Source organism: Acidovorax cavernicola, from assembly GCF_003581445.1.
The window spans coordinates 1-173,397 of record NZ_QXMN01000006.1 but is presented as its reverse complement, the minus strand read 5'-3'; the positions used below and the strand labels follow the sequence as shown (position 1 = coordinate 173,397).

157 protein-coding genes and 1 tRNA gene are annotated in these 173,397 nt (G+C 67.7%); 97 read left to right on the top strand and 61 right to left on the bottom strand.

Annotated elements, in window-relative coordinates:
- Together D3H34_RS08440 and D3H34_RS08435 are read right to left on the bottom strand one after the other, a co-directional pair.
- A partial coding sequence (locus tag D3H34_RS08440) for a sensor histidine kinase (RefSeq protein WP_147400411.1) occupies positions 1-2,044 on the bottom strand: 2,044 nt, incomplete at its 3' end.
- 6 nt (positions 2,045-2,050) lie between these two features.
- Positions 2,051-2,893, bottom strand: a complete 843-nt coding sequence (locus D3H34_RS08435; protein WP_119552994.1) for a response regulator transcription factor — start codon at positions 2,891-2,893, stop codon at positions 2,051-2,053.
- 651 nt (positions 2,894-3,544) lie between these two features.
- Here D3H34_RS08435 and D3H34_RS08430 point away from each other — a divergent pair.
- The 6 genes from D3H34_RS08430 to D3H34_RS08405 all read left to right on the top strand — a co-directional run bounded on the left by D3H34_RS08430 (position 3,545) and on the right by D3H34_RS08405 (position 15,968).
- Entirely contained in the window at positions 3,545-10,225 is a 6,681-nt protein-coding gene (locus D3H34_RS08430) for a tandem-95 repeat protein (protein WP_119552993.1), read from the top strand.
- 61 nt (positions 10,226-10,286) lie between these two features.
- Entirely contained in the window at positions 10,287-11,621 is a 1,335-nt protein-coding gene (locus tag D3H34_RS08425; RefSeq protein WP_119552992.1) for a TolC family outer membrane protein, read from the top strand.
- The gene (locus tag D3H34_RS08420; RefSeq protein ID WP_119552991.1) at positions 11,618-13,783 is read left to right on the top strand and encodes a type I secretion system permease/ATPase; all 2,166 of its coding nucleotides are present in this window, start codon (positions 11,618-11,620) and stop codon (positions 13,781-13,783) included. The genes D3H34_RS08425 and D3H34_RS08420 overlap by 4 nt, the downstream gene beginning before the upstream one ends.
- The gene (locus D3H34_RS08415) at positions 13,780-15,033 is read left to right on the top strand and encodes a beta-barrel domain-containing protein (protein ID WP_119552990.1); all 1,254 of its coding nucleotides are present in this window, start codon (positions 13,780-13,782) and stop codon (positions 15,031-15,033) included. The genes D3H34_RS08420 and D3H34_RS08415 overlap by 4 nt, the downstream gene beginning before the upstream one ends.
- A 69-nt stretch (positions 15,034-15,102) precedes the next feature.
- A complete protein-coding gene (gene bamE / locus D3H34_RS08410) occupies positions 15,103-15,546 on the top strand; it encodes an outer membrane protein assembly factor BamE domain-containing protein (RefSeq protein ID WP_119552989.1) in 444 nt (147 codons plus the stop codon).
- Positions 15,522-15,968 (top strand): hypothetical protein, encoded by a 447-nt coding sequence (locus D3H34_RS08405; RefSeq protein WP_147400410.1) that lies wholly within the window; start codon positions 15,522-15,524, stop codon positions 15,966-15,968. The genes bamE and D3H34_RS08405 overlap by 25 nt, the downstream gene beginning before the upstream one ends.
- Before the next feature lie 184 nt (positions 15,969-16,152).
- On the opposite strand, the gene D3H34_RS08400 is transcribed toward D3H34_RS08405, so the two are convergent.
- Both D3H34_RS08400 and D3H34_RS08395 read right to left on the bottom strand, forming a co-directional pair.
- Positions 16,153-17,805 (bottom strand): sensor histidine kinase, encoded by a 1,653-nt coding sequence (locus tag D3H34_RS08400; RefSeq protein ID WP_119552987.1) that lies wholly within the window; start codon positions 17,803-17,805, stop codon positions 16,153-16,155.
- A 302-nt stretch (positions 17,806-18,107) separates the two neighbouring features.
- Positions 18,108-18,341, bottom strand: coding sequence for an ATP-binding protein (locus tag D3H34_RS08395; protein WP_119552986.1), 234 nt, complete (start codon positions 18,339-18,341; stop codon positions 18,108-18,110).
- Positions 18,342-18,487: 146 nt separating this feature from the next.
- Between D3H34_RS08395 and D3H34_RS08390 the strand changes: the two genes are divergently transcribed.
- Positions 18,488-18,838: a hypothetical protein gene (locus D3H34_RS08390; RefSeq protein WP_119552985.1), complete on the top strand. Its 351-nt coding sequence runs from the start codon at positions 18,488-18,490 to the stop codon at positions 18,836-18,838.
- 706 nt (positions 18,839-19,544) lie between these two features.
- Here the strand turns inward: D3H34_RS08390 and D3H34_RS08385 are convergent.
- Positions 19,545-19,781: a hypothetical protein gene (locus D3H34_RS08385; protein WP_119552984.1), complete on the bottom strand. Its 237-nt coding sequence runs from the start codon at positions 19,779-19,781 to the stop codon at positions 19,545-19,547.
- 366 nt (positions 19,782-20,147) lie between these two features.
- Between D3H34_RS08385 and D3H34_RS08380 the strand changes: the two genes are divergently transcribed.
- Positions 20,148-21,614 carry an aminotransferase-like domain-containing protein gene (locus D3H34_RS08380; RefSeq protein ID WP_119552983.1) on the top strand — a complete coding sequence of 489 codons (1,467 nt, stop codon included), beginning with the start codon at positions 20,148-20,150 and terminating at the stop codon, positions 21,612-21,614.
- Positions 21,615-21,693: 79 nt separating this feature from the next.
- On the opposite strand, the gene D3H34_RS08375 is transcribed toward D3H34_RS08380, so the two are convergent.
- Positions 21,694-22,176, bottom strand: a complete 483-nt coding sequence (locus tag D3H34_RS08375; RefSeq protein WP_119552982.1) for a GreA/GreB family elongation factor — start codon at positions 22,174-22,176, stop codon at positions 21,694-21,696.
- A 199-nt stretch (positions 22,177-22,375) separates the two neighbouring features.
- Between D3H34_RS08375 and D3H34_RS08370 the strand changes: the two genes are divergently transcribed.
- From D3H34_RS08370 to D3H34_RS08360, 3 genes are all read left to right on the top strand, one after another.
- A complete protein-coding gene (locus D3H34_RS08370) occupies positions 22,376-22,666 on the top strand; it encodes a barstar family protein (protein ID WP_119552981.1) in 291 nt (96 codons plus the stop codon).
- Positions 22,667-22,767: 101 nt separating this feature from the next.
- The gene (locus D3H34_RS08365; protein ID WP_119552980.1) at positions 22,768-23,139 is read left to right on the top strand and encodes a DUF7674 family protein; all 372 of its coding nucleotides are present in this window, start codon (positions 22,768-22,770) and stop codon (positions 23,137-23,139) included.
- A 143-nt stretch (positions 23,140-23,282) separates the two neighbouring features.
- Positions 23,283-24,497: a lipase family protein gene (locus D3H34_RS08360; RefSeq protein WP_119552979.1), complete on the top strand. Its 1,215-nt coding sequence runs from the start codon at positions 23,283-23,285 to the stop codon at positions 24,495-24,497.
- A gap of 124 nt (positions 24,498-24,621) precedes the next feature.
- Here the strand turns inward: D3H34_RS08360 and D3H34_RS08355 are convergent, their stop codons facing one another.
- Both D3H34_RS08355 and D3H34_RS08350 read right to left on the bottom strand, forming a co-directional pair.
- A complete protein-coding gene (locus D3H34_RS08355; protein WP_119553005.1) occupies positions 24,622-24,948 on the bottom strand; it encodes an NIPSNAP family protein in 327 nt (108 codons plus the stop codon).
- Positions 24,949-25,171: 223 nt separating this feature from the next.
- Entirely contained in the window at positions 25,172-26,056 is an 885-nt protein-coding gene (locus tag D3H34_RS08350; protein ID WP_286185536.1) for a JmjC domain-containing protein, read from the bottom strand.
- Positions 26,057-26,668: 612 nt separating this feature from the next.
- Between D3H34_RS08350 and D3H34_RS08345 the strand changes: the two genes are divergently transcribed.
- From D3H34_RS08345 to D3H34_RS08330, 4 genes are read left to right on the top strand one after another with little or no spacing between them, the layout of a single operon-like run.
- The gene (locus D3H34_RS08345) at positions 26,669-26,944 is read left to right on the top strand and encodes a hypothetical protein (protein ID WP_119552977.1); all 276 of its coding nucleotides are present in this window, start codon (positions 26,669-26,671) and stop codon (positions 26,942-26,944) included.
- A gap of 53 nt (positions 26,945-26,997) precedes the next feature.
- Complete coding sequence (locus D3H34_RS08340) at positions 26,998-27,498, top strand: hypothetical protein (protein WP_119552976.1); 501 nt, start codon at positions 26,998-27,000, stop codon at positions 27,496-27,498.
- 27 nt (positions 27,499-27,525) lie between these two features.
- Positions 27,526-27,843, top strand: a complete 318-nt coding sequence (locus D3H34_RS08335; protein WP_119552975.1) for a hypothetical protein — start codon at positions 27,526-27,528, stop codon at positions 27,841-27,843.
- A 15-nt stretch (positions 27,844-27,858) separates the two neighbouring features.
- Positions 27,859-28,869: a hypothetical protein gene (locus D3H34_RS08330; protein ID WP_147400409.1), complete on the top strand. Its 1,011-nt coding sequence runs from the start codon at positions 27,859-27,861 to the stop codon at positions 28,867-28,869.
- A gap of 21 nt (positions 28,870-28,890) precedes the next feature.
- Here D3H34_RS08330 and D3H34_RS08325 read toward each other — a convergent pair whose 3' ends face one another.
- The 3 genes from D3H34_RS08325 to D3H34_RS08315 form a co-directional block, all read right to left on the bottom strand.
- Positions 28,891-30,210 carry a sulfatase family protein gene (locus D3H34_RS08325; RefSeq protein WP_119552973.1) on the bottom strand — a complete coding sequence of 440 codons (1,320 nt, stop codon included), beginning with the start codon at positions 30,208-30,210 and terminating at the stop codon, positions 28,891-28,893.
- Positions 30,211-30,346: 136 nt separating this feature from the next.
- Entirely contained in the window at positions 30,347-31,363 is a 1,017-nt protein-coding gene (locus D3H34_RS08320) for a Bug family tripartite tricarboxylate transporter substrate binding protein (protein WP_434057682.1), read from the bottom strand.
- A gap of 29 nt (positions 31,364-31,392) precedes the next feature.
- Positions 31,393-32,391, bottom strand: a complete 999-nt coding sequence (locus tag D3H34_RS08315) for a Bug family tripartite tricarboxylate transporter substrate binding protein (protein WP_119552972.1) — start codon at positions 32,389-32,391, stop codon at positions 31,393-31,395.
- 133 nt (positions 32,392-32,524) lie between these two features.
- Here D3H34_RS08315 and D3H34_RS08310 point away from each other — a divergent pair, with 133 nt between their 5' ends.
- Positions 32,525-33,109 (top strand): MarR family winged helix-turn-helix transcriptional regulator, encoded by a 585-nt coding sequence (locus D3H34_RS08310; RefSeq protein WP_119552971.1) that lies wholly within the window; start codon positions 32,525-32,527, stop codon positions 33,107-33,109.
- Here the strand turns inward: D3H34_RS08310 and D3H34_RS08305 are convergent.
- Positions 33,081-34,097 carry a Bug family tripartite tricarboxylate transporter substrate binding protein gene (locus D3H34_RS08305; protein WP_119552970.1) on the bottom strand — a complete coding sequence of 339 codons (1,017 nt, stop codon included), beginning with the start codon at positions 34,095-34,097 and terminating at the stop codon, positions 33,081-33,083. The two genes, D3H34_RS08310 and D3H34_RS08305, sit on opposite strands and share 29 nt — an antisense overlap.
- A gap of 136 nt (positions 34,098-34,233) precedes the next feature.
- Between D3H34_RS08305 and pcaQ the strand changes: the two genes are divergently transcribed.
- The 5 genes from pcaQ (at position 34,234) to D3H34_RS08280 (ending at position 38,160) form a co-directional block, all read left to right on the top strand.
- The gene (pcaQ, locus tag D3H34_RS08300; protein WP_119553003.1) at positions 34,234-35,163 is read left to right on the top strand and encodes a pca operon transcription factor PcaQ; all 930 of its coding nucleotides are present in this window, start codon (positions 34,234-34,236) and stop codon (positions 35,161-35,163) included.
- A gap of 82 nt (positions 35,164-35,245) precedes the next feature.
- Entirely contained in the window at positions 35,246-35,857 is a 612-nt protein-coding gene (locus tag D3H34_RS08295; RefSeq protein ID WP_119552969.1) for a TetR/AcrR family transcriptional regulator, read from the top strand.
- On the top strand, positions 35,854-37,059 hold the full coding sequence (locus D3H34_RS08290; RefSeq protein ID WP_119552968.1) for a DUF418 domain-containing protein: 1,206 nt from the start codon (positions 35,854-35,856) through the stop codon (positions 37,057-37,059). The genes D3H34_RS08295 and D3H34_RS08290 overlap by 4 nt, the downstream gene beginning before the upstream one ends.
- Before the next feature lie 40 nt (positions 37,060-37,099).
- The gene (locus D3H34_RS08285; RefSeq protein WP_119552967.1) at positions 37,100-37,762 is read left to right on the top strand and encodes a suppressor of fused domain protein; all 663 of its coding nucleotides are present in this window, start codon (positions 37,100-37,102) and stop codon (positions 37,760-37,762) included.
- A complete protein-coding gene (locus tag D3H34_RS08280) occupies positions 37,759-38,160 on the top strand; it encodes a TfoX/Sxy family protein (RefSeq protein WP_119552966.1) in 402 nt (133 codons plus the stop codon). Before D3H34_RS08285 ends, D3H34_RS08280 begins: the two co-directional genes overlap by 4 nt.
- Positions 38,161-38,164: 4 nt before the next feature.
- On the opposite strand, the gene D3H34_RS08275 is transcribed toward D3H34_RS08280, so the two are convergent.
- Complete coding sequence (locus tag D3H34_RS08275) at positions 38,165-38,788, bottom strand: LysE/ArgO family amino acid transporter (protein ID WP_119552965.1); 624 nt, start codon at positions 38,786-38,788, stop codon at positions 38,165-38,167.
- A gap of 107 nt (positions 38,789-38,895) precedes the next feature.
- On the opposite strand from D3H34_RS08275, the gene D3H34_RS08270 reads away from it, so the two are divergent.
- Positions 38,896-39,354 carry an Lrp/AsnC family transcriptional regulator gene (locus tag D3H34_RS08270; protein WP_119552964.1) on the top strand — a complete coding sequence of 153 codons (459 nt, stop codon included), beginning with the start codon at positions 38,896-38,898 and terminating at the stop codon, positions 39,352-39,354.
- Positions 39,355-39,513: 159 nt separating this feature from the next.
- On the opposite strand, the gene D3H34_RS08265 is transcribed toward D3H34_RS08270, so the two are convergent.
- Positions 39,514-40,770 (bottom strand): porin, encoded by a 1,257-nt coding sequence (locus D3H34_RS08265; RefSeq protein WP_119552963.1) that lies wholly within the window; start codon positions 40,768-40,770, stop codon positions 39,514-39,516.
- 382 nt (positions 40,771-41,152) lie between these two features.
- On the opposite strand from D3H34_RS08265, the gene D3H34_RS08260 reads away from it, so the two are divergent.
- A complete protein-coding gene (locus tag D3H34_RS08260; protein WP_119552962.1) occupies positions 41,153-41,545 on the top strand; it encodes a DUF4148 domain-containing protein in 393 nt (130 codons plus the stop codon).
- 34 nt (positions 41,546-41,579) lie between these two features.
- Here D3H34_RS08260 and D3H34_RS08255 read toward each other — a convergent pair whose 3' ends face one another.
- Genes D3H34_RS08255 through D3H34_RS08245 form a run of 3 tightly spaced genes read right to left on the bottom strand, consistent with a single transcriptional unit; the run spans position 41,580 to position 45,957 of the window.
- Positions 41,580-42,665, bottom strand: coding sequence for a mechanosensitive ion channel family protein (locus tag D3H34_RS08255; protein ID WP_119552961.1), 1,086 nt, complete (start codon positions 42,663-42,665; stop codon positions 41,580-41,582).
- Positions 42,665-44,905: an FUSC family protein gene (locus tag D3H34_RS08250; protein WP_119552960.1), complete on the bottom strand. Its 2,241-nt coding sequence runs from the start codon at positions 44,903-44,905 to the stop codon at positions 42,665-42,667. The genes D3H34_RS08255 and D3H34_RS08250 overlap by 1 nt, the downstream gene beginning before the upstream one ends.
- The gene (locus D3H34_RS08245; protein WP_119552959.1) at positions 44,905-45,957 is read right to left on the bottom strand and encodes an inositol monophosphatase family protein; all 1,053 of its coding nucleotides are present in this window, start codon (positions 45,955-45,957) and stop codon (positions 44,905-44,907) included. The genes D3H34_RS08250 and D3H34_RS08245 overlap by 1 nt, the downstream gene beginning before the upstream one ends.
- 131 nt (positions 45,958-46,088) lie before the next feature.
- On the opposite strand from D3H34_RS08245, the gene D3H34_RS08240 reads away from it, so the two are divergent.
- On the top strand, positions 46,089-46,817 hold the full coding sequence (locus tag D3H34_RS08240; RefSeq protein WP_119552958.1) for an RNA methyltransferase: 729 nt from the start codon (positions 46,089-46,091) through the stop codon (positions 46,815-46,817).
- A gap of 67 nt (positions 46,818-46,884) precedes the next feature.
- A complete protein-coding gene (cysE, locus tag D3H34_RS08235) occupies positions 46,885-47,676 on the top strand; it encodes a serine O-acetyltransferase (RefSeq protein ID WP_286185537.1) in 792 nt (263 codons plus the stop codon).
- 13 nt (positions 47,677-47,689) lie between these two features.
- Here cysE and cadR read toward each other — a convergent pair whose 3' ends face one another.
- Complete coding sequence (cadR, locus tag D3H34_RS08230; protein WP_119552956.1) at positions 47,690-48,160, bottom strand: Cd(II)/Pb(II)-responsive transcriptional regulator; 471 nt, start codon at positions 48,158-48,160, stop codon at positions 47,690-47,692.
- Positions 48,161-48,231: 71 nt separating this feature from the next.
- Here cadR and D3H34_RS08225 point away from each other — a divergent pair, with 71 nt between their 5' ends.
- A complete protein-coding gene (locus D3H34_RS08225; protein ID WP_119552955.1) occupies positions 48,232-50,550 on the top strand; it encodes a heavy metal translocating P-type ATPase in 2,319 nt (772 codons plus the stop codon).
- A 169-nt stretch (positions 50,551-50,719) separates the two neighbouring features.
- Positions 50,720-51,883: a hypothetical protein gene (locus tag D3H34_RS08220; RefSeq protein WP_147400408.1), complete on the top strand. Its 1,164-nt coding sequence runs from the start codon at positions 50,720-50,722 to the stop codon at positions 51,881-51,883.
- A 69-nt stretch (positions 51,884-51,952) separates the two neighbouring features.
- Here D3H34_RS08220 and D3H34_RS08215 read toward each other — a convergent pair whose 3' ends face one another.
- Entirely contained in the window at positions 51,953-52,540 is a 588-nt protein-coding gene (locus D3H34_RS08215) for a carboxymuconolactone decarboxylase family protein (protein WP_286185535.1), read from the bottom strand.
- 111 nt (positions 52,541-52,651) lie between these two features.
- Here D3H34_RS08215 and D3H34_RS08210 point away from each other — a divergent pair, with 111 nt between their 5' ends.
- Both D3H34_RS08210 and D3H34_RS08205 read left to right on the top strand, forming a co-directional pair.
- Complete coding sequence (locus tag D3H34_RS08210) at positions 52,652-52,981, top strand: winged helix-turn-helix transcriptional regulator (RefSeq protein ID WP_119552952.1); 330 nt, start codon at positions 52,652-52,654, stop codon at positions 52,979-52,981.
- A gap of 39 nt (positions 52,982-53,020) precedes the next feature.
- Positions 53,021-54,271, top strand: a complete 1,251-nt coding sequence (locus tag D3H34_RS08205) for a cation:proton antiporter (protein WP_119552951.1) — start codon at positions 53,021-53,023, stop codon at positions 54,269-54,271.
- A 33-nt stretch (positions 54,272-54,304) separates the two neighbouring features.
- On the opposite strand, the gene D3H34_RS08200 is transcribed toward D3H34_RS08205, so the two are convergent.
- Positions 54,305-55,633, bottom strand: coding sequence for a heavy metal sensor histidine kinase (locus D3H34_RS08200; protein WP_119552950.1), 1,329 nt, complete (start codon positions 55,631-55,633; stop codon positions 54,305-54,307).
- Entirely contained in the window at positions 55,630-56,307 is a 678-nt protein-coding gene (locus D3H34_RS08195; protein WP_119552949.1) for a heavy metal response regulator transcription factor, read from the bottom strand. Before D3H34_RS08195 ends, D3H34_RS08200 begins: the two co-directional genes overlap by 4 nt.
- A 162-nt stretch (positions 56,308-56,469) precedes the next feature.
- Between D3H34_RS08195 and D3H34_RS08190 the strand changes: the two genes are divergently transcribed.
- The 7 genes from D3H34_RS08190 (at position 56,470) to D3H34_RS08160 (ending at position 65,249) form a co-directional block, all read left to right on the top strand.
- The gene (locus tag D3H34_RS08190; RefSeq protein WP_119552948.1) at positions 56,470-56,844 is read left to right on the top strand and encodes a hypothetical protein; all 375 of its coding nucleotides are present in this window, start codon (positions 56,470-56,472) and stop codon (positions 56,842-56,844) included.
- Between the two features lie 103 nt (positions 56,845-56,947).
- Positions 56,948-58,339 carry a TolC family protein gene (locus D3H34_RS08185; RefSeq protein WP_119552947.1) on the top strand — a complete coding sequence of 464 codons (1,392 nt, stop codon included), beginning with the start codon at positions 56,948-56,950 and terminating at the stop codon, positions 58,337-58,339.
- 26 nt (positions 58,340-58,365) lie between these two features.
- Positions 58,366-59,745, top strand: coding sequence for an efflux RND transporter periplasmic adaptor subunit (locus D3H34_RS08180; protein ID WP_119552946.1), 1,380 nt, complete (start codon positions 58,366-58,368; stop codon positions 59,743-59,745).
- A 12-nt stretch (positions 59,746-59,757) separates the two neighbouring features.
- Positions 59,758-62,970, top strand: a complete 3,213-nt coding sequence (locus D3H34_RS08175) for a CusA/CzcA family heavy metal efflux RND transporter (protein WP_119552945.1) — start codon at positions 59,758-59,760, stop codon at positions 62,968-62,970.
- The gene (locus D3H34_RS08170; protein WP_119552944.1) at positions 62,960-63,886 is read left to right on the top strand and encodes a cation diffusion facilitator family transporter; all 927 of its coding nucleotides are present in this window, start codon (positions 62,960-62,962) and stop codon (positions 63,884-63,886) included. The genes D3H34_RS08175 and D3H34_RS08170 overlap by 11 nt, the downstream gene beginning before the upstream one ends.
- A 129-nt stretch (positions 63,887-64,015) precedes the next feature.
- Complete coding sequence (locus tag D3H34_RS08165) at positions 64,016-64,768, top strand: SDR family oxidoreductase (RefSeq protein WP_119552943.1); 753 nt, start codon at positions 64,016-64,018, stop codon at positions 64,766-64,768.
- A 73-nt stretch (positions 64,769-64,841) separates the two neighbouring features.
- On the top strand, positions 64,842-65,249 hold the full coding sequence (locus D3H34_RS08160) for a cupin domain-containing protein (protein ID WP_119552942.1): 408 nt from the start codon (positions 64,842-64,844) through the stop codon (positions 65,247-65,249).
- Positions 65,250-65,274: 25 nt separating this feature from the next.
- Here the strand turns inward: D3H34_RS08160 and mog are convergent, their stop codons facing one another.
- Positions 65,275-65,865: a molybdopterin adenylyltransferase gene (gene mog, locus D3H34_RS08155; RefSeq protein ID WP_119552941.1), complete on the bottom strand. Its 591-nt coding sequence runs from the start codon at positions 65,863-65,865 to the stop codon at positions 65,275-65,277.
- 145 nt (positions 65,866-66,010) lie between these two features.
- Entirely contained in the window at positions 66,011-66,670 is a 660-nt protein-coding gene (yjgA, locus tag D3H34_RS08150) for a ribosome biogenesis factor YjgA (protein WP_119552940.1), read from the bottom strand.
- Positions 66,671-66,768: 98 nt separating this feature from the next.
- Between yjgA and pmbA the strand changes: the two genes are divergently transcribed.
- From pmbA to D3H34_RS08095, 11 genes are all read left to right on the top strand, one after another.
- Positions 66,769-68,139, top strand: a complete 1,371-nt coding sequence (gene pmbA, locus D3H34_RS08145; protein ID WP_119552939.1) for a metalloprotease PmbA — start codon at positions 66,769-66,771, stop codon at positions 68,137-68,139.
- Positions 68,140-68,204: 65 nt separating this feature from the next.
- Positions 68,205-69,155 (top strand): helix-turn-helix domain-containing protein, encoded by a 951-nt coding sequence (locus D3H34_RS08140; RefSeq protein WP_119552938.1) that lies wholly within the window; start codon positions 68,205-68,207, stop codon positions 69,153-69,155.
- Between the two features lie 186 nt (positions 69,156-69,341).
- The gene (locus D3H34_RS08135) at positions 69,342-70,613 is read left to right on the top strand and encodes an ABC transporter substrate-binding protein (RefSeq protein ID WP_119552937.1); all 1,272 of its coding nucleotides are present in this window, start codon (positions 69,342-69,344) and stop codon (positions 70,611-70,613) included.
- The gene (locus tag D3H34_RS08130; RefSeq protein WP_119552936.1) at positions 70,610-71,485 is read left to right on the top strand and encodes a carbohydrate ABC transporter permease; all 876 of its coding nucleotides are present in this window, start codon (positions 70,610-70,612) and stop codon (positions 71,483-71,485) included. The genes D3H34_RS08135 and D3H34_RS08130 overlap by 4 nt, the downstream gene beginning before the upstream one ends.
- Positions 71,486-71,505: 20 nt before the next feature.
- Positions 71,506-72,318 (top strand): carbohydrate ABC transporter permease, encoded by an 813-nt coding sequence (locus D3H34_RS08125; protein ID WP_205736694.1) that lies wholly within the window; start codon positions 71,506-71,508, stop codon positions 72,316-72,318.
- 38 nt (positions 72,319-72,356) lie between these two features.
- A complete protein-coding gene (locus tag D3H34_RS08120) occupies positions 72,357-73,463 on the top strand; it encodes an ABC transporter ATP-binding protein (RefSeq protein ID WP_119552935.1) in 1,107 nt (368 codons plus the stop codon).
- Between the two features lie 47 nt (positions 73,464-73,510).
- Complete coding sequence (locus D3H34_RS08115; protein ID WP_119552934.1) at positions 73,511-74,560, top strand: NAD(P)-dependent alcohol dehydrogenase; 1,050 nt, start codon at positions 73,511-73,513, stop codon at positions 74,558-74,560.
- A 108-nt stretch (positions 74,561-74,668) separates the two neighbouring features.
- On the top strand, positions 74,669-75,514 hold the full coding sequence (locus D3H34_RS08110; protein WP_119552933.1) for an SDR family oxidoreductase: 846 nt from the start codon (positions 74,669-74,671) through the stop codon (positions 75,512-75,514).
- Entirely contained in the window at positions 75,511-76,842 is a 1,332-nt protein-coding gene (locus D3H34_RS08105) for a flavin-containing monooxygenase (protein WP_119552932.1), read from the top strand. Before D3H34_RS08110 ends, D3H34_RS08105 begins: the two co-directional genes overlap by 4 nt.
- Positions 76,843-76,868: 26 nt before the next feature.
- The gene (locus D3H34_RS08100) at positions 76,869-77,771 is read left to right on the top strand and encodes a bile acid:sodium symporter family protein (protein WP_119552931.1); all 903 of its coding nucleotides are present in this window, start codon (positions 76,869-76,871) and stop codon (positions 77,769-77,771) included.
- Positions 77,768-78,778, top strand: a complete 1,011-nt coding sequence (locus D3H34_RS08095) for an SDR family oxidoreductase (protein ID WP_119552930.1) — start codon at positions 77,768-77,770, stop codon at positions 78,776-78,778. Before D3H34_RS08100 ends, D3H34_RS08095 begins: the two co-directional genes overlap by 4 nt.
- Here the strand turns inward: D3H34_RS08095 and D3H34_RS08090 are convergent.
- Positions 78,765-79,670: a LysR family transcriptional regulator gene (locus D3H34_RS08090; RefSeq protein ID WP_119552929.1), complete on the bottom strand. Its 906-nt coding sequence runs from the start codon at positions 79,668-79,670 to the stop codon at positions 78,765-78,767. The two genes, D3H34_RS08095 and D3H34_RS08090, sit on opposite strands and share 14 nt — an antisense overlap.
- A 100-nt stretch (positions 79,671-79,770) precedes the next feature.
- Here D3H34_RS08090 and D3H34_RS08085 point away from each other — a divergent pair, with 100 nt between their 5' ends.
- Positions 79,771-80,526 (top strand): sulfite exporter TauE/SafE family protein, encoded by a 756-nt coding sequence (locus D3H34_RS08085; protein WP_205736693.1) that lies wholly within the window; start codon positions 79,771-79,773, stop codon positions 80,524-80,526.
- Between the two features lie 7 nt (positions 80,527-80,533).
- Here the strand turns inward: D3H34_RS08085 and D3H34_RS08080 are convergent, their stop codons facing one another.
- The 11 genes from D3H34_RS08080 to nirB form a co-directional block, all read right to left on the bottom strand.
- Positions 80,534-81,004: an NUDIX domain-containing protein gene (locus D3H34_RS08080; protein ID WP_119552927.1), complete on the bottom strand. Its 471-nt coding sequence runs from the start codon at positions 81,002-81,004 to the stop codon at positions 80,534-80,536.
- Positions 81,004-81,453, bottom strand: coding sequence for a GatB/YqeY domain-containing protein (locus D3H34_RS08075; RefSeq protein WP_119552926.1), 450 nt, complete (start codon positions 81,451-81,453; stop codon positions 81,004-81,006). The genes D3H34_RS08080 and D3H34_RS08075 overlap by 1 nt, the downstream gene beginning before the upstream one ends.
- A gap of 110 nt (positions 81,454-81,563) precedes the next feature.
- Complete coding sequence (gene rpsU / locus D3H34_RS08070; RefSeq protein WP_007833691.1) at positions 81,564-81,776, bottom strand: 30S ribosomal protein S21; 213 nt, start codon at positions 81,774-81,776, stop codon at positions 81,564-81,566.
- Between the two features lie 246 nt (positions 81,777-82,022).
- Positions 82,023-83,249, bottom strand: coding sequence for a BaiN/RdsA family NAD(P)/FAD-dependent oxidoreductase (locus D3H34_RS08065; protein ID WP_119552925.1), 1,227 nt, complete (start codon positions 83,247-83,249; stop codon positions 82,023-82,025).
- Positions 83,246-84,031, bottom strand: a complete 786-nt coding sequence (locus tag D3H34_RS08060; protein ID WP_119552924.1) for a YaeF family permuted papain-like enzyme — start codon at positions 84,029-84,031, stop codon at positions 83,246-83,248. The genes D3H34_RS08065 and D3H34_RS08060 overlap by 4 nt, the downstream gene beginning before the upstream one ends.
- A gap of 2 nt (positions 84,032-84,033) precedes the next feature.
- Entirely contained in the window at positions 84,034-85,158 is a 1,125-nt protein-coding gene (locus D3H34_RS08055) for a sterol desaturase family protein (RefSeq protein WP_119552923.1), read from the bottom strand.
- 102 nt (positions 85,159-85,260) lie between these two features.
- Positions 85,261-86,064: a uroporphyrinogen-III C-methyltransferase gene (gene cobA / locus D3H34_RS08050; RefSeq protein WP_119552922.1), complete on the bottom strand. Its 804-nt coding sequence runs from the start codon at positions 86,062-86,064 to the stop codon at positions 85,261-85,263.
- On the bottom strand, positions 86,061-86,966 hold the full coding sequence (gene ybiB / locus D3H34_RS08045) for a DNA-binding protein YbiB (protein ID WP_119552921.1): 906 nt from the start codon (positions 86,964-86,966) through the stop codon (positions 86,061-86,063). Before ybiB ends, cobA begins: the two co-directional genes overlap by 4 nt.
- A gap of 47 nt (positions 86,967-87,013) precedes the next feature.
- Positions 87,014-89,809: a nitrate reductase gene (locus D3H34_RS08040; protein ID WP_119552920.1), complete on the bottom strand. Its 2,796-nt coding sequence runs from the start codon at positions 89,807-89,809 to the stop codon at positions 87,014-87,016.
- 93 nt (positions 89,810-89,902) lie between these two features.
- The gene (nirD, locus tag D3H34_RS08035; RefSeq protein WP_119552919.1) at positions 89,903-90,298 is read right to left on the bottom strand and encodes a nitrite reductase small subunit NirD; all 396 of its coding nucleotides are present in this window, start codon (positions 90,296-90,298) and stop codon (positions 89,903-89,905) included.
- Between the two features lie 50 nt (positions 90,299-90,348).
- A complete protein-coding gene (nirB, locus tag D3H34_RS08030; protein WP_119552918.1) occupies positions 90,349-92,781 on the bottom strand; it encodes a nitrite reductase large subunit NirB in 2,433 nt (810 codons plus the stop codon).
- 64 nt (positions 92,782-92,845) lie between these two features.
- Here nirB and D3H34_RS08025 point away from each other — a divergent pair, with 64 nt between their 5' ends.
- The gene (locus D3H34_RS08025) at positions 92,846-94,564 is read left to right on the top strand and encodes a bifunctional protein-serine/threonine kinase/phosphatase (protein WP_119552917.1); all 1,719 of its coding nucleotides are present in this window, start codon (positions 92,846-92,848) and stop codon (positions 94,562-94,564) included.
- A gap of 20 nt (positions 94,565-94,584) precedes the next feature.
- On the opposite strand, the gene D3H34_RS08020 is transcribed toward D3H34_RS08025, so the two are convergent.
- A complete protein-coding gene (locus D3H34_RS08020) occupies positions 94,585-95,847 on the bottom strand; it encodes an MFS transporter (protein ID WP_119552916.1) in 1,263 nt (420 codons plus the stop codon).
- Positions 95,848-96,107: 260 nt separating this feature from the next.
- Here D3H34_RS08020 and D3H34_RS08015 point away from each other — a divergent pair, with 260 nt between their 5' ends.
- On the top strand, positions 96,108-97,391 hold the full coding sequence (locus D3H34_RS08015) for an ANTAR domain-containing protein (protein WP_119552915.1): 1,284 nt from the start codon (positions 96,108-96,110) through the stop codon (positions 97,389-97,391).
- A gap of 22 nt (positions 97,392-97,413) precedes the next feature.
- Here the strand turns inward: D3H34_RS08015 and D3H34_RS08010 are convergent, their stop codons facing one another.
- The 4 genes from D3H34_RS08010 to D3H34_RS07995 all read right to left on the bottom strand — a co-directional run bounded on the left by D3H34_RS08010 (position 97,414) and on the right by D3H34_RS07995 (position 101,993).
- Positions 97,414-98,223, bottom strand: coding sequence for an ABC transporter ATP-binding protein (locus D3H34_RS08010; RefSeq protein ID WP_119552914.1), 810 nt, complete (start codon positions 98,221-98,223; stop codon positions 97,414-97,416).
- Positions 98,220-99,143, bottom strand: coding sequence for a nitrate ABC transporter permease (ntrB, locus tag D3H34_RS08005; protein ID WP_119553001.1), 924 nt, complete (start codon positions 99,141-99,143; stop codon positions 98,220-98,222). The genes D3H34_RS08010 and ntrB overlap by 4 nt, the downstream gene beginning before the upstream one ends.
- A gap of 20 nt (positions 99,144-99,163) precedes the next feature.
- Positions 99,164-100,408, bottom strand: a complete 1,245-nt coding sequence (locus D3H34_RS08000; RefSeq protein WP_119552913.1) for a CmpA/NrtA family ABC transporter substrate-binding protein — start codon at positions 100,406-100,408, stop codon at positions 99,164-99,166.
- A 319-nt stretch (positions 100,409-100,727) separates the two neighbouring features.
- Positions 100,728-101,993, bottom strand: a complete 1,266-nt coding sequence (locus tag D3H34_RS07995) for a nitrate regulatory protein (protein WP_119552912.1) — start codon at positions 101,991-101,993, stop codon at positions 100,728-100,730.
- 99 nt (positions 101,994-102,092) lie between these two features.
- On the opposite strand from D3H34_RS07995, the gene tsaD reads away from it, so the two are divergent.
- The gene (gene tsaD, locus D3H34_RS07990; protein ID WP_119552911.1) at positions 102,093-103,154 is read left to right on the top strand and encodes a tRNA (adenosine(37)-N6)-threonylcarbamoyltransferase complex transferase subunit TsaD; all 1,062 of its coding nucleotides are present in this window, start codon (positions 102,093-102,095) and stop codon (positions 103,152-103,154) included.
- Here the strand turns inward: tsaD and D3H34_RS07985 are convergent.
- Both D3H34_RS07985 and D3H34_RS07980 read right to left on the bottom strand, forming a co-directional pair.
- Complete coding sequence (locus D3H34_RS07985; RefSeq protein WP_119552910.1) at positions 103,090-103,848, bottom strand: alpha/beta hydrolase-fold protein; 759 nt, start codon at positions 103,846-103,848, stop codon at positions 103,090-103,092. The two genes, tsaD and D3H34_RS07985, sit on opposite strands and share 65 nt — an antisense overlap.
- Positions 103,849-104,038: 190 nt before the next feature.
- On the bottom strand, positions 104,039-104,410 hold the full coding sequence (locus tag D3H34_RS07980; RefSeq protein WP_119552909.1) for an Hsp20/alpha crystallin family protein: 372 nt from the start codon (positions 104,408-104,410) through the stop codon (positions 104,039-104,041).
- A 127-nt stretch (positions 104,411-104,537) separates the two neighbouring features.
- On the opposite strand from D3H34_RS07980, the gene D3H34_RS07975 reads away from it, so the two are divergent.
- From D3H34_RS07975 to D3H34_RS07845, 27 genes are all read left to right on the top strand, one after another.
- Positions 104,538-105,830 carry a branched-chain amino acid ABC transporter substrate-binding protein gene (locus D3H34_RS07975; protein ID WP_119552908.1) on the top strand — a complete coding sequence of 431 codons (1,293 nt, stop codon included), beginning with the start codon at positions 104,538-104,540 and terminating at the stop codon, positions 105,828-105,830.
- A gap of 45 nt (positions 105,831-105,875) precedes the next feature.
- On the top strand, positions 105,876-107,039 hold the full coding sequence (locus D3H34_RS07970; protein WP_119552907.1) for a pyridoxal phosphate-dependent aminotransferase: 1,164 nt from the start codon (positions 105,876-105,878) through the stop codon (positions 107,037-107,039).
- Positions 107,040-107,050: 11 nt separating this feature from the next.
- Positions 107,051-107,848 carry an AraC family transcriptional regulator gene (locus D3H34_RS07965; RefSeq protein ID WP_119552906.1) on the top strand — a complete coding sequence of 266 codons (798 nt, stop codon included), beginning with the start codon at positions 107,051-107,053 and terminating at the stop codon, positions 107,846-107,848.
- A gap of 100 nt (positions 107,849-107,948) precedes the next feature.
- A complete protein-coding gene (locus D3H34_RS07960; RefSeq protein ID WP_119552905.1) occupies positions 107,949-108,866 on the top strand; it encodes a DMT family transporter in 918 nt (305 codons plus the stop codon).
- Between the two features lie 89 nt (positions 108,867-108,955).
- The gene (gene rpsO, locus D3H34_RS07955) at positions 108,956-109,222 is read left to right on the top strand and encodes a 30S ribosomal protein S15 (RefSeq protein ID WP_007837783.1); all 267 of its coding nucleotides are present in this window, start codon (positions 108,956-108,958) and stop codon (positions 109,220-109,222) included.
- A 204-nt stretch (positions 109,223-109,426) separates the two neighbouring features.
- Positions 109,427-111,751 carry a polyribonucleotide nucleotidyltransferase gene (gene pnp / locus D3H34_RS07950; protein ID WP_119552904.1) on the top strand — a complete coding sequence of 775 codons (2,325 nt, stop codon included), beginning with the start codon at positions 109,427-109,429 and terminating at the stop codon, positions 111,749-111,751.
- 90 nt (positions 111,752-111,841) lie between these two features.
- Positions 111,842-112,840: an NAD(P)H-quinone oxidoreductase gene (locus tag D3H34_RS07945; protein WP_119552903.1), complete on the top strand. Its 999-nt coding sequence runs from the start codon at positions 111,842-111,844 to the stop codon at positions 112,838-112,840.
- 13 nt (positions 112,841-112,853) lie between these two features.
- Positions 112,854-113,618, top strand: a complete 765-nt coding sequence (gene tpiA / locus D3H34_RS07940; RefSeq protein WP_119552902.1) for a triose-phosphate isomerase — start codon at positions 112,854-112,856, stop codon at positions 113,616-113,618.
- Between the two features lie 38 nt (positions 113,619-113,656).
- On the top strand, positions 113,657-114,067 hold the full coding sequence (gene secG, locus D3H34_RS07935) for a preprotein translocase subunit SecG (RefSeq protein ID WP_119552901.1): 411 nt from the start codon (positions 113,657-113,659) through the stop codon (positions 114,065-114,067).
- Between the two features lie 118 nt (positions 114,068-114,185).
- Positions 114,186-114,270: transfer RNA gene (locus D3H34_RS07930), tRNA-Leu, on the top strand.
- Between the two features lie 67 nt (positions 114,271-114,337).
- The gene (locus D3H34_RS07925; protein ID WP_055805154.1) at positions 114,338-114,697 is read left to right on the top strand and encodes an NADH-quinone oxidoreductase subunit A; all 360 of its coding nucleotides are present in this window, start codon (positions 114,338-114,340) and stop codon (positions 114,695-114,697) included.
- Between the two features lie 15 nt (positions 114,698-114,712).
- Positions 114,713-115,192 (top strand): NuoB/complex I 20 kDa subunit family protein, encoded by a 480-nt coding sequence (locus tag D3H34_RS07920; RefSeq protein WP_007837763.1) that lies wholly within the window; start codon positions 114,713-114,715, stop codon positions 115,190-115,192.
- A 13-nt stretch (positions 115,193-115,205) separates the two neighbouring features.
- On the top strand, positions 115,206-115,817 hold the full coding sequence (locus D3H34_RS07915; protein ID WP_119552900.1) for an NADH-quinone oxidoreductase subunit C: 612 nt from the start codon (positions 115,206-115,208) through the stop codon (positions 115,815-115,817).
- Between the two features lie 5 nt (positions 115,818-115,822).
- Entirely contained in the window at positions 115,823-117,076 is a 1,254-nt protein-coding gene (locus tag D3H34_RS07910) for an NADH-quinone oxidoreductase subunit D (protein WP_119552899.1), read from the top strand.
- 10 nt (positions 117,077-117,086) lie between these two features.
- Positions 117,087-117,629 (top strand): NADH-quinone oxidoreductase subunit NuoE family protein, encoded by a 543-nt coding sequence (locus D3H34_RS07905; protein WP_119552898.1) that lies wholly within the window; start codon positions 117,087-117,089, stop codon positions 117,627-117,629.
- Positions 117,629-118,969 (top strand): NADH-quinone oxidoreductase subunit NuoF, encoded by a 1,341-nt coding sequence (gene nuoF, locus D3H34_RS07900; RefSeq protein WP_119552897.1) that lies wholly within the window; start codon positions 117,629-117,631, stop codon positions 118,967-118,969. Before D3H34_RS07905 ends, nuoF begins: the two co-directional genes overlap by 1 nt.
- A 20-nt stretch (positions 118,970-118,989) precedes the next feature.
- Positions 118,990-121,161 (top strand): NADH-quinone oxidoreductase subunit NuoG, encoded by a 2,172-nt coding sequence (nuoG, locus tag D3H34_RS07895; RefSeq protein ID WP_119552896.1) that lies wholly within the window; start codon positions 118,990-118,992, stop codon positions 121,159-121,161.
- A complete protein-coding gene (nuoH, locus tag D3H34_RS07890; RefSeq protein WP_119552895.1) occupies positions 121,158-122,234 on the top strand; it encodes an NADH-quinone oxidoreductase subunit NuoH in 1,077 nt (358 codons plus the stop codon). Before nuoG ends, nuoH begins: the two co-directional genes overlap by 4 nt.
- An 18-nt stretch (positions 122,235-122,252) precedes the next feature.
- On the top strand, positions 122,253-122,798 hold the full coding sequence (gene nuoI / locus D3H34_RS07885) for an NADH-quinone oxidoreductase subunit NuoI (protein WP_119552894.1): 546 nt from the start codon (positions 122,253-122,255) through the stop codon (positions 122,796-122,798).
- Between the two features lie 37 nt (positions 122,799-122,835).
- The gene (locus tag D3H34_RS07880) at positions 122,836-123,492 is read left to right on the top strand and encodes an NADH-quinone oxidoreductase subunit J (protein ID WP_056579588.1); all 657 of its coding nucleotides are present in this window, start codon (positions 122,836-122,838) and stop codon (positions 123,490-123,492) included.
- Entirely contained in the window at positions 123,489-123,797 is a 309-nt protein-coding gene (gene nuoK / locus D3H34_RS07875) for an NADH-quinone oxidoreductase subunit NuoK (RefSeq protein WP_056579591.1), read from the top strand. Before D3H34_RS07880 ends, nuoK begins: the two co-directional genes overlap by 4 nt.
- 7 nt (positions 123,798-123,804) lie before the next feature.
- The gene (gene nuoL, locus D3H34_RS07870; protein ID WP_119552893.1) at positions 123,805-125,850 is read left to right on the top strand and encodes an NADH-quinone oxidoreductase subunit L; all 2,046 of its coding nucleotides are present in this window, start codon (positions 123,805-123,807) and stop codon (positions 125,848-125,850) included.
- A gap of 25 nt (positions 125,851-125,875) precedes the next feature.
- Positions 125,876-127,354 carry an NADH-quinone oxidoreductase subunit M gene (locus D3H34_RS07865; protein ID WP_119552892.1) on the top strand — a complete coding sequence of 493 codons (1,479 nt, stop codon included), beginning with the start codon at positions 125,876-125,878 and terminating at the stop codon, positions 127,352-127,354.
- A gap of 24 nt (positions 127,355-127,378) precedes the next feature.
- Positions 127,379-128,866 (top strand): NADH-quinone oxidoreductase subunit NuoN, encoded by a 1,488-nt coding sequence (nuoN, locus tag D3H34_RS07860; protein ID WP_119552891.1) that lies wholly within the window; start codon positions 127,379-127,381, stop codon positions 128,864-128,866.
- Positions 128,867-128,881: 15 nt separating this feature from the next.
- Complete coding sequence (locus D3H34_RS07855; RefSeq protein WP_119552890.1) at positions 128,882-129,187, top strand: DUF2818 family protein; 306 nt, start codon at positions 128,882-128,884, stop codon at positions 129,185-129,187.
- A 5-nt stretch (positions 129,188-129,192) separates the two neighbouring features.
- The gene (locus D3H34_RS07850) at positions 129,193-129,798 is read left to right on the top strand and encodes an NUDIX domain-containing protein (protein ID WP_205736691.1); all 606 of its coding nucleotides are present in this window, start codon (positions 129,193-129,195) and stop codon (positions 129,796-129,798) included.
- A 7-nt stretch (positions 129,799-129,805) separates the two neighbouring features.
- A complete protein-coding gene (locus D3H34_RS07845) occupies positions 129,806-130,288 on the top strand; it encodes a DUF1178 family protein (protein ID WP_119552888.1) in 483 nt (160 codons plus the stop codon).
- Between the two features lie 23 nt (positions 130,289-130,311).
- On the opposite strand, the gene D3H34_RS07840 is transcribed toward D3H34_RS07845, so the two are convergent.
- The gene (locus D3H34_RS07840) at positions 130,312-132,099 is read right to left on the bottom strand and encodes an ABC transporter transmembrane domain-containing protein (protein WP_119552887.1); all 1,788 of its coding nucleotides are present in this window, start codon (positions 132,097-132,099) and stop codon (positions 130,312-130,314) included.
- A 78-nt stretch (positions 132,100-132,177) separates the two neighbouring features.
- Between D3H34_RS07840 and D3H34_RS07835 the strand changes: the two genes are divergently transcribed.
- From D3H34_RS07835 to D3H34_RS07815, 5 genes are read left to right on the top strand one after another with little or no spacing between them, the layout of a single operon-like run.
- Positions 132,178-132,714, top strand: a complete 537-nt coding sequence (locus tag D3H34_RS07835) for a MarR family winged helix-turn-helix transcriptional regulator (protein ID WP_119552886.1) — start codon at positions 132,178-132,180, stop codon at positions 132,712-132,714.
- Complete coding sequence (locus D3H34_RS07830) at positions 132,707-134,185, top strand: efflux transporter outer membrane subunit (RefSeq protein WP_119552885.1); 1,479 nt, start codon at positions 132,707-132,709, stop codon at positions 134,183-134,185. The genes D3H34_RS07835 and D3H34_RS07830 overlap by 8 nt, the downstream gene beginning before the upstream one ends.
- Before the next feature lie 35 nt (positions 134,186-134,220).
- Positions 134,221-135,546: an HlyD family secretion protein gene (locus D3H34_RS07825; protein ID WP_119552884.1), complete on the top strand. Its 1,326-nt coding sequence runs from the start codon at positions 134,221-134,223 to the stop codon at positions 135,544-135,546.
- A 41-nt stretch (positions 135,547-135,587) separates the two neighbouring features.
- Positions 135,588-137,150, top strand: coding sequence for a DHA2 family efflux MFS transporter permease subunit (locus tag D3H34_RS07820; protein WP_119552883.1), 1,563 nt, complete (start codon positions 135,588-135,590; stop codon positions 137,148-137,150).
- Positions 137,151-137,169: 19 nt separating this feature from the next.
- Positions 137,170-138,078, top strand: coding sequence for a LysR family transcriptional regulator (locus D3H34_RS07815; RefSeq protein ID WP_119552882.1), 909 nt, complete (start codon positions 137,170-137,172; stop codon positions 138,076-138,078).
- Positions 138,079-138,094: 16 nt separating this feature from the next.
- On the opposite strand, the gene D3H34_RS07810 is transcribed toward D3H34_RS07815, so the two are convergent.
- The 3 genes from D3H34_RS07810 to D3H34_RS07800 form a co-directional block, all read right to left on the bottom strand.
- Entirely contained in the window at positions 138,095-138,538 is a 444-nt protein-coding gene (locus D3H34_RS07810; RefSeq protein ID WP_167481150.1) for a cupin domain-containing protein, read from the bottom strand.
- Positions 138,539-138,589: 51 nt separating this feature from the next.
- Positions 138,590-139,207 carry a cysteine hydrolase family protein gene (locus D3H34_RS07805; RefSeq protein ID WP_119552880.1) on the bottom strand — a complete coding sequence of 206 codons (618 nt, stop codon included), beginning with the start codon at positions 139,205-139,207 and terminating at the stop codon, positions 138,590-138,592.
- A gap of 107 nt (positions 139,208-139,314) precedes the next feature.
- Positions 139,315-140,529 carry an AGE family epimerase/isomerase gene (locus D3H34_RS07800; protein WP_119552879.1) on the bottom strand — a complete coding sequence of 405 codons (1,215 nt, stop codon included), beginning with the start codon at positions 140,527-140,529 and terminating at the stop codon, positions 139,315-139,317.
- 340 nt (positions 140,530-140,869) lie between these two features.
- Here D3H34_RS07800 and D3H34_RS07795 point away from each other — a divergent pair, with 340 nt between their 5' ends.
- The 7 genes from D3H34_RS07795 (at position 140,870) to D3H34_RS07765 (ending at position 147,420) form a co-directional block, all read left to right on the top strand.
- Entirely contained in the window at positions 140,870-141,640 is a 771-nt protein-coding gene (locus D3H34_RS07795) for an ABC transporter ATP-binding protein (protein WP_119552878.1), read from the top strand.
- Entirely contained in the window at positions 141,640-142,347 is a 708-nt protein-coding gene (locus D3H34_RS07790) for an ABC transporter ATP-binding protein (protein WP_119552877.1), read from the top strand. Before D3H34_RS07795 ends, D3H34_RS07790 begins: the two co-directional genes overlap by 1 nt.
- A gap of 72 nt (positions 142,348-142,419) precedes the next feature.
- The gene (locus D3H34_RS07785) at positions 142,420-143,616 is read left to right on the top strand and encodes an ABC transporter substrate-binding protein (RefSeq protein WP_119552876.1); all 1,197 of its coding nucleotides are present in this window, start codon (positions 142,420-142,422) and stop codon (positions 143,614-143,616) included.
- A gap of 29 nt (positions 143,617-143,645) precedes the next feature.
- A complete protein-coding gene (locus D3H34_RS07780) occupies positions 143,646-144,842 on the top strand; it encodes an ABC transporter substrate-binding protein (protein WP_119552875.1) in 1,197 nt (398 codons plus the stop codon).
- A gap of 132 nt (positions 144,843-144,974) precedes the next feature.
- Positions 144,975-145,850 (top strand): branched-chain amino acid ABC transporter permease, encoded by an 876-nt coding sequence (locus D3H34_RS07775; protein WP_119552874.1) that lies wholly within the window; start codon positions 144,975-144,977, stop codon positions 145,848-145,850.
- A gap of 10 nt (positions 145,851-145,860) precedes the next feature.
- The gene (locus D3H34_RS07770) at positions 145,861-146,847 is read left to right on the top strand and encodes a branched-chain amino acid ABC transporter permease (RefSeq protein ID WP_205736690.1); all 987 of its coding nucleotides are present in this window, start codon (positions 145,861-145,863) and stop codon (positions 146,845-146,847) included.
- Between the two features lie 126 nt (positions 146,848-146,973).
- On the top strand, positions 146,974-147,420 hold the full coding sequence (locus tag D3H34_RS07765; RefSeq protein WP_119552873.1) for a cupin domain-containing protein: 447 nt from the start codon (positions 146,974-146,976) through the stop codon (positions 147,418-147,420).
- Positions 147,421-147,455: 35 nt separating this feature from the next.
- Here D3H34_RS07765 and D3H34_RS07760 read toward each other — a convergent pair whose 3' ends face one another.
- Genes D3H34_RS07760 through D3H34_RS07750 form a run of 3 tightly spaced genes read right to left on the bottom strand, consistent with a single transcriptional unit; the run spans position 147,456 to position 149,914 of the window.
- A complete protein-coding gene (locus tag D3H34_RS07760; protein WP_119552872.1) occupies positions 147,456-147,698 on the bottom strand; it encodes a hypothetical protein in 243 nt (80 codons plus the stop codon).
- 33 nt (positions 147,699-147,731) lie between these two features.
- Positions 147,732-148,838 carry a lipocalin-like domain-containing protein gene (locus tag D3H34_RS07755; RefSeq protein ID WP_119552871.1) on the bottom strand — a complete coding sequence of 369 codons (1,107 nt, stop codon included), beginning with the start codon at positions 148,836-148,838 and terminating at the stop codon, positions 147,732-147,734.
- Positions 148,838-149,914 carry a PLP-dependent cysteine synthase family protein gene (locus D3H34_RS07750; RefSeq protein WP_119552870.1) on the bottom strand — a complete coding sequence of 359 codons (1,077 nt, stop codon included), beginning with the start codon at positions 149,912-149,914 and terminating at the stop codon, positions 148,838-148,840. Before D3H34_RS07750 ends, D3H34_RS07755 begins: the two co-directional genes overlap by 1 nt.
- Before the next feature lie 209 nt (positions 149,915-150,123).
- Between D3H34_RS07750 and D3H34_RS07745 the strand changes: the two genes are divergently transcribed.
- Positions 150,124-151,767, top strand: coding sequence for a carboxypeptidase-like regulatory domain-containing protein (locus D3H34_RS07745; protein ID WP_119552869.1), 1,644 nt, complete (start codon positions 150,124-150,126; stop codon positions 151,765-151,767).
- Positions 151,768-151,826: 59 nt separating this feature from the next.
- On the opposite strand, the gene D3H34_RS07740 is transcribed toward D3H34_RS07745, so the two are convergent.
- Positions 151,827-154,421: an FtsX-like permease family protein gene (locus D3H34_RS07740; RefSeq protein ID WP_205736689.1), complete on the bottom strand. Its 2,595-nt coding sequence runs from the start codon at positions 154,419-154,421 to the stop codon at positions 151,827-151,829.
- Between the two features lie 73 nt (positions 154,422-154,494).
- On the opposite strand from D3H34_RS07740, the gene D3H34_RS07735 reads away from it, so the two are divergent.
- On the top strand, positions 154,495-155,934 hold the full coding sequence (locus D3H34_RS07735; RefSeq protein WP_119552998.1) for a serine hydrolase domain-containing protein: 1,440 nt from the start codon (positions 154,495-154,497) through the stop codon (positions 155,932-155,934).
- A gap of 5 nt (positions 155,935-155,939) precedes the next feature.
- Here the strand turns inward: D3H34_RS07735 and D3H34_RS07730 are convergent, their stop codons facing one another.
- The 5 genes from D3H34_RS07730 to D3H34_RS07710 form a co-directional block, all read right to left on the bottom strand.
- Positions 155,940-157,205 (bottom strand): RNA polymerase sigma factor, encoded by a 1,266-nt coding sequence (locus tag D3H34_RS07730; RefSeq protein ID WP_286185516.1) that lies wholly within the window; start codon positions 157,203-157,205, stop codon positions 155,940-155,942.
- Complete coding sequence (locus D3H34_RS07725; protein WP_119552867.1) at positions 157,202-157,576, bottom strand: YciI family protein; 375 nt, start codon at positions 157,574-157,576, stop codon at positions 157,202-157,204. The genes D3H34_RS07730 and D3H34_RS07725 overlap by 4 nt, the downstream gene beginning before the upstream one ends.
- Before the next feature lie 168 nt (positions 157,577-157,744).
- Positions 157,745-159,106 (bottom strand): NAD(P)H-dependent oxidoreductase, encoded by a 1,362-nt coding sequence (locus D3H34_RS07720; protein WP_119552866.1) that lies wholly within the window; start codon positions 159,104-159,106, stop codon positions 157,745-157,747.
- Between the two features lie 5 nt (positions 159,107-159,111).
- Positions 159,112-159,987, bottom strand: coding sequence for a phytanoyl-CoA dioxygenase family protein (locus tag D3H34_RS07715; RefSeq protein WP_119552865.1), 876 nt, complete (start codon positions 159,985-159,987; stop codon positions 159,112-159,114).
- Positions 159,984-160,703 (bottom strand): GntR family transcriptional regulator, encoded by a 720-nt coding sequence (locus tag D3H34_RS07710; protein WP_119552864.1) that lies wholly within the window; start codon positions 160,701-160,703, stop codon positions 159,984-159,986. Before D3H34_RS07710 ends, D3H34_RS07715 begins: the two co-directional genes overlap by 4 nt.
- Before the next feature lie 116 nt (positions 160,704-160,819).
- Between D3H34_RS07710 and D3H34_RS07705 the strand changes: the two genes are divergently transcribed.
- Positions 160,820-161,776 carry a threo-3-hydroxy-L-aspartate ammonia-lyase gene (locus tag D3H34_RS07705; protein WP_119552863.1) on the top strand — a complete coding sequence of 319 codons (957 nt, stop codon included), beginning with the start codon at positions 160,820-160,822 and terminating at the stop codon, positions 161,774-161,776.
- 6 nt (positions 161,777-161,782) lie between these two features.
- Here the strand turns inward: D3H34_RS07705 and D3H34_RS07700 are convergent, their stop codons facing one another.
- The 3 genes from D3H34_RS07700 to D3H34_RS07690 all read right to left on the bottom strand — a co-directional run bounded on the left by D3H34_RS07700 (position 161,783) and on the right by D3H34_RS07690 (position 164,401).
- Positions 161,783-162,433 (bottom strand): ABC transporter ATP-binding protein, encoded by a 651-nt coding sequence (locus tag D3H34_RS07700; protein WP_119552862.1) that lies wholly within the window; start codon positions 162,431-162,433, stop codon positions 161,783-161,785.
- Entirely contained in the window at positions 162,430-163,410 is a 981-nt protein-coding gene (miaA, locus tag D3H34_RS07695) for a tRNA (adenosine(37)-N6)-dimethylallyltransferase MiaA (protein ID WP_119552861.1), read from the bottom strand. The genes D3H34_RS07700 and miaA overlap by 4 nt, the downstream gene beginning before the upstream one ends.
- Before the next feature lie 61 nt (positions 163,411-163,471).
- On the bottom strand, positions 163,472-164,401 hold the full coding sequence (locus tag D3H34_RS07690) for an AraC family transcriptional regulator (protein ID WP_119552860.1): 930 nt from the start codon (positions 164,399-164,401) through the stop codon (positions 163,472-163,474).
- Between the two features lie 204 nt (positions 164,402-164,605).
- Here D3H34_RS07690 and D3H34_RS07685 point away from each other — a divergent pair, with 204 nt between their 5' ends.
- The 3 genes from D3H34_RS07685 to D3H34_RS07675 are packed head-to-tail and all read left to right on the top strand — an operon-like array spanning position 164,606 to position 167,761.
- Positions 164,606-164,965, top strand: coding sequence for a c-type cytochrome (locus D3H34_RS07685; RefSeq protein ID WP_119552859.1), 360 nt, complete (start codon positions 164,606-164,608; stop codon positions 164,963-164,965).
- A gap of 56 nt (positions 164,966-165,021) precedes the next feature.
- Positions 165,022-165,495, top strand: a complete 474-nt coding sequence (locus D3H34_RS07680) for a (2Fe-2S)-binding protein (RefSeq protein WP_119552997.1) — start codon at positions 165,022-165,024, stop codon at positions 165,493-165,495.
- A 10-nt stretch (positions 165,496-165,505) separates the two neighbouring features.
- Entirely contained in the window at positions 165,506-167,761 is a 2,256-nt protein-coding gene (locus D3H34_RS07675; RefSeq protein ID WP_119552858.1) for a xanthine dehydrogenase family protein molybdopterin-binding subunit, read from the top strand.
- A gap of 33 nt (positions 167,762-167,794) precedes the next feature.
- On the opposite strand, the gene D3H34_RS07670 is transcribed toward D3H34_RS07675, so the two are convergent.
- Entirely contained in the window at positions 167,795-168,781 is a 987-nt protein-coding gene (locus D3H34_RS07670; protein WP_205736688.1) for an alpha/beta hydrolase, read from the bottom strand.
- Positions 168,782-169,017: 236 nt separating this feature from the next.
- Positions 169,018-169,821 (bottom strand): helix-turn-helix transcriptional regulator, encoded by an 804-nt coding sequence (locus D3H34_RS07665; RefSeq protein ID WP_119552857.1) that lies wholly within the window; start codon positions 169,819-169,821, stop codon positions 169,018-169,020.
- Positions 169,822-170,050: 229 nt separating this feature from the next.
- Between D3H34_RS07665 and D3H34_RS07660 the strand changes: the two genes are divergently transcribed.
- Entirely contained in the window at positions 170,051-171,532 is a 1,482-nt protein-coding gene (locus D3H34_RS07660; RefSeq protein ID WP_286185515.1) for an MFS transporter, read from the top strand.
- Here the strand turns inward: D3H34_RS07660 and mutL are convergent.
- On the bottom strand, positions 171,516-173,397 hold a 1,882-nt coding region (gene mutL, locus D3H34_RS07655), incomplete at its 5' end, for a DNA mismatch repair endonuclease MutL (protein WP_119552855.1). The genes D3H34_RS07660 and mutL overlap by 17 nt on opposite strands.

The following is a 173,397-nucleotide window of genomic DNA, read 5'->3' as shown; positions in this document are numbered from 1 at the left end:
AGGGCGTGGTGCCGGACGGGGCATGCACCTGCTCGACGGACAGACAGAACGCCACCCGCGTTCCCGTGCCGTCGACGCTGTGGACCGAGAGCTGTCCGCCCATGCGCTGCACGATGCGATGGGCGATCAACAGCCCCAGGCCGCCGCCGACGGCGGGGGCGTTGTCGGCCAGCAGGCGGGTCATGCGCGCGAGGGTCTCGCCGTCGATGCCGGTGCCGCTGTCGGTCACCTCGAAGTGCAGTTGCCATGCGTCGTCGATGGGCCGCGCCTGCAGCCACAGTCCGATGGCGCCGTCGCGCGTGAACTTCGCCGCATTGGCCAGCAGATTGAGCGCGACCTGCTGCAGCCGCTTGCCGTCCAGGCGGACCACGGCGGGAAGCTCGCCGTCGACCTGCAGGGTGAAGGTGTTGTTCTGCCGCTGCGCGAGGGCGTCCGCGTACTGCGCGATGTTGTCGACCAGCGTGCGCAAGTGCACCGGCTGGGTCTCGACGGCCAGCGGCGCCAGCTCGCCCTTGGCGTAGTAGACGAGGTCGTCGATCAGCTCGAGCTGGTAGCCCGCGCTGCGCTCGATCGCGGCCAGCCTCGTGTGCTGCGGCGCGTCGCTGCGCGCCTGCATCAGCTTCAGGTTGCCGAGGATGGTGGACACCGGGGCGCGCAGGTCGTGGCTGATGTAGGCCAGCAATTCCTTCTGCTCGCGTGCGCGCCGTTCCGCCTGGTCCAGCGCCTCGCTCAGGGCGCGCGTCTTGCGCAGGACTTCTTCCTCCAGCCGGTGCTGCTCCCGGGCCTGCCACAGCAGCAGGGTCTGGCGTGCGGCGTTGCGCTGGCGCGTCTGCTGGGAAGACCAGGCCGTGATCGCGAAGGCGCCGACCAGCATGCCCGGGAGCGCCAGCGCGTAGTGGTCGAAGTCGGACGCCGAATGCTCCGCGAACGTCAGCGCGGACATGCGCAGCAGCGAGCCCGCGCAGATGACGAGCATCACGAGCAGCGACAGCCGGCCGCCCGGGCCGGATCGCCGCTGGTAGAGGTAGGTGCAGACGGTCAGCGTGAGCACGATCAGCGGCGCGTTGATGGTGCCGATGAGCGCGAACGTGCCGTAGGCGCTGGCGGAGCTGAACAGGACCCCCAGCAGGATCACGACCTCCAGGTTGCCCAGCACGACCAGCAGCGGCCGTCCCGGCACATGGACCGGGCTGCCCCGGCTGCGTTCGCGGAAGTACAGCAGCAGGCAGATCGCGGCGGCGGCGACCGTCACGTTGTGGGCGCGGAAGCTCCAGTCCGTGCTGTTCGGCCACAGCGCGATGCGCGCATAGCCCCGGTAGGTGGCTTCGTACAGCGCCACCATCGCGAAGCTGCCGGCCTGGTACGCCAGCATGGGCGCGCGCGAAATGCACCAGAGGGCGGCCGAGTACACCGCGAACGCCAGCAGCCCGCCGATCAGCAGGCCGCTGAGCAGCGCATGGTTGCGTTCGATGTGCTGCCATGCCCGGTCCGTGTGCAGCTCCAGCACCAGCTTGAGCTGGCCCGTGCTCCTGACGCGCACCAGCACCTGCGCCGACTCCCCCGGCTGCAGGTGGATCGCGACCTGGGGAATGCGGTCATGGCGGTGCGTGGCATCCATGGCGTCCGACACCCCCGCCGACGTGTGCGTCCACACGGGCTGCCCGTCGCGCGTGCGCAGCACATGGAAGTCCACATGCCGAAGCCATGTGACGTTGAGCCCGAGCCGGGCCTGGCGGATCTCCGGCGTGTCGTTGACCAGCGACAGGCGCAGCCAGATGGCCGATGGCGAAAAACCCCGCATCAGGCGATCGGGCGTCGCAGGCTGGAATCCGCCCGCGCCGCCGCTCGCCAGCGTGGCCGCATCGCTGGCCGCCAGGCGGGCCGTCGGGTCTTCCAGGACCTCGACCGCCTGCGCGATGTCCACGGCACCCCGCGTCAGCGCGCTGAGCCTGACGGCTTGTGCTTGTGTTGCGCCAGCCGCGCAGGACCACAGCCACAGGGCCAAGCCCAGCAGGCAGGCTGCCAACCGAGGGGGCGTGCGCATCGGCGGTCAGGCGCCTTGCCCGCGCGTGAGGGTGGCTCGTCCGGCGCCGGCCTGCCGGCAGGCGGAGGGCGTGCAGTCGAAGTACTCGCGGAATGCAGTGGCGAAATTCGCGGCGCTCGAGAACCCCACCGCCGCGGCGATCTCCTCGATGCGCATCGCCGATTCGAGCAGCAGGCGCTGGGCTTCCAGCAGCCGCGCATGGCGCACGAACTCGAACACCGTGCGGTTCGTCAACTCCTTGAACACCCGGGACAGGCGCTTCTCGTGCGTGCCCACGCGTGCGGCAAGCTCGCGCAGCGGCAGCACGCGGCTGAGATCCGCCAGCACGAGGCGCTCGGCCGCCTGCATCAGGGCGCGGTCCATGGCCGTGCCCGGCGCTCCTTCGGTCGCCACCAGGTGCTCGGCCGGGGGCAACTGCTCGAGCGGACGGGCGGCGGGCGAGCGGCGGCGTTCCGCCAGCGCAAGATGGATTTCCACGCGCGCCACCACCTCGGCCGGATCGAAGGGCTTGAGGATGTAGTCGACGGCGCCTGCGCGCAGGCCCGTGAGGCGCTCTTCCACCGTGGCCGACGAGCTGACGAAGATGACGGGAATGTCCGCGGTGGCCGGGTCGGCCTTGAGCAGCCGGCAGGCGGTGAAGCCGTCGGTCGCGCCCATGCGCACGTCCAGCAGCACCAGATCCATCTGCAACGTCGTCGCCCGGCGATAGCCCTCCATCGCGTCGAAGGCGAGCGTGATGCGGTAGCCGGTGCCCCGCAGCGTTTCCAGCAGCAGCTTCAGCTCGTCGATGTTGTCATCGACCACCAGCAGATGAGCTCTCCGGGGCTCCGGAGCGGACCAATAAGACATGGAAAGAGGGGGCGACGGCACTGCGCTCGCGTGCCAGGTCGCTGAATCAATGTAACCAAGAAAACAATTTGGTAATCATTGTCACAAAGAATGCAAATTCATCCAATGACTGCAAGTCATTCCTGATGGATTCGATTGCCATTGGCGCCGGCTGCCAAAAGAAAAACGCCGCGCCGGGGTCTCTGTCAGAGGGAAAACGGGTGCTGGAGGAGGGCGCAGCCGGAATTTCCGCTATTCCGGGGATGGCCGGGCCAATACCGTCCATCAAAAGAAATGGACGGCCCGGAAAAAGCCCATAGGTCAAAAGACTGACGCAATGCCGCCCGTGCCCGCGTCCATTCACTTCCCTACATCGTGAATTGCTGAATTTCTTTTGCCTTTCGTGTGAAGTATTCGACGTTCAAGCACCTTTGTGAGCGCTCGTCCGCGAAGGCAAAGGCCGCGGCCTTTCCGGCAAAAGCCCGGACCACCCCGCACACCAAGAATCCCGCCCCATGCAAGTGCACGCCTGCATGACCCGCGCACCGGGTCCTGCGGCGAGTCCTCGAGACGTGCAAGCGGCGCTCGAGATTTCCCAATGTGTGCGACCCAGGCTGTTCGCCGAAGGCGACGGCTTGCCCGAAGTCCGAAGTCAAGGAGAAACGAAAAATCATGGAAGCTGTTTACAAGTCTGGTGGCGTGGCCCGCCAAGCGGCGGCAGAAACCCCGCTGGTTCTGGATCGTCCGTCGATCGTCTCCTTGAAGATCGCGCCCGAAAGCGTGCTCAAGTACGAGCGCCGCGGCAACGACCTCGTGCTCGTGCTGCGCGACGGCCAGGAAGTCGCCGTGCGCGGCTTCTTCACCGAGTACCCGGACGGCGGCCGCAACGACCTCGTGCTGGAAGACGCTGCCGGCGTGCAGTGGTGGGGGCAGTACACCGCGCCCTGGAAGGACTTCCACTTCACCGAGATCGAGTGGAACGACGCCGGTGGCGCGCTGCTGCCCGACGGCGTGCCGGGCTGGCTGCTGGGCGCGCTCGGCGTGCTGGGTGTCGGTGCCGCCGCGAGCGGTGGTGGCGGCGGCGGCGGTGGTGGCCCGGCCTTCATTCCGCCGATGCTCCCCCCGCAGAACCGCAACCCCGAAGGCAAGGCCGAGCCCGTCGTCACCGATCAGGACAAGCCCGTGCAGGGCCAGGTGAACGCCACCGACCCCGACCGCGATGCGCTGAGCTTCACCGTCGCCAAGGGGCCCGAGCACGGCACCGTCACCGTCGATCCGTCCACGGGCCAGTTCGTCTACACCCCCAAGCCCGGCTACGAAGGACCCGACAGCTTCGAGGTGACTGTCAGCGACGGCAAGGGCGGCACCACCACCGTGAAGGTGCCCGTGACCGTCTCGCCCGTCAACGACGCCCCCACGGCGCCCGACTACAGCGAGACCACGCCCGAAGACACGCCTGTCAGCGGCCGCGTGACCGGCAGCGACCTGGACAGCGGCGACACGCTGACCTACACCAAGGGCAGCGATCCATCGCATGGCACGGTGACGGTCAACCCCAACGGCACCTACACCTACACCCCCGCGACCAACTTCAACGGCACCGACAGCTTCACTGTCACGGTGAGCGACGGCAAGGGCGGAACGACGACCAGCACGATCACGGTGACCATCGACCCGGTGAACGATGCACCGACGGTGCCGAACTACACCAAGACGACGAACGAGGACACGCCTGTCAGCGGTCAGGTGACGGGCAGCGATGTGGATGGCGACGCGCTGACCTACACGAAGGGCAGTGATCCGGCGCACGGCACGGTCACCGTGAACCCCAACGGCACCTACACCTATACGCCCGCAACCAACTTCAACGGCACCGACAGCTTCACCGTGACGGTGAGCGATGGCAAGGGGGGCACGACGACCAGCACGGTGACCGTGACTGTCGATCCGGTGAACGATGCACCGTCGGTTCCCGACTACACCAAGACGACGGACGAAGACACGCCCGTCAGCGGTCAGGTGACAGGCAGCGACGTGGATGGCGACACGCTGACCTACACGAAGGGGAGTGATCCGGCGCACGGCACGGTCACCGTGAACCCCAACGGCACCTACACCTATACGCCCGCAACCAACTTCAACGGCACGGACAGCTTCACGGTCACCGTGAGCGACGGCAAGGGTGGCACGACCACCAGCACCGTGACGGTCACGGTCGACCCGGTGAACGATGCACCGACGGTACCGAACTACACCAAGACGACCAACGAAGACACGCCGGTCAGTGGTCAAGTGACCGGCAGCGATGTGGACGGCGACACGCTGACCTACACCAAGGGCAGCGACCCGGCGCACGGCACCGTGACGGTCAACCCCGACGGCACTTACACCTACACGCCAGGCGCCAACTTCAACGGCACGGACAGCTTCACCGTCACAGTGAGCGACGGCAAGGGCGGCACCACCACCAGCACGGTGATGGTCACGATCGATCCAGTCAACGACGCCCCGGTGTTCGTCGACGGCGGCGGCACGCCTGTGGACGCGGCGACCGGTTACGTGTTCGGCTACGACGAGAATCGCCCGGCGGGCACAGTGCTGGGCACGGTCCGAGCGACGGACGTCGACAGCGCGACCGTGACCTACAGCATCCTCTCGGGCAACGACAACGGCTACTTCGCCATCGATCCGGCCACGGGCGCCATCAGTCTCACGGCCGCGGGCGCCGCGGCCTTCGTCAATGACTACGAAGCGGGCGCCAACGCCCATGCACTGGTGGTCGGCGCGAACGACGGCACGGTCACGACGTCGATCCCGGTCACGCTGAACGAGCAGAACATCAACGACGCGCCCACGGCGCCCAACGACACCAAGACGACGAACGAAGACACACCCGTCAGCGGCCAGATCGTCGGCAGCGACGTGGACGGCGACACGTTGACCTACACGAAGGGCAGCGACCCGGCGCACGGCACGGTGACGGTCAACCCTGACGGCACTTACACATACGTACCTGCGACCAACTTCAACGGCACCGACAGCTTCACTATCACGGTGAGCGACGGCAAGGGCGGCACGACCACCAGCACGATCACGGTGACCATCGATCCGGTCAACGATGCGCCGACGGTACCGAACTACACGAAGACGACCAACGAAGACACGCCCGTCAGCGGTCAGGTGACCGGCAGCGATGTCGACGGCGACACGCTCACTTACACCAAGGGAAGCGATCCATCGCACGGCACGGTGACGGTCAACCCCAACGGCACCTACACCTACACCCCTGCGACCAACTTCAACGGCACCGACAGCTTCACCGTCACGGTCAGCGACGGCAAGGGCGGCACGACGACGAGCACGGTGACCGTGACGGTCGACCCGGTCAACGACGCCCCGGTGTTTGTCGATGGCGGCGGCACGCCCGTGGACGCGGCGACCGGCTACGTGTTCGGCTACGACGAGAACCGTCCCGCAGGTACGGTGCTGGGCACCGTCCGTGCCACGGATGTCGACAGCGCGACGGTCACGTACAGCATCCTCTCGGGCAACGACGACGGCTACTTCGCCATCGATCCAGTCACGGGTGCGATCAGCCTTACTGCCGCGGGTGCGGCGGCCTTCGTCAATGACTTCGAAGCAGCCTCCAATGCCCATGCGCTGACGGTGGGCGCAAGCGATGGCACGCTCACGACCACGATCAAGGTCACGCTCAACGAGCAAGACATCAACGAAGCGCCGACCGCGCCGAACTACACCAAGACGACCAACGAAGACACGCCAGTCACCGGTCAAGTGACCGGCAGCGACGTGGACGGCGACACGCTGACCTACACGAAGGGCAGTGACCCGTCGCATGGCACCGTCACGGTCAACCCCGACGGCACCTACACCTACGTGCCTGCGGCCAACTTCAACGGCACCGACAGCTTCACTGTCACCGTGAGCGATGGCAAGGGCGGCACGACCACCAGCACGGTGACGGTCATGATCGATCCGGTCAACGATGCACCGACGGTGCCCAACTACACCAAGACGACCAACGAAGACACGCCGGTCAGCGGCCAGGTGACGGGCAGCGATGTCGATGGCGACACGCTGACTTACACCAAGGGCAGCGATCCATCGCACGGCACGGTGACCGTCAACCCTGACGGCACCTATACCTATACGCCAGGTGCCAACTTCAACGGCACCGACAGCTTCACTGTCACCGTGAGTGACGGCAAGGGCGGCACGACGACCAGCACGGTGACCGTGACCATCGACCCGGTCAACGACGCTCCGGTGTTTGTCGATGGCGGCGGCACGCCCGTGGACACGACGACCGGCTATGTGTTCGGCTACGACGAGAACCGCCCGGCGGGCACGGTGCAGGGCACCGTCCGTGCCACGGACGTGGACAGCGCGACCGTGACTTACAGCATCCTCTCGGGCAATGACGACGGCTACTTCGCCATCGATCCAATGACCGGCGCCATCAGCCTCACGGCAGCCGGTGCGGCCGCCTTCGTCAACGACTTCGAGGCGGCTTCCAATGCCCACGCACTGGTGGTCGGCGCGAACGACGGCACGGTCACGACGACCATCTCCGTCACGCTCAACGAGCAGGACGTCAACGAAGCGCCGACGGCACCGAACTACACCCAGACGACGAACGAAGACACGCCGGTCAACGGCCAGGTCGTCGGCAGCGACGTCGATGGCGACACGCTGACTTACACCAAGGGCAGCGATCCATCGCATGGCACGGTGACGGTCAACCCGGACGGCACCTACACCTACACGCCCGCGGCCAACTTCAACGGCACCGACAGCTTCACGGTCACGGTGAGCGACGGCAAGGGCGGCACGACCACCAGCACAGTGACCGTGACGATCGACCCGGTCAACGACGCCCCGGTCTTTGTTGATGGTGGCGGCACGCCCGTGAACACGGCGACCGGCTATGTGTTCGGCTACGACGAGAACCGTCCGGCAGGCACGGTACTGGGCACCGTCCGCGCGACGGACATCGACAGCACGACGGTCACGTACAGCATCCTTTCGGGCAATGACGACGGCTACTTCGCCATCGACCCGGCCACGGGTGCCATCAGCCTCACTGCCGCAGGCGCAGCCGCCTTCGTCAACGACTTCGAGGCAGCCTCCAACGCCCACGCGCTGACGGTGGTTGCAAGCGATGGCACGACCACGACGACGATCAAGGTCACGCTCAACGAGCAGGACATCAACGACGCGCCGACGGCGCCTGACTACACCAAGACGACCAACGAAGACACGCCCGTCAACGGTCAGATCATCGGCAGCGACGTCGATGGCGACACGCTGACCTACACCAAGGGAAGCAACCCGTCGCACGGCACGGTGACGGTCAACCCCAATGGCACCTACACCTACGTGCCTGCGGCCAACTTCAACGGCACCGACAGCTTCACCGTCACGGTCAGCGACGGCAAGGGCGGCACCACCACCAGCACGGTGACCGTGACGGTCGACCCGGTCAATGACGCACCGACGGCCACGGTGAGCGCGCCTGGCATCGTGTCCGAAGGCAGCCTGCCCGGCGGCATCGCGGGCGTCGGCGAGCCACCGGCGCAGACGAGCGGCACCATCTCCATCACTGACCCGGACAGCGCCGCCGGCAGTCTGTCGGTCTCGTTGAGCGGGCCGACCGGCGTCACCTCCGGCGGCCAGCCGGTGACCTGGACCTGGGATGCGGGCACGCACACGCTCACGGGCAGCGTTACCGTCGGCGGTGTCACCAAGGAGGTGATGACCGTGGCCGTCGGCAACGTCACCGCCGCCACGGGCGCGGGCCAGTTCCAGGCGGGCTACACCGTCACGCTGAAGGGGCCGATCGATCACCCCGCGGGCAACGGCGAGGCCGTGTCGAACCTGCACTTCACGGCGCAGGTGAGCGACGGCCAGCTGTCTTCCGCGCCGGTCGGCTTCGACGTGCCCGTGAAGGACGACGCGCCGGTGCTCTCGAACGGGCAGCAGGCGGTCGACGTGGCGCCGATCCACACGAACCTGATGGTGATCCTGGACCTGTCCGGGAGCATGGGCGAGGAAACGCCGACGCGACTGAGCCGGGCAAAAACTGCCATCCAGAACCTGATCGACGGCTACGACCTGTATGGCGACGTGCGGGTGCAGCTTGTGACCTTCAGCACCACCGGCCAGGCGCGCGGCTGGATGACGGCGAGCGAGGCCAAGACACTGGTCCAGGGCTTGGTGGACGGCGGCAGCACCAACTACGACGCCGCCCTTGCGCAGGCGATGTCCGGCTTCGCGACCAACGGCAAGCTGCAGAGCGCCCAGAACGTGTCCTACTTCCTCACGGATGGCGAGCCGACCCGTGGGGACGGCAATACCGGTACCTTGGGGAATACCAGTGTCAACAGTCCGGCCGACCACGGTATCCAACCCGCGGAAGAAGCGATCTGGACGGCGTTCCTGAATGCCAACAAGATCAACTCGTTCGCATTGGGCCTCGGGACCGACCTCGCTGCAGCGGCGAAATCCTTTGTCGACCCGATCGCGCACAACGGCATCACCGGCGCTGGCGCCGACGGCCAGATCATCACCAACACGAGCCAGCTGAACGACGTGCTGCAGGGCACGATCAGCGTGCCGCCCACGATCAGCAACCTGCTGACCGGCGACCTCGGCGCGGGCGGTTCGGGCTTCGGTGCCGACGGTGGCCATGTGTCCAAGCTGACGCTCGACGGCACCACCTACACCTACGACAGCAGCACGGGCCTGATGACCGCGAGCGGTGGCGGCAGCTACAGCTACAACGCGGCAACGCACCAGGTCACGGTGACCACGACACACGGCGGCAAGCTGGTGGTGAACTTCGACTCGGGCGAGTTCGCCTACCAGGCGGCGCCGAGGACCGGCAGCTCCGTGAACTACGACGAGACCCTGAGCTACCAGGTCACCGACCGCGACGGCGATGTGAGCAACGTGGCCACGCAGACGCTGCACGTCAACTACTCGCCGGCGGCCGCTGCGGCAGCGCTCTTCGCATCGCCCGATTCGCTGGGGCTTGCCGGCCTCGACGAAGCCACGGTGTCGCTCGAGTCGCAGTCGCATTCGCCCTTGGGCGAGAGCCCGGCGTGGCACGGGCTGCAGCTGTCCGACATGCTGCAGGCCCACAGCGCGGCCGAGTCGCTGCATGCGCTGCTGCAAGCTGCGTTCCCGCCGGCCTTTGGCGGCGCGCAGGCGCCCGGCACGGCGACGGTGCTGTCCCTGGCGTCGTCCGCCGATTCGCTCGCGGCCTACGCACCGCCGGTGGCTTCGTCGCTCGACGACGAGCTTCACACAGGCCTCGCGCTTCACCACTGACCGACCGGGGTGCCGGCGCCGTTCGCGGCGCCGGCACCGTGTGGTCCGCACGTCTTCACGCATGCTTGTTTCTCGCCATCTCTCGTCCGCCGCTGCGGGCGCCTTTCTTCTGCTCGCCGGCACGGCGGCACTCGCGCAGGCGAGCGCCGCCGCTCCACTGGGCATGGCCGAGGCCGTGCGCCTGGCCGCGACCTCGCACCCGAGCGTGCGCAACGCCGTCGGGCAGGCACTGCAGGCGGGCGAGGGCATTGCGGCCGCGCGTTCGGGCTACTACCCGCAGGTCAGCGCCGGCCTCAGCGCGCGCACGGGCAACCGTCAGCTCCAGGCCGACGGTCGCCGCCAGGTGCATCAGGCGTCGCTCTCGGTGACCCAGCTGCTGTACGACTTCGGCAAGGTGTCGAGCGCCGTGAACGAGGCCGAAGCCTCGGCCACTGCCGCGCGCGCCAAGCTGCTGGTGACGGTCGACGACGTGGTGCGCGACACCGCGCAGGCATGGATCGAAGTGCATCGCCAACAGGCACTCGGCGAGATCGCGCAGGCCCAGGTGAAGGGCGTGCAGTCGTTGGCGGGCCTGGTGGGCGAGCGCCAGGCCAAGGGCGCCACCAGCCAGTCCGACGTGGCGCAGGCGCAGTCGCGCCTGGAGGCCGCGCGCGCCCAGCAACTCAACACCGCATCGCAGGCCGAGCGCTGGCGCCTCAACCTCATGCATCTGACCCAGGGCCGCGTGCCGGCCGACATTGCCGGCGAAGCACCGGCACCCCTCGCGAGCGCCTGTACCGCGCAGCCGCAAACAGCCTTGCCCGTACCGGCCGTGCAGATGGCGCAGGCCGAGCGCGACATGGCGCAGGCCGCGCTGCGCGGCGCCGATGCGCAGTTGCTGCCCACGCTGTCGCTGAACGCCGCCGTCAACCGGGGGCTGGAATCGGGTGCCAGGGTCGCCGGCCAGTCGGGCAGCGAAAGCACGCTCACCGTGAACTTCACTGCGCCGCTGTACGAAGGCGGGCGCAGCCAGGCCCGCCAGCGCGCCGCCGCGCACGCCGTTGAAGCGGCCGAGGCCGCGCTGGGCTACGCGCAGCTCAACGTGCGGCAGCGGCTCGAGGACGCGCGCGTGCAGTCGCAAGGCCACGCGCTGCGCCTGCCCGTGCTTGCCGCGCGCGTGCACAGCACGCAGCGCACGCGCGACCTGTACCGCGAGCAGTACCTGCAACTGGGCACGCGCTCGCTGCTCGACCTGCTCAATGCCGAGCAGGAGTTCCACGGCGCACGTTTCGAGCAGGCCGAGAGCGCGCACGACGTGCAGCGGCTGGCGGTCGAGTGCCTGTACCAGTCGGGCCGCCTGCGCGAGGCCTTCGGGCTGGTCGACGCGGGCGAGCTCGTAGCCGGAGGTCAGCCATGACCGCGACCACCGTGCCCGAGCTTTCCGCCGCGCGCCGCCTCGTGTTGCTGGGAGGCTGGATCGACGCCGTGATGGCCGTTGCGGCCCACTACCAGCTCGACACCTCGCGCGAACGCATCCGCGTGGCCGCGCGCTGGACCGACAAACAGGACCTCGGCGAGAGCGTGCAGCAGATGGCCCGGATGGTCGGGTTGACGGTGCGCCGGGTCGCGCCGCGCCTGGACACCCTGAGCCCCTGGCGCCTGCCGGTGGTGCTGCAGCTGCGCGACGGCCAGGTGGCCGTCGTCACGGCCATCTCGGCGCAGGGCTTGTGCCTGGTCTTCGGCGGCGACGAGGGCGCCGAGACCCTTCGCACGGCCGACGAGCTGCAACCCGAGCTCGAGGCCATGAGCGTGCTGCGCCCTGCGCAGTCCGCACCCGATTCGCGCGTGGACGGCTACATCCGCCCCGTCGAGCCGCACTGGCTGCGCAGCATCGTGCTGGCCGACTGGCGGCCCTATGCCCACATCCTCGTGGCGTCGCTGGCCTACAACCTGCTGGCCCTGGCGGGCACGCTGTTCTCGATGCAGGTGTACGACCGCGTCGTGCCTGCGCAGTCGCTGCCCACGCTGTACGTGCTGTTCGGCGGCGTGCTGCTGTCGCTGTTGTTCAGCTGGGTCATGCGCGGCGCGCGCATGCGCATCACCGACGTGATCGGCAAGCGCGCCGACCTGCGCATCTCGGACCGCGTGTTCGGCCATGCCCTGCGCGTGCGCGGCACGGCGCGTCCGCGCGCCACCGGCACCTTCATCTCGCAGCTGCGCGAGCTGGAGCCCGTGCGCGAAATGCTCACGTCGACCACCGTGGCGGCGGTGGCGGACCTGCCGTTCTTCCTGCTGTTCTGCGTGCTCTTCTGGTTCGTCGCCGGATGGCTCGTGCTGGTGCCGTTGACTGCCTGCGTGCTGCTGCTGGTGCCCAGCCTGCTGGCGCAGCCGCGCCTGCGGGCGCTGGCCCAGGCGAACACGCGCGAATCGTCGCTGCGCAGCGCCATGCTGGTGGAGGCCGTGCAGGGCATGGACGACATCAAGGTGCTGCAGGCCGAGCCGCGCTTCCAGAACCAGTGGAACCACTACAACGCCGTCAACGCCGATTCCGGCCTGCGGCTGCGCGCGCTGCTCAACACGCTGGGCAACTGGTCGCAGACGGTGCAGGGCGGGGCCTTTGCCTTCGTCATCTTCTTCGGCGCGCCGCTGGTGATGGACGGGCACATGAGCACCGGCGTGCTCGTGGCCGCATCGATCCTGGCCACTCGCATGCTCGCGCCGCTGGCCGGCGTGACGCAGGTGCTCAACCGCTGGCAGCAGGCCAGGGTGGCCGGCGAGGCACTGGACCAGCTCATGAAGCTGCCGGTGGACCATCCGCCCCACGAGACGCGCGTGCATCGCCCTGCGGTGCAGGGCGAGTACATGCTGCGCGAAGCGGCCTTCAGCCACGATGGCCAGGCCCCCGCGTTGATGGTGAAAGCGCTGCGCATCGCGCCGGGCGAACGCATCGCCGTGCTGGGGCGCAACGGCGCGGGCAAGTCGACGCTGCTGCAGGCGCTGTCGGGCCTCATGCTGCCGCGCGCGGGCGCGGTGCTGCTCGACGGCGTGTCGCTGGCGCACATCGACCCCGCCGACGTGCGGCGCGACATCGGCCTGCTCGCGCAGGACGCGCGCCTGTTCCACGGCACCCTGCGCGAGAACCTGCAGCTGGGCGCGCCGCATGCCACCGATGCCGAACTGATGGCTGCGCTGCAGGCCACCGGCGCCTGGACCTTCGTGCGCGGCCTGCCCACCGGGCTGGACCATCCGCTGATGGAAGGCGGGCGTGGCCTGTCGGGCGGACAGCGCCAGAGCCTGCTGCTGGCGCGGCTGATGCTGCGCCGGCCGCAGGTGCTGCTGCTCGACGAACCCACGGCCTCTCTCGACGAATTGGCCGAACGCGAAGTCATCGACCAGCTGTGCACCTTGGCCGCGGGTCGCACGCTGGTGGTGGCGACGCACCGCCCGGCCGTGCTGGAAGCGGTCGACCGCATCCTCGTGGTCGATGGCGGCGCCATCGTGCTCGACGGCACGCGCGATCAGGTGATGACGCGGCTGCGCCAGGGCGCGGCGGGCACCAGCCAGGAGGGGAAGGCATGAACGCCGTGACCTTGACGCCGATGCCTGCGCGCACCGCGCCTGCGCAGGCCACATCGACCGCATCGACGGCCTCTGTCTGGGGCCCGGGCGGCCCTGACGATTTCGACGAGGCACGCGCCAGCGGCTCCGCGCGGGTCGTGTGGCTGGTCGTGCTCGGCCTGCTGGCCTTCTTCGCCTGGGCGTGGGTCTTCGAGATCGACGAAGTCTCCAGCGGCATGGGCAAGGTGATTCCGAGCTCGCGCGAACAGCGCATCCAGTCGCTCGAAGGCGGCATCCTGGCCGAGCTGCGTGTGCATGAAGGCCAGATCGTCGAGAAGGGGCAGGTGCTCGCACAGCTCGACCCGACCCGTGGCGAATCGAGCGTGGAAGAAACGGCAGCCCGCTACCGCGCCGCGCTGGCCGGCAGCGTGCGCCTGCGCGCCGAAGTGGAAGGGCGCGACAGCCTGCAGTTCCCCGCCGAACTCAAGGCGCATGCGCAACTGGTCGATTCCGAGACCGCGCTCTTCCGTTCGCGACGGGGCAGCCTGCACGACACCGTCGCCGGCCTGGGCCAGGCGCTGGCGCTGGTGCGCAAGGAACTCGACATCACCCGCTCGCTGCAGATCGGCGGCGCCGCCAGCAGCGTCGAGCTGATCCGCCTGCAGCGCCAGGCCACCGACCTGGAGCTGAAGATCTCCGAGGCGCGCTCCAACTACATGGTGCGCAGCCGCGAGGAACTCGCGAAGGCCGACGCCGAGGTGAAGTCGCTCTCGTCCGTGGTGCGCGGGCGTGCGGATTCGCTGGAGCGGCTCACGCTGAACTCGCCGGTGCGCGGCATCGTCAAGAGCCTGCAGGTCACCACCATCGGCGGCGTCGTGCCGCCCAACGGCTCGCTCCTGACGCTCGTGCCGCTGGACGACCAGCTGCTGGTGGAGGCGCGCATCTCGCCGCGCGACATCGCCTTCATGCGCCCCGGCCAGGAGGCGCTGGTCAAGATCACCGCCTACGACTACGCCGTGTACGGCGGCCTCAAGGGCGAGATCGTGACCATCGCGCCCGACACCCAGCGCGACGAGGTCAAGCCCGAGATCGTGTACTACCCCGTGCTCGTGCGGACCGCGTCCGACGCGCTCACCGACAAGGCCGGCCGCCGCATGCCCATCGTGCCCGGCATGGTCACCACCGCCGACATCCGCACCGGCCGCAAGACCGTGTGGGACTACCTGACCAAGCCGCTGAACAAGGCGCGCGAAGCCATGCGCGAGCGCTGAGAAGGTGCGAACGAACCCGCCATGTCCGCTCATTCCCCCCCACCCATCTGACCAAAGAGGACGCCAGCCATGAACCCAACCCCGCACGCATCACCCGCCGTTGCCACCTTCGTGCTCGCCGCCGCGCTGCTGAGCGCCGCCACCACCGCGACGGCCCGCGAGAATCCCGTGGACCCCGTGAGCAACCCCGACAAGCTGGACTACCGCGACGTCGAGGCGCGCCGCCCCGATTTCAAGGAACCTTTTCTGCGCGACGGCGTGGTGTCGCAGCCCGAGCGTTTTCGCACGATCAAGCCGGGCCTGGCCCAGGCCCAGGTGCTCGCCGTGCTCGGGCAGGCGCTGAAGCAGCAGCGCGGCGCGCTCGGCATGGAGTGGGACTACCACTTCAAATTCCAGATGCCGCAGTCGGCCAACTACCTCGTGTGCCAGTACAAGGTGGTGTTCGACGAGAGCCAGGCCGTGCGCAGCGCCGTGTGGCGTCGCCGGCAATGCCAGGACCTGCTGCCGCGCTGAGCCGCAGCGTCAACGAGCCGGTCAGCCAGCCCATGCCTTTCGATTCCAAGCGCGCGGCCCGTCCCTACGAGGCCTTCGTGTACGGCAACTCCGCCCACGAGCCGACGCGGCTCGCCGAGCGTTGCCTGGAGGTGATCGAGGGCACGCTGAAAAGCGTCGACCGTGTCGAGGCCTGCCTGCGCGCCGCCGAGATGGAACACGGCATCGGCATCCCCGCCATGACGCGCGCGCAGATCGCCGACGCCGCCGAATGGCATCGCGCCAAGCTGCAGGGCCTGCTGGCCGTGAAGCTGCAGCTCACCCACCGCGGCGGCGACATCCATCTGGTGGACGATCTGCACTTGGTCGTTCGCCTGAAGTCGCGGCTCACCGCACACAGCCATCGTCTGCCGGGGCTGTACCGCCGGATGCCGCATGGCTGATGGGGATGTCGCGGCCGTCGCGGTGAACGAAGCCTGCACGGCCGCCCCGGGAAGCACGCCGTGATCCGCCGCACCAAGCGCTTTCGCAGAAACCTTTACCGGTTGAGCGATGTGGCGCTGTGGCTGCTCCTCGTCGTCTTCGTCGCGCTGATCGTTGATGCAATGCTGGCCCGTTCAACCGGCTTCAATGAACGCCGGGACGATTCGCCAACGCGTGAATCCCACGGAAGTCCAAGCGCTCCAGCAGGTCAAGAAGCAGGGCCATGAACGGGGCGTAGGCGGTTTCGTCGGCGTGGCGTTCGATCCAGTGCTCGATGTCCGTGATGCGGCCCTGGAGCGCCAGGCTGGCGAGTTCGCTCAGCGCCCGATCCCCCGGCATGAAGTCTCGGGACATCGCCGGCGTCGGTGATGGTTCAGCAGGCGCTGTCTCCCGCTGCGCGACGACGGGCCAGTCTGCGTCGGAGGCATCGATCGGCACCGACAGCGCGAAGGAGAACGTGGCGCCCTGGCCAGGAGTACTGGTCACGCCCAGCGTTCCGCCCATGGCCGAGACAATGCGCTGCGCGATGAACAGGCCCAGCCCCGTGCTGCCGCTCGCGGCGTGAACCTGCTGGAAGGCACCGAAGATATCGACGTCCTGGCTTGTTTCGACGCCGATCCCGGTGTCGCTGACAGCGAAGCTCAAGACGCAGACGCGCCCCTCCCGCCTGGCCGTGACCGACAAGGTCACCACGCCGTCGTGCGTGAACTTCGCGGCGTTGGACAGCAGATTCAGCAGCACCTGCTGCATGCGTTTTCCGTCCAGGCTGATCTGCCGGGGCATTCGGTCGGAAGGGCGATAGCGAAAGCGGTTGTTCTGCTGCAAGCACAGGGCCACGGCGTACTCGGAGATGTCGTCCAGCAGGCGCAGCAGGTCGGTGGTGACCGGGCGGACCGTCAGGGGTTGCAACTCTGCCTTGGCATATTCCAGCAGTTCGTCGATCAGGTGGAGCTGGTACTTGACGCTGCGCTGGATGGTCAGCAGATGCCTGCGCTGGTTCTCGTGTGCGTCGGCGAGCAGGAGAGATGCGTACCCACTGATCGTCGCCAGCGGCGCGCGCAGATCATGGCCGATGTAGCCCAGGAGTTCGACTTTCTGATGAGCCGTTGCCTTGATGTCGGCCAGGGCTGCGCGCAGATCTGCATGCAAGGCGGATGCGTGCATATTGCCGAATGCAAGCGCGTAGCCTGTGTGGGTCAATTTCAAACCGAAGGTGAACAGGGTATGAAAACTTCCCGAAGCCAGAAAGTCCTGTGGCACGGGGAAAAACGGGGTGCCAGCCAGACGTGCGCCATGAACCAGCGACGCCAGCAACGCCAACAAGGCGACGGCGACAACTTCGGTATGGATGTTTCTCCCGCGCCCGAAGTCCATCGTGGACATGGTTTGAAGGGTCATCAGCGCGATCACGGACTGGGCCACGCTGTACACGTAGACACGCGCTGAGGTGTCGTACGTGACATAGGAGAAGTAGGCCAGCAATGCCACTTCCAGAAAGAGTACCCCTGCCATCCAGGGCAACCAGGAGCGGCGCCGATCGAAGAACAGGCAGATGCCTGCATAGAAAAGAACCGAGCTCAGTGTCGTGAAGAGATTCCCGACAAGGATGGAAAAGAAGTCCGGGATTCTGTCCCGCAAGATGATCAGCAAGGAGCCGATCCCGAAGGCAAGGAAGCCGACGCTCCAGACAAGCAGATAACGTCGTCTTCCCCTTGCCCACAGTGCCAGCATGCCCGCGGCAAGGACAAACTCCACCAGGGCCGTGAAGAACGCAGCAGTTCCCAGATTCAAGTTCATCTTGACTTCGAGCGGCTCGCAAAGAGCGTGTCATCGCCAGGCGCCTGATCGCCGTCTGACGATGCGCGTCGCTCCGAGGGGCTCTGATTCTGCGGTGCGATCTCATTCGCCGTCTTTGCCCGACGGTGCGTTGGCTTTGATGGAAAGGATTCGATCGCTCCCCGCAACACTTCGTTCGTCTATGCCTGAACGGGTATCTGCAAGCCGTGCTCTGTCGCGACGCACGGAAGGAATGAGCGCAAGGCCAGGTCAGCCCTGGCCGCGCAGAGTTGGCGAGCGCCGAGCCGGGCGCCGAGGGCGTTTCAGCCCTTTCGCATGGTGATCGCGTGAAAAGGGCAAGTCACTGCGCAATCGCTGCATCCCGTGCACCGATCCGCGTCTTGAAGCGTCGACGACTTCTGCCATTGCCTGACTTCGAGGCTGAGAAGGTGGAGGTCGCACGCGGCGACACACCAGCCGCAGCCCGTGCAACGCGCGGCGTCGACAACGGGCAGCCAACCGGGGCGGTGCGGGCGGCGAGGCTGATGTACATCCATCTGTGATTCCAACGAGCCGTATCGGCTGGGAAGGTAGCATGCCTCCAGCTCAAGTCGGCCAGGAGCGGCCTTCCGTCGCCACCCCTCAGCTTTGCGACCAGGCGGCTCTTGCAATGATCGGACATTGGGCCGAGTCAGAAAAAAACATGAACCAAGCCAACCCCTATTGGGCGGGCCTCGAGGTCGCGCTGGCCGACACGTCTGGGATCATCGTTCCCAAGGGTGAGGATGAGGCGGCGTACTTTGAGAAGCTCCGATCGAGTATTCGAGCTCACGCCACCGCCGCCGAGAAGGTGTCTGCCATCGTCGTCGAACCCGGGTTTTGTCATCGCGAACTCGGCACGACGATTACTGGATACTTGCTCGCGAAGTCGAAGGGTTACTGGCTGGTCTTCGAGCCTGACGAGGGCGAGTACTACTGTTTCTGGGGAGCAGACGCGGACAGCCTCGGAGCCTATGGCGTCTGCGGCAATCCGCTCTACTGCTGGTGGGACTGAGCGAGAAAGAAGACGACGCACCGGTCTCCCATCGGCGGGCGCTGACTACAACCAGGAAGAATGGAAGTTGTTTGAGCTCCTGGATCGCAGCGCCAAGCGTCGCATGCGAGGGGTATCGGTCGCCCAGTTCGCGTCTCGTCTTCATGTTGGCTCTGACCAAGCAAGCATGAGCACGCTAGGACTGGTGGGAGTGCTTCAGGAGATTTGCCTAAGATCGACCGAGCCTAGGTATGTTTCTCGATGCGAGCGCTACGTCCGCTAGTAAATACGGCGACCTCTCGGCACATCGGAAAGCAAGCGCATGGTGGATTTCGCGACGGCCCCGAGCGTCCGCTTTGAGGCACATCGAGTGTTAGCGTTGAGCCCCTTCGCGACGACTGCGCGACCGGCCAAAAGCAGCCACTCGGCGGGCTCATCGAATATGAAAATCGAAGATTGCCAGATCGAGTTCCGGCGCCGCCTCAAGGCTGTTGGCAAGAAGGTAGCTGGCCTGATGCCTGGCACTAACGTAGGTTGGCGCAGGAGCAGAGACTATGCAGCCGGGCGATCACTTGACATGAATTCTGGGCGAGAACTTTGCCATCGGCGAACTCGCCTCGCACGTCGGCATGCCAGCCAAATACCGCGCCATCGTGCCGATGTCCGTCTCTGAAAGGGGCGTGCCGTTGGTCGCACCGTATCCGGGCTATCGACCGAAAACTTCCAATCACCGCATGGCCAGGTCCAGACCCATCCAATTGCAAAATTCAAAGGTGAGGAAGAGCACGAGGAACGCAGAAGCGACGAACCCCCCGCCCACCTTGATGGATGTCAGTACCACTGCAGCTGTCTTTTGATTCTTGTCCTTCTGTCCCCGTTCGTAATGCCACTTGACGGCTAAATACATGCCCAGGCTGAGCACGAGAACCTTGAAAACAACAAAAGAGATAGGGATTGAATCCATGATTTAAAGGAGAAGAATGGTGGTAGATGGCGAAGCGCCCGAGTGCGGCGAGTAGCCCAATAGACCGATGAAGAAACGGATAAACAATCCAATGAAACGGTTGCGGTGAACTGAATGGGCGTCCGCAAGGCGCGCCGAAAGACACGCAAGACATGGGTCGAAAGGCAGGGCAGTCCGCCGGCACCACAGAAGCACTCTCATCGTGCTGTCGAGTGTTCATCTTCCAGACTGATACGTACAGAACCAGATCGCCTGAAAATTTTCGTATCAGATGCAAGGAGGCCGGTAGTCGCTCCGGGGCACATCGACGTCTGATACGAAAATCTCGGGAGCGGTCCAGAATGACCGTATCAGAAGAAGATGCCCATGAATCGCTACGAGAAGCTTGCCGACAACATCGCTCAGCGCATTCGCGCGGGTAGCCTGAAGGCGAACGATCGCCTTCCCTCCGTGCGCGAACTGAAGTCGCAAATGGGCATCAGTGCATCCACCGTGTTCTCTGCCTACTACCTGCTGGAGGCGCAAGGGCTTGTCGAAGCGCGGCAGCGGTCGGGATACTTCGTCCGAGCGCGCGCGGAAGTGCCGGCCAACGAACTCGCCGCCAGCGAGCCAGTCCTGCGGTCCATGTCGGTCGACGTCTCGTCGCTAGTCTTTCAGGTCCTTGCACAGGCTCGCGAGCGCGATATGGTCCCGCTCGGCTCGGCCTTTCCGTCGCCAGAGCTGTTTCCCTTCGAGCAACTTGCCGCCGGCCTGACGCGAGCGCTCAAGCGGATGGATCCTTGGCAGACCGTCGAAGATTTGTCACCAGGAAACGCCCAATTGCGCCATCAAATCTCCCTCCGCTACGGCAGCGTCGGGATGGATGTTCCTGCGTCTGAACTGGTCATCACCAGCGGGGCGATGGAAGCCCTCAATCTTGCACTCGAATCGGTGACGCAGCCAGGCGACCTCGTGGCGATCGAAACGCCAACCTTTTATGGTGCGTTGCAGGCACTGGAGCGGCGCGGTCTTCGCGCGGTCGAGGTTGAGACGCACCCGCGAACAGGCGTGGATCTCGACTCTCTTGCTCGCGTGATCGACCAGCATCCGGTGAAGGCCTGCTGGTTCATGCCGACCTTCCAGAATCCGATGGGCTGCACCATGAGCGACGCAGCCAAAGAGCAACTGGTCAGCATGCTCGCCACCCGCGCCATACCGCTGATCGAAGACGACGTGTACGGCGAGCTCGCGCATGGGGCTCGCAGACCGCCACCAGCCAAGGCCTGGGACCGGGCTGGCTGGGTGCTGCACTGCAGTTCTTTCTCGAAATCCCTGGCACCCGGATATCGCATCGGTTGGGTAGCGGGCGGTCGCTTTGCAGCCACCTTGGGTCGCAACAAGTTGATGAGCTCGCTGGCGACGGCACTCCCCTCGCAACTGGCGTTGCAGGAGTACCTGCAACACAAGAGTTTCGATCGTCACCTGCGCGCCCTGCGGCATTCGCTCAGCCGCCAGCAGGCTGCATGCTTGCGATTTATCGATCGATACTTTCCGACTGGAACGCGGGTCACGCGCCCCGAGGGCGGCTATTTCCTGTGGCTCGCGCTGCCAGAAGGTATCGACTCGCTCGCACTGCACCAGGACGCTCTTCGGCTCGGCATAGGCGTAGCGCCGGGCCATTTGTTTTCAGCCGACCGCCGATACACCCGGCACCTGCGCATCAACTACGGGTATCTCGGCGACCCGCGCCTGGAAGGGGCTATCAGGAATCTTGGAGATCTCGCCAACGCGCAGCTGAAATCTACAACTGGAAAATCGGGGCCGATCTTCGAGGAACGTTCGTCGAGACCCTAGTTTGCGTCCATGCAGGTCGAGGTCCGCCGCCTTCGACTGACTCTCAACGTCACGCGTGCCGCTTCTGTCCAGTTGCGGCTTAAAGAACCCGCAGCACCTCAAACTGCTGTCGGATTGGAGCGACCTGTATCGACACCTCATCACCCTCGCATTTGCCCAGCATTGCCCTACCCAAAGGGGCTTCGCTGCTGATGACCTGAACAAGCTGCGTGCCGCTGACCAACGTCATGCTGCCCCCATCCGGGCCGAGAAAGAGCTGTTGCTGCTTGTCGTCGGAATCGACCAAGCAGACCAGCGAGCCGAGCTGTATGCCTTTGATGGCGTCGTAGGGACGCGGGCGGAATCGGCGCCAATTGGCCATCGCCAGGCGTATGGCTTCGGCGCGCCGAGCTTGGCCGGTGGCAAGGTAGGCGGCTTCGAGTCCCAATGTGTCGTACTTGTTTTCGGCGATGTTCTCTTCGTGAGTCGCCGTTTCATGGGCTGCCCGCACTGCCTGTTCGGCTTGCAGCAGGTCTTCGGCGAGCCGTTCCAGCACCTGCTGTTGCAGCAAGAATTTATCCATGACGAAAGGTCGCTATCTCGAACAAGGGGGGCAGGTTTTGATTATGGAGGGCTCCAGAAGCCTTCGACGCTTCTGTTGGCTGCAGGTTAACTTCAGCAATGGGCCCTTTGCGCCAGTTGTGCGCGAGGCTACAGTCGGCCACAAGCCGACCTTCGAAAGCGGCTCGCAGTCGTGTCAAAAATGAGGAGATTGGAACGACATGGTGGTGCGTAAAGACGAGGTGACGGTAGATCTGAACGACGTGAGCAGCTCGCTCGAACTTCAGAGTCGACTGATGACCTCGCTCGACTTTCCAGGGTGGTACGGCCGGAACTGGGACGCCTTCTGGGACGCAATCACAGGGTTGGTGGACATGCCGCACCGGCTGCGATTTGTCGGCTGGACCGACTTCGCAGACCGCCATCCGCGTGATGCCAAGCAACTCCGTGAGTGCCTTGCCAGGATGCGAGCCGAACTGCCAATCCATGCAGCCGTCGTTGCCTATGACTAGGGGCGGGACGCGGCCATGATCGGACCTTCGTTCACACGGTCCAGCTCGCGAATATCCTCGGCTCGGCGAGAACCCAGTCATTCGCACACGAGGTCCACTGAATGATCAGCACGTGCCGCACGTTGGTTGAAGACCTGGCTGCTGAGTCGCCAGCGCTGGCGGGAGCGCTTCGGGAAGCGAAGGAATACTGGGCACCGGACGAACCGCCGGTGACCTCGCTCTTGGCGACTTTAGCGAGCTGTCTGGTTGATCCCTCTGCTGAATCAACGGCCCCCGAAACGGAGCGCGCTTTGCACATCGTCGACGCCGCAATGGCGAGCGGGGATGCTGATCTGGTCACCGCTGCCGCGACCGGCTTCATCGAGGGACTGGCCGCGTCGGCGGACAGGCATGGTGTCCTGACAACATTCCTTGCCGCACTTGGCCCGGTTTCTCGCAGCCACGCTGACCTGTGGCTATCCTTCGAGGGCTGAGGTCGACCATCAGGAGTCACTGTCTACCAGCCGATTCCGGACAACCCAGCCGGCCTGGCGCACGCCCCGGTGCTGGGTCCTGCGATTTGAAAAACAACAAGGAGATCACTGTGCTCAAACCATCATCACGTCGCCGTTCCTCCATGCAGCTCACGACGTGCGGCGTGCTCGCGGCACTGGGGCTGCTGAGCGGCTGCTCCACTTTGACGACATCCCCCGGCGCGCCGTTGACGGCCCAGGGGCCGGCAGGCCTGGCGTTTTACCAGCCGCCGACGCCGTTGCCGGCCGGCCGGCCAGGGGACGTCATCTGGGCGCGGCCTGTGACCAACGACGCAGCACTGCCCTCGGCGGCGCAGAACTGGCTGGTGCTGTACCGTTCGACCAACATTGCAGGTCAGCCGGTGGCCGTCTCGGGCACCGTGGCAATCCCGAAGGGCGCGCCGCCGGCCAATGGCTGGCCGGTGATCAGCTGGACGCACGGCACCACGGGCATTGCCGACATCTGCGCTCCGTCGCGCAACGACAGCACGTTTCCGCCGCGCGGCTACGTCAACCTGATGAATGCCAGCCTGGACCAGTGGGTGGCCAAGGGCTATGCGGTGGTCCAGACCGACTACGAGGGCCTGGGAACGCCCGGCACCCACCCGTACCTGGTGATGGATTCCGAAGCGCGCGGCGCTGTGGACATGGTGCGCGCAGCGCGCCGGATCAGCCCCGCGCTCAGCCGCGACTGGCTGGTGATGGGCCATTCGCAGGGTGGCGGCGCGGCGGCGTACACCGGGTACATGGGGCCGGTGTACGGGCAGGAGCTGAACCTCAAGGGCGCCGTCGCCATCTCGCCTTCCTCGCACATGAGCCTGCTGGTGCAACTGGCGCAGAAGAAGCCGGAGCAGCCCAGCGATCCCTACGGCACGCTGCTGTTCCATAGCGTCGCAGCAGCGGCGCCGGGCGTCAACCTGGCCGAGCTGCTGACGCCGACCGGACGTCAGGTCGACAGCCAGGTCGACGCCAAGTGCGTCGGCGACCTGCGCAACAACTACAAGGTCGGCGAGGTGATGAACATGAATGCCGACTTCCGCGCCCTGAACGGCGCCCTGGCGACGCTCATGGACACACAGAACGCGCGCCCGTCAGTGCCCGTGCTGGTGCTGCAGGCCGACCAGGACGAGGCCGTGCCCAAGCCCATCACCGACCTCCTGGTGGCGCGCTACAAAGGGCTCGGCGTAGCAGTGGACTACCGCACCTACCAGATCACCGACAAGCGCGGCGCGGCGTCCAACCATCAGGCCACCGTCGCCTACTCGCTGCCCGACGCGATGGCCTGGGCCGCACAGCACCTGCCATCCGGTCGGCCGTAACGGTCGCCGAAGGCTCAACTGAACGATGTCACTCCGGCCATGGGGGCTGAAACTCAGCTCCCCGCGCCTCTTGCGCTGGAGCGAAAGGACGTCCCAACCAACTGTGTCGTCCGCGCGGAAGAGACTATTTCGCGGGTGAGAAAGAGGTTGGCGCCAGGAACGAGCTGGCCATGTTCGCAACGATCGGCCCGGCTGCCTCGCTCGCCTTTCTGACCTCGACCCATTCGGGATCGACGACAAACCTGCCCCACTTGACCTCACGATCGGCCAGGCTCTCCCAGACAAGCATGTAGGTCAGCGCGTTGCTGTCAGGTCCGACTGCAGTCGTCCAATATCCGAGTTGACGAATTCCCAGCCGGTTCCAGATGCCCACGGTGTGATCGCGAAATCTGGCAAGAACGTCGGGTAGCCGGCCGGGCATTGCGGTATAGACGCGCAGTTCATAGATCATCGACATGAGTCCTGAAAAGAGGGTTGTGAGTTGACGGGCTGGCGGGCGTGGTCGCCAGGCTCACATTGTGTCTGCCAGCTTCGTCGCATCTGGCGCGGACCTGCGGGAGCCAGTCAAGAGAGCAGCAGGGTCAAGGACAGCGTAGCGACGCGTCAAGTTCATGAATGACCGCTTCGGAGCGGGGCCCGTGCCCGCCTTGGGCCCGCTCCTGCGGGTCCGTTCTTCAGTAGGAGCCCGGTGGCGGGATGTGCTTCAAGCGCCGGGTCGTGGTCAGACTGATGAATCGGGCGCGCGCGACACCGAGCCGCGCGCGCCCGGCGCCGACCACGCCGCCAACGGTCGACTTGACTGCGTCCGCGGTCGGCGACTCCCCCGGATACGAGGGTGACAGGCCGCACTTGCGCATCAGCCGGTTCACCTGGTGAATGCGGGCCACCTCGCGCGTGACTGCGGTGTAGAAGGTCACCCCGATCGAGATCGACAGGCGATTGCCAGCGGTGGTCCGGTCAACCAAGGATCTCGTCATGTGGGGCGAGGTGCTCGGGAAGTACACGGCATCCCCCGGTTGTGCATCGAACTCCTGCCCGCGCGGCAGGAAGGCTTCATCGAAGCGCACTTTCTTGAGCGACTGCGTGACGATGAAGTCCTCCACGGCATCGGCCGGCACGATGCTGCGATCGCGGTGATCCCACACGTTGAGCAGCTTGCGCCCGTGCAACTGCAACCAGAAGTTGTTCTCGCGATCGATGTGAAAGGGCGTGACGGAAGGCGGGGCAGAGAAGAAGACGAATCCATTCACCCTGAAGATGTGCGGTTGCTCGCGCTCCACGAGTGAGCGCATGGAGTTCACCACCCGCATCAGGAGCGCCTGATAGCGGGGGATGACTTCGATGTTGTAGAAGGCAACCGACGAACCCGGCTCCTCCATGCGTTGGAAGAATTCCTCGATGCTGCGCCCGTCGGGATGCCGGTTGTCGTGCGCGAGCGAAGACGAGACCGTTCTGTCCGAATTCATGAACCTGCATTGGTCCGTCTTCGAGAGTTCAATCCCGAGCTTCACAAGTTCGGGCACTTGAAACAAGGGGTGCTCGTGAAAGTTGTGGTGCATCGGCGTGATCCTCTGGGTAGAGAAGTTCCCGGGATCGTCCATCCACACGCGGTATGTCGTTTCCGAGGTCCCGACAGAACTCATGCTGGTTGCATGCATCGCACCCTCCAGATCGCTTTTGGACTCCCGCCCCCTCGAATGAGGTCGGGATGAAGTCCGAGGGCAAAAGCAGTACTTTCAGGATCAATGTTGGGGCGAAATTCTGAATACTTCCTGACTATGGAGCGACGTCTCCATGAGATCCGCTTCAACGAAGGACGCTTTGGTCCTTGTGCTGGAAGATCAATGCAACCTGCAGGCCGCCCCTCCCCGGACAGCAATCGCCGCGCACCTGGCTCGGAGGTCGCGAGCTACCGGTTCCGGTGGAATCCCACAAACGCGGTATTTCGTTTGCAATCAACCTCAATAGATTCGAGCAACTGGCAAGCAAGGGGTGGCGTAGAAAAAGTGCGTGTGCCGCCGTGCTTGGCGCGGTCTTTTCGTCATTGGTATTCGCTCCATGCGGGCCGGAGCGGCGAGTAGGCCTTGCAAGGGAAGGCATCCAAAAGGAAAGAGGATGGCCAGAGTTTTTGCAATTCAAGGTTGGTTGAACGAGGTCTCAAAGGAGCTCACATGATTCGAATTTCTCTCACCCTCTTGCTGGCACTGGTGTCTTCTTCCGCGCTTGCCAGCAATTGGACGACATCCATGGACAACAAAAGAAAATGTGAAACCGCCGCCTTTCAGGCGGAGAAGAATCGCCAGGGCATGGCGGCCAATCACTACAGGCAATGCGCCAAGGAATTTCTGGCGGCCGCCCAGTATTTCCGGGAGAACGATCAGTCGTACAACGGAAAAACGGCTTTCCAGCGTGGGCTGGATCAATACAACAAGGGGAACATGCAATAGCCGGCAGGCCGTCGCATGACACCGCACGTTGAACCTCTTCTAAACAGCCGGCCATGGCGACCCTGAAGCTCACCAACTACAACGCAGTGGTCGCCCGGCTGTTGGCCTTCCTGCTGTTCGGCGTGCCCGGTGCACTGGGTTTTCTGTACGGCACCTATCTGTGGTTCCAGGAAGGTGGCAGCCTGTCGGACTGGGCATCGCTGAAGGAGTTGGGCGGGCCGCTGCTGGGCCTCGGCATTGCCGTTGTGTTCACCTGGATGGCAGTCACCACCGACTGGAGCGTCACGCTCGATGCGCAAGGGTTGCGGGTGCGCAGCCTCACCATGTCCCGCGACTACGGCTGGCCCGATCTGCGCGCGGTGGCGCTGCGCAGCGTGAAAACCAAGGTCGCGTTGGTCGGCAACCTCGGGCCGACAGTGAACCAGACCTTGAACATCAGCTTTGTCTTCGGTGCCACCACGCAGCAGTCCGTGCACGAAGTGCTGATCGGAAAGACCGATGTCGAAAGCCTGGTGCAATTCATGAAGATGGCCGGCAGGGGCGACTTGCTCTAGCAAGCATCGAGAACAAATGGAGGCGTCATGAAGATCGCAATATCGGCAACTGCTTGCGTTCTCGCCGCAGCATTCCTGGCGGGATATGCCAGCCCTGGCATGGCCGCCGGCCAGTGCAGCAGCGACGCCGTCAGCGACGACAGCTGCTATCGGCTGCTTCGCGAATCGGAGCGCCAGTGTCGGCAGGCCGATCTGCGCAACAGGGATCTGGGCAAGCAGTCCAAGGTGGTCATGCAATGCGAACAGTTCGACGGTCTGGGTCGCTGCGAAAGAGCGCAATACCGGTGTGTCGGTGACGGGCGGAGAGTCATCCACTACGGAATTGCAGTGGGCGTGCGAGGCTAGGACAACAGGCGCCGTATGAAGTTCGCTATCCCTTCCAGAGATCTCCTGTCGGTCGCCACTGCCTTATGGCTCGGCATCGCGACCAGCATGCCGGCCCGTGCGCAGGTCAGCGCCGAAGACATCGCCCGCATGCGCCAGCTTCAGCCGGGCGAATTCATCGCCAAGACGCGCGAGGGCTGCAGCGTCATCCGGAAGGAGCGCGGGCCCAACTCGAAGGATGTCATCGCCAACAGCGTGTCCCGCGACAGCTGGGAAGGCGGATGCGCCGAAGGCATGGCGCTGGGCCCGGGAAAGTACATCGCCCGCAACGACAAGATGGAGACGGTGGGCAGCACGGACATGTGGTACTTCTACGGCCGGGGGATCGGGCAGGCCGTCTTCACCAGCCAGAGCCCCGGCGTCTATCAGGGCAGCAAGTCGGAGTCGTTCGCCTGGGATGGCATTTTCTATTCGAGGAACGTGTCACGCATGGAGCCGCTGGAGCCCAAGGAGAACGCCGTCGTGCCGCGGATCTGGTATTCGCCCAAGGAGTACGCCAATGAGCTCTCGTACACGCTTCATCCCGCATGCGGCGTCGACCGCCAGCCTTGCGTCACGGAACAGCGACCTTCCCCGACCGGCAACTTCTTCGACGGCCTGAAGCATCTGCCTTGCAACGGAAGCTGTGGCAGCCTGTGGATGGAAAAGGCCGGTCCGCTCTTCACCGCGTTCGACAACTTTGCGCAGCAGCACGCCGCCGATGTCGCGGCGCTCAAGCAGGCGCTTGCGCCCACCGTGGAGCGCATGAAGCGAGAGGCCGATGGGCAGCGGGCGGCCGCGCAGGCAGAGGCCGCCCGGGTCGAACAGCAATTCCGCACCAGCCTGCAGACCATGAATCCCGGCCAGCTGTTCGCCAAGGCCGACGAGTTGAACGCAAAGGGCGATCGGGCCCGCGCCCGCGAAGCGCTGCGTGCGTTGGTCAGCCGGTTCCCCGATCACCCCTTGGCCTTGACGGCCGCGCGGCAGATGGAGGGTGGGGCCAAGTAAGGGGAAAGGGAAGGGGCTCGATCACCTCTGGGGCATGTCCTTCACCGAATAGCCCAGGCTCACCGTCGCATCCGCCGGAATCGCGGGCATCGTCGCATTCCAGGCCTGCCACTGCGCCCGCATCGCTTCGAGTCGCTGCGGCTCCTTCTTTCCCAGGTTCGCGCGTTCGCGCTCATCGGCCGGGATGTTGAACAGGTACTCGTTGCCGTCGACCTTCAGGTATTTCCAGTCGCCGTCGCGCATGGCTTCCTGGCCGCGGTGGTTCATGCGCCAGTGCAGCGGGCGGCGGAAGGTTTGGGTCGCATCTTTCAGCACGGGCATGAGCGACACGCCGTCGAGCGGGTACTCGGCGTCGGCCTTCACGCCGGCGGCGTCGAGCATGGTGGCCGACCAGTCCATGGTCATGCACAGCTGGGTGCTCTCGCCGCCCTTGGCGATCACCTTCGGCCAGTGGGCGATCCATGGCACGCGGATGCCGCCTTCGGTCAGATCCATCTTGCCGCCGACGAGCGGCCAGTTGTCGGAGAAGCGCTCGCCGCCGTTGTCGCTGGTGAACACGACAAGGGTGTTGTCGGCCATGCCATGCTTCTCGAGCGCGGCCATGATCCAGCCGATGCCTTCGTCCATGTGATGGATCATGCGGCGATACACGTGGATGTTGCCGCCCGACAGGTCGAACAGGTTGTCCTTCACGAGCGGCGCCTTGTCGGCGTCGTCGCGGGTTTCCCAAGGCCAGTGAGGGGCGGTGTAGTGCAGGCTCAGGAAGAAGGGGGCGTCCTGCCTGGCCATGCGTTCGACGTAGTCGACGGCGCGCTTCGACAGCACATCGGTCAGGTAGCCCTCGTCGTCCTTGTGCTCTTCTTCGCCGTACCAGAGGTCGTGGCGGCCGGCCGAGTCGCAGTGGGTGAAGTAGTCGACGCCGCCCGACATGGGGCCGAAGAATTCCTCATACCCCGAACGCAGCGGGCCGAAGCTGGGCGGGTAGCCCAGGTGCCACTTGCCGATGAGCGCGGTCTTGTAGCCGCTGTCTTTCAGCAACGACGGCAGGGTGGGGTGCTCGGTCGGCAGGCCCAGGGTGGCACTGCCGCGGCTCTTGCTGTTGATGGGCTCTTCGGCCGCGCCGCGCAGTCGGTATTGATACCGTGCGGTGATCATCGCGAAGCGCGTGGGCGAGCACACGGGCGAGTTCGAATAGCCCTGCGTGAGCTTCAGGCCGTTGGCGGCCAGGCCGTCGAGCACGGGCGACACGCGGCCGAAGGGCGCATCGCGCCCGCCGTAGCAGCCGAGGTCGGCATAGCCGAGGTCGTCGGCCACGATGAAGATGATGTTGGGGCGGGTCATAGGTTGGAGTCTGCTTCGAAAGAGGTCGCTCACTCGGTCACTTCGTGGAACACCGCGGAACCGGCTTTGCCGGGCCACTGGTGTTGCCCCCTGCAGGGGGTTGGCGAAGCGACACGAAGTGCGCGAAGACTGGGGGTCAAGGTTGGTACCCGGACTTCTGGACCACGGGTGCCCACTGCGCCTTGTAGGCCTTGAGCATCGCGACGGTCTGCGCCTGCGTGCTCACCACTGGCGTCATGCCGGCGTCCTTGAACTTGCGTTGGGTGTCGGGGTCTTGCATCACAGCATGGATGGTGGCGGCGAGGCGTTCGACCTTGTCCTTGGGCATGCTGGCCGGCGCGAAGAAGGTGTTCCAGCCGGTGGCGGCCAGGTCGAGGCCGGCTTCCTTGAAGGTGGGAATCGACGGCGCGAAGGGCGAGCGCTTCTCGCCCGACAGCGCCAGGATGCGCAGCTTGCCGGCGGTGTGCTGCGGCAGCACGACGTCTTCGGTGTCGACGGCAATGGGCACCTGGCCGCCGATCAGGTCGTTGAGCAGCGGGGCGGAGCCGCGGTAGCCCACGACCTGGGTCTGCACCTTGGCCTTCTCGCCCACCATGAGGCCGAAGAAGTGCGGCAGGCTGCCGGTGGCGGGCACCCCCACGTTGGCCTGCTGCGGGTTGGCGCGCATCCATGCGAGCAGGTGGTTCAGCTCGCGCACGGGCAGGGTGGGCGACACGGCCAGCGCGAAGTCGTAGGCGTTGACGTGCGACACGGGCACGAAGTCGCGCTCGGCGTCGTAGCCGTTGTCCTTGAAGACGAGCGGTGCCACCACCATCACGGCGGGGTTGGCGAGCATCAGCACGTTCTGGTTGGCGGGCGTGGCCTTGGCCTGCTGCGCGGCAAGGCGGCCGCCGGCGCCGGGCTTGTTGTCGACGATGACAGGCACGCCGAGTTGCGCGGCGAGCTTGTCGCCCACGATGCGCGCCACGCGGTCGGTGGCGCCGCCGGGCGCGTAGCCGACGACGATGCGCAGCGGGCTGTCGAGCGCTGCCTGCGCGCGCGCCAGGGTGGGAGCGGCGATGGCCGCCACGAGGCCGGCCATGGCCAGCAAGGCGGCGAGGCCGCGGCGGGTCGGCTTGAAGGTGGAGGGCGTGGGGAGGGTGCGCGAGATCATGAAGGGTGTCCTTGTGGTCGTTCGTCCAGTCAATCGTTGGCCTGGAAATTCACGGCCTTCATGATGCCTGCCCAGCGGGCGGTGTCTTCGCGCATGGTCTTCAGCATGGCCTCGGCGCCATCGCCCACGGGGTACATGCCGTTCTCGAGCAGCAGCTGGCGCACTTCGCGCGTGCTCACTGCGCGGATGATCTCGGCGCGCAGTTTCTCGACGATGGCTGCCGGCGTCTTCAGCGGCGCGTAGTAGGCGAACCACGCGGTGGCGACCACGTCCTTGTAGCCGCTCTCGACGAAGTTGGGCAGCTGGGGCATGAGCGGCGAGCGCTTCTCGCCGCTGGTGGCCAGCACCTTCACGCGGCCGGTGGTCAGCATCTGCTGCGCGCCGCCGATGGTGTCGAAGTACACGGGCACGGTGCCGCCCATCACGTCCTGGCGCGCGGGCGTGGAGCCGCGATAGGGCACGTGGACCATCTTCAGCCCGGCCGCGCGGTTGAGCATTTCGCCCAGGAAGTGCGACGGCGTGCCGGCGCCGTAGGAGGCGAAGCTGAGCTTGTCGCCCTGCGCCTTGGCCCAGGTGATGAATTCGGGCAGGGTGTTGGCGGGCACGTCCTTGTGCACGACCAGCGCCAGCTCGAAGCGCGCGGCGTTCGTCAGCGGCACGAAGTCCTTCATCGGGTTGTACGAGAGGGTGCGGTAGGCGCTCGGGAACATGGTCATCATGCTCGCGGTGCCCAGCAGCAGGGTCAGGCCGTCGGGGGCTGCGTTCTTCACGGCCTCGGCGGCAATGCGGCCCGCCGCGCCCGAGCGGTTGTCGATGATGAGCGGCCCGAGCGAGTCGCGCACCTGGTGGGCGATGGCGCGGGTCAGCACGTCCTGCGTACCGCCGGCGGGCACGCCGATGAGCACCTTGATCGGCTGGCCGGGCGTGAAAGCCTGGGCCATGGCCAGCGGCGCGAGCGGGGCAAGGGCCAGCCCGCCGAGGGTGGCAAGGGTGCGGCGGCGGGTCGGGTGGGGAAGCTGCAGGGGCATCGTCAAGGTCTCCGGGTCTCGTTCGTCGGTCGGTGGGGGCGGGTGGCCGCGGCTGCGGACGATTCTGGAGACGCTACATTCGATTGATCAAATCAACCATCGCCCGGATTTACCCGACCTTTCGAGACGCACGATGAGCCGCCGCACCGAAACCACCAGCGACATAGCCACCGGAATCGCCACGCCGCGCCGTCCGCTGGACGACCTGCTGCTGTACCGGCTGTCGCGCCTGATCGGGGTGGCCGGCAGCATGGTGATCCGGCTGTGCGAGGGGCGCTTCGGCATCACGCGGCGCGAGTGGCGGCTCATTGCGGTGCTGGCGAGCCGAGGCGAGCTGGGCTCGTCGCAGCTGGCGGAACACGCGCAGCTCGACCGCGCGCGCACCTCGAAGGCCGTGGGCTCGCTGGTGGAAAAGCGGCTGGTGTCGCGCACGGCCCGCGCGGGCGACCGCCGGCAGGTGCGGCTGGGCCTCACGGCAGCGGGCGAGGCGCTGTACGACGAGCTGTTTCCGCTGGTCACGCGCATCAACGCCGACCTGATGGGCGCGCTCGACGCCGACGACGCGGCGCGCTTCGACGCCTCGCTGCACCTGCTGCAGGCGCGGGCCGAGGCGCTGGTGGCACAGGCGGTGCTGCCCAAGGCCGACCGGGGGCGCCATGCGGCGGGTGGCAACCGCGGCGACACGGCCGTCAATCCACCTTCATCCCGGTCGACTTGACGATACGGCCGTAGCGCGCCTGCGCCGTGGCCAGGCGCGTGGTGGCGGCTGCATCGGTCTCGGCGAGCGCCACCGTGTCGAGCGAGGCCAGGCGCGCCTTGATCTCGGGCAGGGCCATCGCCTTGTGCAGTGCCTGGCGCAGGGTCTGCATCACGGGCTCTGGCGTGGCGGCGGGCACCATCGCGAGATAGAGCACTTCGAACTCCAGGTCTTTCAGGCCCAGCTCGCCCACGGCGGGCACCTCGGGCAGCAGCGGCGAGCGCTGGCGGCCGGTGACGGCCAGGGCGCGCAGCTTGCCGCTCTGCACCTGCGGTAGCACGCCCGGCGTGGCGATGATGCCGGCCTGCACCTCGTTGCCCAGCAGCGCCATCACGGCGGGGGCGTTGCCCTTGTAGGGCACGTGGACGATCTTCGCGCCGGTGGCGTTCGCAAAGATCTCGGCGGCGATGTGGCCCGGGCTGCCGTTGCCGGCCGAACTGAAGGTGGCGGGCTCGACCTTGGCCTGGGCGATGAACTCGGGCAGCGTCTTCGCCTTGGCCGTCGCGGCGGTGGTGAAGCTCAGGCCCGAGGAGCCGAGGATCATCAGCGGCTTGAGGTCCTTGGCCGCGAAGGGCATCGACGCGTACAGGTGCGGGTTGATCGTGAAAGTGGTGTCGATGCCCAGCAGCACCGTGTAGCCGTCGGCCGGGCTCTTGGCCACGGCGTCGGCGCCGATGTTGCCGCCCGCACCGGGGCGGTTGTCGACCACGAAGGGCTGCTTCAGGCCCTTCTGCAGCGCATCGCCCAGGGCGCGGGCCAGGATGTCGATGGGGCCGCCGGCCGGGAAGTTGACGAGGAACTTCACGGGCTTGGCGGGGTACGTGGCCTGGGCCTGCGCGGTCGGCGCGGAGAGGCCGAGGGCCAGCGTGGCGCAGGCGGCGGCGAGCGTGAGGCGGCGGCGCGCGCTGAAGGAAGAAGAGGAGGAAGGCGTCGAGGAAGTCGTGGTCATGGCTGCTGTGTCTGTCTCCGTATCCACGGAACTCTAGAAGGGCACGCAGCCTGGCACAACTGAACTCTCTTCTGCCAGCTATTCCTTTTGCTTATATTTGAACGCGCACCGTCCCAGTGAAATGCAGGAGAACCGCATGTCAGCCATGAACTTTGAGCGCCTGAAGATGCGCCACCTGCAATGCCTGGTGATGGTGGCGCAAGAGCGCAACCTCGTGCGCGCGGCCGAGGCGCTGTCGCTCACGCAGCCGGCAGTCTCGAAGACGGTGGCCGAGCTGGAAGAGATCGTCGGGCGCCAGCTGCTGCTGCGCCGCCGCCGCGGCGTGGAGCTCACACCGGCCGCGGAGGTATTGGTGCGGCACGCGGTGTCGGCGCTGCGCGGCCTTCGCGAAGGCCTGGGCCTGGCCATGGACCAGCCCGAGGCCGACCAGTTGCGCGTGGTGGTCGGCGCCTTGCCGAACATGGCGGCGCACCTGCTGCCCGAGGCGGTGGCGCGGCTGCTCGCGGCGCACCCGGCGATGCGCGTGCGCGTGGTGAGCGGCACCAACGCGCAACTGATGACGCAGCTGCGCCAGGGCGAGATCGACTTCGTGCTCGGCCGGCTCGCGCAGGCCTCGGCCATGGCCGACCTGGCCTTCGAGCAGCTCTACAGCGAGCCGCTGCTGCTGGTGGTGTGGCCCGGTCATCCGCTGGCGTCGCGGCGCAAGCCCACGCTCGATGCGCTGGCTGCCTATCCGCTGATGCTGCCGGTGTCGGGCACGCTGATCCGGCACACGGCCGACGCCTTCCTCATCGCGCAAGGGCTCGCGCTGCCGGCCCGGCTGCTGGAAGCCACCGACACCAGCTTTGCGGTCGGCCTGCTGCGGCGCTCCGACGCGGTGTGGTTTGCGCCGCAGGGCGCGGTGGAAGGCTTCGTGGCACGCGGCGAACTCAAGCGCGTGGCCATCGACACCACGAGCACCGAAGGCCCGGTGGGCGTGACCGTGCGGCGCGGCAGCGAGACGGGCGAGGGCGCGCGGCTGCTGCTCGACACCATCCGGGACGTCGCGGCCGCGCGCGCTTCCTGAAGGGGTGCTTCAGGGTCTCTTAAGAATAGATCGAGCAATCGGTCTAATAATTCGCGCATGACTGCCATCCGCGAGAAACACCGTGCGCAAGGTTGACCCCGAGCGCCAGCAGGCCAAGCGCCGCCAGATCATCGAAGCCGCGGCCGACTGCTTTGCGCGCCGGGGCTTCCATGCGACCACCACCGCCGAAATCTGCGCCGCCGCGGGCATGAGCCCCGGCAACCTCTTTCATTACTTCGCCAGCAAGAACGCGATCATCGAGGCCATTGCCGAAGAAGAGTGGCGCGACACGGCCGCCTACTTCGCCGCGATCGACCGCGACACCCCCGACCCGCTGGAGGCCGTGCTGTCCTTCCTCGACGTGGTGATGGTCTTCGCCGCCGACCGCAGCTATTCGCGGCTGGCGCTGGAGGTCGCCGCCGAGACCCTGCGCAACCCGGTGGTCGGCACCAGCGTGGCCGCGGGCGATGCCGCCATGCGCGACGGCCTCGCCGCGCTGCTGCGCCAGGCCGCCGCGCGCGGGCAGATCGACCCCGACCTCGACCCGGCGCAGTGCGCCAAATGGATCGCTGTGCTGATCGACGGCGTGTTCTCGCGGCTCGCGCTCGACACCGGCTTCGACCCCGTGCACGAGGCGCCGATGCTGCGGCGCGTGGTGAGCCGCTTTCTCGCGAAGCCGGGGCGGGGCGCATGAGCAGCACACAGCCGGCAGGCGAGCGCCAGTCGCTCGTCGATGCATTGCGCGGCTTCGCGCTGCTGGGCATCCTGGTGGTGAACATCGCGGCCTTTGCCTCGCCGTACTACGGCCAGCCGCTGCCCGACCCGATGATGCGCACGGGGCTGGACCGCGCCGCGGCCTTCGCCGTCGCCTTCCTGTTCGAGACCAAGTTCTACCTGCTGTTCTCGTTCCTGTTCGGCTACAGCTTCACGCTGCAGATGCAGTCGGCGCAGCGCAGCGGCAAGCCCTTCGTGCCGCGCCTGGCGCGCCGGCTGGTGGCGCTGTGGCTCATCGGGGCGCTGCATGCGGTGCTGCTGTTCCATGGCGACATCCTCACGACCTATGCGGTGCTCGGCGCCGTGCTGCTCGCGCTGCGCCACCAGAGCGACGCGGTGCTCGCGCGCTGGGCACTGCGCTTGGTGCTGGCGACCGCGCTGTTGTGGGGCGCCATCGGCGTGCTCGCGATGCTGGGCGGCCCGGCCACGGAGGAGGTCCTGCGCACCGCGAAGACTGACGCGGCTTCGGCGCTCGCGGCTTACCGCGGAACGGCGGCCACGGTGGTCCGCCAGCACCTGCACGAGCTCTCGCAGGTGTGGATCGTGCTCGGGCTGGTCCAGGCGCCGATGGCACTGGCGATGTTCTTCGCGGGCGTCATCGAGGGCCGCCGCAACCTGTTCGCGCGGGCCGGCCGCTACCGGCCGCTGTTCAAGCGCCTGCTGGTGCCCGGGCTGGTGCTGGGGCTGCCGGGCGCGGCCGTGTACGCGTGGACCGCGGCCGTCGTGCCGGGCTCGCGCTGGGATGTGCTCGGCCTGGCCGTCGGCGTTTTCACTTCGCCGCTGCTCACGGCAACGTATGTGGGCGCGATGATGCTGTTGTTCCAGTCGCGATGGGGCGCCTGGCTGGCAAGCGCGCTGGCGCCGGCGGGGCGCATGGCGCTGTCGAACTACCTGCTGCAGTCGGCGGTGTGCGCGTGGCTCTTCCTGGCCTACGGGCTGCGGCTCATCGGCGAGTTCGGGCCGTTCGTGAGCCTGATGGTGGCCTTCGGCATCTTCGGCGCGCAGCTGCTGTTCAGCCGGTGGTGGATGGCACGCTTTGCGTACGGCCCGGTGGAGTGGGTGCTGCGCGCGTTCACCAACCTCGAATGGCCTGCGCTGTACCGTGTGCGCGGTTCACGCTGAACGACGAGAATCCCGTCGTTCCAAAGAGGGGGATGCGCCGATGAGTTCCATGGAAGACGTGTGGGCCTACCGCGAAGAGACGCTCTACCCGCGCCTGTTCGGTCCCGGGCGCACCGGCATCTACGTGCTGGACTTCGACGACTTCAAGGCGCTGGGCGCCGAAGACATCGATCCGCGCTGGCTGCACCTGGGCGTGTTCGAGTTCGCGCCCACGCCCGTGCGCAACACCTGGCTGTACGTGACCTCGGGCGGCTCCACGCCCTGGGAAACCGAGCCGGCCGACTACGACCCCGAGGACTATTCATGGATCGGCTCCGAGCTGGTCATCGAGGTGCCGTCGCAGCCGCAGGATCAGTGGGCGATCAGGCTCTTGCGCCGTCTGCTCGGCTACAACGTGTTGCTCGCGCATTCGCGTTTCGGTGAAGACAAGCAGCCCTTCGATTACGGCGACCGCATTCCCGTCGGCGACGCGATCCGCGAAAAGGGCACCGTGGCCCTGCGCCATGTGGTGCTGATGGAGCCCAGGCACTACCCCGCGACGGCGCAGCTCGACTCGGGCCGCTTCGACTTCCTGCACCTGGTCGGCATCACCGATTCCGAACGCGATTGGGCCAAGGCCCACAGTTCCGAGGCGCTGCTGCGCCTGCTCGAAGTGCATGGCGGCGCGCCGGTGACCGACGCGCGGCGCAAGGCGGTGGCATGAGCCGCGCGCAAGGTGCGACAGCCGCCGGCGCCGAGCGTTCGCACGCACGCGCGCTCGAAGTGGCCGAGTCGCTGGGCGCGATGGGGCCCATCGAGGTCAAGCGCTTCTTCGGCGGTTTCGGCCTGGTGCAGGCAGGCGTGCAGTTCGCCTTCGTGATCAAGGGCACGCTGTACCTGCGGGTGGACGACACGACCCGGCCGGACTTCGAGCGCCTGGGCGCGGCGCCGTTCTCGTACGCAACCCGTGCCAAGGCCGTGAAGGTCGCGAGCTACTACGAGGCGCCGGTCGATGCGCTCGACGACCCGCAGGCCTTGCGCGACTGGGCGACGAAGGCGCTGGCGAGCGCGCTGGGCGCGCGCAAGCCAGCGCGCCGCAAGCCGGGGGCCAAGGCCGGTTGATTCGTCAGCGCGACAGCAAGGTCGAGAGCTGAAACACCGCAAAGCCCAGCAGCAGCGCGCCCGACAGCCGGTTGATCGCCTGCAGCACGCGGGGCCCCAGCCGGTGCCGCACCAGCGAAACGCCGGTCGACAGGCCCAGCCACCACAGGGCAGAACCGAGGAACACGCCCAGCACCATCGTGAGGGCCGCGCCGCTGCCGCTGCTGGTGTGGCCACTGCCGAGCGAAGCGAACACGGCGACGAACGACAGGATCGTCATCGGGTTGGCCAGCGTGAGCACGAACACCGACAGCAGTGCCTTCAGCGGCGTGGCCGGGTCTTCCGCGGCGCGGGCCTGCGTGGCGGCCGGCGCGCGCAGCAGCTGCACGCCCATCCATGCGAGAAAGGCCGCGCCGCCGAGCGCGAGCGGCACGCGCGCCGCGACCATCGTCGACACCACGGCCGACACGCCGAACGCACCGATGGCGCCGTAGCAGGCGTCGGCCAGCGCAGCGCCCAGGCCGCTGAGAAAGCCGATGGTCCGGCCGTGCGCGAGCGTGCGCTGGATGCACAGCAGGCCGATGGGGCCCACCGGTGCGGCGATCGACAGCCCGATGACGAGGGCCTTGACAAAGAGAGAGAAGTCCATGCCGTCGATTGTTCGGCGCGGCGCGCATGACGAGAATGGCGAAATTCAGGCGCAGGCCATGCCTTGCCTGAAATCGGAAGCGAAATTCTCAATCGGGCCTTAGATCCATGGAACTCGACGCCAAGAACTGGCAGATCCTCGACGCGCTCCAGCAGGACGCGCGCACCTCGCTCACGGCGCTGGCGCGGCAGGTGGCGCTGTCCGTGCCCTCGACCTCGGAGCGCGTGAAGCGCCTGGAAGAAGCCGGCGTCATCGAGGGCTACCGCGCCGTCGTGCCGCCGCGCAAGGCGGGCTACACCGTCACGGCGCTCGTCGGCATCACGACCGCGCAGCCCGACAAGGCCCGGCTGCTGAAGCTGCTCGACGGCCGGCGCGAAGTGCTCGAGTGCTTCCACGTCACGGGGCAGGACTCGTACGTGCTGAAGGTGGTTGCGCGCGACATCGAGCACCTCGAGGCCTTCGTGAGCAGCATCAACCATCTGGGCGAAACGCGCACCTCGATCGTGATGTCGGTGCCGATCCCGGCGCGCGCGGTGGCGGCGCCGGCGGGCACGGTGCCCGACTGACGCGCGACGCGCCCAGCCACAAAAAAAGGTCCGCACGAGGGCGGACCGAATGGACCCGCCCGGCGGGCTCCTGGAGAAAAGGAATATCCGGGGCGCAGGCCGCCCGCGGTCATTCACTCACTTGCTTGCTTACCTGCTTGCGCGTGACAGCGTCATGGATCAGAAGGAGTGGCGCAGCCCGATGTCGTAGCCCGTCGAGGTCTTGGGCACGAACACCCCGGTGTTCACGAAGGCCGGGCCGCCGACCGTGAGCGCGGCGCCGTTCTTGTTGCTGATGCGTGCGACGGTGGCATACAGCGCCGTGCGCTTGGACAGGTTGTGGATGTAGCCGATGGCCAGCTTGTTGGCCTTGGGGTCGGCCACCGACGGCGTGAACGGCAGGTTCACGGTGTTGAGGTCGTACTTGACCTGCGAGTACGAGGCGCGGATCAGGCCCGGGCCGACCGGCGCGGTCACGCCGATCAGGTAACCCGTGAGATCGACGTCCGGCACGCCACCGGCCAGCGGCGTGACGGCGTAATCGCGCGTTTTCTTGATTCGCGACAATTCGCCGAACAGCTTGACCACGCCGAAATCGTAGGAACTGCCGAGATTGAAAGTCTTGACGTTGTCAGTGGTGCCTGCGTAGAAATTGTCGGCCGCCGTGCTGTTTCCATAAGAAACGGCCACATCGAACGGGCCATTGGCATAACCGACACGCCCGCCCAGGTAGCGACCCGCGCGCGATGAGGCCGAATTACCTGGATTGAGAACGCCGGCGGCATTGACGCCGGGCGGCGTCGCCGTGCCCGGGTCGTATTTGTTGTTTTCATGCAGCGCGTACATGAATTGACCGTAGAAGCCACCGAGGTTCTTCGGGAGGAAATAGCCGATCGAATTGCTGGCGCGGTTGTAATTGAGGTCGCCGCCGAAGCCGCCCGAGCCGCCGCCCGCGTTCGTGTTGGCGGCGGTGAAGATCAGGCTTCGGCCCACGCCGACGATGCCGAAGGGGTCGAACACGATGTCGTTCCAGGCCGTGGGCACGTAGTCGCGGCCCAGGCGCAATTCGCCGAACCCGCCCGACAGGCTGACCGTGGAACGGCGCTGGAAGCTGGCGATGCCGGTCCTGCCATCGTCGGGGCTGATCGGCGCTTCGAGCCAGAAGCTGGCCGCAAGCCCGCCGCCCAGGTCCTCCGTACCGCGGAAACCCAGCCGGCTCGTCGAATAGCCGCCGGAGCTCAGGGCGGTCTGGCTCACGGTGCGCGTGCCCTGGTTCACATAGAACGGGTTGAACAGCGTGGCGCCGTTCATGTCCTGCGATTTGGACGAGTAATTGCTGATGCCCGTATCCACCACGCCGAACAGCGTCACGGAAGATTGTGCGTTGGCGAATCCGACACCGAACAGCGCGGCGGCCGTGAGAAATTGTCTTTTCATTGTTGCCCTTGAATTGAATATCAAATTCATCGCTCCCTCGCATTGCGTGAGAACTTTTGTTCGGCGCACAGGAATATCTTTCAATTGATTCCTGCCGCCTTCCGCATGGTTCATGCGTCTGGACGAATCATATCGATCGATTGCGGCGTGAAAAGGCCGAGCTCGTCTTTTTCAATTACATTTTTCGAGCAATGGAATTACGAATTGGAAAGCTGCGATTTTCCTGTCTCTAAATTGATGAATTGGTCTTCACTCTGTCATTTTTGTAATTGCCTCGTTCGCGCGGCGACGGTCCGAATTCCTAGCGTGTCGGCATGGCGAAGAAAAACCGCCATCGCCGAAGCGGGTGGTCCTCTTCGGCGTTCAACGCAGGAGATGACACATGACGAACAGGAAGATGGCATTCGCGCTGGCGACGGTGGCCGCCGCGGCGTTCCCGCTGGTGGCGGGTGCGCAGCAAACCAGCCAGCAGCACGTCGAGGCGCCCGCGCACTTCGCGGCGACCGAGGCTGGCATCAAGGAGCACCCCGAGCAGGCCGGGCCGGGCAAGTCGGAGGCCGAGGTGGCGGCAGAGCTGCGCGCGGCGCAGGCCAATCCCGAGTGGGCTGGCGTGCTGCGCTGGGGCGCACCGATTCCCGTGAAGAACGCCGGTCAGCCGAAGACGCGGGCGCAGGTCATGGCGGAACTGGAGCGTGCGCAGTCGCAGCCGGGCTGGGAGCGCGCCACGCGGCTGGGCGCGCCGGTGGTGCTGCCCGCGGTGGCGCCCGCGCGATAGCCGCGACGGGCGCGGCGGGCGCGCGGCAAGGGCCTCAGCCCGCCGCCGCGCCCTGGAACGGACCCGGCGATGGCATCGCCGGGTCGATGCTTTCCGTGCGCACCTTCGGCAGGAACTGCGGGTACTCGCGCTGCATGAAGTCGATGACGCTTTCGCGCACGTGGCAGCGCAGGTCGAAGGCCAGGCCCGAGGTGGCGGCGGTGCACAGCACGCGGACCTGCATGGTGCGTTCGGTGGCGTCGGTCACGCGCAGGTTGAAGAAGCGGCCGTCCCACTCGGGCGCGGCCTTTACGATGCGTTCGACCTCTGCGCGCAGCGGCGCCAGCGGCATGCCGTAGTCGAAGTAGAAGAAGACCGAGCCGAGCAGCTCGGCCGAGTGGCGCGTCCAGTTCTGGAAGGGCTTCTCGATGAAGTAGGTGAGCGGCAGGATCAGGCGCCGGTCGTCCCAGATGCGCACGACCACGAAGGTGCCGGTGATTTCCTCGACCCGCCCCCATTCACCCTCGACCACGAGCACGTCGTCGATGCGGATGGGCTGCGACAGCGCGATCTGCAGGCCCGCAATGAGGTTGCTGAACACGGGCTTGGCCGCAAGACCCGCCACGATGCCGATCACGCCGGCCGAGGCCAGCAGGCTGGCGCCGACCTGGCGCGCGCCCGGGAAGGTCATGAGCATCATGGCGCCGCCGGCCACCACGACCACCGACATGGCGGTGCGCGCGAGCACGCGGGTCTGCGTGAGCACGCGGCGCGCCTGCAGGTTGTCGGAGATGTCGGAGGGATGCTGCGCGAGCACGCCGTCGGCAAACCCGCTGATGGCCTTGAGCACGAACCAGGTGCTGGCCGCGATGAGCAGCAGCCCGGTGAGATGGCGCACGCTGCCGATGAATCGCAGGTCGTCCGGCGCCGCCTGCCACACCATCATGAGCGCCGCCAGCGGCAGCACCAGCCGCGCGGGGGCGGTGCAGTTGACCACCATCGCATGCACGGCGGGTGCCGGGCGGGTGATCCGCCTGAGGACCATGCCCCCGATGCGGTGGGCGAGAAGGGCGAGGGGCGCGGCGATCAGGGCGGCAATCCAGGTGCCGAACCAGGGGTGTGCGAGGAGCTCTTGGGTCATCAGGCAGGGGTCGTCTTTGCTTCTGGTGTGGTGTCGTTCAGGGGTTGAAGAATGCGCGCTGCGTCGTCGCGCAGCTGCGTGGCGAGCGCCGTGGCCAGGTCGAGCCGGCGCACCAGCCAGGGGCTGATGTCGTTGTCGAACGGGTCAGGCAGGGGAATGGGGCCGCCGACGGCGGTGGCACCCGTGCTCTCGGGGTGAGAGGGCCCCGCGATCGGAATGGTTCCCAGGGCGGCCTCGATACGTTGCGCGGTGCGCACCAGCGGGCCCTCGATGTCGCCGGGCGTGAGGCGGTCGCGGCGCAGCACGAGCATCGATTTCACGGCGCTGAGCTGCGCCAGCAGCTGGTAGCTGTGGGCCTGCAGGTGCTCAAGCGGTTCGAGTGGCGGTTGCACCGCGCGCGGTTCGGAGAGCGAACGCTGCGTGGCCTGCACCAGCGCCGACAGGCTGTCGTAGGCCTCGCGACGCGCGAGCCGCCATTCGAGTTCGGGGCTGCTCTGGATGGCCTGCAGCTGGCCCAGGCCGAGCGCCAGGCGGGCATGGCGCGCCTGCGCGGTGAGCACGCGCGCCACCAGCGCCGGGATCTGCGTGCGCTCCCACGAGGGCAGCACGTAGCAGAAGCCCCAGGCCAGCGCGGCGCCGATGAGCGTGTCGGCGATGCGCTCGAACAGCGCGAAGATCGGCGCGGTGCCGGTGTTCAGCATGTGGGCCTGCAGCAGGCCCAGCACGGTGGCGGCCACGGCGGTGACGAGGTAGCGCCGCACCGCGAAGCTGTGGGCGACGGCCTGTGCGATGGTCACGGTCACCAGCAGCATCAGCGGCGAGGGATGCGCCGACAGCAGGCCCACCGCGAGCACGCAGCCCAGCAGCGTGCCGGCGACGCGATGGTTGCGTCGCTCCAGCGTCTGCGAGAGGCTGCCGCGCAGCACCACCACGATGGTCAGCAGGATCCAGTAGTCGTGCGAACCCCAGGGCATCGACACCGCGATGCCGTAGCCGGCCGCGATGGCCAGCGCCGCGCGGATGGCATGGCGCAGCGGCGGTGCGTCCCAGCGCCACAGCGCGAGAAAGGGACGCAGCGACCAGTCGGTCGGGCTCACGAAGAGCTGCCAGTTGGCGCGCACCACGGCCAGGTTGGGTTCGGCGTCGCCGCGCGCCATGGCCGACAGGCGCAGCACCTCGTCGTTGATGTGGCCGATGCGGCTGGCCAGTCCGCGCGCGAGCATGGCCGCGGAGGGGCCCATGCTGCCGTGTGCGTCCTCGTCGTCGGTCGTCACGTGGATGGCCGCCAGGCGCGGCCGGCGATCGGCCACGAGAGGCGGGGTGCGGCGCATCAGCAGCGCATCGGCCAGGCCGGTCGTCTCGTCGGCCAGCTCTTCGAGGATGCGGCGCATCTCGACCAGGGCCTGGGCGTGCGACGGATGGCTGCGCAGGGCGTCGAGGTCGAGTTCGCTGGCGAGCAGCTGGTCGCGCATCTCGAGCACGATCACGAGCATGCCGGCCAGCCGCTGGCGGCGCGGCGTGCGCGGCGACTCCAGCACGATGTCGCGCGTGGCCTGCAGCTGGTCGGCCAGCGCGGCCTGCTCGCGCAGCAACTGGCCGAGCAGCGAGGCGGGGGTGTCGCGAATGTCGCGGGTTTCGTCCTGCGGCGTGAACTGGCTGGCCTCGGTGCGCATGAGCGCGGCCAGCGAAAACAGCACGTCGGCGATCGACTGGGTGCGAAAGCGCCCGTTGAGCAGCAGGTTGGCGAGCGTGGCCCAGATCACGTACAGGCCCGCGCCGAGACCGAACTCCGTGGTGCGCGCGATCGCGTCGGACAGGCCGGCGGGTGGCGGCGTGGCCATGGAGAAGATCATCGAGAACATCACCGCGATGGCGATGGGAATGCCGCGCTTGCCCCAGGCCATGGCCACGAAGGCCATGAAGGTGGCGGGCACCAGCAGCAGCCCGAGGCGGATCGGTGCGCCGTGCAGCATCTGCACCGCGAAGAACAGCGGCAGGCCGATGAGCGGCGCCGGCAGCATCTGCAAAAACTTGCCGCGGCGCGGGCCGGGCAGGTCGGGCGGCGCCGTGACGATCACGCCGGTGGCGGCGGCCGAGGCGGCCAGGGTGCCCAGCCACAGGTGCACCCCGCCCGAGATCACGAGCAGGCCGAGCGCAACGGTGAGCCCGCTCGCGACGTAGTGGCTCAGCGCAATGCGCAGCGCCGCGCGAACCCGCGAGGCGGCGCCCGGCCCCGTCATCACTTGGCGGAGGCGTCGCCCTCGGCGGGCGTCTCGCGCTTGATGCGGGTGAGCTTGCGCGGGGCGGCCGGCGCGGCAGGCGCTGCGGCCGGGGTTTCGGCGCTGCCGTCGAGCGGAGCGGCCGTGAGGTCGGTCACGGTGCTGCGGGCGTACAGGTCGACCGAGGCCTCGGCGGGCGTCGACTTGGTCGAGGCCGAGACGGCGCGCACGCGGTCGCTGGCGCGCAGCTTGTCGTCCACGTTGGCGAACTTGGAGTACTTGGCCAGCAGCGGCACCAGCTGACCGTAGATGCGCGGCGCACCGGCCAGGCATTCGCGCTGCTCGAGGAATTCGGGCTCGCCCGTGAAGTTGCCGATCAGGCCGCCGGCCTCGGTCACCAGCAGCGAGCCGGCCGCGACGTCCCAGGGGTTCAGGCCGGTCTCGAAGAAGCCGTCGGTGAAGCCCGCGGCGACGTAGGCCAGGTCGAGCGCGGCGGCGCCGGGGCGGCGCAGGCCGGCCATGCGGGGCATCATGTCCGCCATGATGGCCAGGTACTGCTTGAAGTTGTCGCCGGTGCGGAACGGGAAGCCCGTGGAGATCAGGCACTCGTTCAGGCGGGTGCGCTTCGAGACGCGGATGCGGCGCTCGTTCATGTAAGCGCCGCGGCCCTTGGTGGCCGTGAACAGGTCGTTGCGCGACGGGTCGTAGACCACCGCCTGCTCGATCTTGCCGCGCACCGACAGCGCGATCGACACGCAGTAGACCGGAAAGCCGTGGATGAAGTTGGTGGTGCCGTCGAGCGGATCGATGATCCAGACGAATTCAGAGTCTCTGGCGCCGTATTCGGTGCCCGATTCTTCGGCCAGGATGCCGTGCCCCGGGTACGCGCCGAGCAAGGTCTCGATGATGACCTTCTCGCTGGCGTGATCGACTTCGGTGACGAAGTCGTTGACCTGCTTCTGGGAGATGCGCACGGCCTCGACGTCGAGGGCGGCGCGATTGATGATGGCGCCGGCGGCGCGTGCGGCCTTGACGGCCACATTGAGCATGGGATGCAGGTTGGGGGACGACATTCTGGATTGTGGGAAGAACGGTGGGATGGGCCCCCTGAACGCAATCCTGGGTGACCCTGCGGCCCGGCGATGCGGGCGGCGAGAATCGGGCATTTTACCGGCTCTGCCCGTTTGTGTCTTCCCAACCCGCCATGCGCACCCGTTTCATCCTCATCCAGACCAGCCACGCCGGCAATGTGGGCGCCGCCGCCCGCGCCATGAAAACCATGGGTTTCGACGACCTGGTGCTGGTGGCGCCGCGCTGGGCCAATGTGCTGCGGCGCGAGGAAACCATCCAGCGCGCCAGCGGCGCCCTGGACGTGCTGACCAACGCGCGCATCGTCGAAACGCTCGACGAAGCCCTCGACGGCGTGACCCACCTGTGCGCCACGGCCATGATCCCGCGCGACTTCGGCCCGCCCACGCGCACGCCCCGCGAGCACCTGGAGCCGCTGGGCAAGCAGGGCGACCAGCACGTGGCTTTCCTGTTCGGCTCCGAGCGCTTCGGCATGCGCAACGAGGACGTCTACCGCTGCAACGTGGCGCTGAGCATTCCGACCGACCCGAAGTTCGGCTCGCTCAACCTGGGCGCGGCCATCCAGGTGGTGGCCTACGAATGGCGCCTGGCGCTGGGCGGCTACGGCGTGCGCGAGGCCATCGCCCCGGTGCAGGCGGCCGACGCGCAGGCCGTGGCCGGCATGCTCGACCACTGGGAGCGCTCGCTGGTGGACATCGGCTTTCTCGACCCGGAGGCGCCCAAGAAGCTCATGCCGCGGTTGCAGCAGCTCTTCAACCGCGCCCAGCCCACGCCGGAGGAAATCCACATCCTGCGCGGCATCGCCAAGGCCATGAGCGATGCGACGAAGCCCCCGCGCGGCTGAATCTGCTCCAAAACCCCATCGCCCGTAAGCAAAGACACTCGGCCTTAGACTGCCCGGCCCTATAGATATAACGAAAACAAAGGCAGCGATGTTCTCTCGACTGCGCGCCGACATCCGGTGCATCCTCGAACGCGACCCGGCCGCCCGCAGCGCCTGGGAAGTGATCACGGTCTACCCCGGCTTCCATGCCGTGGTGCTGCACCGTTGGGCGCACGCCTGTTGGACCCACGGTTTCAAGTGGCCGGCCCGCTTCATCGCGCACTGCGCGCGGTGGCTCACGGGCATCGAGATCCATCCGGCCGCCAAGCTCGGCGAGCGCGTGTTCTTCGACCACGCCATGGGCGTGGTGGTCGGCGAGACCGCCGAGATCGGCGACGGTTGCACCATCTACCAGGGCGTGACGCTGGGCGGGACGTCGCTCTACAAGGGCACCAAGCGCCACCCGACGTTGGGCAAGAACGTGGTGGTGAGCGCGGGCGCCAAGGTGCTGGGCGGCTTCGTCGTCGGCGACGGCGCCAAGATCGGCAGCAACGCGGTGGTCATCAAGCCGGTGCCCGCCGGGGCTACCGCAGTGGGCATTCCCGCGCGCATCATCCCGTCGAAGGAAGGCGAGAGTGCCGACGTGGCCGCGCCGCAGAAGTTCTCGGCCTACGGCATCACGCAGGACGACGACCCGCTGAGCCAGGCCATGCGCGGCCTGATCGACAACGCGTCAAGCCAGGAACACCAGATCGCGCTGCTGTGGCAGGCCATCGAGAAGCTGTCGGCGCAACCGGGCACGAAGGACTGCGTGCCGGGCGACGCGGCGCGCGGTGAATCGTTCGAAGCCGACAAGCTCACGCAGCTGATCGGCAAGTAAGCGGGAAGGCCGGTCAGCCGGCCCGTTTGGCCGGCGCGTGCAGCGTGCCGTGCACGTGCCCCGCGTGCTGGCCGAAGCTTTCGGGTGAGAGTGCCGCGGTGTCCAGCCCCTGCAGGATGCCGCAGGCGCTCGCCGATTCGGGGCCGCCGCACTGCAGGCGCAGCGCCTTCAGCTGCTTTTCCAGCATCTTCAGCTCGGCGATGCGCGAGGCCACGTGGCCGATGTGGTCGTCCAGCAGCTGGTTGACCTCCCCGCAGTCGTCCTGCGGCGCATCGCGGAATTTCAGCAGGCTGCGGATCTCGTCCAGCGTCATGTCCAGCGAGCGGCAGCGGCGGATGAAGCCCAGGCGCTGGGTGTGCTCGTCGTCGTAGATGCGGTAGTTGCCGTCGGTGCGCGCGGGTGCGGGCAGCAGCTGTTCGCGCTCGTAGTACCGGATGGTTTCGACCGGCGTGTTCGTGGCTTTGGCCAGGTCACCGATTTTCATGATGCGGCATCTCAAGGAAGTGGCAATCAACGGTTGACTCTACACCTGCTTCAAGGTTTCCAATGGAACGCATGACGAACCAGAACACCCTGAATCCGCCGGTGCCGGCCGTGCCACGTGCCGCGCCGCACGACCACGCTCACGACCATCACGGGCATGACCATGCGCACGATCACGCACATGCCCGCGCCTCGGCACCCGCGGAAACGGCCTGCTGCGGCAGCGCGGTGTGCGGCAGCACCCCGGCGTCCGCCGAACCCGCCGACCTGCCGAAGGGCGCGGTGCTGTTTCGCATTCCCACCATGGACTGCGCGGTCGAAGAGTCTGAAATCCGCCGTGCCCTCGAGCCCGTCGCAGGCGTGAAGGCCCTGCGCTTTCGACTGAGCGAACGCTCGCTGGCTCTCACGACCGAAGACGGCGCGTTGCCCGCCGCGCTGGAAGCCATCCGCCAGGCCGGCTTCAAGCCCGAGCCGGTGGCTGTGACGGGCGCACAGAAGGTGGAGCCTGCGCGCTTTGCCGGCATGTCGACCGGCCTGGCGCGCCTCATTGCCGCGCTGGTGCTGGCCATCGCGGCGGAGACCGTGTCGTTCCTCGCGCTCGACGGCGTGGGCTTCATGGCCGCCGAGATGGGGCTCGCGCTCGCGGCCATCGCGCTGGCCGGCCTGGACACCTACAAGAAGGGCTTCGCCGCGCTGGTGCGCGGGCGCCTGAACATCAACGCGCTGATGGCCGTCGCCGTCACGGGCGCCTTCATCATCGGCCAGTGGCCCGAGGCCGCGATGGTGATGGCGCTGTACGCCATTGCCGAACTCATCGAGGCCCGCGCCGTCGACCGCGCGCGCAACGCCATCCAGAGCCTGCTCGCGCTCGCGCCCGAACAGGCCGAGGTGCGGCAGCCCGACGGCAGCTGGCAGACCGTGCGCGCCGACGCGGTCGCGCTCGACGCCGTCGCCCGCATCCGCCCCGGCGAGCGCGTGCCGCTGGACGGCGTGGTGCTCGAAGGCACCAGCGCCATCGACCAGGCGCCGGTCACCGGCGAGAGCATCCCGGTCGACAAGGCCGCGGGCGACCCGGTGTTCGCCGGCACCATCAACCAGACCGGCGCCCTGGTGTTCCGCGTGACGGCCGTGGCGGCCAACACCACGCTCGCGCGCATCATCCACGCGGTGGAGGAGGCGCAGGGTTCGCGCGCGCCCACGCAGCGCTTCGTCGACAGGTTCGCCGCCATCTACACGCCCACCGTCTTCGTGCTGGCGTTGGCCATCGCGGTGCTCACACCGTGGCTGCTGGGCTGGACCTGGGTGCAGGCCGTCTACAAGGCGCTGGTGCTGCTGGTCATCGCCTGCCCGTGCGCGCTGGTCATCTCCACGCCCGTGACGGTCGTGAGCGCGCTGGCCTCGGCCGCGCGGCGCGGCATTCTCATCAAGGGCGGCACCTACCTCGAAGAGGCCCGCAAGCTCAAGGCCGTGGCGCTCGACAAGACCGGCACCATCACCGAAGGCAAGCCCAAGCTGGTCGAGTCGGTGCTGATCGACAAGGCGGGCGATGAAGGCGCGGTGTACGCACTGGCCGCCAACATCGCGGGCCGCTCCGACCACCCGGTGTCGAAGGCCATCGCCGAAGGCCTCGGCGGGCCGGCGGAGGAGGTCGGCGACTTCACCGCGCTGCCCGGGCGCGGCGTGCAGGCCACGCATGCAGGCCAGGCCTACATGCTGGGCAACCACCGGCTGATCGAGGAACGCGGCCTGTGCTCCCCGGCACTCGAAGCCGAACTCAAGCGGCATGAAGAGGCCGGTCGCACCGTGACGCTGCTGGCGTCCGCGAAGTCGGTGCTGGCGCTGTTCGCGGTGGCCGACACCATCAAGCCCTCGTCGCAGGCCGCTGTGGCCGAACTGCGCGCGCTGGGCGTGACGCCCGTCATGCTCACCGGCGACAACACCGCCACGGCCAAGACCATCGGCGAGCACGCCGGCATCGACGACGTGCGCGGCAACCTGCTGCCCGAAGAAAAGCTCGATGCCATCCAGTCCATGCAGCAGCGCTACGGCGCCGTCGCGATGACCGGCGACGGCATCAACGACGCACCGGCACTCGCCAAGGCCGACATCGGCTTCGCCATGGGCGGCGCCGGCACCGACACCGCAATGGAAGCAGCCGACGTGGTCATCATGAACGACGACCTGCGCCGCATCCCCGAGACCATCCGCCTGTCGCGCCGCTCGCACGCCGTGCTGTGGCAGAACATCACGCTCGCGCTCGGCATCAAGGGCATCTTCTTCGTGCTCGCGGTGTTCGGCAGCGCGACCATGTGGATGGCGGTGTTCGCGGACATGGGGGCGAGCCTGCTGGTGGTGGCGAACGGGTTGCGGTTGATGCGGATGCCGAAGTGAGGTGACCGACGCGCCGCCCTGCAAGCTGCCCCGACCCCAAGGTTCTCTCGACTACTGGGTGCTGTCGATGTAACGGTCTACACTGCCATTTCGAACAATCATTCGAACAAATGCCAGCCTCGGGGTCGCCCGCAGGCTGGCTTTCTTTTGTCAATCGAGGAGGGTGGGGATGCTTCAGAAAATGAAATGGGCGCTGGTTGTCTCGGCATTTGCGCTGGTCAGTGCGTGCGGCGGGGGAGGTGGCGGCAATGGTGGGGTCCAGTTCCTGCCTTTGCCGGCTGTTGTTCCACCCACAACCGACAACGGTTCTCCGGCAAGCGCGCCAACGGCGGTGATTACCGGCCCGGCAAGCGCGGACATCGGATTGGTCTTGAAACTGGATGGGGCTCAGAGCAGCAGTGCGTCAGGGCACAAGCTCGACTATTCGTGGCTGCTGCGCTCCAAGCCGTTGAACAGCAAAGCTCAGTTGAACGACCCGCTCCTGAAGAGCCCGGAGTTCGTTCCCGATGTGGCGGGAGAGTATGTGCTGAGGCTCGTGGTCAGCGACAGGGGGATCTACAGTGAACCGGTGTATGCAACTCTCAAGGCCACGACGCCCGTGGTTGCCGGTCCATTGTTGACAGTGGCGATACAGGACACGACGCCGATGACGCTTGCTCCAGGTGTCTCGGCACTTTGGATGGTCACGACAAGGGAGTTCTACAGGCCGGAGAAATTTCACGCGGACTTCTGGAGCTTTTACCCGGTGGGGGAAATACTGAGCGACAGCGTGTTTCCCAACTTCGAGGTGAATGTGACCGACCCTGGCGTGGAAGGCACGTTTGTGCCGCTTCGCAATCAGCTGTCCTTCATACCGCGGAAGAACCACACGACCCTGGTGGAACCGTTCGATACGCTGCCCGGTTCGATCGACCCGCGCAAAAGCACTGAATACCGGTTGAAAGCGAACCCGCGGGGCTTGGCAACCATGCCTGTCGGACAGAGCGCAGGGTGGAACTACAGCACTGACACGCTCGGGATGTCGTCGATTTCCTCACCCATTCCCCCGGGAGCCCCGCGCGTGGCGACCTATACGATCGTCGGCGAGATGTCGCCACAGATGGTTCCTGCGGGATGGAAGGCCAATGTGGAGGTCACGGTGTACGCCACCATTCAAACGTTCGTTGCTTCGGGAGGCACTCAACGAACATCCATTTTTCGGAAGACCTTCACGCAGAGCTTTTCCGAGGACGTATCGATCGACCTCGACGCGAGCAAGTATCCATCGCTGGCGGGACAGTCGTTCATGGTGAACGTTTCAAGCCGCATCACGTACCAACGCTTGCCCTCCTGAGTCTGGAGATCGAGGCGGGTTGCGGATGTGCCGCACCCGCCAACCGCCTTGTGCGCGCATGACGCCGCGCTACCAGCGCGCAGCCCACGCCTCCAACGGCACCCGCGCCGCATTGCACACATAGCTCACCGCGTGGTACCACCCGGCGAGCATCATCAGTTCGAGGAGTTGCGCGTGGGTCCAGTGCGCGTTCAGCGCCTCCCACAGCGCATCGTCGATGTCGCCGGTGTCGTGCAGCTGGTCGACCATCGCGATCACCAGTGCGTCCTTGGGCGCGAGCAGCGCCAGGTCCCCATTCATCGAGGCCGTCGCGCGCCGCTCGGCTTCGCCCAGGCCGGCGGCGTCGGCGAAGCCGGTCCAGTGCACGCCCCATTCGTACTCGGCGCCGCAGCGCGCGCAGACCCGCAGGATCACGAGTTCGCGGTCGCGCAGGTCGATGGCTGCGTGGCGGCCCAGCAGGTAGCGGCCGAGGTCCAGCGTGCGCTCCGCCAGTGCGGGGTTCGCGGCCATCACCTTGAAGAGTGACAGCACCTCGGGCGCCTGGGGCGGCGTCATGCGGGTCAGCAGCGTGCCGATGGCGTCGGGGTAGGGCGGCTGAAGCGGCGCGATCCTCGGGGCGCGTTGCGGGTCCAGGCTTTTCGGGGTGGAGAGGGCCACGGTGATTCCTTTCATAGAATGTGATGGAAATCGCTACGAAATACGTAGCGATCGCGCAGTCTATGGCTACGAAATCCGTAGCGCAAGACCCCGCTTCGACAAGGAAGACACATGGATGACACCGAGCCCCTCGTTCCCGCACCGGCGGCGCGCCGACCCATCATGCGGCTGCTGGAGCAGCTGGGCCGCAAAGGCACGCTGCGGCTCTTGTGGGAGCTGCGCGACGGCCAGCCGCAGAGCTTTCGCGTGCTGCGCGAGCACGCCGACCAGATGTCGCCCTCGGTGCTGAACGACCGGCTCAAGGAGCTGCGCGCAAGCGGCATCGTCACGTTGTCCGACGCGGGCTACGTGCTCACCGAGGCGGGCGGTGAACTCGTCAAGCGGCTGACGCCGCTCAACCAGTGGGCCGACCGCTGGATCGAGCCTGGAGCGCCGAACTAACATCGGGCCACTTTTCTCGTCTGCCTCGCGCCCCCGCCCATGTCCGTCACCACCCTCCTGCTGCAACTCGTCGTCATCCTCACCACCGCGCGCCTGTGCGGCTGGGTGCTGCGCCATGTGGGGCAGCCGAGCGTGGTGGGCGAGATGGCGGCGGGGTTGATGCTCGGGCCGGCGGTCATGGGGCTGCTCTTTCCCTCGCTGCATTCGCAGCTGTTCGCCAAGGAATCGCTGCAGGGGCTGTCGTCGCTGGCGACCGTGGGGCTGGTGCTGTTCATGTTCGTCGTCGGGCTGGAGCTGCGGGCCACGCGGAACATGCGGGCGCAGATCAAGGCGGCGGGTGCCGTGGGTGTGCTCAGCGTGATCGCACCGCTCGTGCTGGGCCTGGCGATCTCGCCGTTGCTGCACCCCACGCTGGCGCCGGCCGGTGTCGGCTTCTGGCCCTTCGCGCTGTTCATGGCGGCGGCGCTGTCGATCACGGCTTTTCCTGTGATGGCGCGCATCCTCAAGGACCGCGGTCTCACGCGCACGCCCTTCGGCCAGTTGTCGCTGAGCGCCGCGGCGGTGGTCGACGTGTTCGCGTGGATCCTGCTGGCCTTCGTGGTCGCGCTGATCGGCGCGGGCGAGGGCTACGCCGGCCTGCTGAAGACGGCGCTCGGCGTGGTGGTGGTGCTGGCCGTGCTCTTCTTCGGCCTGAAGCCGGCCTTCGCCTGGGTGCTGCGCGTCAAGGCGCCCGACGGCGAGCCCTCGACCACGGTGATGGCCGCACTCATGATCGGCCTGCTGGTCACGGCGCTGGTGACCGAGTGGCTGCACCTGCACGCGGTGTTCGGTGCCTTCCTGTTCGGCGCCTGCCTGCCGCGCGACGACCGCCTGCTGCGTTCGCTGAGCGAGCGCATCGAGCCGATCTCCATCGTCGTGCTGATGCCGCTGTTCTTCGCGCTCGCGGGGCTGGGCACGACAGCCAATGCCTTCTCGGGCGCGAGCCTGGGCGCGATGCTGCTGATCGTGGGCGTTGCCACGGTGGGCAAGATCGCGGGCGGTGCCGCCGGCGCGCGCATGGCCGGCTACGGCTGGCGCGACAGCCTGGCCACCGGCTCGCTGATGAATGCGCGCGGGCTGATGGAGCTCATCGTCATCAAGATCGGTCTCGACGTGGGCCTGATCGGCCCCGAGCTGTTCACGATGCTGCTCGTGATGGCGCTGGTCACCACTGCGATGACCGGGCCGCTGATGACGCTGTGCATCGGCCGCAAGCCGCAGCCCGCCGAAGGGGCGCACGCCGAGTCCTGAGCGTCAGCGTCGACAATATCGGCGTCGGCGTGCTCAGCCGTTGCTGCGCACGCTGAAGCCGATGCGCGTCTCGCCGCCCTGGCTCGACGCGAACACCTCCCCGCCGTGCATGCGCGCAATCGCCTCGACGATCGACAGGCCCAGCCCGTGGTGGCGGGTGGAGCCGTCGCGCGCCTGGGCCGCGCGGTAGAAGCGCTCGAACAGGCGCGGCAGTGCCTCGGGCGCGATCGGCGCGCCGCGGTTGACCACGGTGATGGTGCGGTGCTCGCTGCTGTCGCCCGCCGCGATCTCGATGCGAACGGTCGAGGCCGGGTCGGCAAAGCGGATCGCGTTGCCCAGCAGGTTGAAGAGGGCGCGCCGGATCAGGCCGGCGTCGGCCTCGGCGATGGCTTCGCCGCGCACCTCGGCCTGCAGGCCGGCCTCGTCGAGCATGGCGTCGTAGAAGTCGATCACGTCGCGCGCCTGGTCCCCCAGGTTCACGGGCGCCTTCGAGCGCGCCGAGGTGCCGCGATCGGCCTTCGAGAGAAACAGCATGTCGGTCACGATGCCCGAGAGCCGCCCGATCTCTTCGAGGTTGGAGGCCAGTACACCCTGCAGTTCTTCGTTGCTGCGCGGGCGCGTGAGCGCCACTTCGGTGGAGCCGAGCAGGTTGGCCAGCGGGGTGCGCAGTTCATGCGCCACGTCGGCGTTGAACGACTCCAGCTGCACGTAGGCGCGCTGCACCCGCGCCAGCAGCGCGTTGAACTGCGTGATCCAGGGGCGCAGCTCTTCTGCGAAGGCACTGGCGTCGATGGACTGGTGGACATGGTCGGGCGTGATGGCCGCCGTGCGTTCGGCCAGCGCCTTCAGCGGCCGCAGGCCGCGCCGCACCAGCCACATGCCGGTGAGCGACACCAGCGCCGTGCCGAGCACCACCGCGCCGAGCAGCGTCCAGGCCAGCCGTTCGAGCAGCCGCGTGTCCTGCGCGATGTTCACGCCGACCTGCACCGACAGGTCGGTGTGGAAGTCGCCGTTCTGCCAGGGCACCACGATGGCGCGTCGCAACCAGTGGCCTTTCGGCGGGGGCGAGGACTGGAAGAGCGGCTTGCCGGCGTTGGCGATCGACAGCGTCACGTCGTCCTGCATCGAGAAGAAGTCGTCGAGCTTGTGCCGCAGGAAGACCAGGTCGCCGCCTTTTTCGGCCTCCTTCAGCAGATGCTCGACGAGCACCGTCTTCTGGTCGAGCGCGTCGCGCTGCTTGGCACCGAAGCTCCAGGCGGTGACGAAGTAGATCGCCAGGCAGATGATGCTCAGGCCGAACAGCGTTTGCGCGGCGAACCAGAACGAGAGCCGGCTTTGGATGGAATGCGGCTTCGGGCTCATGCCCAGGAGCGGTCTTCCAGGACGTATCCCATGCCGCGAACGGTATGCAGCAGCTTCACGTCGAAGGGGTCGTCGATCTTGCTGCGCAGGCGGCGGATGGCCACTTCGACCACGTTGGTGTCGCTGTCGAAGTTCATGTCCCACACCTGCTCGGCGAGCGTGGAGCGCGACAGGATCTGGCCGCGCCGGCGCAGCAGCACCACGAGCAGCGTGAACTCCTTGGCCGTGAGGTCCAGGCGCGTGCGATTGCGCAGGCACTTGCGGCTCACGAGGTCGAGTTCGAGATCGGCCAGCCGCAGGACGGTGGGCTCCTGCGTCTTGCCACGTCGCAGCAACGCCTGCACGCGCGCCAGCAGCTCGGAGAAAGAGAAGGGCTTGACCAGGTAGTCGTCGGCGCCTTGTTGCAGGCCCTGCACGCGGTCTTCGACCTTGTCGCGCGCGGTGAGCACCAGCACGGGCACGTTCTTGGTGCGGCGGATGGCTTGCAGCACGGCAAAGCCGTCGATGCCGGGGAGCATCACGTCCAGCAGCACCAGCGCGTATTCGCCTTCGGTGGCGAGGTAACGGCCTTCGATGCCATCGCGGGCGATGTCGACCACGTAGCCGTTCTCCTCCAGCCCTTTTTTCAGGTAGTCGCCCAGTTTGGGTTCGTCTTCGATGACAAGAATTCGCATGGTACGGATCGTACCCAAGGCCTTTCGATAGGCTGGTTACGATTTAGTAATCCTATTGAAGGACAAAGCGCCGACACGCTGTCGTACAGTGGCCCAGACCCTCGGTTCGCAGGGCCTTTGTCGGTCGGCTTCACACATGCCACCGATATACTTTTGTCAACAATGCGTCGCTGGTTCCTCATTTTCCTGCTGTTTCTCCTGCCTTTCCAGTACAGCTGGGCGGTGTCGGCAGCCTATTGCCTGCACGAGGGTGATACGGGAGGCGGCCACTGGGGCCACCACGAGGACGAGCCGCGCGGCACCGACCGCACCCACGCGGGCGACGGCGCCAAGAAGGACAGCACCCGCCAGCCCAACGCGGCGGTCGGCCATTGCATCGTTGCCCACTTCGGGCAGGCCCAGCTCACGGACACCGCAGCCGCGCTGCCGGCCGCTGCGCCGATCGTCTCGCAGGCGCTGCGCGCCGCTGCCACCGAACGCTTCGCTTCGCACATCGCCGAAGTGCCGGTGCGCCCCGACTGGTCTCTCGCCGCCTGATTCGGCGAGAGCACAGCACCTTTTCCTTTTCTGATTCCAACCATCAGCTGAGCGCTTCTCGCCGAATTCGTCCGCCCGTTGTTTCGCAACCCAGGAGAATTCGATGCGCACGCTTTTCGTGCCGCTGGCCGTGTTGGCCCTGGCGGTACCACCGGCCTTTTCACAACAGGTCGCACCACAGACCCCGCAGGCCGCGGCCGGTCCTTCGTCGTCCCCGTCGTCCCATCTGGCGCCCGCTCGCATGCTGGAGCCTGAGGGCCCGCTGACCCTGCGTACGGCCGTCGCGCTGGCGCTGCAGGCCAACCCGGGCCTGGCGGCCGCGCGCCATCAGCAGGCCGCCGCCGACGGCGCGGTGGTGCAGGCCGGCGCGTGGCCCAACCCCACGCTCGACACGCAGCTGGAAGACCTGCGCCGCAACAACCGCACGACCACGCTGCAGCTGAGCCAGCCCATCGAGCTGGGCGGCAAGCGCGGCGCGCGCGTGACGGCGGCCGAGCGTGCGCGCGACCAGGCGGCGTCGGCGTTGACGGCGCGGCGCGCCGAACTGCGCGCGTCTGCCGTCACTGCCTTCTTCGACGTGCTGACCGCGCAGGAGCGCCTGCGGCTGGCGCAGGACTCGGTGGGGCTCGCGCAGACCGCCACCCGCGCCGCGACCAACCGCGTGGCGGCCGGCAAGGTGTCGCCGCTGGAGGAAACCAAGGCGCGCGTGGCCGAGGCCGGCATCCGCGTCGAACTGCTGCAGGCCGAAGGCACGCTGCGCGCGTCGCGCCAGCTGCTGGCCGCACTGTGGGGCAACCCGGCGCCGCGCTTCACGCAGGTGGACGGCGCGGTCGACCAGTTGCCGGCGCAGGCGCCGTCGTCCGACGTGGCGCGCCGCCTGCCCGACGCGCCGGTGCTGCGCCAGGCGCGGCTGGAGGTCGAGCGCCGCGGCGCGTTGTCCAAGCTGGAGCGGGCCAAGCGCGTGCCCGACATCACGGTGTCGCTGGGCGTCAAGCGCGTGCCGGCGTCCGAGGGCGAAGCCGGTGAGGCGGTCAGCAGCAGCCGGCGCAACCAGGTGGTGGTGGGCCTGTCGGTGCCGCTGCCGATCTTCGACACCAACCGCGGCAACCTCACCGAGGCCTTGAGCCTCGAAGACAAGGCCCGCGACGATCTCGCCGCCGCCGAGCTGCAACTGGGGGCCGACGTGGCGCAGGCCACCGAGCGCCTGCGCTCCGCGCGCGCCACGGCGCAGACGCTGCAGCGCGATGCGCTGCCCGGCGCCGAAGAGGCCTACCGCGCCGCCACCAAGGGCTTCGAGCTGGGCAAGTTCAGCTTCCTGGAAGCGCTCGACGCGCAGCGCACGCTGTTCCAGGTGCGCAACCAGTACCTCGTCGCGCTGGCCGATGCGCACCGCGCGGCCGGCGAACTCGACCGCCTGCTGGGCACCGAGGGCGATGACATCGCACTGAACGCAGCGCCGAACGCGACCCCCAACCCGATGCCGGTCGCGCGCTGAAGAAGAACACCGAACCGATTCCGACCATGACCACAGAACACAACCGCACATCCTCCGGCCGCAAGCAGTGGATCGCCATTGCCGCCGTCCTGCTCGCCGGCCTCATTGCCGGCGCACTGATCCTGCGCACCGCACCCTCCAAGCCCGAGGCTGGCGGCCACTCGGAGTCCGCCGGCCATGCCGACGGCGAGCACCACGAGGAAGACAAGAGCCACGCCAAGGGCAAGGAAGACGACCACGGCCATTCGCACGACGAAGGCCATGGCGACAAGGAACACCACGCGGAAGAGGGCAAGGAGGCCGGCAAGGACGGGGGCAAGGAAGCTCCCGCCACGGCAGAGCCGCAGAAAGCCGCCGCCAACGCCCACAAGGAAGACGAGGAAAAGATCCCCTTCACCGACGAGCAGGTCAAGGCCGCCGCCATCGCCATCGAAAGCGTCGGCCCGGCGCGCATCAAGACCGCGCTGCAGCTGCCCGGCGAGATCAAGTTCAACGAAGACCGCACGGCCCACGTGGTGCCGCGCGTGGCGGGCGTGGTCGACAGCGTGTCGGCCAACCTGGGCCAGGAGGTCAAGCGCGGGCAGGTGCTGGCCGTGATCTCCAGCCCCGCGCTTTCGGAGCAGCGCAGCGAGCTGCAGTCGGCGCAGCGCCGGCTGGCGCTGGCGCGCACCACCTACGAGCGCGAGAAGAAGCTGTGGCAGGAAAAGATCTCGCCGCAGCAGGACTACCTGCAGGCCGAGCAGGTCATGCAGGAGGCGCAGATCGCGGTGGCCAACGCCAACCAGAAGCTGCTGGCGCTGGGCGCTACGCCGGGTTCGTCGGCGCTGGGCCGCTACGAGCTGCGCGCGCCCTTCGACGGCATGGTGGTCGAGAAGCACATCTCGCTCGGCGAATCGGTGGGCGAGGCGGTCAACGTGTTCACCATTTCCGATCTCTCGACCGTGTGGGCCGAGATCAGCGTGCCGGCCAGCAACCTGAACTTGGTGCGCATCGGCGAGGCCGTGACCATCCGCGCCGGCGCCTTCGACCAGGCCGCGCGGGGCACCGTGTCGTACGTGGGCTCGCTCATCGGCGCGCAGACGCGCACCGCCACCGCGCGCGTCACGCTCACCAACCCGCAGCGCACCTGGCGCCCGGGCCTGTTCGTGAACGTGGAGCTGGTGGCGTCGGAAACCGATGCGCCCGTCACCGTGTCGGCCGAGGCCGTGCAGACGGTCGACGAGCAACCCACCGTGTACCTGCGCGTGCCCGGCGGCTTCCTGCCGCAGCACGTGAAGACCGGCCGCAGCGACGGCCAGCGCATCGAGATCACGGGCGGCCTGAAGCCCGGCGCGGCCTATGCCGCCAGCGGCAGCTTCGTCGTGAAGTCGCAGCAGGGCAAGAGCTCCGCGACGCACACCCACTGAGGACGCCGCCCCATGTTCGAACGCATCATCCGCTTCTCCATCGAGCAGCGCTGGCTCATCCTGCTGGCCGTGCTTGGCATGGCGGCGCTTGGCATCTTCAGCTACCAGAAGCTGCCGATCGACGCCGTGCCCGACATCACCAACGTGCAGGTGCAGATCAACACCGCCGCGCCCGGCTATTCGCCGCTCGAAGCCGAGCAGCGCGTGACCTACCCCATCGAGACCGTGATGGCCGGCCTGCCGGGCCTGCAGCAGACCCGCTCGCTGTCGCGCTACGGCCTGTCGCAGGTCACGGTGATCTTCAAGGACGGCACCGACATCTACTTCGCGCGCCAGCTCGTCAACGAGCGCATCCAGTCGGCGCGCGAGAGCATGCCGGCCGGCGTGTCGCCGGTGATCGGACCCATCTCCACCGGCCTGGGCGAGATCTACCTGTGGACCGTCGAGACGGAAGAGGGCGCGAAGAAGGCCGACGGCAAGCCCTACACGCCGACCGACCTGCGCGAAATCCAGGACTGGATCATCAAGCCGCAGCTGCGCAACGTGCCGGGCGTGACCGAGATCAACTCCATCGGCGGCTACGCCAAGGAGTTCCAGATCGCGCCCGACCCCGCGAAGCTGCTGGCGCACGGCCTCACGATGACTGACCTGGTCACCGCGCTGGAGCGCAACAACGCCAACGTGGGCGCGGGCTACATCGAGAAGCGCGGCGAGCAGTACCTCATCCGCGCACCGGGGCAGGTGAAGTCGGTGCAGGACATCGGCAACGTGATCCTGGGCAACGCCGGCGGCATTCCGCTGCGCGTGTCCGACGTGGCCGAGGTCGGCATCGGCCAGGAGCTGCGCACCGGCGCCGCCACCGACAACGGCCGCGAGGTGGTGCTGGGCACGGTGTTCATGCTGATCGGCGAGAACAGCCGCACCGTCTCGCAAGCGGTCGACAAAAAGATGCAGGAGATCAACCGCACGCTGCCCGCGGGCGTGAAGGCCGTGACGGTGTACGACCGCACGGTGCTGGTTGATAAGGCCATCGCCACCGTGAAGAAGAACCTCTTCGAGGGTGCGGTGCTGGTGGTGGCGATCCTGTTCCTGTTCCTGGGCAACATCCGCGCGGCCATCATCACCGCGACGGTGATTCCGCTGTCGATGCTCTTCACCTTCACTGGCATGGTGAACCAGAAGGTCAGCGCCAACCTCATGAGCCTGGGCGCGCTCGACTTCGGCATCATCATCGACGGCGCCGTGGTGATCGTGGAGAACTGCGTGCGGCGCCTGGCGCATGCGCAGGCCAAGCACGGCAGGCCGCTCACGCGCAGCGAGCGTTTCCATGAAGTGTTCGCAGCCTCGCAGGAGGCGCGCCGGCCGCTGCTGTTCGGCCAGTTGATCATCATGATCGTGTACCTGCCGATCTTTGCGCTCACCGGCGTCGAGGGCAAGCTGTTCCACCCGATGGCGTTCACCGTGGTGATCGCGCTGCTGGGCGCGATGATCCTGTCGATCACCTTCATCCCGGCCGCCGTGGCGCTGTTCATCGGCAACAAGGTCGACGAGAAGGAAAACCGCCTCATGCTGTGGGCCAAGCGCGGCTACGAGCCGCTGCTGGCGCGCGTGATGACGGCCAAGCCGCTGGTCATCACCGTGGCCGCCGTGGCCGTGGTGCTGTCGGGTCTGCTGGCCACGCGCCTGGGCACCGAGTTCGTGCCCAGCCTGAGCGAGGGCGACTTCGCGATCCAGGCGCTGCGCATCCCGGGCACCAGCCTCACGCAGTCGGTCGAGATGCAAAAGCAGCTCGAACGCACGCTGAAGGAGAAATTCCCCGAGATCGAGCGCGTGTTCGCGCGCAACGGCACGGCCGAGATCGCGTCCGACCCGATGCCGCCGAACATCTCCGACGGCTACATCATGCTCAAGCCCGAGAGCGAGTGGCCCAAGCCCAAACGCACGCGCCCCGAGCTGCTGGCCGCCGTGCAGGAAGAGGTCGAGAAGCTGCCGGGCAACAACTACGAGTTCTCGCAGCCGATCCAGCTGCGCTTCAATGAGCTGATCTCGGGCGTGCGCAGCGACGTGGCCGTGAAGATCTTCGGCGACGACATGGACGTGCTCAACCAGACGGCGGCCCAGGTGTCGACCGTGCTGGGCAAGGTGGCCGGCGCCGCCGAGGTGAAGGTGGAACAGACCACCGGCCTGCCGATGCTCACCGTGAACATCGATCGCGAGAAGACCGCACGCTACGGCCTCAACGTGGGCGACGTGCAGGACGCCATCTCCACCGCCGTGGGCGGGCGCGAGGCCGGCACGCTGTTCGACGGCGACCGCCGCTTCGACATCCTGGTGCGGCTGCCCGAGGCGCTGCGCACTGACCTGGAGGCGATTCGCCGGCTGCCGATCGCGCTGCCCAAGGGCGCGGGCGGCGAAGGCCTGCGCACCAGCTTCATCCCGCTGGGCGAAGTGGCCACGCTCGACCTCGCGCCCGGCCCCAACCAGGTCAGCCGCGAAGACGGCAAGCGCCGCATCGTGGTCAGCGCCAACGTGCGCGGGCGCGACCTGGGCTCCTTCGTGGCCGAGGCCGAGGAGGCCATGCGCAACGTGAAGATTCCGCCCGGCTACTGGACCGTGTGGGGCGGCCAGTACGAGAACCTGGCGTCGGCCACGCAGCGGCTGCAGGTGGTGGTGCCGGTGTCGCTGCTGCTGGTGTTCACGCTGCTGTTCGCGATGTTCGGCAACCTGAAGGACGGGCTGCTGGTGTTCACCGGCATTCCGTTCGCGCTCACGGGCGGCATCGTCGCGCTGTGGATGCGGGGCATTCCGCTGTCGATCTCGGCGGCCGTGGGTTTCATCGCGCTCTCAGGCGTGGCGGTGCTCAACGGGCTGGTGATGATCTCGTTCATCCGCAACCTGCGAGAAGGCGGCCTGCCGCTGGACGCGGCGATCCGCGAAGGCGCGCTCACGCGGCTGCGCCCGGTGCTCATGACCGCGCTGGTGGCGTCGCTGGGCTTCGTGCCCATGGCCATCGCCACCGGCACGGGCGCCGAGGTGCAACGGCCGCTGGCCACGGTGGTGATCGGCGGTATCCTGTCGTCGACCGCGCTGACGCTGCTGGTGTTGCCGCTGCTGTACCGCATTGCGCACCGGCGCGATGAAGACGAGGTGCAGGAAACCGACGGCAAGGAGCAAAGCCACGGCGCGCCCCTCGATCCCGCACTGCAAGGTTCCCATGGCCCATGAGCATTCACACGCCACCGCCGTGACAGGTGGCAATGAGAAGGCGCTGCGCTGGGCGCTGGCGCTGACCTCGACCTACCTCGTCGCCGAGGTGATCGGCGGGCTGGTGTCGGGCAGCCTGGCGCTGCTGTCCGACGCCGCGCACATGGCCACCGACACGGTGGCGCTGGCGATCTCGCTGGCCGCCATCTGGCTGGGCAAGCGGCCGGCGGACAAACGCCGGACCTTCGGCTACTACCGCTTCGAGATCCTGGCGGCCGTGGTCAACGCGGTGCTGCTGTTCTTCGTGGCGATCTACGTGCTCTACGAGGCGTACCGGCGCATCTCGCAGCCGGCCGAGATCCAGTCGACCATGATGCTGCTCGTGGCCATCGGCGGACTGATCGTCAACCTGATCGGCATGCGCCTGCTGGCCACCGGCAAGGACGAGAGCCTGAACGTGAAGGGCGCGTACCTGGAGGTCTGGGCCGACATGCTGGGCTCGGTCGGCGTGATCGTCGGCGCGCTCGTCATCCGCTTCACCGGCTGGGCATGGGTCGACTCGGTGATCGCCGTCGCCATCGGGCTGTGGGTGCTGCCGCGCACCTGGCGCCTGCTGCGCGAGAGCCTGAACGTGCTGCTCGAAGGCGTACCCGACGAGATCGACCTGCCGGCGGTCGAGCAGGCGCTGCAGGCCGAGGCGGGCGTCGCCAGCCTGCACGACCTGCATGTATGGGCACTGTCCAGCGGCAAGGTGAGCCTGAGCGTGCATGTGGTGTGCACGCCCGAGGTGGGCGACCTGGCGGTGCTGATGCTGCGGCTGCGCGCGCTGCTGGCCGAGCAATTCGACATCCACCATTCAACAGTGCAGGTCGAGCGGGTGCCTTGCGAGCAGGCGGGCGAGAGCCATGGGTTCGGGCCCGCGGTCACGGCGACATAGCGCCCCGGCGCGGTCAGGACCGCGATTTTTTCGATTCCGGTGTCACAAACGCCCCCGACTGGACGTCTTCCTCGCATGGACGCCCACAGGGGGCGTTCCTCTGTGACTCCCTCCACCAAGGAATCGACCATGAAGATCGTCATCATCGGAGGCTCCGGCCTCATCGGCTCGAAGCTTGCCGTCCTGCTGCGGGGCGCCGGCCACGAGGTCGTCGCGGCCTCGCCCTCCACGGGCGTCGACACGCTCACGGGCGAGGGCTTGAAAGAGGCGCTGGCGGGCGCCCAGGTCGTCGTCGACGTGGCGAATTCGCCGTCGTTCGAGGACGCGCCCGCGCTCCACTTCTTCGATACCGCGGGGCGCAACCTGCTGGCGGCCGAGGCGCAGGCCGGCGTGACGCACCACATCGCACTGTCGGTGGTCGGCACCGATCGCCTGCTGGCCAGCGGCTATTTCCGCGCCAAGCAGCGCCAGGAAGAACTGATCGAGGCCTCGCCCGTGCCATGGACCATCGTGCAGGCCACCCAGTTCTTCGAATTCGTGGCCGGCATCGCCAACGGGAGCGTGCAAGGGGAGGAAGTGCACCTGTCGAACGCACTGATCCAACCGATGGCGGCGGACGATGTGGCCACCGCGCTGGCCGTCGTGGTGGGCGAGTCGCCCGCACAAGGCCGGATCGAGATCGCCGGACCCGAGGCCTTGCCGCTCGATGCGCTGGTGCGTCGCCTGTTCGCCGCGACCGGTGACACGCGCCCGGTCGTCACCGACGCGCAGGCCAGCTACTTCGGTGTGCAGCTCGACGACCGTTCGCTGACGCCCGGCACCGCCCCGCGCCTCGGAGCGACCCGCTTCGGCGACTGGCTGGCGCAGCAGGCGCGGGCCTGAGCCGCCGGCCAACGACTTGTTGTTTCTTCACGCATTCATTCAAGGCCTGCGTCGCGGGCCGCAAAGGCAACCCATGACCCGTTTTCAAAAGACCTGTATGTCCCTGAGCCTGGCACTCGGCGTGTTCGCCACGGTGCCCGCCCTGGCGGCGCCCGAAGCCGCCGTGACCATGCTGATGACGAAGGACCTGGCGGACATGCCCGGCAAGGAGGCGATCTCGTTCATCGTCGACTTTCCGCCGGGCTCGGTCGATCCTGTCCATCGCCACGACGCCCATGCCTTCGTGTACGTGCTCGAAGGATCGATCGTGATGGGCGTGAAGGGCGGCAAGGAGGTCACGCTGACCCCGGGCCAGACCTTCTACGAAGGCCCGGCGGACATCCACACCGTGGGCCGCAACGCCAGCGCCACGAAGCCCGCGAAGTTCCTGGTGACGATGGTCAAGGACAAGGGCGTGCCCTTGCTGACGCTGGTCAAGTAGCGGGCGCGGCCTGCGCGCCCGGTGCTCAGCGCGCGGCGCGGATGGCCGACTTGGGCCGGAAGGCCTTGCAGACCGTGTCGTCCGTCTCGAGGTACGGGCCGCCGATCAGGTCGATGCAATAAGGCACGGCCGCGAAGATGCCGGGGACGATCTGCGTGCCGTTGGCGTCCTTCAGGCCTTCGAGCGTCTCGGCGATCGACTTGGGCTGGCCCGGCAGGTTGATGATCAGGCTCTGGTCGCGGATCACCGCCACCTGCCGCGACAGGATGGCCGTGGGCACGAAGCGTAGGCTGATCTGGCGCATCTGCTCGCCGAAGCCGGGCATTTCCTTGTGGGCGACCGCCAGCGTGGCCTCGGGCGTGACGTCGCGCAGCGCAGGGCCGGTGCCGCCGGTGGTGAGCACCAGCGAGCAGCCGGCATCGACCAGCTCGATCAGCGTGGCGCTGATGCGCGCCGTCTCGTCGGGGATCAGGCGGGCTTCGAATTCGATCGGGTTCTTCAGGGCCCGGCCCAGCCACTCCTTGAGCGAGGGCAGGCCCTTGTCTTCGTAGGTGCCGCTGGAGGCGCGGTCGCTGATGGAGACGATGCCGATGCGGACGGGGTCAGGTGCGCTCATAGTGTGGGTATTGCTCCTTCCCCTTCCGGGGGAAGGTTGGGATGGGGGCTTGCGGCGCCGGTGACGTCATGGCCGTTCGAAGGCTGTCGTGCCCCCACCCCGGCCCTCCCCCGGAAGGGGAGGGAGAAAGGCAGAGGCAGCGCGCTCATGCGTCTTCTTCGCGATCTTGCTCGGCCGCCGCGGCCGCATGGTCGTCCCCGCCGTGCACCGCGAGCTGCGCGCGCACGAGCTGGAAGATTTCGCGGTAGGCCTTGCCCTGGCGCGGCGCTTCGCCGGCGGGGCCGGCCTTCAGGTCCTTTCGGGCCTGGCGCACGAGGGCGCGCAGCTGCTGCGAGTCGGTGGCGGGGTGGGTTTCGATCCAGCCGCCGAGTGCGTCGTCGTCGGCGATCAGGCGTTCGCGCCAGCGTTCGGCTTCGTGCAGGGCGGCGGTTTCGGCGGCCGGCACGGTGTTCTGTTCGGCCAGCGCCTGCTTGACGGCGTCGAGCACCTCGGGGTCGAGGGCACGCATCAGCTTGCCGATGAACTGCATCTGGCGGCGCTTGCCCTCGAAATTGGTGATGCGCTTGGCCTCGGCGATGGCGTCGACCAGCTTCTCGCTCAGCGGCAGGGCGTCGAACAGGCCGGCGCGCAGGGTGAGCAGTTCTTCGCCCAGTTTCTGCAGTTCGGCGCTCTCGCGCTTGAGTTCGGTGCGGCTGGCTTCGTCGGTGCCGCCCTTGAGCTCGCGCTTGAGCTCCAGGTCGAGTTCGCTGCCTTCGGCAACGAACTGGCCACGGACGAAATAGCCTTTTTTGGGTTTGCGGGACATGGGGTGGATTCTGGGCCGCGCCGTGCGGCGCTGCAACGCGCACAGGGGGCGCGGAAGGGAAAACGTGAAACAGGGGGCGCAAGTATCATAGCCACCACATGACGACATCCTCCTCGCGCGCCGATTCCGGCTTCGCCTACAGCCGTTCCTTCTTCGAAAACCTGGTCGATTCGGCCCTGGCCCACGCCAAAAAGCTCGGGGCCACCGACGCCGGCGCCGAGGCCTCCGAGGGCTGCGGCCTGAGCGTCTCGGTGCGCAAGGGCGAGCTCGAGAACGTCGAGCGCAACCGCGACAAGTCGCTGGGTGTCACGGTCTACGTGGGCCACCGCCGCGGCAACGCCAGCACCTCCGACTTCTCCGAAGCTGCCATCCAGCAAACCGTGCAGGCGGCCTACGACATCGCCCGCTTCACGGCCGAAGACCCGGTCAGCGGCCTGCCTGACGAGGAAGACATCGCCAAGGTCCACCCCGAGCTGGACCTGTTCCACCCCTGGGACGTGACGAGCGAACAGGCCGCCAGGCTGGCGCTGGAGTGCGAAGCGGCGGCCCTGTCGACCGACAAGCGCATCACCAACAGCGAAGGCGCCGGCGTCTCGGCGCAGCAGAGCCATTTCTTCAGCGCCCACACGCACGGCTTTCGCGGCGGCTACGCCAGCTCGCGGCACTCGATTTCGGTGGCGCCCATCGCCGGCAAGGGCGACGACATGCAGCGCGACGCCTGGTACAGCTCCATGCGTTCGGCCGACGAACTCGCCAGCCCGCAGGCCGTGGGCCGCTACGCCGCCGAGCGCGCGCTCAGCCGCCTGAAGTCGCGCAAGATCAAGACCACCGAATGCCCGGTGCTGTTCGAGTCGCCGCTGGCCGTGGGCCTGCTGGGCGGGCTGGTGCAGGCCGTGAGCGGCGGGGCGCTGTACCGCAAGAGCACCTTCCTGCTCGATTCGCTGGGCAAGCCCGTGCTGCCCAAGCACGTCGACATCGCCGAAGACCCGCACGTGATGCGCGGCAAGGGCAGCTCGCCCTTCGACGACGAAGGCGTGACGACCCGTGCGCGCAAGGTGGTCGATGCCGGCCGCCTCGAAGGCTATTTCCTGTCGACCTATTCGGCGCGCAAGCTCGGCATGAAGACCACCGGCAATGCCGGCGGCTCGCACAACCTGACGCTCAGCTCGCGCCTCACGAAGCACGGTGACGACCTCGACGCCATGCTCGCCAAGCTCGGCACCGGCCTGTTCGTGATCGAGCTGATGGGGCAGGGCGTGAACTACGTGACCGGCGATTACTCGCGCGGCGCCAGCGGTTTCTGGGTGGAAAAAGGCCGCATCGCCTTCCCGGTGCAGGAGATCACCATCGCCGGCAACCTGCGCCAGATGCTGATGGGGATTGAAGCGATCGGTGCGGATGCCTACACTTTCGGCGCAAAAACCACGGGGTCGATCCTGGTCAACCGCATGAAGGTCGCCGGCGCCTGACACACAGGCGCTGCCGCCGGCGGCGGTGCACGCTCGACGGCCTCCGATCTCAAGGACAGGGGCGATTGAAAGCGAACAAGCACCGCGCCGCGCGCAAGCCGGCCCTCGAACACGAACTCCTGCGGGACCCGCGCCTGGGCTTCGAGCCGGCGGGCGGCGGCTCGGTGCGCTGCCTGCAGCACGGCGTGCCCTGGCCCTTCGACTGCTGGCACTACCACGACGAGTACGAGCTGCAGTGCATCAACCGCACCAGCGGCGATGCCTTCGTCGGCAATCACATCGGCCATTTCGAGCCTGGCTATGTGGCTCTGGTGGGCGGGCGCCTGCCCCACACCTGGATCTCCCACCACGTGCCGCCCGAAGGCGTGGCCGACCGCAGCATGGTGATTCACTTTCGCGACGAGCCGCTGCGCAAGGGCGTCGAGCTGTTCCCCGAGCTGGAAACGGTGCTGCCGATGCTCGACCGTGCCCGGCTGGGCATCGAGTTCTTCGGCATCGGCGACCTCGTGCGTGAGCGTTTCGCACGCGTGCAGAAGCAGGAGGGCATGGCGCGGCTGTCGGAGTTCATCGGGCTGCTGCACGAGCTCGCCAACTGGAGCGACTGGCGCCAGATATCCAGCAGCGCGGAGCCGAGCGACGAGGACCCCACGGCCAACACCCGCATGCGCCGCGTGCTCGACCACCTGCACGCGCACCTGTCCGAGGAGCTGTCGCTGCCGGCCGTGTCGGCCGTCGCCAACATGGCCGAAAGCAGCTTCTCGCGCTACTTCCACAAGCACATGGGCAGCACGTTCACCGACTTCGTCACGCGGCTGCGCATCACCAAGGCCTGCGAGATGCTGCAGGTGTCCGACCGGCTGGTCAGCGAGATCTGCTACGAGGTCGGCTTCTCGAACCTCGCGAACTTCAACCGCCGCTTCCTGCACCTCAAGGGCATGACGCCCTCGGCCTACCGGCAGCAGGCGCAGGGCCGCTTCGGCCTGCGCAGCGCGCAGCACACGCCGCTGGCCGCCTGATTCCGGCCTGATTCCGCCCTGATACGGGCTTGCCTCTCGGGCGAAACCCCGAGACGGGATGCCGCCAAAGTATCAGGTGCCCGGTGGGCATGTACGCAGGGCGCCGGACCGGCCCCCTAACCTTCGTTTCGCTGCTGTTGCCGATATTCCGCCGGCGATTGGCACCGACAACGAAGGAGACATTGCATGCCGATTCCGAATTCCTGCCGCATCGCCGGCCTGGCATTGATGCTGGCCACGCTGGCGTCCGCCGCGCTGGCGCAGGTCTGCAAGGAGGATGTGCGCGTCCTGTCGCAGCCGCGCGAGGGCCTGACGCTGCTGGAGAAGTCCAGGGACGAGTTCAAGCGCCTGAGCGGCGCATCGTTCACCGTCGACAACCTCAACGAGAACGACCGCCGCGCCAAGTCGCGCGCCGACGCCTCCACGGTCGGCAAGTACCACGTGTACTACGTCGACGAGGCCAACGTGGCGCAGTTCGTCCAGTCGAAGTGGATCGTGCCGCTCACGCCGTACTACCCGGCCGGCTACGACTACGCCGACTTCGACGCCGGCCGCCAGAAGGTCGCCACCTTCGCGGGCCAGACCTGGTTCGCGCCCCTCACCGGCGGCGGCGACCTCATGGTCTACCGCAAGGACCTGCTCGAGAAGGCGGGCATCAAGCCGCCGGCCACGCTCGACGAGTTCGTGGCCGCCGTGAAGAAGCTCAACGACCCCGCCAACGGCGTCTACGGCGTGGCCTTGCGCGGCCAGCGCGGCTCGGGCGCCAACGTGTGGCGCTGGATGCCGTTCTTCCGCGGCTACGGCGGCCAGTGGTTCGACGGCGACAAGCCGGTCTTCAATTCGCCCGCCGCGGTGAAGGCGACCCAGACCTACCTCGACCTCTTCAAGTACTCCGCGCCCGGCACCAAGACGGGCGGGTGGGACGAGTCCACCGGCGCCTTCCTGGCCGGCAAGGTCGCGATCCTGGTCGAATCGACGCCGCTGGCGGGCAACGCGCTCGACCCGAAGATGTCCACCGTGGTCGGCAAGATCGCCTACGCGGTGCCGCCCGCGCCGCTCACCGGCGGCGGCTACGGCCACGGCCTGGCCATCGGCGCCCGTGCCAACAGGACCGAAGAGGCGAAGAAGTGCGCGGGCCTGTTCATCGCGTGGGCCACCTCCAAGGAGAACGAGCAGCGCCGGCTAGCGGAAGGCCAGTTCGGCGAACTCAACCGCACCAGCGTGCTGGGCAGCCCCGAGTTCGCCAAGCGCTACGGCGCCGACCTGGGCAAGGCACTGGCCGACACCGGCAAGGTCACGGCGGTGAACTTCTGGCAGGACCCGGCCTGGCCCGACCTGGGCGACCGCTGGGGCATCATTCTTGAAGAGCTGATCACCGGCTCGCGCACGGACATCCAGGCCGGGCTCGACGAACTCGACGCCTATGCCAAGCAACTGATCGCGCGCCGCAAGAAGTGAGCAACCGTTCCCACACCACACGGCTGCCGGCCGTGTTCATCGGGCCGGGGCTGCTCGTGCTTGCGGTCCTGGCGCTGGTGCCGACGGTGTTCGCCATCGCCATCTCGCTGCAGGACCGCGAACTGGGCCAGGCCGACACGGGCTGGGTCTGGTTCAGCAACTACGTGCAGTTGTTCTCCGACCGGCGTTTTCTCAACTCGGTGCGCGTGTCGCTGGTGTGGGAGGTGCTCACCGTCAGCGCCACCATGGCCCTGGCCGTGCTCATGGGCACGCTGATGCACCGCTGCGCCACGCCGCGCTGGCGCCAGGTGCTCTCGATGCTGTTCATCGTGCCGGTGCTGCTGCCGCGCGTGTCGGCCGCCTTCGTCTGGAAGTTCGCCTTCCATCCGCTGTTCGGCCTGCTCACCTGGCCGTACAAGGCGATCACTGGCGAGCCACTCGACCTGTTCGCCGACCCGCTGCTGGCGCTGCTGACGGTGGCGTTCGTCGACGTGTGGCAGTGGGGGCTGTTCTTCGCCGTCATCGTGCTGAAGCTGCTCGAAACCCTGCCGCCGCAGCCCTTCGAGGCCGCGCGCCTGGACCACGCCAAGACGTGGGAGGTCTATGCCTACGTGGCGCTGCCGATGCTGAAGGCGCCGCTCATCAGCCTGACCTTCGTGAAGATGGTCGAGTCGCTGCGCGCCTTCGACCTCATCTACGTGATGACGCGCGGCGGCCCGGGCATCTCGACCGAGACGCTCGACATGTACGCCTTCTCGCAGGGCTTCATCGAATCGGGCCGCATCTCGTACGCGTCGAGCATGGCGGTGCTGATGATGGTCGCGTCCACGGTCGCGTTCACCTACATCTGGAAATGGACCAGGCCCTCATGAAGCCCAAGACGCGCATTTCCATCGGCACGCTGCTGGCGCGGCTCACGCTCATTGCAGCCGGGCTCTCGGCGCTGGTGCCCGTGCTGTGGACCTTTCTGAACTCGTTCAAGAACCGGGTGGACATCGTCTCGGCCGTGCCGAAGTTCTTCTTCAGCCCCACGCTGGACAACTACCTCTACGTGCTGAACCGCGAGGCCGTCGCCGCGGGGCTGGTCAATTCGATCGTGGTGGTGGGCGCGGCCGTGCTGATCGGTGCGGTGCTGGGGCTGCCCGCCGCCTACGCGTTGGCGCGCTATCCGCTGCGCTGGGGCAACGACATCCAGTTCTTCGTGCTGTCGATGCGCTTTTTGCCGCCCGTGGCCGTAGCCATTCCGCTCATGGTGATCTGGCTGCAGCTGGAGCTGTACGACTCGCGCACCGCGCTCATCGCCACCTACACGCTGCTCACGCTCTCGACCGTGATCTGGCTTGCCATTCCGGCTTTCAAGGCGGTGCCCAAAGAGGTGGAAGAAGCGGGCCGGGTCGACGGCTACGGGCCCTACGCGATCTTCTTTCGCATCTCGCTGCCGATTGCCGCGCGCTCGCTGGTGGGCGCCATCGCCTTCGGCTTCGTGCTGGTGTGGAACGAGTTCCTCATCGCGCTGATGCTCACGACCTCGGAGGCGAAGACGCTGCCCATCGTGGCGTCGGAGCTGAGCCAGCTCGGGCGCGATGTGCCGTGGGGCATCCTGAATGCGTCGGTCATCTTGCTGTCGCTGCCGCCGCTGCTGATGGTGGGCGTGCTCAGCGGGTTTCTCAATGCAGCGTTCAAGCGCAAGCGGGAGGCGGCATGAGCGCCACCCCGGTCACTTCCTTTTCTCCCGAACAACCAATGTCCGCCATCCGCTGTCACAACCTCATCAAGCGCTACGGGGACACGCAGGTCGTCCACGCCTTCGACCTCGACGTGGCCGACAACGAGTTCGTCGTGTTCCTCGGCCCGTCGGGCTGCGGCAAGTCGACCATCCTGCGCATGCTCGCGGGGCTGGAGGACATCAGCGGGGGCGACCTGCAGATCGGCGGCCGGCGCGTCAACGAGCTGCCGCCGCAGGAGCGCGGCATCGCGATGGTGTTCCAGAACTACGCGCTCTATCCGCACATGACGGTGCGCGACAACATCGCCTTCGGGCTCAAGCGCCAGAAGGTGCCGCGTGCCGAGATCGATCTGCGCGTGCGCGAGGTGTCGGACACGCTGGGCCTGGAGCGCTACCTCGACCGCAAGCCCACCGAGCTGTCGGGCGGCCAGCAGCAGCGCGTGGCGATCGCGCGCGCCATGATCAAGACGCCGAAGGTGTTCCTGTTCGACGAGCCCTTGTCGAACCTGGACGCCAAGCTGCGCAACCACATGCGCATCGAGATCGCGAAGCTGCACCAGACGCTGAAGACCACCACGGTGTACGTCACGCACGACCAGCACGAGGCGATGACGCTGGCCGACCGCATCGTGCTGCTGCGCGACGGGAGCATCGAGCAGGTCGGCTCGCCGCAGGAAATCTTCGAGCGTCCGAGCTCGGCCTTCGTGGCCGGCTTCATCGGCACGCCGCCGATGAACCTGATGGAGATGGACGTGCATCACCTGGACGATGGGCACTGCGAGCTGCGCGGGCGCGGCGGCTCGGTGCGCGTGGACGCGCGCCGCTTCGCGCTCGAAGGCCGCGAGCGCGTGACGCTGGGCGTGCGCCCGGCGCACCTGCGCATCGACACCGAAGGCGGCCGCCACGGCGGCTTCGCGGGCGAGGTGCTGCTCGTCGAATACCTCGGCAACGAAGTGCTCGTGAGCGTCGGGCAGGGCAGCGACGAGATCGCCGTGCTCCTGCCGTCCGCGGGCGGCCCACGGCTGGGCGAGCGCCTGCAGGTGATCGCCGATGCGCAGCAGGTGCACCTGTTCGACATCACGACCGGCGCCTCGCTGCTGCGTCCTGTTGACGCGCTGCACTGACCCGCGGCACGCCCCATTTGATGTTTCACACTTCTCGGAAAGATTCAATGAAAGCACTGGTTCTGGAAAAGGCGCACGAGATCACGCTGCGCGATGTCGACGTGGCGCTGCATGTCGGCCCGCGCGACGTGAAGATCCGCATGCACACCGTGGGCGTCTGCGGCAGCGACGTTCATTACTACCAGCACGGCGGCATCGGCCCCTACGTGGTCGACGCGCCCATGATCCTCGGCCACGAAGCCTCGGGCGTGGTGGCCGAGGTGGGCGCGGAAGTCACGCACCTGAAGCCCGGCGACCGCGTCTGCATGGAGCCTGGCATTCCCGACATGGACTCGCGCGCCGTGCGCGAAGGCTTCTACAACCTCGACCCCGCCGTGCGCTTCTGGGCCACGCCGCCGATCCACGGCTGTCTCACGCCCTACGTGGTGCACCCGGCGGCCTTCACCTTCCGTCTGCCCGACAACGTGAGCTTCGGCGAGGGCGCCATCGTCGAGCCGCTGGCCATCGGCCTGCAGGCCGCGAAGAAGGCGGCGCTGAAGCCGGGCGACGTGGCGGTGGTCATCGGCGCCGGCACCATCGGCGCGATGACGGCACTGGCTGCGCTCGCAGGCGGCGCGGCGCGCGTGATCCTGGCCGACCTCGTGCCCGAGAAGCTGGCGCTGTTCGCCCACAACCCGGCGGTGACGACGGTTGACGTGCGCAGCACCAGTCTCGCCGACACTGTGCAGGCGCTGACCGACGGCTGGGGCGCGAACGTGGTCTTCGAGGCCAGCGGCAGCGCGCGCGCCTTCGACCACGTGTTCGACCTGCTGTGCCCCGGCGGCTGCCTCGTGCTGGTGGGCATACCCGCCGCGAAGGTGCCTTTCGACATCGTCGCGATCCAGGCGAAGGAGGTGCGCATCGAGTCGGTGTTCCGCTACGCCAACATCTTCCCGCGCGCGCTGGCGCTCATCGCGTCGGGGCAGGTCGACGTGAAGCCTTTCATCTCGCGCACCTTCGCATTCGAGGACGGCATCGCCGCCTTCGAGGAGGCTGCGGCCGGGCGCGTCACGGATGTGAAGATCCAGATCGAATTTCCCGCCGCTGAAGCCGCCTGAACGCCCGGCAGAGAGCGTGGGCAAGGGGAAACGCTGGGGATTGCGACGGCAGGGCGCGGCTAAAGTGGCTGCGTTTTGCCACTCGCAGCCCTGCGCGCTTTCCTGCCCATGCTCCTGCCGTTTCGCAATGTCGTTCTCACCGGTGCCTGTGGTGGCCTCGGCCAGGCGCTGGCGCGCGAGTTGATCGACAACGGCGCGCGCGTGGCGCTCGTGGGGCTCGACACCGAACGCCTCGCAGCGCTCGCCGCGGGCACCGAAGAGCGCTGCAAGGTCTACACGCCCGACGTGTCCGACGGCCCCGCCATGCAGGCGATGGCCGCCGACTGGATGCAGCGCTCCGGCCCGCCCGACCTCGTGATCGCCAACGCGGGCGTGGCCGGCGGCTACGACACCGCCGAGGCCGACGATCTCGCTGTGTTCCGCCGCATGCTCGAGATCAACCTGCTCGGCGCGGCCACCACCTTCCAGCCCTTTGTGCAGCCGATGCGCGCGCAGGGGCGCGGCGCGCTCGTCGGCGTGGCCAGCATCGCAGGCTGGCACGGCATGCCGGGCAACGGTGCCTACTGCGCGAGCAAGGGCGGGCTGATCCGCTATCTCGAAAGCCTGCGTGCCGAGCTGCGCGGCACGGGGCTCACGGTGCACACGGTGAGCCCGGGCTACATCCGCACCGCGCTCACGGCCGGCAACCGCTTCGCGATGCCGGGGCTGCTCGAAGCCGACGCGGCGGCGCACCAGCTGCTGGCGGGCCTCGCGGCACGGCGCGAAAAGATCGTGCTGCCCCGGCGCATCGGCTGGTTGTCGAAAGCACTCGATCTCCTGCCTGCGTCGCTGCACGACCGCCTGCTGCGCGGACAGCCGCGCAAGCCGCGCGTGGGTGAGGCGGGTGCGACGGCGATCCCCGGTCTGCCCGGCTTGCCCGGTCTGAATTCCCAGAAAGAACCTCCCCGCCGATGACGCCTTCCGCCACCCACGTTCCCACGCACGAACAGATCGTCCTCATCGGCGCCGGACCCTCGGGCCTCGCGGGCGCCCGCAATCTCCAGAAGCTCGGTGTTCCGTTCCAGGGCTTCGAGGCGCACAGCGACGTCGGGGGCCTGTGGGACATCGACAACCCGCGCTCCACGGTCTATCACTCGGCGCACCTGATCTCGAGCAAGCGCACGACCGAGTTCGCCGAGTTCCCGATGGCCGACACCGTGGCCGACTATCCGAGCCACCGCGAGCTGCGTCGCTACTTCAGCGACTTTGCCGACCGCTTCGGCCTGCGCGCGCACTTCCGCTTCGGCACGCGCGTGCTGCGCGTGGAGCCGGTGAGCGACGCGTCCGACACGCGCTGGCGCGTCAGCGTCGAGGCGCCGGACGGCACGGTCGAGACCGACGAGTACAAGGGCGTGGTGATCGCCAACGGCACGCTGTCCGAGCCCAAGCACCCGCAGTTCGAAGGCCACTTCGACGGCGAGCTGCTGCACACCAGCAGCTACAAGCACCCGGAGCTGTTCAAGGGAAAGCGCGTGCTGATCGTCGGTGCCGGCAACTCCGGCTGCGACATCGCGGTCGATGCGGTGCACTACGCGCAAAGCGTGGACATCTCGGTGCGGCGCGGCTACTACTTCGTGCCCAAGTACGTGTTCGGCAAGCCGGCCGACACGCTGGGCGGCAAGCGCCCGCTGCCGCCGTGGCTCAAGCAGAAGGTCGACGCGACTGTGCTGCAGTGGTTCACCGGCGACCCGGTGCGCTTCGGCTTTCCGAAGCCCGACTACAAGATGTACGAGTCGCACCCGGTGGTGAACTCGCTGGTGCTGCACCACGTGGGCCACGGCGACATCGGCGTGCGCGCCGACATCGCGCGGCTCGACGGACGCACCGTGCATTTCAAGGACGGCAGCGCGCGCGACTACGACCTGATCCTCACAGCCACGGGCTATGCGCTGCATTACCCGTTCATCGACCGCGAGCTGCTCAACTGGCAGGGCATGGCGCCGCGCCTGCACCTCAACATCTTCTCGCCGCGCTTCGAGACGCTGGGCGTGCTCGGCATGATCGAGGCGAGCGGCATCGGCTGGCAGGGGCGCTACGAGCAGGCCGAGCTGCTGGCGCGTTACTTCCGCGCGCAGGCGGCGGGCTCGCCCAAGGCAACGGCGCTGCGCGCGGCGGTGCAGGGGCCGCCACCCGACCTGTCGGGCGGCTTCAAGTACCTGCAGCTGGAGCGCATGGCGTACTACGTCCACAAGGACACCTACCGCGCGGCCGTGCGCCAGGCCGCCGCCGCACTGGCCGACTGATCGTCTTTCTTCAAGAGGTTCTCCGCATGCTGCCTGTCGACGAGATCCGCCTGCACTTCAACCCGGCCTCGCTGGTGCTGCTCAACGTGGTGCTGGGCTTCCTGATGTTCGGCATCGCGCTGGACACGCGCATCGACGACTTCAAGCGCGTCGCGCGCATGCCGGGTGCGATGGCTGTGGGCATCGGCGCGCAGTTCGTCGTGCTGCCGGCCGTGACCTTCGTGCTCACGCTGATCCTGCAGCCGGGGCCGAGCATCGCGCTGGGCATGATCCTCGTGGCCTGTTGTCCGCCGGGCAACATCTCGCAGATCCTCACGCACCGCGCGGGCGGCAACGTGGCGCTGTCGGTGTCGATGACGGCGATCTCGAATGCGCTGTCGATCGTCGTGATGCCGCTGAACTTCGCCTTCTGGGGCGGCCTGCATCCCACGGCCTCGGTGCTGCTCAAGACCATCGCGCTGGACCCGCTCGACATGCTGGGCCATATCGTGATGATCATCGGCATTCCCTTCGTGCTCGGCGTGGCCTGCGCGCACCACCTGCCGGGGCTCACGGCACGCATCAAGAAGCCGGCGCGCATCCTGAGCTTCCTGGCGCTGATCGCCTTCATCATCGGCGCCATCGCGGGCAACTGGCGCTACTTCCTCGACTACGTGGGGCTGGTGCTGCTGGCGGTGGTGATCCACGACGCGCTGGCCTTCGCCACGGGCTACCTGTGTGCGCGGCTCTCGGGGCTGGGCGACTACGACCGGCGCGCGGTGGCCATTGAGGTCGGCATCCGCAACGCGGGGCTCGGGCTGGTGCTGATCTTCAGCTTCTTCGGCGGCCTCGGCGGCATGGCCGTGGTGGCGGGCGTGTGGGGCTTCTGGGACATCATCGCGGGCCTCGCGCTCGCGAGCTGGTGGGGGCGCAAGCCCGCGACGCCATGAGCGAGGCGAATCACGAGAAGTGGAAGGCGCACGCACGGCGTGTGCTGGTGACGGGCGGCGACGGCTTTCTCGGGCGCGGCGTGCTCGCAGCGCTGGCCGCGCAAGGCCGGTTCGAAAACCTGGTGGCGCTCGATGTGCGCGAGGTGCCCGCTGCGCGACGGCTGCCCGGCGTGGTCTACCTGCAGCAGGACGTGCGCGACGACGGCATCGCCGACGTGCTCGCCGAACACGCGATCGACACGGTGGTGCACCTGGCGTCCATCGTCACGCCCGGCAAGGACTCGAGCCGGGCCTTCGAGCATTCGGTGGACGTGGGCGGCACGCGCAACGTGCTCGACGCCTGCGTGGCGCGCGGCGTGGGGCACATCGTGGTGTCGTCCAGCGGCGCGGCCTACGGCTACCACGCGGACAACCCGGCCTGGATCACCGAGTCGCAGCCGCTGCGCGGCAACCCGGTGTTCGCCTACGCCGACCACAAGCGGCAGGTGGAAGAGATGCTGGCGGAATGCCGCACGCAACATCCCGCGCTGGCGCAGACGGTGCTGCGCATCGGCACCATCCTCGGCGAACGGGTCGACAACCAGATCACCGCGCTGTTCGAGAAGAAGCGGCTGATCGCCATCCGCGGCAGCGACAGCCCCTTCGTGTTCGTGTGGGACGAGGACGTGACCGGCGCCATCGCCCACGCGCTCGGCGGCGCGCCGCCCGGTTGCTACAACCTCGCGGGCGACGGCGCGCTCACGATCCACGAGATCGCCGCGCGTCTGGGCAAGCACGCCATCGCCTGGCCGGCCGGTGTGCTCCAGGCGGCATTGGCGGCGGGTTCGGCGCTGGGCGTGAGCCGCTACGGGCCCGAGCAGCTCGACTTCCTGCGCTACCGGCCGGTGCTGCTGAACACCGCGCTGAAGAACCAGTTCGGCTATGTGCCGCGCAAGACCAGCCGCGAGGCGTTCGAGGCCTTCATTGCGGCGCGCGCGCAGCAGGGGCGGCCGGTCACTTCTGCGTAGCCTCCGGCGGCGGCGCGACCAGGTACTCGAGCATGCGCCGCGCATTGAGCGGCAGGTCTTCCGACGAACGCACGCAGGCCATCAGCGTGCGCTCGGCCCACGGGTCGGCCAGCGAGGCGCGCGCGATCTTCATCGAACGGGCGCAGCGCTCGGCCGCCGTCTGCGGCACGATGCCCACGCCGATGCCGTACTCGACCATGCGGCACACGGCCTCGAAGTTGCGCACCCGCACGCGGTAGGCCAGATGCTTGGCCAGCGCGCGCGCATGCACGGTGATCAGCTGCTGCAGCGCGCTGTCGGCGGGCAGGCCGACGAACTCGCTGTCGACCACCTCGGCCAGGTGCACGCGGCGCCGGCTGGCCAGCGCATGGCCGCGCGGCATCACCAGCACGAGGTCGTCGCGGCGGAAGGGGTGGCATTCGAGGCCGTCGCTCTCGATCGCGTCGGAGACGATGCCGATGTCGCACAGGCCGCTGCGCAGGGCCTCCACCGTGTCGGGGCTGGCGCGTTCCTCAAGGTCGACCGAGATGCGCGGATGCTCGGCCAGGAAGCGGCTCAGCACCTCGGGCAGGTGCTCGGTCAGTGCCGAGGTGCCGCACATGAAGCGCACGTGGCCCTTGAGCCCCTGGCCGTACTCGCCGAGTTCGCCGCGCAGCCGTTCCATCTGCTGCAGCACGACGCGTGCATGGTGCAGCAGCGTGCGGCCGGCCTCGGTGGGGCGCACGCCCTGTGCGTGGCGCGTGAGCAGGGGCGTGCCGAGCGCGTCCTCCATGCCGCGCACACGCTGGCTGGCCGAGGCCAGCGTCATGTGCGAGCGGCCGGCGCCGGCCGTCAGGCTGCCGGCTTCGACGACGTGGAGAAAGAGCCGCAGGTCGGTCAGGTCGAATCGCATGGTGGCCGCAAGGTAGCACGTCAGCCTCAGTCTGTGCCTGAGGCTGGCTGCGCGAAAGCCGCATTTCCAGCCGATGCGCCGGTCGGCAGACTCCGCGGCGATGACGATGTTCAATGAAGCGATGGGCCTGTGGGCGGCGGCGGCCGCGGTCTTCCTGCTGGCCGGTGCGATCAAAGGCGTGATCGGCCTTGGGCTGCCGACCGTGTCGATGGCGCTGCTCGCGCTGTGGATGCCGCCAGCGCAAGCGGCGGCGTTGCTGATCGTGCCGTCGCTGGTCACCAACCTCTGGCAGACCGGGCCGCGCGCGAGCTTCGGCGCAGTGTTCCGTCGCATCGGCGGCATGCAGGCCGGCATCGTGGTGGGCACGCTCGGCGGTGCGCTGTGGCTGGGCGTGCCGGCGGGCGCCTGGGCTTCGCTGGCGCTCGGCGTGGCGCTGGTGGCCTATGCGTTGTGGGGGCTGACGGGGCGGCAGCTGCATGTGAGCGACGCGCGGGCGCGTTGGCTCGGTCCCGTCGTGGGCGCTGCAACGGGGTTGGTGACGGCCGTGACCGGCGTGTTCGTGGTGCCGGCCGTGCCGTATCTGCAGGCGCTGGGTTTCCAGCGCGATGCGCTGATCCAGGCCATGGGCATCTCGTTCACCACCTCGACCGTGGTGCTGGCGCTGGGGCTGGCCGTGAACGGGAGCTATCCGACGGCGGTGCTGGGCGGGTCGGTCGCGATGCTGGCACCCGCCGTGGGCGGCATGGTGCTGGGTACCTGGCTGCGGCAGCGGTTGCCGGTGGCCGTGTTCCGGCGCTGCTTCCTGGTGGGGCTGGCGCTGCTGGGGGCGTACATGGCGCTGCGCGCGCTGGGGTGACCGGGGTTCAGGCCTCGAGCAACAGCGCCGTGCGCACGCGTTCGATGGTCTGGCGGTAGGGCAGGGCGAAGTCGTCGATGGCCTCGCCAGGCTCGAGCCAGTGGAACAGGAAAACGAGGCCTTCTTCCTCGGGGCTGCCGGTGGCCGTGTGCAGGAAGGTCTCTGGCAGCCGGCCTTCGGCGCGCATCAGGAACAGGTGCCACAGCTGCGGGTGGCGGTGTGTGTTGCCTTCCACGCCGGCTTCGCATTCGCGGTCGAGCGTGCCGAGCGATTGCAGCGGACCGGCGTAGTCGATGCCCGATTCCTCGAGCAGTTCGCGCCGGACGGCCACCTCGGGCAGTTCGCCGGGCTCGATGGTGCCCTTGGGGAGCTGCATGTTGCCATCCTCGGGATGGCGGAACACCAGCAGCCGGCCTCGCGAGTCGACCATGCAGGCGCAGGCCTTGAGGATCGGGGTGGAGGGGCTGCCGGTGGTCATCAGGCGCCTGTCAGTGCAGCCTTGACCGCGGCGCTGACCTGGCCCATGTCGGCCTTGCCGGCCAGGCGCGTCTTCACCACGCCCATCACCTTGCCCATGTCGCCGGGGCCGGCGGCACCCAGCTCGGCCACGATGGCCTTCACCGCGGCAGCGACTTCGTCGGCGCCCATGCGCTGCGGCTGGTAGACCTCGAGCACCTTGATCTCGGCGGCTTCCTTGTCGGCCAGGTCGGCGCGGCCGCCGGTGGTGAACGCGGCGATCGAGTCCTTGCGCTGCTTGACCATCTTGTCGACGATGGCGATGACCATGGCGTCGTCGAGCTCCACGCGCTCGTCGACTTCCTTCTGCTTCATGGCGGCGAGCAGCAGGCGGATGGTGGCCAGGCGCTCCGAATCCTTGGCGCGCATCGCCGTCTTCATGTCTTCGGTGATTTGTTCTTTGAGAGTCATTCTTCGCAACCTTTCGGAAAAAACAAAAGCCGCGGCAGGTTTCCCTGGCGCGGCTGGTGCAACGAGGCGCTGGCAGGACTTTCGTCGAGGGCCAGCTGCCTGGATGTTGCTTAGTACAGCTTCTTGGGGAGCTGCATGCTGCGCACGCGCTTGTAGTGGCGCTTGACCGCAGCTGCCTTCTTGCGCTTGCGCTCGGCCGTCGGCTTCTCGTAGAACTCGCGGGCGCGCAGGTCGGTCAGCAGGCCGAGCTTTTCGATGGTGCGCTTGAAGCGGCGCAGTGCGACGTCGAAGGGCTCGTTTTCTTTAACGCGGATGGTGGTCATTGATGAATCGTTGAAATGGATTTGGCCGGGGGAGATCGAGGCCCCAAGCCGGGGTTCCTCAACTGAAAATTTTTGCGGCCGTTGAGGGAAGGCCAAAAGTTAGCCCGCGAGTATAGCACTCCCCAAGACAATAGTGCTCCCCCAGGCTGCGCGCACTTCGTGTCGCTGCGCCAACCCCCTCGCCGGGGGCGACACCTGAGGCCCGGCGAAGCCGGTTCCTCGGTGTCCTGGAAGGAGGCAGGACGCTCAAAGCGCCTGCGCGCAGGCGTGGGCGCTGGCCCAGGCCCACTGGAAGTTGTATCCGCCCAACCATCCGGTCACATCGACCACTTCGCCGATGAAATACAGGCCCGGCTGCTTCGATTCCATGGTCTGGGACGACAGGTCGCGGGTGTCGACGCCGCCGGCCGTCACCTCGGCCTTCTTGTAGCCCTCGGTGCCGCTGGGGGTGATCTGCCAGCGGGCGATACGCTCCGACAGAGCGGCCAGCGCCTTGTCGGTCGCTTCGTTGACCGGGCGCTGCAGCGCGGGGTCTTCGCCGACCCAGGCGTCGGCCAGTCGCGAGGGCACGAGCGCGGCCAGTTCGTTGGCGATGCGTTTCTTCGAGCGCCGCTTGGCGTCGGCCAGCGATTCGGCCACGTCCGTGCCGGGCGCGAAGTCCAGCGTCAGCGGGCTGCCGGGCTTCCAGTAGCTCGAAATCTGCAGCACCGCCGGGCCCGACAGGCCGCGGTGGGTGAACAGCAGGTCTTCAAGGAAGGCCATCTTGTCCTTCTTGCCGCCGGTCTCGATGCGCACGGGCAGCGCCAGCCCGGCCAGGCCGGCGTAGGGCGCCCAGGCGTCGCCGCCGAAGGTCAGCGGCACCAACGCCGGGCGGGGCGAGACCAGTCGCAGGCCGAACTGCTCGGCGATCCGGTAGCCGAAGTCGCTTGCACCAATTTGGGGAATCGACAGGCCGCCCGTCGCCACGACCAGCTTGGGCGCGTCGATCGGGCCGCGCGTGCTATTGATTTGGTAGCGACCGTCGACATGCGTGATGTCACCGAGCTTGCACGGCTGCCAGCGCTCGACGTTCCCTGCAGCGCATTCGGCCAGCAGCATGTCGACGATCTGCTGCGAGGAGCCGTCGCAGAACAGCTGGCCCTTGTGCTTCTCGTGGTACGCGATGCCGTGGCGCTGCACCATGTCGATGAACTGCTGCGGCGCGTAGCGCGAGAGCGCCGAGCGGCAGAAATTCGGGTTGTCGCCGACGAAATGGCGCTGCGGGGCGCGCACGTCGAGGTCGCGGTTGGTGAAGTTGGCACGGCCGCCGCCCGAGATGCGGATCTTCTCGCCCACCTTCTCGCTGTGGTCGACCAGCAGCACGCGCAGGCCGCGCTGCCCCGCCAGTGCGGCGCAAAAGAGACCGGCTGCGCCGGCACCGACGACAACGACGTCGAAGGAAGAAGAAGGAGAGGAAGAAGAAAGAGAGCTCAAGCGGGACCGTCCGCCGCCAGCACCGGCGGCGGGTTGTATTTGAGGTGGCCCACGTAGCGCAGCGGCTGCGTGGCGGCGATGGAGGGTACGTCGCCCTCGCGCATGTGGAGCAGGTCGGCCGGGCTGACCCAGCGCGGGTCGGCGTCGGTGATCGGCACGCCGGCTTGGCGGTAGGCCTCCAGCACGAACTGGGAGCAGAAAAACTGGTCATTGCGGCTGGCGCCCAACTGCACCGTGGCCAGGCCGCTGATGCAGTACGCGCTGACGGCCGAAGGAATCAGCGGCAGCTCGCACAGCCGGCGGTTCAGCACGAAGGGCGCGTTCAGCAGCACGCCGGCGGTGTTGTAGCGGGTGCCGACCTGCGAGTTGGCCCATTCGCGCATCTTCTCGACATCGGCCGTGAGGAGGCCGGGCACGCGAAAGGCCACGACCATCTGCTCTTCGTCGACCACTTCGGCCAGCGGCCGGGCGCGCACGCCGGTGCCCACGGCCTCGGCGATCTGGCCGTCGCCCAGGTAGAGCACTGCATGGCTCACCGGCGAGAAGGTACCCAGACGGATGCCGAACGAATTCACCGTGGCGATCGAGGTCAGCAGGATGTCGCCCGGCGCCAGCACGTCGGCGCCGATCAGCTCTCCGCCATTGCCGGGGGCGATCACCGAGCTTTGCACGCGCAGGCGCAGGCCCGACGTTTCGGAAGGCATCTCGATGCGCGTGGCGCAGGCCGAGAGCAGCAGCGGCAGCGCTGCGGCCAGCGCCGCAGCGCGCAGAAGGGAGGCCATCGTCATCCCTTCCAGACGAACGGAAATTTCAGCTGCTTGAAGAAGCCGTTGGGCACGTAGTCGCCCAGCACGCCGTACTTCTCGGGCCAGAGCTTGGTGCTCTTCACGGCCGTGCCGAAGAGGTAGTCGAGGAAGGCGTAGTGCGCCGCGTAGTTCTTGTCGAGCGCTTCCTGGTCCTGGCTGTGGTGCCAGTGGTGGAAGTTGGGCGTGACGATGAGGTAGCGCAGCGGCCCCAGGCGCACGCTCACGTTGCAGTGGTTGAACACCGCCTGGAAGCCGACCACCACGATGTAGGCGTCGATCACGTCCTTGCTGAAGCCCAGCACGTAGATCGGTGCCAGCACCAGCGTGCGCGTGATCAGCAGCTCCAGGATGTGCTGGCGTGAGCCGGCCATCCAGTCCATGCTCTTCACGCTGTGGTGCACCGCGTGCAGGCGCCACAGCACCGGCACCTCGTGGTACGCGCGGTGCGTCCAGTACTGCACGAGGTCGGCCACGAGAATGATCAGCAGCAGCCCGGCCCAGAACGGCAGGTTGCCGACCCAGCCGCGGATGCCGTCGTTGGCGGCCCAGCCGAACAGCTTGTGCACCATTAGGTTGGTGGCCAGCAGCACGAAGCCCACGATCATGTGGTTCACCACGAAGTGGTGGAAGTCGGTCTGCCATTCCTCGCGGAACACGGGCTGGTCCTTGCGCAGCGCGAACAGCTTCTCGATGAAGATGAAGATCAGCGACGAGCCCAGCAGGTCGAGGATGAACCAGTCCAGCCCGATGTACGGCGTGTTGTCGGCGAAGTCGTGCACCGGCACTTTGTGGCCGCCCAGCAGCGCCGAGGCCGCCACCAGCAGGAAGGCCGCCGACGACAGCCAGCGCGAGCGGTTGAAGATGATGTTGACCAGCGACAAGCCGCCCGAGATCACCAGGGCCGTGAGCAGGATGATCCGCATCACGTCGACGTTGTAGCTCTTGCGCAGCTCGGGCGTCGTCAGGTACTGCGGGAAGTGGAAGGCCAGCACGCCCAGGAAGCACAGGATGGCGAGGCTGAACGCGATGGTGCCGGTGACCAGCCCGCGCCCACGGCGCAGCTCGCCGTGGCTTTCGGTGAATTCGTTGAGTTTGTCGAGCATCCCTTGGCCCCTTCCTTCTTGTTCGTTGGGTCGGGGCGGGATTTTAGGCGTCGCTCGGGCGGACGCCACGGCCTGTGTGGCCTGATGGGGCGGGGGCGGTACCTATGTGCCGAATCGACCGGCATCGACCGGCAGCGCGGCCGCGGCCAATCCCTGCAGCACATCGCCCACCACGATCACCGCCGGGCTGGCCAGTCCGGCGTCGGCGATGCGCGCCTGCAGGCCCTGCAGCGTGGTCACGAGGTGGCGCTGGTGCGGCAGGCTGGCGTGTTGCACCACGGCCACCGGTGTGTCGCCCGGCAGGCCGTGCAGCAGTTCGCGCTCGATGTGGCCGGCGCCCGAGACACCCATGTAGATCACCAGCGTGAGGCGCGCGTTGTGCGCCGTGGCGGCCAGCGCGCGCCAGTCGGTCGGGTCTTCGGCCGCGCCCGCGCCGGTCTTGGCGTGGCCCGTGACGAAGACGACGCCCTGTGCGTGGTCGCGGTGGGTGAGCGGCACGCCCAGCGAAGTCACGGCCGCAAGGCCGGCGGTGATGCCATTGACCACCGTGCATTCGATGCCGGCTTCGCGCAGGTGCTCCACCTCCTCGCCGCCGCGCCCGAAGATGAACGGGTCGCCGCCCTTGAGGCGCACCACGGTTTCGCCCTCGCGCACGGCCGTGATCATGAGCCGCTCGATGAAGGCCTGCGGCGTGCTCTTGCAGCCGCCGCGCTTGCCCACGTGCACGATGCGCGCGCCGGGCCGGGCGTAGGCCTGGAGCACGGCGTCGTTCACGAGGTCGTCGACCAGCAGCACCGTGGCGGCCTGGATCGCCTTGACGGCCTTGAGGGTCAGCAACTCGGGGTCGCCGGGGCCGGCGCCCACCAGCGTGCAGCGGCCGGTGATGGGGGGCAGTGTGTGGTTCATGCGTGGGATGCCAGTTCGGTGATGTGCCTGACTTGCGTCGCGATGGCTTCGGGCACGGGAAGCTCGCCCGCCAGCACACGCCGCGTGTACGCGGCCGTGGTGGCGACGTCGATGTCCTTCGGCAGGCCGGGCACGTCGGCGGCGGTGCCGGCGGCCTGGGCCTGGAGTTCACTGCGCACGCCGCGCACGAAGCCGTCGATCTGCGCGGTGCGGCGCGGGTCGGACACCACTTCGCCTTCGAGGCCGCGCGAGAGCAGGGCGGTCATGCCCGTGAGCTCGAAGGTCTCGCCCATCGTGCGGGCGTATTCGGGGTGCGTGTAGCTGGCCACCACCACGCAGGGGCCGGTGGTCGGCTGCATGAGCTTGACCACGCTGTGGCCGGGGTTGCGCAGGCCCACCACGCGGCGCACGTCGAGCAGGCGCTTGAGCGCGGGGTTCAGCAGCTCGGTCGGGGCAAAGCCCACCTGGCCGGCGGCAAGGGGCGTGAGCGTGGTCATCGGGGGCATGTCCAGGGCCGCAAGCACGTTCGATGCCAGTACCCGCGAGGTTTCGCTCGCGCTGCCGTGCACCAGCACCGGCAGGCCTTCGCGGGCCAGCAGGAGCGCCAGCAGCGGCGTGAGCACCGGCAGCTTGCGCGCGCCGTTGTAGCTGGGCAGCGCGATCAGCGGGCCGCCTGTGGCCGTCACCGGGTTCAGCCGCGCGTGCGTGGCGTCGAGAAAGCCGGCCATCTCCTCGGGCGTCTCGCCCTTGATGCGCATGGCCAGGCAGAAGCCGCCGATTTCCAGGTCGGTGACGGTGCCGTCCAGCACCTGGCCGAACAGGTCGCAGGCCTGTTCGCGCGTGAGCGGCCTGGCGCCTCGCGCGCCGCGGCCGATTTCCTTGATGTAGTGGCTGATTCCCATGGGTAGGCGGATTGTCCTGCAAGGCTTATGCCGGAATGCGAGGTCCCTTATGCCCCTACGGCCAGTGCCTCGGCGGGCGTGGCGCGCACCATTCGCTTGAGTTCCGGAATGCACGACCCGCAGTTCGTCCCGCATTTCAGCGCCCCCTGCAACGCGGCCAGCCGCTCGTCCGGGGTACCGCTGCAGCGGCCCAGTTCGGCCTGGATGGCCGCGTCCGCCACGTTGAAGCAGGCGCACACCGTCTTGCCGCGCGACTGCACGGCCACCGGTGCGCGGGCGCCTGGCGACAGCAGCAGCCGGCCGTAGCTCTGCGCCGGCAGTTCCTCGCGCAGCAGGGTGGCGATCCAGGCTTCGGCGCTGGTGTCGCCGCCCAGCAGGAAGGCTTCGAGCCCGGCGCTGCCGTCGGCGCGGCGCACCAGCCGTGCGGCGCGGCGCTGGCCGCGGCGGCGGTCGGCGTAGCGCAGGGTGTCGGCGGTCTGCAGGCCCAGCAGGCCCTCGATGGTGTCGACCAGCGCCGCGTCGGGCGCGTCGTGCGCAGCGGCGCGAAAGAGGACGCCGCTGCGTTCCTCGCCCTGCGCGTTGCTCGCGAACGGCACGCAGGTGGCGAAAGGGAAGAGCGCCATCAGCGGCTGCAGCGCGCGCTGCGCCGTGAGTGCCTCGCCGGCGGGTAGCCAGGCCATGGCCAGCAGCGACCATGGCAGCTCGGCCTTGAGGATCTTCACGGGCGTGTGCTTGAGCTCGGGTTGTTTGGAAGTCGGGCAGTAGGCCGGCGTGGTGAGCGCGTTGATGCCCGCGAGCCGCGCGCCGGTCGACGAGCAACCGCTGAGGTATTCCTCGCCCCAGTGCATCGCGACGAAAGCCTGGCTCAGGCCGATCTCGGCGCTGGCGCGCGCCGGCAGCAGGATCGAACCGCGTTTCGACGTGAGATGCACCAGGTCGCCCTCGGCGATCTGGCGGCGCGCCATGTCCTGCGCGTTCATCTGCACCACGGGCTCGGCCACGTGGCCGAACAGCTTGCCGACCGTGCCGGTGCGGCTCATGCCGTGCCACTGGTCGCGCAGGCGGCCGGTGTTGAGCGAGAAGGGGTAGCGCGTCTCGCGGGCCTCGGCCACCGGCCTGTAGGGCGTGTCGACGAAGCGCGCGCGGCCGTCGGGCGTGGGGAACACGCCGTCTTCGTACAGGCGCACGCGGCCGGTGCTGTCGCCCTCCTTCAGCGGCCACTGCTGCGGGCCGGCGGTCTCGAGCATCGCGTAGCTCAGGCCGGTGATGTCGAGGTCGCGCCCGCGCGTGGATTCGCGGTGCTCGTTCCAGACCGATTCGGCGCTCTCGTAAGGGAACAGCGTGAGCGTGCGGCCCAGCTGCCGTTCGAGCCGCTGCGCGAAGGCCACGGCGATCGACCAGTCGTTGCGCGCTTCGCCCGGCGCCGCGACGGCGGGGCGCACGCGCGAGATGCGGCGCTCGCTGTTGGTCACGGTGCCTTCCTTCTCGCCCCAGGTGGCGGCGGGCAGCAGCAGGTCGGCGAAGGCGCAGGTGGCGGTGGTGGCGAAGGCCTCCTGCACCACGACGAACTCGGCGCGCTCCAACGCGCGGCGCACCGTGGCCTGGTCGGGCATCGATTGGGCGGGGTTGGTGCAGGCGATCCACAGCGCGCGGATCTCGCCGTCGGCTGCCGCCTGGAACATCTCGACCGCCGTCTTGCCGGGCTTCTCGGGCACAGCGGGCACACCCCACAGCGCGGCCACTTCGGCGCGATGCGCGGGGTTGGCCAGGTCACGGTGCGCGCTCAGCAGGTTGGCCAGCCCGCCCACCTCGCGCCCGCCCATCGCATTGGGCTGGCCGGTGAGCGAGAACGGACCGGCGCCGGGCTTGCCGATCTGGCCGGTGGCCAGGTGCAGGTTGATGAGCGCCGCGTTCTTCGCCGTGCCGCTGGACGACTGGTTCAGCCCTTGGCAGTACAGGCTCAGCGTGGCGGGCGAGGTAGCGAACATCCGCGCTGCCGCGAGCAGATCGCCCTTCGGAATGCCGCACACCTGCGCCACCGTGTCGGGCGTGCAGTCGCGCACCGTGGCCTTGAGCGCGTCGAAGCCATTCGTGTGGGCGGCGATGTAGGACGCGTTGGTCCAGCCTTCCCACAGCATCAGGTGCAGCATGCCGTGGAACAGCATCACGTCGGTGCCGGGCTGGATCGGCAGGAACAGGTCGGCGATCTCCACGGTGTCGGTGCGGCGCGGGTCGGCCACGACGATCTTCAGCGCGGGGTTCGCGGCCTTCGCGTCCTCGATGCGGCGGAAAAGAATGGGGTGCGCCCACGCCGTGTTGCTGCCCACGATGAACAGGCACTCGGCGTGCTTCAGGTCGTCGTAGCAGGCCGGCGGCGCGTCGGCGCCCAGCGTCTGCTTGTAGCCGGCCACCGCGCTGCTCATGCACAGGCGCGAGTTGGTGTCGATGTTGTTGGTGCCGACCAGGCCCTTGGCGAGCTTGTTGAAGACGTAGTAGTCCTCGGTCAGCAACTGGCCCGACACGTAGAAGCCGACGGCGTCGGGGCCATGGTCGCGCACCACCTGGGCGAACTTGCCGGCGGCGTTGTCGAGTGCGGTGTCCCAGGTCACGGCCATGGGCGCCTCGCCGCGCACCGCGCGGCGCATCGGCTGCAGCAGCCGCGTCTGGCGCGTGACGGTCGCGCTGGCCGTGAGGTGCAGCGTCGAGCCCTTGCTGCACAGGCGCCCGAAGTTCGCCGGATGCGCGGGGTCGCCGCGCACGCCAGTGATCTGGTCGCCGGCGGATTCGATGATGACGCCGCAACCCACGCCGCAGTACGGGCAGGTGGATTTCGTTTCCCGCATTGCTCCCTCCCCTTCCGGGGGAGGGTTGGGGTGGGGGCTCGCGGCCTTGGCGATGGTGACGACGTTGTTCATGCGCACGCTGTCGCCCTCACCCTAGCCCTCTCCCAGAGGGAGAGGGGACAAGACCCTGGGCCCGGCGACCGGTCGCTCCAGGTCGAGCGCATGCGTGGCCAGCTCGCCGGCATCGAGGTGCACCATGCCGTCCTCCAGCTTCACCGCGAACTTCGGCGTGCAGCCTTCATCGGGCGAGCGTGCGCAGCCGTCGTCCAGCCCGATCGCCCAGTTGTGCAGCGGGCAGGCCACGCTGGTGCCGAACACGATGCCCTGGCTCAGCGGGCCGCCCTTGTGCGGGCAGCGGTCGAGCAGCGCAAAGACCTGGTCCTCGGCGTTGCGGAACACGGCGACGTCCAGGCCGGCGGGCCGCATCACGCGGCGGGCGCCGAGCACGGGGATGTCGTCGAGGCGGCAGATGGCTTTCCAATCGCTCATGGTGGGGCTCTCTTAGTTTTTTCTCTGATGCGTGGATGCGGTGGCGCGGCTCACACCGACAGCGGCGCGAACTGCCGAACGTCCACCGAGGCCTGCGCCGATTCGAACCACGGGTCCGGCTCGCCGTCGAGCGCAAACTGCAGCCGCTCCCACAGCGCTTGGCGGCCTTCGGCGTCTTCCAGGATCTTCTTCTTCACGTAGTCCAGGCCGACGCGGCCGATGTAGTGCACCGTGCGCTCCAGGTACCAGCCTTCCTCGCGGTACAGCTGCAGGAAGGCGCCTGAGTACTCCATCACCTCGGCGGCGGTCTTCACCTTCACGAGGAACTGCGCCACTTCGGTCTTGATGCCGCCGTTGCCGCCCACGTAGAGCTCCCAGCCGGAGTCGACGCCGATCACGCCCACGTCCTTGATGCCGGCCTCGGCGCAGTTGCGCGGGCAGCCCGACACGGCCAGCTTGACCTTGTGCGGCGAGTACATGGCCCACAGCGCGCGCTCCAGGTCCTTGCCCATCTGCGTGGAGTCCTGCGTGCCGAAGCGGCACCACTCGCTGCCCACGCAGGTCTTCACCGTGCGCAGCGACTTGGCATAGGCGAAGCCCGAGGGCATGCCGATGTCCTTCCACACGCCTTCGAGGTCTTCCTTCTTCACGCCCAGGAGGTCGATGCGCTGGCCGCCCGTGACCTTCACGGTCGGAATCTTGTACTTGTCGGCCGCATCGGCGATGCGGCGCAGCTCGTCGGGCGTGGTGTGGCCGCCCCACATGCGCGGAATGACCGAGTAGGTGCCGTCCTTCTGGATGTTGGCGTGGCTGCGCTCGTTGATGAAGCGGCTCTGCGGATCGTCCTTCGCCTCTTTCGGCCAGGTGCTGATGAGGTAGTAGTTGACGGCCGGGCGGCAGGTGGCGCAGCCGTTGGGCGTGCGCCAGCCCATGCCGCGGTACACGTCGTCGTGCGTGAGCCAGTGTTCCTTGCGGATGGCATCGCGCACGTCCTGGTGGCTCATCTCGGTGCAGCCGCACACGGCCTTCTTCTTCGGCGTGGCGGAGTAGTCGCCGCCGGCGGTGAACATCAGGATCTGCTCGACCAGCCCGGTGCACGAGCCGCAGCTGGCGCTGGCCTTGGTGTGCTTCTTCACCTCGTCGAGCGTGAACAGGCCCTTCTCCTTGATGGCCTTGCAGATGGTGCCCTTGTTCACGCCGTTGCAGCCGCACACCTCGGCGTCGTCGGGCATGCTCGCGGCCTTGCTGTGGCCTTCGTGGCCGGTGTCGCCGATGTTCGATTCGCCGAACATCAGCTTGTCGCGGATGTCGTGCACGCTGCGCCCGTCGCGCAGCAGCTTGAAGTACCAGCTGCCGTCCACCGTGTCGCCGTACAGGCAGGCGCCGATCAGCTTGTCGTCCTTGAGCACCAGCTTCTTGTAGACGCCGCCGAAGGGGTCGCTCATCACGATCTCCTCGGTGCCTTCGCCGCCCATGAACTCGCCGGCGCTGAAGAGGTCGATGCCCGTCACCTTGAGCTTGGTGGAGGTGAGCGAGCCCAGGTAACGGCCGATGCCGAACTGCGCCAGGTGGTTGGCCGCCACCTTGGCCTGCTCGAACAGCGGCGCGACCAACCCGTAGGCGATGCCGCGATGCGCCGCGCATTCGCCCACCGAGTAGATGCGAGCATCGGTCACGGTCTGCATGGTGTCGGTCACGACGATGCCGCGGTTGCAGTGCAGGCGCATCTTCTCGGCCAGCTCCACATTGGGGCGGATGCCCACGGCCATCACGACGAGGTCGGCCGCGACCTCGGTGCCGTCCTTGAAACGGATGGCCTTCACGCGGCCGTCGTCTCCGCCGACGAGGTCCTGCGTCTGCGCGCCCATGAGGAACTTCAGGCCGCGGTCTTCGAGCGACTTCTGCAGCAGCTTGCCCGCCACGTCGTCCAGCTGGCGTTCCATGAGCCAGGGCATCACGTGCACCACGGTCACGTTCATGCCACGCAGCATCAGGCCGTTGGCCGCTTCGAGCCCGAGCAGGCCGCCGCCGATGACCACCGCATGCTTGTGCGTGCGCGCGGTCTCGATCATGTAGTCGGTGTCGGCGATGTCGCGGTAGGCGATCACGCCCTTCAGGTCCTTGCCGGGCACGGGCAGCATGAAGGGGTTGGAGCCGGTGCACATCAGCAGGCGGTCGTAGGGCGCCTCGGTGCCATCTTCCGCACGCACGATGCGGTTCACGCGATCGACCTCGACCACCTTCTTGCCGGCGTGCAGCGTGATGTGGTTGTCGCTGTACCACTCCCAACTGTTGAGCACGATCTCGTCGACCGTCTGCTCGCCCGCGAGCACGGGCGACAGCAGGATGCGGTTGTAGTTCGGGTGCGGCTCGGCGCCGAAGACGGTGATGTCGTACAGGTCGGGCGCGATCTTCAGCAGCTCCTCGAGCGTGCGCACGCCGGCCATGCCGTTGCCGACCATCACGAGTTTCATTTTCTTCATGGGGCGGGACCTTTCAGGGAAATCAACCGAACGACGGCCCGCGGCGCGCGGTCAGAATCGCGCCATGAGCTTTGAAGTGGACATCGGCTACAGCAGCCAGCGCGGGCCGCGCGACGCGAACGAAGACTTCGCCGGCGCGGTGCATGCACCCGCTGGCGACGAGGCGCGCGGGCTCATCGCGGCGATTGCCGATGGGGTGTCCAGCGGCGGTCGCGGGCGCGAAGCGGCGCAGACCACGGTGATGGGCTTGCTGGCCGACTACTTCGCGACGCCCGCCACCTGGGAGCCGACTGCTGCACTCGACCGTTTGATCGGCGCGCAGAACGGCTGGCTTGCCGACCACAACCGCCGGCGCCAGGGAAAACAGGAGGGCGCCGGCACGGCGCTCACCACGCTCACCGCCTTGGTGCTGCACGGCCAGAGCTACACGCTGGCCCATGTGGGCGACACGCGCGCCTGGCACGTGCGCGCCGACGGCGAGCCCGCGCAGCTGCTCACGCAGGACCACGCCTTCGACCACCCCGACATGCGCAGCCGTCTCACGCGCGCCATCGGCCTGGACGACCAGGTGCGCGTCGACTACCTGCAGGGCGACGTGCGCGTGGGCGACTGCTTCGTGCTCAGCACCGACGGCGTGCACGGCGTGCTCAAGCCGCAGCAGGTGGCCGCGCTCGCGTTGCAGGGCGATGCCGAGGCGGCGAGCGAGGCGCTGGTGCATGCGGCGCTCGACGCCGGCACGCGCGACAACGCGACCGCGCTGGTGATCCGCGTGGTGGGGCTCGACGCGCGCCAGCTCGACGACGAACTCGGCGACGGCCGCCGCCTCGCGCCGCCGCCCGTGCTCAAGGTGGGCGACGTGCTCGACGGCTACGTCGTCACCGCGCCCGTGGCCGACACCGGCGTGCACCTGCTGTACCAGGCGCGTCATCCTGTCACGCGCGAACTGGTCGCGCTCAAGACCTTGCACCCCTCGCGCGCCGGCGACCCGCAGGAGCGCGCGATGCTGGCGCACGAGGCCTGGCTGGGACAGCGCGTGGGGCAGGGCGGCGGCTTCGTGCGCGTGCACGAGCGGGCGCCGGACGCCAGCGCGCTGTACATCGTGTTCGACTGGCACGGCGGCCGCACGCTCGAGCAGATGCGCAAGGACGGCACACGCGGCACCGTGACCGAGGTGGTCGGCGCGGCCATCGAGGTGAGCCGCGCGCTCGGCCGGCTGCACCGCCACGGCGTGATCCACCGCGACATCAAGCCCGGCAACCTGCATCGCGGCGACGACGGCCGCTGGCGCATCCTCGACCTGGGCGTGGCAATCTCGGGCCGCGAGGGCGCGGCGCAGCGCGAGCTGCATGCGGGCACGCCGAGCTACATCAATCCCGAGCAATGGGAAGAGGGCGGCGTGGCCGACGCGGGCAGCGACCTGTTCGCACTCGGCGCCACGCTGTACCAGTGGCTCGGCGGGCACTTGCCCTACGGTGAGATCGAACCCTACCAGGTGGCGCGCTACCGGCGCGACCCCGTCGCGCTCTCGCGCCTGCGGCCCGACGTGCCCGTGTGGCTCGACCACCTCGTGCGCAAGGCCGTGGCCCGCGACCCGCGCGAACGCTTCGAGACCGCCGAGGAGATGCTGCTCGCGCTGGAGCGCGGCGCCTCGCGTCCCGTGAACGCGCCCGCCGCCACGCCGCTGATCCGCCGCGACCCGCTCGCGCTGTACCAGCTCGCGCTCGGCGTGTCGGTGCTGTTCAACGTGCTGCTCATCGTGTGGCTTCTGTTCTTGCCACGTTGAGCGGGGGCGGGCGGACAGGGTCATGAGCGGGCGGCCTTGCGAACGGGCGAGGGCGTCGCAGCCGGGGCGGGCGTGACGCGCGCGCGCCCGCCCTTTTCGGCCCAGGTGCGCGTCCAGCGGATCTGCATCACGCGCATCACGCCCAGCATCACGAGCGACAGCAGAGCGAAGAACACGAAGCCCCAGAGGTAGCTGCCCAGGTACTGCTTCGACAGGCCCATGGCGTTGGGCACGAGGCCGCCGCCGAGGGCGCCGATCTCGCCGATCATCGAGCCGGCCACGGCCGTGCTCGCGGGCCAGCGCAGCGGCACCAGCTGGAACAGCGCGCCGTTGCCCGCGCCCAGCGCGGCGAAGCACACGATCAGCACCAGCGTGGTGACGGCCAGCGAGCCCGACGAGAAGCCCACCAGCACGAGGCCCACGGCCACCACCAGCAGCACCACCGTGAGCGTGTTCACGCCGCCCCAGCGGTCGGACAGCCAGCCGCCCACGATGCGCACCGCCGCGCCCATGAAGGCCGCGAGCATGGTCAGCTGGCCGGCCTGCACCTTGCTCACGCCGAACTGGTCGTAGTAGTACGAGGGCAGGAAGGTCGTGAGGCCGATGAAGCCGCCGAAGGTCACGCCGTAGATCAGGCTGAAGACCCAGCCGTCCTTCTCGAACAGGCAGGCGATGTGTTCGCGAAAGCTCGAATGCGCGTTGACGTCCGGCGGTTCTTTCGCGAACAGCACCATCACCACCATCGGGATCAGGATCGCGATCGCGGCCACGCCGTACACCGCCTGCCAGCCCAGCCAGTTGGCCAGTGGCGGCGCCACCAGCACCGACACCGCCGTGCCCACGTTGCCCGCGCCCACCAGGCCCATCGCGAGGCCCTTGTGCTGCGGCGGGAACCAGCCCGAGCCCAGCGACAGGGCCACGCCGAAGCTCGCGCCGGCAATGCCCAGCAGCACGCCCATGGCGAGCAGGTCGTTGAAACTCTTGACGAAGAAGAAGCCGAACAGCATCGCCACCGCGATCAGTCCCATCTCGACCAGCGTGGCCTTCTTGCGGCCGATGTACTGCGACAGCAGGCCGAGCGGAAAACGCATCAGCGCACCCGCGATGATCGGCACCGACAGCATCAGGCCCTTCTGCGCGGGCGAGAGGTCGAAGGTCTCGCCGATGAAGGGCGCCATGGCGCCGTTGAGCACCCAGATGCAGCAGGAGAACGAGAAGTACAGGAAGGCCGCGAACAGAGTCGGACTGTGGCCTGACTGCAAGAAATTCCTGAAACCGGACATGGCGTTCAAAGGTGCAAAAAGCCGCGGCGCGACCTGGGTGAGGTCGTGTCGGCGGACAGGGGTGGAGTCGGGGTACCGGCGGCGAACGCCGTCGGCATGGGGGTGCTCCCGGCCGGGAGGCGGCCGGGTTGGATGCAGGAACCTGCAGCCTCACCAAAGCGGTGCTTCGTTACACCGTGCCCTCTGTGTTGCAAGAGGCGTGCCTGCGAATGCGGGCTGGCCTGACCTATGCTTCCGGGGCCTTGCCACACCTTGCCGCCATGTCCCTTCTCGTCGTCCTTTCCCCTGAACTCACCGATGGCGCGCCCTTGCCGGCGTCGCTGCAGCTGTCGATCGATGCAGCGGGCGTTGCGGTGCTGGGGCGTGCGGGCTGCCACACGCTGGTGCAGCGGACGCAGGCACTTGCACCGTCGATGGTCCTGGTGCATCTGGGTGAAGCGCAGCCGCAGCTCGATGCGTTGCTCGAAGCGCTGGCCGCCTGGGGCGGCGCACCGCCGTGTGCTCTGGGCGTGATGAGCGCACCGTTGGACGGCGCGCAGCACGCGGCGCTCGTGGCCGCGGGCGTGCATGCCTGGGTACCCCGTGATGGCGTCGATGCGCTCGCAGCGCTGACGGCGCAGGCGCAGGCCCGCTGGGCGCGCGAGGCCGCGCTGCGCACCGAACTCGACGGCCTGCGCACGCGCATGGACGAGCGCAAGTGGGTCGATCGCGCCAAGGGCCTGCTGATGTCCGCACGCGGCATCGGCGAGGACGAGGCCTTCGGCCTGCTGCGCGGCGCCGCGATGCACGCCAATCTGCGGCTGGGCGAGGTGTCGCGCTCGGTCATCGAGGCTGCGCAGTGGGCCGAGGCGATCAATCGCGCGGGGCAGCTGCGCATGCTCTCGCAGCGGCTGGTGCGCGTGGCGGCGCAGCTCGCGGCCGGCATCGACGCGCAGCGCGCGCGCGTGTTGCGCACGCAGTCGACCGAACGTGTGCAGCAGACGCTGGATCATCTGACGGCCCTCGAACTGGCGCCGGCCGGCGTGCAAGCGCTCGGCGAGGTGCGGGCCGCGTGGAGCGCGCTGGCCGCGCTGCTGACCGCCAAGCCCGCCGCGCAGGGACTGGCCGCGATCGATGCGCGCGGCGAGGACTTGCTGTTGGCCGCCGAAGCCCTGACGGACGCTCTGGAAGCTTCGGGCGCACGGCGCGCGCTGCGCATCGTCAACATCTGCGGACGGCAGCGCATGCGTGCGCAGCGGCTGGCCAAGGACGCGCTGCTGGCCTCGACGCTCGCGGCCGGCGCCTCGCGCGACCGGCTGCTGCCGACCATGAACGAATTCGAAGCCGCGCTGCTGGAGCTGGAGCGCGCGCCGCTCAGTTCCCCGGAGATCCGCGCAGGACTGGTGAGTGCGCGTGACGAGTGGCTGCGCCTCGTCGGTGGCGTGCAGGCGCTCGACAGCCCCGAAGGGCGCGCCACGCTGGTGCGTTCCAGCGAGGCGCTGGTCGACACCTTCGAGCGCCTCACGGGCTGGTATGAACACAGCCTGCAGGTCATCATGTCTTGATGGCAGGTTTGTTCAGACCAGTTCAGGCCGCCGCTTTCTCCACATGCGCCTGGCGCGTGTAAAGGAAGTCGATCACCGCCTTGCGCGCATGCACATAGGCCGGGTCCTCGGCCAGCGCCACGCGGTTGCGCGGACGGGCGATGTCCACTGAAAGCACCTCGCCGATGGTGGCGGCCGGGCCATTGGTGAGCATCACGATGCGGTCGCTCAGCAGCACGGCCTCGTCCACGTCGTGCGTGACCATGACGACCGTGCTGCGCGTCTTCTGCACGATGGCGAGCAGCTCGTCCTGCAGCTTGGCGCGGGTGAGGGCGTCGAGCGCGCCGAAGGGCTCGTCCATCAGCAGCACCTTGGGTTCCATCGACAGCGCACGGGCGATGCCCACGCGCTGCTTCATGCCGCCCGAGATTTCTCCGGGCCGCTTCTGCGCGGCCGGCGTGAGGCCCACCAGCGCGAGCGCCGCGTCGGTGCGTTCGCGCAGTTGCGCCTTGCTTTCGGTGGCCGCGAACACGCGCTCGACCGCGAGGTACACGTTCTCGAAGCAGGTGAGCCAGGGCAGCAGCGAGTGGTTCTGGAACACCACCGCGCGCTCGGGCCCCGGGCCCTTGATCTCCTTGTTGGCACACAGCAGCACGCCCTGCGTGGGCGTGGTGAGCCCGGCGATCAGGTTCAGCAGCGTCGACTTGCCGCAGCCCGAGTGGCCGATGAGCGTGACGAACTCGCCCTTGGCCACGTTCAGGTTCACGTCGCGCAGCGCGACGAAGCGGCCCTTGGGTGTCTTGAAGGCCTGCTCGACACCGTGGATCTCGATGTACTTCGAATCGTCGTTCATGATTTCACTTCCTCGAAGGTGAATGCAGTGGCGAGCTTGATGAGCGCGAACTCCAGCACGAGGCCGACGATGCCGATCACGAAGATCGCGATGATGATGTTGGCGACGTTGAGGTTGTTCCACTCGTCCCACACCCAGAAGCCGATGCCGACACCGCCCGTGAGCATCTCGGCCGCGACGATCACCAGCCACGCGGTGCCCACGGCCAGGCGCACGCCGGTGAGCATGTAGGGCAGCACGGCGGGAAAGAGGATCTTGGTGAGGATCTTCCATTCGCTGAGGTTGAGCACCTTCGCCACGTTCATGTAGTCGCTCGGCACGCGCTGCACGCCCACGGCGGTGTTGATGACCATCGGCCAGATCGAGCAGATGAAGATGGTCCAGATGGCGGCCGGGTTGGCGCCCTTGAACACCAGCAGGCCGATGGGCAGCCAGGCCAGCGGCGACACCGGTCGCAGCAGGCTGATGAGCGGGTTGAACATGCGCGAGAGGAATTCGAAGCGCCCGATCGCGAAGCCGGCCGGAATGCCCACCAGCGCCGCGAGCCCGAAGCCCAGCGCCACGCGTTGCAGCGACGAGAGCACGTTCCAGCCCACGCCCTGGTCGTTCGGCCCCTTGCTGTAGAACGGGTCGCTGAACACGGTGACGGCCTGCTGCCAGGTGGCCATCGGCGAGGGAAAACCGGTGGTGCTCTTCATGGCGACGATCTCCCAGACCAGCAGCAGCAGGCCGAAGCCCAGGAACGGCGGGAGCACGCGCATCCAGAAGGCGCGCAGGTCGAGGGGCGTGCGAGTGCGAGGTGCAGATGTCGCCGCGGCAACGGCAACAGCAGGTGAGGGTGCCAGGGGCCTGGACACCACGGGCGCGGCGACCTGCGAGGCCACCGCGTCGAGCGGGGAATGGAAAACGGCGCTGACCATGATGTGCTTCTCCTCGTGCATCAGACGTGCAACTTGAACGAGTCGGCGTACTTCTTCGGGTCCTTGCCGTCCCAGACGGTGCCGTCGAAGAGCTTGCTGCTGCGCATCGCGTCCTTGGGCACGGGCGTCTGCGTGGCAGCGGCGGCCTGCTTGTAGATGTCGATGCGGTTGATCTCGGTGGCCACCTTCAGGTAGTCGGGGTGGTCCTTGAGCAGGCCCCAGCGCTTGTGCTGCGTGAGGAACCACATGCCGTCCGAGAGGTACGGGAAGTTCACGGCGCCGCCGTTGTAGAACTTCATGTGGTTGGGGTCGTCCCAGCTCTTGCCCAGGCCGTTCACGTAGCGGCCCAGGATGCGCTGGTTGATCGCGTCCACGCTGGTGTTGACGTAGCTCTTGTCGGCGATGGTCTCGGCCATCCTGTTCTTGTTCTGCAGGCCGGTGTCGATCCACTTGCTGGCTTCGAGGATCGCTGCGGTCACGGCGCGCGCCGTGTTCGGGTACTTCTTGGTGAACTCCGCGGTGCAGCCCAATACCTTCTCGGGATGGTCCTTCCAGATGTCCTGCGTGGTGATGGCCGTGATGCCGATGCCGTCCATGATGGCGCGCTGGCCCCAGGGCTCGCCCACGCAGTAGCCGTCCATGTTGCCCACGCGCATGTTGGCCACCATCTGCGGAGGCGGCACGGTGATGTTCTTGACGTCCTTGAACGGATCGATGCCGGCCGAGGCGAGCCAGTAGTACAGCCACATGGCGTGCGTGCCGGTGGGGAAGGTCTGGGCGAAGGTGTACTCGCGCTTCTCGGTGGCGATGAGTTTGGCGAGCGAGGCCGCATCGACCGCGCCCTTGTCGGCCAGCTTCTTCGACAGCGTGATCGCCTGGCCGTTGTTGTTGAGGGTCATGAGCACGGCCATGTCCTTCTTCGGGCCGCTGAGGCCCAGGTGCATGCCGTAGACGAGGCCGTAGAGCACGTGGGCCATGTCGAGGTCGCCGTTGGAGAGCTTGTCGCGCACGCCGGCCCAGCTGGCTTCCTTGCTGGGCACGATCTTCACGCCGTACTTCTTGTCGATGCCCAGCACCGAGGCCATCACCACGCTGGCGCAGTCGGTCAGCGGGATGAAGCCGATCTTCACTTCCTCCTTCTCGGGCTTGTCGGAGCCCTGGGCCCAGACGACAGCGCGCAGCGCGGGGTCGATGCCCACGGCGCCGAGGGCGGCGGCCTGCAGCACGCGGCGCCGGCTCAGTTTGGTTTTCAGCAGATCGGACATGGACGGGGCTCCAGAAGTGAAAAGACAAAAACGAAAAGGCGTCCGCACCGCGCAACGGCTGCTCGTGAACGAGCCCTTGCGGGATGGGGACGCCTTTGTCCGGTTCGGTGGGCCGCACCCGCCGTTGGGTGCCGCCTGCCTGAAGACCTTGCGGTCTGCGCCAAGGTCTATGCAAGCGGTGTGCCAGCCAAGGAGTGGTTGTCGGAGCTATGGAAAGGAGAGCTGGCAACGCACGCTGGTGCAGGAGAAGGTCCCTGCCGGAGCGCAAAACCTGGCGGCGCACAACTGTTGTGCGCTGCACCAATCCAAGCGGCTGAGGTCAGCGCCGCGGTGCAGCCTCGAGCGGCAGGTAGTCGGCCATGGCCAGCATCGACTCGGCCACGTCGACGAGCCGGCGCTTCTGGTTCATGGCGGTCTGGCGCAGCATCTTGTGCGCCTCGGCCTCGCTCAGGCGGCGGTGCGCCATCAGCAGGCCTTTGGCGCGTTCGACGATCTTGCGTTCGTTCAGCGAGGCGCGCGCGGTGTCGAGCTCGTCGCTCATGGCCTGCAGTCGCCGCGACTGTTCCTGGACCATGTCGAGCACCGAGCGTTCGAGGTGGCGCCCGAGTTGCGCGGGCGTGGCGTCCTGCGCCTGCTGGGCATCGTCGAAGAACAGCGCACCGCCCGCTTGCGGGGCCAGCGTGCCGAGCAGCTGTTGGTAGGCCGCCAGTTCGCTGCGTGCCTGCGCGGTCTTGTGGTCGCACAGCGCGCGCAGATCGGCGGACAAGCGGTTCTCGACCGTCTGCATGGCGTCGATGCGCCGGGTGCAGCCGTCGAACCAGGCCTGGCTCAGGAGCGCATCGGCCGGCACCGAAGTGGCGCCCATGCGGCGCAGGCGTTCGATGTCGGCCAGCACGGCATCCGACTGGCTGTCGTGCCACAGCGTGCGCACCGCATCGCCCGAGAAGTCGATGAACACCTGGAAGCAGCGTTCCTGCGATTCGATCAGGTGCCGCCATTGCTGGCGTTGCGCATCGTCGCCGCGGCCCAGCGCCAGCGCGGCGGCGCCGAAGGCGCGCTCCTGGCCCGCGAACTCCTTGCCCTGCATGAAGTTGAACGTTGCCACCAGCAGGCGCGAGATCTCGGGGTCGGTGGCGCCGTCGGCTGCTTCGAACACCACCGCCAGCAGGCCGGCTACCAGCTTGGCGAAGGCGGCCACGGCCTGCGCCGGCTGGAGGTCGAGCGCGTCGATGCGCATGCGAAGCGCGGGCAGGGCGTCGAGGCCCGGCAGCACCCAGGCGATGCGGCTGAACAGGCGCGCACCGTGGCCGGCACTGACGCCGCGGTGGTGCTCGGCCTCGAGCCGGTCGAAGCCGGCGCGCACCTGCTGCTCGAGCGCGAGGCATTCGACGATCTGCGGACCGCGCTGGTCGGCAAAGCGCCCGCCATGCGAGGCCAGGAACACGTTCGACATGCCGCGCTCGCGCTGCAGCGCATGCACGAGCCGGCCGATCGCGCCGACCAGCTCGCTGGTGCGCGCGAGCTGGTCCAGCGCGTCGATCTCGCATCGGCGCGCGGCGATCAGGAAGCTCAGGCCGGAAGTCATTCGTGGGGCGTCGGGAAAGCGCACCTGGCTCGTGCAACTTCCGTGCCTCGCTTGTCCCTTCGCAGGCACCGCTGGCGGGCGGCCCCTACACTCGGCGCCATGCTCTTGTTGGGAATCGAATCATCCTGCGACGAGACCGGCGTGGCGCTGGTCGAGTCGCACGGCGACGCGCTGCCGCTGCTGCGTTCGCACGCGCTGCACAGCCAGATCGCCATGCACCAGGCCTACGGCGGCGTGGTGCCCGAGCTGGCCAGCCGCGACCACATCCGCCGCGTGCTGCCGCTCACCGAAGCCGTCATGGCCGAAGCCGGGCGCTCGCTCGCCGAGATCGACGTGGTGGCCTACACGCGCGGCCCGGGGCTGGCCGGTGCGCTGCTCGTGGGGGCGGGGGTGGCCTGCGCGCTGGGCGTGGCGCTGGGCAAGCCGGTGCTGGGTGTGCATCACCTCGAAGGGCATCTGCTGTCGCCGTTCCTGAGTGCCGATCCGCCCGAATTTCCGTTCGTCGCCCTGCTGGTGTCGGGCGGCCACACGCAGCTGATGCGGGTCGACGGCGTGGGTCGCTATGAACTGCTCGGCGAAACCATCGACGACGCGGCCGGCGAGGCCTTCGACAAGAGCGCCAAGCTCATGGGCTTGCCGTACCCCGGCGGCCCCTGGCTCGCGAAGCTGGCCGAAGACGGCGACGCCGCGGCCTTCAAGCTGCCGCGTCCGCTGCTGCACAGCGGCGACCTCGACTTTTCCTTTGCCGGCCTGAAGACGGCGGTGCTCACGCAGGCCAAGAAGCTGGGCGATCAGCTCGAAAACCGCAAGGCCGACCTTGCGGCCTCCACACAGGCGGCCATCGTCGAGGTGCTGCTGAAGAAGTCGCTCGCGGCGCTGGACCAGACCGGCCTGAAGCGGCTGGTGGTGGCCGGCGGCGTGGGCGCCAACAAGAACCTGCGCGAGCAGCTGAACGCCGCCTGCGCCCGTCGCAAGGTGCGCGTGCACTATCCCGAGCTGCATCTGTGCACCGACAACGGCGCCATGATCGCCATGGCGGCCGCGATGCGGCTGCAGTCGGGCCTGTCGCAGGCCTCCGAGCGCTATGCCTTCGACGTCAAGCCGCGATGGCCCATGGCGTCGCTTTCGGTGCCGGATGCGGCGCTTTCTGAGACTGCGTAAACGTTTGCTTTGACGACCGGCCGATGGCCGGCAGCGGCAGCACGTCGAGCACATTGCGCCAGAGCTGCCGCCACTCGGGCCAGTCATGGCCGCCTTCAGTGGTGAACACGCGACCCGGGGGCAGGGCGTCCGCCAGCAGCTTGTGGTTGCTGGCAAAGCGGTCGGCCAGGCCGAATCCCAAATAGAGCTGCGGCAGGTCCTTGGACGGCTTCGGCGCCAGGTACTGCTGGAAGAAGGGCCAGAGCTTGCGGTCGGGTTCCTCGTCGGGCTGCGGTCCGGTGGGCGCCTGCCAGGCGCGCAGGCCGCCGGCCTTCTTGATTTCCGCGCCGAGCACGCGGCGCCCGAGGTAGGGCGCCAGCGCCACGATGCCGTCCACCGAGCCCGGCCGCGCCAGTTCGTGGATCAGCGCGCCGAAACCACCGATGGAAATGCCGACGAGCCAGATCGAGGTGTAGCCCTTGGCCCGCTGGGGCTCGATGACGTCGGCATGCAGCCGTTCGCTGAGGGTCTGGTCGTAGTAGTAGGAGACGTCCGCATCGACCAGCAGCGCGTCGGCCGCCAGGTGCCGCTCGCGCACGGCGCTGATGAAACCTTCGCGCTCGAACTCTTCAGGCTTGAGGTAGGCCCCCGGCAGGAAGATCAGGAGCGTGTCGGACCGTTCGTTGTCATTGGCTGACTGCAGGTGCGTTTTCATGGTGCCTTGAGGCACACCCGCTGACCGCACCGCCCGGGAACTCGATGCGTTTACGAGATGCCCACGAAGAAGAAAGTACTAAGAAATCGTCACATCATGTGACGTTATCCAGCGCTATTGTGATTACGACGCTTGTTTAAAGTCAAAACAAGCTGTCACTAACATTTTCTTCGTGGGGGCATCGCCCGGACTAGTTGATCTGCAAGTGCGAAACCTGGCTTGCCGGCACCAATTTGCCGAGCTTCAGGGTCAGCACGCCGTTCTCCAGCTTGGCTTCGCTGGCGGCCACATCGATGGCCTGCGGCAGTTCGTAGGCGACCTTGATCTGGCGCTTGGCTTCGGCCTTGCTTTCGATGCGGACCACGGCGCCTTCGATGGCGACCGTCAGGTCTTCGCGCGACAGGCCGGGCACGTCGAGCGACAGCGTCCAGCTCTTGTCGTCCTGCTCGACCAGCGGCGAGCGGCGGGCACCGGCGAAGGCTTCGCTGGCGAAGCGCTCGAAGGCGCGGTCGTAGGCACGGGGGGCGAAGTGCGCGCTGCGCAGGGTGGGGGAGAAGAACATGGCGAAAGCTCCGGGGTGAATGAACACAATGGGGACATGGAATGTGTGTCCCTTACACTGCGCGGCCTTTCCATCGTGAGTGCCGCTTGTCACCTCATCTAGGCGCACCGGCACGCGTTTCAAGACAATGAAATCCCCCTTTATTTGGCGCCGCCAGGCCTTGAAATTCGCAGCGGCGGCGCTATGCGCGACCCCGTTCGCCGGCCTCGCGCAGGCTCCTCAGTCCACCCCGGCCGCACCGATCCGGCTGGCGCTCATCGAGAGCATGAGCGGCCCCTTTGCCAACACGGGCGAGGCGGTGTTTCGCAACCTGCTGTGGGCCGTGGAGCGCGTGAACGCGCGCGGCGGCGTGAAGCTGCCCGGCGGCGCACGGCCGCTGCAGCTCGACCGCTACGACAGCAAGGGCCAGAACGAAGAGGCGCTGTCGGCATTGCGCGCGGCCATGGACGACGGCACCCGCATCGTGCTGCAAGGCAATTCCTCGGTGACGGCTGCCGCACTCGTCGATGCCATCGACAAGAACAACGAACGCGACCCCTCGCGGCGCGCGATCTTCCTGAACTACTCGGCGGTCGACCCGGTGCTGACCAACGAGCGCTGCAGCTTCTGGCACTTCCGCTTCGATGCGCATGCCGACATGCGCGTGGCCGCGCTGATGGATGTGGTCAAGGACGACGCGGCGCTCAAGCGCGTCTACCTGATCGGCCAGGACTACAGCTTCGGTCAGGCCGTCCTGCGCGAATCGCGCCGTCAGCTCGGTGTGCAACGCCCCGATGTGGAGATCGTCGGCGACGAACTGCACCCGATGGGCAAGGTGAAGGACTTCGCGCCCTACGCCACCAAGATCCTCGCCAGCGGGGCGCAAGCCGTGGTCACCGGCAACTGGGGCAACGACCTCACGCTGCTCGTGAAGGCCGCGCGCGAAGCCGGTTTCAACGGCAGCTTCTACACCTTCTACGGCAATGCGCTGGGTGCGCCGGCCGCCATCGGCGACGCGGGCATCGGCCGTGTGGTCGCGGTGGCCGACTGGCTGCCGAACGTGCAGACGCCGCAATCCGAGGCCTTCTATCGCGCCTTCCGCACGCGCTTTCCGCGGCCGGCCGACGACTACGTGCACATGCGCATGCAGTTGCTGGTCGAGTCGCTCGCGCAGGCGCTGGAACGTGCAGGAAGCACCGAAGCCGTGCCGCTGGCGCGCGCGCTTGAGCAGGCCGACGTGAGCTTGTACGGCCAGCGCGGCCGCATGCGCGCGGCGGACCATCAGTTCCAGCAGCAACTGGTGGTCGGCGTGATGGACAAGCAGGGGCGCCCGGGCGTGCAGTTCGACGTCGAGGGCTCGGGCTACGGCTTTCGCGTGATCAAGACGATCGCGCCCGAGCGCGCCGAGCAGCCGACCTCCTGCAAGATGAAGCGCCCTTGATTGCGCTTGAGGCGCACCACCCCGACAGCACAGGAATTTCCATACATGCGTGAAGCCATCCACCACCTCGAAGCCTCGAAGATCCGCGAAGTCGCTAATGCCGGCATGGGCCGCGACGACGTGCTCGCCTTCTGGTTCGGCGAGAGCGACGAGGTCACACCCGAGGTGATCCGCCAGGCGGCCATCGAGTCGCTGCAGCGCGGCGAAACCTTCTACGCGCACAACCTCGGCCTGCCCGAGTTGCGCGAGGCCATCGCGCGCTACACGAGCCGCCTGCACCCGACGGTCGACGCCTCGCGCATCGCCGTCACTTCGGGCGGCGTGAGCGCGCTGATGCTCGCGGTGCAGGCGCTGGTGGACGCAGGCGACGACGTGGTTGCGGTCACGCCCGTGTGGCCCAACCTCACGGCGCAGCCGGCGATCATGGGTGCGCAGGTGCGCACGGTGTCGCTGGTGCCGGTCGACGGTCAGTGGACGCTCGACCTGCCTGCATTGCGCGCCGCGGTCACGTCGAAGACGAAGCTGTTGATCGTCAACGCGCCGAACAACCCCACGGGCTGGACGATGACGCGCGACGAGCAGCAGGCCGTGCTCGACCATTGCCGCAGCACGGGCACCTGGATCCTGGCTGACGAGGTGTACGAGCGCCTGTATTTCGAGCCCACGCCGAATGGTTGCGCGCCGAGCTTCCTCGACATCTCGAGGCCGGACGATCGCCTCGTTGTCACGCACAGCTTCTCGAAGAGCTTCCTCATGACCGGCTGGCGCCTCGGCTGGCTGGTGCTGCCGCCGGCGATGGTCGACGGCATCGGCAAGCTGATCGAATTCAACACCTCGTGCGCGAGCGTGTTCACGCAGCGCGCCGCCATCGCGGCCCTGGCGCACACGGCCGACATCACGCCGCGCGTGGTCGCGCACCTGAAGCAGTGCCGCGACACGCTGGTGCCGCTGCTGGCGGCGGTGCCGGGCGTGCAGGTGGCGCCCGCCAAGGGCGGCATGTACGCCTTCTTCCGGCTCGAAGGCTTTGGTGACTCGCTCGAGCTCGCCAAGCGCCTCGTCGCCGAAGCCGGCCTGGGGCTCGCGCCGGGCAACGCCTTCGCGCCCGAGGCGCAGGGCTGGCTGCGCTGGTGCTTCGCGTCGAAAGACCCACAGCGGCTGGTGCAGGGCGTCGAGCGGCTGCGCGGCTGGCTGGCGAAGCAGAAGAGCTGAGGCGGTCCGGCATGGCGTCGCGGTCCGCATCTGTCGATGCCGTGCGCATCCGCGGATCGGCGCTGCCGGGCCTGCAGGCGATCGCGGCTGAATCGAACCGCAGTTTTCCGCGCCACATGCACGACGTGTTCGGCATCGGCGTGATGGATCGCGGCGGCCAGCGCTCGGCCAGCGGGCGTGGTGCGGTCGAAGCGGTGCGTGGCGATGTCATCACGGTGAATCCCGGCGAGGTGCACGACGGCGTCGCGATGCGCGGCGAAGCGCGGGCCTGGCGCATGCTGCACCTGGCGCCTGAGCTGCTGTCGGACGATCTACCGGGGTTCGAGTTGGAGCGGCCGGTCTTGAGCGACCCGGCGCTGCGGCAGGGCTTCGACCGGCTGTTCACGGCCGTCGCCGAGGGTGACGACGCGTTGGCGTTGGAGCAGGGCGTGCTGCAACTGCTGCGCCGGGCACCCGGCGCGCAAGCGTCCGAGTCGCTGCGGCGCGTGGCGCCGGCTGCAATGGAGCGCGCCCGCGCACGCATCGCCGACGACTGCATCCGCGCGCCCTCGCTCGCGGAACTGGCGCGCGAAGCCGGCCTGAGTCGCTACCAGCTGCTGCGAGGTTTCGCGGCCGCCTTCGGACTGCCGCCACACGCCTGGCTGCAGCAATGCCGGCTGTCGCGTGCCCGGCGATTGATCGCGCAGGGCAGGGCGCTGGCCGATGCCGCGGCCGGTGCGGGCTTTGCAGACCAGAGCCACATGACGCGGGCCTTCGTGCGCTTCCTGGGGTTCACGCCCGGGGCGTATGCGATGGCGCGCTGCGGCTGAATCCCTTCCTCCCTTTCTGCAATTTCGTTCAAGACCGCCGCGGCCGTGGCGGGAGACGCTCGTCCCTTTTGCAGCAAACGCAATCGGAAGGCGAAGAAGCATGTCGGAACGAAGCAAGGGGATGTGGCTGTGCGCGCTCGCGATGGCCACGGTCGGCAGCACGGTGGTCGCGAGCAAGCTCATCGCGAGCGGTCTGCCGCCGTTCACGGCGACGGCGTTGCGCTTTGCGCTGGCGCTGCCAGTGTTCGCGGCGTTCATGTGGTTCATGCGCGCCCGCTGGCCGCGTCCCGATCGCCATGACGCCGTGCTGCTGCTGTGCCAGGCGGCGGCGGGCAGCGTCGGCTACACGGTGCTGCTGATCCTGGGCGTGCGCTGGGCACCGGCCGCTGACGCGGGCGTGGTGACCGGCACGCTGCCGGCCATGGCGGCGCTGGTGGCTGTGCTGGCGCTGCGCGAGCGGCCGGGGCGCTATCTGGTGGGTGGGATCGCGCTTGCAAGCTTGGGCGTGCTGGCGATCACGCTGCGACCAGGGGAGTCCGGTGACGACAGAGCGCCGACCGCCTGGCTCGGCAACCTGCTGGTGCTGGCAGCGGTGGCGCTCGAATCGCTGTTCATCCTGCTCAACAAGCGGCTGCGCGTGCCGCTGCAGCCGCTCGTGCAGTCGACGGCGATGGTCGCGCTGGGGCTGCTGCTGTCCGTGATTCCGGCGCTGCTGGAGCGCGCGTGGCTTCAACCCGTGCCAACCGAGGCGCTGGCGGGCGTGGCCTACTACGCGCTGGTGCCGACGGTGGCGGGCTTCCTGCTCTGGTACGCGGGCGCCGCCCGGCTGCGGGGCGCCGAGGCGGCGCTGTTCACGGCGCTGATGCCGGTGTCGGCGCTGGTGCTGGCCGCATGGTGGCTGGGGGAGGCGGTGGGGTGGGCCCAGATCGCCGGAGCCGCCTGCGTGCTGGGCGCCGTGGGGCTGGTCTCGCTCGACGGCAGGCGGCGGGAAGGGGCGGTCAGACAGGCCGATGTATAATCCCAAAGCTTTGCATGCCGCAAGGCGCACGGTGAGGGCAGTTCCAGTGCTCACCGCAAGTCAAACATCCCGGAACAAGGAAATTCAACATGATCGCAGCCTCCATCAAGGCCGAAGTTGTCAAGGACAACGCCCGTGCAGCCAACGACACCGGCAGCCCCGAAGTGCAAGTCGCACTGCTGACCGCCCGTATCAACGAGCTGACCCCCCACTTCAAGACGCACGCCAAGGATCACCACGGTCGTCGCGGCCTGCTGCGTATGGTGAGCCGCCGTCGCAAGCTCCTCGACTACCTCAAGTCCAAGGACGCCGACCGTTACACCGCGCTGATCGCCAAGCTGGGTCTGCGCAAGTAATTCGAATCGCATGAAAAAACGCCTGGGTTAGTCCGCTAGCTCAGGCGTTTTTTACTTCGCGATCCACTTTCGGAGTGCCCAACAGAGCGAAGCTGTGTCATTCCAATGAAGTTCGCCCCGAGCTTCGCTGGAATGGCATCGTGTTCTGAGAAGCCTCCGCCGCTTGCGAATCCCGTGTGATTCGCTATCAAAATAGGAGCAAACATGAGCCTCTTCAACAAAGTCACCAAGTCCTTCCAATGGGGCGACAAGACCGTCGTCATGGAAACGGGTGAAATCGCCCGCCAGGCGACCGGCGCCGTGCTGGTCGACATCGACGGCACCGTGATCCTGGCGACCGTGGTCGCTTCCAAGACCGCCAAGCCCGGCCAGGACTTCTTCCCGCTGACCGTCGACTACATCGAGAAGACCTACGCCGCAGGCAAGATCCCCGGCAGCTTCTTCAAGCGCGAAGCCAAGCCCAGCGAACACGAAACCCTGACCAGCCGCCTGATCGACCGTCCGATCCGCCCGCTGTTCCCCGAGGGTTTCCTGAACGAAGTGCATGTGGTGATCCACACCGTGTCGCTGAACCCCGAAGTCGATGCCGACATCGCCGCCATGATCGGCGTGAGTGCTGCGCTCTCGATTTCCGGCATCCCATTCACCGGCCCGATCGGCGCCGCCCGCGTGGGTTACATCAACGGCCAGTACGTGCTGAACCCGGGCCCCACCGCCCGCAAGGATTCGCAGATGGATCTCGTCGTCGCCGGCACCGCCAGCGCCGTGTTGATGGTCGAGTCCGAAGCCCTGCAGCTCAGCGAAGAAATCATGCTGGGCGGCGTGGTGTTCGGCCACGAACAAGCCAACATCGCGATCAACGCGATCCACGACCTCGTGCGCGACGCCGGCAAGCCGGAATGGCTCAAGGAAGGCACCTGGGCGCCTGAGGCCAAGGACGAAGACTTCATTGCCAAGATCAACGGCCTGGCCGAAGAAAAGCTGCGCGCCGTTTATCAAATTCGCAGCAAGCAAGCCCGCACGCAAGCCCTGCGTGAAGCCAATGCCAGCGTCTTCGCGGCCCTGAAGGCTGAAGGCGCCGAATTCGACGCCGGCAAGGTCAGTGACCTGCTGTTCGCAATCGAATCGCGCATCGTGCGCAGCCAGATCCTGCAAGGCGAGCCACGCATCGACGGCCGCGACACGCGCACTGTGCGCCCCATCGAAATCCGCAACTCCGTGCTGCCCCGCACCCACGGCTCGGCGCTGTTCACGCGCGGCGAGACGCAGGGCCTGGTCGTCACCACGCTCGGCACCGAGCGTGACGCGCAGCGCATCGATGCGCTGGCCGGCGAGTACGAAGACCGCTTCCTGTTCCACTACAACATGCCTCCCTTTGCCACTGGTGAAGTGGGCCGCATGGGTTCCACCAAGCGCCGCGAAGTGGGCCACGGCCGTCTGGCCAAGCGCGCGCTCGTCGCCGTGCTGCCGACCAAGGAAGAGTTTCCGTACACCATCCGCGTGGTGTCGGAAATCACCGAGTCGAACGGCTCCTCGTCGATGGCTTCGGTCTGCGGCGGCTGCCTGTCGATGATGGACGCCGGCGTGCCCATGAAGGCGCACGTGGCGGGTATCGCCATGGGTCTGATCAAGGAAGACAACCGCTTCGCGGTGCTGACCGACATCCTGGGCGACGAGGACCACCTCGGCGACATGGACTTCAAGGTGGCCGGCACGACCAACGGCATCACCGCGCTGCAGATGGACATCAAGATCCAGGGCATCACCAAGGAAATCATGCAGGTCGCACTGGCGCAGGCCAAGGAAGCGCGCATGCACATCCTGGGCAAGATGCAAGAGGCGATGGGCGAGGCCAAGGCCGACGTGTCGCAGTTCGCGCCGCGCCTGACCACGCTGAAGATCAACCCCGAGAAGATCCGCGACGTGATCGGCAAGGGTGGTGCGGTCATCCGTGGCCTGCAGGAAGAAACCGGCACGACGATCAACATCGACGAAGACGGCACCATCACCATCGCTTCGACCGATCCGGAAAAGGCCGAACTCGCCAAGAAGCGCATCGAGCAGATCACGGCTGAAGTCGAGATCGGCAAGGTCTACGAAGGCCCGATCACCAAGATCCTGGACTTCGGCGCGCTGGTCAACCTGCTGCCCGGCAAGGACGGCCTGCTGCACATCAGCCAGATCGCGCACGAGCGCGTCGAGAAGGTGACCGACTATCTGAGCGAAGGCCAGATCGTCAAGGTCAAGGTCCTCGAGACCGACGAGAAGGGGCGCGTCAAGCTGTCCATGAAGGCGTTGACCGAGCGTCCGGCCGGCATGGAATACAGCGAGCGCCCGCCGCGTGAAGACCGTGGCGATCGCGGCGACCGTCGTGAGCGTTCGGACCGCGGTGACCGTGGCGACCGCGGTGGTGATCGCGGCGAGCGCGCACCGCGCTTCAACGACCAGCAGCAACAGCCCCGCGGCGAGCAGCAACAGCAGCCCGCCGGCGAGTCGCAGCAGCAAGCGCCGCGCGAATCGCAGGAGTAAGCAGTGAGGCGCGACGGCCTGGTGCCGTCGCCTCTCGTGGACAGTCGGTGATGCCCGCCTCGTGCGGGCATCCGAGCCTCGGAGACCCCCATGAAAGCCATTGAGATCACTTCGTACGGCGCCCCTGAGGTGCTGCGCGTCGCTGCGCGTCCCGATCCGGTCGCGGGCGAGGGTGAGCTCCTGATCCGCGTGGCGGCCAGCGGCGTCAATCGCCCGGACGTGCTGCAGCGGATGGGGCACTACCCCGTTCCGCCCGGCGCTTCCGATCTGCCGGGTCTCGAAGTGGCCGGCGAAATCGTGTCGGGCGACGCCAAGGCGCTGGCCGAAGCGGGCTTCAAGGTCGGCGACCGCGTGTGTGCGTTGGTCGCGGGTGGCGGTTATGCCGAGCTGTGCGTGGCGCCTGTGGCGCAGTGCCTGCCGGTGCCCAAGGGCTGGAGCGACATCGAGGCGGCCTCGCTGCCCGAGACTTTCTTCACCGTCTGGAGCAATGTGTTCGAGCGCGGCCGTCTGCAAAAGGGCGAGGCGCTGCTGATCCAGGGCGGCTCGAGCGGCATCGGCGTCACGGCGATCCAGATCGCCAAGGCGCTCGGTGCGACCGTGATCGTCACGGCCGGCAGCGACGACAAGTGCGAGGCCTGCCTGAAACTTGGCGCCGACCACGCGATCAACTACCGCACGAGCGATTTCGTCGAAGTGGCGAAGCAGCTCACGGGCGGCAAGGGCGTGGATGTGGTGCTCGACATGGTAGCCGGCGACTACGTGGCGCGCGAGGTCGAGTGCCTGGCCGAAGACGGCCGGCTCGTGATCATCGCAGTGCAAGGCGGTGTGAAGAGCGAGATCAATGCAGGCCTCGTGCTGCGTCGGCGGCTCACGATCACCGGCTCGACGCTGCGTCCGCGGCCGGTGGCGTTCAAGGGTGCCATCGCCAGGGCCCTGCGCGAAAAGGTCTGGCCGCTGCTCGAGAGCGGTGCGGTCAAGCCCGTGATCCACAGCACCTATGCGGCAGTGGGTGAGCCCAGCGGCGCGGCCCAGGCTCACACGCTGATGGAATCGAACCAGCACATCGGCAAGATCGTGCTGACTTGGTGAGACGAACAACGCGATGACAACCTTCAAGAAACTGATTGCCGGCAACTGGAAGATGAATGGCGGCCTGGCCGCCAACGAGGCGCTGGTCAAGGCCTTGCAGCAAGGCCTGGCCGCAAGCCCTGCGGCCTGCGGCATCGCGCTGTGCGCGCCTGCGCCGTACTTCGCCCAGCTGCAGGCGCTGCTGGCGGGTACGCCGTCGCTGGCCCTCGGCGCGCAAGATGTGTCGGCGCACCCGCAAGGCGCATTCACCGGCGAGCAATCGGCGGCCATGCTGAAGGACTTCGGCGTGCGCTATGCCATCGTCGGTCACTCCGAACGTCGCCAATACCACGGCGAAACCGACGACACGGTGGCGGCCAAGACGGCTGCGGCGCTGGCGGGCGGCATCACGCCGATCGTTTGCGTGGGTGAGACGTTGGCAGAGCGTGAGGCAGGGCAGACCGAAGAGGTCGTCAAGCGCCAGCTGGCAGCGGTGATCCATCTGAACGGCCACTGCATCAGCGAGATCGTCGTGGCCTACGAGCCGGTCTGGGCCATCGGCACGGGCAAGACGGCGTCGCCCGAACAGGCGCAGGCGGTGCATGCCGTGCTGCGTGCGCAACTGCACCATGCCGCGAGCGAGCACGCTGCGGGCATCAAGATTCTGTATGGCGGCAGCATGAATGCGGCGAATGCCGCCGAGCTGCTCGCGCAGGCCGACATCGACGGCGGCCTCATCGGTGGTGCCTCGCTCAAGGCGCCCGACTTTCTGCAGATCATTTCTGCCGCTGCACGCTGATCGCGGCAACGGCAGCCATCACTTAGGAGTAAGAACGAATGAACGTGGTCCTCAATCTTCTGGTCGGCGTGCAAATGCTGGCGGCGCTGGCAATGATCGGCCTGATCCTGATCCAGCACGGCAAGGGTGCCGACATGGGTGCGGCCTTCGGCAGCGGCAGTGCGGGCAGCCTGTTCGGTGCCAGCGGTAGCGCCAACTTCCTCTCGCGCACCACCGCAGTGCTTGCTGCGGTGTTCTTTGCCTGCACGCTGCTGCTGGCCTACTTCAGCCATGCACGTCCTGCGGGCGGCGGCAGCCTGCTGGAGCGCGCGGCCGTGGGTGCGCCTGCTGCACCGGCCACGCCGGCGACCGGCGCTGCGGGCGAAATCCCCGCTGCAGCGGCACCTGGCAAGGCTGCTTCGGCGCCTGCGGCTCCCGTTTCGGGCGCTGGCCAGATTCCGAACAAGTAATCAGGTTGTTTTCATGCAGCCGTTCGTGAGAAACGGCTTCATTTCAGGGTAAACTCTAAATCTGTTCAGAAAGCCAAATGCCTCGCAGGCACCTCATGCCATCTGAACAGTAAAAACCGCGGTCGTGGTGAAATTGGTAGACACGCTATCTTGAGGGGGTAGTGGCGAAAGCTGTGCGAGTTCGAGTCTCGCCGACCGCACCAAATCTCACCGGCAGAAAGCCTCTCTCCAGGGGCTCTTCTGTCGGTGGCAAGCGGTGAAAATTTCTCGATGAACCTCGATTCCTACCTTCCCGTCCTTTTATTCATTTTGGTCGGGGTCGGCGTAGGCGTCGCCCCGCAAGTCATCGGATACATCCTCGGGCCCAATCGGCCCGATGCTGCGAAGAACGCACCCTACGAGTGCGGCTTCGAAGCCTTCGAGGATGCGCGCATGAAATTCGACGTGCGCTATTACCTCGTCGCGATTCTCTTCATCCTGTTCGATCTCGAGATTGCCTTTCTTTTTCCGTGGGCCATTGCGCTCAAGGAAATCGGCGCTGTTGGCTTCTGGGCCATGATGATCTTTCTCGCCATCCTCGTCGTGGGCTTTGTCTACGAGTGGAAAAAAGGCGCGCTCGACTGGGAATGACAAGGAAGCTACACGATGGCCATTGAAGGCGTTCTCAAAGAAGGCTTCGTCACCACGACCTACGACTCGGTCGTGAACTGGGCGAAGACCGGATCTCTCTGGCCGATGACCTTCGGCCTCGCATGTTGCGCGGTGGAAATGATGCACGCGGGCGCTGCCCGCTACGACATCGACCGTTTCGGCATGCTGTTCCGTCCCAGCCCGCGTCAGTCCGATCTGATGATTGTGGCCGGCACGCTGTGCAACAAGATGGCGCCCGCTCTGCGCAAGGTCTATGACCAGATGCCTGAGCCGCGCTGGGTGCTGTCGATGGGTTCTTGCGCGAATGGCGGTGGTTACTACCACTACAGCTATTCCGTGGTGCGTGGCTGCGACCGCATCGTGCCGGTCGACGTCTATGTGCCGGGTTGCCCGCCTACCGCTGAAGCGCTGCTGTACGGCGTGATCCAGCTGCAGCAGAAGATCCGCCGCACCAACACCATTGCCCGCGCCTGAGAGATTGCCGACGATGACTGACTTTGCAATTTCGCCGGAAGTGCTGCGCGCCACTGTTGCCGAGGTGCTCGGCGCCAAGGCCAAGAGCGTGACGCTCGCGCTCGAGGAAGTGACCGTGGTGGTCGGCGCTGCCGACTACATCGATGCGGCGCTGCTGCTGCGCGATGCGCCCGGCTGCCGCTTCGAGCAGCTGATCGACCTGTGCGGCATGGACTATTCCGACTACCGCGAAGGCGAGTGGCAGGGTGAGCGCTACGGCGTCGTCTCGCACCTGCTCTCCGTGAGCCTCAACCAACGCGTGCGCCTCAAGGTGTTTGCTCCCAGCGAAGACCTGCCGGTGGTCGATTCGCTCCAGCCCGTCTGGAGTGCCGCCACCTGGTTCGAGCGCGAAGCCTTCGACCTGTACGGCATCGTGTTCGACGGTCACGACGACCTGCGCCGCATCCTGACCGACTATGGCTTCATCGGCCACCCGTTCCGCAAGGACTTCCCGGTGTCGGGTCACGTCGAAATGCGCTACGACGAAGAGCAGAAGCGCGTGGTCTACCAGCCGGTCTCGATCGAGCCGCGCGAAATCACGCCGCGCGTGATCCGCGAAGACAACTACGGCGGCGGTTTGCACTGACAGATATGGCCGAAATCAAGAACTACACACTCAACTTCGGTCCCCAGCACCCCGCAGCACACGGCGTGCTGCGCCTGGTGCTCGAGCTGGACGGCGAAGTGATCCAGCGCGCCGACCCGCACATCGGCCTGCTGCACCGCGCGACCGAGAAGCTTGCCGAATCGCGTACCTTCATCCAGTCGCTGCCCTACATGGACCGCCTCGACTACGTGTCGATGATGTCCAACGAGCACGCCTATTGCCTCGCCATCGAGCGGATGATGGGTCTCGAGGTGCCGATTCGCGCACAGTACATCCGCGTGATGTTCGCCGAGATCACCCGCCTGCTGAACCACCTGTTGTGGCTCGGCGCGCACGGTCTCGATTGCGGTGCGATGAACATGCTCATCTACTGCTTCCGCGAGCGTGAAGACCTGTTCGACATGTACGAGGCCGTGTCCGGCGCGCGCATGCACGCGGCGTATTTCCGTCCCGGTGGCGTCTATCGCGACCTGCCGGACGCGATGCCGCAGTACAAGGTCAGCAAGATCAAGAACGCGAAGGCGATCGAACGTCTCAACGAGAACCGCCAGGGCTCGCTGCTCGACTTCATCGACGACTTCTGCAAGCGCTTCCCGAAGATGGTCGACGAGTACGAGACGCTGCTCACCGACAACCGCATCTGGAAGCAACGCACCGTGGGCATCGGCGTGGTCACGCCGGAGCGCGCGTTGAACCTCGGCTTCACCGGCCCGATGCTGCGTGGCTCGGGCGTTGAATGGGACCTGCGCAAGAGGCAGCCGTACGATGTCTACGACCAGATGCAGTTCGACGTGCCTGTGGGCAAGACCGGCGACTGCTACGACCGTTACCTCGTGCGCGTGGAGGAAATGCGCCAGGCCAACCGGATCATCCAGCAGTGCTCGGCCTGGCTGCGTGCCAATCCCGGCCCGGTCATCACCGACAACCACAAGGTCGCCGCGCCCGCGCGCGAATCGATGAAGGCGAACATGGAGGAGCTGATCCACCATTTCAAGCTCTTCACCGAAGGCTTCCACGTGCCCGAAGGCGAAGCGTATGCCGCCGTCGAGCATCCCAAGGGTGAGTTCGGCATCTATCTCGTGAGCGACGGCGCCAACAAGCCGTACCGCCTGAAGATCCGCGCCCCGGGCTTCCCGCACCTCGCCGCCCTCGACGAAATGTCGCGCGGCCACATGATCGCCGACGCTGTCGCGGTGATCGGCACGATGGACATCGTGTTCGGCGAAATCGACAGGTGAGAAAGAGCGAATGACGACTTCCTCAACCCATCACCATGACGCGGTGCCTTCGGCGCCGTTGAAGGCTGCCATCCTCGAGCGCTTTGCGCGCGAGGTGGCGAAGTACCCCGAAGCCGGAAAGCAGTCGGCCGTGATGGCCTGCCTTTCCATCGTCCAGCAGGACGAAGGCTTCGTGAGCGTCCAGCGCGAACGCGAGATCGCCGAGTACCTCGGCATGGCGCCCATCGCCGTGCATGAAGTGACGACCTTCTACAACATGTACAACCAGCATCCGGTGGGCAAGTTCAAGCTCAACGTGTGCACCAACCTGCCGTGCCAGCTGCGCGACGGCGTGACCGCGCTGGTCCACCTCGAGAAGAAACTCGGCATCAAGATGGGCGAGACCACGGCCGATGGCCTGTTCACGCTGCAGCAGAGCGAATGCCTCGGCGCCTGCGCCGATTCGCCCGTGATGCTGGTCAACGACCGCACCATGTGCAGCTTCATGAGCAACGACAAGCTCGACCAGCTCATCGACGGCTTGCGCAATGCCAAGCCAGGGGAGGCTTCGTGATGACGCCCGAACAGGTTCTCTCGCAGTTCCAGGCCACCGGTGTCCAGACCTGCTTCCATGACCGCCACATCGGCGCTCAGATCTATGCAGGCCTCGATGGCACCAACTGGCATCTGGCCGACTACGAAGCGCGCGGCGGCTACCAGGCGCTGCGCAAGATCCTCACCGAGGGCCTGACGCCCGACCAGGTGATCGCCGAAGTGAAGGCCTCGGGCCTGCGCGGCCGCGGCGGTGCAGGTTTCCCGACCGGCCTGAAGTGGAGCTTCATGCCCCGCCAGTTCCCGGGCCAGAAGTACCTCGTCTGCAATTCGGACGAGGGCGAGCCCGGCACGTGCAAGGATCGCGACATCCTGCAGTTCAACCCGCACATCGTGATCGAAGGCATGGCCATCGCCGCGTATGCGATGGGCATCAGCGTGGGCTACAACTACATCCACGGCGAGATCTTTCAGAGCTACGACCGCTTCGAGGCCGCCCTCGAAGAGGCGCGCGCCGCGGGCTACCTCGGCGACAAGATCATGGGCAGCACGTACAACTTCCAGTTGCACGCGGCCCATGGTTTCGGTGCCTACATCTGCGGCGAAGAAACCGCGCTGCTCGAATCGCTCGAAGGCAAGAAGGGCCAGCCGCGCTTCAAGCCACCGTTCCCGGCGAGCTTCGGCCTGTACGGCAAGCCGACCACCATCAACAACACCGAGACCTTCGCGGCGGTGCCCTGGATCATCCGCAACGGCGGCCAGGCCTACCTCGAATGCGGCAAGCCGAACAACGGCGGCACCAAGATCTATTCGGTGAGCGGTGACGTCGAGCTGCCCGGCAACTACGAAGTGCCGATGGGCACCCCGTTCTCCAAGCTGCTCGAACTGGCCGGCGGTGTGCGCAAGGGCCGCACGCTCAAGGCGGTGATCCCCGGTGGCTCGTCGTCGCCGGTGCTGCCTGCCGACATCATGATGGCCTGCACGATGGACTACGACTCCATCGCCAAGGCCGGCTCCATGCTCGGTTCGGGCGCCGTGATCGTCATGGACGACTCGCGCTCGATGGTCGAGTCGTTGCGTCGCCTCTCGTACTTCTACATGCACGAGTCCTGCGGCCAATGCACCCCTTGCCGCGAAGGCACGGGCTGGCTGTACCGCGTGGTGGACCGCATCCACAGCGGGAAGGGCAAGCCCAGCGACATGCAGTTGCTGGACTCCGTCGCCGGCGACATCATGGGCCGCACCATCTGTGCGCTCGGTGATGCAGCGGCCATGCCCGTGCGCGCCATGATCAAGCACTTCCGCCATGAGTTCGAGGCCCTGATTCCGGGCCACGTCCCGACGGCGCCCGTCAAGGCCTGAGTGCGAGAAGAAACACAGACATGATCGAAATCGAACTCGACGGCAAGAAGGTCGAAGTGACCGAAGGCAGCATGGTGATGCATGCGGCCGAAAAGGCGGGCACGTACATCCCGCACTTCTGCTATCACAAGAAACTCAGCATCGCGGCCAACTGCCGCATGTGCCTGGTCGACGTGGAAAAGGCGCCCAAGCCGATGCCGGCCTGCGCCACGCCCGTCACGCAGGGCATGATCGTTCGCACCAAGAGCGAGAAGGCCATCAAGGCCCAGCAGTCCGTCATGGAGTTCCTGCTGATCAACCACCCGCTGGATTGCCCCATCTGCGACCAGGGCGGTGAATGCCAGCTGCAAGACCTGGCCGTCGGCTACGGAGGTTCTTCTTCGCGCTACGAGGAAGAAAAGCGCGTCGTGTTCCACAAGGACGTCGGCCCGTTGATCAGCATGGAAGAGATGAGCCGCTGCATCCACTGCACGCGCTGCGTCCGTTTCGGCCAGGAAGTGGCCGGCGTGATGGAGCTGGGCATGTCGCACCGCGGCGAACACTCCGAAATCGAAACCTTCCTCGGTGACTCGGTCGACTCCGAGCTGTCGGGCAACATGATCGACATCTGCCCGGTCGGCGCGCTCACGAGCAAGCCGTTCCGCTACAGCGCCCGCACCTGGGAACTGTCGCGCCGCAAGTCGGTGAGCCCGCACGATTCCACCGGTGCCAACCTGATCGTCCAGGTCAAGAACAACCGCGTGATGCGCGTGGTGCCGCTCGAGAACGAAGACGTCAACGAATGCTGGATCGCCGACCGCGACCGCTTCTCGTACGAAGCGCTCAACGGCACGGAACGCCTGACGCAGCCCATGCTGAAGCAGGGCGGTCAGTGGCAACAGGTCGACTGGCAGACGGCGCTTGAGTACGTCGCCAACGGCCTCAAGCAGATCAAGACCGACCACGGTGCACAAAGCATCGGCACGCTGGTCAGCCCGCACAGCACGCTCGAAGAGCTGCAACTCGCCGCCATGCTCACGCGTGAACTCGGCAGCGACAACATCGACTACCGCCTGCGCAATGCCGAATTCACGGCATTCGAAGGCGTGCGTTGGCTCGGCACTTCGATCGCGTCGCTCACGCAAGTGCAGCGCGCGCTGGTCGTCGGTTCGAACCTGCGCAAGGAACATCCGCTGTTCGCACAGCGCATCCGCCAGGCCGTGCGCAAGGGCGCCGCACTGTCGGTGATCACTTCGTCCAGCCTGATGGCCGACCGCGGTGCCTGGGCGATCGATGTGGCGCAATCGTCCATCGTCGAAGCCGATCAGTGGGTCGAGGCGCTGGCCGCCGTGGCCGCAGCCATCGGCCAGACCAACGGCGCTGCTGCCCCGCTGGCACCGAAGAACGCACCCGACGCCGCCGCACAAGCCATCGCAGCCTCGCTGCTGAGCGGCGAGCGCAAGGCGATCCTGCTCGGCAATGCCGCTGCGCACCACGCGCAAGCTGGCAGCCTGCTGGCGCTCGCGAACTGGATCGGCGCACAGACCGGCGCCACCGTCGGCTACCTGACCGAAGCAGCCAACACCGTGGGCGCACAGCTCGTCGGCGCCTTCCCGAAGAACGGCGGCCTCGATGCCGGCCGCATGCTCGCCGCCGGCTCTGGCCTCAAGGCCGTGCTGCTGCTGAACACCGAGCCGGTGTTCGATTCGGCTGCTGGCGCTGCCGCTGCCGATGTCATCGGCAATGCGCAGATGGTGGTCACGCTGAGCCCCTTCAAGGCCAACCTCGAATTCAGCGACGTGCTGTTGCCCATCGCTCCGTTCACCGAAACGCCGGGTACCTTCGTCAATGCCGAAGGCCGCCTGCAGGGTTTCCATGCCGTCGTGAAGCCGCAAGGCGAAACGCGCCCGGCGTGGAAGGTGCTGCGCGTGCTGGCGAATCTGCTCGGCCTGCCGGGTTTCGCCTTCGAATCGACCGCCGAGGTGCTGGCCACCATCGGTGACAACGGCGCCGTGCCGGCGAATACGCTGAGCAATGCCACGTCCGCCCAGGCTGTTGCTGCGAATGGCGTGGTGGCCGCTCCTGTGGTCGCGAGCATCTACCAGCTCGACTCGATCGTGCGTCGCGCACCGTCGCTGCAGCTGACCGCCGACGCCCGCAATGCGTCTGCCGGATCGAACGTGTCGGCTCGTGCCGAGGAGGCACTGGCATGATCGACGCAATTCATGGCTTCGGCCAGGGGCTGGTCGCCGCAGGCTGGTGGACGTCCGTCGTCTGGCCCGTGGTCTGGACGCTGATCAAGATCATCGTCGTCGTGATCCCGCTGATGCTGGCCGTGGCGTACCTCACGCTGTGGGAGCGCAAGGCCATCGGCTTCACGCAGATCCGCGTGGGTCCGAACCGCATCGGGCCGCTGGGCCTGCTGCAGCCGATCGCCGACGCGCTCAAGCTGATGACGAAGGAAATCATCCTTCCGACGGTCGCCAACAAGGGCCTGTTCCTGCTGGGCCCCATCATGACCATCATGCCGGCGCTTGCCGCATGGGCCGTGATTCCCTTCGGTCCCGATGTGGCGCTGGCCAACATCAATGCCGGCCTGCTGTTCGTGATGGCCATCACCTCGCTCGAGGTGTACGGCGTGATCATCGCCGGCTGGGCTTCGAATTCGAAGTACGCCTTCCTGGGTGCGCTGCGCGCCTCGGCACAGATGGTGAGCTATGAAATCGCGATGGGCTTCTGCTTCGTCGTGGTGCTGATGGTCACCGGCAGCCTGAACATGTCCGACATCGTGACGGTGCAGGGCAAGGGCATGTTCCATGACATGGGCATTGGCTTCCTGTCGTGGAACTGGCTGCCGCTGCTGCCGATCTTCGTCGTCTACTTCATCTCGGGCCTGGCCGAAACCAACCGTCACCCGTTCGACGTGGTGGAAGGCGAGTCCGAAATCGTGGCCGGCCACATGATCGAGTACTCGGGCATGAGCTTCGCGATGTTCTTCCTGGCCGAGTACGCCAACATGTGGCTCGTCTCGATCCTGACCGTCGTACTGTTCCTGGGTGGATGGCTGCCGCCGTTCGAGTTCCTGAGCTTCATCCCGGGCTGGATCTGGCTGGGCCTCAAGACCTTCTGCGTGGTCACCATGTTCCTGTGGGTGCGCTCGACGTTCCCGCGCTTCCGTTACGACCAGATCATGCGTCTGGGCTGGAAGATCTTCATTCCCGTCACCCTGGTGTGGCTGGTCGTGGTCGGTGGCTGGATGCAGACGCCGTTCAACATCTGGAAATAAGCAGGAAGCGCCGACATCATGACTGCTTCACACACCGCCGGGGGGCTTGCACGCCCCTCCAAGCTGGCATCCGCACCGTTCTCGCTCAAGGACTTCCTGAGCAGCTTCATGCTGTTCGAACTGTTCAAGGGCCTGGCCATCACGGGCAAGTACGCGTTCTCGCGCAAGATCACCGTTCAGTTCCCCGAAGAGAAGACGCCGCTGTCGCCGCGCTTCCGGGGCCTGCACGCGCTGCGCCGCTACGACAACGGCGAAGAGCGCTGCATCGCCTGCAAGCTCTGCGAGGCCGTGTGCCCCGCGCTCGCCATCACCATCGAATCCGACGTGCGTGACGACGGCTCGCGCCGCACCACGCGCTACGACATCGACCTGACCAAGTGCATCTTCTGCGGCTTCTGTGAAGAGAGCTGCCCGGTCGATTCGATCGTCGAGACGCACATCTTCGAATACCACGGCGAAAAGCGCGGCGACCTGTACTTCACCAAGGACATGCTGCTGGCCGTGGGCGACCGCTACGAAAAAGAAATCGCGGCGAACAAGGCGGCCGACGCCAAGTACCGCTGAGCCGGCTCCGCTCGAAACCCGTACCAATCGAATTCCAATGGACGTCAAGACCGGTCTGTTCTATCTGTTTGCCGCGGTGCTGCTGTTTGCAGCCTTCCGCGTCATCACCTCCCGCAATCCTGTGTACGCCGCGCTGTACCTGGTGCTGGCTTTCTTCCAGGCGTCGGCCATCTGGCTGCTGCTGCGCGCCGAGTTCCTTGCGATCTCGCTCGTGCTGGTGTACGTCGGCGCCGTGATGGTGCTCTTCCTGTTCGTCGTGATGATGCTGGACATCGACGTCGACGGCCTGCGAGAGGGCTTCTGGAAGCACTTCCCGCTGGCGGCAGGCATCGGCGCGCTCATCGCGCTCGAAATGGCGGCCGTGCTCATGGGCGGTTTCCGCCTCGGCGAAGGCCCGCGCGCGATGGCCACGACCTCGCCCAACAGCTCGAACACGCTCGAGCTCGGCAAGCTGCTGTACTCCGAATACCTCTACCCGCTGGAAATTGCCGCGGTCATCCTGCTGGTGGCCATCATTGCCGCCATCGCGCTGACGCTGCGCACCCGCAAGGACAGCAAGTACGTCAACCCGTCGGACCAGGTGCGCGTGAAGGCGCGCGACCGCGTGCGCATCGTGCAGATGCCCGTCACGCGCGCGGCCGAGCCGGTGGTTGAAGCCCCGGCAGCGGATGCTGCAAAGGAAAACAAGGCATGACGCTCACGCTCGGACACTTTCTCTCGCTCGGCGCGATGCTCTTCGCGCTGTCGGTGATCGGCATCTTCCTGAACCGCAAGAACCTGATCGTGCTGCTCATGGCCATCGAGCTGATGCTGCTCGCGGTCAACATGAACTTCGTGGCCTTCTCGCACTACCTGGGCGACATGCACGGCCAGATCTTCGTGTTCTTCATCCTGACGGTGGCGGCGGCCGAATCGGCCATCGGCCTCGCGTTGCTGGTCCTGTTGTTCCGCAACAAGTCGAGCATCAACGTCGACGAACTCAACTCGCTCAAGGGTTGACAGCAGTATGAGCGCAACCCTTTCCGCATCCACCTTGCTGGCCGTGCCGCTGGCACCCCTGGTCGGCGCCGCACTTGCCGGCCTGTTCGGCACGAAGTTCGGTGGCAACCACATCGGCCGCAAGGTCACGCATTCGCTGACCATCCTGGGCGTGTTCGTCGCGTTCGTGATCTCGGCGCTGACGCTGAAGTCGGTCATCGTCGACGGTGCCCGCTTCAACCAGACCCTCTACGAGTGGATGATCGTCGGCGGCCTGAAGATGGAAGTCGGCTTCCTGGTCGACGGCCTCACGGCCATGATGATGTGCGTCGTGACCTTCGTGTCGCTGATGGTCCACATCTACACCATCGGCTACATGGAGGAAGACGACGGCTACAACCGCTTCTTCTCGTACATCTCGCTGTTCACCTTCTCGATGCTGATGCTCGTCATGAGCAACAACATGCTCCAGCTGTTCTTCGGCTGGGAAGCGGTGGGCCTGGTGTCGTACCTGCTGATCGGCTTCTGGTTCAACAAGCCCACGGCCATCTTCGCGAACATGAAGGCCTTCCTGGTCAACCGCGTGGGTGACTTCGGCTTCATTCTCGGCATCGGCCTGATCGCCGCCTACGCCGGCACGCTGAACTACGGTGAAGCCTTCGCCAAGGCGCACACGCTGGCCGGCATCACCTTCCCGGGCACCGAGTGGATGCTCATCACGGTGATCTGCATCTGCCTGTTCATCGGCGCGATGGGCAAGAGCGCCCAGTTCCCGCTGCACGTGTGGCTGCCCGACTCGATGGAAGGCCCGACCCCCATCTCGGCGCTGATCCACGCGGCAACCATGGTGACGGCCGGCATCTTCATGGTGGCGCGCATGTCGCCGCTGTTCGAACTGAGTGACACGGCCCTGAGCTTCATCCTCGTGATCGGCGCCATCACGGCCCTGTTCATGGGCTTCCTGGGCATCATCCAGAACGACATCAAGCGCGTGGTCGCGTACTCGACGCTCTCGCAGCTCGGCTACATGACGGTGGCGCTGGGTGCCTCGGCCTACTCGGTCGCGGTGTTCCACCTGATGACGCACGCTTTCTTCAAGGCGCTGCTGTTCCTCGGCGCGGGCTCGGTGATCATCGGCATGCACCACAACCAGGACATCCGCTGGATGGGCGGCGTGCGCAAGTACATGCCCATCACCTGGATCACCTCGCTGCTGGGCTCGCTGGCACTGATCGGCACGCCGCTCTTCTCGGGCTTCTACTCGAAGGACAGCATCATCGAGGCCGTGCACGAAAGCCACCTGTGGGGCGCGCAGTTCGCCTACTGGGCAGTGCTGGCCGGTGTGTTCGTGACGGCGTTCTACTCGTTCCGCATGTACTTCCTGGTCTTCCACGGCAAGGAACGCTACGACCAGAACCCCGACGCGCACCACGACGACCATGCGCACGACGCTCACGGTCACGACGATCACGGCCATGGCCACGACGACCACAAGCCGCACGAGTCGCCGATGGTGGTCTGGCTGCCGCTGGTGCTGCTGGCGATCCCCTCGGTGGTGATCGGCTTCATGACCATCGACCCGATGCTGTTCGGCAGCTTCTTCAAGGACGCGATCTTCGTCGACGGTGCCAAGCATCACGCGATGGGCGAGCTGAAGGAAGCCTTCCACGGCCCGGTCGCCATGGCGATCCACGGCCTGCAGACCGCACCGTTCTGGCTGGCGCTGGCTGGCGTGGCGCTGTCGTACTACATGTACATGATGAACCCGGCGCTGCCGGCGGCCATCAAGCGCGCCTTCGGCCCGGTGTATCGCCTGCTCGAGAACAAGTACTACCTCGACTGGATCAACGAAAACATCCTCGCCCGCGGTGCCCGCATGCTCGGCACCGGCCTGTGGAAGGGCGGTGACCAGGCCCTGATCGACGGCGCGGTCGTCAACGGTTCCTGGAAGGTGGTGGGGCGCGTGGCCGGTGTCGTGCGCTGGCTGCAGTCCGGTTTCATCTATCACTACGCCTTCGCGATGCTGCTTGGCATCTTCATCCTGATGACGTACTTCGTCTGGTTCAAACGTTGAGCCCGAACGCTGGAGAAAAAGAAAAATGGGTTTGTTGAGCCTTGCCATCTGGGTGCCGATCGCATTCGGCGCCGTGCTGCTGGCGTTTGGCCGCGACGAGCACGCCAAGGGCGTTCGCTGGGTCGCGCTCGTCGGTGCCATCGTGAGCTTCCTGGTCACGGTGCCGCTGTTCACGCGCTTCCAGAACGGAACCGCCGCCATGCAGTTCGTCGAGAAGACGAGCTGGATCTCGCGCTTCAACGTCAACTACCACCTGGGCATCGACGGCATGTCGCTGTGGCTGGTGCTGCTGACGTCGTTCATCACGGTCGTGGTCGTGATCTCGGCCTGGGAAGTGATCACCGAGCGCGTGAACCAGTACATGGGCGCGTTCCTGATCCTGTCGGGCTTCATGATCGGCGTGTTCTCGGCGCTCGACGGCATCCTGTTCTACGTGTTCTTCGAAGCCACGCTGATCCCGATGTACCTGATCATCGGCATCTGGGGCGGCCCGAACAAGATCTACGCGGCCTTCAAGTTCTTCCTGTACACGCTGCTCGGCTCGCTGCTGATGCTGGTGGCGCTGATCTACCTGTACAACAAGTCGGGCGGCAGCTTCGACATCCTGGCCTGGCACAAGCTGCCGCTGGGTTCGACCGCGCAGACCCTGCTGTTCTTCGCTTTCTTCGCGGCCTTTGCCGTCAAGGTGCCGATGTGGCCGGTCCACACCTGGCTGCCCGACGTGCACGTCGAGGCCCCCACGGGCGGCTCGGCCGTGCTGGCCGCGATCATGCTGAAGCTGGGCGCCTACGGTTTCCTGCGCTTCTCGATGCCCATCGCTCCTGACGCTTCGCACGAATGGGCGTGGCTGATGATCGCGCTGTCCCTGATCGCCGTGATCTACGTCGGTCTGGTCGCGCTGGTGCAGCAGGACATGAAGAAGCTGGTGGCTTACTCGTCGGTGGCCCACATGGGCTTCGTGACGCTGGGCTTCTTCATCTTCAACGAGCTCGGCGTGTCCGGCGGCATCGTGCAGATGATCGCCCACGGTTTCGTGTCGGGCGCCATGTTCCTGGGTATCGGCGTGCTGTACGACCGCGTGCACTCGCGCCAGATCGCCGACTACGGCGGCGTGGTCAACACCATGCCCAAGTTCGCCGCGTTCGCGCTGCTGTTCGCCATGGCCAACTGCGGCCTGCCGGGCACCGCCGGTTTCGTGGGCGAGTGGATGGTCATCCTGGGCGCCGTGAAGGCCAACTTCTGGATCGGCCTGGGCGCCGCCACTGCACTGATCTTCGGTGCCGCCTACACCCTGTGGATGTACAAGCGCGTGTACCTGGGTCCGGTCGGCAACGACCACGTCAAGGAACTGACGGACATCAACGCCCGCGAATTCCTGATGCTGTCGCTGCTGGCGATCGCGGTGCTGTGGATGGGCCTGTATCCGAAGCCTTTCACCGATGCGATGGATGCCTCCGTCGTCGAGCTTCTGCGCCACATGGCGATTTCGAAGCTCCCAGTCTGATGCCACGCTGAAGAAGAGAACGAGATGATTGACAAACTCAGCTGGGTGACGATCTACCCCGAAATCGTGCTGCTGGTCATGGCCTGCATCATTGCGCTGGTCGACCTGTCGGACACGAGCCCGCGCCGCACCCGTACCTACGTCCTGACGCTGCTCACGCTGGCAGTCGTGGCCGTGTTGACCGGCATGGCCGCCGTCGATGGCAAGACCTCCTATGGCTTCGGCGGCATGGTGGTGAGCGACTCGATGGGCAACTGGCTCAAGTGCTTTGCCTCGCTCGCCCTGATGGTGACGCTGGTCTACGGCCGTCCCTACGCGGCCGACCGCGAGATGCTGCGCGGCGGCGAGATGTTCACGATCAGCATGCTGGCGCTGCTGGGCATGTTCGTGATGATCGGCGGCAGCAATTTCCTGCTGATCTACCTCGGCCTGGAACTGCTCACGCTGTCGAGCTATGCGCTCGTGGCGCTGCGCCGCGACCATGCGGTGGCCAGCGAAGCCGCCATGAAGTACTTCGTGCTCGGCGCGATGGCCAGCGGTTTCCTGCTGTACGGCCTGTCGATGATGTACGGTGCGACCGGCTCGCTCGACCTGAATGAAGTCTTCAAGGCGATCTCGACCGGCAAGGTGAACCACCAGGTGCTGGTGTTCGGCCTCGTCTTCATCGTGGCTGGCCTGGCCTTCAAGGTCGGTGCTGCACCGTTCCACATGTGGGTGCCCGACGTGTACCAGGGTGCTCCGACGGCGATCACGCTGCTGATCGGTGCCGCGCCCGAGCTGGCCGCCTTCGGCATCATCATCCGCCTGCTGGTCGACGGCCTGCAGCCCCTGGCCATCGACTGGCAGCAGATGCTGGCCGTGCTGGCGATCGCCTCGCTGGTGATCGGCAACCTGGCCGCCATTGCGCAGAGCAACCTCAAGCGCATGCTGGCCTACTCGACCATCGCGCAGATGGGCTTCATGCTGCTGGGCCTGGTGGCGGGTTCCGACCAGCAAGGCACGCAGAACGCGCAGGCCGCCTACAGCGCCGCGATGTTCTACGTCGTGACCTACGTGCTGACCACGCTGGCGAGCTTCGGCATCATCCTGCTGCTGGCACGGGAAGGCTTCGAAAGCGAAGAGATCACCGACCTGGCCGGCCTGAACCAGCGCAGCCCGTTGTACGCCGGCGTGATGGCCATCGCGATGTTCTCGCTGGCCGGTCTGCCGCCGCTGGTGGGCTTCTACGCCAAGCTGGCCGTGCTGCAGGCGCTGATCGCCTCGGGTGCTGCCATCTACATCGGCCTGGCCGTGTTCGCCGTGGTCATGTCGCTGATCGGCGCTTTCTACTACCTGCGCGTGGTCAAGGTCATGTACTTCGACGCGCCCGTCACGGCGACCACCGTGTCGGCCTCGTTCGACGTGCGCACCGTGCTCACGATCAACGGCGCGCTGATCCTGATTCTCGGCATCGTGCCCGGCGGTCTGATGACGCTGTGCTACGACGCCATCGCGGCCACGCTGGCCCACTGACGCGGCCCGCGCACGGTGTCGCAAACCGCGTCGGTCTGGGTGGTGCTTCTGGTGGCCCTGGTGGCCGCCAACCTGCCGTTCCTGAATGAGCGCCTGTTCGGGGCGGTGCCGCTGTCGGCGACGCACAAGTCGCTCGCGATCCGATTTGGCGAGCTGGTGGTGCTGTACTTCATCGCGGGTGGCATCGGCCTATTGTTCGAACGCAGGGCAGGGCAGATCGCGGCGCAGGGCTGGGAGTTCTACGCGGTGACGGCCTCGCTGTTCGTCGTGCTGGCGTTCCCTGGATTCACCTGGCGCTACCTCATGAAGCACAGACACTGATCCCCATGACGTCTCCCGCTGCCGATTCGCATCTGAAGGAAGCGCTGCTCAGCAGCGAAGAGCTCTTCAAGGGCAAGTTCCTGCACGCCAAGCGCGACACGATCCGCCTGCCCGACGGCCACAGCGCCACGCGCGAGTACGTGGTGCACCCTGGCGCGGTGGTGGTCATTCCGCTGCTCGACGACGGTCGCGTGGTGCTGGAGCGCCAGTTCCGCTACCCGGTGGACCGGGTGATCGTCGAGTTCCCCGCGGGCAAGCTCGACGCCGGCGAGGATCCGCTGGTGTGCGGCCAGCGCGAACTGCTCGAGGAAACCGGCTACACCGCGCGCGAATGGGCGCACGCGGGTGCCACGCACCTGGCGGTGGCGTACTCGACCGAGATCATCCACATCTACTTTGCGCGTGGTCTCTCGCTGGGCGAGCGTCAGCTCGACCACGGCGAGTTTCTCGACGTGTTCACCGCCACGCCGCAAGAGCTCATCGGCTGGTGCCGCGATGGCACCGTGACCGACGCCAAGACGCTTACCTGCGCTCTGTGGCTACAGAACGTGCTGTCGGGCGCATGGGCACTGGATTGGCAGGCCGCGGCCTCGCAAGGCGGCGCGGGATAATCCGCGCATGAAGGTCCTCGATCTCCGCTGCACACACGGCCACGGCTTCGAGGGTTGGTTCGCGTCCAACGAGGCGTTCGACAGCCAGCTCGCGAGTGGTCTGGTCGAGTGTCCGGTCTGCGGCGACACCGCGATCGTCAAGCTGCTGAGCGCACCGCGCCTGAACCTGAGCAACGCCAAGGCGCCGAGGGAAGAAGGGCGTGACACGCCCCCCACACCGTCGGCGCCCGCATCGCCGTCCGCCCAGGTGCCGGCAACCCCCACGTCCCCCGAAGCCCGCTGGATGCGCGCCGTGCGCGAAGTGCTGGCCAAGACCGAAGACGTCGGCGACCGCTTTGCCGACGAGGCGCGCAAGATGCACTACGGCGAAACCGCCGAACGCGGCATCCGCGGCCAGGCCACGCCGGAGCAGACCGAAGCGCTGCTCGACGAAGGTATTCCGGTGATGGCGCTGCCGATCCCGGCGGCGCTCAAGGAAACCCTGCAGTAACCGACGGGCCCGGTCCGATCGGGTCAGGCCGTGAACTGCAGCGCGGCCAGCCGCGCGTACACGCCGCCTTGCGCCACCAGCGCCGCGTGCGTTCCCTGTTCGACGATGCCGCCATGGTCCAGCACGATGATGCGGTCGGCCTTCTGCACGGTCGCCAGGCGGTGGGCGATCACGAGCGTGGTGCGGTTTTCCATCGCCGATTCCAGCGCGGCCTGCACCATGCGTTCGCTCTCGGCGTCGAGCGCGCTGGTGGCCTCGTCGAGCAGCAGCAGTGGCGGGTTTTTCAGGATGGCCCGCGCGATGGCGATGCGCTGGCGCTGGCCGCCCGACAGCCGCACGCCGCGTTCGCCCAGGAAGGTGTCGTAGCCCTCGGGCAGGGCCTGCAGGAAGTCGTGCGCGAAGGCGGCACGCGCCGCCGCGTGCACTTCGTCGGCGCTGGCCTCGGGCCGGCCGTAGCGGATGTTCTCGAAGGCACTGGCCGAGAAGATCACCGCGTCCTGCGGTACGAGGCCGATGCGGGTGCGCAGGTCGTGCAGGGCGAGGGCGTCCAGCGCCGCGCCGTCGAGCACGATGCGGCCCGATTGCGGGTCGTAGTAGCGCAGCAGCAGCTGGAACACCGTGCTCTTGCCCGCGCCGCTCGATCCCACCAGCGCCACGGTCTCGCCCGGCGCGATGTCCAGGCTGAAGTCGCGCAGCGCCGGCGTGCCGGGCCGCGAGGGGTAGTGGAAGGTGATGGCGTCGAAGCGGATGGCGCTTCCCGCGGCGGGAACGGGCGCGACCGCCGGCCTGGCAGGTGAAGTGATGGCCGCCGGCGCATGCAGCAACTCCATCAGGCGCTCGGTGGCGCCGGCCGCGCGCAGCAGGTCGCCGTACACCTCGCCGAGCACGGCCGTGGCGCTCGCCAGGATCGCGACGTAGACCACGGTCTGGCCCAGGTGGCCGGCCGTGATGTCGCCGCGCAGCACGGCCTGCGTGCCTTCGTACAGGCCCCAGAGCAGGGCGGCCGAGGTGGCGATGATGATGAAGGCGACCAGCACCGAGCGCGCGCGCGTGCGGCGCACGGCGGTGTGGAAGGCGTTTTCGGTCGAGCCCTGGAAGCGGTCGGCCTCGCGGCCCTCGGCCGTGTAGCTCTGCACCACGGGAATCGCGTTCAGCACCTCGGCCGCGATGGCGCTCGAGTCGGCCACGCGGTCCTGGCTGGCGCGCGACAGCTTGCGCACGCGGCGGCCGAACCACATGCTCGGCAGTACCACCAGCACGAGGATGCCCAGCACCTGCACCATCACATAAGGGTTGGTCCAGACCAGCACCGCCAGCGCGCCCACGCCCATGACGGCATTGCGCAGACCCATGCTCAGCGACGAGCCGACGACCGTCTGCACCAGCGTGGTGTCGGCCGTGAGGCGCGACAGCACCTCGCCGGTTTGGGTGGTCTCGAAGAAGGCGGGGCTCTGCTTCAGCACGTGGGCATAGACCGCGTTGCGCAGGTCGGCCGTGACGCGCTCGCCGAGCCAGCTCACCGTATAGAAGCGCGCGGCGGAAAACAGGCCCAGCGCCACGGCGACCGCGAAGAGGGCGCCGAAGTGCTCGCGCAGCGCCATGGTCTGCGCACCCTTGTCGGCGCTGACCAAGCCGCCGTCAATCAGGCTTCGCAAAGCGATAGGGAAAGCCAGCGTCGTGACGGCCGCCATCACCAGGAAAACCCCCGCCAGCACGATCTGCACGCGGTAGGGGCGAAGGAAGGGGCGCAACCCCGACAGCGAGCGGGGCGAGCCCTTGGCTGCGGAGGACGACGGAGGGGAAGAGGCCATGGGCGCGAATTCTACCGAGCCCTTGCCCTCACAAAGGTCGCCTTGACAATAATTGCCATGGCAACTAATATTTCCGGCATGAGCGATGACCCCATCTCCCCGGTTCCTCCGACGCCCGACGAGCCCGCGCGCCCGCCGGTCGCCTTCTATCGCGCCGAGGACTACCGCGCCGAAGAGAGCATCGGCTACCTCATGCGCCGCATCGTCACCTCCGTGGGGCAGACCGTGGGCACGCGCATGTGCGAGCCCGGCAGCCCCACGTACCCGCAGTGGGTGCCGTTGTACAAGCTGCACGTCGGCGCCGCCACCACCGTGGCCGAGCTCGCCCGTGCCTGCGAACTCGACACCGGCGCCATGACGCGCCTGCTCGACCGCCTCGAAGCCAAGGGCTTGTGCCGCCGGGTGCGCTCGCTCGAAGACCGCCGCGTGGTCAACATCGAACTCACCGACGAAGGCCGTGCGGCCGCGAAGGAAGTGCCCTATGTGCTGAGCCGGGTGCAGAACGAGTACCTGGCCGGCTTCAGCCCCGAAGAATGGGAGCAGCTCAAGGACTACTTGCGCCGCATCCTCGACAACGCACAGGGCCTCGCGGCCCGTGGAGAGAAGAATGACTGAGTCTTTCGCCGTGCGCGCGCTGCGTCGCACGCCTGTCGTGGCCGCCGCGCTGGCGGTGGTCGCGCTCGCCGGTTGCGCCGACATGGGCGGCATCGGCTCGCACGCCAAGCTGCGCGATGCGTCCACCCTCGGCATCGCGGCCGACCCCGCGCGCGCCGCCGTGCCCAGCCTCGACAGCCAGTGGTGGCAGGCCTTCGGCGACAGCCAGCTCAATGCGCTGGTCGACCAGGCCGTGGCCGGCAACCCGAACCTGCAGGTCGCGCGTGCGCGGCTGGTGCGCGCGCAAGCTTCGGCGGACATCGCCGGTGCGGCGCTGCTGCCCAAGGTCGGCGCCGACCTGAACCTGAACCGCCAGAAGTTCAACAGCAACTACATCTACCCAGCACCGCTGGGCGGCTCGACGCAGAACATCGGCCTGCTGCAACTCGGCGCGAGCTGGGAACTCGACTTCTTCGGCAAGAACCGCAGCGCACTCGACACCGCCCTCGGCGTGGCCAACGCCGCAGCGGCCGACGCCGATGCCGCGCGCGTACTGCTTGCGAGCAACGTGGCGCGCAGCTACTTCCAGTGGGCGCGCCTGAACGAGCAGGTTGAAGTGGCCAAGCGCACGCTGGCCCAGCGCGACGAGACCTTCAAGCTGGTGCGCGACCGCGTCTCGGCCGGCCTCGACACCCGCCTCGAACTGCGCCAGAGCGAAGGCGGCCTGCCCGAGGCACGCCAGCAGATCGAGGCGCTCAACGAGCAGATCGCGCTGCAGCAGCACGCGCTCGATGCGCTCGTGGGGCAGCCCAACGTGACGGCGTCGCTCAAGCCGCCGGTGCTCGCCGGTGTGAAGCCGATGGCGCTGCAGGCGAACATCCCGGCCGACCTGCTGGGCCGCCGCGCCGACATCGCCGCCGCGCGCTGGCGCGTCGAGGCCGCCACCAGCGACGTGGACAACGCCAAGACCCAGTTCTATCCCAACGTGAACCTCACGGCCTTTGCCGGCTTCCAGAGTCTGGGCTTCGGCAAGCTGCTCAAGTCGGGCAGCGAGCAGTGGGGCGTGGGCCCGGCCATCCACCTGCCGATCTTCGAAGGCGGGCGCCTGCGCGCCAACCTGCGCGGCAAGTCGGCCGACCTCGACGTGGCCATCGAAAGCTACAACGCCACAGTGCTTGATGCCGTGCGCGACGCGGCCGACCAGGTGTCGAGCGCGCAGTCGATCACGCGCCAGCAGACCGAACAGCGCGCCGCGCAGACGGCCGCCGAAGGCGCCTACGACATCGCCGTGCAGCGCTACCGCGCCGGCCTGGGCAACTACCTCAACGTGCTCACGGCCGAAACCGCCGTGCTGGCCCAGCGCCGGCTCGCGGTCGACCTGGCGGCCCGTGCGCTGGACACCCAGGTGGGCCTGGCGCGCGCCTTGGGCGGTGGCTGGCAGCCGCCGACCACTTCGACGGCTTCGGCACCGACAGCCGCCGCACTGAACTGATTTGCTGATCCGCCTTCTCCGGAAAGAACTCCATCATGAGCGATAACAACACTCCTACATCCGCTTCCCCCGTGCCAACCACCGCAGCGCCCGAGGCGCCCGCGGGCAACGGCAAGCGCCGCCGCGCACTCACGCTCCTCACCGCCGTCGTGGTGGTCGCGGGCGGCGGCTGGGGCCTGTACGAATGGCTGGTGGCCAGCCACTACGAGAGCACCGACAACGCCTACGTGCAGGGCAACGTCATCCAGATCACGCCGCAGATCGGCGGCACGGTCATGGCCATCGGCGCCGACGACACCGACTTCGTGAAGGCCGGCCAACCGCTGGTGCAGCTCGACCCGGCCGACGCCAAGGTCGCGCTCGAGCAGGCCGAGGCCGCGCTCGCGCAGGCCGTGCGCCAGGTGCGCACGCTGTACGCCAACAACGGCTCGCTGGCCGCGCAGGTCACGCTGCGCCAGTCCGACATCGCCAAGGCCCAAAGCGACATCGCCAAGGCGCAGGACGATCTGCAGCGCCGCCGCGCGCTGTCGGGCAATGGCGCCGTGTCGAAGGAAGAACTCAACCACGCCGAAACGCAACTGGCCAACGCCAGGAGCGCGCTTGCCGCCGCACAAGCCGGCGTGGTCGCCGCGCGCGAGGCGCTGGCGAGCAACCAGTCGCTGACCGAAGGCACCAGCGTGGCGCAGCACCCGAGCGTGCTGGCCGCCGCCGCCAAGGTGCGCGAGGCCTACCTCGCCACGCAGCGCGTGGCCATGCCCGCGCCGGTCGATGGCTACGTCGCCAAGCGCACCGTGCAGCTGGGCCAGCGCGTGGCCGCCGGCACGCCGATGATGTCGATCGTGCCGCTGCACCAGCTGTGGGTCGACGCCAACTTCAAGGAAGTGCAGCTGCGCAACATTCGCATCGACCAGCCCGTGAAGCTCACGGCCGACGTGTACGGCAAGAAGGTCGAGTACACCGGCAAGGTCGCCGGCCTGGGCGTGGGCACCGGTGCCGCCTTCGCGCTGCTGCCGGCGCAGAACGCCACCGGCAACTGGATCAAGGTGGTGCAGCGCGTGCCCGTGCGCATCGCGCTCGACGCCGAGCAGCTCAAGGCCAACCCGCTGCGCATCGGCCTGTCGATGGACGCCGAGATCGACATCACGCAGAAGACCGGCAAGATGCTGGCCGACGCGCCGCGCAGCACCGCCTTCGCACAGACGCAGGTCTACAGCCAGCTCGACCGCGGCGCCGACGCCGAGGTGGAGCGCATCGTCGCCGCCAACCTCGGTCGCGGTGCACCGGTCGCCGCCGTGAACCGTCCGGCGGCCGCCACCACGGCACCGGCCGCGCACGCCGCCACGCAGGGCCAGCCGGGCTGATCGCAGCTTTTCGCTGCCGCTGAACCCTCACAGCTCGCGCCATGGCCACTGCTGCTCCTGCCTACATCGCGCACCCCCCGCTCGAGGGCTCCGCCCGCGTGTGGGGCACGGTCGCGCTGTCCGCCGCCACCTTCATGAACGTGCTCGACTCGTCGATCGCGAACGTGTCGTTGCCGGCCATCTCGGGCGACCTGGGCGTGAGCACCACGCAAGGCACCTGGGTCATCACCAGCTTCGCGGTGGCCAACGCCATCGCGGTGCCGCTCACGGGTTTCATGACGCAGCGCTTCGGCCAGGTGCGCTTGTTCATGGCCAGCGTGATCCTGTTCATGGTCGCCTCGCTGCTGTGCGGCCTGGCGCCCAACATGACGACCCTGATCGCCTTTCGCGCGCTGCAGGGCTTCGTCGCGGGGCCGATGATCCCGCTGTCGCAGACGCTGCTGCTGTCGAGCTACCCGCGCGCCAAGGCCGGCCTGGCGATGGCGATGTGGTCGATGACCACGCTGGTCGCGCCGGTGATGGGGCCGCTGCTCGGCGGCTGGATCACCGACAACATCTCGTGGCCGTGGATCTTCTACATCAACATCCCGGTCGGCATCGTGGCCGCGGCGATCACCTGGGCGCTGTATCACAAGCGCGAGAGCAACACGCACAAGGTGCCGATCGATGCGATCGGCCTGGCGCTGCTGGTGCTGTGGGTGGGCTCGCTGCAGCTCATGCTCGACAAGGGCAAGGAGCTCGACTGGTTCCACTCGGCCGAGATCGTCACGATGGCCGTGGTGGCCGTGATCGGCTTCGCGTTCTTCCTCGTCTGGGAGCTGACCGACAAGCATCCCGTGGTCGACCTGTCGCTGTTCAAGCGCCGCAACTTCTGGTCGGGCGCGGTGGCCACGGCCATCGCCTACGGCCTGTTCTTCGGCAACGTGGTGCTGCTGCCGCTGTGGCTGCAGCAGTGGATGGGCTACACCGCCACGCAGGCGGGGATGATCATGGCGCCCGTGGGGCTGCTGGCGATCTTCTTCTCGCCGGTGGTGGGCCTCACGGTGTCCAAGATCGATCCGCGCCGCTACGCGACCTTCTCGTTCCTCGTGTTCGCGCTGGTGCTGTGGATGCGCTCGAACTTCAACACGCAGGCCGACTTCGTGACGATCATCATCCCGACGATCATCCAGGGCATCGCGATGGCGTTCTTCTTCATTCCGCTCGTGACCATCACGCTGTCGGGCCTCACGCCTGATCGCATCCCGGCCGCGTCGGGGTTGTCGAACTTCCTGCGGATCACGGCGGGTGCCATGGGCACGTCGATCGCCACCACGCTGTGGGAGAACCGCGCGGCCATGCACCACGCGCAGCTCGTCGAGTCGGTGAACCCGGGCAACAGCGCGGCGAATGCCGCCATCTCGGGGCTGTCGGGCAGCGGCTTCAGCGCCGAGCAGGTGCTCGGGCAGATCAACCGCCTTGTCGACCAGCAGTCGTTCATGCTCGCCACGAACGACATCTTCTATGCCTCGGCGGTGCTGTTCCTGTTGCTGATTCCGCTGGTGTGGCTGGCACGGCCGCAAAAGGGCGGCTCGGGCGGCGACGCTGCTGCTGGCGCGCACTGACCCCGCACGGCCCACGCGCATGGACCAGTTCGCGGCCATGAAGGCGTTCCGCGCCGTCGTGGAGGCCGGCGGTTTCACCGCCGCGGCCGACGCGATGGACGTGTCGCACACGGTGGTCTCGCGCCACGTCAAGCAGCTGGAAACAGCGCTGGGCGTGCAGCTGCTCAATCGCACCACGCGCCGTTTCGCGCTCACGCAGGCTGGCCAGACCTACTACGAGCACACGCGGCAGATCCTCGACCAGGTGGAGACCGCGGCGCTGGTCGTGGCCCAGCACCAGGTCGAGCCCACGGGCCTGTTGCGCATCAACGCGCCGATGTCCTTCGGGCTGGAGGAGCTGGCGCAATGGCTGCCGGCGTTCCTCGACGCGCATCCGCAGGTCAGGGCCGACCTGGTCTGCAACGACCGCTTCGTCGACCTGATCGAGGAGGGCTTCGACGTGGGATTGCGACTGGCGTATGCACTCTCGGATTCGACGCTGATCGTCAAGCGCCTCGCGAGCTTCGAGGAGTGGTGGGTGGCGTCGCCGGCCTACCTGCAGCGGCGCGGCACGCCGCAGGTGCCTGCCGATCTGGCGACGCACGACTGCCTCAACTATTCATTGGCCGCGAAGGCCGCGCAACCCAGCTTCACCGCGCCGGACGGCAGCGTCTGCACGGTCGACGTGGGCGGGCGGCTGCAGGCCAACAGCGGGCTCGTGCTGCGCACTGCCGCGCTGGCCGGTACGGGGCTGGCGGCATCGCCGGCGTTCCTCGTGCACGCGCATGTCGCGCGCGGCGAGCTGGTGCGTGTGCTGCCGGAGTTCCACCAGCAGCCGCTGAACCTCTACGCGCTGTATCCGCAGAACCGGCACCTGTCGCCGAAGGTGCGTGCGTTTGTCGACTTTGCTGCCGCGCGCTACCTGCCCGCGGACGGGCAGGGCGACTGAGCGCAGCAGGCGCGCCTTACCTGGACGCGGTGGGCACCAGATCGAAGCGGTCGCTCTGGTACTGGAACAGCAGGCAGTTCGCGCCCGGTTCGCAGCCGCTACGGTGCGGCAGCTGCGCCGGCAGCAGGTAGTACGAACCGGCCGGGTACAGCACCTTCTTGCCGTCATCGAAGATCGCATAGAACACGCCCGAGAGCACGACGGACGGGAGCACCTGCGTGTGGCGATGGTGCGGGTTGTCGAAGCCGGCCGGGAATTCGACAAAAGCTTCGTAGGGGCCATTGCCCGTCAGGTTGCCGCGCACGTTGGCGTAGCGGATGCCACCCGCGAGGGCTTGCCACTGCAGCGTGTCGGCCGGTGCCGAGATCGGCGTGCGGGGTGCCGGCGTGGCGGCGGTGGCGAGGCCCGGCGCGCACAGGGCGCAGGACATAGCGAGGAACAAGGCGGAAGAGCGCTTCATGGTCATGGATCGAAGAGTTTGGAGTCGTGGAGGCATGCGAGGGGCAGGGCGTCAGCGGCCCTCCTCCAAGAGCTGCAATACCTCGTCGGTCGACCGCACCTCGGCCACCACATCCGACACGCCACGCAGGGCCGCACGATGCAGTTCGCGGTGCCCCAGCACGCCGCCTTCTTCCAGGTCGAGATCGCGCGTCGCGCAGGCGTCGCTCACGATGAGGCTCTGGTAGCCGCGCGGCGCGGCGTCGAAGGCGGTGGCCGACACGCACATGTGCGTCATGAGGCCCGTGAGGATGAGCGTCGTGACGCCGCGTGCCTGCAGTTCGGCTTCGAGCGTGGTGCCCGCGAAGGCACTGGGCGTCGCCTTGCGCAGCACCGTGTGTTGCGGCGCCGGGCGCAGTGCGTCGTGGATGCCGAAGGCGTGGCTGCCGTCCGCGAAGATCGGGCTGTCGGCGGGCGCGAGGTGCTGCACATGGAACACCGGCACCGCATGCCGGTCGGCCGCGTCGATCAATCGCCGCGCCTGTTGCAGCGCGGCCAGGCCGTCGGGAATGGGCATGCGCCCGTCGAAGTACTCGTTCTGGAAATCGATCGCGATCAGCGCCGTGGTGGCGGGGTCGAGGCGGCTGGTGGGTTCGGCGCCGGTGATGGTGCGGATGCTGGGGTGCTTCATGTATTGCTCTGCGTGAGTGAAGGAAGGCCCAAGCGTAGGCAGCCCGCGGGTTGCGGGGTAGGTGCGTCGCCGCACAAGATTTGTGCGGATCGTGAGGGGTGGTGCGGCTACTTCACGCCGTGGCCCAGCGCCTTCAGCACGTCGTGGCACGCGCCCATGGTGTGGTAGTCGGTCTTGCCGGCCGGACTTTTCTCATCGCTGATCTTCGCGTTCTGCGGCGTCAGGATGCGGTACCAGGCACCGTGCACGTGGTCGACGAAGTGCGCCCAGCTGTAGGTCCAGATCCGGTCGTACCACGCCCAGTAGCCGGCGTCGCCCGTGCGCACCGCAAGCAGGGCGGCGGCGGCGAAGCTCTCGGCCTGGACCCAGAAGTACTTGTCGCCGTCGCACACCGCGCCGTCGGGGCCGAAGCCGTAGACCAGCCCGCCGTGCGTGGCGTCCCAGCCGCGCTGCATCGCGGTGTCGAAGAAGTGGCGCGCACGCGGCACGATCCATTCGGTGCCGGGTGCGCCGGGCCCCAGGTGGCTCTCGAGCTGCAGCAGCAGCTTGGCCCACTCGGTGAGGTGGCCGGTCTGGAAGCCCCAGGGGCGGAAGATGTTGGTCTTGTCGCCGCGGTTGTAGTCCCAGTCGACCGACCAGTCTTCGCGGTAGTGTTCCCACACCAACCCGTCGGCAAGCGCGGCCTGCCGGCCCGTGATGCTTTCGGCGAGCGTGCGCGCGCGCTCGAGGTAGAAGGGCTCGCGGGTGGCGTCGTAGGCCGCGAGCATCGCCTCGCAGGCGTGCATGTTGGCGTTCTGCCCGCGGTAGGGGCCGACCTGCCAGCCGGGCGTGGCCTCGTCGGCGTACAGCTGGTGCCCGGGCTCCCAAAAGTGCTGCTCCATCAGGTCGCGGGTGCGCGCCAAGCCGGTGCGCGCTTCCGCCACACCGGCCATCAGCGCATGCGCGTGTGCCAGCAACACGAAGGCCATCCCGTAGCAATGCTGCGTGCCATCCTGCACCGTCGCCTGATGGCCATCCCAGCCAATCTGCCATGCATAGCCACCATGCGGCTGGGCATGCGCGGCCTGCAGGAATGCGAGGCCGTGCCGCGTCGCCGCGAGGTCGTCGGGTCGGCCGAAGCGTCGCCACGCCATCGCGTGGTTGAACACGAAGCGTGTGCTGCTCACGAGGTGGCGCGTGCGGCGGTCGTACACCGTGCCGTCGTCCTTGTAGAAATGGAAGAAGCCGCCCGAGGGATCGAGGCTGCGCGGCGCGTAGAACGCCAGCGTGTGTGCGATGTGATCGGCGAGGAATTCGGGTGAGCGGAAGTTCGGCAGGGGCATGGTGGCGATGGATTCAATCCGGGTGAAAGAGCATCGTTGCTGTGTGTGGCGCGCGCAAGTTTTTCACGAAGAGCGCATGCGTTTTCGATGGCGTCATCATGGTGCGAGCGCATGCCTCGTGCGCTCGCACAGATGCATGTTGCGGTGCGCAATGTCGTCGGGACGACAGTCGCTTTCGCAGCATGTGCGCACTCTGTGAATGGTTGCAGTGCAGCATAGGCATTTGCCCCAGTATGCAATTGCATAGCAGCCACCAACAATCGGTCCGCGCTCGCTGGTGGCGCATTGAGATGGACCGCATGACCGATTTCTTTTTTCCGCACACGGACGACGCCGCGAGATGAGCGACGTCATTCTCGAAACACGCCAGCTCACCAAGGAATTCAAGGGGTTCACTGCGGTCAGCAAGGTTGACCTCTCGGTGAAGCGCGGCTCGATCCACGCGCTCATCGGCCCCAACGGTGCCGGCAAGACGACCTGCTTCAACCTGCTCACGAAGTTCCTCGAGCCCACCGCGGGCACGATCCTTTTCAATGGGCACGACATCACGGGCGAGCGCCCGGCGCAGATCGCGCGGCGCGGAGTGATCCGCTCGTTCCAGATCTCCGCCGTGTTCCCGCACCTCACGCTGCTCGAGAACGTGCGCCTGGGCCTGCAGCGCAAGCTCGGCACTTCGTACCACTTCTGGAAGAGCGAGAAGTCGCTCCAGCCGCTTGATGCGCGCGCCCGCGAGCTGCTCGCCGAGGTGGGCCTGGAAGAGCTGGCCGACGAGCAGACCGTGAACCTGCCCTACGGCCGCAAGCGCGCGCTCGAGATCGCGACCACGCTGGCCATGGAACCCGAACTCATGCTGCTGGACGAACCCACGCAGGGCATGGGCCACGAAGACGTGCACCGCGTGGCCGACCTCATCAAGCGCGTGTCGGCCGGCCGCACGATCCTGATGGTCGAACACAACATGAGCGTGGTCTCCACCATCGCCGACACCATCACGGTGCTGCAACGCGGCGCCGTGCTGGCCGAAGGGCCGTACGCCGAAGTCTCCAAGAACCCGCAGGTCATGGAGGCCTACATGGGCACCACCGACGGCCAGCTTCAGGGAGCTCACTGATGACCGCCGCACTCGAAATCAAGGACCTGCAAGCCTGGTACGGCGAATCGCACGTGCTGCACGGCGTCGACATGGTCGTGCAGCCGGGCGAAGTCGTCACGCTGCTGGGCCGCAATGGTGCGGGCCGCACCACCACGCTGCGCGCCATCATGGGGCTCACGGGCGCGCGCAAGGGCAGCATCGAGGTCAACGGCCGCGAGACCATCGGGCTGCCGACGCACCGTATCGCGCACCTGGGCATCGGTTACTGCCCCGAAGAGCGCGGCATCTTCGCCAGCCTCTCGTGCGAAGAAAACCTGATGCTGCCGCCCGAACTCAAGGGGGCAGGGCAGGGCATGTCGGTCGACGAGATCTACGCCATGTTCCCCAACCTCGCGGAGCGCCGCCACAGCCAGGGCACGCGCCTGTCGGGCGGTGAACAGCAGATGCTGGCCGTGGCGCGCATCCTGCGCACCGGCGCCAAGCTGCTGCTGCTCGACGAGATTTCCGAAGGCCTCGCGCCCGTCATCGTGCAGGCGCTGGCCCGCATGATCAGCACGCTGCGCGCCAAGGGCTACACGATCGTCATGGTGGAGCAGAACTTCCGCTTCGCCGCACCGCTGGCCGATCGCTTCTACGTGATGGAGCACGGCCGCATCGTCGAGAAATTCGGCGCCTCCGAGCTCGAAGCCAAGATGCCCGTGCTGACCGAACTGCTGGGTGTCTGAGCGGCCGATCCCGCAACACGTCCACAAGACCTTTTCCTCCATCCCACAAAGATTCCTTCAGGAGACAACGCCATGAACAAGAAACTCGGTCTCATCGCCACCGCCATCGGCCTCCTCGCGCTGGGTGCGGGCGCCGCGCAGGCCCAAGAGAAAGTGAAGATCGGTTTCATCACCGACATGTCGAGCCTGTACGCCGACCTCGAAGGCAAGAACGGCGCGCTGGCGATCCAGATGGCCATCGACGACTTCGGCGGCAAGGCGGCCGGCAAGCCTGTGGAGCTGCTCACCGTCGACCACCAGAACAAGCCTGACATCGCGGCCTCGAAGGCGCGCGAGTGGATCGACACGCAAGGCCTGAGCATGGTCTTCGGCGGCACCAACTCCGGCGTGGGTCTGGCGCTGGCCAAGGTCGCGGCCGAGAAGAAGCGCGTGTACTTCAACAACGGCGCGGCCTCGTCGGCGCTCACCAACGAACAGTGCACGCCCTACACCGTGCACTACGCCTACGACACCGTCGCGCTGGCCAAGGGCACCGGCGCCGCCGTGGTCGACGGTGGCGGCAAGACCTGGTTCTTCCTGACCGCCGACTACGCCTTCGGCCACGCACTCGAAGCCGACACCTCCACGGTCGTGAAGGCCAAGGGCGGCACGATCGTCGGCGCGGTGCGCCATCCGCTCAATGCGTCCGACTTCTCGTCGTTCCTGCTGCAGGCGCAGAACTCCAAGGCGCAGATCCTCGGCCTGGCCAATGCCGGCGGCGACACGGTCAACAGCATCAAGGCCGCGAAGGAATTCGGCATCGGCAAGTCCATGAAGCTGGCCGGCCTGCTGATCTTCCTGAGCGACGTGCACAGCCTGGGCCTGAAGAACACCGAAGGCCTGCAGTTCACCACCAGCTGGTACTGGGACCTGAACGACGAGACCCGCAAGTTCTCCAAGCGCTTCTTCGAGAAGACCAAGCGCATGCCCACCGAAATCCAGGCCGCCGACTACTCGGCCACCATGACCTACCTCAAGGCCGTGGACGCCGCCAAGACCGACGATGCCGACAAGGTCATGGCCGAGCTCAAGAAGATGAAGCTCAACGATTTCTTCGGCACCGGCCAGATCCGCCCCGACGGCCGCTACGTGCACGACATGTACCTGATGCAGGTCAAGTCGCCCGCCGAATCGAAGACGCCGTGGGACTACTACAAGCTCGTGAAGAAGCTGCCCGGCGACACCGTCTTCACCACCAAGGCCGAGTCCAAGTGCACGCTCTGGAAGTGAGCCGCCCGAACCCATCACCAGGAACATCCATGAAGACCACCACATTCGCTCTCTCCGCCGTTTTCGCCGCCGCCGCGCTGACCGCCGGTGCCGCCCAGGCGCAGGACAAGCTCAAGATCGGCTTCATCACCGACATGTCGAGCCTGTACGCCGACGTCGAAGGCAAGAACGGCGCGCTGGCGATCCAATTGGCCATCGACGACTTCGGCGGCAAGGTCAACGGCATGCCCATCGAGCTGCTCACGGCCGACCACCAGAACAAGGCCGACATCGCCGCCTCGAAGGCGCGCGAGTGGATCGACACGCAGGGCCTGACCATGCTGTTCGGCGGCACCAGCTCGGGCACCGGCCTGGCGATGGCGAAGGTGGCGCAGGAGAAGAAGCGCGTCTTCATCGTCAACGGCGCCGGCAGCTCGGCGCTCACCAACGAGCAGTGCTCGCCCTACACCGTGCACTACGCCTACGACACCGTCGCGCTGGCCAAGGGCACCGGCGCCGCCGTCATCGGCCGCGGCGACAAGAGCTGGTACTTCCTGACCGCCGACTACGCCTTCGGCCAGGCGCTCGAAGCCGACGCGACCAAGGTCGTGAAGGAGAAGGGCGGCACCGTGCTGGGCAGCGTGAAGCATCCGCTCAACACGTCGGACTTCTCGTCCTTCCTGCTGCAGGCGCAGAACTCCAAGGCCCAGGTGCTGGCGCTGGCCAATGCGGGCGGCGACACCATCAACTCGATCAAGGCTGCGAAGGAATTCGGTATCACCAAGACCATGAAGATGGTCGGCCTGCTGGTGTTCGTGACCGACGTGCACAGCCTGGGCCTGAAGAACACCGAAGGCCTGCTGCTCACCACCAGCTGGGACTGGAACCTCGACGACAAGACGCGCGCCTTCGGCAAGCGCTTCTTCGAGAAGACCAAGCGCATGCCCACCGACATCCAGGCCGCCGACTACTCGGCCACCATGACCTACCTGAAGGCCGTGCAGGCCTCCAAGACGGTCGATGCCGACAAGGTCATGGCCACGCTGAAGTCCACGCCCATCGACGACTTCTACGCCAAGGGCAACATCCGCGCCGACGGCCGCTTCGTGCACGACATGTACCTGGTGCAGGTCAAGTCGCCGGCCGAATCCAAGCAGCCGTGGGACTACTACAAGGTGGTCCAGAAGCTCAAGGGCGAAGAGGTCTTCACGACCAAGGCCGAGAGCCGCTGCGCACTGTGGAAGTAATCCCCCAGGCTTCGCGCACTTCGTGTCGCTTCGCCAACTCCCCTTCGCAAGGGGAGCGGGCCGGCCCCTTCGGGCGGCCGTGCGCGGCGGCCCTCATGCACGGAACGAGCCCGTCGGTTTTCTGAAACGCCTATGAATATTTCCCTTCCCGCCTTGTTGAGCCAGCTCCTCCTGGGGCTGGTCAACGGCTCGTTCTACGCCATCCTGAGCCTCGGGCTGGCGGTGATCTTCGGTTTGCTCAACGTCATCAACTTCGCGCACGGCGCGCTGTTCATGCTCGGGGCCGTCCTGACCTGGATGGCCATGGAGTACCTGGGCGTCAACTACTGGGTGATGCTGATCGCCGCCCCGATCATCATCGGCCTGTTCGGCGTGGTCATCGAGCGGTTGCTGCTGCGCTGGATCTACAAGCTCGACCACCTTTATGGCCTGCTGCTCACGCTGGGCCTCACGCTGCTGATCGAGGGCGTGTTCCGCTCGGTCTACGGCGTGTCGGGGCTGCCCTACGACGCGCCCGATGCGCTGTCGAGCGCCACCGACCTGGGCTTCATGATCCTGCCGAACTACCGTGCCTGGGTGGTCGTGGCCTCGCTGGTGATCTGCTTCGCGACCTGGTACGTGATCGAGAAGACCCGCCTGGGCGCCTACCTGCGCGCCGGCACCGAGAACCCGCGCCTCGTGGAAGCCTTCGGCGTCAACGTGCCGCTGATGATCACGCTGACCTACGCCTTCGGCTGTGCGCTCGCCGCTTTCGCCGGCGTACTGGCCGCACCGGTGATGCAGGTCTCGCCGCTGATGGGGCAGAACCTCATCATCGTGGTGTTCGCGGTGGTCGTGATCGGTGGCATGGGCTCGATCATGGGCGCCATCCTCACGGGCCTGGGCCTGGGTGTGATCGAAGGGCTCACCAAGGTTTTCTATCCCGAGGCTTCCTCGACGGTTGTGTTCGTGATCATGGTCATCGTGCTGTTGATTCGCCCCGCCGGCCTGTTCGGCAAAGAGAAATAAGGCGGACGGCATGAACATGAAAAAAATCTCTACTGTCGTCTACGGCCTGCTGCTGCTGGCCCTTGTGCTCGCACCGTTCTTCGGCGCCTATCCGGTGTTCGTGATGAAGCTCATGTGCTTCGCACTGTTCGCCTCGGCCTTCAACCTGCTGCTGGGCTACACCGGCCTGCTGTCCTTCGGCCATGCGGCCTTCCTGGGCGGCTCGGCGTACGTGGCCGGCCATGCGATCAAGGTCTGGGGCCTCACGCCCGAACTGGGCCTGATCGCGGGCACGCTCACAGGTGCGCTGCTGGGCTGGCTCTTCGGCGTGCTGGCCATCCGTCGCCAGGGCATCTACTTCGCGATGATCACGCTGGCGCTCGCGCAGATGATGTTCTTCGTCGCGCTGCAGGCCAAGTTCACCGGCGGCGAAGACGGCCTGCAGGGCGTGCCGCGCGGCAAGCTCTTCGGCGTCGTCGACCTGTCGAACGACCTGACCATGTACTACGTGGCGCTGGTCATCGTGGTCGCGGCCTTCCTGCTGATCGTGCGCACCATCCACTCGCCGTTCGGGCAGGTGCTCAAGGGCATCAAGGAGAACGAGCCGCGTGCGCTCTCGCTGGGCTACGACGTCGCGCGCTTCAAGCTGCTGGCCTTCGTGATCTCGGCCGCGCTGTCGGGCCTCGCGGGTTCGCTCAAGACGCTGGTGCTTGGTTTTGCCACGTTGTCCGACGTGCACTGGACCGCCTCGGGCCAGGTCATCCTGATGACGCTGGTGGGCGGCCTGGGCACGCTGTCGGGTCCGCTGGTGGGCTCCGCAGTGGTGGTGCTGCTGGAGAACAAGATCGGCGAACTCGGCAGCTTCCTGGCGCGCATCACGACCATCGACTGGTTCAACACCCTGGGCGAGTCGGTCACCATGGTCACGGGCCTGATCTTCGTGATCTGCGTGCTGGCCTTCCGCAAGGGCATCATGGGCGAGATCATCGCCTTCGTCGATCGGCGGCGCGCGAAGTAGCAACGCCTGCAACGGCAAGTTCGTGATGCCTTGACGGCGCAAGGAGGGTACCCTCCCTGCGCCGTCGCCGCTTGTGGCCGCCGTGCGCGGGGCGCAGAATCCGGCTCCCACTTCGAGGAGCCGATCATGGCCCTTCCGTACTTTGTCCTGACCCCTGAGCGGCGCGAGACGCCGCTGAACGTGCTCGGCACGCAGGTGACGGTGCTGGCGTCGAATGCCTCGACGCAGAGCTACGGCGTCACCTTCCAGCGCGGTGACGAAGGCACGGGCCCGCCGCCGCACAGCCACGACTGGGACGAATCGTTCTACGTGCTCGGCGGCGAGGTCGAGTTCCATTGCGACGGCCACGCCCACCTGTGCCAGCCCGGCACGCTCGTGCATGTGCCGCGCGGCACGGTGCACGGCTTTCACTACGGCAAGGGCGGCGGGCAGATGCTGGAGATCACCGGGCAGGACGCCCTGGCTGCGCAGATGTTCACGGCGATCGACCGCGAGATTCCGGTGGGGCCGGCGCCTGACATTCCGAAGCTGCTGGCGGTGCTGGAGCGCAACGGGGTGACGGTCTCGGCGTGACTTGCGGCCGGAGCGTCGCGCCGGTCACTTCCAGGTCATCGGCACTGGCAGACCTTCGGCCCCTGCGTGGCGTCTGCGGTGGTGTGCGACGGCGGTTCGAGCCGGCCGTCCTTCCAGCCGCGTGCGATGCACGTGGCCCGGCAGATCTCGCGGCCTGCGAGGCTTGTCGAGCCCCCGCCGCGACCGGAGCCGAACAGGGCGCCTGCGATGACGAATCCCGCGAACACGGCGATCGCGATGAGGGCTGTGCGCAGTTTCTGGCGGCGTGCGGGATTCATGTCGGGGGCTGGATGAAGGAACGGTGCGGCAGTTCACAACCGCAGTGGCGCCGCGTATCCCGTCATCTCGAGATACCCGCGCCCCACGCGCGTGCCTTGCTGCGCATCGCGCAGTTCGCTCAGCCCTTCCCAGTACACGCCGCCCGTGGAGCCGCGGCTGTCGAGTTCCTGGTCGTCGAGCAGGGCCTGCACTTCGAAGCGGCCCGAGGGCGTGTCGATGCGCCAGTGCGTGGGGTAGCTCGCGCGGGTGCGCGGGCTGGTCCAGTTGCGCAGGGCCTCGAAGCGCACCTCGCCGGGCTGAAAGATGCGCGCCGCGCCACCGCGCGGGCGAAACGAGCCGCCGGACCACAACGCAGTGCCGTCGCGGCGGCGCAGATGGAAGGCGGTGAGCGCGCTGCCGTCGTCGAGGTTCATGCCGATCCAGTCCCAGCCCACGGCCTCGGGATGCATCAGCGCCTCGCTCCATTCGTGGTCGAGCCACGCGGCACCGGTGATCTCGAACGGCGCCTGGCCCTGCAGCGTGAGGCGGCCTTGCGCCTGCAGTTGCGGCTCGCTGTAGTAGTAGCTGGCCTGCTCGGGGTCGGGCCCCTTGCGTGACACGCCTTCACGGCCTTGCAGCAGCACCGGTTGAGAGGGCGCAAAGCGCAGGTCGAGCGTGAATTCGCCGGCCGGAATGCGCGCGGTGTAGGCACCGCCGGCGGGGTCGCGGACGAGAGACCAGTCGCGCAACCGCACCTCTGTGTCGGTTTCGCTGGCCGAGGCGATGTCGAAGCCCGCGCGTGCGATGCGCTGGTCGTGCCGCAGCACGCGGCCTTCGAGGTCGGTGACGGCTGCGTGTGCGAACACCAGGTGCTTCGCCGCGAAGGCCGAACGCATGGCCTGTGTGGCATCGACGCGCGAACGGAAGAAGGTCACCTGGAAACCGAAGGCGCGACCCGCCGCGGTCTGGCCGTGGCCGGTGATGTACCACCACTCGGTGCGCAGCCCGGGGTGGCTGCCGAAGTCGCGCGGAAACTGCAGCGCCTTCGCAGGCAGGGCCCAACCGGCATGCGGCGCGCCCGAGGCGGCGAGCGCGGCCAGCAGCAGGAGCTGCCGTCGCGCGATGAGGCCGCAGGGTGCGCCAGATGCGCGCGTGGACATCAACCCGCCACCAGCGCGTCGATGCGCTGCTGTGCCGGCGTGATGTCGCCGAAGGCGTTGCGCACCCAGTCGGCGTCGTGATAGCTCGGCAGGTAGCGTTCGCCTGCATCGCACAGCAGCGAGAGGATCGAGCCTTGCTGCCCGGCCGCACGCATCTCGTGCGCGATGGCCAGCATGCCGACAAAGTTGGTGCCGGTCGACGGGCCCACCTTGCGACCCAGCAGCGTCGACAGCGCGTGCATGGCGGCCACCGAATCGAGGTTGGGCACTTCGAGCATGCGGTCGACCAGCGTGCGCACGAAGCTGGGCTCCACGCGCGGACGGCCGATGCCTTCGATGCGCGAGCCGGCTGCGGTCAACATCGCGTCGCCGCTGCGGTGATAGGCCGAGAACACCGAGCCCTCGGGGTCGGCCACGCACACCTGCGTGTCGTGGCAGCGAAAGCGCAGGTAGCGCCCGATGGTGGCGCTGGTGCCGCCGGTGCCGGCACCCACCACGATCCACGCGGGCACCGGATGCCGCTCGCGCGCCATCTGCTGGAACATGCTTTCGGCGATGTTGTTGTTGCCGCGCCAGTCGGTCGCGCGCTCGGCGTACGTGAACTGGTCCATGTAGTGGCCGCCGGTGCGCTCGGCCAGTGCGCGGGCCTCGTCGTACACCTGCGCCGCGTGGTCGACGAAGTGGCAGCTTCCGCCGTAGAAGGCGATCTGCGCGACCTTCTCGGGCGAGGTGCTGCGCGGCATCACGGCGATGAAGGGCAGGCCCAGCAGCCGCGCGAAGTAGGCCTCGCTCACGGCGGTGGAGCCGCTCGACGCCTCCACGATGGTCGTGCCGTCGCGCACCCAGCCGTTGCACAGCGCATAGAGAAAGAGCGAACGCGCGAGCCGGTGCTTGAGGCTGCCGGTGGGATGCGTCGATTCGTCCTTCAGGTACAGGTCGATGCCGTGGGCAGCGAGCGAGGGCAGCGGCAGCGCAATGAGGTGCGTGTCGGCGCTGCGCTGGTAGTCGGCCTCGATGCGGCGGATCGCGCCGGCGAGCCAGCCGCCATGGGCGGTGGTGCTGAGTGGTTGTGCCATGCCGGGCAGTCTACAAGCCGCGCCGGGACGGGCCTCTCGAACCGGTCTGCTGACAGTGTCGAAAGTCATTGAACCCCACTGAACAGTGGCCTTCCCGGCATGCGAGTGCTTTGGTTCTCATCGTTTCAACGCGTGACTTTCGGCACTGTTTGCGACGCGTTGCGGTCCTTACGCTCGCCCCCTCATTCAACAAATCAGGGAGTCGAGTCATGAAGTTCAAACCTGTGGTGGCGGCCGTCGCGGTCGCACTGGCGATCGTCGCTTGCGGCGGCGGTGGTGGCGGTGGTTCGCCGGGCTTCTTCCTTCCGCCGCCCGGGCAGGGCGGGCCGGGTGGCACCGACCCCGGCACCAATCCTCCCGGCACGAACCCGCCGGGCACCAACCCGCCCGCACAGGCCAACGCCAAGGTCTCGGGCCGCGTGACCAATGCCGCCGACGGCGCGGGCGTGGGCCAGGTGACCGTGTCGGCCGGCGGCGTCAGCGCGACGACTGCCGCCGACGGCACTTACACGCTCGAAGGCATCACCAACGGCGCCTCGGTGCTGCTGAGCTACAGCAAGACCGGCTTCGCGCCGCAAAGCCGCGCCACGGCCGCGCTGGAGGCCTCGGGTGCCACCACGGTCGTCAACGTGCCGATGCTGCCGGTGGCCTTCACCGACACCTTCGACCCCACGGCGGCGCGCGACCTCGCCGTGCCGGGCTCGACCGCGATGGTCAAGCTGCCGGCCAACGCGCTGCGCCGCGCCGACGGCGGCGCGCCCACCGGCATGGTGACCGGCCGGCTCACGCCGATCGCACCCGCCATGAACGTCAACTTCATGCCCGGCAACTACCTCGCGGCCAGCGGCGGCGGCACGGCGGCGATGGAGAGCTTCGGCGCGCTCGACGCGAGCTTCGTCGACGCCGACGGCGCACCGCTGAACCTCGCCTCGGGCGTGAACGCCACGGTGCGCATCGCGCCGTCGTCGCGCACCGCCACGCTGCCGGCGAGCGTGCCGCTCTTCTTCTACAACACCACCACCGGCCTGTGGGTGGAAGAGGGTGCCGCAACCTTGCAAGGCGCGGCGCCCAACCAGTACTACGAAGGCACGGTCACGCACTTCACGACCTGGAATGCCGATCAGGTCTACAACACGGTGCAGGTAAAGGGCTGCGTGCAGGACGCCGAAGGCCAGCGCATCGCGGGGGCACTCGTGTCGTCGGAAGGCAAGTCGTACAGCGGCTCGGGCTCGGCGCTGACCAACGGCAACGGCGAGTTCTCGGTGCCGGCCAAGCGCGGTGGTGCCTCGTTCGTGGTGGCGAGCCGCGGGGTCGAGTTGTCGAATGCGACCAGCGTCGAACCCTCGGAGCAGGACACGACGATCAGCGGTTGCCTCACGCTCACGCGCGCGGCCGTGTCGATCAAGCTGACCTGGGGCGAGAAGCCCGACGACATCGACGCTCACACGCTCGGCGCCAACGTCGGTGAGCACATCTACTTCCGCGAGAAGGGCTCGTTGGCCGCGGCACCGTTCGTGAACCTCGATGTGGACGACATGTACAGCTTCGGCCCCGAGTACACGACCTTCGCGAAGCTTGCGCGCAACCGCACCTACCGCTTCTACGTCGACAACTACTCGCGCACGTACGACCCGGGTCAGACCGGTTCACCGGTGCGCGTGGAGCTGAGCAACCGCGGCGCTCAGGCCGTGTTCTCGCCGCCGGCCGGTGAAACCCGCGACACCCGCTATTGGCATGTGTTCGACCTGCGCACCGACGAGAACTGCAATGGCACCGTGGTGCCGGTGCAGCAGTTCCTGGCCGACGCGCCGCCGCAGCTCAACACCGACGCGAACGCGCAGTACTGCAACTGATGCGGCAGTGAGCAGCCCCGGGCTGGCCGCGATGGCCGGCCTGGGGTTCTTGCCGTTCCCTACCAGTCTTCCTTCACGGCCAGCACCACATCGCGCCCCGCCGCCGCGCGCCCGGCCATCCACGCCGTGAATGTGCCTGCCGCCACCACCGCGGCGCACAGCGCCAGCAGCCGCACCCACGGCACCAGCAGGTCCATGCTCCAGTGGAAGCTCTGCGGGTTCACCACCTTCACCAGCACCACCGACACGGCCAGCCCGAGCAGCAGCCCGGCCACCGCACCGATGGCGGTCCAGGCCGCGCCTTCGCCGGCCACCACGGCCAGCACCTGGCGCCGCGTGAAGCCCAGGTGCGCGAGCAGCCCGAACTCCTTGCGCCGCGCCAGCACCTGCGCGCTGAAGCTGGCCGCAATGCCGAACAGGCCGATGGCGATGGCCACGGCCTGCAGCCAGTAGGTGACGGCGAAGCTGCGATCGAAGATGCGCAGCGAGGTCGCGCGGATCTGGCCGACCGAGGCGAGTTCGACCGCGCCGGCACCGCCGTCGCGTGCGGCCCGCGATGCGAGTTCGCGCACCGCCGCTTGCACCTCGCCCTCGGACGCGCCGGGTGCGAGCCACAGCGCCACGTCGCTCACGTCGTGCTCGCCGGTGATGCGCTCGAAGTCGCGCGCATCCATCGCGATGGCGCCGAACTGCCGCGCGTAGTCGCGCCACACGCCGGCCACGAAGAAGGTCTGCGGCGTGGCCGTGCGCATCGCATCCGCCAGCGGCTTGAAGGCCGTGCCCGGCCTGGCGCCGTACAGCTCGACCATCGGCTCGCTCACGTAGATGCCGGTCTGCCCAGGCGGCACCGACAGTGCTTCGCCCACCAGCGGCAACCCGCGCACCACGCCGCCTTCGAGGCTGCGCGCGATCAGCGTCACGGCGGGCTGCGCCGGATCGAGCTGCAGCGACTGCGTGCGCAGCGTGCCGGTGCGCGCCACGCCGGGCAGTTGCGCGAGTGCCTGCACGAAGGCCGGCGCGAAGGTCGCGGTGTCGGTGCTGCTCGTGCCGCCGCTGTTGCTGCTGCCGCGTCCGCCCGAGGTGGCGCGCACGTACAGATCGGCCGGCAGCACCACGTCGAGCCAGTGCGTGACCGATTCGCGAAAGCTCGCGACCATCACCGTGAGCGCCACCGCGAGGCTCAGGCTCGCCACCACACCGCTCACCGCCACGGCCGCCGTGCCGCGCATGCGGCGTGCGCGTTCGATGGCGAGCATCGGCAGCACGCGCCGCGAGAACACGGGCGCCACGCGGTCGTACAGCAGCGCGATGAGCCAGGGCAGGGCGGTGATGCCGCCCACCAGCAGGCAGGCCACCGACAGGTACGCCGCCACAGGAATGCCGCCGACGGCCGGCAGGTTGGCCAGCGCCGCCCCTGCCGCGATGAGCCCGAGCGCGAGCCAGTGGTGGCGGCCCTGCGCGGGCGCCGCGCCCAGGCCCTTGAGCGTCTGCGCCTCGGGCAGCGCCTGCGCTGCGCGCGCGGGCCACCAGCCGCCCACCAGCGCGGCCGCCACGCCAAGCCCGCCGTACAGCAGCGCGGCGGCGCCGCTCCAATGCAGGCGCGGCGTCACGCCTTCGAAGTAGCCGCCGCCGAGGTCACCGCCGAGCACGCGCAGCGCGAAGGCCGCGAGCGCGGTGCCGAGCGCCAGGCCGGCCGCGCTGCCGATCAGCCCCAGCACGAGCGATTCGGCCAGCACCAGTCGCAGCCGCTGGCGCGGCGTGAGGCCCAGCACGCCGAGCAGCGCGAACTGCTGCGCGCGCTTGGCCACGCTGAGCGCGAGCACCGAGAACACCAGGAACGCGCCCGTGAACAGCGCCACCAGCGCCAGCACCGTCAGGTTGACGCGGTAGGCGCGCGACAGGTTGCTCACGCGCTCGGCCGCGTCGCCGGGCTCGGCGAACTTCAGCCCCGCCGGCCAGCCGGTCGAGCCTTCGAGCGCGGCCACGAAGGCCGCGCGGTCGGTGCCCGGTGCCAGTCGCAGGTCGATGCGGCTCAGGTGGCCGATCTGGCCGAACAGCTCCTGCGCCGCCGCGATGTCCATCACCGCCAAGGCCGCGCCGCCGGCCGTCACGTGGCCCGACACCGCCAGGCGCTGCCACGCGGCGCCGCTGCGCACTTGCAGGCTTTCGTCGGGCGCGGGCTGCAGCGGCAGTTGCAGCGCCTGGCGCGCTGCCGCGTTGAGGAACACATGGCCGGGTGCGAACAGCGCGAAGCGGTCGGCACCGGCCGCGGCCTGTGGCATCAGCGCGGGCGCGATGGTGGGCAGCGCGAGCGCATCGACGCCGATCACGCGCAGAGGCACTTGACGTCCATCGGCACCCAGCGCGAGGCCCTGGAACTCGAGCACCGGGCTCGCGAGCGCCACCTCGGGCCGGCGCGCGAGGCGGCCGAACACGGCTTCGTCGAAGCTGCCCTGCGCGGCGCGCACTTCGAGGTCGGGCTGGCCGTTCACCGAGCGCACCGCGCTGGAGAACTCGTCGAGTGCCGAGGCGTTGATGAGCTGTACCGAAAACGCCAGCGCCACGCCCAGCATCACGGCCAGCACGGCCGCCGCGTTGCGCCAGGGGTGGTGCCGCAGTTCCTGCCAGGAGAAAGTCGAAAGCAATGCGCGCATGGGGTCATTGTGGCCGCCGTGGCAGGATGGCGGCTGTTCGACGATGACGACTTCACGCCCGAGGATTCCGACGATGCGGCTTCTGCCTCCCGCCTGGTGCCGCCGCTGGCTGGCACCCTGGCTTCTCGCGCCATGGCTGGCGGGCGCGGCGAGTGCGCAACTCGCACCACCGTCCGCGCTGCCCGCGCCACTCTCGCTGGCGAGCGACCCGGCCGTGCTGGCCCGCACCGCCCTCGGCGCCGAGCGCGGCACCCTGGTGGTCGGCGTGCTGCGCGCCGACAAGGCCGCCTACGGCATCGCCCACAACCCCGAGCCGCTGGCGCCGCGCACCATCGCGTCGGCCAGCGCGGAGCAGCCGATGTTCGAGATCGGCTCCGTCACCAAGGTCTTCACCGGCCTGCTGCTGGCGCAGGCCGTGGAGCGCGGCGACGTCGCGCTCGACGACAGCGTCGGCAAGCTGCTGGCCGGCCATGCCGAGGGCGTGCCGCCCGCCGTGGCCGCGATCACGCTGCGGCAGCTCGTCACGCACACCGGCTGCCTGCCTGTGATGGCCGACGGCGTGACCGGCGGCGCCGCGCTGGCCGAGCAGTTCCGCAGCTTCGACCTGCCGATGTTCTGGGCCGCGCTCGCGCGCATCCGCCTCACGGGCCTGGCGGCGCCGTGCGAGGCGCGCTACAGCAACTTCGGCATGGCGCTGCTCGGGCAGTTGCTGGCGCTGCACTATGGCACTTCGTGGGGCGAGCTGGTGCGTGCGCGCATCACCGAGCCGCTGGGCATGAACGACACCGTGATCCCGCTCGGCGACAAGGCCTCGCGCATGGCCCCGGCCTTCGCGGGCGACCAGCGCCAGCGCCGCTTCGACATGCTGGCCTACGCGCCGGCCAGCGCGTTGCGCTCGACCGCCGCCGACATGCTGGCCTTCAGTCGCGCGATCCTGGAAGGGGCCCGCGGCCCGCTCGGCCCGGCCGCCGCGCGCCTGCTCACGCCGCTCGCGCGCTACGAAGGCGCGGAGATCGGCTATGCCGTGATGGTGCGCGGCCCCGAGACCGGCCGGCGCACCTACTACCACGCGGGCGTCACCGAGGGCTACCGCACGCTCTGGCTGCTGGCGCCCGACACCGGCGAGGCACTCATCGTGCTCGCCAGCAACCAGCGCGCACCGCTGCAACCCGTGATGCTCGCCATCGGCAAGAGCCGCTACCCGGTGCCGACCGCGGAAGTGCCGATCGATCCGAAGCGGCTGGCTGACTACGCGGGCGAGTTCCGCGTCGGCAAGTCGCAGGTGCTGGGCTTCACCGTGCGCGAAGGGCGCCTCCTGGCGCGCGAATCGGGCAAGGCCTACAACCTGCTCACGCCGACGGGGACGGACCGCTTTGCCGTGACGGCCATCGGCGCGCAGTTCGTGTTCAGGCGTGGGGATGCGGGCGAGGTGAATGGGGTGACGCTCACGCAGGGTGGCAGCCGGCTCGAAGGGCGGCGAGTCGGGGCTGCGGCCACTGCGCCGCAAGATTGAACGCCTCAGGCCCGCTCCGACATCGCGTGCAGATACGCCCGCACCGCCCCATTGCTGCTCAACCCGATCGCCCGGTCATAGGCTTGCCGCGCCGCCACCCGTGCGCCGCCGGCGGCCAGCAGGTGCGCCCGCGCGGCCCAGAACGGCTGATAGCTTGCCACTTCGTCTGACGGGATCGCATCCAGCGCGCGCAAGCCGGTTTCGGGTCCGCGCGCATTCGCCAGCGCACACGCCAGACTGACCTGCGCGCCGATGCTCGGACGCAGCGCGAGCAGGCCTTCGTACAGCGACACCAGCACCTCGGGCGGCACCGGCGCGCCCGCGCGGCGTTCGCAGTGGGCCGACTGGATCGCGGCTTCGAGCTGGTAGGGGCCGAGCGACTGCAAGGCGGAGGCGGTGCGCAGATGGTGCTCGGCCTCGGCCAGCAGCGCGTGGTCCCAGCGGGTGATCTCCTGCTGGTCGAGCGGCACGTAGGCGCCGGCCTCGGTGCGGCGTGCGGCGGTGCGTGCTTCGCAGAACAGCATCAGCGCGAGCAGGCCCAGCGGTTCGGGTTCGGCGGGCATCAGGTGGCACAGGATGCGGCCGAGGTCGATGGCTTCGGTCGTCAGGCCGCGGGGCAGGGCGTCGGCGCCGTCGACGTCGTCCCAGCCGGTGCCGTAGGCGGCGTAGATGCCGTCGAGCACGTCGCGCAGCCGGTGCGGCAGGTCGCGCGGCTGCGGGTATTCGAACGGGATGCCGGCCGCGCGGATGCGGGCCTTGGCGCGCACCAGCCGCTGGCTCAGCGCGGACGGCGAGGTGAGGAAGGCGCCGGCCATGCGCGCCGCGTCGAGGCCGAGCACGGTCTGCAGCATGAGCGGCGCGCGCGCGGCGGCGTCGATGGCGGGGTGCGCACAGACGAAGAGCAGGCGCAGCCGCTCGTCGGGCACGGTGGCGGCGCCCTCGGTGTCGTGGTCGGCTTCGTCCATCTCGCCGGCGAGCAGCAGCAGCGTCTGTGTGGCGTCGTCCTGCACGCGGCTGTGGCGCCAGGCGTCGAGCTTGCGGTGCCGCGCGACGCTCAGCAGCCAGGCGTCGGGCTGCACCGGCACGCCGTCGGCGGGCCAGCGCTCGAGCGCGCGGGCGAAGGCGTCGGCCAGCGCGTCTTCGGACGCCGCGATGTCGTGCGTGCGCGCGGACAGGATGGCCAGCAGCCGCCCGTAGGACTCGCGTGCCGCGCGCTCGGCGGAATCGTGGGCCGCGCGTCCGGCGGCGTGACGTGCCGCCGGAGTGGTCACGTCTGGCTCGTCTGCGTTGCCGCGGTGGCCGTGAAGACGGGGCGCACTTCGACGCCGCCGCTGACGGCGCAGGGCGCGCGCGCGGCCCATTCGAGGGCGGCGTCGAGGTCGGGCACGTCGACCACGAAGTAGCCGCCGAGCTGTTCCTTGGTGTCGGCGAAGGGGCCGTCCTGCACCTGGCGCTTGTCGCCGCGCACGCGCAGCGTGGTGCCGGTCATCGGCGGCAGCAGGCCGTGGCCGCCGAGCGCGACGCCCGACTGGCGCACCGCGTCGGCATAGGCGACCCAGCTCGCACGGTAGGCCTGCGACGAAGGATCGTCACGTTGTTCGAATTCGGCGGCGGGTTGGTAGAACATCAACATGTACTGCATGGTGTTTCTCCGTGAAGGGAAAACTTGCCGAGCAAGATCGCTCACCACAATGACGGCCCGCAGCCGGTCATTTCGACACCGGACGGGTGCCGAGCAGAAGATTCTTCATCCGTTCGCGCTCTGGCGCAACGGGAGGCCCCGTGTTGACGGGGCCTGTTCAGGTGGCGCTCAGGCAGCCCGTGCGCGCACCGCGGGCGTGAACAGCGCTTCCATTTCCTGTCGCAGCCGGTAGGCGGCGGTGGTGGTGTCCATCGCCACGTCGGCCCAGCTCAGGCTCTGGCCCTTCTTCACCGGGCGCACCAGCTTGACGTTGTGCGCCAGCCCGAGCGGCAGGCCGCCCAGGCGCAGCGAGCGCTCGGCGGGCAGCAGCTTGCCCCAGACGGTGTAGCCGCCTTCGCCGTCGAGCATCTCGCCCGCCGCGAGGTCGCGCTTGGCGGTGGCGACCACGTCGGCGTTCCAGCCGCTGGCCACGCCGGTGGGCTCGCCGCGCAGCGCCACGCTGGCGACCGACAGGCCCACTTCGAGCCCGATCAGGTGCCAGCGTTTGTAGAGCGTGAAGTAGCGCCCGCTCGGGTCGGTGTGGGCGTTGTATTCCTCGAAGCAGTTCTTGATGTAGTCGGTCTCGGCCTCGACCGTGACCCACACGCCCATGCGGATGTCGTACGGAATCTTGCGGCCGTCGGCTTCGAGCGACGAGATTACCTCGACCATGCCCTTGCGCTCCAGCACGCCGCCTTCGCTGCGCGGACGAGTGACGAAGGGAATGTCCTCGACGCTCGCGGGTGGATAGAGCAGGCCGTCAGAAGGCACGCCCAGGCCGGTGGCATTGGCCACGGCCGAGCTTTCGATCGATGGCTTGGAGCCGTCGAGGAAGCTGTTGAACATCTTCGGGTTGAGCCCGCCGCGCTTCGCCTGCTCGGGCGTGAGGCCGTAGTTGCCCCACACGGTTTCGGGCGTCGATTCGGTGAAGTGCGGCAGCCACTTGTGGCCGCGCCCGGCCGCCACCACCGGGAAGCCGCAGGTGCGCGCCCAGTCGACCAGGTCGCAGATCAGCGCGGGCTGGTCGCCGAAGGCCAGCGAATACACCACGCCAGCCTGCTGCGCCTTGTGCGCGAGCAGAGGGCCGCAGAAGGCGTCGGCCTCGACCGTCACGTTGACCACGTGCTTGCCGTGCGCAAACGCGTCCAGGCAGTGGTCGACCGCGGCGATCGGGTTGCCGGTGCACTCGACCACGATGTCGATGGACGGCTCGCGCGTCACGGCCTGCCAGTCGTCGGTGATCCAGGTCGCGCCGGTCTTCAGCGCTTCCTGCACCGAGGCCGCGTTGCTGCGCTCGGCCTGCCAGCCCACGCGCTCCAGGTTGACGCGCGCGGCGGCGGGCGAAAGATCGGCGATGGCGACCAGCTGCACGCCGGGCGTGCGCGGGATCTGCGCCAGGTACATGGCGCCGAACTTGCCGGCGCCGATCAGGCCGATGCGGATGGGGCGGCCTTCGGCGGCGCGTTGTTGCAGGCGGGTGTGCAGGCTCATGGTGTTCAGGCTTCCACGGATTCGATGAGGTCGGTCGAGGTGCGCAATGCGCTTTCGGGCAGGCCGTCTTTCCACGGCACCTCGACCGGGTAGGGCTGGCGCAGGCAGTCGTCGGGCAGCATCTCGATGGGCGTGAAGTCGCGGTGCGCGATGTACTCCGGCCGCTTGTGGCGGCGGATGTGGTTGCTGACCGCGCACAGGCTCAGGTACACCGCCACGCGATTGAAGGGCGAGAGGTTGCTGCCCGACGCATGCACGAGGCAGCTGTGGAACAGGATCATCGAACCGGCCGGCCCCTTGGGCGAGACGATGCCGCCCTGCTTGCCGCCGGCGCGGTCGACCAGCTGGCGGATCAGGTCGTTGTCGACGGTCCACAGCGGGTAGCTGGTGGTCGTGAGGTCATGCTTGGCATCGACCACGCCCTTGCGATGGCTGCCCGGAATGAACATCAGCGGGCCGTTGTGCTCGGTCACCTCGTCCAGGAAGATGGCCACGTTCATCGCGCGCTCGGTGGGCATCAGGTCGTCGTTGAGCCAGGTGCCGTAGTCCTGGTGCCATTGCCACACGTCGCCTTCGAAGGCCATCTTGCCGTTGATCTTGAACTGGTGCATGTAGACCGCTTCGTCGAACAGGTCCATCACCGGCTCGACCATGCGCGGGTGCCGCGCCAGCCGCGCGAAGGGTTCGCTGATGAGGTGCGCGGCGAAGTTCGTGCGCACGGCGTCGGAGCCTTTCTCGCGCACGTTGAAGGCCGCGCGCTTGCTGTACAGGTCGGGCACCGCATCGGTCAGCACTTTCGTCTCCTCGGGGGAGAAGTGGCCGGGAAAGAACAGGTAGCCGTCGCGCTCGAACTGCGCGCGTTGCTCGGGGGTCAGCTTCATGCCTTGTCTCCTTTTTTCGTGGGGGTTCCAGATGGGGATGACGCGGCGGCCGTGCGTGCCAGCTGCTGCGTGAGCCGTTCGGCGAGTGCGTCGCTGGCGCGGGAGACGTGCTCGTCGCTCAGGCGCGCGGCGCGTTCGACATCGCCGGCGGCAATCGCGTCGGCAATGGCTTCGTGCTCGTCCCACAGCGTCTCGCGCTGCGGCTCGGCCTGCAGCACTGCGCCCATCGCGCGGCGCAGGTGACGCCAGTGCGGGTCGGCGCTCTGGCCGATCAGCGGGTTGCCCGAGGCGGCGTAGATGGCCTGGTGAAAGGCCACGTCGGCGTCGATCATGGCTTCGACGTTGCGCCCGCGCGCCGCGCGCCGGCCGCGTTCGATGAGCTTCGCGTCGATGCGAAAACGCTGCTGCGCCGCCAGCCGCGCGGCCAGCACGTCGAGCGCGCCGCGCACCTGGTAGACCTTGCGCATGGCCTCGGCCTCCAGCGGCGCCACCAGCACGCCACGCCCGGGCGCGTCCTGCACGAAACCGTCCTTCTTGAGCAGCCGCAGCGCCTGCAGCACCGGCTGGCGCGACACCGCGAGCCGGGCCGCGATGTCTTCCTGCGTGAGCCGCTCGCCCGGCGCGAGCGCGCCGCTGCTGATGGCGCCGAGCAGGGCGCGATAGACCTGATCGACGAGGTCGGGGGCGACTTCGATGCTGAGCAACTGGGCGGGCATGGCGGGCCTTTTTCTGAACTCTGTATACAGAGTACGGACTTCAGTCGCGATCCGCATCCCCGGGTTTTTACCCATCGGGGCTGCAGGAAAACGCCGGGCGCCGCTAAGCTTGCGCGATGCAACTCCCTACCTACGACGACGTCATCGCCGCGGCCGCGCGGCTCGAAGGCCATGCCCACCGCACGCCGGTGCTGCAATCGAGCACCGCCAATGAACGCTGGGGCGCGCAGTTCTTCTTCAAGTGCGAGAACTTCCAGCGCATGGGCGCGTTCAAGTTTCGCGGTGCGTTCAACGCGCTGTCGAAGTTCGACGCCGCGCAGCGCAAGGGCGGCGTCATCGCCTTCTCGTCGGGCAACCATGCGCAGGCCATCGCGCTGTCGGCGCGGCTCCTGTCGATGCCGGCCGTGATCGTCATGCCCAAGGACGCGCCCGCCGCCAAGGTCGCGGCCACCCAGGGCTACGGCGCCGAGGTGGTGATGTACGACCGCTTCACCGAAGACCGCGAGGCGCTGACGAAGCGGCTCGCGCAGGAGCGCGGCATGACCATGATCCCGCCCTACGACCACCCCGACGTGCTGACGGGGCAGGGCACGGCAGTGAAGGAACTCATCGAGGAGACCGGTCCGCTCGACCATCTGTTCGTGTGCCTCGGCGGCGGCGGGTTGCTGTCGGGTTCGGCGCTGTCGGCGCGCGCGCTGTCGCCCGATTGCAAGGTCTACGGCGTCGAGCCCGAGGCCGGCAACGACGGCCAGCAGTCGCTGCGCGCCGGGAAGATCGTGCACATCGAGACGCCCAAGACCATCGCCGACGGCGCGCAGACGCAGCACCTGGGCGAGTACACCTTCGGCATCATCCGGCGCGACGTCGACGACATCTTCACCGTCACCGACGAGCAGCTCGTCGAGGCGATGCGCTTCTTCGCCGAGCGCATGAAGATGGTGGTGGAGCCGACAGGCTGCCTCGCGTTCGCGGGCGCCATCGCCGCCGCGAAAGCCATCGAAGGCCAGCGCGTGGGCATCGTGATCAGTGGCGGCAACGTCGACCTGTCGCGCTACGCCTCGCTGATCAGCTGACTCTCTTCAGGCCCGGATGCCGCTGGCCGTGAGGTGCAGCAGCCGGTCCGCACGCGCCGCCGCGCTCTCGGAGTGCGTGACCAGCACCAGCGAGGCGCCGTGCTCGCGCGTCTGGCCGATCAGCAGGTCCATCACCTTCGCGGCGGTGGACGGGTCGAGGTTGCCGGTGGGCTCGTCGGCCAGCAGCAGCGCGGGCCGGTGCACCAGCGCGCGTGCGATGGCCACGCGTTGCAGCTGACCGCCCGAGAGCGTCTGCGGCAGCCGCGCGCCCATGCCGGGCAGGCCGACGGCCTCGAGCATGTGGGCCACGCGCGCGTCTTCGCGCGGGCGGCCCAGCAGCATCAGCGGCAGCGACACGTTCTGCGCCACGTCGAGGTGCGGCAGCACGTGGAAGGCCTGGAACACGAAGCCCACGTGCTGGCGGCGCCACAAAGCGCGGGCTTCGCCGTCGAGCGCGCCGATGTCGGTGCCGTCGTGCGTCACGCTGCCTTCGTCCCAGCTGTCGAGGCCGGCCATGCAGTTGAGCAGGGTCGACTTGCCCACGCCCGATTCGCCCACGATGGCGACGAACTCGCCGGGCGCGACCTGCAGGCTCACCTGTTCGAAGACCGGCGCGTCGCCGTAGTGCTTGCCGAGGTTGGACAGGTGCAGGGTCATGCGGCGGGCACCGCGAGGCGGACGATGTGTTGCACGGCGGTGTCCACCGCGCCGGGGGCGTCGCAGGCGATCACGGTGCGCTGCGGCATGCTGCGCAGCCAGGTGATCTGGCGCTTGGCGAGCTGGCGCGTGGCGGCGATGCCGCGCTCGCGCAACTCGCCCAGGGCCTTGGCATCGGGCGGTGCGTCGCCGCAGGCGTCGAACATCTCCCAGGCCTGGCGGTAGCCCACGCAGCGCATCGAGGGCAGGTCGGGCGAGAGGTCGCCGCGCGCGCGCAGCGCCTTCACCTCGTCGAGGAAACCACCCGCGAGCATGGCGTCGAAGCGCTCGGCGATGCGTCCGTGCAGCCACGCGCGGTCGTCGGGCTCGAGCGAGACCAGCACGCCGCCGTCGACCGCCTTGGCGGCCTTGGTGTCGCTCGCGTGGAAGCTGGACAGCGGCTGGCCGCTGCTTTCCCACACTTCGAGCGCGCGCTGGATGCGTTGGCTGTCCTGCGGCGCGAGCCGCGCGGCGGTGACGGGGTCGACCTGCGCGAGCCGCGCGTGCATCGCGGGCCAGCCGAGCGCTGCGGCTTCGGCATCGAGCCGCGCGCGCACGGCCGCATCGGCGGCGGGCATGGCGTCGATGCCGTCGAACAGTGCCTTGAAATACAGCATGGTGCCGCCCACCAGCAGCGGCAGCGCGCCGCGCGCGCGGATGTCGTCGATCAGGCGCGTGGCGTCGGCCACGAAGGCGGCGGCGCTGTAGCTGTCGCGCGCATCGAGGATGTCGATGAGGTGATGCGGCACGGCGGCCTGCTCGGCGGCGGTGGGTTTGGCGGTGCCGATGTCCATGCCGCGGTAGACCAGCGCCGAATCGACGCTGACGATCTCGACCGGCTGCAGCCGGGCCACGGCCAGGGCCACGGCGGTCTTGCCGGAAGCGGTGGGGCCGGCGAGGGCGATGTAGCGCGGAGACACAGGGGAAGCGGGGGGCATGCGTCGAGGGTAGCAAATGGCGCATGCCGCCCGGCGGCGCGGGGATGCAGGGGCGCAGGGCTCAGGCGACGGCGGTCGCCTCGCGCATGCGCCGGATGTCGCGCAGCGGCGGCGCACCGAACAGGCGCGCGTACTCTCGGCTGAACTGCGAGGCGCTTTCGTAGCCCACGCGCACGCCGGCCGTACCCGCATCGATGTTCTGGTTGAGCATCAGCTGCCGGGCTTCCTGCAGGCGCAGCTGCTTCAGGTACTGCATCGGGCTCATGCCGGTCACGGCACGGAAGTGCTGGCGGAAGGTCGACGGGCTCATGTGCGCGGACGCGGCCAGCTCGTCCGCCAGCACGGGCTTGGTGAAGTTCATGCGCAGCCATGCCAGGCTCTGCGCCACCTGCTGGCTCGGCGAGCCCACGGTGACGAGGCGTTGCAGCTGCGGGCCGTGGCGCCCGGCGAGCAGCCGCACGACGATCTCCTTCTGCAGCAGCGGCGCGAGTTGGGGAACGAGCGGGGGCTCGGCCAGCAGCTCGACCAGCCGCGTCACGGTGCCCAGCAGCGTCGGGTCGAGCGCGCCCAGCGACAGGGCACGATGGTTGTGGGGCTCCCGGGTCGGCGGGGGCAGGGCCATCTCGGTCGCCACCTGCACGACGGCACGCGGGTCGAGCTTGAGCATCAGGCCCAGGAAGGGCTGGGCCGCACTGGCGTGCGTGACATGCGCCACCACGGGAAGATCGGCCGTGATGAGCAGCGATTGCCCGGCGCCGTATTCGAAGATCTCCTCGCCGAGCGCGGCGCGCTTGCGTCCGCCCACGGTGATGCCCAGGCCGAAGCCGTAGATGCAATGCATGGGCTCGGTCGCGATGCTGCGACGGTGCAGCGAGAGTTCGGGAATGGCGGTGGCGTGGTCGCCGTCGTTTCCGGCAATGCGTTCGACTGCCGTGGCCAAGGCCGTGAGGACGGCCGAATCGTCTTGCTGCGTCGGCGGTGGCGCTTCCATCTGAATCCTTTCGGCTGCTTGCGGAAAAAAGTCTAGCCGGGGCATTCTGTGCGAACGGCGTTTCCGGCGCAGTCTCGTTGTTTCAGGCAAGAACGCGCGCGGATTGGGCAAGTGGCGGCGAGCGCTTCGCCGGACACTTTCCGCCGTGGTGTCCTGACGCGCGCGGCGCGAGGACCGCTCCCTGTCCACACGATGAAAGAAGAAATGACCCACGACGAACGCAACCCGCATCGCGGCATCGACCGCACCCGTGCCTCGCTCGTTGCCGCACTGGCCCTCGGCGTGAGTGCCGTCTGGCCCGTGCAGGCGAGCGCCAGCACCGCGCTGGCGCAGAAGTACGCCTGCGTCGCCTGCCATCAGCCCGCCACGAAGGTGGTGGGCCCGTCCTGGAAGGACATCGGCGCGAAATACGGCGACGGCAAGGGCACGGTCGCGCAGCTGGCCGCCAGCATCAAGGCCGGCAGCTCGGGCAAGTGGGGCGCGATGCCGATGCCCGCGCAAGCCCAGGTTCCCGATGCGGACCTGCAGGCGCTGGCGCAATGGGTGCTCGACGGCGCCAAGTGAACGGCACACAGAACACGCCTCCCGATCATTTCAAACCACCCACGGAGAACAACAAGATGAGCGCGCTCCACGTCAACGGCCGTGACCACACGGTCGACGCCGATCCCGGCACCCCCATCCTCTGGGCCCTGCGCGACACGCTGGGCATGACCGGCACCAAGTTCGGCTGCGGCGCCGCGCTGTGCGGCGCCTGCACCGTGCACATGGACGGCCAGGCCATCCGCTCGTGCATCACGCCCATCGCGGCGGCCGAGGGCAAGAAGATCACCACCATCGAAGCCGTGACCGGCGGCAGCGACCGCGTGGGCGCCGCCGTGCATGCGGCGTGGGTCAAGCACGACGTCGCGCAGTGCGGCTACTGCCAGAGCGGCCAGATCATGAGCGCGACCGCGTTCCTGCAGTCGCTGCCCAAGGGCAAGCAGCCCAGCGCGGACGAGATCGACTCCGCCATGGCCGGCAACATCTGCCGCTGCGGCACCTACGCCCGCATCCGCGCCGCCGTGGCCGATGCGGCCAAGACCCTTGCCTGAAGGAGCCGACATGCTGCCCCACATCAACTACGACGAACTACCGCGCGCGCTGCAGCGCCTGATGACCCAGCTGCCGGTCGATGCGATCGGCGAGGTCGCAACGCTGCCGCGCCGCAGCTTCCTGAAGATGGCCGGCGCCGGCGGCCTCGTGCTCGGCGCCTTTCCCCACCTGGCCATGGCGCAAGCCGATGGCCCGGCCAAGGCGGATGGCGCCCTCAAGCCGACGCAGCAGCCCTCTGCCTTCGTGCAGATCGCGCCCAACGGCGAGGTCACCGTGACCATCAACCGCCTCGAGTTCGGCCAGGGCGTGCAGACCGGCCTGCCGATGATCCTGGCGGAAGAGCTGGACGCCGACTGGGCCCTGGTGCGCAGCCGCAACGGCACCAACGATGCCGCTTACGCCGACCCGCTCTTCGGCATGCACCTGACCGGCGGCTCCAACTCGATCAAGAACAGCTTCACGCAGTACCGCGAACTCGGCGCACGCGCCCGGGCCATGCTGCTGTCAGCGGCTGCGCAGCGCTGGAAGGTCGACGTCGCCACGCTGCGCACGCAGGCCGGCAAGGTGCTCGGCCCGGGCGGCCGCACGCTGGGCTACGGCGAATTGGCCGAAGCGGCGATGGCGCAGCCGGTGCCCGAGAAGGTCACGCTGAAGAACCCCAAGGACTTCCGCATCATCGGCCGCGCCACGACGCGACTGGACGCGCGCGCCAAGAGCAGCGGCAAGCAGGACTTCGGCATCGACGTGCGACAGCCCGGCCAGCTCACGGCCGTGGTGGCGCATCCGCCGGTGTTCGGTGCCCGCCTGGCGTCGGTGGACGACAGCGCCGCGCGCGCCGTCAAGGGCGTGAAGGCCGTGCTGCGCATTCCGCTGGACCGCGGCGCCGAAGGCGTGGCCGTGGTGGCCGACGGCTACTGGCCGGCCAAGCTGGGCCGCGACGCGCTGAAGCTGCAGTGGGACACCGCTGCCGTCGAGAAGGTCGACAGCGACAAGCAGCTCGCGCAATACCGCGAGCTGGCCGGCCGCCCCGGCAACCGCAAGTTCGACGCCGACATGGCGCCGCTGGCCAATGCGCCGCACAAGCTCGAAGCCGAGTTCGTGTTCCCGTACCTCGCGCACGCGCCGATGGAGCCGGAAAACTGCACCGTGAAGCTGTCGGAAGGGCGCGCCGAGTTGTGGGTCGGTACGCAGTCCGCCGACAGCGACGGCCAGGCTGCGGCGCGCACGCTGAAGCTGGCGCCCTCGCAGGTCAAGGTCAACGTGCAGATGGCGGGCGGCGGCTTCGGACGGCGCTTCGCGCCGAGCAGCGACTTCGTGGTCGAGGCCTGCGAGGTCGCCAAGGCCGCGCGCACGGCCGGCCTCGACGCGCCGGTGCGCCTGCTCTGGAGCCGCGAGGACGACATCAAGGGCGGCTACTACCGGCCCATGCACCTGCACCGCGCGCGCATCGGTTTCGACGAGCGCGGCAAGATCCTGGCGTGGGACCACGTCATCGTGGGCCAGTCCATCACCGCGGGCTCGGTGTTCGCCGCAATGATGGTGAAGGACGGCATCGACGCCACCGCCGTCGAAGGCATGCGCGACCCGTACCCCGTGCCGATGCGCCTCACCGTGCATCACCCGCAGGTCAACGTGCCGGTGCTGTGGTGGCGCAGCGTGGGTTCCACGCACACCGCCTTCGTGATGGAAACGCTGATCGACGAGGTCGCCCGCAGCACCAAGCAGGACCCGGTGGCCTACCGCATGCAGCTCTTTGGCGACAAGCACCCGCGCCATCGCGCCGCGCTGCAACTGGCGGTGGACAAGAGCGGCTACGGCAAGAAGAAACTGGCCGAAGGCCGCGCCTGGGGCGTGGCGGTGCACGAGTCCTTCGAGTCGGTGGTGGCCTATGTGGTGGAAGCCTCGGTCAAGGATGGCCAGCCGGTGCTGCACCGCGTGACCTCGGGCGTGCACTGCAACCTGGCGGTGAATCCGCGCAGCGTGGAAGCGCAGGTGCAGGGCGCGGCGGTGATGGGGCTGTCGACCTGCCTGCAAGGCAGCGCGATCACGTTGAAGGACGGCGTCGTGCAGCAGGGCAACTTCGGCGACTTCACCGTGGCCCGCATCACGCAGGTGCCGGAGTTCGACGTGCACATCGTGCCCAGTGCCGACGCACCCAAGGGCATGGGCGAGCCCGGCCTGCCGCCGCTGGCACCCGCGTTCGCCAACGCCGTGGCGCAGCTGACGGGCAAGCCCTTGCGCCGGTTGCCGTTCGATCTGGCCTGACGGCCGGCGCGCGCGACTGAGAAAGAAAAAAGCCTAGATGGCGGCGGGGGCGGGCGCGCTGTGCGCCTCGCCCCGCACCTCTTGCGGCGACAGTGCGGCGGACGGCAGCGAAGGCGGCGACGGCGAGCGCAGCCGCGGCTCCGGCCGGTTGTCCGCCACGGTGCTGGCCTCGGGCTTCATGCGGAACAGCTGCGACAGCGCCGCGCGGTACTGCGACGCACCCACCGAATTGGTGTTGTGGTGCGAGCCGCCTTCCACCAGGACGAACATCTTGGGCACCGTGGCCGCGTCGTACAGCTTGCGACCGAGCGTCGGGTTGATGAGGCTGTCGGCCGTGCCATGCACCACCAGCAGCGGTGCGCCGATGTCCTTGACGGTGCGAATCGCTTCGAAGCGCTGCGTGATGAGGGGCCCGAAGGGCAGCCAGCCCCACTTGAAGCTGCTGACCACGTCGGCGATGGACGTGAAGGTGCTTTCGACGATGGTGCCGCTTTCGTCCTTCACCGTGGCCGCCAGGTCGATGCCGATGGCGCCGCCGAGCGAATGGCCGAAGATGTAACGGTGCTGGCGCGGATGGCGCGCGGCCAGCCAGGTCCAGGCGGCGCGCGCGTCTTCGCGGGCCGATTCTTCCGAGGGCAGGCCCTTGGAACTCTTGCCGAAGCCGCGGTAGTCGATGGCCAGCACCGAGAAGCCCAGCTCGTGCATGCGCTGGATGCGCGGCGCCGAGCCGGCCACGTTGTAGCGCGCACCATGCAGGTACAGCAGCACCGGCGTGTCGGTGGTTTCAGGTGCGCCGCCGAGCCACAGGCCGTGCAGGCGTGCTGGTTCGCCGGTGATGGAGGACTGGAAGTCGATCCACACGTCCTGCATGCCTTCGGTCATCAGGGCTGTGTTGCCCCAGCTGCGGTCGCTGGGCTGGAAGATCCATTCGCGTTGCCGTTCGTCGAGGGTCGAACAGCCGGCGGCCAGCAGGGCGCAGAGCGAAAAGACGGACGCGAGGAGGGGCCAGCGTTTGATCATGGGGTGGAGGGACAGCGAAAGTCGGCCGAAAGTTCATCTGCTTGCTTTCTGAAACGCGTCGGCACCACGTTCCAGATCCCCCTGTGCGGCGCTCGCCGGCGCTTCGCACGAGTCCATGCAACGTGCGTGCCCGCGCCATGGATGACGCCTCAAAATCCTCGAAAACCCTCAAAAATGGCGCTGACGGCATGTAACTGCCCCCGCACGCCATGTCAGGCCGTGTCGGGCCGCACTGTCTATCCGGGTTCCGATTGCTCGAAATACACCACCATCCGCAGGTGACGGTGCGCATCCACGATCAGCGTTTCGTGGTGAAAGACCAACGGCCCGGTGTCGGTCGTCTGTACGCATCCGAGGCCGCGTTGCGCCTGCGCGCTGTCGGGGGCGTTCCACCAGCGCCGGAAGTCGGGTGAGAGGTCTTGCAGGTCCGTGACCAGGCCCTGCATGGTCGGATCGTCCGGCGCAATGGCGAAGTCGTAACGGAATTGCGCCAGCAGCCGTGGCGCATCGTCGCGCCAGGCGGGCAGGCGCCGCCGCAGTTCGGGGTCGGCGAACACCATGCGCAGCAGGTTGCGCACCTCACGTTCTCGCGTGCTGAAGCCGAAGAGCGCATCGGCCGCGGCATTCCACGCCACGACGTCCCAACGCAGGTTGAACACGTAGGCGGGGCGGGTCGGCAGCTCGTCCATCAGCTGCTGGATGCGGGGCGTGACCGACACCTGCTGATGGGCCTCCGGGGGCGGTGGCCGCTTGTGCGCGAGCAGGAACAGGTGGCTGCACTCGGCGTCGTCCAGCTTCAGCGCATGGGCCACGCCGAGCAGGAATTTCTGCGACACCTGGATGTCGCGCCCCTGTTCGAACCACGTGTACCAGGTGAGCCCGACACCGGCCATCACCGCGACTTCTTCGCGCCGCAGGCCCGGTGTGCGGCGCCGTCCCTGCGAGGGCAGGCCGACATCGGCGGGCGTGAGCTTCCTGCGGTGCCGGGTCAGGAACTCCGACAGCTCGTTTCTGGTGCGGCTGAGGCTGCGTTCGATCACGGTGGCGGAAGCTGTTGCCTTCAGTAATAGGATAAACGCTTAAATTGTAATGTGATGATCTTGTCCTGAAGATGGGGCTTCCGCAACCCGACCACGCACTTGAACGTGCTCCCGGAGGCCCTTTTTGACAGCACCTTGCGATTCACTTTCCCTTTCCGGCGGCCTTCCAGCCGAGCACCGTGAAAGGCGCTCGCCACGCGCAGGCGCCCGCGAATGGACCGGGCTCGCGTTGCTGGCGCTGCCGACCCTGCTGCTCGGCCTCGATCTCACGCTGCTGCACCTGGCATTGCCCGCGCTGGCTCTCGACCTGCGCCCCACGAGCGCGCAGGCGCTGTGGATCGTCGATGCCTACGGTTTCATGATTGCCGGCTTTCTCGTCACGATGGGCACGCTGGGCGACCGCATCGGGCGGCGCAAGCTGCTCATGATCGGCGCAGCGGCGTTCGGCGTGGCGTCCGTCATGGCGGCCAGCTCGACCAGCGCCACCCAACTGATCGCCGCGCGTGCCGTGCTCGGCGTGGCGGGCGCGACGCTGATGCCGTCGACGCTCGCGCTCATCAGCAACATGTTCCTGCAACCTCACCAGCGCGCGCTGGCCATCGGCCTCTGGGCGACGATGTTCGCGCTGGGCATGGCGGCCGGGCCTGTGGTGGGTGGTGTGCTGCTCGCGCATCACGGCTGGGGCGTGGCCTTTCTGGTGGCGTTGCCGGTCGTCGGGCTCCTGCTGGTGGCTGCGCCGTTTCTCCTGCCGGAGTACCGCGCCCCGCAGCAGGGGCGGCTGGACCTGCCCAGCGTCGCGCTGTCGCTGCTCGCCTTGCTGCCGGTGGTCTACGGCGTCAAGCAGATCGCCAAGGGTGGGATCTGCATCGATGCCGTGGGGGCGCTCTTCGGCGGGCTGGTCTTCGCGCTGCTGTTCATCCGGCGGCAGCGCCAGCTGAGCCATCCGTTGATCGACCTCGGCCTGTTCGCCAGCCGGGCCTTCAGTGTCGCGCTGGTGGTGCTGCTGGTCGGGCTGGTCGGTGTCGGCGGCACGATGCTGCTGGTGACCCAGTACCTGCAACTGGTGGCAGGGTTGTCACCGCTCGCAGCAGGGCTGTGGATGGGGCCGCCGGCGCTCGCCATGCTCGTGGCCGGCGTCACGGCGCCGCTGCTGGCGCGGCGCATCCGGCCGGGCCATGTGATGGCAGGCGCGCTGGGGCTGTCGGTGGTGGGCTACCTGATGCTGAGCCAGCTCGATCGCACGCCGGATGGCATTGCATTGGTCACGGCCTCGTTCTCGCTGGTGTACCTCGGCCTGGGCACCATCGCCGCGCTGGGCACCGACCTGGTGGTGGGCGCCGCACCGCCCGACAAGGCGGGGTCGGCCTCCGCCTTGTCAGAAACGGTGCAGGAGCTGGGCCTGGCCGTGGGCATCGCCACGCTGGGCAGCCTGACGACCGCGGTGTATCGCCTGCGGATGACCGACCAGTTCGATGGCGCGATGACGCAGGACCTTCAACGCGCGGTATCGGACAGCCTGGCTGGCGCCACGTCGGTGGCGAACGCACTGCCTGCCGGCGTGCTGGAACAGGCGCAGGCCGCCTTCATCGCGGGACTGAATGCGGCCGCAGCCACGAGCGCCGTCAGCATCGCAATCCTGGCGGTGCTCGCCGCAGTGACGCTGCGGCATGTCGGTGTGGTCGCTGGCGACGCGCCTACCGCCCGCGCATGAACAGCGAATCGAGCTCGCGGATCGACAGCTGGCGCCAGGTCGGCCGGCCGTGGTTGCACTGGTCGGAGCGCTCGGTGGCCTCCATCTGGCGCAGCAGCGCGTTCATCTCGTCGATGGTGAGCTTGCGGTTGGCGCGCACTGCGCCGTGGCAGGCCATGGTCGACAGCAGCTCGTTCTGCGCGCGCTGCACCACGGTGCTCGCGTCGTGCTGGCCCAGCTCGGCGAGCACGCTGCGCGCCAGCTCCACCGGGTCGCCGTCGGCCAGCGTGCCGGGCACGGCGCGCACCGCCAGCGTGCGTGCGGAGAAGGGTGTGATTTCCAGCCCCAGCGTCGGCAGCACCTCGGCACACGCCTCGGCCGTGGCCACTTCCTGAGGCGTGGCCGCGAAGGTGGCGGGGATCAGCAGCGGCTGGCTCGTGATGGCCGCGCCGTCGAGCTGGGTCTTCAGGCGCTCGTAGACGATGCGCTCGTGCGCCGCGTGCATGTCGACGATCACGAGGCCCTGGCTGTTCTCGGCCAGGATGTAGATGCCCTGCAGCTGCGCCAGCGCGCGGCCCAGCGGCCAGGCGTCCTCGTTCATGACCGGGGCCGGCGTCGGTGCCAGTGCCGGGGCCTGCGCTTCGTCATCGGGCAAACCGACCGGCGCGCGGAACGACATCGCCGGAGCCTCGGTCTGCCACTGCGACGAGGCCGTGACCGGCGCGTGGCCTTGCTCCTCGGAGCGTCGCGGCCACATCGCCTCGAAGTCGCCGGCGCCGCGCTCGCGCGCCTGGAACGGGATCGCAGGCTGCGACCAGCTGGCGCTCGGTGGCAGCGGGGTCTGTTTGAAGAAGGGCTGCGGCGCGTCTGTCGAGGCGACGGCATCGCCGGCGCGCGGCGCGGCCAGCGCGTCCTCGATGGCGTGGCGCACCGCCTGGTGCACCTCGCGCCCGTCACGGAAGCGCACTTCGATCTTGGTCGGGTGCACGTTCACGTCGACACGCGCAGGGTCGATTTCGAGGTACAGCACGTACACCGGCTGGCGCTGGCCGTGCAGCACGTCTTCGTAGGCGCTGCGCACGGCGTGCGACAGCACCTTGTCGCGCACGAAGCGGCCGTTGACATAGAAGAACTGCTGGTCGTTGCGCGAGCGCGCCGCGTCGGGAATGCCGGCGCGGCCGATCACGCGCACCGGGCCGCCTTCGCGCAGCACCGCCACGCTCTGCGACACGAAGTCGTCGCTCAGTGCGTCGGCCAGCCGCTGCTCGGGGGTGGTGGCGGCGCGCCATTGCTCGACCAGCTTGCCGTCGTGCCAGACCGAAAAGCCCACCTCGGGCCGCGCCAGCGCATGGCGGCGCACGGCCTCGATGCAATGGGCCAGCTCGGTGGCGTCGGTCTTCAGAAACTTGCGCCGCGCGGGCGTGGCAAAGAACAGCTCGCGCACCTCGACCGTGGTGCCCACGGAGCGTGCCACGGGCCGCAGTTCGCCGGTGCCGCCGTCGAGCACGAAGGCGCTGTCGGCGCCGGTGAAGCGCGAAAGGATGCTGAGTTCGGCAATCGCGTTGATGGCCGCGAGCGCCTCGCCGCGAAAACCCATGGTGCCGACCGTTTCCAGGTCGCTCAGGCTCGCGATCTTGCTGGTGGCGTGGCGCCGCAGCGCCACCGTGAGCTCTTCGCGCGGAATGCCCGCACCATCGTCTTCCACCGAGATCAACCGCACACCGCCCGAGGCCAGGCGCACGGTGATCTGGCGCGCGCCGGCGTCCAGCGCGTTGTCGAGCAACTCGCGCACCACCGAGGCGGGGCGCTCGACCATTTCTCCGGCGGCGATCTGGCTGATCAGCTCGTCGGGGAGTTCACGGATCGGGCGGCGTTCGGCGGGGGGG

Coding starts and splice junctions, on each gene's coding strand:
- D3H34_RS08435 (WP_119552994.1), bottom strand. CDS start 2,893: ATGTCTTATTGGTCCGCTCCGGAGCCCCGGAGAGCTCATCTGCTGGTG.
- D3H34_RS08430 (WP_119552993.1), top strand. CDS start 3,545: ATGGAAGCTGTTTACAAGTCTGGTGGCGTGGCCCGCCAAGCGGCGGCA.
- D3H34_RS08425 (WP_119552992.1), top strand. CDS start 10,287: ATGCTTGTTTCTCGCCATCTCTCGTCCGCCGCTGCGGGCGCCTTTCTT.
- D3H34_RS08420 (WP_119552991.1), top strand. CDS start 11,618: ATGACCGCGACCACCGTGCCCGAGCTTTCCGCCGCGCGCCGCCTCGTG.
- D3H34_RS08415 (WP_119552990.1), top strand. CDS start 13,780: ATGAACGCCGTGACCTTGACGCCGATGCCTGCGCGCACCGCGCCTGCG.
- bamE (WP_119552989.1), top strand. CDS start 15,103: ATGAACCCAACCCCGCACGCATCACCCGCCGTTGCCACCTTCGTGCTC.
- D3H34_RS08405 (WP_147400410.1), top strand. CDS start 15,522: ATGCCAGGACCTGCTGCCGCGCTGAGCCGCAGCGTCAACGAGCCGGTC.
- D3H34_RS08400 (WP_119552987.1), bottom strand. CDS start 17,805: ATGAACTTGAATCTGGGAACTGCTGCGTTCTTCACGGCCCTGGTGGAG.
- D3H34_RS08395 (WP_119552986.1), bottom strand. CDS start 18,341: ATGGATGTACATCAGCCTCGCCGCCCGCACCGCCCCGGTTGGCTGCCC.
- D3H34_RS08390 (WP_119552985.1), top strand. CDS start 18,488: ATGAACCAAGCCAACCCCTATTGGGCGGGCCTCGAGGTCGCGCTGGCC.
- D3H34_RS08385 (WP_119552984.1), bottom strand. CDS start 19,781: ATGGATTCAATCCCTATCTCTTTTGTTGTTTTCAAGGTTCTCGTGCTC.
- D3H34_RS08380 (WP_119552983.1), top strand. CDS start 20,148: ATGAATCGCTACGAGAAGCTTGCCGACAACATCGCTCAGCGCATTCGC.
- D3H34_RS08375 (WP_119552982.1), bottom strand. CDS start 22,176: ATGGATAAATTCTTGCTGCAACAGCAGGTGCTGGAACGGCTCGCCGAA.
- D3H34_RS08370 (WP_119552981.1), top strand. CDS start 22,376: ATGGTGGTGCGTAAAGACGAGGTGACGGTAGATCTGAACGACGTGAGC.
- D3H34_RS08365 (WP_119552980.1), top strand. CDS start 22,768: ATGATCAGCACGTGCCGCACGTTGGTTGAAGACCTGGCTGCTGAGTCG.
- D3H34_RS08360 (WP_119552979.1), top strand. CDS start 23,283: ATGCAGCTCACGACGTGCGGCGTGCTCGCGGCACTGGGGCTGCTGAGC.
- D3H34_RS08355 (WP_119553005.1), bottom strand. CDS start 24,948: ATGATCTATGAACTGCGCGTCTATACCGCAATGCCCGGCCGGCTACCC.
- D3H34_RS08350 (WP_286185536.1), bottom strand. CDS start 26,056: ATGCACCACAACTTTCACGAGCACCCCTTGTTTCAAGTGCCCGAACTT.
- D3H34_RS08345 (WP_119552977.1), top strand. CDS start 26,669: ATGATTCGAATTTCTCTCACCCTCTTGCTGGCACTGGTGTCTTCTTCC.
- D3H34_RS08340 (WP_119552976.1), top strand. CDS start 26,998: ATGGCGACCCTGAAGCTCACCAACTACAACGCAGTGGTCGCCCGGCTG.
- D3H34_RS08335 (WP_119552975.1), top strand. CDS start 27,526: ATGAAGATCGCAATATCGGCAACTGCTTGCGTTCTCGCCGCAGCATTC.
- D3H34_RS08330 (WP_147400409.1), top strand. CDS start 27,859: ATGAAGTTCGCTATCCCTTCCAGAGATCTCCTGTCGGTCGCCACTGCC.
- D3H34_RS08325 (WP_119552973.1), bottom strand. CDS start 30,210: ATGACCCGCCCCAACATCATCTTCATCGTGGCCGACGACCTCGGCTAT.
- D3H34_RS08320 (WP_434057682.1), bottom strand. CDS start 31,363: ATGATCTCGCGCACCCTCCCCACGCCCTCCACCTTCAAGCCGACCCGC.
- D3H34_RS08315 (WP_119552972.1), bottom strand. CDS start 32,391: ATGCCCCTGCAGCTTCCCCACCCGACCCGCCGCCGCACCCTTGCCACC.
- D3H34_RS08310 (WP_119552971.1), top strand. CDS start 32,525: ATGAGCCGCCGCACCGAAACCACCAGCGACATAGCCACCGGAATCGCC.
- D3H34_RS08305 (WP_119552970.1), bottom strand. CDS start 34,097: ATGACCACGACTTCCTCGACGCCTTCCTCCTCTTCTTCCTTCAGCGCG.
- pcaQ (WP_119553003.1), top strand. CDS start 34,234: ATGTCAGCCATGAACTTTGAGCGCCTGAAGATGCGCCACCTGCAATGC.
- D3H34_RS08290 (WP_119552968.1), top strand. CDS start 35,854: ATGAGCAGCACACAGCCGGCAGGCGAGCGCCAGTCGCTCGTCGATGCA.
- D3H34_RS08285 (WP_119552967.1), top strand. CDS start 37,100: ATGAGTTCCATGGAAGACGTGTGGGCCTACCGCGAAGAGACGCTCTAC.
- D3H34_RS08280 (WP_119552966.1), top strand. CDS start 37,759: ATGAGCCGCGCGCAAGGTGCGACAGCCGCCGGCGCCGAGCGTTCGCAC.
- D3H34_RS08275 (WP_119552965.1), bottom strand. CDS start 38,788: ATGGACTTCTCTCTCTTTGTCAAGGCCCTCGTCATCGGGCTGTCGATC.
- D3H34_RS08270 (WP_119552964.1), top strand. CDS start 38,896: ATGGAACTCGACGCCAAGAACTGGCAGATCCTCGACGCGCTCCAGCAG.
- D3H34_RS08265 (WP_119552963.1), bottom strand. CDS start 40,770: ATGAAAAGACAATTTCTCACGGCCGCCGCGCTGTTCGGTGTCGGATTC.
- D3H34_RS08260 (WP_119552962.1), top strand. CDS start 41,153: ATGACGAACAGGAAGATGGCATTCGCGCTGGCGACGGTGGCCGCCGCG.
- D3H34_RS08255 (WP_119552961.1), bottom strand. CDS start 42,665: ATGACCCAAGAGCTCCTCGCACACCCCTGGTTCGGCACCTGGATTGCC.
- D3H34_RS08250 (WP_119552960.1), bottom strand. CDS start 44,905: ATGACGGGGCCGGGCGCCGCCTCGCGGGTTCGCGCGGCGCTGCGCATT.
- D3H34_RS08245 (WP_119552959.1), bottom strand. CDS start 45,957: ATGTCGTCCCCCAACCTGCATCCCATGCTCAATGTGGCCGTCAAGGCC.
- D3H34_RS08240 (WP_119552958.1), top strand. CDS start 46,089: ATGCGCACCCGTTTCATCCTCATCCAGACCAGCCACGCCGGCAATGTG.
- cadR (WP_119552956.1), bottom strand. CDS start 48,160: ATGAAAATCGGTGACCTGGCCAAAGCCACGAACACGCCGGTCGAAACC.
- D3H34_RS08225 (WP_119552955.1), top strand. CDS start 48,232: ATGACGAACCAGAACACCCTGAATCCGCCGGTGCCGGCCGTGCCACGT.
- D3H34_RS08220 (WP_147400408.1), top strand. CDS start 50,720: ATGCTTCAGAAAATGAAATGGGCGCTGGTTGTCTCGGCATTTGCGCTG.
- D3H34_RS08210 (WP_119552952.1), top strand. CDS start 52,652: ATGGATGACACCGAGCCCCTCGTTCCCGCACCGGCGGCGCGCCGACCC.
- D3H34_RS08205 (WP_119552951.1), top strand. CDS start 53,021: ATGTCCGTCACCACCCTCCTGCTGCAACTCGTCGTCATCCTCACCACC.
- D3H34_RS08200 (WP_119552950.1), bottom strand. CDS start 55,633: ATGAGCCCGAAGCCGCATTCCATCCAAAGCCGGCTCTCGTTCTGGTTC.
- D3H34_RS08195 (WP_119552949.1), bottom strand. CDS start 56,307: ATGCGAATTCTTGTCATCGAAGACGAACCCAAACTGGGCGACTACCTG.
- D3H34_RS08190 (WP_119552948.1), top strand. CDS start 56,470: ATGCGTCGCTGGTTCCTCATTTTCCTGCTGTTTCTCCTGCCTTTCCAG.
- D3H34_RS08185 (WP_119552947.1), top strand. CDS start 56,948: ATGCGCACGCTTTTCGTGCCGCTGGCCGTGTTGGCCCTGGCGGTACCA.
- D3H34_RS08180 (WP_119552946.1), top strand. CDS start 58,366: ATGACCACAGAACACAACCGCACATCCTCCGGCCGCAAGCAGTGGATC.
- D3H34_RS08175 (WP_119552945.1), top strand. CDS start 59,758: ATGTTCGAACGCATCATCCGCTTCTCCATCGAGCAGCGCTGGCTCATC.
- D3H34_RS08170 (WP_119552944.1), top strand. CDS start 62,960: ATGGCCCATGAGCATTCACACGCCACCGCCGTGACAGGTGGCAATGAG.
- D3H34_RS08165 (WP_119552943.1), top strand. CDS start 64,016: ATGAAGATCGTCATCATCGGAGGCTCCGGCCTCATCGGCTCGAAGCTT.
- D3H34_RS08160 (WP_119552942.1), top strand. CDS start 64,842: ATGACCCGTTTTCAAAAGACCTGTATGTCCCTGAGCCTGGCACTCGGC.
- mog (WP_119552941.1), bottom strand. CDS start 65,865: ATGAGCGCACCTGACCCCGTCCGCATCGGCATCGTCTCCATCAGCGAC.
- yjgA (WP_119552940.1), bottom strand. CDS start 66,670: ATGTCCCGCAAACCCAAAAAAGGCTATTTCGTCCGTGGCCAGTTCGTT.
- pmbA (WP_119552939.1), top strand. CDS start 66,769: ATGACGACATCCTCCTCGCGCGCCGATTCCGGCTTCGCCTACAGCCGT.
- D3H34_RS08135 (WP_119552937.1), top strand. CDS start 69,342: ATGCCGATTCCGAATTCCTGCCGCATCGCCGGCCTGGCATTGATGCTG.
- D3H34_RS08120 (WP_119552935.1), top strand. CDS start 72,357: ATGTCCGCCATCCGCTGTCACAACCTCATCAAGCGCTACGGGGACACG.
- D3H34_RS08115 (WP_119552934.1), top strand. CDS start 73,511: ATGAAAGCACTGGTTCTGGAAAAGGCGCACGAGATCACGCTGCGCGAT.
- D3H34_RS08110 (WP_119552933.1), top strand. CDS start 74,669: ATGCTCCTGCCGTTTCGCAATGTCGTTCTCACCGGTGCCTGTGGTGGC.
- D3H34_RS08105 (WP_119552932.1), top strand. CDS start 75,511: ATGACGCCTTCCGCCACCCACGTTCCCACGCACGAACAGATCGTCCTC.
- D3H34_RS08100 (WP_119552931.1), top strand. CDS start 76,869: ATGCTGCCTGTCGACGAGATCCGCCTGCACTTCAACCCGGCCTCGCTG.
- D3H34_RS08095 (WP_119552930.1), top strand. CDS start 77,768: ATGAGCGAGGCGAATCACGAGAAGTGGAAGGCGCACGCACGGCGTGTG.
- D3H34_RS08090 (WP_119552929.1), bottom strand. CDS start 79,670: ATGCGATTCGACCTGACCGACCTGCGGCTCTTTCTCCACGTCGTCGAA.
- D3H34_RS08085 (WP_205736693.1), top strand. CDS start 79,771: ATGACGATGTTCAATGAAGCGATGGGCCTGTGGGCGGCGGCGGCCGCG.
- D3H34_RS08080 (WP_119552927.1), bottom strand. CDS start 81,004: ATGACCACCGGCAGCCCCTCCACCCCGATCCTCAAGGCCTGCGCCTGC.
- D3H34_RS08075 (WP_119552926.1), bottom strand. CDS start 81,453: ATGACTCTCAAAGAACAAATCACCGAAGACATGAAGACGGCGATGCGC.
- rpsU (WP_007833691.1), bottom strand. CDS start 81,776: ATGACCACCATCCGCGTTAAAGAAAACGAGCCCTTCGACGTCGCACTG.
- D3H34_RS08060 (WP_119552924.1), bottom strand. CDS start 84,031: ATGGCCTCCCTTCTGCGCGCTGCGGCGCTGGCCGCAGCGCTGCCGCTG.
- D3H34_RS08055 (WP_119552923.1), bottom strand. CDS start 85,158: ATGCTCGACAAACTCAACGAATTCACCGAAAGCCACGGCGAGCTGCGC.
- cobA (WP_119552922.1), bottom strand. CDS start 86,064: ATGAACCACACACTGCCCCCCATCACCGGCCGCTGCACGCTGGTGGGC.
- ybiB (WP_119552921.1), bottom strand. CDS start 86,966: ATGGGAATCAGCCACTACATCAAGGAAATCGGCCGCGGCGCGCGAGGC.
- D3H34_RS08040 (WP_119552920.1), bottom strand. CDS start 89,809: ATGCGGGAAACGAAATCCACCTGCCCGTACTGCGGCGTGGGTTGCGGC.
- nirD (WP_119552919.1), bottom strand. CDS start 90,298: ATGAGCGATTGGAAAGCCATCTGCCGCCTCGACGACATCCCCGTGCTC.
- nirB (WP_119552918.1), bottom strand. CDS start 92,781: ATGAAGAAAATGAAACTCGTGATGGTCGGCAACGGCATGGCCGGCGTG.
- D3H34_RS08025 (WP_119552917.1), top strand. CDS start 92,846: ATGAGCTTTGAAGTGGACATCGGCTACAGCAGCCAGCGCGGGCCGCGC.
- D3H34_RS08020 (WP_119552916.1), bottom strand. CDS start 95,847: ATGTCCGGTTTCAGGAATTTCTTGCAGTCAGGCCACAGTCCGACTCTG.
- D3H34_RS08015 (WP_119552915.1), top strand. CDS start 96,108: ATGTCCCTTCTCGTCGTCCTTTCCCCTGAACTCACCGATGGCGCGCCC.
- D3H34_RS08010 (WP_119552914.1), bottom strand. CDS start 98,223: ATGAACGACGATTCGAAGTACATCGAGATCCACGGTGTCGAGCAGGCC.
- ntrB (WP_119553001.1), bottom strand. CDS start 99,143: ATGGTCAGCGCCGTTTTCCATTCCCCGCTCGACGCGGTGGCCTCGCAG.
- D3H34_RS08000 (WP_119552913.1), bottom strand. CDS start 100,408: ATGTCCGATCTGCTGAAAACCAAACTGAGCCGGCGCCGCGTGCTGCAG.
- D3H34_RS07995 (WP_119552912.1), bottom strand. CDS start 101,993: ATGACTTCCGGCCTGAGCTTCCTGATCGCCGCGCGCCGATGCGAGATC.
- tsaD (WP_119552911.1), top strand. CDS start 102,093: ATGCTCTTGTTGGGAATCGAATCATCCTGCGACGAGACCGGCGTGGCG.
- D3H34_RS07985 (WP_119552910.1), bottom strand. CDS start 103,848: ATGAAAACGCACCTGCAGTCAGCCAATGACAACGAACGGTCCGACACG.
- D3H34_RS07980 (WP_119552909.1), bottom strand. CDS start 104,410: ATGTTCTTCTCCCCCACCCTGCGCAGCGCGCACTTCGCCCCCCGTGCC.
- D3H34_RS07975 (WP_119552908.1), top strand. CDS start 104,538: ATGAAATCCCCCTTTATTTGGCGCCGCCAGGCCTTGAAATTCGCAGCG.
- D3H34_RS07970 (WP_119552907.1), top strand. CDS start 105,876: ATGCGTGAAGCCATCCACCACCTCGAAGCCTCGAAGATCCGCGAAGTC.
- D3H34_RS07965 (WP_119552906.1), top strand. CDS start 107,051: ATGGCGTCGCGGTCCGCATCTGTCGATGCCGTGCGCATCCGCGGATCG.
- D3H34_RS07960 (WP_119552905.1), top strand. CDS start 107,949: ATGTCGGAACGAAGCAAGGGGATGTGGCTGTGCGCGCTCGCGATGGCC.
- rpsO (WP_007837783.1), top strand. CDS start 108,956: ATGATCGCAGCCTCCATCAAGGCCGAAGTTGTCAAGGACAACGCCCGT.
- pnp (WP_119552904.1), top strand. CDS start 109,427: ATGAGCCTCTTCAACAAAGTCACCAAGTCCTTCCAATGGGGCGACAAG.
- D3H34_RS07945 (WP_119552903.1), top strand. CDS start 111,842: ATGAAAGCCATTGAGATCACTTCGTACGGCGCCCCTGAGGTGCTGCGC.
- tpiA (WP_119552902.1), top strand. CDS start 112,854: ATGACAACCTTCAAGAAACTGATTGCCGGCAACTGGAAGATGAATGGC.
- secG (WP_119552901.1), top strand. CDS start 113,657: ATGAACGTGGTCCTCAATCTTCTGGTCGGCGTGCAAATGCTGGCGGCG.
- D3H34_RS07925 (WP_055805154.1), top strand. CDS start 114,338: ATGAACCTCGATTCCTACCTTCCCGTCCTTTTATTCATTTTGGTCGGG.
- D3H34_RS07920 (WP_007837763.1), top strand. CDS start 114,713: ATGGCCATTGAAGGCGTTCTCAAAGAAGGCTTCGTCACCACGACCTAC.
- D3H34_RS07915 (WP_119552900.1), top strand. CDS start 115,206: ATGACTGACTTTGCAATTTCGCCGGAAGTGCTGCGCGCCACTGTTGCC.
- D3H34_RS07910 (WP_119552899.1), top strand. CDS start 115,823: ATGGCCGAAATCAAGAACTACACACTCAACTTCGGTCCCCAGCACCCC.
- D3H34_RS07905 (WP_119552898.1), top strand. CDS start 117,087: ATGACGACTTCCTCAACCCATCACCATGACGCGGTGCCTTCGGCGCCG.
- nuoF (WP_119552897.1), top strand. CDS start 117,629: ATGACGCCCGAACAGGTTCTCTCGCAGTTCCAGGCCACCGGTGTCCAG.
- nuoG (WP_119552896.1), top strand. CDS start 118,990: ATGATCGAAATCGAACTCGACGGCAAGAAGGTCGAAGTGACCGAAGGC.
- nuoH (WP_119552895.1), top strand. CDS start 121,158: ATGATCGACGCAATTCATGGCTTCGGCCAGGGGCTGGTCGCCGCAGGC.
- nuoI (WP_119552894.1), top strand. CDS start 122,253: ATGACTGCTTCACACACCGCCGGGGGGCTTGCACGCCCCTCCAAGCTG.
- D3H34_RS07880 (WP_056579588.1), top strand. CDS start 122,836: ATGGACGTCAAGACCGGTCTGTTCTATCTGTTTGCCGCGGTGCTGCTG.
- nuoK (WP_056579591.1), top strand. CDS start 123,489: ATGACGCTCACGCTCGGACACTTTCTCTCGCTCGGCGCGATGCTCTTC.
- nuoL (WP_119552893.1), top strand. CDS start 123,805: ATGAGCGCAACCCTTTCCGCATCCACCTTGCTGGCCGTGCCGCTGGCA.
- D3H34_RS07865 (WP_119552892.1), top strand. CDS start 125,876: ATGGGTTTGTTGAGCCTTGCCATCTGGGTGCCGATCGCATTCGGCGCC.
- nuoN (WP_119552891.1), top strand. CDS start 127,379: ATGATTGACAAACTCAGCTGGGTGACGATCTACCCCGAAATCGTGCTG.
- D3H34_RS07850 (WP_205736691.1), top strand. CDS start 129,193: ATGACGTCTCCCGCTGCCGATTCGCATCTGAAGGAAGCGCTGCTCAGC.
- D3H34_RS07845 (WP_119552888.1), top strand. CDS start 129,806: ATGAAGGTCCTCGATCTCCGCTGCACACACGGCCACGGCTTCGAGGGT.
- D3H34_RS07840 (WP_119552887.1), bottom strand. CDS start 132,099: ATGGCCTCTTCCCCTCCGTCGTCCTCCGCAGCCAAGGGCTCGCCCCGC.
- D3H34_RS07835 (WP_119552886.1), top strand. CDS start 132,178: ATGAGCGATGACCCCATCTCCCCGGTTCCTCCGACGCCCGACGAGCCC.
- D3H34_RS07830 (WP_119552885.1), top strand. CDS start 132,707: ATGACTGAGTCTTTCGCCGTGCGCGCGCTGCGTCGCACGCCTGTCGTG.
- D3H34_RS07825 (WP_119552884.1), top strand. CDS start 134,221: ATGAGCGATAACAACACTCCTACATCCGCTTCCCCCGTGCCAACCACC.
- D3H34_RS07820 (WP_119552883.1), top strand. CDS start 135,588: ATGGCCACTGCTGCTCCTGCCTACATCGCGCACCCCCCGCTCGAGGGC.
- D3H34_RS07815 (WP_119552882.1), top strand. CDS start 137,170: ATGGACCAGTTCGCGGCCATGAAGGCGTTCCGCGCCGTCGTGGAGGCC.
- D3H34_RS07810 (WP_167481150.1), bottom strand. CDS start 138,538: ATGAAGCGCTCTTCCGCCTTGTTCCTCGCTATGTCCTGCGCCCTGTGC.
- D3H34_RS07805 (WP_119552880.1), bottom strand. CDS start 139,207: ATGAAGCACCCCAGCATCCGCACCATCACCGGCGCCGAACCCACCAGC.
- D3H34_RS07800 (WP_119552879.1), bottom strand. CDS start 140,529: ATGCCCCTGCCGAACTTCCGCTCACCCGAATTCCTCGCCGATCACATC.
- D3H34_RS07795 (WP_119552878.1), top strand. CDS start 140,870: ATGAGCGACGTCATTCTCGAAACACGCCAGCTCACCAAGGAATTCAAG.
- D3H34_RS07790 (WP_119552877.1), top strand. CDS start 141,640: ATGACCGCCGCACTCGAAATCAAGGACCTGCAAGCCTGGTACGGCGAA.
- D3H34_RS07785 (WP_119552876.1), top strand. CDS start 142,420: ATGAACAAGAAACTCGGTCTCATCGCCACCGCCATCGGCCTCCTCGCG.
- D3H34_RS07780 (WP_119552875.1), top strand. CDS start 143,646: ATGAAGACCACCACATTCGCTCTCTCCGCCGTTTTCGCCGCCGCCGCG.
- D3H34_RS07775 (WP_119552874.1), top strand. CDS start 144,975: ATGAATATTTCCCTTCCCGCCTTGTTGAGCCAGCTCCTCCTGGGGCTG.
- D3H34_RS07770 (WP_205736690.1), top strand. CDS start 145,861: ATGAACATGAAAAAAATCTCTACTGTCGTCTACGGCCTGCTGCTGCTG.
- D3H34_RS07765 (WP_119552873.1), top strand. CDS start 146,974: ATGGCCCTTCCGTACTTTGTCCTGACCCCTGAGCGGCGCGAGACGCCG.
- D3H34_RS07760 (WP_119552872.1), bottom strand. CDS start 147,698: ATGAATCCCGCACGCCGCCAGAAACTGCGCACAGCCCTCATCGCGATC.
- D3H34_RS07755 (WP_119552871.1), bottom strand. CDS start 148,838: ATGTCCACGCGCGCATCTGGCGCACCCTGCGGCCTCATCGCGCGACGG.
- D3H34_RS07750 (WP_119552870.1), bottom strand. CDS start 149,914: ATGGCACAACCACTCAGCACCACCGCCCATGGCGGCTGGCTCGCCGGC.
- D3H34_RS07745 (WP_119552869.1), top strand. CDS start 150,124: ATGAAGTTCAAACCTGTGGTGGCGGCCGTCGCGGTCGCACTGGCGATC.
- D3H34_RS07740 (WP_205736689.1), bottom strand. CDS start 154,421: ATGCGCGCATTGCTTTCGACTTTCTCCTGGCAGGAACTGCGGCACCAC.
- D3H34_RS07735 (WP_119552998.1), top strand. CDS start 154,495: ATGCGGCTTCTGCCTCCCGCCTGGTGCCGCCGCTGGCTGGCACCCTGG.
- D3H34_RS07725 (WP_119552867.1), bottom strand. CDS start 157,576: ATGCAGTACATGTTGATGTTCTACCAACCCGCCGCCGAATTCGAACAA.
- D3H34_RS07720 (WP_119552866.1), bottom strand. CDS start 159,106: ATGAGCCTGCACACCCGCCTGCAACAACGCGCCGCCGAAGGCCGCCCC.
- D3H34_RS07715 (WP_119552865.1), bottom strand. CDS start 159,987: ATGAAGCTGACCCCCGAGCAACGCGCGCAGTTCGAGCGCGACGGCTAC.
- D3H34_RS07710 (WP_119552864.1), bottom strand. CDS start 160,703: ATGCCCGCCCAGTTGCTCAGCATCGAAGTCGCCCCCGACCTCGTCGAT.
- D3H34_RS07705 (WP_119552863.1), top strand. CDS start 160,820: ATGCAACTCCCTACCTACGACGACGTCATCGCCGCGGCCGCGCGGCTC.
- D3H34_RS07700 (WP_119552862.1), bottom strand. CDS start 162,433: ATGACCCTGCACCTGTCCAACCTCGGCAAGCACTACGGCGACGCGCCG.
- miaA (WP_119552861.1), bottom strand. CDS start 163,410: ATGCCCCCCGCTTCCCCTGTGTCTCCGCGCTACATCGCCCTCGCCGGC.
- D3H34_RS07690 (WP_119552860.1), bottom strand. CDS start 164,401: ATGGAAGCGCCACCGCCGACGCAGCAAGACGATTCGGCCGTCCTCACG.
- D3H34_RS07685 (WP_119552859.1), top strand. CDS start 164,606: ATGACCCACGACGAACGCAACCCGCATCGCGGCATCGACCGCACCCGT.
- D3H34_RS07680 (WP_119552997.1), top strand. CDS start 165,022: ATGAGCGCGCTCCACGTCAACGGCCGTGACCACACGGTCGACGCCGAT.
- D3H34_RS07675 (WP_119552858.1), top strand. CDS start 165,506: ATGCTGCCCCACATCAACTACGACGAACTACCGCGCGCGCTGCAGCGC.
- D3H34_RS07670 (WP_205736688.1), bottom strand. CDS start 168,781: ATGATCAAACGCTGGCCCCTCCTCGCGTCCGTCTTTTCGCTCTGCGCC.